The organism is Mucilaginibacter conchicola, from assembly GCF_003432115.1.
In the GTDB taxonomy this organism is placed as follows: domain Bacteria; phylum Bacteroidota; class Bacteroidia; order Sphingobacteriales; family Sphingobacteriaceae; genus Mucilaginibacter; species Mucilaginibacter conchicola.
In genome coordinates this window covers 458,387-689,072 of sequence record NZ_QWDC01000003.1, presented here as the reverse complement: position 1 = coordinate 689,072, position 230,686 = coordinate 458,387, and the positions used below count along the sequence as shown (strand labels likewise).

Annotated in this window: 225 protein-coding genes and 1 tRNA gene (1 of these 226 only partly in view); 126 read left to right on the top strand and 100 right to left on the bottom strand. The window is 45.9% G+C overall.

What is annotated here, in order from left to right; translation table 11 throughout:
* The 4 genes from D0C36_RS19795 to D0C36_RS19780 form a co-directional block, all read right to left on the bottom strand.
* Positions 1-3,536 carry the 5' portion of a SusC/RagA family TonB-linked outer membrane protein gene (locus D0C36_RS19795; protein ID WP_117393391.1) on the bottom strand. Its footprint begins 70 nt before the window's first position, so 3,536 of the gene's 3,606 nt are visible here — the first part of the coding sequence; its start codon is at positions 3,534-3,536; the stop codon falls past the left edge of the window.
* A gap of 125 nt (positions 3,537-3,661) precedes the next feature.
* Positions 3,662-4,765, bottom strand: a complete 1,104-nt coding sequence (locus tag D0C36_RS19790; protein WP_117393390.1) for a FecR family protein — start codon at positions 4,763-4,765, stop codon at positions 3,662-3,664.
* 86 nt (positions 4,766-4,851) lie between these two features.
* The gene (locus D0C36_RS19785; protein WP_117393388.1) at positions 4,852-5,457 is read right to left on the bottom strand and encodes an RNA polymerase sigma factor; all 606 of its coding nucleotides are present in this window, start codon (positions 5,455-5,457) and stop codon (positions 4,852-4,854) included.
* Between the two features lie 168 nt (positions 5,458-5,625).
* Complete coding sequence (locus D0C36_RS19780; protein ID WP_158557153.1) at positions 5,626-7,854, bottom strand: sensor histidine kinase; 2,229 nt, start codon at positions 7,852-7,854, stop codon at positions 5,626-5,628.
* A 788-nt stretch (positions 7,855-8,642) separates the two neighbouring features.
* Between D0C36_RS19780 and D0C36_RS19770 the strand changes: the two genes are divergently transcribed.
* The 5 genes from D0C36_RS19770 to hmpA all read left to right on the top strand — a co-directional run bounded on the left by D0C36_RS19770 (position 8,643) and on the right by hmpA (position 12,218).
* The gene (locus D0C36_RS19770) at positions 8,643-8,996 is read left to right on the top strand and encodes a helix-turn-helix domain-containing protein (RefSeq protein ID WP_117393385.1); all 354 of its coding nucleotides are present in this window, start codon (positions 8,643-8,645) and stop codon (positions 8,994-8,996) included.
* The gene (locus D0C36_RS24990) at positions 8,959-9,093 is read left to right on the top strand and encodes an AraC family transcriptional regulator (RefSeq protein WP_117393623.1); all 135 of its coding nucleotides are present in this window, start codon (positions 8,959-8,961) and stop codon (positions 9,091-9,093) included. Before D0C36_RS19770 ends, D0C36_RS24990 begins: the two co-directional genes overlap by 38 nt.
* A gap of 15 nt (positions 9,094-9,108) precedes the next feature.
* Positions 9,109-9,507 carry a DUF3861 family protein gene (locus D0C36_RS19760; protein ID WP_147322059.1) on the top strand — a complete coding sequence of 133 codons (399 nt, stop codon included), beginning with the start codon at positions 9,109-9,111 and terminating at the stop codon, positions 9,505-9,507.
* Between the two features lie 251 nt (positions 9,508-9,758).
* Positions 9,759-10,829 (top strand): NAD(P)/FAD-dependent oxidoreductase, encoded by a 1,071-nt coding sequence (locus D0C36_RS19755; protein ID WP_117393383.1) that lies wholly within the window; start codon positions 9,759-9,761, stop codon positions 10,827-10,829.
* 180 nt (positions 10,830-11,009) lie between these two features.
* Positions 11,010-12,218, top strand: coding sequence for an NO-inducible flavohemoprotein (gene hmpA / locus D0C36_RS19745; RefSeq protein ID WP_233524526.1), 1,209 nt, complete (start codon positions 11,010-11,012; stop codon positions 12,216-12,218).
* 318 nt (positions 12,219-12,536) lie between these two features.
* Here hmpA and D0C36_RS19740 read toward each other — a convergent pair whose 3' ends face one another.
* From D0C36_RS19740 to D0C36_RS19645, 20 genes are all read right to left on the bottom strand, one after another.
* Complete coding sequence (locus D0C36_RS19740; RefSeq protein WP_117393381.1) at positions 12,537-13,286, bottom strand: SDR family oxidoreductase; 750 nt, start codon at positions 13,284-13,286, stop codon at positions 12,537-12,539.
* A gap of 54 nt (positions 13,287-13,340) precedes the next feature.
* Positions 13,341-13,772 (bottom strand): cupin domain-containing protein, encoded by a 432-nt coding sequence (locus tag D0C36_RS19735; protein ID WP_117393379.1) that lies wholly within the window; start codon positions 13,770-13,772, stop codon positions 13,341-13,343.
* Positions 13,773-13,995: 223 nt separating this feature from the next.
* Positions 13,996-15,465 carry an aminotransferase-like domain-containing protein gene (locus D0C36_RS19730; RefSeq protein WP_117393377.1) on the bottom strand — a complete coding sequence of 490 codons (1,470 nt, stop codon included), beginning with the start codon at positions 15,463-15,465 and terminating at the stop codon, positions 13,996-13,998.
* A gap of 50 nt (positions 15,466-15,515) precedes the next feature.
* Positions 15,516-16,151 (bottom strand): sterol desaturase family protein, encoded by a 636-nt coding sequence (locus D0C36_RS19725; protein ID WP_233524525.1) that lies wholly within the window; start codon positions 16,149-16,151, stop codon positions 15,516-15,518.
* Between the two features lie 177 nt (positions 16,152-16,328).
* Entirely contained in the window at positions 16,329-16,769 is a 441-nt protein-coding gene (locus tag D0C36_RS19720; protein ID WP_147322058.1) for a DoxX family protein, read from the bottom strand.
* Positions 16,770-16,894: 125 nt separating this feature from the next.
* Positions 16,895-17,332, bottom strand: a complete 438-nt coding sequence (locus D0C36_RS19715) for an RrF2 family transcriptional regulator (RefSeq protein WP_117393374.1) — start codon at positions 17,330-17,332, stop codon at positions 16,895-16,897.
* Between the two features lie 111 nt (positions 17,333-17,443).
* Entirely contained in the window at positions 17,444-17,875 is a 432-nt protein-coding gene (locus D0C36_RS19710; RefSeq protein WP_117393373.1) for a GNAT family N-acetyltransferase, read from the bottom strand.
* 117 nt (positions 17,876-17,992) lie between these two features.
* Positions 17,993-18,283, bottom strand: a complete 291-nt coding sequence (locus D0C36_RS19705) for a hypothetical protein (RefSeq protein WP_117393372.1) — start codon at positions 18,281-18,283, stop codon at positions 17,993-17,995.
* A 258-nt stretch (positions 18,284-18,541) separates the two neighbouring features.
* Positions 18,542-20,134, bottom strand: a complete 1,593-nt coding sequence (locus D0C36_RS19700) for an MFS transporter (protein ID WP_117393371.1) — start codon at positions 20,132-20,134, stop codon at positions 18,542-18,544.
* Positions 20,131-21,174, bottom strand: coding sequence for an HlyD family secretion protein (locus tag D0C36_RS19695; protein WP_117393370.1), 1,044 nt, complete (start codon positions 21,172-21,174; stop codon positions 20,131-20,133). Before D0C36_RS19695 ends, D0C36_RS19700 begins: the two co-directional genes overlap by 4 nt.
* 26 nt (positions 21,175-21,200) lie before the next feature.
* Positions 21,201-22,565 carry a TolC family protein gene (locus D0C36_RS19690; protein WP_117393369.1) on the bottom strand — a complete coding sequence of 455 codons (1,365 nt, stop codon included), beginning with the start codon at positions 22,563-22,565 and terminating at the stop codon, positions 21,201-21,203.
* Between the two features lie 80 nt (positions 22,566-22,645).
* A complete protein-coding gene (locus D0C36_RS19685) occupies positions 22,646-23,317 on the bottom strand; it encodes a pirin family protein (protein ID WP_147322057.1) in 672 nt (223 codons plus the stop codon).
* A 117-nt stretch (positions 23,318-23,434) separates the two neighbouring features.
* Entirely contained in the window at positions 23,435-24,319 is an 885-nt protein-coding gene (locus tag D0C36_RS19680; RefSeq protein WP_117393367.1) for a helix-turn-helix domain-containing protein, read from the bottom strand.
* An 84-nt stretch (positions 24,320-24,403) separates the two neighbouring features.
* Positions 24,404-24,745, bottom strand: coding sequence for a 2Fe-2S iron-sulfur cluster-binding protein (locus tag D0C36_RS19675; RefSeq protein WP_117393366.1), 342 nt, complete (start codon positions 24,743-24,745; stop codon positions 24,404-24,406).
* A complete protein-coding gene (locus tag D0C36_RS19670; RefSeq protein WP_117393365.1) occupies positions 24,726-25,730 on the bottom strand; it encodes an NAD(P)/FAD-dependent oxidoreductase in 1,005 nt (334 codons plus the stop codon). Before D0C36_RS19670 ends, D0C36_RS19675 begins: the two co-directional genes overlap by 20 nt.
* 22 nt (positions 25,731-25,752) lie before the next feature.
* Positions 25,753-26,133, bottom strand: a complete 381-nt coding sequence (locus D0C36_RS19665) for a group III truncated hemoglobin (protein WP_117393364.1) — start codon at positions 26,131-26,133, stop codon at positions 25,753-25,755.
* 13 nt (positions 26,134-26,146) lie between these two features.
* Entirely contained in the window at positions 26,147-26,554 is a 408-nt protein-coding gene (locus D0C36_RS19660; RefSeq protein ID WP_117393363.1) for a cytochrome C, read from the bottom strand.
* Entirely contained in the window at positions 26,544-26,816 is a 273-nt protein-coding gene (locus tag D0C36_RS19655) for a hypothetical protein (RefSeq protein ID WP_147322056.1), read from the bottom strand. The genes D0C36_RS19660 and D0C36_RS19655 overlap by 11 nt, the downstream gene beginning before the upstream one ends.
* A gap of 46 nt (positions 26,817-26,862) precedes the next feature.
* Positions 26,863-27,864 carry a cytochrome c gene (locus tag D0C36_RS19650; RefSeq protein ID WP_117393361.1) on the bottom strand — a complete coding sequence of 334 codons (1,002 nt, stop codon included), beginning with the start codon at positions 27,862-27,864 and terminating at the stop codon, positions 26,863-26,865.
* A gap of 14 nt (positions 27,865-27,878) precedes the next feature.
* Positions 27,879-30,020 carry a cbb3-type cytochrome c oxidase subunit I gene (locus D0C36_RS19645; RefSeq protein WP_233524524.1) on the bottom strand — a complete coding sequence of 714 codons (2,142 nt, stop codon included), beginning with the start codon at positions 30,018-30,020 and terminating at the stop codon, positions 27,879-27,881.
* 511 nt (positions 30,021-30,531) lie between these two features.
* On the opposite strand from D0C36_RS19645, the gene D0C36_RS19640 reads away from it, so the two are divergent.
* Positions 30,532-31,350: a sensor histidine kinase gene (locus D0C36_RS19640; protein ID WP_117393360.1), complete on the top strand. Its 819-nt coding sequence runs from the start codon at positions 30,532-30,534 to the stop codon at positions 31,348-31,350.
* 82 nt (positions 31,351-31,432) lie between these two features.
* Here the strand turns inward: D0C36_RS19640 and D0C36_RS19635 are convergent, their stop codons facing one another.
* The 4 genes from D0C36_RS19635 to D0C36_RS19620 all read right to left on the bottom strand — a co-directional run bounded on the left by D0C36_RS19635 (position 31,433) and on the right by D0C36_RS19620 (position 39,043).
* A complete protein-coding gene (locus D0C36_RS19635) occupies positions 31,433-32,713 on the bottom strand; it encodes an NAD(P)/FAD-dependent oxidoreductase (protein ID WP_117393359.1) in 1,281 nt (426 codons plus the stop codon).
* Between the two features lie 86 nt (positions 32,714-32,799).
* The gene (locus tag D0C36_RS19630) at positions 32,800-34,533 is read right to left on the bottom strand and encodes an FAD-dependent oxidoreductase (protein ID WP_117393358.1); all 1,734 of its coding nucleotides are present in this window, start codon (positions 34,531-34,533) and stop codon (positions 32,800-32,802) included.
* Between the two features lie 208 nt (positions 34,534-34,741).
* Positions 34,742-36,919 carry a sensor histidine kinase gene (locus tag D0C36_RS19625; RefSeq protein ID WP_158557152.1) on the bottom strand — a complete coding sequence of 726 codons (2,178 nt, stop codon included), beginning with the start codon at positions 36,917-36,919 and terminating at the stop codon, positions 34,742-34,744.
* Positions 36,920-37,135: 216 nt separating this feature from the next.
* Complete coding sequence (locus tag D0C36_RS19620) at positions 37,136-39,043, bottom strand: sigma 54-interacting response regulator (RefSeq protein ID WP_158557151.1); 1,908 nt, start codon at positions 39,041-39,043, stop codon at positions 37,136-37,138.
* A 432-nt stretch (positions 39,044-39,475) separates the two neighbouring features.
* Here D0C36_RS19620 and D0C36_RS24710 point away from each other — a divergent pair, with 432 nt between their 5' ends.
* The 4 genes from D0C36_RS24710 (at position 39,476) to D0C36_RS19600 (ending at position 44,715) form a co-directional block, all read left to right on the top strand.
* Positions 39,476-42,154: a sigma 54-interacting transcriptional regulator gene (locus D0C36_RS24710; protein ID WP_199502063.1), complete on the top strand. Its 2,679-nt coding sequence runs from the start codon at positions 39,476-39,478 to the stop codon at positions 42,152-42,154.
* 85 nt (positions 42,155-42,239) lie between these two features.
* Positions 42,240-42,665, top strand: coding sequence for a cupin domain-containing protein (locus tag D0C36_RS19610; protein WP_117393355.1), 426 nt, complete (start codon positions 42,240-42,242; stop codon positions 42,663-42,665).
* A gap of 215 nt (positions 42,666-42,880) precedes the next feature.
* The gene (locus D0C36_RS19605) at positions 42,881-43,636 is read left to right on the top strand and encodes an SDR family oxidoreductase (RefSeq protein ID WP_117393354.1); all 756 of its coding nucleotides are present in this window, start codon (positions 42,881-42,883) and stop codon (positions 43,634-43,636) included.
* 404 nt (positions 43,637-44,040) lie between these two features.
* Complete coding sequence (locus tag D0C36_RS19600; protein ID WP_117393353.1) at positions 44,041-44,715, top strand: Crp/Fnr family transcriptional regulator; 675 nt, start codon at positions 44,041-44,043, stop codon at positions 44,713-44,715.
* 181 nt (positions 44,716-44,896) lie between these two features.
* Here D0C36_RS19600 and D0C36_RS19595 read toward each other — a convergent pair whose 3' ends face one another.
* Positions 44,897-45,088 carry a hypothetical protein gene (locus tag D0C36_RS19595; RefSeq protein WP_117393352.1) on the bottom strand — a complete coding sequence of 64 codons (192 nt, stop codon included), beginning with the start codon at positions 45,086-45,088 and terminating at the stop codon, positions 44,897-44,899.
* Positions 45,089-45,466: 378 nt separating this feature from the next.
* Between D0C36_RS19595 and D0C36_RS19590 the strand changes: the two genes are divergently transcribed.
* The 3 genes from D0C36_RS19590 to D0C36_RS19580 all read left to right on the top strand — a co-directional run bounded on the left by D0C36_RS19590 (position 45,467) and on the right by D0C36_RS19580 (position 49,182).
* Complete coding sequence (locus tag D0C36_RS19590; protein ID WP_117393351.1) at positions 45,467-46,024, top strand: hypothetical protein; 558 nt, start codon at positions 45,467-45,469, stop codon at positions 46,022-46,024.
* Positions 46,025-46,192: 168 nt separating this feature from the next.
* Positions 46,193-48,748, top strand: a complete 2,556-nt coding sequence (locus D0C36_RS19585; RefSeq protein WP_117393350.1) for a DUF5686 and carboxypeptidase-like regulatory domain-containing protein — start codon at positions 46,193-46,195, stop codon at positions 48,746-48,748.
* Positions 48,749-48,753: 5 nt separating this feature from the next.
* A complete protein-coding gene (locus tag D0C36_RS19580) occupies positions 48,754-49,182 on the top strand; it encodes a VOC family protein (RefSeq protein ID WP_117393349.1) in 429 nt (142 codons plus the stop codon).
* 2 nt (positions 49,183-49,184) lie between these two features.
* Here D0C36_RS19580 and D0C36_RS19575 read toward each other — a convergent pair whose 3' ends face one another.
* Together D0C36_RS19575 and D0C36_RS19570 are read right to left on the bottom strand one after the other, a co-directional pair.
* Positions 49,185-50,402 carry a deoxyribodipyrimidine photo-lyase gene (locus tag D0C36_RS19575; protein WP_158557150.1) on the bottom strand — a complete coding sequence of 406 codons (1,218 nt, stop codon included), beginning with the start codon at positions 50,400-50,402 and terminating at the stop codon, positions 49,185-49,187.
* A gap of 58 nt (positions 50,403-50,460) precedes the next feature.
* Entirely contained in the window at positions 50,461-53,040 is a 2,580-nt protein-coding gene (locus tag D0C36_RS19570; RefSeq protein ID WP_117393347.1) for a BamA/TamA family outer membrane protein, read from the bottom strand.
* 312 nt (positions 53,041-53,352) lie between these two features.
* Between D0C36_RS19570 and D0C36_RS19565 the strand changes: the two genes are divergently transcribed.
* The 11 genes from D0C36_RS19565 to D0C36_RS19520 all read left to right on the top strand — a co-directional run bounded on the left by D0C36_RS19565 (position 53,353) and on the right by D0C36_RS19520 (position 65,850).
* Complete coding sequence (locus D0C36_RS19565) at positions 53,353-54,486, top strand: efflux RND transporter periplasmic adaptor subunit (RefSeq protein ID WP_117393346.1); 1,134 nt, start codon at positions 53,353-53,355, stop codon at positions 54,484-54,486.
* A 20-nt stretch (positions 54,487-54,506) separates the two neighbouring features.
* Entirely contained in the window at positions 54,507-57,704 is a 3,198-nt protein-coding gene (locus tag D0C36_RS19560) for an efflux RND transporter permease subunit (RefSeq protein ID WP_117393345.1), read from the top strand.
* A 13-nt stretch (positions 57,705-57,717) separates the two neighbouring features.
* A complete protein-coding gene (locus D0C36_RS19555) occupies positions 57,718-59,130 on the top strand; it encodes an efflux transporter outer membrane subunit (protein WP_117393344.1) in 1,413 nt (470 codons plus the stop codon).
* Between the two features lie 90 nt (positions 59,131-59,220).
* A complete protein-coding gene (locus tag D0C36_RS19550) occupies positions 59,221-60,141 on the top strand; it encodes a helix-turn-helix domain-containing protein (protein ID WP_117393343.1) in 921 nt (306 codons plus the stop codon).
* A gap of 101 nt (positions 60,142-60,242) precedes the next feature.
* Positions 60,243-60,623 carry a hypothetical protein gene (locus D0C36_RS24410; RefSeq protein ID WP_147322055.1) on the top strand — a complete coding sequence of 127 codons (381 nt, stop codon included), beginning with the start codon at positions 60,243-60,245 and terminating at the stop codon, positions 60,621-60,623.
* Positions 60,577-61,323 (top strand): adenylate/guanylate cyclase domain-containing protein, encoded by a 747-nt coding sequence (locus D0C36_RS19545; RefSeq protein WP_117393342.1) that lies wholly within the window; start codon positions 60,577-60,579, stop codon positions 61,321-61,323. Before D0C36_RS24410 ends, D0C36_RS19545 begins: the two co-directional genes overlap by 47 nt.
* Before the next feature lie 42 nt (positions 61,324-61,365).
* On the top strand, positions 61,366-61,968 hold the full coding sequence (locus D0C36_RS19540; RefSeq protein ID WP_117393341.1) for an FMN-dependent NADH-azoreductase: 603 nt from the start codon (positions 61,366-61,368) through the stop codon (positions 61,966-61,968).
* A 187-nt stretch (positions 61,969-62,155) separates the two neighbouring features.
* Positions 62,156-63,145 (top strand): alpha/beta hydrolase, encoded by a 990-nt coding sequence (locus D0C36_RS19535; protein ID WP_117393340.1) that lies wholly within the window; start codon positions 62,156-62,158, stop codon positions 63,143-63,145.
* 210 nt (positions 63,146-63,355) lie between these two features.
* The gene (locus tag D0C36_RS24405; RefSeq protein ID WP_147322054.1) at positions 63,356-63,862 is read left to right on the top strand and encodes a hypothetical protein; all 507 of its coding nucleotides are present in this window, start codon (positions 63,356-63,358) and stop codon (positions 63,860-63,862) included.
* Between the two features lie 92 nt (positions 63,863-63,954).
* The gene (locus D0C36_RS19525) at positions 63,955-64,386 is read left to right on the top strand and encodes a hypothetical protein (RefSeq protein ID WP_117393338.1); all 432 of its coding nucleotides are present in this window, start codon (positions 63,955-63,957) and stop codon (positions 64,384-64,386) included.
* A gap of 39 nt (positions 64,387-64,425) precedes the next feature.
* Positions 64,426-65,850 (top strand): aldehyde dehydrogenase family protein, encoded by a 1,425-nt coding sequence (locus tag D0C36_RS19520; protein WP_117393337.1) that lies wholly within the window; start codon positions 64,426-64,428, stop codon positions 65,848-65,850.
* A gap of 113 nt (positions 65,851-65,963) precedes the next feature.
* Here D0C36_RS19520 and D0C36_RS19515 read toward each other — a convergent pair whose 3' ends face one another.
* Complete coding sequence (locus D0C36_RS19515) at positions 65,964-66,845, bottom strand: LysR substrate-binding domain-containing protein (RefSeq protein WP_117393336.1); 882 nt, start codon at positions 66,843-66,845, stop codon at positions 65,964-65,966.
* A 76-nt stretch (positions 66,846-66,921) separates the two neighbouring features.
* Here D0C36_RS19515 and D0C36_RS19510 point away from each other — a divergent pair, with 76 nt between their 5' ends.
* The 3 genes from D0C36_RS19510 to D0C36_RS19500 all read left to right on the top strand — a co-directional run bounded on the left by D0C36_RS19510 (position 66,922) and on the right by D0C36_RS19500 (position 69,199).
* Positions 66,922-68,151, top strand: coding sequence for an MFS transporter (locus D0C36_RS19510; RefSeq protein WP_158557149.1), 1,230 nt, complete (start codon positions 66,922-66,924; stop codon positions 68,149-68,151).
* On the top strand, positions 68,148-68,669 hold the full coding sequence (locus tag D0C36_RS19505; RefSeq protein ID WP_117393334.1) for a GNAT family N-acetyltransferase: 522 nt from the start codon (positions 68,148-68,150) through the stop codon (positions 68,667-68,669). The genes D0C36_RS19510 and D0C36_RS19505 overlap by 4 nt, the downstream gene beginning before the upstream one ends.
* An 80-nt stretch (positions 68,670-68,749) precedes the next feature.
* A complete protein-coding gene (locus tag D0C36_RS19500; RefSeq protein ID WP_117393333.1) occupies positions 68,750-69,199 on the top strand; it encodes a hypothetical protein in 450 nt (149 codons plus the stop codon).
* A gap of 127 nt (positions 69,200-69,326) precedes the next feature.
* Here the strand turns inward: D0C36_RS19500 and D0C36_RS19495 are convergent, their stop codons facing one another.
* The 4 genes from D0C36_RS19495 to D0C36_RS19480 form a co-directional block, all read right to left on the bottom strand.
* On the bottom strand, positions 69,327-69,818 hold the full coding sequence (locus tag D0C36_RS19495; RefSeq protein WP_117393332.1) for a hypothetical protein: 492 nt from the start codon (positions 69,816-69,818) through the stop codon (positions 69,327-69,329).
* 235 nt (positions 69,819-70,053) lie between these two features.
* Entirely contained in the window at positions 70,054-70,854 is an 801-nt protein-coding gene (locus D0C36_RS19490) for a helix-turn-helix domain-containing protein (RefSeq protein ID WP_117393331.1), read from the bottom strand.
* A 45-nt stretch (positions 70,855-70,899) separates the two neighbouring features.
* A complete protein-coding gene (locus tag D0C36_RS19485; protein WP_117393330.1) occupies positions 70,900-71,736 on the bottom strand; it encodes an SDR family oxidoreductase in 837 nt (278 codons plus the stop codon).
* A gap of 189 nt (positions 71,737-71,925) precedes the next feature.
* Positions 71,926-73,464, bottom strand: coding sequence for a phosphoenolpyruvate carboxykinase (ATP) (locus D0C36_RS19480; protein ID WP_117393329.1), 1,539 nt, complete (start codon positions 73,462-73,464; stop codon positions 71,926-71,928).
* A gap of 282 nt (positions 73,465-73,746) precedes the next feature.
* Between D0C36_RS19480 and D0C36_RS19475 the strand changes: the two genes are divergently transcribed.
* Together D0C36_RS19475 and D0C36_RS19470 are read left to right on the top strand one after the other, a co-directional pair.
* Positions 73,747-74,760, top strand: coding sequence for a class 1 fructose-bisphosphatase (locus D0C36_RS19475; protein WP_117393328.1), 1,014 nt, complete (start codon positions 73,747-73,749; stop codon positions 74,758-74,760).
* Positions 74,723-75,220 carry an Lrp/AsnC family transcriptional regulator gene (locus tag D0C36_RS19470; protein ID WP_317126783.1) on the top strand — a complete coding sequence of 166 codons (498 nt, stop codon included), beginning with the start codon at positions 74,723-74,725 and terminating at the stop codon, positions 75,218-75,220. The genes D0C36_RS19475 and D0C36_RS19470 overlap by 38 nt, the downstream gene beginning before the upstream one ends.
* A 68-nt stretch (positions 75,221-75,288) precedes the next feature.
* On the opposite strand, the gene D0C36_RS19465 is transcribed toward D0C36_RS19470, so the two are convergent.
* Complete coding sequence (locus D0C36_RS19465) at positions 75,289-75,972, bottom strand: hypothetical protein (protein WP_117393326.1); 684 nt, start codon at positions 75,970-75,972, stop codon at positions 75,289-75,291.
* A 224-nt stretch (positions 75,973-76,196) separates the two neighbouring features.
* On the opposite strand from D0C36_RS19465, the gene D0C36_RS19460 reads away from it, so the two are divergent.
* From D0C36_RS19460 to D0C36_RS19415, 10 genes are all read left to right on the top strand, one after another.
* Entirely contained in the window at positions 76,197-77,228 is a 1,032-nt protein-coding gene (locus tag D0C36_RS19460) for an HNH endonuclease domain-containing protein (RefSeq protein WP_117393325.1), read from the top strand.
* A gap of 385 nt (positions 77,229-77,613) precedes the next feature.
* On the top strand, positions 77,614-78,129 hold the full coding sequence (locus D0C36_RS19455) for a DUF1281 family ferredoxin-like fold protein (protein ID WP_117393324.1): 516 nt from the start codon (positions 77,614-77,616) through the stop codon (positions 78,127-78,129).
* Between the two features lie 11 nt (positions 78,130-78,140).
* Positions 78,141-79,202 carry a DUF932 domain-containing protein gene (locus D0C36_RS19450; RefSeq protein WP_117393323.1) on the top strand — a complete coding sequence of 354 codons (1,062 nt, stop codon included), beginning with the start codon at positions 78,141-78,143 and terminating at the stop codon, positions 79,200-79,202.
* A 46-nt stretch (positions 79,203-79,248) separates the two neighbouring features.
* Positions 79,249-79,584: a penicillin-binding protein gene (locus D0C36_RS19445; RefSeq protein WP_117393322.1), complete on the top strand. Its 336-nt coding sequence runs from the start codon at positions 79,249-79,251 to the stop codon at positions 79,582-79,584.
* An 11-nt stretch (positions 79,585-79,595) separates the two neighbouring features.
* Positions 79,596-80,711, top strand: a complete 1,116-nt coding sequence (locus tag D0C36_RS19440; protein WP_117393321.1) for a hypothetical protein — start codon at positions 79,596-79,598, stop codon at positions 80,709-80,711.
* A 71-nt stretch (positions 80,712-80,782) separates the two neighbouring features.
* Positions 80,783-81,052 (top strand): hypothetical protein, encoded by a 270-nt coding sequence (locus D0C36_RS19435; protein WP_117393320.1) that lies wholly within the window; start codon positions 80,783-80,785, stop codon positions 81,050-81,052.
* Positions 81,053-81,061: 9 nt separating this feature from the next.
* A complete protein-coding gene (locus tag D0C36_RS19430) occupies positions 81,062-81,340 on the top strand; it encodes a hypothetical protein (protein WP_117393319.1) in 279 nt (92 codons plus the stop codon).
* Positions 81,337-81,630, top strand: a complete 294-nt coding sequence (locus tag D0C36_RS19425; protein WP_199502062.1) for a hypothetical protein — start codon at positions 81,337-81,339, stop codon at positions 81,628-81,630. The genes D0C36_RS19430 and D0C36_RS19425 overlap by 4 nt, the downstream gene beginning before the upstream one ends.
* 456 nt (positions 81,631-82,086) lie before the next feature.
* Positions 82,087-85,329: an SNF2-related protein gene (locus tag D0C36_RS19420; RefSeq protein ID WP_117393318.1), complete on the top strand. Its 3,243-nt coding sequence runs from the start codon at positions 82,087-82,089 to the stop codon at positions 85,327-85,329.
* Positions 85,330-85,662: 333 nt separating this feature from the next.
* Positions 85,663-86,658 (top strand): hypothetical protein, encoded by a 996-nt coding sequence (locus D0C36_RS19415; RefSeq protein ID WP_147322053.1) that lies wholly within the window; start codon positions 85,663-85,665, stop codon positions 86,656-86,658.
* Here the strand turns inward: D0C36_RS19415 and dcm are convergent.
* Complete coding sequence (gene dcm / locus D0C36_RS19410; protein ID WP_117393316.1) at positions 86,652-87,791, bottom strand: DNA (cytosine-5-)-methyltransferase; 1,140 nt, start codon at positions 87,789-87,791, stop codon at positions 86,652-86,654. The genes D0C36_RS19415 and dcm overlap by 7 nt on opposite strands.
* Complete coding sequence (locus D0C36_RS19405) at positions 87,781-88,206, bottom strand: very short patch repair endonuclease (protein ID WP_117393315.1); 426 nt, start codon at positions 88,204-88,206, stop codon at positions 87,781-87,783. Before D0C36_RS19405 ends, dcm begins: the two co-directional genes overlap by 11 nt.
* Positions 88,207-88,338: 132 nt before the next feature.
* On the opposite strand from D0C36_RS19405, the gene D0C36_RS19400 reads away from it, so the two are divergent.
* The 3 genes from D0C36_RS19400 to D0C36_RS19390 all read left to right on the top strand — a co-directional run bounded on the left by D0C36_RS19400 (position 88,339) and on the right by D0C36_RS19390 (position 93,091).
* Entirely contained in the window at positions 88,339-90,504 is a 2,166-nt protein-coding gene (locus tag D0C36_RS19400) for an McrB family protein (RefSeq protein ID WP_117393314.1), read from the top strand.
* Positions 90,501-91,847 carry an McrC family protein gene (locus tag D0C36_RS19395; protein ID WP_117393313.1) on the top strand — a complete coding sequence of 449 codons (1,347 nt, stop codon included), beginning with the start codon at positions 90,501-90,503 and terminating at the stop codon, positions 91,845-91,847. Before D0C36_RS19400 ends, D0C36_RS19395 begins: the two co-directional genes overlap by 4 nt.
* A gap of 125 nt (positions 91,848-91,972) precedes the next feature.
* The gene (locus D0C36_RS19390; RefSeq protein ID WP_117393312.1) at positions 91,973-93,091 is read left to right on the top strand and encodes a type II restriction endonuclease; all 1,119 of its coding nucleotides are present in this window, start codon (positions 91,973-91,975) and stop codon (positions 93,089-93,091) included.
* A gap of 164 nt (positions 93,092-93,255) precedes the next feature.
* Here D0C36_RS19390 and D0C36_RS19385 read toward each other — a convergent pair whose 3' ends face one another.
* A complete protein-coding gene (locus D0C36_RS19385; protein ID WP_117393311.1) occupies positions 93,256-93,486 on the bottom strand; it encodes a helix-turn-helix domain-containing protein in 231 nt (76 codons plus the stop codon).
* 336 nt (positions 93,487-93,822) lie between these two features.
* Between D0C36_RS19385 and D0C36_RS19380 the strand changes: the two genes are divergently transcribed.
* Positions 93,823-94,371, top strand: a complete 549-nt coding sequence (locus tag D0C36_RS19380; RefSeq protein ID WP_147322052.1) for a hypothetical protein — start codon at positions 93,823-93,825, stop codon at positions 94,369-94,371.
* Here D0C36_RS19380 and D0C36_RS19375 read toward each other — a convergent pair.
* The gene (locus tag D0C36_RS19375; RefSeq protein ID WP_117393309.1) at positions 94,368-94,595 is read right to left on the bottom strand and encodes a helix-turn-helix domain-containing protein; all 228 of its coding nucleotides are present in this window, start codon (positions 94,593-94,595) and stop codon (positions 94,368-94,370) included. The genes D0C36_RS19380 and D0C36_RS19375 overlap by 4 nt on opposite strands.
* 303 nt (positions 94,596-94,898) lie before the next feature.
* Here D0C36_RS19375 and D0C36_RS19370 point away from each other — a divergent pair, with 303 nt between their 5' ends.
* The 4 genes from D0C36_RS19370 (at position 94,899) to D0C36_RS19355 (ending at position 101,054) form a co-directional block, all read left to right on the top strand.
* Positions 94,899-95,180, top strand: coding sequence for a hypothetical protein (locus D0C36_RS19370; protein ID WP_117393308.1), 282 nt, complete (start codon positions 94,899-94,901; stop codon positions 95,178-95,180).
* A 109-nt stretch (positions 95,181-95,289) separates the two neighbouring features.
* A complete protein-coding gene (locus tag D0C36_RS19365; RefSeq protein WP_117393307.1) occupies positions 95,290-96,561 on the top strand; it encodes a TlpA family protein disulfide reductase in 1,272 nt (423 codons plus the stop codon).
* Between the two features lie 40 nt (positions 96,562-96,601).
* Positions 96,602-99,670 (top strand): SusC/RagA family TonB-linked outer membrane protein, encoded by a 3,069-nt coding sequence (locus D0C36_RS19360; protein ID WP_117393306.1) that lies wholly within the window; start codon positions 96,602-96,604, stop codon positions 99,668-99,670.
* Positions 99,671-99,680: 10 nt separating this feature from the next.
* On the top strand, positions 99,681-101,054 hold the full coding sequence (locus tag D0C36_RS19355; protein ID WP_117393305.1) for a RagB/SusD family nutrient uptake outer membrane protein: 1,374 nt from the start codon (positions 99,681-99,683) through the stop codon (positions 101,052-101,054).
* Between the two features lie 40 nt (positions 101,055-101,094).
* Here D0C36_RS19355 and D0C36_RS19350 read toward each other — a convergent pair whose 3' ends face one another.
* The 5 genes from D0C36_RS19350 to D0C36_RS19330 form a co-directional block, all read right to left on the bottom strand.
* Positions 101,095-101,427: a hypothetical protein gene (locus tag D0C36_RS19350; RefSeq protein WP_117393304.1), complete on the bottom strand. Its 333-nt coding sequence runs from the start codon at positions 101,425-101,427 to the stop codon at positions 101,095-101,097.
* Between the two features lie 135 nt (positions 101,428-101,562).
* Positions 101,563-102,000: a MauE/DoxX family redox-associated membrane protein gene (locus D0C36_RS19345; RefSeq protein WP_117393303.1), complete on the bottom strand. Its 438-nt coding sequence runs from the start codon at positions 101,998-102,000 to the stop codon at positions 101,563-101,565.
* 49 nt (positions 102,001-102,049) lie between these two features.
* Positions 102,050-102,256, bottom strand: coding sequence for an HTH domain-containing protein (locus tag D0C36_RS24985; protein ID WP_117393302.1), 207 nt, complete (start codon positions 102,254-102,256; stop codon positions 102,050-102,052).
* A gap of 91 nt (positions 102,257-102,347) precedes the next feature.
* The gene (locus D0C36_RS19335) at positions 102,348-102,680 is read right to left on the bottom strand and encodes a helix-turn-helix domain-containing protein (RefSeq protein ID WP_117393301.1); all 333 of its coding nucleotides are present in this window, start codon (positions 102,678-102,680) and stop codon (positions 102,348-102,350) included.
* A 330-nt stretch (positions 102,681-103,010) separates the two neighbouring features.
* Positions 103,011-103,634: a rhomboid family intramembrane serine protease gene (locus D0C36_RS19330; protein WP_117393300.1), complete on the bottom strand. Its 624-nt coding sequence runs from the start codon at positions 103,632-103,634 to the stop codon at positions 103,011-103,013.
* 104 nt (positions 103,635-103,738) lie between these two features.
* Here D0C36_RS19330 and D0C36_RS19325 point away from each other — a divergent pair, with 104 nt between their 5' ends.
* The 33 genes from D0C36_RS19325 (at position 103,739) to D0C36_RS19165 (ending at position 129,390) form a co-directional block, all read left to right on the top strand.
* Positions 103,739-104,380, top strand: a complete 642-nt coding sequence (locus D0C36_RS19325; protein ID WP_147322051.1) for a hypothetical protein — start codon at positions 103,739-103,741, stop codon at positions 104,378-104,380.
* A 40-nt stretch (positions 104,381-104,420) separates the two neighbouring features.
* A complete protein-coding gene (locus D0C36_RS19320) occupies positions 104,421-105,800 on the top strand; it encodes a cysteine peptidase family C39 domain-containing protein (RefSeq protein WP_117393298.1) in 1,380 nt (459 codons plus the stop codon).
* Between the two features lie 84 nt (positions 105,801-105,884).
* A complete protein-coding gene (locus D0C36_RS19315) occupies positions 105,885-106,724 on the top strand; it encodes an RteC domain-containing protein (protein ID WP_117393297.1) in 840 nt (279 codons plus the stop codon).
* Positions 106,725-107,298: 574 nt separating this feature from the next.
* Positions 107,299-108,228, top strand: coding sequence for a toprim domain-containing protein (locus D0C36_RS19310; RefSeq protein ID WP_117393296.1), 930 nt, complete (start codon positions 107,299-107,301; stop codon positions 108,226-108,228).
* Positions 108,229-108,366: 138 nt separating this feature from the next.
* Positions 108,367-108,777 carry a plasmid mobilization protein gene (locus D0C36_RS19305; protein WP_117393295.1) on the top strand — a complete coding sequence of 137 codons (411 nt, stop codon included), beginning with the start codon at positions 108,367-108,369 and terminating at the stop codon, positions 108,775-108,777.
* 557 nt (positions 108,778-109,334) lie between these two features.
* On the top strand, positions 109,335-109,838 hold the full coding sequence (locus D0C36_RS19300) for a hypothetical protein (protein ID WP_117393294.1): 504 nt from the start codon (positions 109,335-109,337) through the stop codon (positions 109,836-109,838).
* A 27-nt stretch (positions 109,839-109,865) separates the two neighbouring features.
* Positions 109,866-110,828, top strand: coding sequence for a relaxase/mobilization nuclease domain-containing protein (locus D0C36_RS19295; RefSeq protein ID WP_117393293.1), 963 nt, complete (start codon positions 109,866-109,868; stop codon positions 110,826-110,828).
* Between the two features lie 14 nt (positions 110,829-110,842).
* A complete protein-coding gene (locus D0C36_RS19290; RefSeq protein ID WP_117393292.1) occupies positions 110,843-111,484 on the top strand; it encodes a ParA family protein in 642 nt (213 codons plus the stop codon).
* The gene (locus D0C36_RS19285) at positions 111,459-111,806 is read left to right on the top strand and encodes a hypothetical protein (protein WP_117393291.1); all 348 of its coding nucleotides are present in this window, start codon (positions 111,459-111,461) and stop codon (positions 111,804-111,806) included. The genes D0C36_RS19290 and D0C36_RS19285 overlap by 26 nt, the downstream gene beginning before the upstream one ends.
* A complete protein-coding gene (locus D0C36_RS19280; protein ID WP_117393290.1) occupies positions 111,803-112,084 on the top strand; it encodes a hypothetical protein in 282 nt (93 codons plus the stop codon). The genes D0C36_RS19285 and D0C36_RS19280 overlap by 4 nt, the downstream gene beginning before the upstream one ends.
* Positions 112,085-112,086: 2 nt before the next feature.
* Entirely contained in the window at positions 112,087-112,377 is a 291-nt protein-coding gene (locus D0C36_RS19275; protein WP_117393289.1) for a DUF4134 family protein, read from the top strand.
* Between the two features lie 150 nt (positions 112,378-112,527).
* On the top strand, positions 112,528-112,833 hold the full coding sequence (locus D0C36_RS19270) for a DUF4134 domain-containing protein (protein WP_117393288.1): 306 nt from the start codon (positions 112,528-112,530) through the stop codon (positions 112,831-112,833).
* Position 112,834: 1 nt separating this feature from the next.
* Positions 112,835-113,122 (top strand): plasmid transfer protein, encoded by a 288-nt coding sequence (locus tag D0C36_RS19265; RefSeq protein WP_117393287.1) that lies wholly within the window; start codon positions 112,835-112,837, stop codon positions 113,120-113,122.
* On the top strand, positions 113,100-115,514 hold the full coding sequence (locus D0C36_RS19260; RefSeq protein ID WP_117393286.1) for a TraG family conjugative transposon ATPase: 2,415 nt from the start codon (positions 113,100-113,102) through the stop codon (positions 115,512-115,514). Before D0C36_RS19265 ends, D0C36_RS19260 begins: the two co-directional genes overlap by 23 nt.
* A gap of 4 nt (positions 115,515-115,518) precedes the next feature.
* Positions 115,519-116,181 carry a hypothetical protein gene (locus D0C36_RS19255; protein ID WP_117393285.1) on the top strand — a complete coding sequence of 221 codons (663 nt, stop codon included), beginning with the start codon at positions 115,519-115,521 and terminating at the stop codon, positions 116,179-116,181.
* Positions 116,178-116,843, top strand: a complete 666-nt coding sequence (locus D0C36_RS19250; protein ID WP_117393284.1) for a hypothetical protein — start codon at positions 116,178-116,180, stop codon at positions 116,841-116,843. The genes D0C36_RS19255 and D0C36_RS19250 overlap by 4 nt, the downstream gene beginning before the upstream one ends.
* Entirely contained in the window at positions 116,840-117,505 is a 666-nt protein-coding gene (locus D0C36_RS19245; RefSeq protein ID WP_117393283.1) for a hypothetical protein, read from the top strand. The genes D0C36_RS19250 and D0C36_RS19245 overlap by 4 nt, the downstream gene beginning before the upstream one ends.
* Positions 117,506-117,524: 19 nt before the next feature.
* Entirely contained in the window at positions 117,525-118,304 is a 780-nt protein-coding gene (locus tag D0C36_RS19240) for a hypothetical protein (protein ID WP_117393282.1), read from the top strand.
* Positions 118,304-119,449: a plasmid transfer protein gene (locus tag D0C36_RS19235; RefSeq protein ID WP_117393281.1), complete on the top strand. Its 1,146-nt coding sequence runs from the start codon at positions 118,304-118,306 to the stop codon at positions 119,447-119,449. The genes D0C36_RS19240 and D0C36_RS19235 overlap by 1 nt, the downstream gene beginning before the upstream one ends.
* 18 nt (positions 119,450-119,467) lie before the next feature.
* Positions 119,468-120,082: a conjugative transposon protein TraK gene (gene traK, locus D0C36_RS19230; protein WP_117393280.1), complete on the top strand. Its 615-nt coding sequence runs from the start codon at positions 119,468-119,470 to the stop codon at positions 120,080-120,082.
* A complete protein-coding gene (locus D0C36_RS19225) occupies positions 120,060-120,476 on the top strand; it encodes a hypothetical protein (RefSeq protein ID WP_117393279.1) in 417 nt (138 codons plus the stop codon). The genes traK and D0C36_RS19225 overlap by 23 nt, the downstream gene beginning before the upstream one ends.
* Before the next feature lie 5 nt (positions 120,477-120,481).
* A complete protein-coding gene (locus D0C36_RS19220) occupies positions 120,482-121,627 on the top strand; it encodes a conjugative transposon protein TraM (RefSeq protein ID WP_117393278.1) in 1,146 nt (381 codons plus the stop codon).
* Between the two features lie 60 nt (positions 121,628-121,687).
* Complete coding sequence (locus D0C36_RS19215) at positions 121,688-122,473, top strand: DUF4138 domain-containing protein (RefSeq protein ID WP_117393277.1); 786 nt, start codon at positions 121,688-121,690, stop codon at positions 122,471-122,473.
* A 5-nt stretch (positions 122,474-122,478) separates the two neighbouring features.
* Positions 122,479-122,694: a hypothetical protein gene (locus tag D0C36_RS19210; protein ID WP_117393276.1), complete on the top strand. Its 216-nt coding sequence runs from the start codon at positions 122,479-122,481 to the stop codon at positions 122,692-122,694.
* 2 nt (positions 122,695-122,696) lie between these two features.
* Positions 122,697-124,691, top strand: coding sequence for a type IV secretion system DNA-binding domain-containing protein (locus tag D0C36_RS19205; protein WP_117393275.1), 1,995 nt, complete (start codon positions 122,697-122,699; stop codon positions 124,689-124,691).
* Positions 124,688-125,098 (top strand): hypothetical protein, encoded by a 411-nt coding sequence (locus D0C36_RS19200; RefSeq protein WP_117393274.1) that lies wholly within the window; start codon positions 124,688-124,690, stop codon positions 125,096-125,098. Before D0C36_RS19205 ends, D0C36_RS19200 begins: the two co-directional genes overlap by 4 nt.
* Positions 125,095-125,520 (top strand): M23 family metallopeptidase, encoded by a 426-nt coding sequence (locus D0C36_RS19195; RefSeq protein ID WP_158557148.1) that lies wholly within the window; start codon positions 125,095-125,097, stop codon positions 125,518-125,520. Before D0C36_RS19200 ends, D0C36_RS19195 begins: the two co-directional genes overlap by 4 nt.
* On the top strand, positions 125,513-126,676 hold the full coding sequence (locus D0C36_RS19190) for an ArdC family protein (protein ID WP_117393272.1): 1,164 nt from the start codon (positions 125,513-125,515) through the stop codon (positions 126,674-126,676). Before D0C36_RS19195 ends, D0C36_RS19190 begins: the two co-directional genes overlap by 8 nt.
* 1 nt (position 126,677) lies before the next feature.
* The gene (locus D0C36_RS19185) at positions 126,678-127,451 is read left to right on the top strand and encodes a DUF4099 domain-containing protein (RefSeq protein WP_117393271.1); all 774 of its coding nucleotides are present in this window, start codon (positions 126,678-126,680) and stop codon (positions 127,449-127,451) included.
* Complete coding sequence (locus D0C36_RS19180; protein ID WP_117393270.1) at positions 127,451-128,047, top strand: hypothetical protein; 597 nt, start codon at positions 127,451-127,453, stop codon at positions 128,045-128,047. The genes D0C36_RS19185 and D0C36_RS19180 overlap by 1 nt, the downstream gene beginning before the upstream one ends.
* Positions 128,031-128,501 (top strand): PH domain-containing protein, encoded by a 471-nt coding sequence (locus D0C36_RS19175; RefSeq protein WP_117393269.1) that lies wholly within the window; start codon positions 128,031-128,033, stop codon positions 128,499-128,501. Before D0C36_RS19180 ends, D0C36_RS19175 begins: the two co-directional genes overlap by 17 nt.
* A 43-nt stretch (positions 128,502-128,544) precedes the next feature.
* Positions 128,545-128,778, top strand: coding sequence for a hypothetical protein (locus D0C36_RS19170; protein WP_117393268.1), 234 nt, complete (start codon positions 128,545-128,547; stop codon positions 128,776-128,778).
* Positions 128,779-129,030: 252 nt separating this feature from the next.
* A complete protein-coding gene (locus tag D0C36_RS19165; RefSeq protein WP_117393267.1) occupies positions 129,031-129,390 on the top strand; it encodes a helix-turn-helix domain-containing protein in 360 nt (119 codons plus the stop codon).
* 300 nt (positions 129,391-129,690) lie between these two features.
* Here the strand turns inward: D0C36_RS19165 and D0C36_RS19160 are convergent, their stop codons facing one another.
* The 6 genes from D0C36_RS19160 to mnmE all read right to left on the bottom strand — a co-directional run bounded on the left by D0C36_RS19160 (position 129,691) and on the right by mnmE (position 136,051).
* Complete coding sequence (locus tag D0C36_RS19160; protein WP_117393266.1) at positions 129,691-130,803, bottom strand: Fic family protein; 1,113 nt, start codon at positions 130,801-130,803, stop codon at positions 129,691-129,693.
* A 190-nt stretch (positions 130,804-130,993) separates the two neighbouring features.
* Entirely contained in the window at positions 130,994-131,857 is an 864-nt protein-coding gene (locus D0C36_RS19155) for a DUF808 domain-containing protein (protein ID WP_117393265.1), read from the bottom strand.
* Positions 131,858-131,894: 37 nt separating this feature from the next.
* A complete protein-coding gene (locus D0C36_RS19150; protein ID WP_117393264.1) occupies positions 131,895-132,353 on the bottom strand; it encodes a MaoC family dehydratase in 459 nt (152 codons plus the stop codon).
* Positions 132,354-132,584: 231 nt separating this feature from the next.
* Positions 132,585-133,715, bottom strand: coding sequence for a site-specific integrase (locus D0C36_RS19145; RefSeq protein ID WP_117393263.1), 1,131 nt, complete (start codon positions 133,713-133,715; stop codon positions 132,585-132,587).
* 1 nt (position 133,716) lies between these two features.
* Entirely contained in the window at positions 133,717-134,139 is a 423-nt protein-coding gene (locus tag D0C36_RS19140; protein ID WP_147322049.1) for a helix-turn-helix domain-containing protein, read from the bottom strand.
* A gap of 547 nt (positions 134,140-134,686) precedes the next feature.
* A complete protein-coding gene (mnmE, locus tag D0C36_RS19135; protein WP_117393261.1) occupies positions 134,687-136,051 on the bottom strand; it encodes a tRNA uridine-5-carboxymethylaminomethyl(34) synthesis GTPase MnmE in 1,365 nt (454 codons plus the stop codon).
* Between the two features lie 146 nt (positions 136,052-136,197).
* Here mnmE and D0C36_RS19130 point away from each other — a divergent pair, with 146 nt between their 5' ends.
* Together D0C36_RS19130 and D0C36_RS19125 are read left to right on the top strand one after the other, a co-directional pair.
* Entirely contained in the window at positions 136,198-137,256 is a 1,059-nt protein-coding gene (locus D0C36_RS19130; RefSeq protein ID WP_117393260.1) for a nucleoid-associated protein, read from the top strand.
* A gap of 74 nt (positions 137,257-137,330) precedes the next feature.
* Entirely contained in the window at positions 137,331-137,609 is a 279-nt protein-coding gene (locus tag D0C36_RS19125) for a hypothetical protein (protein WP_117393259.1), read from the top strand.
* Positions 137,610-137,628: 19 nt separating this feature from the next.
* Here D0C36_RS19125 and D0C36_RS19120 read toward each other — a convergent pair whose 3' ends face one another.
* From D0C36_RS19120 to proS, 4 genes are all read right to left on the bottom strand, one after another.
* On the bottom strand, positions 137,629-138,000 hold the full coding sequence (locus D0C36_RS19120; RefSeq protein WP_117393619.1) for a DUF5655 domain-containing protein: 372 nt from the start codon (positions 137,998-138,000) through the stop codon (positions 137,629-137,631).
* Between the two features lie 124 nt (positions 138,001-138,124).
* On the bottom strand, positions 138,125-138,916 hold the full coding sequence (locus tag D0C36_RS19115; RefSeq protein WP_199502061.1) for a TIGR02757 family protein: 792 nt from the start codon (positions 138,914-138,916) through the stop codon (positions 138,125-138,127).
* An 86-nt stretch (positions 138,917-139,002) separates the two neighbouring features.
* Positions 139,003-140,142: a cystathionine gamma-synthase gene (locus D0C36_RS19110; protein ID WP_117393257.1), complete on the bottom strand. Its 1,140-nt coding sequence runs from the start codon at positions 140,140-140,142 to the stop codon at positions 139,003-139,005.
* Positions 140,143-140,223: 81 nt separating this feature from the next.
* The gene (proS, locus tag D0C36_RS19105) at positions 140,224-141,696 is read right to left on the bottom strand and encodes a proline--tRNA ligase (protein WP_117393256.1); all 1,473 of its coding nucleotides are present in this window, start codon (positions 141,694-141,696) and stop codon (positions 140,224-140,226) included.
* Between the two features lie 103 nt (positions 141,697-141,799).
* Between proS and D0C36_RS19100 the strand changes: the two genes are divergently transcribed.
* A complete protein-coding gene (locus D0C36_RS19100) occupies positions 141,800-142,666 on the top strand; it encodes a hypothetical protein (RefSeq protein WP_117393255.1) in 867 nt (288 codons plus the stop codon).
* A gap of 23 nt (positions 142,667-142,689) precedes the next feature.
* The gene (locus tag D0C36_RS19095; protein ID WP_117393254.1) at positions 142,690-144,180 is read left to right on the top strand and encodes an OmpP1/FadL family transporter; all 1,491 of its coding nucleotides are present in this window, start codon (positions 142,690-142,692) and stop codon (positions 144,178-144,180) included.
* A gap of 134 nt (positions 144,181-144,314) precedes the next feature.
* Here the strand turns inward: D0C36_RS19095 and D0C36_RS19090 are convergent, their stop codons facing one another.
* Entirely contained in the window at positions 144,315-144,794 is a 480-nt protein-coding gene (locus tag D0C36_RS19090) for a Dps family protein (RefSeq protein WP_117393253.1), read from the bottom strand.
* 99 nt (positions 144,795-144,893) lie between these two features.
* Here D0C36_RS19090 and D0C36_RS19085 point away from each other — a divergent pair, with 99 nt between their 5' ends.
* The 3 genes from D0C36_RS19085 to D0C36_RS19075 are packed head-to-tail and all read left to right on the top strand — an operon-like array spanning position 144,894 to position 147,337.
* Entirely contained in the window at positions 144,894-145,655 is a 762-nt protein-coding gene (locus D0C36_RS19085) for a DUF4905 domain-containing protein (RefSeq protein WP_117393252.1), read from the top strand.
* 19 nt (positions 145,656-145,674) lie between these two features.
* Complete coding sequence (locus tag D0C36_RS19080; RefSeq protein WP_117393251.1) at positions 145,675-146,703, top strand: LysM peptidoglycan-binding domain-containing protein; 1,029 nt, start codon at positions 145,675-145,677, stop codon at positions 146,701-146,703.
* Positions 146,696-147,337 carry a uridine kinase family protein gene (locus D0C36_RS19075; RefSeq protein ID WP_117393250.1) on the top strand — a complete coding sequence of 214 codons (642 nt, stop codon included), beginning with the start codon at positions 146,696-146,698 and terminating at the stop codon, positions 147,335-147,337. Before D0C36_RS19080 ends, D0C36_RS19075 begins: the two co-directional genes overlap by 8 nt.
* 77 nt (positions 147,338-147,414) lie before the next feature.
* Here D0C36_RS19075 and D0C36_RS19070 read toward each other — a convergent pair whose 3' ends face one another.
* The 3 genes from D0C36_RS19070 to rpsO form a co-directional block, all read right to left on the bottom strand.
* Positions 147,415-147,684, bottom strand: coding sequence for a hypothetical protein (locus tag D0C36_RS19070; protein ID WP_117393249.1), 270 nt, complete (start codon positions 147,682-147,684; stop codon positions 147,415-147,417).
* Positions 147,685-147,833: 149 nt separating this feature from the next.
* On the bottom strand, positions 147,834-149,975 hold the full coding sequence (pnp, locus tag D0C36_RS19065) for a polyribonucleotide nucleotidyltransferase (RefSeq protein WP_117393248.1): 2,142 nt from the start codon (positions 149,973-149,975) through the stop codon (positions 147,834-147,836).
* A gap of 129 nt (positions 149,976-150,104) precedes the next feature.
* On the bottom strand, positions 150,105-150,383 hold the full coding sequence (gene rpsO / locus D0C36_RS19060; protein WP_117393247.1) for a 30S ribosomal protein S15: 279 nt from the start codon (positions 150,381-150,383) through the stop codon (positions 150,105-150,107).
* Positions 150,384-150,855: 472 nt separating this feature from the next.
* On the opposite strand from rpsO, the gene D0C36_RS19055 reads away from it, so the two are divergent.
* On the top strand, positions 150,856-152,280 hold the full coding sequence (locus D0C36_RS19055; protein ID WP_117393246.1) for an MATE family efflux transporter: 1,425 nt from the start codon (positions 150,856-150,858) through the stop codon (positions 152,278-152,280).
* A gap of 82 nt (positions 152,281-152,362) precedes the next feature.
* Here the strand turns inward: D0C36_RS19055 and D0C36_RS19050 are convergent, their stop codons facing one another.
* Positions 152,363-152,584 carry a YdeI/OmpD-associated family protein gene (locus D0C36_RS19050; RefSeq protein ID WP_117393245.1) on the bottom strand — a complete coding sequence of 74 codons (222 nt, stop codon included), beginning with the start codon at positions 152,582-152,584 and terminating at the stop codon, positions 152,363-152,365.
* Positions 152,585-152,684: 100 nt separating this feature from the next.
* On the opposite strand from D0C36_RS19050, the gene D0C36_RS19045 reads away from it, so the two are divergent.
* On the top strand, positions 152,685-153,095 hold the full coding sequence (locus D0C36_RS19045) for an acyl-CoA thioesterase (RefSeq protein ID WP_117393244.1): 411 nt from the start codon (positions 152,685-152,687) through the stop codon (positions 153,093-153,095).
* A gap of 272 nt (positions 153,096-153,367) precedes the next feature.
* Entirely contained in the window at positions 153,368-153,637 is a 270-nt protein-coding gene (locus D0C36_RS19035) for a hypothetical protein (RefSeq protein WP_117393242.1), read from the top strand.
* Between the two features lie 4 nt (positions 153,638-153,641).
* Here the strand turns inward: D0C36_RS19035 and D0C36_RS19030 are convergent, their stop codons facing one another.
* Positions 153,642-154,094 (bottom strand): YciI family protein, encoded by a 453-nt coding sequence (locus tag D0C36_RS19030; RefSeq protein ID WP_117393241.1) that lies wholly within the window; start codon positions 154,092-154,094, stop codon positions 153,642-153,644.
* 98 nt (positions 154,095-154,192) lie between these two features.
* A complete protein-coding gene (locus D0C36_RS19025) occupies positions 154,193-154,435 on the bottom strand; it encodes a hypothetical protein (RefSeq protein ID WP_117393240.1) in 243 nt (80 codons plus the stop codon).
* Positions 154,436-154,507: 72 nt separating this feature from the next.
* Here D0C36_RS19025 and D0C36_RS19020 point away from each other — a divergent pair, with 72 nt between their 5' ends.
* Positions 154,508-155,206: an SGNH/GDSL hydrolase family protein gene (locus D0C36_RS19020; RefSeq protein WP_117393239.1), complete on the top strand. Its 699-nt coding sequence runs from the start codon at positions 154,508-154,510 to the stop codon at positions 155,204-155,206.
* 30 nt (positions 155,207-155,236) lie between these two features.
* Here the strand turns inward: D0C36_RS19020 and D0C36_RS19015 are convergent, their stop codons facing one another.
* Positions 155,237-155,452, bottom strand: a complete 216-nt coding sequence (locus D0C36_RS19015; protein ID WP_117393238.1) for a hypothetical protein — start codon at positions 155,450-155,452, stop codon at positions 155,237-155,239.
* A gap of 103 nt (positions 155,453-155,555) precedes the next feature.
* Here D0C36_RS19015 and tam point away from each other — a divergent pair, with 103 nt between their 5' ends.
* Positions 155,556-156,341, top strand: coding sequence for a trans-aconitate 2-methyltransferase (gene tam / locus D0C36_RS19010; RefSeq protein ID WP_117393237.1), 786 nt, complete (start codon positions 155,556-155,558; stop codon positions 156,339-156,341).
* Here the strand turns inward: tam and D0C36_RS19005 are convergent, their stop codons facing one another.
* Complete coding sequence (locus tag D0C36_RS19005) at positions 156,342-157,313, bottom strand: MBOAT family protein (RefSeq protein ID WP_117393236.1); 972 nt, start codon at positions 157,311-157,313, stop codon at positions 156,342-156,344. It abuts the gene before it with no gap.
* Complete coding sequence (locus D0C36_RS19000) at positions 157,310-157,735, bottom strand: hypothetical protein (protein WP_117393235.1); 426 nt, start codon at positions 157,733-157,735, stop codon at positions 157,310-157,312. The genes D0C36_RS19005 and D0C36_RS19000 overlap by 4 nt, the downstream gene beginning before the upstream one ends.
* 160 nt (positions 157,736-157,895) lie before the next feature.
* On the opposite strand from D0C36_RS19000, the gene D0C36_RS18995 reads away from it, so the two are divergent.
* Positions 157,896-159,098, top strand: a complete 1,203-nt coding sequence (locus D0C36_RS18995) for an MFS transporter (protein ID WP_117393618.1) — start codon at positions 157,896-157,898, stop codon at positions 159,096-159,098.
* On the opposite strand, the gene D0C36_RS18990 is transcribed toward D0C36_RS18995, so the two are convergent.
* From D0C36_RS18990 to D0C36_RS18960, 7 genes are all read right to left on the bottom strand, one after another.
* The gene (locus D0C36_RS18990) at positions 159,095-159,943 is read right to left on the bottom strand and encodes an HvfC/BufC N-terminal domain-containing protein (RefSeq protein WP_117393234.1); all 849 of its coding nucleotides are present in this window, start codon (positions 159,941-159,943) and stop codon (positions 159,095-159,097) included. The two genes, D0C36_RS18995 and D0C36_RS18990, sit on opposite strands and share 4 nt — an antisense overlap.
* Positions 159,936-160,856, bottom strand: coding sequence for an MNIO family bufferin maturase (gene bufB / locus D0C36_RS18985; protein ID WP_117393233.1), 921 nt, complete (start codon positions 160,854-160,856; stop codon positions 159,936-159,938). The genes D0C36_RS18990 and bufB overlap by 8 nt, the downstream gene beginning before the upstream one ends.
* A 14-nt stretch (positions 160,857-160,870) precedes the next feature.
* Entirely contained in the window at positions 160,871-162,967 is a 2,097-nt protein-coding gene (locus D0C36_RS18980; protein WP_117393232.1) for a ferritin-like domain-containing protein, read from the bottom strand.
* Positions 162,968-163,200: 233 nt separating this feature from the next.
* Positions 163,201-164,085 (bottom strand): PorP/SprF family type IX secretion system membrane protein, encoded by an 885-nt coding sequence (locus tag D0C36_RS18975; RefSeq protein WP_158557147.1) that lies wholly within the window; start codon positions 164,083-164,085, stop codon positions 163,201-163,203.
* A 68-nt stretch (positions 164,086-164,153) separates the two neighbouring features.
* Positions 164,154-170,678: a cadherin-like beta sandwich domain-containing protein gene (locus D0C36_RS18970; RefSeq protein ID WP_117393230.1), complete on the bottom strand. Its 6,525-nt coding sequence runs from the start codon at positions 170,676-170,678 to the stop codon at positions 164,154-164,156.
* Positions 170,679-170,714: 36 nt separating this feature from the next.
* Complete coding sequence (locus D0C36_RS18965) at positions 170,715-171,632, bottom strand: methionyl-tRNA formyltransferase (RefSeq protein WP_117393229.1); 918 nt, start codon at positions 171,630-171,632, stop codon at positions 170,715-170,717.
* Between the two features lie 38 nt (positions 171,633-171,670).
* Positions 171,671-172,207, bottom strand: a complete 537-nt coding sequence (locus tag D0C36_RS18960) for a phage tail protein (protein WP_117393228.1) — start codon at positions 172,205-172,207, stop codon at positions 171,671-171,673.
* Between the two features lie 297 nt (positions 172,208-172,504).
* Here D0C36_RS18960 and D0C36_RS18955 point away from each other — a divergent pair, with 297 nt between their 5' ends.
* From D0C36_RS18955 to D0C36_RS18940, 4 genes are read left to right on the top strand one after another with little or no spacing between them, the layout of a single operon-like run.
* Positions 172,505-173,098, top strand: a complete 594-nt coding sequence (locus D0C36_RS18955; RefSeq protein ID WP_147322048.1) for a hypothetical protein — start codon at positions 172,505-172,507, stop codon at positions 173,096-173,098.
* A gap of 9 nt (positions 173,099-173,107) precedes the next feature.
* Positions 173,108-173,767: a hypothetical protein gene (locus tag D0C36_RS18950; protein ID WP_147322047.1), complete on the top strand. Its 660-nt coding sequence runs from the start codon at positions 173,108-173,110 to the stop codon at positions 173,765-173,767.
* Positions 173,731-174,522, top strand: coding sequence for a sensor histidine kinase (locus D0C36_RS18945; RefSeq protein WP_117393225.1), 792 nt, complete (start codon positions 173,731-173,733; stop codon positions 174,520-174,522). Before D0C36_RS18950 ends, D0C36_RS18945 begins: the two co-directional genes overlap by 37 nt.
* A 6-nt stretch (positions 174,523-174,528) precedes the next feature.
* Complete coding sequence (locus D0C36_RS18940; RefSeq protein ID WP_117393224.1) at positions 174,529-175,182, top strand: response regulator transcription factor; 654 nt, start codon at positions 174,529-174,531, stop codon at positions 175,180-175,182.
* A 6-nt stretch (positions 175,183-175,188) separates the two neighbouring features.
* On the opposite strand, the gene D0C36_RS18935 is transcribed toward D0C36_RS18940, so the two are convergent.
* Entirely contained in the window at positions 175,189-175,521 is a 333-nt protein-coding gene (locus D0C36_RS18935) for a hypothetical protein (protein WP_117393223.1), read from the bottom strand.
* Between the two features lie 120 nt (positions 175,522-175,641).
* Positions 175,642-175,911 (bottom strand): hypothetical protein, encoded by a 270-nt coding sequence (locus D0C36_RS18930; RefSeq protein ID WP_147322046.1) that lies wholly within the window; start codon positions 175,909-175,911, stop codon positions 175,642-175,644.
* 73 nt (positions 175,912-175,984) lie between these two features.
* Between D0C36_RS18930 and D0C36_RS18925 the strand changes: the two genes are divergently transcribed.
* From D0C36_RS18925 to D0C36_RS18905, 5 genes are all read left to right on the top strand, one after another.
* On the top strand, positions 175,985-176,722 hold the full coding sequence (locus D0C36_RS18925; RefSeq protein WP_117393221.1) for an ImuA family protein: 738 nt from the start codon (positions 175,985-175,987) through the stop codon (positions 176,720-176,722).
* Positions 176,722-178,230 (top strand): Y-family DNA polymerase, encoded by a 1,509-nt coding sequence (locus tag D0C36_RS18920; RefSeq protein ID WP_317126781.1) that lies wholly within the window; start codon positions 176,722-176,724, stop codon positions 178,228-178,230. Before D0C36_RS18925 ends, D0C36_RS18920 begins: the two co-directional genes overlap by 1 nt.
* 249 nt (positions 178,231-178,479) lie before the next feature.
* The gene (locus D0C36_RS18915) at positions 178,480-181,716 is read left to right on the top strand and encodes an error-prone DNA polymerase (RefSeq protein ID WP_117393219.1); all 3,237 of its coding nucleotides are present in this window, start codon (positions 178,480-178,482) and stop codon (positions 181,714-181,716) included.
* Between the two features lie 54 nt (positions 181,717-181,770).
* Positions 181,771-182,853, top strand: coding sequence for a glycoside hydrolase family 43 protein (locus D0C36_RS18910; protein WP_233524520.1), 1,083 nt, complete (start codon positions 181,771-181,773; stop codon positions 182,851-182,853).
* A 52-nt stretch (positions 182,854-182,905) separates the two neighbouring features.
* Positions 182,906-183,451: an alpha/beta hydrolase gene (locus D0C36_RS18905; protein ID WP_117393218.1), complete on the top strand. Its 546-nt coding sequence runs from the start codon at positions 182,906-182,908 to the stop codon at positions 183,449-183,451.
* A gap of 9 nt (positions 183,452-183,460) precedes the next feature.
* Here D0C36_RS18905 and D0C36_RS18900 read toward each other — a convergent pair whose 3' ends face one another.
* The 3 genes from D0C36_RS18900 to D0C36_RS18890 form a co-directional block, all read right to left on the bottom strand.
* Positions 183,461-184,027, bottom strand: coding sequence for a Crp/Fnr family transcriptional regulator (locus D0C36_RS18900; RefSeq protein ID WP_117393217.1), 567 nt, complete (start codon positions 184,025-184,027; stop codon positions 183,461-183,463).
* 80 nt (positions 184,028-184,107) lie between these two features.
* Complete coding sequence (locus D0C36_RS18895) at positions 184,108-184,914, bottom strand: isocitrate lyase/PEP mutase family protein (protein ID WP_117393216.1); 807 nt, start codon at positions 184,912-184,914, stop codon at positions 184,108-184,110.
* Positions 184,915-185,128: 214 nt separating this feature from the next.
* Positions 185,129-186,688 (bottom strand): DHA2 family efflux MFS transporter permease subunit, encoded by a 1,560-nt coding sequence (locus D0C36_RS18890; RefSeq protein ID WP_117393215.1) that lies wholly within the window; start codon positions 186,686-186,688, stop codon positions 185,129-185,131.
* A gap of 141 nt (positions 186,689-186,829) precedes the next feature.
* Here D0C36_RS18890 and D0C36_RS18885 point away from each other — a divergent pair, with 141 nt between their 5' ends.
* The 7 genes from D0C36_RS18885 (at position 186,830) to D0C36_RS18855 (ending at position 192,609) form a co-directional block, all read left to right on the top strand.
* Positions 186,830-187,735 (top strand): helix-turn-helix domain-containing protein, encoded by a 906-nt coding sequence (locus tag D0C36_RS18885; protein WP_117393214.1) that lies wholly within the window; start codon positions 186,830-186,832, stop codon positions 187,733-187,735.
* A 61-nt stretch (positions 187,736-187,796) separates the two neighbouring features.
* Positions 187,797-189,557 carry a tetratricopeptide repeat-containing sensor histidine kinase gene (locus D0C36_RS18880; protein WP_117393213.1) on the top strand — a complete coding sequence of 587 codons (1,761 nt, stop codon included), beginning with the start codon at positions 187,797-187,799 and terminating at the stop codon, positions 189,555-189,557.
* A 44-nt stretch (positions 189,558-189,601) separates the two neighbouring features.
* Complete coding sequence (locus tag D0C36_RS18875; RefSeq protein ID WP_117393212.1) at positions 189,602-190,249, top strand: response regulator transcription factor; 648 nt, start codon at positions 189,602-189,604, stop codon at positions 190,247-190,249.
* Between the two features lie 168 nt (positions 190,250-190,417).
* Positions 190,418-191,125 carry a hypothetical protein gene (locus tag D0C36_RS18870; protein WP_117393211.1) on the top strand — a complete coding sequence of 236 codons (708 nt, stop codon included), beginning with the start codon at positions 190,418-190,420 and terminating at the stop codon, positions 191,123-191,125.
* Between the two features lie 180 nt (positions 191,126-191,305).
* Entirely contained in the window at positions 191,306-191,662 is a 357-nt protein-coding gene (locus D0C36_RS18865) for a nuclear transport factor 2 family protein (RefSeq protein WP_158557146.1), read from the top strand.
* 2 nt (positions 191,663-191,664) lie between these two features.
* Positions 191,665-192,018, top strand: coding sequence for a DUF1330 domain-containing protein (locus tag D0C36_RS18860; RefSeq protein ID WP_117393209.1), 354 nt, complete (start codon positions 191,665-191,667; stop codon positions 192,016-192,018).
* 15 nt (positions 192,019-192,033) lie between these two features.
* Positions 192,034-192,609, top strand: a complete 576-nt coding sequence (locus D0C36_RS18855; RefSeq protein ID WP_117393208.1) for a Crp/Fnr family transcriptional regulator — start codon at positions 192,034-192,036, stop codon at positions 192,607-192,609.
* 173 nt (positions 192,610-192,782) lie between these two features.
* Here D0C36_RS18855 and D0C36_RS18850 read toward each other — a convergent pair.
* A tRNA-Pro gene (locus tag D0C36_RS18850) sits at positions 192,783-192,856 on the bottom strand.
* 323 nt (positions 192,857-193,179) lie between these two features.
* Complete coding sequence (locus D0C36_RS18845) at positions 193,180-193,596, bottom strand: DUF1801 domain-containing protein (RefSeq protein WP_117393207.1); 417 nt, start codon at positions 193,594-193,596, stop codon at positions 193,180-193,182.
* Positions 193,597-193,657: 61 nt separating this feature from the next.
* Between D0C36_RS18845 and D0C36_RS18840 the strand changes: the two genes are divergently transcribed.
* Genes D0C36_RS18840 through D0C36_RS18830 form a run of 3 tightly spaced genes read left to right on the top strand, consistent with a single transcriptional unit; the run spans position 193,658 to position 196,440 of the window.
* The gene (locus tag D0C36_RS18840; protein ID WP_117393206.1) at positions 193,658-195,385 is read left to right on the top strand and encodes an FAD/NAD(P)-binding protein; all 1,728 of its coding nucleotides are present in this window, start codon (positions 193,658-193,660) and stop codon (positions 195,383-195,385) included.
* Complete coding sequence (locus tag D0C36_RS18835; protein WP_117393205.1) at positions 195,363-195,950, top strand: DUF1543 domain-containing protein; 588 nt, start codon at positions 195,363-195,365, stop codon at positions 195,948-195,950. The genes D0C36_RS18840 and D0C36_RS18835 overlap by 23 nt, the downstream gene beginning before the upstream one ends.
* A gap of 13 nt (positions 195,951-195,963) precedes the next feature.
* Positions 195,964-196,440 (top strand): hypothetical protein, encoded by a 477-nt coding sequence (locus D0C36_RS18830; protein WP_117393204.1) that lies wholly within the window; start codon positions 195,964-195,966, stop codon positions 196,438-196,440.
* Here the strand turns inward: D0C36_RS18830 and D0C36_RS18825 are convergent.
* Positions 196,437-196,907, bottom strand: coding sequence for a pyrophosphohydrolase domain-containing protein (locus D0C36_RS18825; RefSeq protein ID WP_117393203.1), 471 nt, complete (start codon positions 196,905-196,907; stop codon positions 196,437-196,439). The two genes, D0C36_RS18830 and D0C36_RS18825, sit on opposite strands and share 4 nt — an antisense overlap.
* A 129-nt stretch (positions 196,908-197,036) precedes the next feature.
* Between D0C36_RS18825 and D0C36_RS18820 the strand changes: the two genes are divergently transcribed.
* The 5 genes from D0C36_RS18820 (at position 197,037) to D0C36_RS18800 (ending at position 201,482) form a co-directional block, all read left to right on the top strand.
* Entirely contained in the window at positions 197,037-198,056 is a 1,020-nt protein-coding gene (locus D0C36_RS18820) for an LLM class flavin-dependent oxidoreductase (protein WP_117393202.1), read from the top strand.
* Between the two features lie 97 nt (positions 198,057-198,153).
* Positions 198,154-198,786: a pyridoxamine 5'-phosphate oxidase family protein gene (locus D0C36_RS18815; protein WP_117393201.1), complete on the top strand. Its 633-nt coding sequence runs from the start codon at positions 198,154-198,156 to the stop codon at positions 198,784-198,786.
* Positions 198,783-199,058 (top strand): hypothetical protein, encoded by a 276-nt coding sequence (locus D0C36_RS18810; RefSeq protein ID WP_117393200.1) that lies wholly within the window; start codon positions 198,783-198,785, stop codon positions 199,056-199,058. Before D0C36_RS18815 ends, D0C36_RS18810 begins: the two co-directional genes overlap by 4 nt.
* A 36-nt stretch (positions 199,059-199,094) precedes the next feature.
* Positions 199,095-199,916, top strand: a complete 822-nt coding sequence (locus D0C36_RS18805; protein WP_117393199.1) for a helix-turn-helix domain-containing protein — start codon at positions 199,095-199,097, stop codon at positions 199,914-199,916.
* A gap of 42 nt (positions 199,917-199,958) precedes the next feature.
* Positions 199,959-201,482, top strand: coding sequence for an FAD-dependent monooxygenase (locus tag D0C36_RS18800; protein ID WP_117393198.1), 1,524 nt, complete (start codon positions 199,959-199,961; stop codon positions 201,480-201,482).
* Between the two features lie 7 nt (positions 201,483-201,489).
* On the opposite strand, the gene D0C36_RS18795 is transcribed toward D0C36_RS18800, so the two are convergent.
* Positions 201,490-202,647: a hypothetical protein gene (locus D0C36_RS18795; RefSeq protein WP_147322045.1), complete on the bottom strand. Its 1,158-nt coding sequence runs from the start codon at positions 202,645-202,647 to the stop codon at positions 201,490-201,492.
* Between the two features lie 127 nt (positions 202,648-202,774).
* On the opposite strand from D0C36_RS18795, the gene D0C36_RS18790 reads away from it, so the two are divergent.
* Both D0C36_RS18790 and D0C36_RS18785 read left to right on the top strand, forming a co-directional pair.
* The gene (locus D0C36_RS18790) at positions 202,775-203,908 is read left to right on the top strand and encodes an acyltransferase family protein (RefSeq protein WP_117393196.1); all 1,134 of its coding nucleotides are present in this window, start codon (positions 202,775-202,777) and stop codon (positions 203,906-203,908) included.
* Positions 203,909-203,954: 46 nt separating this feature from the next.
* On the top strand, positions 203,955-205,019 hold the full coding sequence (locus D0C36_RS18785) for a LacI family DNA-binding transcriptional regulator (RefSeq protein ID WP_117393195.1): 1,065 nt from the start codon (positions 203,955-203,957) through the stop codon (positions 205,017-205,019).
* Here the strand turns inward: D0C36_RS18785 and D0C36_RS18780 are convergent.
* From D0C36_RS18780 to D0C36_RS18745, 8 genes are all read right to left on the bottom strand, one after another.
* A complete protein-coding gene (locus tag D0C36_RS18780; protein ID WP_117393194.1) occupies positions 205,007-205,660 on the bottom strand; it encodes a carbohydrate-binding family 9-like protein in 654 nt (217 codons plus the stop codon). The genes D0C36_RS18785 and D0C36_RS18780 overlap by 13 nt on opposite strands.
* Positions 205,657-207,213 carry a beta-N-acetylhexosaminidase gene (locus D0C36_RS18775; protein WP_117393193.1) on the bottom strand — a complete coding sequence of 519 codons (1,557 nt, stop codon included), beginning with the start codon at positions 207,211-207,213 and terminating at the stop codon, positions 205,657-205,659. The genes D0C36_RS18780 and D0C36_RS18775 overlap by 4 nt, the downstream gene beginning before the upstream one ends.
* 43 nt (positions 207,214-207,256) lie before the next feature.
* Entirely contained in the window at positions 207,257-208,894 is a 1,638-nt protein-coding gene (locus tag D0C36_RS18770; RefSeq protein WP_117393192.1) for a RagB/SusD family nutrient uptake outer membrane protein, read from the bottom strand.
* A gap of 11 nt (positions 208,895-208,905) precedes the next feature.
* Positions 208,906-211,917, bottom strand: a complete 3,012-nt coding sequence (locus tag D0C36_RS18765; RefSeq protein WP_199502060.1) for a SusC/RagA family TonB-linked outer membrane protein — start codon at positions 211,915-211,917, stop codon at positions 208,906-208,908.
* Between the two features lie 635 nt (positions 211,918-212,552).
* Positions 212,553-213,317, bottom strand: coding sequence for a glucosamine-6-phosphate deaminase (locus tag D0C36_RS18760; protein ID WP_117393190.1), 765 nt, complete (start codon positions 213,315-213,317; stop codon positions 212,553-212,555).
* Positions 213,318-213,326: 9 nt separating this feature from the next.
* The gene (gene nagA, locus D0C36_RS18755) at positions 213,327-214,517 is read right to left on the bottom strand and encodes an N-acetylglucosamine-6-phosphate deacetylase (RefSeq protein ID WP_117393189.1); all 1,191 of its coding nucleotides are present in this window, start codon (positions 214,515-214,517) and stop codon (positions 213,327-213,329) included.
* Complete coding sequence (locus tag D0C36_RS18750) at positions 214,504-215,817, bottom strand: sugar MFS transporter (protein ID WP_117393188.1); 1,314 nt, start codon at positions 215,815-215,817, stop codon at positions 214,504-214,506. Before D0C36_RS18750 ends, nagA begins: the two co-directional genes overlap by 14 nt.
* Before the next feature lie 73 nt (positions 215,818-215,890).
* A complete protein-coding gene (locus tag D0C36_RS18745) occupies positions 215,891-216,292 on the bottom strand; it encodes a hypothetical protein (RefSeq protein ID WP_147322044.1) in 402 nt (133 codons plus the stop codon).
* Positions 216,293-216,406: 114 nt separating this feature from the next.
* On the opposite strand from D0C36_RS18745, the gene D0C36_RS18740 reads away from it, so the two are divergent.
* Positions 216,407-217,027, top strand: coding sequence for an SMI1/KNR4 family protein (locus D0C36_RS18740; RefSeq protein ID WP_117393186.1), 621 nt, complete (start codon positions 216,407-216,409; stop codon positions 217,025-217,027).
* Between the two features lie 100 nt (positions 217,028-217,127).
* Here the strand turns inward: D0C36_RS18740 and D0C36_RS18735 are convergent, their stop codons facing one another.
* Positions 217,128-218,372: an alkaline phosphatase family protein gene (locus D0C36_RS18735; RefSeq protein WP_117393616.1), complete on the bottom strand. Its 1,245-nt coding sequence runs from the start codon at positions 218,370-218,372 to the stop codon at positions 217,128-217,130.
* A gap of 261 nt (positions 218,373-218,633) precedes the next feature.
* Between D0C36_RS18735 and D0C36_RS18730 the strand changes: the two genes are divergently transcribed.
* Positions 218,634-219,281: a hypothetical protein gene (locus D0C36_RS18730; RefSeq protein WP_147322043.1), complete on the top strand. Its 648-nt coding sequence runs from the start codon at positions 218,634-218,636 to the stop codon at positions 219,279-219,281.
* Here D0C36_RS18730 and D0C36_RS18725 read toward each other — a convergent pair.
* The 4 genes from D0C36_RS18725 to D0C36_RS18710 all read right to left on the bottom strand — a co-directional run bounded on the left by D0C36_RS18725 (position 219,265) and on the right by D0C36_RS18710 (position 221,656).
* Positions 219,265-219,732 (bottom strand): hypothetical protein, encoded by a 468-nt coding sequence (locus D0C36_RS18725; RefSeq protein ID WP_117393184.1) that lies wholly within the window; start codon positions 219,730-219,732, stop codon positions 219,265-219,267. The two genes, D0C36_RS18730 and D0C36_RS18725, sit on opposite strands and share 17 nt — an antisense overlap.
* Positions 219,733-219,773: 41 nt before the next feature.
* Positions 219,774-220,439, bottom strand: coding sequence for a hypothetical protein (locus D0C36_RS18720; RefSeq protein WP_117393183.1), 666 nt, complete (start codon positions 220,437-220,439; stop codon positions 219,774-219,776).
* A 167-nt stretch (positions 220,440-220,606) separates the two neighbouring features.
* Positions 220,607-221,083 carry a hypothetical protein gene (locus tag D0C36_RS18715; RefSeq protein WP_117393182.1) on the bottom strand — a complete coding sequence of 159 codons (477 nt, stop codon included), beginning with the start codon at positions 221,081-221,083 and terminating at the stop codon, positions 220,607-220,609.
* Positions 221,084-221,119: 36 nt separating this feature from the next.
* Positions 221,120-221,656, bottom strand: coding sequence for a hypothetical protein (locus tag D0C36_RS18710; RefSeq protein ID WP_147322042.1), 537 nt, complete (start codon positions 221,654-221,656; stop codon positions 221,120-221,122).
* 213 nt (positions 221,657-221,869) lie between these two features.
* On the opposite strand from D0C36_RS18710, the gene D0C36_RS18705 reads away from it, so the two are divergent.
* The 3 genes from D0C36_RS18705 to D0C36_RS18695 all read left to right on the top strand — a co-directional run bounded on the left by D0C36_RS18705 (position 221,870) and on the right by D0C36_RS18695 (position 225,284).
* Positions 221,870-223,873 (top strand): tetratricopeptide repeat-containing sensor histidine kinase, encoded by a 2,004-nt coding sequence (locus D0C36_RS18705; protein WP_117393180.1) that lies wholly within the window; start codon positions 221,870-221,872, stop codon positions 223,871-223,873.
* The gene (locus tag D0C36_RS18700; protein ID WP_117393179.1) at positions 223,860-224,495 is read left to right on the top strand and encodes a response regulator transcription factor; all 636 of its coding nucleotides are present in this window, start codon (positions 223,860-223,862) and stop codon (positions 224,493-224,495) included. Before D0C36_RS18705 ends, D0C36_RS18700 begins: the two co-directional genes overlap by 14 nt.
* A gap of 72 nt (positions 224,496-224,567) precedes the next feature.
* Positions 224,568-225,284, top strand: coding sequence for a 3-ketoacyl-ACP reductase (locus D0C36_RS18695; RefSeq protein ID WP_117393178.1), 717 nt, complete (start codon positions 224,568-224,570; stop codon positions 225,282-225,284).
* Between the two features lie 54 nt (positions 225,285-225,338).
* On the opposite strand, the gene D0C36_RS18690 is transcribed toward D0C36_RS18695, so the two are convergent.
* Together D0C36_RS18690 and D0C36_RS18685 are read right to left on the bottom strand one after the other, a co-directional pair.
* Entirely contained in the window at positions 225,339-225,668 is a 330-nt protein-coding gene (locus D0C36_RS18690; RefSeq protein WP_117393177.1) for a hypothetical protein, read from the bottom strand.
* A 15-nt stretch (positions 225,669-225,683) separates the two neighbouring features.
* Positions 225,684-226,379, bottom strand: a complete 696-nt coding sequence (locus tag D0C36_RS18685) for a hypothetical protein (protein ID WP_117393176.1) — start codon at positions 226,377-226,379, stop codon at positions 225,684-225,686.
* Between the two features lie 322 nt (positions 226,380-226,701).
* Here D0C36_RS18685 and D0C36_RS18680 point away from each other — a divergent pair, with 322 nt between their 5' ends.
* Both D0C36_RS18680 and D0C36_RS18675 read left to right on the top strand, forming a co-directional pair.
* On the top strand, positions 226,702-227,232 hold the full coding sequence (locus D0C36_RS18680) for an ankyrin repeat domain-containing protein (RefSeq protein WP_117393175.1): 531 nt from the start codon (positions 226,702-226,704) through the stop codon (positions 227,230-227,232).
* 157 nt (positions 227,233-227,389) lie between these two features.
* Positions 227,390-228,388: a YdbT family protein gene (locus D0C36_RS18675; RefSeq protein WP_117393174.1), complete on the top strand. Its 999-nt coding sequence runs from the start codon at positions 227,390-227,392 to the stop codon at positions 228,386-228,388.
* A 47-nt stretch (positions 228,389-228,435) separates the two neighbouring features.
* Here D0C36_RS18675 and D0C36_RS18670 read toward each other — a convergent pair whose 3' ends face one another.
* The 3 genes from D0C36_RS18670 to D0C36_RS18660 all read right to left on the bottom strand — a co-directional run bounded on the left by D0C36_RS18670 (position 228,436) and on the right by D0C36_RS18660 (position 230,632).
* Positions 228,436-228,933, bottom strand: a complete 498-nt coding sequence (locus D0C36_RS18670) for a hypothetical protein (protein WP_117393173.1) — start codon at positions 228,931-228,933, stop codon at positions 228,436-228,438.
* A 57-nt stretch (positions 228,934-228,990) separates the two neighbouring features.
* On the bottom strand, positions 228,991-229,962 hold the full coding sequence (locus D0C36_RS18665; RefSeq protein WP_117393172.1) for an MBL fold metallo-hydrolase: 972 nt from the start codon (positions 229,960-229,962) through the stop codon (positions 228,991-228,993).
* 88 nt (positions 229,963-230,050) lie between these two features.
* Positions 230,051-230,632 carry a Crp/Fnr family transcriptional regulator gene (locus tag D0C36_RS18660; protein WP_117393171.1) on the bottom strand — a complete coding sequence of 194 codons (582 nt, stop codon included), beginning with the start codon at positions 230,630-230,632 and terminating at the stop codon, positions 230,051-230,053.
* Positions 230,633-230,686 lie beyond the last annotated feature (54 nt).

Below are 230,686 nucleotides of genomic sequence, written 5' to 3'. Positions count from 1 at the left end.
AAGTCCTGGTATTCAGGGTCTATCTTATATTTATTCGCACGCCATATCATATAATTCCCTGTTTGCAGATACATATTAGCGCGGGATAAATGAAGTTTCTCCGTCAGTTTAGCCGGCAATTCGAAGTTGAGCGTTAGCTCTCTTAGCTTTATATAAGATGCGCTCACAACATTGATATCTGCGTAGCGGTAGTATTCGATATTTCTTCGAGAGTAAGCATCAAATCCGCTCACATATGCAGGGATATCCGTGAAGGCCTCATCGCCGGGCTTTTGCCAGCGGCTAAGAAATTCTTTACTGATATTCCCCGTAAAACTTTCTGCCGAACCGGTAAGCCGGTCTGTATAGAATGTATTAACATCCCTTCGCATTACATTTCCAAGGTTGTAGACCATGTTTGCTGAAAGACTGAGCGATTTCCAGGTAAGCGTATTATTGAATGCGCCGTTAAATTTAGGAACAGAGGTTCCCATATATATCACATCGCCGGGACCCGCCGCATCAATTTTTTTTGTAACTGTACCGTCTTTTAGCCTGATCTGCGGATCCCCCATTTTATCAAGGCCAGCATAACGATAAGCGAATATCGGGGCCATACTGTATCCTATGAAGTATGATGCGACCATTTTACCAGCAGCAGTATTATCATAGGAACTAGGTGCAGTATATGTAAGAAGTTTGCTTTTGTTATAACTGAATGTCAATCTTGTTGAAAGTTGCAGTCGGTCAGTTAACTTATTAACGGAATGCAAGCCGATCTCAACACCTTGATTGAGCACGTCTCCCAAGTTACCCTGCGCCCTTTCAAATCCACCGAGAGGATTAACGCGAACATTTGCCAGCAGATCGCTCGTTTTCTTATGATAAAGATCCAGCGTACCACCCAATTTGCCTTTCAGTATTTCAAAATCAACGCCCAAATTCTTAGTCACAGAACGTTCCCAACCTAATGTGCGATTAGCGATGCTTATTATAGAAAGGTACGGTCCTGCGACAGAGGTAACCGCCGCTGGTGAAGCGTTCAGAATATCATACGTACTGGCTGTTCCGGGATTAGGAGAGTTTCCTGTTATACCATAACTCGCGCGAAGTGCCAGGCTGCTGATCCAGTATATATTTTTCAAAAATTTTTCCTGAGATAAAATCCACCTTCCGCCGACACTGTATGCAGGCTTGTTCTGACTGGAATGATCAAGACCAAACAGATTGGAATGATCTAATCTCCAGCTCCCGTCGATGATATATTTATCGTTTAGGCTATAGCTTCCAAGACCAAAATACGAAGTGAACCTTGTACGGGTCTCGGTCGCTGAATAAGGTGAAGTACTCAATACTGCATAGAAAGAGGATACGGTTTGGCCGATACCTGAAGCAAGTTTTGCGTAGTCAAGCAGCGGATAAGTCTGCAAATCCTGATTGTATCCCATGACCATATTCCAATTAGTCGTTGTAAGTTGTTCCTGCGCTTCCTGCCCGATCTGAAAATTAAGCTTGTCTTTACCCTCCCGCATTTCAAGCTGGTATCTCAGTTGATTTCTGACCATCCAGTTACGCTGATCGTTATTGAACCTGAAATATGTACCGCCGGTCGTCGGCAGGTAATAGACGGGAACTGATTCGGCTGTCGGAGCGACAGTAAATCTCACGGCTTGCTTCCTGACACTGAATCTTTGTCCATCATCATATTGAGTTTCGGTTCCGGGTGTTTTGATGTATCCGTAAGTGCCAAGAAAGGACAGCCCCTTCAGCAGACCTACGGTCAGGTTTCCGGTAAGGTTGACCCCTATATTGTCGGCCTTATTGTAACCCAAATCCACTTCGTTTAAGGGATTGTAGTTGAGACTTATACGACTCCGCTTTTCATAATCCGATCGACGTTCATTAGTAAGGCCCTGTATGTAAGGCATATCAAGCGGGTTTCCATCGGCGTCCTTAAACAGCTGGTACGGAAGAAAACTTGCATCGATGTCTATGGGACGCTTTGATGATCGTGTTGTATTGCTCAGACCTGTATAAAGCGAAAATTTTATACGTCTTGAAAATGTCATGTCCTGGTTGAGGTTGATTCTGAAATCCTGGCTTGAGGATCCGATTCTGTTACTGCGGGTGTTGGTATATGACGCTGAGCTGTAAAAACTGTATTTGTTTCCGCCTCCACTCAACGAAACTGTATGATTTGTGGTAATTGCATTTCTAAACCAAAGATCCCGGATCTGCTGGCGATTATCGATAGTCGAAAGGCTGTCAAGTTTTCGATTTGCCGTTTGAGCAGATATAAGTCCACGGTTTTGATCGTAAAGTATTTGTTCGTGCGGGGCAACGAAAGACGTACTCAGATCATCCCAAGGGTAATTAATTGGATCAAAAGTTGCCTTTGCCGATTCAATAAATTCACGGCTGTTCAGTACAGGAACGTAATTCAGGTCTGGCTTGCCCTGAAAATTCACAAATCCGCTGTAGTTGATACGCGGCCTGTCACCTCTGTTACCCGATTTGGTAGTAATCACAATCACACCGTTAGCTGCTTTGGCCCCCCAGATAGCAGCGGCAGAAGCATCTTTAAGCACAGTAATATCCTGTATATCGTCCGGGTTGATCTGAGAAAGATCACTAACAGGAATTCCGTTTACAATATATAATGGCAAAGAAGAAAGCTGAATTGTTCCAAGACCTCTTATAATGCTCCTCTGTTGGGATGTTGCACTTCCGTTCAGGGCCCCGCTTTGGCCCTTAGGGCCGGCAATTACTGTCATTCCGGGAATAAGACCGTCTAACCGGCTTACGATATCCATAGTACCGCTCCGTTGTGAGAACACGGTCATGTCCGGTTTGGCGTAAGCGCCGGTCGTCCTTTCTTTCGCCAGTGTTTGGTATCCCGTATTTACACTCACTTCCGCAAGCATCATAGTAACAGGCTGTAATTTGATCTGAAGGAAAGGCAGTCCGGGACGGGTCGTAAAAGTGTAGCCGTTGAATCCCACGAAGGTAACCGATATCAACTCACCTTCTTCGCAACGGATATTGAATTCACCATTTTTATCGGCAAAGGTGGCCTGATCAGTTTGTTTTACCCTTATCACAGCGCCGGGCAGAGCATTACCCAAAGTGTCGGTGACTCTCCCTCCGACCTCTAACTGCAGCATGGGCGGCACAGGTGGTACTTCAGCTGTATGTGTCCTTTTTTCAAAAATTGTGACAGATTTATTCTTGACACGGTAACCCAGCGGCTGCTTTGCAAAAATAAATTCAAGCACTTTCTGGAATTCGGTATCCGACAATTCTACGGTGACAGGTTTTGCTTGCCGCAGTATTCTCGACGCATAAATGAAATCAATCCCAGTCTGCTGACTGATTTTTTCCAGAACTTCGTCGAGAGGACGGTTACGTTCGGATAGAGTTACCCTCTGGGCTAAAGCCGTCACACTGATCTGCATAAAAAAGCAAAAAAGCAAAAGTGAGGTCAGCTTTACAGGCACGACAGGTTTAATACACTGCCCGCGTGGTCGCATGATTATTGCATCGTAAATTTTGTACATTTGTGAACATGGGTTAAGCGTCTGCCCTGCTTTTTGGCGATCGCGGGGGCTTTCGCAGTATCAATTAGTTGATTAACAGGATTCGTGATGCCATTCGGAACAAACCGGATGGCTTTTTTGTAATATTATCTCGTTACCAATATCCTCCTTCCTTTGACTTTGAAGTGTACCAAATCAGTATGTTCAAGCATATCAAGAATTTCCCTGATATCTTTATATCTTGACACCTGACCGTTAAAAAGCTCATCTTTGTTATAATCTAAATATTCCACGTCGATGTCATACCAGCGTGAAAGGCTCTTCATAATATCCTCCAAACGCTCCTGGCGGAATTTGAAATATCCTTCTTTCCAGGCAATGGCGTCTGCTACACGACCTTCTGCCAAACCCAGTGTTTTGCCCGATAATATCGCCTGCTGACCGGGATTTAGAAAAAGGGAATGATCAACACCCCGGATACGTACAGCTCCTTCAGAAAGTGATGTGACGATTTTGTTATCGTCAGGATAGGCTTTAACATTAAATGCGGTACCGATATCATCAGTCACCTGCGATCCTGAAATGACTTTAAATGGATGTTGCTCATCATGCTTAACTTCAAAATAAGCCTCACCGCTTAATTCAACAATACGTGGACCAGTTCCGAATCGGGTCGGGTATCGCAAAGAGGAGGCGGCGTTAAGATAGACGCAGGTTCCGTCAGAGAGCGTTATGGCATACTGTCCTCCGGCCGGCGTTGATAACGTGTGAAAACCCTCTCCGGCAGCCAAATCAGGTTCATCCTTAATATGCCCTTTTTGAATTTGCGTAACTAGAGCTTTATCGTCCCAAGCGACCTTTCCTTTGGCTGAATCATCTAAAACCACAACTTTCCCATTGTCCATCTTAAGAAAAGCTTTATTGCCACCCGGATGTGAGAATGAAATCTGCGGCTGTGAGACTTTTTGCAATCTGCTCCTGCTCACGAAGAACCAGGCCGCGCCAACAGTCAACATAACCATCGCTGCAGCTGCAACTTTAAGCCATTGAAGATTTACTATTGAAAACTTTCGGACTGGTGCGATGGTGTGCCACATTTCTTTCGAAACGGCCTGAAGATCCTGCTGGGATATGTCCGGTTCATTTTCGTCGTTGAGGTGATGAAACCAATATTCGACCAGCAGCCCCTCTTCTTCTGTGACGTTACCGGCAAAATACCGGCTCAACAATTCTTTTGCATCCTCGTTCATTGTAATGACCTATATTTACTAAGACACACAAAGGCAGGACACAGGGTACTCAAAAAATAAAAATATTAATATAAGGTAAAATCTATTTAATGAAATAAATAAAGATGGAACTTTAATAAAAAGATAAGGTAACTCAAAAGCCCTAATTTGATACGCAGAATTCTCAGCGCCCGCTTTTGATGGGTAGCAACTGTCAATTCGGAAATACCAAGTTGCAAAGCGATTTCTTTGTTCGACATATGGCCCTTACGCCGCAATTCGAAGACCTCTCTCATTTTCGGCGGCAATGCCGCAATTTCTTTATCTATCAGGCGTGAAATATCCCTTTCCCGCACGCGATGATCGGTGTTGTTATTCAAAGGCCTTATCAGATTTTGAAGAGAACTTAGATGACGTTCGTCGATTTTTCTATCTCTGAAAACATTTATTACCCGATTCCTAACAGAGGCATACAGATATGATGCAACGGTTCCATGCTCTATATTAAGCCGTGAGCGGTTCTGCCAGATAGTCGCAAAGACGTCCTGTACGAGATCTTGTGAGGCTTCTTTGTCCTTAATTTTTTTATGTGCATAAATAAAAAGAAGTGCATTATAGCGATCAAATAATTCTTTAAAAGCACTGCTGTCGCCGTTTACGATCATGGTCAGCAGGTCGTTATCTGAAAGCGATGAAATGCCCGAAGTGTTCATGTGAACCTAAAATAATATATTAAATGCAAAATATAAGGTACAAGCCTATTTGTTAAGTTAAAACATTTGACATAATAATTATCAGACGGATTGTAAAGAGTTGTTACACCCCGTTAATTTCTGGGAGAAAACCCATATAAATAAATCTGCCCCTTCAACCTCCGAAGATCACTCATCAAGTTTAAAATGGATTTTGATAACAACTCCGTCGCGACTTATGATACTGAATGCACCTTTTAATTGCTGGGTCAACGCTTTCATCATCCCTATTCCTAATGAAACATCATCATCATACTGAAAATTTGCAGGCAATCCCTTTCCATTATCTTTTATGGAAAGTTCCAGTTGCTGTGCATTACATCTTTTGGCAAATATCTCTATAACTCCTCCATTTTTGGAGAACGCATATTTAATGGAGTTGGTAATAGCCTCATTAAGAATCAGACCAATTGGTACAGCCTGACTTATGTTTAAACTTACATCCTCTATATTCAGCACGAATCTTATCGTTCGGATATCTTTGACGTATATACTGGACAGATAATTGGTCAGCTCGCTGATGTAACCCGGCAGGGCCACGGAGGCGACGGAGTTTTTACTATAAAGCTTGTGATGAATTATGGCAATAGCCTGAATCCTGTTCTGAACATCGAAAAGGGCTTTTTTTGCATCCTCACTTTTGAGATAAGAAGATTGATTATAGAGCAGGCTCATTACGATCTGCAGGTTATTCTTTACTCTGTGATGAACTTCTTTCAGCAACCATTCCTTTTCTGATAACAAACCCTCCAATGACTCTACCAGATCATTTTTATCGGAGAGAAGATTTTCTTTCTGTATTAGTAGTTCCGACAAAACGTTGTTTTGATCATTAATCTTTTGCTGCTTTGCTTTCAAGGCCAAATTACTCCTTCGTTTGCCCTGATATGCAAAAAAAAGAACTGCTGCGAATAGTGCAGCAATTATCGTGATCACAATGATAAATCGAGCCTGAAGGTTAACTTTTTCCAGCTTTTCCTTTTGAACCGAGGCCGCGCTGTTGAGAAGTTGAATCCTTTTGTCTTTGGTTTCCGAATTGTACTTAGCCTCAAGCTCGCTGATACGATTCCTGTTTTCGATCGACATGGCTGAATCCCGGAGCATAGTAATGATCTCATGTTCCTTTAATGCGCTCAGGTAATCTCCGCCGACAGAATCTATCTTCAGATTGACGTTGTGAATATATATACGGGCGTTGTCATCTAGTTCTTTTTCGGGAAATGACCGCATGACCTGCTGAGCCACACGCAATTCCGCCCATTGCTTGGTTTGAATGTAGTAAACCGGCAGAGGATAATAATTGAGGATGAACTCTTCAGTCGCATAAGCATTCGCATTGGTAGCGGCTATGACTCTGAAACGGTCAAACAGACTGATGAATTTCGGAACAATTTTACGGGCATCGCTCCAGCGCTTCATAGTAACGTATAAGCTCAACTCTCGGGACACCAGAAAACATTCCATTTTCAATGTTTTGGGATACTTTGACGCCTCTTGCATAAGTTTGAGAGCGGTTGAATATTTTCCGAGTTTGATGTAACATCCGATAGAACCTAATACCCCCCAGTTATAACGGTCATAACTTTTGATTTCCATAGATGCGGCCATCCCTTTTTTATACATGGTAATCGCAAATTCGAAATTTCGGTATTTATGGTAAGCTACAGCAAGATTAAAGTAATATAAAAGTCCATCGGCAGGGTTTCCTCCTCGATCATCCTCAAAAGTGTTGACGCAATTGACAAGTGCTTTCAAATGCTTTTCTTCCTTCCTGGACCTGTAATAGGTCTCGGAAAGCATGTAATAGCCATAATATATCTTCACATATTTCAGCGCCTGATACTCTTTTATCACCCACAATTGCTCCTGTTCAGCTTTGGCATATTCTCCTGCAGCAAGGTCGGCATCAGCCACCTTTCCCATGGCATCAGCAATATTCTGTCGGTTACCGGTCAACTTATAAAGCTCATATGCCCTCTGGTAACAGCTACGTCGCAGCGGGAAGCCGGTTTTAAATTCGAGTTCGAAATCATCACCGATCTTTTGCCAAGAAGCAGCTTCTGCAGCTATCCCCTTACGACGATGGTAAGCTGTGATAACCGTAAAAAGTGGCCGCGCCGATGCGAAATCTGCACTTTTAATAAAAATCCTCGCTTTTTCGGAAAGTACCCGATATCGGAGATCTTCAAGTCCAAGAATTGATGCCATCTTTTCAGCGGAAGAGATCTGAGCTAATGCGCTGTCAACATACTTTCTGCTTTCCGAAAACCGGACGATGTATGCATCAGCAAGGCCAATCATTTTATTTACAGCTACACTGTCGGCCACCAGATATGGCAGAGTGTTATCTGTATTCATAATCCCTGCTGAGGATCGTCCATAGATAAATAAGCACAATATAAAGCAAAAAAATCCGCGAGTCATGAAATAATACTTCCAGGTTTTGCCGCCTTAAACTGCGACCCTATAAACAAGTTTTAAATATAGCTTCGAACGCCAATATTTAGAAATCTGGCCTTTATTTAATTATATTGTGAATGTAATTTAATGTTAATGTACAGACCTAGGCTTATACAATTCTTTAAATTCAGTAAAATATTGATAAACCGCCAACACATATCTTATGAATTAGTATGTTTGATATGCCTCGAATTACCCCGTCAGTTAAGCCAGCTTTTTCTGAGGATGGCCACAATCAAAGGCTTGGAAATAAAAGTTTATCCGTGAACAAGCAAGATGCCTCAAAGACGCGGTTTTATTGACAGAATAAAGCAAAGTCACCGGCTTGCCATCAGGGTTAACGCCGAAAACACGATGCAGCTCCCTGAAGACATTGAGAAGATCCTAAGCGCACCGCATCGCGAAACACATTATTATCTGGGTTTAATGCTGGAAGGCAGAGATAATCAAAGAATCAATCTCAAAGATTATGCTGTGTTACCGGGCAGGTATTGTTCGTACTGCCCAATCAAATACACTGGTCGTGCAGGCATACTCCCGGGAGCAGGTTCTTCAACATCGTATTTGACGAGAATTGTCTCGCACTGCTGCCTCATACGCACAAGTTCCTTTTTGACCCGCTCCATAACCCGCTTATTTCCCTCCCGCATGAAGCTGTCGCAAGGTTAAAATCGATTTTCAGCAATTTGTCGGATCTGTTAAAGAAACAGGGCAATACCGAAACTGTACTGGCCTATCTGAATGTCTTGCTGACGGAATGTAATTCAATTTATTTTCATGGTTATCAGCATAGTGTGGTACAGGATCACAGGTTTGATGTGTATATACAATTTCAGCAATACGTCGAGCGGGAACTCGGACGTGTTCCGGAGATCACTCTTATCGCTGAAAAACTGGCCGTAAGCGTTAACTCCCTCTACCAGATCGTGAAACAATACGCAGGACTGTCACCCAAGCAGTTCATTATCAACCGGCTGATGCTGGAGGCACGGCGCAAACTGTATAACGGCAATCATTCTACAAAAAGCGATCGCTTATGAACTGGGATTTTCTGACCCTGATTATTTTGCGAGGCTGTTCAAAAAGACCCTGGGCAAAAAAATATCCCAGTTTATCAGTGAGATGACAGATTTGTAAGGTATTCGGATAGATTTGTCCAGTTTTACCGTATCCGTATTGGTGACCTTTGTATCACAAAACAAGACACTGATATGGAATAAATATCTGCTGAGCCTTACAAAAGACCAGCCGGTTATTCGTCCCGGGGATATGATACAGATCCCAGTTGAATCACACGATGAGCTGTTCGGCATCATCAAACGGATCGAAAGCAAAGAACTTTTCAGCACAAAAGAAGATGCAGCAGCATTTGCCATCAGTCTGAAGATCTTTACGGAATTCATTGTGAGAGACAGGGAAACCCCTTTGTTCAGAGGTTTCTTTCCACATTTGAAAAAGTTTATGAAGGAACTGAAATCTTTAGGTACCCAACCTGCCGATAGTCCCGCGTCTTCTGCCCGACTTTCGGCTGAGCGTTTACCCCGGTCATAAAAATCAACAAATTTCACAGGGAAATGCCCTTCATAAAAATTCATCGGGTATGACTGTGAGCATTCCATAACTGCAATCCTTAAACAAATGAAAAACACAGCAAATCAATATCACGACAAAAAACACTTAGTCATCGTAGGCGGCGGGTATGCCGGTTTCTGGAGCGCTTTAAGTGCTGTCAGACAAAGCCGTGAGCTGAATAAAGCCTCAGATCTGGAGATCACCCTGATCAATTCCGATAATATTTTACCATGCGCCCCCGATTGTACGAGGTATCACTCGAAGGTACCCGCGTCGAGCTTGACGGATATCTCAAGCCCTTACAGATTAACCAGATCCAGGGAAGAACGGAAAGCATCAACGCAGAAAATAACGAACTTTCTGTCTTTACCGCTAATGGTATCCCCAACATTTCTTACGACTATCTTATTCTTGCTACGGGAAGTTCGCTGAAAGCAGTCAATCTCCCCGGGATCAGCCATACCTTTAACAATGATACTTTTAACGGTGCAAAGCACCTGGAGGATCATATGATAAAGCTCGCGCAGAACAATTTCGAGAATGAAGGAGATGCGACCTTTGTAGTCGCCGGCGGCGGCTTTACCGGCCTGAAAACGGTAACAGCAATTGAAGAAAAGGCGAAGCTGCTGCTGGAAAAACATTCGTCCGCTGCAGCATCTTTCAGGATCATTATGATAGAAAAATCTGACAAAGTAGCTTACTTTTATTCCCCTGACAGTCAGAAATATATCGTGGAAACCCTAAAAGCCAAAAATATAGAGGTGATCACTAATGCCGCCGTTGTCAGCATAGAGCCGGATGCTGTTATACTGAGCAATGGCGGGCGAATACCGATAAGCACGGTAATTTGGACAGCCGGCCTGACCGCAAGCCCGCTGACCTCATGTTTTAAAGGAGGCAAAGATCAGCTGAACCGCCTTAGTGTCGATCAGCACCTTAAGCTGCCGGGATATGATAATGTGATCATTGCCGGAGACGTCGCTAACGTGACCGTATCAGAAGGCCGTTCAGCGGTTATGTCCTGCCAGTTCTCACAATTTCAGGGCAGATGGGCGGGGCACAACGCAGTAAATGATCTTTTTGATATGCCGCTGAAACCCTATCAGCAGCCCGGATACAATACCTGTCTTGACCTTGGTTCCGGTCACGCGATCGTGACTGACGGCTGGAGCAGAGATCTGCGCCATAAAGGCGAAGAAGCAAAGAAGCATAAATTCCGGATCTCAAATGACCTGATCTGTCCGCCAAAAGATATCGAGCAGGCGGTTGCGGCGTCATTCCCGAAAATACCGCAGTTCTGACAGCAGCATCCGGAAACTCAAGCCTTTCATTTTGAAAGGCTTTTTTTTCTCCCCTCCCACAGCTAACCATGATGTCACGGAATTGCCACAGTTAAAATCAATAGAATAATAAAATACCTTTTTATCTTTTATTATATATTTTTGCTGTATCAAATTCATTTACAAACAACTTTTATAATTATGATAACAGAAGCGCAAAAAGACCTTGTGAGGGGCACCGTACCAATTCTAAAAGAACATGGCGTTACACTGACTAAATACTTTTACAGCAGGATGTTCTCCCACCATCCGGAACTCAGAAATGTTTTCAATATGGGTAATCAGCAAAATGCGAAGCAGCAAACGGCACTGGCTATGGCTGTACTGGCCTATGCGGAGCACATTGAGAATCCAACAGTACTGCTGCCCGTACTGGATGCGATCGGTCAGAAACACACGAGCCTGAGTATACGACCTGAACACTACCGGATCGTCGGGAAACATCTGATCGCCTCTATCCGTGAGGTGCTGGGCGATCTTGCGTCTGATGAACTGATTGATGCGTGGACAGTGGCTTACGGACAGCTTGCCGAACTGATGGCGAACCACGAGGGACAGATCTATCAAAAACTTGCCGATACCGAGGGTGGATGGACCGGATGGCGTCCGTTTGCCGTCAGGAAAAAAGAAGCTGAATCGGATGAGATCACTTCTTTTTATTTATATCCGGTTGACGGCGGTAAGATCGCTGACTTTAAACCGGGGCAGTTTATCAGTGTCAGGATATTTGTACCGCAGCTGAATCTGTTCCAGCCGAGGCAATACAGTATTTCCTGCGCACCGAACGGGACCTACTACAGGATTTCCGTTAAGCGGGAATTCGGGGGCGAATTAAATTTTAACGGCATGGTCAGCAACAGGTTGCATGACTTCATAAATACCGGTGATATCATCGACGTCTCTGCCCCTGCAGGAAATTTTGTGCTCTCAGCTTCAGAAAACCCGGTTGTCTTTATCAGCGGCGGCGTAGGCCAGACCCCGCTGATCAGTATGATGGAAGACCTGATCGCATCATGCAGTGATCGTCCGAAGGCATGGATACATGGCTGCCGGAGCAGGAACCTTCATGCCTTTCACCATGACTTGGCGGCCTGGAAAACAGGCGCAGATTTCGAGCGGCATATTTTCTATGATGCTGTGGACGCAGGTGCAGACCCGGGATCTGTCCGCCAGGGCTGGGTAGATCTTCAGCATATCGACAAAAAGAATTTTGCGCCGAACAGCGAATATTACATCTGCGGACCTGCATCGTTTATCACGAAGCATTACAATGATCTTATCGCTGCAGGAGTCGACAGGTCATTTATTTTCTTCGAAGAGTTCGGGCCACAAACCATACAGCTGAACTGATAAATAATCCGGAAGTTATTCGATCAGACAAAGCTTCGCAGAAACCCTGCGAAGCTTTGTGCTTTTATAAAAAACGATTCAGGTAATAAACATAAATATTTGAATTTTTAATATTTATAATAAATTATTGAATGATTCATTTAAGTCGCCTGCCTGAAGAATTTCTTTTTTCCTAAGATATAAATGCGGCCGGGCTTCATTAAAACCGGCGGGTTATTTCTGTATCGGGCTTGAGGTTAAGGACTGATATTACTCCTTTTAGCGCATAAAAAAGGGACGAAGATTTCTCCGCCCCTTTCACCTGTGATGAAATGGTTATTATGCTGACTGACCGCTGATCCAGTCTGCAAAAGTGATACCTCCAAGTTTTGCACCGTTAACAGGTACAAGCGCTGACTGGGGAACTGCTATGCCGATGTACTCGCGTCTGTCATTAGGTACCAGCACACGGGCGTCTTTCCTGGCTGAAAGATAATCCTTTACAAATGTGCTCATAGCCTTACGCTCCGGTCCTGCAATATCGACGATACTGTTCGACGGAGATTGTACGGACAGACCTGTAACGAAGTCTGCGACGTCTTCAGCTGCTATCGGCTGAAAATCCAGTGTTGAAACATGGACACGGTTTTCCTGTGTTGCGATATCTGCGATCACAGGTACAAATTCATGGAACTGGGCACTTCTGATGATGGTGTACGGAATACCTGATCCTTTGACAAGGTCTTCCTGTACTTTTTTTGCCTTCATATAGCCTATGTTCTGCATGATATCGGTTCCCACGATCGATAAAATCACATAGTGTTTTATGCCTGCTGCTTTCGCTGCAGCAACCAGGTTGTTGCCGGTTCTGCTAAAAAACTCGACAGCAGGACCTTCTTCAAATGAAGGAGAATTGATCAGGTCGATCAGCACGTCCGTTTCTTTCAAAGCCTCTTCCAGACCGTCGCCTGTCAGTGCATTGATTCCTTTTGATGAAGAACCGGCGACAACGCTGTGGCCGAGAGATTGCAGTTTTTGGGCGACTTTCGATCCGATCAGGCCGGTTGCTCCTATAATTAAGATTTTCATAAATTTTTGATTAAGCTTTTTGATATATAATATTCAGAATATCCTGATAATGATTTATTTAATATGCTTTTCGGGGACAAGAAAAGGTTTGCCTGCATCACCTATAAATATGGCAAGCAGCCTGGCAGGTTTATCAGTACTGACATTACGTGTGCCATTATGCAGGCCATCCGGTTCTTCGTAGAATGTATCGCCTGCTTTATAACGGTAGATTTTTCCCTCAAATGTCGATTCCAGTTCACCTTCCAGTACGTAACCGAAAGTCGGGATCGGATGACGGTGTCCCGAAGATGTCTCACCAGGTGCAAATGTTACGACAACCATCTTAAACTCCTGGTTTTTTAATGATGGCGTATTGAGCAGTTTCGAGAAGATAACTTTCGGAGGCGTGGTGGTTACTTCTTCATGAGCAGGATTATGCTGAGCGCGGGCGATACCTGTAAAGAATGATGCTGTAATAAAAGTCAGCAGCGCTATCTTTTTCATATTGTAATATTAAAGGCAAGGCTTCATTGCCATTGTCGATACAAATTTACCCCGGGCTGTGGACCATCTCATGGACCAGCAACACCACATCATAGGGTCCAGTACAGGTTTCTTACCCCGGGAATGCGGATGATTTTCGGACAGCAGCGAAAGGTCTGTACTGAAGTTTTTATTCAGAAAGACAGTATAATATCTTGTATTTCAGAAAGGTAAAATCTTATTATTAAGAAAGAAGCTGACGGAGGATATCTGTGACCCGAATAATTTCTCCTTCAACAAGAGAAGCAAAACCCAGCCTGATGGAATTATTGTGCACTGATGCCGGGTTAACGCAGGCATTCCCGATCAGATGCAAACCCTGCTCTGCGGCTTTGCGGATCAGTTGCTTCAGATCATAATTTTCGTGGAACTTCACCCATAAGGCAAGCCCTCCCTGAGGTATAGCGAACGAAACCTTGTCACCAAGCTTTTCTTCAAGCAGTTGAGCCATCAGCGCACAGCGTGAAGCATATATTCTGTTGACGTTCTGGATATGACGGTCGAGCGACCCGGACATGATCATTTGAGCAAGTACGTATTCATTAAAGACGTCTCCCTTAAGATCGAAAAGGCGTTTCAGATGAAGCGCCCGCTGAATGATCTTAGGTGCTGATATCATAAATCCCAAGCGCACACTTGGGCCAAGCAGTTTGCTGTATGAACCGACATATATGATTTTACCATTATGACAGCTGGTAGAAAGCGGTAATATAGGACGGTTACTATGATGGTAATCATAATCGTAATCATCCTCGATCACCCAAAAATCATATTTAGACATCAGCTGAAGAAGTTTCAGCCTCCTCTCCGAACTCATGGTAACGGTTGTGGGGTGATGGTGGTGCGGAGCAAGGTAGAGCATTTTTACCGGCCTGTCCTCCAGGATCCTTTCAAATTCCTCGATGATCATCCCGTCTTCGTCCACCCCTATCCGGTTAATAACGGCACCGGCATTCAAAAAAGTTTCATCGCTGAACACATAGTTCGGTTCAGTGACCACCACCTCATCACCCTTGCCTACCAAAAGCGTTATGGCCAGGTAAATAGCCATCTGCCCGCCTCTTGTGATCAGCACATTCTCTTCAGCCACATTCAGTCCCCTTGAACTGTTAAGAAAAGAAGCGGTCGCGTTTTTCAGGGATGGGTGTCCTCCCTGATCAAGGAAATAAGTGGCTCTGTTCAGCGCTTTATTATCCAGATGCTTACGGTACTCCCGCTGCATATCATTATGCGGCGTAAGCCGGTAGTCAGGTAACCCGTCCGTCACTAAAAGCTCATAATCGGGTATACGCCGTTTGCCGAGTTTCGGGATCTCATCTTTTTCGATAAAGACAGGCTGCTGCCGGTCCGTTTGCTCAAATTTATTGACAGGATGAAAAGAGCGGGGCTTGATCAGCGGGAGATTGGTCTTTACCCGGAACCCCTGCCTCGGCACTGACTCGATCCATTCCTGATCAAGCAGGTCTTCATAAGCTTTGTTGATCGTTTTACGGTTGACGCCGATCAGCCCGGCCAGTATCCGGGTAGCAGGCAATAAAGCGCCTGGCACAATCACCCCATCACGGATCAGCCTGATGATCTGATCGCTGATCTGTGCAGCAATGCTGACCTGGGAATTGCGGTCAGTGACGATAAGGTTGTTAAAAGGCAGCATTATGTTGATTATTCGGCTTTCGCTTTACCGGCAGCGCAGTCCGTATTAAACTATTTTTCTTTCGTATCTGAAAATACCGATCCTGTGATGTGATCCCACAGCGGTGAACTCACGCCATAACCCTTTTCCGGTTCCTGATAGTGATGACGCATATGATGGTGTTTGATCTTCTTAAAGATGCCGCTTTTAAAGTTAAAGTGGTGCATAGCGTAATGACCGATATCATAAATAAGATAGCCGATCAGGAAAGTACCAAAGAAAAACCAGAAATACCGGTCCGGAATACAGGCTTTGAAAAGATAAAAGAAAGCGATAGCAAGAGGGATACTCAGAGACGGGGGCATTACCAGCCTTAACCTGTCGCTCGGATAATCATGATGAACACCGTGGATGATGAAATGCAGTCTTCTGCCGATAGTGCCGGGGAGCTCAAAATGAAATACATACCTGTGCATCACATATTCTACAGCGGTCCATACCAGCATCCCTGCGAGGAAATCGGCCGGATATTCCCATAAAGCCATGTCGGTCAGCGAAGACCTGTAAAAGCAATAAATAATTACGGGTATGAACAGATACAGCGGGACAGTAAAATGCACTTTTGACAGTGCTTCAAAAAAATCACTTTTGAACATCCGGACTGAATCTTGGGAATTGGATACGAATTTTCTTTTGCCTGCTGCCATAGGGTTTATGTATAAAGTTGAATATAAAGAGTATTAATGTTATGTAAAAATTAAAGCGGGCGTTCCGGCCGTGAATCGCTAACCTAACAAATCGGTCAAAGCCACTGAAATAAAAACTAACCGGTTTCACCATGAACACAGACCGGATACCCGCTTTATTATTTTCAGATCGTTATATTATTTGTCTTTTAAAACGCTGTCAATACTCCATTTCGGATCCTCAGTGAAAGTCAGCAGTAAAGCAGCGCCGGCAAATACAAAAACCGGGTATTTGAACGGGGCAAGAATGCCTTCTGATATGATCATACTGACCGCAAAAAGCAAAGTCAGTACTGCACTGCCAAAGGCATTTGCTTTTATCTTAAAGCCAAGTATCAGGCAAACACCGAATATGATCTCGGCCATCGTTGCGATCAATGCCGCAAAATTGCTTACGCTCTCCGGCAGGAAGGACATGATCACATGCGCATAGCCTGTAAAATGTTTCCAGTCCCCCCAGTTGACACCTGAACCCGGCGCACCCATGAATCCTAATCTGTCTGCAACAGGTAAAAGAAAACCAATACCGAGAGCGAGCCTGGTTATTAACTGGGGTAGCGCATTTGCTTGTGATTTCATATTCTTTTTTTTAACAAAATTACGCCTGAAAAGTCTCACTAAATGGTCCAGCAGGTCCAGGTAGAGGGGTCCAGAAAATTATCTGTGTATACTGCTGCCGTCCGCACCGGCTGTAAGAGATCAGTTTATTTTTTCAGCGATGTCATGCCATTGAGCAGGTCTTCGTTGAATGATTTGATAGATGTTCCGTTAAGGAGCTTTGTAAGGTCGTTCCTTATGGCTTTGAATTCATGATGGAGCGGACAAGGGTTTTTCTCAGAACACTGCTTCAGACCGAGTGCACATCCTTTGAAGATCTGTACACCGTCGATCGCTTCGACCACATCACTTAGCGGCCTGGACAAATCTTCCTCCGTCATATAGAAACCGCCGTTCGGGCCTTTAGCTGAGTGAATTATCCCTCTTCTGCTCAGGTCCTGAAGGATCTTTGCGAGAAAATGGGCGGGTGAATCGATACCCTCTGAGATATCTTTTATTCCCACTCTGGTCCCCTCAGGGGTCCGGTGAGCGATAAAAAAAACCGCACGCATCGCATATTCGCAAGTCCTGGAGAAAACGCCCATATCTTTAATGCAAAGCTAAATCTTTATTAAAGATATAAAACTCTTTAATTGTCATCTTTACAAGCAGCCGTCACGGGAATCACCCTCTCCCTGAGAATAAGCCCGGACAGATCATCCAACAGGTTTTGCAAAATGGTTGCAGGCCAGTATGTAACCCTGATTCAGATAAAGCCTGTGAGCCGGATGCAGTGCATAACCGCTGTCAAGATGAATGCTCTGTACCTGCTGCTCTCTCGCCTCGGATTCTATAAAACCAAGAAGTGCTGCCGCACAGCCTTTCTTCCGGCTTTCCGGTGCAGTATACAGGTCATCAATATAAATGATCTTCCCCGTCCTCAGCATCTCGTATTTTCTGTAACCGGCAAATCCCATCGCGCTGTTGGTATCTTCATCCATGGCATAGACTATTTCAAATCCTCCTTCTCTGATCATTCTTTTTACCAGGACTGCCAGATTTCCCGCGTCCAGGTGAGGCCTGAAGGCAAGGATAAGATCCTTGCACTTTTCAATATCCTCCGCTGACTCTACTTTTTTACACAACATAAGTCTTCAATTAAAATTTCAGACAAAGTTATTCCCTCAGCAGCCGGCGATGTGGACCAGTTTATCCTGCAGCGGGGGACCAAAGTCTTTCCAGCTCTTTCCGAACCGGAAACAGGATCAGTGTATCACCGCATTTGTGAATATACCGTCAGCGATCAGTACGCCCTTCTGACCGTTGAATGTATCTATGGTATGGATATACTTGAAACAGCCGTCGACATGATCATACCCCTGGTCAACTACGCGGATCTGCACTGCGCTGGCCGCGAAATCTTCGTTGTTCTGAATGCATAGCAAACGATTGGTCTGCATCATAAAATCCTGGTCATAACCTTTTGAATGCAGCTCGATCACTCTGCGTGTGATTGCGCTGTTGAGTTTCCTGTGGTGCTTTGATGAAATATTCATAACGGATTGATTTACAGTTTTTCATATTATTGAATTCGATAAACCAAACCATTAAAATATCATGCCATTTATACAAACTACTGATAATCAATTCATTAAATAATTACAAGACCTATATCGACGCTCTTTCGTCATACCATGGCAGTCGAACGGCGAAATATCGTATCCGGGCTGTTCAAAATCATCCTTCGGTAAAGGGAATGTGCTGTAAAGCCCTTCCCCTGTGATGACGGCTTCAAATGAATGATCCTGATGATGTTAATTTATCTGTGCTGCCGCATTATTCTTTTTGAGAACGGAAACGAGGATCCACACGATGCCGGCAATGATCATGATCGTTCCTGCGATGACCGAAAGCTGCATAAATACAGCACGTATTGTCAATAACTGCGTCTGCGTCCCGATCAACCTGCCCAGGGCTCCATTGGCCAGTGCGGCGGCCTGCTCCGGCACATAGCCTTTGGTAAGATATAACTGTTTAAAGCTGTCCAGCCGCTCTGCCGTCTGCTGGTCGGTCCCGGTGATACGGATGAGGAAAGATTCCTTGTAGATCTGGTTATAATACAACTGCAGATTATAAAAACCCGCGCTCGCATTTAACAAAGCGGTAAATCTTGCATATGCTCCGATCACCAGCCCTGTGTATCCGGCGGCAGGCGTTGCCGTCCTGATAATGAAAACCACGATCGGTACGAGCATCATTCCGGATGCGGCCCCCTGCATGAATACCGGAACGATCAGATCCCCAAAGGCAAGATCAGGTGTCATTATTAAATAGACCCAAAGGTGGTATACCAGCAACAGGGCAAAACCAATGAAAAGAAAACCGGGAAAAAAACCAGGCTTTCGAAATAAAAGAGCGGTTGACAGGACCATAAACAGGATGAGGCCTGCAAGATTGAACAGCCCGAGCTCCATGGTCTGCGACGGGCTCCACTGCAGCACACCGCCGGTGTAACCGAATAAGAGGTTAATGCTTTCTTTCATTCCGTAGTAAACGGCAAGCAGTAATAACCCGAGCCATATTTTAGGGTTCAAAAGCGTCCGGACCTGGATCAGCGGACGCTTTATCGAATATTCCCTCAAAATATATAAAAACACTGACACAACAGTGATGAGAACCGACAGACGGATGCGGTGATCAGCAAGCCAGTAAAATTTGGAACCGTAAATAATAGTGTATGCGAAAGCCACAGCTGCAGTCACAAAAAAGACAGCTCCGACCCAGTCGATCTGCCAGAGCGGATAAAGATGTCTGTCTGTCCGGCTCTTGAAACCTGTCATGATGATTACAAGTGAAATGAGCAGGAACAATATGATGTAATAATACAGATGCTGGAAATCTGCAGTGAGGGAAACATTCGAGGCGACCATACCGATGATCACCGTGTTGGCAAGTACAGAACCGTATAAAAGTACTGACGGGATCACCTGCCTGTGCTCTGTTTTGAGATAGGCGGAAACATGCACAAACATACAGGAAGCAATACCGCAAACGACAAGTCCCTGCAGAAAACGGATGACAAAGAACAAAACGAGATCGTGAACGAACAGACAAGCCGCCGCCAGTGCTATTCCGCACGACAAAATGACGATCATATAGTTTCTCGGCTCGAAATAGCGCTGAAACCTGAACTGAACAGGCAGCATGACCAGTATACCCACATAGGTCATCTGAATAGCGAAAGTAACATCTTCCTGCTGCGCACCGAGGTAAGAGATAACAAAGTTCTGACTGAGTGCAAAGGCACCGAACTGAAAAACAGCAGAAAGCGTAACGAACACCAGCAGGGTCCTCACCATCCAGGGAGACCGGTGCAGCCAGCTTCTGAGGTATACGGGAGGATTCATATTCCTTTATTTTTAACTGCGACGAGAACATTCATACCTGCTTTCACCGCCGTGATATCCTTATCTGTAAATCTGATCTTTACTGGGATCCGCTGTACCACTTTCACAAAATTCCCGGTTGCGTTATCCGGGGGGAGCAGCGAAAACTTAGCTCCGGTGGAAGCTGATATCGCTTCTATCCTGCCCCGGTAAACTACGTTATCGATCGCATCGACCCTTATATCCACCGGCTGCCCGATGTACATACCGTTCACCTGTGTTTCCTTGAAATTGGCGGTGATCCACTTGTCCCTTTCATTGACGATCGATACGAGCGGCTGACCCGGCTGAATCTGCTGTCCTTCCTGGATCGACTTTTTACCCATCCGGCCGCTGTAGGGAGCCCTGATTACCGTATAGCCCAGGTTGATCCTTGCAAGTTCAAGTAATGCATTTTTTCTTTTAAGGTCCGCTGCCAGCAGCGCCCGGCGTGTTTTCAGTTCAGCTATCTTTGCATAACTGGCCCGCAGATTATTCAGCGCGCCGCTGTAATCACTTCTGGAAACATCATAGCGGGACTGAACCGCATCAAGATCTGAACCTGTAACAGCTTCTTCACGCACCAGGTTTTTATAACGTCTGATATCCGACTGCTGCAGTACCAGCCTTGCCTTAGCCCCGTCTGCCTGATCTTTATTGACCTTTGAAGCGGCCTGGAGGCTGGTAATACCTGCGTTCAGCACGTTTACCTGCGCAATTGCATCCTCAACTGCCGCTTCCGCTTCCAGTACACGCTGACGGTACTCCCGGTCATCCAGTGTGACCAGTGTATCTCCTTCTTTTACGGGCTCGTGTTCGCCGAAGCGTACAGACCGGATATATCCTCCGACCCTTGCCGAAACAGGATTGATATAGGATTCTACCTGTGCATCATTTGTTTCCTGGTAGCGGCTGCCTTTAAGAAAGTAAAAAATAAAAAAGCACGCTGCCCCTGCGATGATAGCGAGGGCAAAAACAGTGAGAATAATGGTTAGGGGTCGTTTGGCCGGTGATGTGGTCATGATCGATGTAATTAGATGGTGAATGATTATAATTTACCGGCCGTGTAAAGCATCCGGTAATAGATCAGCTTTGCGTTGATACGGGCCTGGACCAGGTTGTAACGGGTTTCCTGATACAGATTGTCAGCATCAAGAAGATCCGTCAGCAGCGCCAGCTGATTAAGATACTTGGCGTTAACGATACGGTAATTGACGAGCGCCTGTTCGATCGATCGTTCTGTGACCGAGATACGATTCAGGGCCTCGCGGTATTTGATCAGCAGCGCTTCTGCTTCCTGCCTGACATTGTCAGTTATATTCTGTTGCTGGAAACGGAGTTGTCTCACCCTTATCCGGGCGGCGGCGGTCTTATTCTTATTCTGGTAAACCGACGAAATATTATACTGAACTCTGATCCCGATGAAACCTATAGCATAGGCCTGGTCCACAGGCGGATAAAAGATGGTATTCGGGTAATTGATGCCATATGCGGACAACAGGGACACAGATGGCAGGGAATTACTGCGGATCCCTTTCAGGCGGTCTCCAAGGATCAGCAGGTTCTCTTCTGCCTTCCGTACTAAAAACGCATTGCCTGCAGTCTGGCTGAGCAGGTTATTAAGTTCCTCCGGATCCGGCACTGCCGTGCCCGAAGAATCCGCAGGTTCGACCTTTACGCTATCCGGAATATTGATAAGCACATTCAGCTTCTGGTTACTGATCAAAATATCGTTTTCTGTCTGTTCAAGGTTAAGCTTGACTGCTGACAGGTTCAGTTCCGCCCGAAGCAGATCACTTCTGGTAACTTTCTGATTACGGAAGAGCGATGAGATGTTTTTGAGACGTGTCTCTGCCCGGACGACCTGCTCAAGTATGAAATGCCGCTGATCGTTCAACCGGACCATATCCAGGTACTGAGCAGCTGTCTGCAGGCCGGCCGCTGCACTTTGTTCCTGCGCATTCACTCCCGCGAGATCTTTTTTGTGACGCTGCTCAGCGGTCAGGGCCCGTTGCTTTCCGCCGGAGTAAAGATTAAAGCTCGCGCTCAGTCCCGCGTCTGCGCCATACTGGCTTGGACGCTTCGGTACACTGTGGGCTCCACCGAGACCGCTTTCAAACAGGGTAAGCTTTGTAAACCGCTGGTAACCGGAGGACGCGGTAATCACCGGCAAAGCATTCATTCTGGCATCATCGAGATCTGCCAGGCTCGCCTCTTCTTCCTGCCCGGCCGCTTTTACCAGGTTATTATCTGTCTTTCCAAGTGTTATGGCTTCAGTGAGACTGAGCTTTCGTACTGCCGGAGTAAGGGATGGCTGCTGGGCATAAGCCATGTTCCATCCTGTTAAAAAAATACCGGCAAATATCCATATGAGCCTGTATAAAAAGGGCTTTATCCAAACTGATCTTATCATATCAGATTATTATTTAGATTTTCTGTTCTGCGCATAAATGTGACGGACTAACGGCCGCTGAGCCGTCGTCCGGTTTTTCTCTAATTGTACCTGATCAGGAAGATCTCGCTCATTCTGTCAAACTTCATTGTTAGCGGACCATCTGCTTCCAGCATTACCGTATCGCGGTAGCTGAGCATCCGTCCGTTGATGTTAAGTGATCCGCTGATCAGAAAGATGATAACCTTACGATGTTCGGCACTGGGCTCAAGCACGTAGACAGACCCCGGGCCGAAGAGGCCGCGCCACAGTTCAGTGCTCTGCTTTTCCGGTGCAGTAACCGGATAAAGCTGCCCTTCTTCACGCTGAAATGAAGCAAGCTGAAAATGGAACATGCTGTCCCGCTCAGGCATGTGCAGCCATATTTCCAGCAGATCGTCTTCATAAGTTTCATCGGTATTATGCAGGGTTGCCTGCAGCGCTCCTTTACCGGCATTCACCATCAGGGCATCTTCGCTGTGCATTACGACGCGGTTCCCCGCGGTATCAAAATAGGTAGCGGTACCGCTGATCATAATACGTATGACCAGCAGCGGACTTCCGGCGAAGTTCTGTAATTCCTGCCCCCCGGGAACAAGGCTTTTATTGTCAAACCGTACGACCGGCCCCCAAAGGTCACCTGCTGCCGGATAGACAACGGGAAAGATCATCTGGTGATTCTTGACATTACCCATATCGACGAACTTCCGGTCCTGTTCTCTGATAAATCTCATGATCGTAATTTTAAACCTGCCTTGCCTGATTTCTTTATGAATTCAAAATTGCCGTAAAAACACGCGCTAAAAAGGGCTGTACTTCGGTACTTTTAGTCAATATTTCGGTAAATGGATTCACTGGGAGAGTGATTTCCTGTATTCTGCGGGGGATAAGCCCTGATGTGTCTTAAAAAACTTCCCGAAAACAGACTGGTCTGAAAAGCTGAGGCGCTCGCTCACCCTTGCTATGCTCAGTGTTCTGTTCTGCAGAAGTACCCTTGCTTCCAGCATGACGGCTTTATTTATCCATTCACCGGCGGTTTTTCCGCTTTGCTTTTTGATGACCTCGGAGAGATACTTCGGTGTTACATTCAGATTGCTGGCATAAAAGCCGACAGTCCTGTGCCGCCAGAATTCCTTTGTCAGCAGGTTCCTGAAACGGGTAAAAAGCAGGTTGCCTTCATCAGGCTGCTGCCCTGCGCTGCGGCTCCGGTGTATCGCATCAATCTCATGAATAAGCAAATACCCGTAACTCCGCATCAGCTGTGGCTCATTAGGGTGCATTCTGCCGAAAACACCACTGACGAGATTGAATATCGACGCCAGCCTGAAAGCTTCCTGTTCATGCAGCTGAAGCACATGTCCTTCATTATCCTCAAAAAACCTGTACCTGTCCAGATAAAAAATGTTCGCCAGCGTTTCCAGGAGAAAATCAGCGGTGAAAAAGAAAAGCTGCATATCCGGCCGTTCATCTGACCTGCGAAAGGACCGCGTAACGCTCGGGCCTAAGGTAATGACTGCCGGCCCGGTTATGACAGTCGATGTAAGATCCGCCTGCAGGTGCATTACCCCCTGCCGCAGCCAGACTACAGAATAAGTTTCCGTCCGGAACGGTTCATCCGTGTACAGCGGCTCGCAGCCGGTATCAACGAAAAGGTACTGTTTTCTCGGTGCTGCCAGGTCAAAGGCTTTCTGCAGCTTTGAGATCGATAACGTACTTATTTGCTCTACCATGTTCATATCTGTATTATTTTGCCGGCCTGCCCCCCTTGTAACAGCTGCCGCGCGAAAGGATGCAGTGTTCTTCCGGTTGGTATCCGTTACTTATGCATAATTCTGCAGCCTGAATATCATCCCATTCATTGCGGGTGAAAGGGGCAGCTGACAGGCCAGCCTGCTCCCGGTGCCTGCATCAGGTAACATTTCCAGCATCGCAGCCTCGTCATCATCCGGAGGCGCTAATTCGCCGGCACCGCTGATGACCTTAACGAGACAGGTGCCGCAAATTGCCAGCCCTCCGCATACACCCTTGATATAGAAACCGTTCGACCGGAGAATATCCATCAGTGAAAGGCGTACGTCAGCAATTGTCTCGACCATTCTCCAGTCTCCGTCCGTATCGTAAGCTTTAAATTCTATTTTTCCCTCAGAATGCATTGATCCCATAGACTGTTGTATATTTAAAATTGATCCGCTGATCAGGATAGATAAACTGGAAAGCACTCCTGGCCATCAGGGCGGCTTCATGGAAACCGCAAAGTATCAGCTTTAATTTGCCAGCGTACTGATTAATGTCCCCGATCGCATAGATGCGCTTTTCGCTTGTACTGTAATCCAGTGTATTCACGCTGATGGCATCTTTATCCATATTGAGGCCCCATTCTGCGATAGGTCCCAGTTTTGGCGTCAGGCCGAAAAGCGGAACGAAGTCGTCTGCCGGGATCAGCAGGCTTTCCCCGCCATAGACGGAAACGCCTACACGCTCAAGTCTTCCCTCGCCTGTCAGATGTGTGGCATGCGCCCTGGTGATCAGGTCAAGTTTCCCGGCATTCGCTAACTCCTGTATCCGGTTTGCCGTGTCGGGTGCGCCACGAAAAGTGTTCCCCCGGTGAACCAGCGTAACCTTATCAGCGATCCCGGCCAGAACGAGTGTCCAGTCCAGTGCCGAATCGCCGCCGCCAGCTATGACGACCTGTCTGCCCCGAAATGCTTCGGGATCCCTGACCGAATAGGTCACGCCTTTTCCTTCATACAGCTCCAGATCAGGGATTGAGGGCTTTCTGGGTTCAAAACAGCCGAGACCACCGGCGATAACGACCACTCCTGCGCTGATAACTGTTCCTGCCGAGGTTGTCAGCAAAAAAGTATCAGCGGCCTGCCTGTTTACCTGTTCTACGCGTTCGCCAAGTGTGAAGGAAGGCCTGAACGGCGCGATCTGTGTCATAAGCTGTCCGATGAGCTCCTCTCCCGTGATCGTCGGATAGCCGGGAATATCATATATAGGCTTTTGCGGATAGATCTCCGTCAGTTGTCCGCCGACCTGTGTTAATGCGTCAACCACATGGCAGCGCATTTTCAGCAGCCCCGCTTCAAACACCGCAAAAAGTCCGACCGGACCGGCTCCGATTATACATATATCTGTTGATATCATTTTCAGTTACCTCCGGTCCTCCTTAAAGCAGGACGTGATTTTTATCTTTCAGCTGAGACATTCTGTTCTGAAACATATTTGCCATGATCTCCGCCCTCTTTTTTGCTTCTTCTGCCTTATGGCCTTCAAAATGCAGATCTACCGTTTCACCGAACAATTCAAGCCAGCGGTAAAAATGCCTGGTCGTGACCGTCAGTTTAGCATGATGCGCGAAAGGATTGCCTTTGTAGTCGGGGACGCCAAAGAGTATCGTATTCCAGAACGCATACATCTTAAGCAGGTGCGGTTGCCAGTCAACGATAAATTCCGCGAATACCGGACTGAGGAGTACATCTTCCCGGACCCTGCTGTAAAAATCATCTACCAGTAATCTGATAGAATCCATGTTTTCTATATCTGCCATTTTCTATGCTTTTTTATAGTTTAACAGAAAGTGAAGTGATCACAAAAAACACTGTCCATGCGGCGAACAGGATGATCCCTGCAACGATCCACCAGGGTATGCTCTGGGGCGTTTCACTGCCATGTACTAAAAACACTTTTTGATTGCCCTTGCTGTAAGCATTGATCATAAGCGGCAATACCCCTTCCACAGTTTCATCCTTACGAATGCCTTCGACGGCAATAGCGGGTCCGTTCCGCACATTAAAAGGTATCAGTCTGATCCCTTCTTTTCCGAGATAGTCTTTACCGACCACTTTCAGAACATGCTCGCCGTCCGTCAGCCGCCGCGTATCGAGTTCGAAAGATACCGGGCACGGAAATTCCCCGACGGGCTGCGGGTCATCATCAATGTACAGAACAACGCTGCTTTTAAATTCCATAATCATCCGATTCGATAAAGGTGTATTTAATATGGCTCCGATGGTTCTCGGATGATTTGAACATGCATTTCAGTGCCGCAAAAAGCACATAAAGCGTGACAACGATCATCAGGGCAACGATCAGATAATCCCAGTTGCTTTCCGGTCCTCTGCCGTGGCTGATACCGGTAAAAAGAGACTTTTGCTTTTTGCAGGCATCACATGCGAAAGCAGTTCCGCTGACTAAAATGACGGATATGGTAAAAATGTATTTTCTCATCATTTCTGATATTTGTTTGATATTCTGCGAGATATCTTAAGATTACTCTTTACTTAAGGGAAGAGATGATCTTCTTCACTTCTTCTGCGGTCACCTGTTTGGATTGATTGCCCCAGCTGCTGCGTTCGTGATTGACAATTGCGGCAACCTCTTCCGGCTTCAGATTGTTATTTGTTCCGACCGCAGGCATAGCACCGTATCCTTCTGCGGCTCTACCGTCATAACCCTTCATGATGATGGTGACCTGCACCAGAGGATCAGGATCCAGAACGATCTTGCTTCCTTTCAGCGAAGGAAATGCTCCCGGGATTCCCTGTCCGTTCGGTTGATGACAGCTTGAGCAGTTGCTTGCATATAACGCATCACCGTCATACCCTGTATCCTTTTTCAGCGCCGGTGCAGCTCCGGAAACTTTACCGGCATCCTTGCTGTACAGAAAAACAGGAACTGTTCTGCCGTCGGGCAGCTTTAATTGTTTGAGCGATTGCAGATAAGCCACCAGCGCCATGGCCTGGTGCGAGACAACGATCTTCCTCCCCCCTTTTTCAGCACCCGGTATATTGAGCACTCTGTCTTCAGGAAATGCATATTCCTTTGATATAAAAAGCCATTCGTACGATGGCATCACTGATGTGCTGACAACAAGGCGCGGGTTGTACAGGTGGAGCAGGTGCCAGTCTTCGGCCGGCTGACGGTTACCGATATTGGTAAGGTCCGGGCCTGTCCTTTCCGATCCCATCAGCGTTGCCGTATTTCGCCAGACATCGGTCCTTGTCATGCCGGCATAGTCCGCAGCTATACTGGGACGGCTGCCCCAGTTCTTGTCCATATCAAGGTTCCGGACCTGTTGCGTATGACAGGCTACACAACCTTCAGCGATGAATATCGCTTTACCTTCTTTTTCCAAAGCATTCAGCGGCCTCGATCCCGGAAGGACGGCGGTGGTCTGCTGATTACTGAGTGCAGGAATTATGGCAACGAAGAGCGTAAGCGCCAGGAAAAATCCGAGTGCGGCCAAATAGAGTCTTTTATGATTCGAGTAGAGATCCATGTTCTTTATTTCTGTTAGACGGGATTAGAGATCATATGATTGTCGCCGAGAGCATCCATGACCTGTCTTCTGATCTCGTTCTCTGAACGGCGGAGCGTCATTGTATACATGTTCCAGCAGAAGACCAGATGGGACAGCCACATCAGAGAACCCCCGATAGCTCTCCACAGCCAGTACGGGGCCATCAGCACCACACTGTCAATAAAAGGCTTGCCGGATTGCCAGGCAATGCCTCTCAGTGTCCCGCCGATCATTAACGGCACGGTGTAAAAAAGCAGGCCGACCAGTGCAAGCCAAAAATGTGCGCCGACCCAGTGTTGTCCCGGTTCCTTTCCGGTAAGCCGCGGAACAAGCGTATATATAAAAGCCCATAGCATAAAGGCGATGATGCCGTACATGGTGATATGTGAATGGGCCGTTGTAAAATCTGTAAAATGCCAGACCAGGTTCGTTTCCCTGAAAGCCTCTGCCGTTCCCTGCATGGACCCTGTGAAATAGAAAATTACACCAACAAGATAGAACGGCAGCGTATAGCTCCGGCTGATCTTGTGGAAATTGCCTTTCATGGTCAGGAGAAAATTGGTCGTACCCGCAAAAACCGGGATCAGCATACCCACGCTTCCGACAATAGCGACGGTCTGCAGCCACCAGGGGATCGAACTGAACAGAAAGTGATGCGTGCCGATCAGGGTATAGAAAAGTATCTGTGCCCAAAAGGCAAGGATCCCCAGACTATAGGAATAAATAGGTGTGTTCAGTTGCTGGGGGAGAAAATAATAGATCAGTCCCAGATTGAACAGCATGAACCACATTCCGACTGCCTGGTGCATATAATATCCCTGCACGATGGTTTCACCAAGGCCGTTTTGCCATTGCGGGAGGTAACCGACCAGGGCGATCACGGTTACGAACATCATGGCCGCCACGATATACCAGTTGGAAATATAGATCTCCGTCGTCTTGCGGCTTCCGATTGTGCGGTAATAATTATAAAGCGTTAACAATATCCCCGCTCCGAAAAGAGCCATTACCGGCCATATATACTCACGGTACTCGCCGCCCCCGTTGTTGATACCGGCCATAAGTGTCAGCGATCCGCAAAGAACAGCACTGTTAACGAGGATCAGTGACCAGTAAGCCAGGCGGATGCTGAATATACCGGTATTGCTGACCCTCGGTACCACGTAGTATCCAAGGCCGAGCATGGCCAGCGAAGACCATCCCCAGAATACCATATTTGTGTGAATGGGGCGCAGGCGCCCGAAACTCAGCCAGCTCACGTGGTCTGCGTCAGGCGCTACGAATTTAATGCCGAGATATTCCCCGACAGACGTTCCAAGTACCAGCCAGGCTGTCGCAGAGCCCAGAAACCAGAGGATCGCCCTTACAAGTGACTTATCCAGGTCATGAGGAACGGATGCTTTCCTTTTGGCAGCAAGGAAGCGGGGTGAATCAACTTCTGCAACATTGTGCAGTAAACCCTTCTGATCCGCAGGAAATACATTACTGCCAAGCTCCCGGTCCGATAATTTAAAATCCAGTGATGCTTTTCTTTCCAGGAGCAGGTGATAGAAATCAGGATCAGTATCCGCGGCTGTGATCAGGTCGTCCGTCTCATTCCTGATGCGCCGGAACTGTATCCGCCTGATCAGACGGGATATCTTTATACCGGTATACCATATGGCAACCATCAGCGGCAGCAGGATAAGTGTCACTGTAATGATCATTCCGGGACTTTTCAGGAGGAGATCAGGCGCCTGGCCGGTCTCCGCTTTTGCAGGAGCGGTCAGCAGACTCATCAGGATCACAGCAGTAACGATACCGGCATTATTTCCGGTCCTTTTCCGTAAGGAAGCGCGGTGTGTCAGGAGATGGCTGAGATCCGTTCTGTCGAGTGCAGAGACCTGCTGCTGCATCCTGCGTTTATGATCGGCGTTAACGTCTTTTGTCTCGAACCTGAGTTTGACAGACAGCCTGTAAAGCCAGAGCAGCAGAAGAAGCATAAGAAAGATCACGGCCCCCATCAACAGACCGTAAACAACATCACTGATACCCTGCCCCGAAATGCCGGTTGTATCATCCGTTCCGGCAAATGCAGCAGAAGTACTGATCATCCCGGCGAAAGCTGTAATGAAGAGTTTGTTTGTTTTCATCATGGTTATTAATATTACCTTTCGACCGGACCTGCCGTCATCTCGCAGGGATTCCGGAAATGGCTTAGGTTCCTCGAATTGAACTGCCGATCCATAACGACTTACGTGCCATTATTTAATAATCTGTATATCAAATACTTAAATCAGGCACTAATTTTCACGTCTCCGATATTTCGGCGTTACGCGTTTTGAAGGTGCCAGATACGCGAAATAACGCGGCCCCGGAGGTTTCGGCAGGCCGGCTTGCGGGGAAACCTTACAGGCTTAATTAAAACCGGCCCGCGGGCCGGGGAAGTGGCATCTGAGCGCCACTATGTCGCATAAAAACGATATAAAGTCCGCGATAAATCATATACACAAACACAAAAAACTGATAAACAAATACTTAACGATATGGCATCTGACTTGCATGATCCGGGTAACGGTAAGGATCAGGGAATTACAATATATATTCCTGAGCAGCACGCAGGCGTAAAAAGGCTTTACCGGCAAACCGGACATTAATAATGAAGAAATGCAGGAATCTAAAGCTATTCATGGGGTTCAGGGTATGAATGCGGAGCGGATCGTAAATCCCCCATCTGAACTTTCAGCGGAACCCGTCCCGAAAACTTTCCGTGAGGGACAGGATCCGACAGAAACAATGAAGTTGCTCGGGCATGAGATCAAAACACCTTTGTGCCTGGCAAAGCTCTATCTCCAGATGGCGCAGCGACTGTCTGATCACCGGACGGACCAGATGAGGTGTCTCATGGAAAGGGCAACCGAACAGATCGGTACGATCAGCAGGATCACGGACGATTTCGTCCAGGGTTTTGAATGCCCCCTGTCTGGCCCTGCCCCGGCGTTCCGCAGATTCGATATGATCTTATTGCTCACGGAAACTATCGACGAGGCCGTTTTGCTTTATCCGGGATTCTCGTTTGAACTCCACGGGGTGAAAACAGCCTGCGTAAGTGGCGAAAGGCACAAGATCAAACAGGTGCTGAATAACTATCTGAACAATGCTGTTAAATATTCCTGCGGGAACAAGAAGGTGCTTATCAGCTGTGAAAGTACAGCAGAAGCTGTCACCGTCACTGTAAAGGATTTTGGCACAGGCATAGAAACGGGTTTGTCAGAAAAGATCTTTCAGCGGTCCTACCGTGCGTTGACCGAAGCAGTCCGGGGAGTTGAAGGGAACGGTTATGGTCTTTATATTGTCAGTGAGATCATCGCCGGACATCTGGGAAAGGTCGGTGTACGGAGCAAATCGGGACAGGGTTCAGAATTTTATTTCAGCCTGCCGGCCTCCAAAGAGGATCTGTCCGCCGGAAAGTCCGCTGACAGCTGATCAGCGGACCATCTCATACCAACATCCCCGCCTGAGATCAACGGGATCAATATTTTTAGGAATTCTGCCGTCCGGGTGAACCTTATTCTGTTTTCTCTGTACGGAATATCATTCTCAGCGACCTGTCCCTGGACAGGTAGGCACTTGCCCAGTCATAAAAGGTGATAAACTTATTTCTGAAACTGACGAGCGACATCAGATGAATAAACAACCAGATAAACAGGCCGGGCAGTCCGTTTATATGGAGTTTATGTCCAAACAGGTCGACAACAGCCCTGGTACGGCCGATGATGGCCATATCTCCCTTGTCTGCATAAATGAATGGTTTCAGCGGCTGCTCGCGGGCAAGTGCCCTCAGGTTGGCAGCCAGGGCTTTTCCCATTTGAATAGCGGGCTGTGCCACCTGGGGATGACCATGGGGGTATCTCAGATCATTTGTATGAAGCGCAGCATCGCCGATCGCGTAAACATCCGGTACATTTTTAACACGGCCATATTCATCTGTGAGCATACGTTTACCAATACCGGTACTTGCTTCCGGTATACCCCCGAAGGTATGAGCCGTTATGCCTGCCGCCCAGATCATTGTCCCGGCTTTAATTTCCGTGCCGTCATCCAGCAGTACGCGTTCTCCGTCATAATCTTTCACCCTGGATCTCAGTTTAATACTGACGCCTCTTTCTGACAGGATCTGATAAGCTTCACGATGTGTTTTATCACTCATCGGCAGCAACAAAGCAGGGCCTCCGTCAACAACATACAGGTTCACCTGTTCATCTTTAAGCTCGGGGTAATCTCTGGGCAGGATATATTTCTTCATTTCAGCAAGCATTCCTGCCACCTCAACGCCTGTGGGACCGCCGCCGGCGATAACGATGGTCAGCAGTTTCTTTCGCTCTTCGTGATCCTTCGTGATACTTGCCTTTTCCATTGTACGGACCATTGCATTTCGCATACGCAGCGCATCATCGATCGTTTTCATCGGTATCGCATACCTGCGGATATTTTCGTTACCGAAGAAATTTACTTTTCCACCTGCTGCAAAAACAAGGATATCATAGGACAGATCACCGTTATTCAGGATCAATGTTTTTGTCGCCGGATCCACACGTACGACCTCAGCCATACGAAAGGCGAGACGTCCGTTCCGAAACAATTTACGGAATGGGGCACTGATACTGGAAGGGTCAAGAAAAGACGTCGCCACCTGATAGAGGAGCGGCGGAAAGTAATTATAATTATTCCTGTCAATAAGCGTTATACTGTACAGCTTATCCGTGATCAGGCGTTTCGCGAGGTTAAGGCCCGCGAAACCGCCGCCGACAATCACTACTTTTCTTTTTTTTATTAATACTTCATTCATTTTTATAAAGTTTGCAGGAGCTTATGAATGCTCCGGAATGATTTCTTTGAAACTGACTCAGGAACCGGCATCCGGTAAAACAGAGTTCACCTGAAGATACTGTCCCCTTCCCTGTAAATATTATCTATGCTCCAGCGGAACTCATTGAATGCCGAAAGCAAAAAAGCACCGGCGCATACTGCCGGGACCGAGTAATTGAATACGGACTTGGTTCCCGCGGTGAACACCATACAGATTATAAAAGTAAGGGTGAGCAGACAGGCAGCCATTGCATTCCATTTTGTCTTGTAACCAACTATAAGGAGCACTCCGGATACAGTTTCTCCGACCGTAGCGAGCAGCCCGAGTATGCTAGTCAGGCTGGGAGGTGACCAGGGTACCAGCATTTGGGTATAGGCAATGAAATTCTGCCAGTTGCCCCAGTTAATATTATGCGTACCGGGTTGCCCCGCCCATCCTAACCTGTCCAGCACCGCAGACAAAAAACCAAACCCGATCGACAGACGGAGAAATAGTTGTGCGTAGTCTTTCTTTTTCATAAAGATCTGTTTTGTTTTAAAGTAAGTGTTGTTTTTGATTTGCGTGGAGCGCCTGTAGCTTTCTTTGATTTTTTCCAGCTTCGGCTCTTCAGGAAAGGAAGCCTCAACTGCGTCTTCCGCATCTGCCGGAGGATAAATAAGCCTGGTGTTGACGTACATTTTTACATCGTGGGCCTCTTTCCCGCTTAATTCCACCTGATGATCACGGCCGGAGGTGACAAGTCCCTGATTCCGTCCGAGATCGAGACAGGTGATCTGTCCGGTCTGCCTGTATTCTTTAAGGGGAAGGCCGAAGAGATCATTAATCGCATTGTGTCCGGCCCAGCGGCCTTGAAAATGACTGTATTGAGCAGCCATAACAGAAGTTTCACCGTTTCCTGTATCTACCTTTGCGACATCGCCGCTTAGAATGACATTATTGTACCCAGGCAATTTCAAATAGGCATCGACTTTCAGGCGATTGAGATTATCCCGTTCTCCGTTGAACTCCGCTGTAAGAGCACTGGCCTCCATGCCGGTAGCCCAAATAACGGTCTGCGTAGCGATCACGGCACCGTTACTGAGTATGACGGACCCGGGTTTCACTGAGATGACCTCTGTCCCGGTTAGTACCTCGATGTTCTGGAGTGTTATGGCTTTCCTGATATACGCGTGTGCTTCAGCAGAATAACCGCTCCCTATATCCAGAAGCTTTTCAATATTTATCGCCTTGAATGGCGGCGGTGAACTGACGAAACGCCTGCTGATGTTGATGGCCTTTTCAATGATCGTAGATACTGTCTCTAATCCTGTAAATCCGGCTCCTACGACAACAAATGTTGTTGCACCTTCGCTGACAAACCCCTCTTTGACCAGCTTTTCAAGATGCTGTTCCAGTTTACGTGCAGCACTGAAAGTATCTACGTTAAAAGCATGTTCGATACCAGCCACATCGGATTTCCTAAGGACGCTGCCGGTAGCAAGCACAAGATAATCGTATTTCAATGATAAGACACCGTCAACGGTAAGGACTGATATTTGGCTGGATTGAGGTAATATATTTTCTACCCTTCCGGTGATGAGGGAAATACCCAGTGGTATAGTATACCTGGAAAGTTCTATTCTTAATCCCAGAAGAGAAGCCTCATAAAGGCGGGGTCTGATGGTAAAGTATTCATCAGGATTAATAATGGTGATTTCAACCTCTTCCCGCTTATTGATCTTCCGGCTTTGCCTCACTGCACTTAGTGCACTCCAAAACCCCGAAAAGCCCCCGCCGATAATTATCAGTCTTTTCTTCATAGCGCACAATGAGGCGACTGTAGAAATTCGCCGGCCCTAAAAAACAAGGCTTGTGCCAATAATATAAAAATCTAAAAATCAACAATTTGAAATAATTATTTAAAGAAAAAAGATACGACATATCGTCACTAATCTTTACAGCGGCGATTAGCCGTTGGAAAAAAGTATTTTCCGCTCATTTTTGGATCGTTAAAAATGACAGATTACCTCAGATAAAAGCTGAAGGAAGATCTGAATGCGCCGGCTGAACTGCTGCCCTGTCAATGATCTCAAAAGAGATGATGATCATGGCACCATTATCATTTTTTCTTTCGAAAGTTCCGTTGATCTGCTTGGAAAGTGCGGCCATCATTTCCATACCCAGATTAGGGGCAACATATTCAATACTTTCAAAACCTTTACCATTATCAGCAATGATCAGTCTGACACTTTTCTTACCGGATGCGGAAGCAGTTATTTTTATTTCGCCGCCGGAGCCGTCAAACGCATATTTTATAGCGTTAGTAACCGCCTCATTCATGATAAGGCCTACGGGAACGGCTTGCGCGGGATCCAGCACAATCGTATCGATGTGCTGTGTGATCTTGATCTTCCTTAATTCAGGAGTATAAACACCCGACAGGTAACCGATAAGATCATGAACATAATCCGCAAGCCTGATAGTCGAAAGTCCGGATCTGGTGTAAAGCTTTTGATGAATGATGGCGATCGACTGTATCTGATTCTGTATTTTGCGTATCGCTCTGACTGCTTCATTGCTTTCAAGATGAGAGGATTGGCCGTAGAGCAGGCTCATTACAATTTGAAGATTATTTTTCACGCGGTGATGGACCTCCTTCAACAGCCATTCCTTTTGAAGAAGCAGGTCGTCTTTTTCCGTAATGAGCTTTTCTTTTTCATCAAGGAGTGTTGAGAGTCGCCTGTTCTGTTCATTGATCTGCAGCTGCTTTGCGCTCATATCCAGATTGATCCTGATCTTGTGCCGGTATGCGTACCAGGTCAGGCAGGCAAGGATCAGAATGAGAAACGAACCTGCGAGCACACCGTAGAACTGTGCATTTCTGCGCTCCAGCGTTGCTTTCTGTATAGCCGTTTCACTGTGCAGCTCTTGTATTGTTTTGTCTTTTGCCAGTGAGCGGTATTTCGCCTCAAGGTCATGGATCTGCTCGGTGGCTTTTGAGTTATTTATCGAATCATTTAACCGGGTAATGCTCCTGTAATTTTTAAGCGCGGAAAAAAAATCTCCGTTAACAGAATCAATGGTGTAAGCATAATGTAGCATTCTCCTTTTTATCAGGACAGACCGCCCTTTCTTCGGCATCGCATCAAGCTGTTTAAATGCAGCAGCGAATTCGTCCCATTGCTGTTGCTTCATGTAGAAACGCAGTAGCGGATCAGATATCGCTATGTAATTATCTATTCTGTAAAACTCCTTCTTTTGCGGCAGCTCATCATAAACCTCTTTAGAAGCTTTCCTGAATTCACCTATCAGTCTTCCGGCTCTTTGCAGATCTCCGGACAAGGTATAAAGCTGCATCGTTGCGGATAAAAGCAGCATATTGTGATAAACCGTACGGTCCGGGAATTTGCTCTCATATTTCTTTATGAACTCCAAACCTTCCCGATATTTTTTTAATTTACTGTAACACAGTGCCGCACCCCGTACGCAGAGATAATAATGATCCTTCATATTCACTTTTTCCGAAAACTTCATGCATTTCAGGTAGGCTTCCAGTGCCTTCTGTTCCTGCAGATCGTTATAATAAGCACCGGCCAGACAAAAATAATACATCGCCCCGTCGTTATCGTTACCATGAGGATCCTGCTCAAAAAGGTTAGCCGTCTCGATACGGGCCAGCAACCCCTCTTTGATCTCATTTTTACGGTACAATACTTCCGCCAGTAAATAATACGCCAGATAGATCTTTCGGTATTTTAATACTTTATATTCTTTGATAACAGACAGCAGTTCCCGCTCAGCATCATTAAGATTCCCCAGAACCATATCTGCGTCAGCAACCTTTCCAAGCAGATCTGCCGATTCCTGTTTCAGACCGGTAGCCCGGAAAAGTGTGTAGGAATTTACGTACGCTCTTTTTCTGATCGCCGCGTTAGGTATATCGTTATACATGATAAAGTCACCGAACATCAGCCACGTCAGCGCGGCCTTCTTTTTATCGCCGGTTTTTTCATGATATTTTGCTGCGCTTTTAAACAATGTTTCCGCTTTGACATATTCGTGCAGCGTTGCGCTGAGACAGGCTTTTGTAAGAATACATTCATAATAATAACGGGAAAGATTAAGCTCCCGGCTCAGTTCCAAAGCTCTGTCAGCGTAATACGACGTACTATCCATATCGCTCTTTTCGTCACCGGGCTTATCCAAATAAAAATTCGAAAGTTTGAGTAACAAAACGACACGGTTACTGTCCCTGCCTGATTTCCCGAGTGTACGGAGCAAGGTATCTCGCCCCTGCGCCATAACATTGAAACAGGAGCACGTGAGAAAAATGAGCAGTATGAATTTCCGGATTTTCATTTTCAGTCAACGCATATTTAACCTGTTGCTATGATGATAACAACCATCTGCCCGTTCCCGTATTTACCGGATCCCCAGCCGCTTCATTTTAGAGTGCAGGGTTGTCGGCGGAAGCCCCATCAGCGCTGCAGCGCCATTAATTCCCCTTATCTTTCCGTTACAGCTGCTTAAAACAGAAATGATGTATTCTCTCTCGTTCTCATCGATAGTTTTGATCTTTGCAGGAGATTCTGTTAGGGGAAGTATCACTCTCCCTTGCTTTGGAATCTCAGCATCTGTAATGATAGTTCCTTTTGTCATCAGCAGGGACCTTTCGATAAAGTGTTCAAGTTCACGCACATTGCCGGGCCAGGTGTAGTTCATCATTTTTTCCAGAAGCTCTTCGGAAACACCGGTCACTGCTTTTTTGTAACGCTGTGCATAACGTGTGACAAAAAAATCTGTCAGCAACACGATATCTTCCACGCGCTCCCTCAGCGCAGGCACGCTCACCGGAAAAACGAAAAGCCTGTAGTACAGATCCAGCCTGAACCGACCGTTCTCCATCTCGATCTCAAGATCGCGGTTAGTTGCTGCGAGGATCCTGACGTCGATCTTTATCGGTGCCCTCCCGCCGATCCTGTCGATCTCCTGTTCCTGCAGGACTCTCAGCAGCTTTACCTGCACGTCCATGGTCAGTTCGCCGATCTCATCCAGAAATATTGTCCCGCCGTTCGCGATCTCAAACTTCCCTTCTCTTTTTTCAACTGCTCCTGTAAAAGCGCCTTTCTCGTGACCAAACAATTCACTTTCAACAAGATTAATCGGTAAAGATGCGCAATTGACAATTACAAAAGGCTTGTCCTTACGGCCCGAACGTACGTGTATACTTCTCGCTACTCTTTCCTTACCCGTACCGCTTTCACCCAGTATAAGGACAGAGGTATCAAGCGGCGCGACGATCTCGATCTTATCGAGTACAGACAACATTGCAGAACTGGTACCGACCATTCCATCAAAATCCCCGGTGGCAGCAGTTTCTGTCCCGCGCTTTTTCAATTCGGTTTTCAATGTTGACACTGGAACTTTGCGGGAGAACATATCGTGTAATACCGCCTGGATACGATTCAGGAGGACGAGGTGATGCTGACTGTAAATATTTGACCGTCGGTTATAAAATTCGATCCGGAACTTTTCCATGCTTTCCGTTTCGACAGGAAACAGGATCGCGGACCGCAGGTCATATATCCCGCAAAGAAGTTTGCTCCGCGAACTCGGACTGAACAGATGCTCAATATCCGTATCGCTGTAGATCTTCGGCCTGCTGAAAACATCTTCCCTGAGATCATCCGAACCATCCGCGCCCTGGCTTTGTCCTGCGATATTCCTGAAGCCTTCGTCCCCTATGTACTGGTATTCTTCAAAGCCAACCCTTAAAAGGCCCGAATGAATTTCCGATGATCTGCCACGGGGCGGAGTAACGATATTGAAGTAGTCAAATGGTATATGCGGCTGAAAAACCTCGGCTATCCTGATCAGCAGGGTCTTCTCGTCTTTGACTGTATCGATGGCGGCGCGCAGTTTCCTGTCAAGGTCAAGTTCTTCTTTATACCGCGAATCCATCATATGCTGGTGCCGGTAGAACGCAACATCCAGGGTAGTCAGCAGATCGAATTCACGGAACGGTTTAACAATAAAGCCCAGCGGTAATGTTTCTTTTGCTTTTTCGAGTGTATTACCTTCAAAGTTCGCTGTCAGAAATACAAACGGAATGTTTTCCGAAGCAAGACTGCGGGCAAAATCTATCCCCGAAAGCTCACCTTTCAGCTGAATATCAACGAGGACCAGATCAGGCAAATGCTCTTTTGTAAGTGACAGCGCTTCTCCGACATTATCTGCAACACCGCAAACTTTAAAGCCCGAATTTCTGAGCACTGATTTGATATGCTGAGATACAAGGTACTCGTCTTCGACAATCAATATTTTTTTCATAAATGGCACCAAAATCATGAAAGGGAGATGCTGTTCCGTAATGAAGATCTTACCCTTTCAGATGACAGATAAACTGGTTTAAACAGCTTTTTTGTCATGTCCCTGGGTTCAGAACGTTTGTTGGAAGCATTCTTACCGCATGATAAATATTCGTAAATGATGTAAACATGAACTAAAGTCGGCAATTTATTGCAGGTTTTCAAAACCTTTTCCTGAGGTTTCTCAGTGGATCGACTGTCCGTGATATTTCGCAAAAACTGGCATGATTTAAATTCCCGAAACAGACGAAATATCATCGGCCACTTTTTTCAAAACAGACGAAATACCGCCTGTTTTGTGTTATTACCCTCCTCCTACACCTTTTTGGCGTATGGCACAGCTTTGGTTTACAGCGCTTGGGCAATCAAATCATTTCACATCTTTCCTAAAACTATGACTGAATCTTTAAATATTTCCAACCCTTCAGTGAATGAGCCGGCCTCATGGCTTTCCGATACGATGGACCGCCTGGAATCGCTTTCCAGCTTCACGCGGGCACTCGCAGGAATACAATCTGCAGCAGAGTTATACCAGCTCATGAAAACACTTGTTTCGCCGGCCCTTGGTACCAAAGACTTCGCGATCTTTTCACTCCTGCCGGAAACCGGCACCCTTTACAATCTGCTTTCAGAAGAGGACGGTTTACCTGCTTCAGCAGTTTTCAGGTCCTCTGTATCACTGGTTCAAACACCGCTGGACAGAGAGAACCTCCCGGATAAAGACAGGCAATGGCCCTTTGATCTTGATGAGGTCATCGCAGCCCAGAATGCAGTTCCTTTTCTGAAGCCGGGAAACGGAGCCGACCGGCATTTGTGCCACCTTTTTGAACTGCGCAACGGCGCCGAACTGACAGGGCTCTGTATATTTATATTCAACAACACTAAAACAGGGATCTCCGGTCATACCGCATCCCTGCAGTTGCTTTTCGACCAGATCAGTCTGGCCGTGAGCAGGATCATTATCAACAAAAAAGTTCAGAAACAACAGGAGGAACGGGAATTGTTGCTGGCGGTAAGCACCTCTATCGCAAAAGTCAAGGATCACGCGCAGCTACATGAGGCACTGACCAAACGCTTAAAAAATTATTTCAGTTTCAGCCATATCGCCATCGCCATGAATGACGAAAACCGGAAAACGTTCAATCTTTTTCTTTTGGATCCGCTGTCCAAATCGAGGAATCATCCGGACTACGAACGCCTCAGATCGAAAAGCTACGAGCTGAATGACCAGTTCGTGAAGACCATCAGCACGTCACCCTATCCGGTAAGCATTGATCTCCAATCCTACACTGCAGAAGAACTGCCGCTTTATCTTCGCATAAACAGGGAAAGCGGGATCAAAATGATATGGGGGCTTGCATTCAGGACAGAAGAAAGAACGATCGGCATCCTTACCTTCTTTTTTGAAGAACCGCGGCAACTGACCGCAAACCTGATGGCACTCATGACCGGCATAGGACATCTCGCCTCTGTTGCCGTTTCAAATGTCATGGCGCTGCAGCAGGTCAACAAGCTGCTGTCATTTAAATCAACAATGCTCTCTTTCGGGATTGAACTGAGAATGACAAAAGACAAACGCGCATTGTCACGGATCATCAAAAAACAAATAGCTGAACTCCTGGAGGTAAAAGGCTTTGCCATATTATTGATCTCTGCTGACCAGGCAACCGGGGAGCTTTTCTTTTATGATCATGAGCAGCCCGTTACCGTTACCGCAGCCTTCGCTGAAATGGCTGAAAGGCCGGTACCGCTGAATTCTGATTTTTACAATGAGATCCTGAAAAGCTCTGCGCCGGTAAGATTTCCCAATGACAGCCTCAATAGCAACGTACTTGAGCAGCTGCTGAGCCTGGCAGCGGAAGATGTACTTGTAGGGACCACGATAAAGCTTGGTGATAAAATTGCGGGGATCATGGTCATGAACTGCAGCGATATGCGGATCATCAGCCGCGACCGGCAGATCTTCGACAGCTTTTGCTCTCAGATAGGTATCGTCATCACCAATATACAGGCGCACAAAGACCTGGAGGCACAGCTAAAAGAAACGGAGAAATATCGTCAGCAGCTGGAAGTCGAAAAAAAATATCTTGCAGAGGAGATCAATATTCTTCATAACACTTCAGAGATCATCGGTGAAAGCAGTTCTCTTAAAGGTGTTTACCATCTGGTATCCCAGGTAGCCAAATCAAGCAGCACGGTACTTATTTTAGGAGAGACCGGCACTGGCAAAGAGCTTTTCGCCCGCGCAATACACAATAACTCGCCGAGAAAAGACAAGGTAATGATCAAAGTGAACTGCGCGGCGATTCCTGCCAATCTGATCGAAAGTGAGCTTTTCGGTCATGAAAAAGGAAGCTTCACCGGCGCGACAGAGCGCAGGTTAGGCAAGTTCGAACTTGCCAGCGGCAGCACACTGTTCCTCGACGAGGTCGGTGAGATGCCGCTTGACCTTCAGGTAAAACTACTCCGCGCTCTTCAGGAAAAAGAAATAGAACGTGTCGGCGGCAGGACGACGATCGGCGTAGACGTCAGGATCGTTGCCGCTACCAACCGGAATCTGGAAGAAGAAATGGCTGCAGGCAGATTCCGGAGAGATCTTTACTACCGGCTGAATATTTTCCCGATTGATCTCCCGCCGCTCAGGCAGCGCCGGGACGATATTGAGATGCTCGTGAAACATTTTATAGAAAAGTACAGCAAGAGATGCGGAAAACAAATCACCGGGATCGGTCCTAAAGCCCTTGAAGATCTCAAGCGGTACGGATGGCCGGGAAATATCCGTGAGCTGGAACATATGATAGAACGAAGTATCCTGCTGGCCAGCGACAACACCATCAGGCATATTCCGCTTCCGGTGGTTAAAGATGATTCGGTAAATATTCCGGACGAGGAGGCACAGTTTGCATTAAAAACGATCGATGAGAACGAAAGGGAGCACATTCTGAATGTACTCAATTACTGCGCGGGACGGATCGCAGGCAAAGGCAATGCCGCGGATATACTCGGTGTCCCGCCTACGACACTGAACTCAAAAATGAAAAGACTGGGTATCAGGCGAGGGCATACCAGCTAACGACCGCATACAATTCTGTTTCTGCTGAAAGATCATTCAATCCTGCGGGCAATGTCGCCTGCAGAAAAACTTGATACATACATATATGAAAAAGGTAAAATTAACTTTACTGGCTGCATGCAGCCTGTTCGTGATCAGTGCAAGGGCCCAGCATAAAATGGATATGCCGGATGTAACTGCGACACCTCCTAAGGTCATTTTTTCAAAAGTGCTGAACACCGCTTCGCTGAACAACCAGGAGTTTAAACTGGTGGTCGTAAATTTTGCCCCGGGTGAAAGCTCATCAGCCCACCGTCACCCTATTCCGACTTTCGGATACGTACTTGAGGGCGAACTGGAATCGACTTTCGAAGGAAAAAAATACCGTTATAAAAAAGGGGAAGCCTTCTACGAAGAACCGAACGGCCTGCATAATGGTACGCGGAACGTCAGCAAGACCAAACCGGCAAAACTGCTTGCGATGTTTATCGGAGATAACGGAAAGCCCTTCCTGGTACCGGAGAAGAAATAACACTGAAGCCGTAAAGTCTGAGACAGGGCTTTACGGCCTTCACAGGTACTGTATATCGTCAGGCAAAGGTACATCCGCGATATGCAGTAACCTGCAGGAGACCATGTGTTACATAACATACTGATGTGCAATAATTTAACAAAATGGAACGCAACTTGAAATCGTAACCGTACCACAATGCATTCGATTGAACGAAGGCATTAAAATATCTTAATATGAAAATAGTAGTAATCGGCGGTACCGGTCTTATCGGTGCCCAGCTTGTTGACAAGCTTCAGTCACTCGGTCATGAAACATTAGCTGCATCTCCGGCGAAAGGTATTAACAGCATCACCGGAGAAGGGCTTGACGATGCATTGTCAGGCGCAGATGCTTTGATCGATGTTTCAAATTCACCCGTTTACAATGAATCGCTGACTTTCTTTGAACAATCGGGCAATAATCTTGCAGCAGCAGCAAAAAAAGCGGGGATCAGGCATTATGTGGTTTTATCTATCGTAGGTACGCCCAAACTTACGGGCAGCAACTATTTCCGCGCAAAAGAGATTCAGGAAACCATCGCTGTCCAAAGCGGCATCCCGTATACCATTGTCAGGGCTACTCAATTTTATGAGTTTATGGGGGCGCTCGCGAATATGTATGAGCAGGATGGAACTGTCCACATCACCCCGGCCATCGTTCAGCCCATAGCGTCAAGGGATGTGGCCTTTAAACTGGCGGAAGTTGTTACTGCAGCGCCGCTTAACCGTATCATCAATATAGCGGGTCCCGAACGCTACGGTTTACCGGATATCGTTGCCAGCTATCTCAGGAAAAATAACGATGACAGGAAAGTGGTTGCCGACGAGAAAGTTGGTTATGACGGTGTACCGGTCACTGACGACCGTTTGTCTCCTGAGTCAGCAGACTGGACATCTGCCCAGGCATTCTCTCCGTGGTTTGAAGAGCATTTCCAAAAAGTCGGTCAATAATAAGTGATGGCTGATGCCTGTCGTTATCAGGAAGGTCCTGGTTTTTTCATTTTTTTCTTAGTTTCCTATTCTACATGTAGAATCTTTCTGTGCCGGCAGCATCGCCTTCAGAAGCCGGGTTAACGCCCGGCTTTTCTTTTATGTGTCCATGGGACTTCGACAGATCTATATCTTTTCAGGTCACGGAACTTAAGTAAAGTCCGTTGCATTTTATGAAGAACACCGAACCGCAGGGGCTGAACACATAAAAGAGAAATTGCAGGCATCCGGATTCGATGAGATGAAGTCGTTCGGCGATATAAAGTAGAATAATCAACCAGACATAAATTTAAAATACTGATATACAATATTTTAAATCAGTGGCATTTATTTTGGCATAAGGGAACTTATAAATATCTGTGATTATGGAAGCGTCAAAAATAATTCCTGCCTTAGGCCTTGCGGCCGCAGGCTTAAGACCTGTCCCGGGCAGCAAATTTATCTGCGATCAGGATATAAAGGATGACTCATTCGGGATCCTTTGCAAGTATGTTCAGGAGCTTACCGGTATAAGGTTGTCGGAAGAGGATATATCCCTCCTTCTACAGGCTGCCAAATTCAAGACACTTCGAAAAAGACAGTACCTTCTGCAGGAAGGAGATGTCTGCAGGTACATGAATTTTGTCACGAATGGCGCCCTGAAGATGTACTCGGTCAATGAGCGGGGACACGAAGCGATCATCGTATTAAGTACAGAGAACAGCTGGATTGCAGACCGAGAGAGCATGGGCCTGCAAACATCATCGATCTACAATATCGAAGCCATTGAGAAAACCCATATCGTCCAGTTCACTCCGGGGCAGCTCGACGCGCTGGGGCAGGCAATTCCCGCTGTAGCCGAAATGACGCGTTTGCAGAACAAGCAGCTCGCGATCGCTACGCAAAAAAGGATACATGCGGCAATAAGCATGACAGCAGAAGAAAGATACCATGACCTGATCAGCTGTTATCCTGAATATATCCAGCGTTTCTCTCAGAATATGCTGGCTTCCTATCTGGGTATAAAGCCGGAAACACTCAGCAGGGTGAGGAAGCGCTGAGAATGTAAGTTTTTACTTTGGAAACTATCCTGTCTCCGGGAAGGGGCGCTGATGCGCATTTGCCGGCAAAAGAAAAAAACAATTGCGGGCATTTTTTACGGCTGTGCATGACAGCCGGTTTTCAGCGTCCTGGAGCTGTAATAATTCTTCAGAAAGATCGGGAAGCCGTTGCGGGTACCGGTCAGAATAAATTGTTCCACAGCATTTCGAACATCATTCCGGTGCCTGTACGGAAATCTCTCCTGTCTGCAGAAGCCACTGCCGCCGGCCCCTGCTGCATCATCTTTTCTTTATTCGGGTAAGCCCGCCCCTTCCTGGCATTAAGCTTAGCGTTTTTGTCCTGATCCGGAAGTACTCCTGCATTCGTTTTCATAGTCGGGATATCGATGTAAATGTGTAAATGATCTTATCGGATGACAGACAGATCGCCGGCACCCGGCCTGCAGAACGTCTGAACATAAGTGTAAAATTACGGCATCCTGAACCGGCGAACGTTGACATATGTGATCAAATGATATTGACCGCTGAAAAGCGCCGTCAATAAATTAAAATATGCAGCTGTCCCGCGCCCGGCTGACCGGTTTGAGCAGACAACGGGCAATGAACAACAGCCGGTCAAAGGGGTAAGCCGGTCAACCAAAGCTGTTGACTAATGTCAAATCTCTTTTTTGATGAATGTCATTATTACAGCCGACGCTTCCTTCCAATTTTGCAGTGTTCGAACATTTGATATTAATTAACAACAACAATTATGAAAAACATCATTAAACCCCTTCTGCTGATCGCCGTGATCGCAATGTTCTCTGTAAAAAATTCCTTTGCCCAAAGCGAAAGGGCAACTTCTTCAACTTATATCAGTATCGGTCCGGATGCCGGTATCCCGATCGGTGCAATGCACCACAGGTATGACTGGAACCTTGGCGGTTCCGTACAGGTGGACGTACCGCTCTCAGGGAAATCGTTGTATTTTGTAGGAAATGCAGGCTTTAATAATTTCTTTGCGAAAGATGGCGCTGCAAATCCACAGGACCTGCAAATGCTTCCGCTGAAAGCCGGTCTGAAATATTTTGCAGCTGGCAATTTCTACGTTCAGGGACAGGCCGGCGCCTCATTTCTCTTTAATAAGGAAAAAGGCGGTTATGATAAATCCGCGGCGTTCACGTATGCCCCCCAGGTCGGTTACCAGTTTCCTGCAGGGGCTAATTACATCGATGCCGGCATCCGCTGGGAAGGCAACTCAAAATTCAATACCGGCGGAGGCTGGAATAACTTTCTGGGTCTGAGAGTGGCTTACGGTTTCGGCCTGTAATATATAACAGACATCATAACCTTTAAAAGGCAGCGTCGCGGGATGCTGCCTTTTCATCTGAAAGAATATTGATAAATGTCAATATTCTTTTTTGTCTTTAATCAAAATTCACGCGCCGCCATACCGTGACCTTTGGTTCGCAGGCGCACTTTAATACGCCCTCCAATAATGGTCAATAAAATGTATCGTCTTAAACTATTCATATTATGCTGCCTTACTGTTCCCTTTGCGGCAGCGGGACAAACCATCACGTCGGTTCGCGGTGTTGTGCGTGATGCAGGGACCAGGGAACCGATGCCGTTCGTGACGATAACCGTGCCCGGAACGGCCTTCGGTATCAATACCGGAAAGGACGGGAGTTACACGCTCTCCCTTGAAGGTTCCGCGGGTACGGTACGGGCATCGTATCTGGGTTACGAAACACAGTCACGCGATATCATTCCTGGCAGGGACCAGCGCATCGATTTCACCATGAGCCCCGTCAGCCGGGCGCTGCAGGCTGTTGTCGTCCGGAGCGGCAGGCGCAAACGTTACACCAACCGCAACAATCCGGCTGTGGAACTGATACGGAAAGTAATTGCGCACAAAAAAGAAAACCGGATGGAAAGCTACTCCTATACCCAATATAACCAGTATGAAAAGATGTTCTTTTCGCTGAGTAATCTTTCTGAAAAGTTCGTGAACAAGCGTGTTTTTAAAAACTATAAGTTCATGTTCAAAAATCAGGATTCCACGGAGATCGGCGGTAAAAACCTGCTGCCTGTCTACATGGAAGAAAAACTGTCTGATGTTTTTTATCAGAAGGACCCTGAAAGGAGAAAGCAGGTCATTCTCGCAGAAAAGCAGGTAAAATACGACGAGAATTTTGTGGATAACCAGGGGTTGACGACCTACTTCAACCGCCTTTATCAAAACATTGATATCTACGACAACAACATATCGCTGTTAGGCAACCAGCTGCTCAGCCCGATAGCCGACGGCGCTCCCGGTTATTATAAATTTTTTATTACGGACACGCTTAAAGACCAGCAGCCTAATCTTGTAGAACTAAGCTTCACGCCAAGAAACACCACAGATATGCTGTTTGAGGGACATATCTTCATTACGCTTGACGGCCATTATGCTGTAGAGGGCGCTCAGCTCACGGTCAACAGGCATATCAATCTTAATTTTGTGCGGAGAATGGAAGCAAACCTTTCTTTCAGCAAGGGTCCGGCGAATAAATATTACCTCAGCGGCAGTAACCTGAAAATGGACTTCGGCATCAGCAAAAACAAGGGCGGCGGAATACTCGGAGAACGGGACGTCTCGGTGAGGAATTTCACAGCAAACCAGCCGAAGCCCGTGGATTTTTACCGGGGGGGCGACCTGGTCGTGAACGCGGATGCACAGGAAAAGGGCGAGGAATTCTGGGACTCCAACCGATTCGACACGCTCAGCAGTGCCCAGAAAGATATCTATAAAAACATTGACAGCCTTCAAAACCTCAGGTCGTTCCGCCGGACAATGGACCTGGTCACCCTGCTCCTGGCAGGCTACAAAAACTTCGGGTGGTTTGAGACCGGCCCCGTAAATACTTTTTACAGCTTCAACCCGGTCGAAGGGTTCCGCCTTCGTCTCGGAGGACGCACGACGACCGGCCTCAGTAAACGGTATTATTTCGAGACCTACGGCGCTTACGGGTTTAAAGATGAGCGGTTCAAATATTTCCTCAGCGGCACCTATTCCCTGAACAACAGATCGATCTACCGGTTCCCGCAGAATTATATACGGGCAAGCTACCAGCACGACACCAAGATCCCCGGACAGGAACTGCAGTTCGTACAGGAAGACAATTTTCTCCTGTCGTTCAAAAGGGGTGATAACAAACTCTGGCTCTACAATGATCTTTTCAAAGCACATTATGTTCACGAATTTGAAAACCATCTCTCCTACCGGCTGGGCTTTAAAAAATGGGATCAGTCCCCTGCGGGAGAACTGTATTTTAAAAACGAAACAGACGGTCACGAAAATCAGATCAGAACGCTTCGAACAACGGAGATATCCGCTGAACTCCGTTATGCGCCGCATGAAAAATTCTACCAGGGGAAACTTTACCGCACCCCTATCCCGGACAAATATCCTATCCTGACCCTGGATTATACGCAGGGCATAAGAGGGCTCTGGGGAGGTTCCTATAATTATTCGAATATAACAGGAAGCGTAGACAAGCGTTTTTACCTGTCCCGCCTCGGGTATACGGATGTCAGGATCGAGGGCACACAGATCTTCGGACAGGCGCCGTTCCCGCTGCTGGACATCCTCAGGGCAAACCAAAGTTATGCGTTCCAGTTCTATTCCTACAATCTCATGAACTTTCTTGAATTTGTAAGTGATCACAACGTAAGTTTATTCGTCGACCATCATTTCAATGGGTTCTTCTTCAATAAGATCCCGCTCATCAGGGAGCTGAAATGGCGGGAAGTGATCAATTTCAAGAGCGTCTGGGGTGGTCTGAGAACAGAAAATAACCCGGCCCTGCAACGCGGCCTGCTGCAGTTCCCGGAGACAGCAGGCCGCCCCGTGACCTATACCCTTGATAACGGGCCTTATATGGAAGCAAGCATTGGCGTGGCCAATATATTCAGGCTCCTCAGGGTCGATTACGTTCATCGTTTCACCTATCTGGATCATCCTGAAGTGATCAGGTCGGGCATCAGGTTTTATGTAAAATTCGAATTCTAAGGCAAGTGCCTGCAAAGATCATCACCGGACAGGGCGTAAAAATTTTGGCAACTACAAAAATGAAAAAAACAATCAGCTTACACCGGGTTTCATTCAGAGGCGAGACCGCTAAGGGCTCACCGATGGAACGTTTCGCAACAAATGTCCTGAATGCAAAAAATATACTCGAAGAACCCGGCCTCAAACTATGCCAGCTGGAAGACGGCACCTTGCTTGAATTTTACGGCACAGGTTCCTTCCCTCCTGAGAACATGTTCAAAAACGGGAATACGGTCATCAGTTTCCGGGTACCGGACCTTCAGCAGTCGGTCGCCCGTCTGCTGGAGGAAGGCGCGCGCCTGGTCGCAGACATCAAATTCCCCTGTTCAGGTTTTGCATTCTGCCATGTACAGTTAAAAGACGATCACATCATCGGCCTTTTCGAGGAACTATGAGCTTACTGAGACGGCCGGTCAAAAAGGATCTCCGGTGAGCCGGCAAACACGAACGGAATTTTCTTTGCTCTGTTTTCGTCAGCAGGGCGGTCCCAATAACCGGAATCAACAGATAAAGAATAATCAATCAGCTTCTCTTCATGTAAAGCCGCCCCCTTTTTCCAGTGTTTCCTGAGGTGCCGGATAAAATAAGATGCCGTTATTTCTCTGGAAACATGGCTCAGGTAACCTGTGGCGTTAAGCTCTTTCATAGCCGTATCCACAGATGCTTCGCCTGTCTCACCTTTCTTCCACTGCTCGAAAAGCTTCTTTTGCCGTCCCGACATCTTCACCATATCCTCATCATCGTGTTTTTTAGCCTCCAGCTGTTTTCTTTTGAAAAGAAACTTGCAGTGGTCCCTCCGGATCAGTCCGGAAACAAGCTTCCCTGCAAAACCGGTACGTTTGCCATCAGCGGAACTGCTAATGCTCCAGAACACCCTTGCCGGAGATATGCATCCGAACGTCAGCCACGGCGTAAGGTCATCCGGGCAAATATTATGATAACCGTTGCTCAGCGCTGTCTGAAGTGCCCTGAGCCTTGCAAACGCGGCTTCTTCGCCTCCGGTATAACGGCCGCCGACAGACGGATCTATAAATGAAGCAGGAACGCCCAGTTTTGAAAGCGTCGGAATTTCTCCGGGATTCAGTATCACAGGCGTTCTCAGGTCACCCATCTCGGTTACCGGAGACCGGACATTACTATCCCTGATCAGCTTTTTTTTGAATACGCAGAAATCGTCCGGGATATCCGAGATACGGAAAGGCAGGTCCTCTTTGCGGTAAAGGGTATCCGGGCTGAAATATCGCAGGGGAACCTGCATCTTCCACAACAGCTGTTCCGTTTTCTCAGAGACGAAGTTCTCATAGGGTGTCAGTTCGGTATGATGGTAAACTGCCGATACATGATATTGTTCCGCCAGACGCGATACAAGTACAGCGGGATCGCCCGTCCTGATAATAAGATCACTGCCCATCGCCCTGAACTTTGCCCGAAGGGCTGCAACGGATTCCAGCAGAAAGCGGCCGCGAAAACTTCCCGTCCGAAAAAAGCCGTGTTCATTCTTTCCAAAGTAATAGGGATCGAATATGTACACAGGCAGGATCCTTTCAGCCTTACGCATGGCCTCACAGATCACTTCGTTATCAGAGATGCGCAGGTCATTTCTGAACCAGATCATAATGGTTTTGTCATTCATGGTAAAAGATTTAATGATCAGATATTTCTATTTCCTTCGGTTAAAGCCGGAGATTAAGCGATACATAAGGGTACCATCCCTCGGACGAGTGACCGGCAAGCACCTGTACGAGCGTTAAACCGGCAGGTGCAAAATAAAGCCCTCCGCCTGCCCCGTTATGCCATTTCTCTGAGCTCTCCCCCTTTACCCAGACGCGGCCGGTGTCGCTGAATCCTATCAGCCCCAGCTCGCCGGGCATAATGTAACTGGCCACATGGAACAGCCGCAGACGCGCCTGGAAATTATTGTAGACCATATGGTCACCCGCAAACCTGTTCTGAAGATAACCAAGCAGGTTCCCCTGTCCCCCCAGAAAAAGGGACTGGTAAAATGCAGGGCTTCCGGCAGTGATACCTCCGCCGGCACGGTCGCTTAGGACCAGAGCGCCGGCATGATCAAGACGCTGGTACCAGGTCAGCTCCGGTGTGATCTGCAGGAATGAACGGCTGTAGCTGTTAAGTCCTTTATATGCGCTGATATTCAGTTCAAAATAAAATCCTTCTGAAGGCAAAAGCCGCTGGTCTCTCCGGTCGGTTTTAAAAAGCAGGGAGAGACCAAGATGAGCCTTGTCCCGGCTGAGTGTCGTACTGTCGTATCCGCGGATCCCCGAAGATGAGGAGCCGGCAAAACGCTCGGCATTTTCGGCAGGGTCCATATGATAGAATTCAAAACCGGGCCCTGCACTCAGGGATGTTGATTTACCGAGCCACCAGCGCAGAGCAGGTTCGAAACGGTAAGTGTCGTACCGTGTCCGGTAAAAGGTCCGGTAGCCGGGAAATTTCATCAGCGGCGTTTCATTACCCCTGCCGAAGAAATTCTGCGTGTTATTGGGGGCGTTCACCACGGCATCCATCATAAAATCTGCCTTACCCACGGCCTGCACCCATTCGCCGTGATAATTCACACGAAACGCCGAGGTCGCAAAGGAATGGGTGACCATCAGCTGCTGCATCGTAGCGTACGGCAGCTTTCGGAAACCGTCGTGCCGTATATACCGGAAACCTGCGCCGAGCAGAAACCCGTCATCCCTGTTCCCTGCGGCCATCGCCAGCGGCATCCATACGTTATACGGATTATTCTGGACGAAATGTGTATTGGCAGTGTCCGCTGATAAATGCGCCCGGTAGTCAGCTTTTTGCCCTGTAAGACTGAGACTGTCGGGCTGACTGTAGATCCCTACTTTCTTTACCGATGACCGAACCGCATATTCTTTATTTCCGTTCCGTCCGATCAGCTTGAGCCTGATCGGTGATCTTTTCACATTGATATCTACCCGGTCACTGCCCCCTTCCACATAGATCCTGATCTCCCCGGTGATCCTGGGATCGTAAACCATATCCAGAAGCACCGAAGTCGGAATGCCCCTGCTGTTCACGGCCTCAATTCTGACCCTCATTTTATCATCTCCGGCATCGGTTACTGCGACCCGTTCACCCTTATCGGAAAGGCGCAGATCAACGACCCTGTTGACGAACCTGAAATAGCTGTCCATCGCTCCGGGGATATGATCGCGCCGTTTCTTCAGCTTCTCATAAAGCTCGGCATGCCTGATGCGGTAGATCTCCGGCGGCAGACGTTTGAGCGCATTAAAAAGAACCGTATCATTCTCGGCGCTGACAAAATCCCGGGCCGCCTGCATCCAGTCCTGGTAAGAGAATTGAAAATCAGGATATGGCTGGATGAAACGTGTTTTGGCCAGTGAATATTTCGGCCGCGGGATATCGCCGTCAAAATCATCCAGGAGAGGATTGATCCAGGATACCGACGCTATTGAAGGTCCTATACCTTCCTGTACGTGGAGCACCTGGTCGCGGTCCCGCGGGATACCCGTATAGGTCTTTGTCTTCCCGCTGTTCCTGAGCACCCAGCGCCATTGTTCTTCATGCCTGTCCCAGTCACCGACAAGCAGGTCGAGCATTCTTGCCTTTAAAAAATTTTGCCCGTCTATCCGGTAATCATGGTCGGCAAGCACCTTTGACTGCATCTTTACCGTATTATCCGATTTTCCCTCCGGTTCCCTTTCTTCAAGCAGAACGACCATACGCTCAAACTTTCCGTTATACTCACCCAGAGCAGGGTCCTTCACGACAACCCCGATAACCGGATTGGTGTGCGCAACGCCTGCTGCTTCAGCCAGCGGAGGCATGACGAGTGCCCCGTAGGGATGCTGACTGCTCATGGCATCATCAAACCAGTCAAGTACGAAGGTCTGCCGAAGCTCTTCCGGCAATATTTTATCGGGACTTTTCTCGACACTCCGCATGACCCAGCCCTGTCCGCGGGCGTCTGTCAGCCGGAGTGAGGTGGACTGCATCCCTCCTCCTTCCTTAACCGGCGTAAGTCCTCCCGCAACCGCGGAGATCCTTATCAGCGGAAGCTTTACCGGTGTTGCCCACTCTTTCCTGTAATTGCGGCCGAACAGCCGGCGATGCAAACCGCCTGCTTTGTCATACCGCGGACGAATGCTCACTGTTATGCTGTCGGGAAAGCCGGTACTGCCTGATTGTGCACAAAGTACTTCCGGCACCGAAAGGCTGAAAACTGCTGAAAGAATAAAGATTACGGCGTATTTATAAAACATCTTGCATTGAATTAACTGATGATCGGGATTAGCGGAATCATATGGCCGGAAAGTCTGTCCTGCGTCGGGCCGACACCCGCAGGACTGTTTGCCGTCCGGTCATTCCATCAGTTCAAAATTCGCCCAATGACCATAGTTATCCGATGATAAAAGGCATGAAAATATCTTGACAAAAGTCAAGATTCGGGCATGGTCCGCTCGATGAGCCCAGGGGCATTGACTTTTATCAATAATATTTTCTGCCCTTTGTCAATAAACCGCGGCGGTTTCCGCTTTCAACTTTGTAGTCGTTTAGAAACCGATAAAGACGCTATGAAAAACATTACTTTATACTCTTTGCTGGCAATTGCCCTTGCGGGTTGCTCCCGCCCCTCTCCGCAGCAGCCCGTACCGGAAAGCTTACCGGTCAGCAGGGTCGCCTCTGGTTCAGCTGTAACCTATCAGGAATACCCCGCGACCCTGGAAGGCGCGGTCAATGTGGAGATCCGGCCCCAGATAGAAGGAATACTGGAAAAAACCTTCGTTGATGAAGGGGCTTACGTAAGAAAGGGACAGCCGTTGTTTGCGATCGACGACCGCCCGTTAAGGCAGAAGCTCGCGAGTGCGGCAGCATCAGTTCTGTCCATGGAGGGAAACCTGAACAATGCCAGGTTAGAGGTCGAAAAGCTCATACCCCTTGTTCAGAACAAAGTGGTTGCGGATTACCAGCTCAAAGCAGCAAAAGCGGTCATGCAGACCGCTGAAGGAAATCTCGCACAGGCCCGGGCGCAGCTGGGATCCGCACGTATCGATCTGGGCTATACGGTCATTAAAGCACCGGCACCGGGATACATAGGGAGATTACCAAAAAAACAGGGAAGCATCATATCCCCTGCCGATGTTACTGCGCTGACCCTGCTTTCAGATACCCGCTTTGTACGTGCTTATTTTTCTTTGGGGGAAGAGGATTTCGTGAATTTCAAGGAACAATATCCGGGGAATGGCGTAAGGGATAAACTGCAGCACCTCGCTCCCGTTAAGCTGTTGCTCGCAAATAAAACAGTTTACGGCATTCCGGGCAGGGTAGATATGGTTGACGGACAATTCGATCCGCGCACGGCCGCGATCACACTGCGTGCGACCTTCAGTAACGAGCAGGGGCTGCTGAAGACCGGGAATACGGGTAAGGTAAAAATGGCCCTCGTGCATGCGGATGTTATACAGGTCCCCGCTTCCGCGACAGTCGACCTCCAGGACAAAATATTTGTTTACGTCGTCGGCAGCGATCATAAAGTTAGGCGAAAATTCATCAGCGTCACCGGTAAGAACGGTGACAAATATCTTGTCGGCGGGGGCCTGACCCCGGGGGAACTTATCGTCCTCAGCGGCTTCGACAGGTTGCAGGACGGTGCGCTCATTAAACCCGTAGAAACAAAATTACAGCCGGAGGCGATCGCCCGGAACTGATCACAACAAACCTGATAGTTATGTTTAAAAAATTCATAGAAAGGCCTGTCCTCTCCACGGTGATATCTGTTATTCTGGTGATCCTCGGAGTACTTGGTCTGTTTAAACTGCCGCTGCAGCAGTTCCCTGATATCGCACCGCCTGCGGTGCTTGTATCGGCAGTATATCCCGGAGCAAACGCAGAAACTATCCTGAGGTCCGTGGCGCCTTCTCTCGAAGAGGCGATCAACGGTGTCGAAGGAATGACCTACATGAGCTCCACGGCAAGCAATGACGGAACATTATCGGTAACCGTTTATTTTGACCAGGGTGTTGACCCTGACCAGGCACAGATCAATGTGCAGAACCGGGTAAGTACGGCGCAAAGCCAGCTCCCCGCAGAAGTACTCCAGCAGGGTATCACCACGATCAAGCAACGCAACGGCTTTGTATCGGCGATCGGGATCTATTCTACCGATCCGAAGCGCTATGACCAGGCATTCCTGACCAACTATGCACAGATCAATATCATTCCGGAAATAAAGAGGATCCGCGGTATCGCTTCGGTGGTTGTCTTCGGCGGCGTCAGCGATTATGCGATGCGTATCTGGCTTAATCCGGGACAAATGGCTGCTTATCATATTACGCCGGGGGACGTACAGGCGGCCATACAGGATAAAAATCTTGAAGCTGCACCGGGTAAATTCGGGGAAAGAAGTGATGAGTCCTTTGAATTTGTGATCAAGTACCAGGGAAAGTTCATTACCCCGGAGGAATACGGCAATATTCCACTGAGAACAAATCCGGACGGATCAGTTCTCAGGTTAAAGAACGTGGCCCGCCTGGAACTTGGCGCATATTCATATACGAGCACCTCACATGCAAACGGCAGCCTGGCGATGGGATTCGGCATCATTCAGCTTGCCGGCTCGAACTCGAACGATATACAGATCGCCCTCGACAGGCTTATGCAGAAAGCATCAAAGAATTTCCCGCAGGGTATTCACTATAATAATTTTTACCGGACCAAAACCTCACTTGATGAATCGATCAGTCAGGTGCAACATACGCTTATCGAGGCCTTTGTGCTGGTGTTCATCGTCGTGTTCGTCTTCCTTCAGGACCTTCGGTCAACACTGATCCCCGCGATCGCCGTCCCTGTAGCAATTCTGGGCACATTCTTCTTTCTGAACCTGTTCGGCTTGTCCATCAACCTGCTCACGCTCTTCGCGCTCGTTCTCGCCATCGGTATCGTTGTGGACGATGCTATCGTCGTGGTAGAAGCGGTCCATTCCAAGATGGAGGAGGAACATCTGGATGCAGGTTCCGCTACGGTGTCGGCTATGCATGAAATATCAGGCGCTATTATTTCGATCACACTGGTCATGGCAGCGGTATTTCTGCCCGTAGGCTTTATGACCGGTTCAACAGGTATATTTTACAGACAGTTCGCTTTCACGATGGCCATTGCGATAGTGATATCCGCCGTCAATGCCCTGACCCTCAGCCCTGCGCTGGCTGCCCTCTTTCTGAAAAGCGGACATGAACACAACGGTGGCCCGGAGAAACAGGGATTCGTTGCAAAATTCAACCGGGGCTTCAACAGAAGCTTTCAATCGCTTACTGAAAGGTATACCGGAGGACTGCGCTACCTGACCGCCCACAAAGGGGTCGCGATGGCCGGACTCATCCTGATCACGGCTTTCACCGTATACCTTGTCAGGACAACCAGAACCGGCTTTATCCCTACCGAGGACCAGGGCTTTATTGCGATCTCCGTATCCACGCCCTCGGGCACCTCGCTTTCAAGAACAGCCAAGGTGATCGGCGAAGCGGAAGCAAAACTTCGTGCACTGCCTGCTTCAAGGTTCGTGTTCTCCGTATCGGGGCTGAACCTGCTGACCAATTCAAGCAGCCCCTCCGCCGGTGTGGTGTTCGTCCTGCTGAATGATGATAAGGAACGGGGTCCGGTGAAAGACATCGATGCCATACAGGAAAGTATCCGCGGGCAGCTGTCCGGTATCCCCGGGGGCAGTTTTTTTGTTTTCGAATTTCCTACCGTACCGGGGTTCAGTAACGTAGAGGCACTGGACTTTGTACTGCAGGATAAATCCGGAGGCAAACTGGATCGTTTCAGCGCCGTTTCCGGCAAATTTATAGCAAAGCTGATGCAGAAACCAGCAGTGGCCTATGCCTTCACCACGTTCCGTGCGGACTACCCGCAGTTCAAGCTCGAAGTAGATGATGACAAAGCGGGTCAGCTTGGCGTCAGCAAACGCGACATCCTGCAGACCATGCAATCCTATTTCGGCAGCTCACAGGCTTCGGACTTCAACCGTTTCGGTAAGTATTACCGGGTGATACTTCAGGCCGACATCGCTGACAAAGCAGACCCGGCGGCGATCGACAAAGTTTACGTTAACAGCAATACGGGGGCATCTGTACCTATAAAAACGCTGGTCAGGCTGTCCCGGGTTTACGGGTCAGAGACCGTTTCCCGGTTCAATCTGTTCAATTCCATACAGGTCAACGCCATCCCCAAACCCGGCTTCAGTACCGGCGATGCGATCAGGGCCGTGGAAGAAACTGCAAAGGAAGAGCTGCCGAACGGCTTCGACTATCAGTTCCAGGGCCAGACCCGCGAGGAAATATCTTCCGGCGGACAATCGGCTGTGGTCTTCATACTCTGCCTTGTATTCGTATACTTCCTGCTTTCTGCACAGTATGAGAGCTATATCCTGCCGTTCGCCGTCATGCTCAGTATCCCGGCCGGTATCTTCGGCGTGTTCGCTGCGATCAGGCTGACCGGCATTGAAAATAATATCTATGTACAGGTCGCACTCATCATGCTCATCGGCCTGCTGGCAAAGAATGCGATACTTATCGTTGAATTCGCATTACAAAGGCGTAAGAAAGGAGATTCTCTAGTTGATGCAGCGCTGGACGGTGCCCGTTCACGTCTGCGCCCGATCATCATGACCTCTCTGGCCTTCATTACGGGAATGATACCTATGATGACCGCCAAAGGCCCTTCTGCAAAGGGAAATCATTCTATCAGCATCGGCGCGGCCGGCGGAATGTTATCCGGTGTCGTACTTGGTGTACTGATCATTCCGGTACTTTTCGTCATTTTCCAGCATTTGCAGGAAAAGGCAGGCAAACGGCCCGCGGCGGGAAAAGATCCGGAGATGAATTTTGAAAATCCGTCCATGGATGACCTGTTAAAACCCAGCAATTAAAGAAATCCGGATCATGAAAACACGCTATTTAAAAATCATCCTCCCCGTCCTGCTGGCAGCCATGCAAAGCTGCCGTGTATCACAGGATGTGAAATTACCGGATATGCATCTGCCGGAAAGTTACCGGACGGCATCGGAAGGAGATACAACTGTAATTGCAAAACTGCCATGGAGGTCTTTTTTTTCTGACCCGGAACTTCAGTCACTGATAGACAGCGCCGTCAGCAGGAACTACGATCTCGGGCTCGCACTTAAAAATCTCGAGATAGCCAGACTGAATTTCATTCAGTCAAAACAGGGAAATCTGCCTGAGGCCGGACTGGCGATTTCTGCTTCTTCTAACCGGCCTTCAAACAACAGCCTCAACGGCTTAACATATGGTCAGTTCCTCGGGACGAAACATGTTGAAGACTATACAGCAGCAGTCGATATATCCTGGGAAGCAGATATCTGGGGCAAGATCCGAAGCAGGAAAGAAGCCTCGCTCGCCGATTACCTTCAAAGCGAAGAAGCCAGAAAAACGCTGCAGACAAAGATCGTATCAATGGTATCCCAAAACTACTACCAGCTGCTGATGCTGGATACGCAGCTGGAGATCGCCCGCAAAAACCTGGCTTTAAGCGACAATACGCTGAAGATGATCAGGCTGCAATATGATGCGGGCCAGGTAACGGCAATGGCGATACAACAGGCTGAGGCACAGCGCCTGACCGCTGCAGCGCTGATACCGCGGTTTGAACAGGAGATCAGTATCACTGAAAATTCACTCAGCGTACTTTGCGGAAAGCTTCCTGAAGCGATCAGCCGGCAGCAGACCCTCGATAAAGTTAACAGGCAGGAAAACCTGTCCGCAGGGGTACCACTGGAATTGCTGAGTATCCGTCCGGATGTACGTGCGGCAGAGATCGGGGTTGACAGGGCAAATGCGGAAGTCGGTTACAGTAAAGCACGTATGTATCCCAGCCTGACCATTACTGCCGAAGGCGGTTTGAATGCTTTCAGGGCAAGTAACTGGTTCCGCCTCCCTGCTTCCCTTTTCGGTGCAGTCGCGGGCGGGATCACGCAGCCGGTATTTCAGCGCAAAGCCCTGAGGACACGGTATGAAATATCCAAAGCTGAAAGAGAAAAATCGATCATTCAGTTCCGTCAGCAGGTGTTGACCGCTGTACAGGAAGTATCTGATGCACTGATCCGTATCCGCAAGCTGGACAGGCAGCAGGACGTTTTACGGGAGAAAGTCACATCACTCCGCCTGGCCACCGCAAACGCAAACCTCCTGTTTAAAAATGGCAAAGCAACTTATCTGGAAGTGATCATCGCCCAGAGCGGCGTTCTTCAAAGCGAACTGGACCTCGCCGGAATAGAAAAAGCCGGGCTCGACGCGAGGATCGACCTTTACCGTTCTGTCGGTGGCGGATGGCATTAAAACAGCTTCCTGTGTACGGTTACATCGTGACGCTGTTCATACAGGTAAACACCGTTTTAAAAAAAGCTTAAAAACGTTTAATTTGTAACAATGACCAAACCTCCGCGGATATCGGATATAAGAACTACCGTAAACTCCCATATCACTTTTGAGAACAGGGCTGAAGGATTCGGAATGAACAGCTTCGACATCACGAATTCTATCGAAGATTTCGTTGTGCTGAGCAATGACGGTGCCGTAAAAACAGGGCCTCCGCTAAAGACCGACTTTTTTATTCTCATATTATGCCTTCAGGGCGAGTCGCAGAAAACACTGGGGCCTTTCAGCCTGGATGTCAGGCCGCGGACCATACATCTGGTGTCACCACGCTATATCAGTTCCTACCGGGACAAAACGGATGACCTTAAGCTCTACATGCTGCTTTTTAAACCGGAATTCCTCACTGAATCTTTTATCAAGAAAGAACTGATCGAACAGCTGCTTGATACCGGGCCCGATCAGCCGCCCATATTTGAACTCGATGAGGATAGTTTCCGGCAATTCAGATCTCTTTTTGAGCAGATAGACCGGGAAGTGAAACAGAAAAAAAACTTCAGCAGGCAGGTCATCAGACTCCTGCTCATACAGATCCTGTTTGAAATGAACAGGGCTTGTGAGACATGCAGCTCAAACACGTTGAGACAGACAAGCCGGCAGCATGCCATTGTCTTTAATTTCAGAAAACACGTGGATGAGCATTTCCTTGAAAAACGGACTGTCCGTGAATATGCAGACCTGATCAGTATCTCCCCTAAATATCTGCTTGAGGTGGTTAAAAATGAGACCGGACAGACCGCACTTCAGATCATACACAACAGGCTTTATCTTGAAGCGCAGTACCTGCTGAACCTTTCCGGCAAAAGCATTAAAGAGGTCGCTATGGAACTGGGGTTTGCGACCAGTTCTCATTTCAGCAGATTTTTCAGGCAGATGAGCAGCAGGTCCCCTCTGGAATACCAGCAGCAACGGTAAAATTGGTTCTATTTACCGAAAAACCGGAACGTTCTCCGCGTGGCTATTACTGAACTTTGTTTTGTTCCGATAAAGGAATACATAAACAGGGTCAACAGCTTATGAAAGCCGTCGCAGTCATTTTTCAGGAAGTTTATCATCCTGACCATTCCCGGTCAGCGACGGTAACATCAGGCCTGCATAATATAAGGCTGCACGGTGTCAGGAAAAATATTTCCCGTGCAGGCATTGCTGCCCTTGTGCTGAATGCGGCAACAGGTTATCTGGGCGCTTTTTTAGCTGCCCAGGGGATCAAATTCACTTTATGCTTTTCCCGTCAGAAACGGAGCTTCGCGCTGTTCCGTGTAACAAAAGCAGATGAAACAGCAGCATCTTCCGGTGAAAGCGAAGATAACGGAAATAGATTTTTCATAAAACCGATCAAATTACTTCATTATGAAAACAGAGGACATCAATGCACTTCAGGCTTGTATCAAGCTTGAAGACGATCAGATCTACTGCCCTGATCTCTCATCAGAGATCAGCAGTCAGGGGTATCGTCTCGGACAGGAACAGGAGCTTGCACTGCTGTTTCTTGATGTACGTGACTACACATCCCTGATGGAAAAAAACAATGGTTATGATGTTCTCTTTGTGATCCGTCACTTTCTCAGTGAGTGCGCAAAAATAGTGAGGGCATGCGGCGGCCAGATCGTTGAAGTCGCAGGAGACAGTATCTATGCTGCTTTTGGCACCGGCACAACGCCCGCTGCAGCGGTACAGGCTGCTTATGATGCAGCCCGGGCCATACTGTCTCTGCTCGGTTCTTTCAATGAAAAACGCGTTACCGGAAACTGCAGCACTGTTCTCGAAGCAGGGATCGGCATCCACAAGGGAAAAGTCGTCGTCGGCATGTCTGATCTTACAGGTAAAGAACAGATGACGGTAATGGGGCTGGCAGCGAATATTGCCGCAAGGATACAGGCGGAAACCAAAACATTAAATAACAATCTGCTGGTTTCTGCGGAAGCGGGTCAGCTGATCTTCGGAAAGGATAACCGATACAGCAGTGCCGCGCTTAAACTCCGCGGGATATCACAGCCGGTCGGGGTTTATCTCCTTGGAAAACCATACAGGACAGATGCCAAAGCAATCCCGGCTGTTCAGCAGGACCTTTCATTCTACATGGCCATCGCCGGTTAAAGTATTAAAACATCAATTACAGCAAATACATATTAAACAGACATGAAAAATATCCTTCATATCATTTCGAGCCCGCGCGGCGGATCATCATTCAGTATCAAACTTGGAAAAGCGATCGTAGAAAAAATTCAGCATGCTTACCCGGGGAGTTCAGTTACAGAATATGACCTTCTTTCCAAAAATTTCCCTCATCTGGAAGAACATCATGTGACATCCTTCTATACACCGGCAGAACAAAGAAGCCCGGAAGCGGTAGAGGCACTTGCTCACTCGGACGAAGCGATCAGTGCGATACGCAACGCAGATTTTATCGTTATCGGTGCGCCTCTTTACAATTTCGGCATACATTCCTCGCTTAAAGCCTGGATCGACCACATTACGCGTATCGGTGAGACCTTTAACTACACGGAGAAAGGCCCTGAAGGCCTGATCCACGGCAAAAAAGTTTATATCGCAATGTCCTCTGGCGGTGTTTATTCGCATGGCGAAGCTGCTGGTTACGATTTTGTCAGCCCTTACCTGAAAACGATACTGGGCTTCCTCGGTCTGACTGATGTTAAGGTATTCCGTATTGAGGGTACTGCTATTGAAGGTATTAAAGACACCGCGGTCGAAAAAGGCATAGACAGTATCCTTATTGACTGATCATTACAGGAGAATGTCCCCCTTTCCCGTAAAAAAAGGCTGTCTCTGCTGAGGCAGCCTTTTCCATGTTGTAAAGTTTTATCACCTCAACAAAGATTATTGACATTTATCAATTATTCGGATAAAACGTCAGCTTAATTTTACATCATCTGCTGTGCGCAGATGTCTATCTAAAAGCTATACGAACATGACAGCAAAGCAAACTCCCGTTGCGGTTTCGGAAGATCCCGCTATCTCAAAATCAACAAAAGACTTTCTGGCTGCCCTGAACGGCCCGGGCGGTCCCGGACTGGAAACATTCTCACCGCAGGAAGCCCGCGATGTGCTTGTACAGGCCCAGAGATCCGCAGAAGTGGACTATTCCGGGATCGAAGAAACGGAACTGGAAATCAGTGCCGGCGGTCATCAGATCAGGCTGAATATTGTAAAGCCGGAAAATACCGGTACAGCACAGCTGCCCGCTTTCATGTTTATCCACGGCGGCGGCTGGGTACTGGGGGATTATCCTACGCACAAAAGAATGGTCCGCGACCTAGTCGTGCTATCCGGAGCGGCAGGCGTATTCGTTAATTACACACCGTCTCCGGAAGCGCAGTACCCGCAGGCTGTCGATGAGATCTATGCCGCTTCAAAATGGGTGGCGGAGAATGGTGCATCGATAGGCGTTGACGGCGGGAACCTGGCTATAGTCGGGAACAGCGTCGGCGGTAATATGACAGCGGTCACCGCTATAAAAGCGAAAGAGAACGGCGGTCCGCTGTTTAAGGTGCAGATCCTGATGTGGCCGGTAACAGATGCTACATTCGACTGGGATTCTTATCAGCTGTTCGGGAAGGACAGATTCCTGACGACCCCGCTGATGCAATGGATGTTCGACAACTACACAAAAGACCCGGCACAGCGTAAGGAAGTATATCTTTCACCTCTGAATGCTACACCGGAACAGTTAAAAGGCTTGCCGCCTGCACTGATACAGGTTGCCGAGGCGGATATTCTGAGAGACCAGGGCGAAGCTTACGGCAGACTGCTGGACGAAGCGGACGTGCCCTGCACAACCATCAGATATAACGGTATGATCCATGATTTCGGTCTGTTGAACCCGCTGGCGAATCTCCCGCAGGTAAGATCGCTTTTTGTTCACGCTGCTGCGGAGCTGAAAAAATTTCTGGGTGTTTAGTTTCATGTGTGATCCGTCCGCGGTGTGCGGACGGGTCTTTTTCATGTAACGCGGGCCACATGGCTCCTCTTTATACAAATAATGCAGGCGGGGGATTACCCCGTCTGCTTATCAGGGATAAACCGGCCCTGCACCTGACAGCATATGCGGTCAGAAACATCTGCCAATTCATAATTTATGTCGTCTGAGTGCTATTGCTGTTCATTTAATATGTTCCGGGTCGATCCGCCGGGTCACAGCGGAGACAGCGCGGTCGGGATATGCTCCGTGTGCTGTATTTTCTGCTGTACCGGGCATGGAAAGCGGGATCATGATACGCCGGAATTTATCTGCCTGCTGTGCTTGCCTTCGAAGCTCATTGCAAGCGCACTGATCACATCCCAGTTAGCCAACCCTTATTTGCTGGAAGGCCACCGTAGTCTGATGGAACTCGCTGAACGGTTTAACAGGACTTATTACCTGTCCCTGAAAGACTTCAGGGACAGAATGCCGGACCTGTACTTCCTTACCGGGCAGACCGGTAAAACGGTGATCCGTTATGACGATAATACAGGCGCTGCTGCCGGGAAAGGTTACGCAAAGGTCTTTCGTGATCTTGAAGATGAATCATGGCTTTTTGTACGCGCAGCGGCGGTTCTTTTGAAGCAGACGGCAAACCGGCTGTATCTTAACCGGCTGCCGGGATATCTGCAGTACCTCTATGAAATAACAGCATAAACCGGGTCTCAGCAGCCCGCTTTGGATCAGGTTTCAAAGAAACGACAAGCTGTGACACGGAAAACCTTTAAACAACAATTATAATTTTATCGATGAAAACCATTAAATTCCTTCTTTACTACCTGTTCATCACCAACGTACTTATTGGTATATGGGCGCTGTTTTTTGCCTATTCATTTTACGAAAACTTCCCGGGCTTCGGATTTCACTGGATAAAGATATTCGGGCCCTATAACGATCACCTGGTCAGGGACGTCGGCGCATATTTTATCGCGATGGGCAGCCTGCCGATGTATGCGATCATCAAGCCGGAAGAGAACAGGATACAGGTCGCTGCTTATGTGTCACTTGTGTTCGGTATCCCCCATCTGGTGTATCATCTGATGATGATCGGTATGTTTCCGACACTTGCAGATATAATCGTCGGTATCACATCGCTTTCGCTGCCTGTGCTCTTCCCTGCCATCATTCTCCTGCTGCTGAGGAACATCAAACGCGCCGCTCCCTATTCATTTTCGCTTTAATTTCAGGATCTGAAACAGTCACCTTAAATAATAGTCAATATGGAAGCATTAACTGAAATCGATCAGATATTCATCAACGGAAAGTTCGTAACGCCGAACGGAACCGACACACAGGACCTTTTCGATCCGTCTACGGCAAAGGTCATAGGACGTGTCAGGTTAGGCGATGCAACAGATGCAGACAATGCCGTAAGGGCTGCAAAAGCAGCATTCACGCTGTATTCAGGGTATACAATCGAACAAAGGAAGTCGGTACTTGAGAAAATATACCATGCCATATCAGCAAACCAGGATAAACTGAATGAAGCAGCGGTGGCCGAATACGGATCGCCTATGGCAGCGACGAAATTCAGGACAAGCCTTGCCGCTCAGTTTTTTCTGGATGCAAGTCATGCGCTTGATGAGATCGAGTTTGAAAAGAAACTCGACAAAGCCATCATCATCAAGGAGCCTGTGGGTGTGGTTGCTGCTGTTACCCCCTGGAATGCCGATTACATCCACATGTGCGGGAAGATCGCTCCTGCACTGGCCGCAGGGTGTACGGTCGTGATCAAACCCAGTGAATTCAATGCGATCGAAACGCAGCTCCTTACAGAATGTTTCCGGGATGCCGGGATCCCGGACGGACTGATAAATGTCGTTAACGGAACAGGTGCGGTGGTCGGAAGTGCCCTTTCTTCGCATCCCGATGTTGCGCTGGTCACTTTCACCGGGTCAACGCAGACCGGAAAGACGATCTCCAGGTCTGCAGCAGACACGGTGAAAAGGCTGGTGCTTGAACTTGGCGGCAAATCGCCGAATATCCTTCTGGATGACTGTGATTTTGAAGCGGCGATCCCAAGGGCACTTCTCATCGCCTTCAGTAACAGCGGGCAGGCATGTCACGCGGGAACAAGGCTGATCGTGCCGGAACACAGGCTTCCGATGGTTTCCGGATTGCTGACCGATGCGGTAAACAAACTGAAGATCGGAAACCTGTACGCAGATGACGCGCAGATCGGCCCTATGGTCAATGCCCAGCAGTACCAGAGGGTGCAGTCTTATATACAAAAGGGAATCGATGAGGGCGCTACCTTACTGGCCGGCGGCCCCGGACATCCTGACGGTCTGGAAGGATTCTATGTCCGTCCCACCGTTTTCACGAATGTAAGCAGTGATATGAGCATTGCAAGGGAAGAGATCTTCGGTCCGGTGCTGTCGGTGCTGACCTATCGCACTGAAGAGGAAGCGGTCAGCATTGCGAACGACTCGATATATGGTCTTTCCGCATATATCAGCAGCGGCGATGCGGAACACGCAAAACAGCTTGCAAAAAAGATCGAATCCGGCAGGGTGATCATCAATTCCGTGGTGAACGCTGAGCCGAAAACGCCTTTCGGCGGGTTCAAGCAGTCAGGCATAGGCCGCACCGGCTGGACTTACGGGATCGAGATGCATCTTGAACCGAAAGTGATCGCCTTTTAAGCGCGGCCACAGGCTATCCGGTTTTTATATGAAAAGGATTCCGCAGCGATTTGCGGAATCCATTTTTCCTTTTATACCAGTTAGTGTTTAGTCTTTTCAAAGGCTCAAAACGCCTATATGAGTTCCGGGAGCTGCTTTCGCAGCTGGGCAGTAAATTCCTTCGCTGCTTTCTTTTCATAAGCACCGGCCAGCCTGACGAATGCCGCTTTTCTGAGCAGGTTTTTCTCTTTGATCGGCACAGTGTGCAGTGAGCTCTCGCGGACCGTGATCTCCACCATTATGCTGTACCAGCGCCCTGTCCTGACAAGGTCGAGGACGGCCGAAATATCATTGATCTCCATTTTAAAATCCGGTTCCAGCCGGTGTTTTCTGAACAGGCGCAGAAAAAAGTGATCAGCGCTGTATTCCTTCGTGGCAATTGCCAGCGGCAGCCCGGCGATATCTTTTAATGATACTGCTTTATTTCCCTTAAATCGCGAATCATCTGCGCAGACCAGCGCCATGGGCGAACTGAAAAGCGTATCATAGGCCAGTGATTCCTGATCGGGTTCTCCGAAGAATACCAGCGCAAGATCCAGCTCGTACGATCTTACTTTTTCCATCAGCTCATCGGAGGTCCCGAATACCGCGCGGACACTGATGCCCGGAAACGCTTCACTGAATTTGATCAGCACCGCGGTGAACAGGTTTCTCAATCCATAGGTCACGCCTATCTTAAGCGTCCCCGTGTTCATATCGTTGAGGTCTCTGAGGAGAACAGCCCCGTCATTAGCTTTTTTCAGACTTTCGGCTGCGAACTGGTAAAACAGTTCACCGGCTTCAGTGACGGTTATCCGCTTACCGAAACGGTCAAACAGCAGTACCCCGAGTTCTTCTTCCAGCTGTTTGACCTGCTGAGAGAGTGTGCTTTGCGTAATATTCAAACTCCTGGAAGCTTCGGTGAAGCTGCCCAGGTCCTTAGTCCTGACAAAATAACGAAGTTGTCTGAGTTCCATGCTTATCGTTTTTACCGATGCCAAACATCGAAAAATACCATTTTGCCAATATAAGGGATTGCCGGAACTTTGTAAAATGAAAACGATAAGTTTATCGCTGAAAGAAGCTACACCTTCGTTATTTACAAACCTGGGACTCGGTGCCGGGCAGATATTACTGTGGGGCGGCTCCTACTTTATCCTGTCCGTACTTTCAAAACCGATCATGGCAGAAACAGGCTGGACCTACCAGATGGTTTACGGCGCCTTATCCTTTTCGATGGTCATTTCCGGCCTCGTACTTCCCTTCGTCGGAAGGATGATACAATCCCTGCGGCGCAACCATATGCTCAGGTACACCGGCCTGGTAATGGCTGCCGGTTTACTGATCATGGGATCAGCACACAACTACCGGATGTTCATGCTGGCATGGGCAATAACCGGCATTGCCATGGGTATGGGCCTGTATGACGCCCTTTTTGCTTCTATCGGGAAATATTTCGGAAAGAGCACAAGGAATATGATCGTCAAGGTTACGCTGATCTCCAGCCTGGCACCGACCATATCCTGGCTGATCACCTCTTACCTGCTTGAGAATATGGGTTGGCGCAATACCTGTTTCATCTACGCCGGTATTCTCGCCCTGGGTATACTTCCGCTGCACTTTTTTGTATTTCCGCAGGTCTCAGCACCGGCTGATGAAAGCAGCAAAAGTAAAGAAGTGACTGCGACAGGCCCTGAACCGAAACTGTTCCTCCTGCTCATCTGCAGCTTTACGATGGGTGCGGTGCTGACCACAGGTGTTATCATCAACCTTATCGATATACTTACCGGGAAAGATCATACCATGGCTGCATCCCTGGTGATCATCTCATTTCTCGGTCCAAGCCAGGCAGGTGTTCGCCTGCTCGAACTGATCATGCCGCCGGCGACGCCCCTGAAAATGTCCGTCCTGTCGGCACTGTCGATGCTCGCGGGCCTGGTCTTACTGATGGTCAGCAATAACCTTGCGATACCGGGTGTCATCCTTTTCGGGATGGGTAACGGAATGCGCTCTGTAGTGCGGGGAACGCTGCCGCTCTCCCTTTTCGGAGAAAGCGGCTACGCCGTACTGATCGGGAAACTCGGACGCTGGCCGCTCATTGCACAGGCGGTCACGCCGGTCATCGCAGGCTTCATCATGCAGAAATTCAGCAATATGTGTTTCCTCGGCGTATTCCTCATTATAGCAGTGATCAACGTTTTTGTCTCCGTGATCATTTACGGAACAGTTAAAAAAACGCAGCAGGGCGTGCACTCATCACAACAAATAAAACAAACGATATGAACTACGAATTCAGACAGGCAAAAACCAGCGAACTGACCGGTATCTGGGAAATAATGCTTCATGCGATCAGTAAAAGAAAGGCTGAAGGCAGCGATCAGTGGCAGGACGGCTATCCCAATCCTCGGGTAATTGAGAACGATATCAGGCAAAAAGCAGGTTTCGTTCTGCTGCAGGGCGGATCGGTCGCCGCATACGCCGCGATCGTTAAAAATCAGGAACCGGCTTACGAAAACATACAGGGCAAATGGCTCACGGACGGCGATTTTATGGTTGTACACCGGATCGCGGTTTCAGCAGGGTACGCGGGAAGGGGCATTGCCGGGCAGATCATGGCTTATGCCGAAAACCTGGCCTTGGAGCAAGGCATATACAGTGTAAAAGTGGATACCAGTGACGACAATATTGCCATGCTGAGAACATTTGAAAGAGCGGGATATAAATATTGCGGAGAGGTGTCACTTCGCGGACAGCAGAGAATGGCATTCGAAAAACAGCTTATTCCTGTTCAGGAAAGCTGATTTTTCAACAATCCTGTTATTTTCAACATTTCTGGTGATTGATCAGGAGGGGCTTTATTTTTAAACCGAGGATATCCCCTATGCCGGACCACTACGAACTTTCGGATTTCGTCTCTTTTGAAAAAGACAGCAGGGCTGGTTATACAGGCCGCTGTTCAGCAGTACAGGAAGCAAATATTTACCGCTGGCTCAAGGAGCAGGGCTTTGGTATCAGCGAGTTCGGTGATGAACTGCTGATCTTCCGCCGTTCGGGCGAAGAGATCCTTCCCGCCTCCGTAATCAGCATGAAGCGAAATTTTTTAGACTTCCTCGAAACAGCAAATTTCGCCGGGCTTGAAAATGGTGTCAGCCGTAATGATCTGATCAACTGGTTTTATGACACGCCGCCTTTGAAAAGAAACGAATGCTTCATCAGCTGTTTAAAAGAAAAGCTGAGCACGGAGGAATCTTTTTTCATACGCACCGGTTGCGCATTAACATTTTTACCGTTTTCAGAGATCTGCCGCAAGTTTACCCTGCTGCAATGCTAAGGCCTTAGAAGCTTGTGTCAAAAAAACGTTTAGCGTTTACAGGCATTAAATAACTTTTGATGCCGAAAAACGCTGTTCCGGCATCAAAGCCTTCAATTCTTATTATGCCGGGCTGCATAAACCGGTCTTACAGTGACAGCGTTATTTTGTTGCCCTCCTTAAGACCGCTTACGCCGCCGCCCGTATAGCTGACGGTATACCGGTGTCCGGTAAGTTCGTATTTATCTGCCAGGTCGATGATCGTTTTGACGCTGCCGTGCGCGGGAACGGTCGTTAAGGCAGAAGCCGGCGGCGGCATTACGCGCCTTGCCATAGCCCCTCTGAATAAAGCTTCCTCCCCTTTTTCATCGGTGATCCCGAAATATTTACCGATTGCAGGCTCAAAAGGCGTTTCCCACTTACAAAAACGCAGAGGCTTGTTTGTGGGATTTGTTACGGTAAATGACAACAGAATGCTTCCTTTCCCGCTGTTATTTCCGGATGAAAGATGGACTTCCAGCTTTTGCGCCTCACTGATGTAGGATTGTTCGCTTTTTGCATCAGTGGCGTTCTTCTGCGTATGACAGCCTGTTAAAACGATAATTGCGGCGATAAATGAAATATAAACCTGACGTATCATAAAGATATTTTTTTAAGACTACCGGAACTGATGTCATTTAAAACGGATAACTCAATTATCGGGCCTGAACTTACTGCACTGATTACGTGATCGACCGCAGGGATGAGACAGCAATTACAGACCTTGTCTTTAAGAGGGTGATTACCAGTCATTAAATTTCTCGTCAAAGAGATGCACATATAACCGCAGGCCGATAAAATCAGGAAAGGGTGATGACACTGTCAACGGGCACCCTTCATATCTTTGAGGGCGGAAGACCGTAAGCCTGCCGGAACGCGTAGGTAAAATGGGATAGGTCTTCAAATCCCAGCTCGTTATAGATCTCGGTGGGCCGTTTACCTTCCTCCTTGATCAGGTAGTATGCCTGCTTCAGCCGCCGCCGGACAAGCCAGCGGCCGGGCGAAGTGTCAAATATCTTTTTAAAATCCCTTTTGAACGTGGCAAGGCTTCTGCCCGTCAGAAACGCGAACCTTTCTATATCCACTTTGAAATGGTAGTTCTTTTGCATAAAGCTCTCGAGGTCCGACTTACCGGGCTCGCTAAAATCGAACAGGATATCCTTGAGTTCTGGGTTGACCTTCAGAATGATCAGCAAAGCTTCCTTTACCTTAAGCTCCAGCAATTCTGAATCATGCTCATGATCGGCCTGCAGGTATGGGATCAGTGAGTCGGTCAGGTCGCGATAAGCCTTGTGCGCAGGCAGTTTGATACAGGTATCCCCGGAGGCTCTGCCGGAGGAGGTATAGCCATACTCCGCACTGAACTTCCTGAGCATTTCTTCATCAAAAAATATTGCCAGTGTTTTGAAAGCACCGCCGGGCGGTGCTTTCTTTTCATATTTGGCCAGTCTTTTCCCGACCGAGAACCTGAAATCCCCCTCTTCAAAGTGATACTTTTTTGACCCGTCATCAACAGTCATCGAACCGGCCTCCTGAAAACTGAAGGTGTGGGAAGCGATGAACTGCTCACCTTTGTTTGATGAACTGAAATAACAGGCATGCACGATCGGAGGAAGTGAACTTTTGACCTTTTTCATCAGATTGAATTATGATTACTCAGCTACTGCAAAGATAGCTGAACATCAGGCCGGCAGGTACTTTAAGAAACCTTTTCTGATAGAATCTACATAAGCCTGATCATTCATTTTTTCGCGTGCATCCATCCTTGCCTGAAAATCTTCATTCCCGATAGAATACCGGAGGGTATCTGACCCGTCCGTTACCGCTTTGTAGATCACTTCTGCAACCGCAGTACCTTTCACGAGGTCGAAATTCCGGATATCCTGAAACATTTTAGAGGCAGCCGAAATGAACGGGTCATAGTCAGCAATTTTGTCATTCTCTGAATTTGCCTGGTTGCTGACGGCACTGAAATTAGTTGAGGCGCCGCCGGGTTCCACGATCTTGACTTTAATATTCAGACTGCCTAACTCGTAGAACAATGCTTCTGAAAAACCTTCAAGCGCGAATTTTGATGCAGCGTAAAGAGAGATCAGCGGAAGCGTAAATTTCCCCGCTCCTGAACTGATGTTAAGGATCGTCCCAGATCTCCTTTCCCGGAAATGCGGTAGGATCGTTCGGATCGTATTCATTACGCCGAAAACATTAACATCGAACTGTTCGCGGATCTTTTCTTCTTTTGTTGCTTCAAATATGCCGAACTGTCCGTAACCTGCATTATTGATCAGGACATCGATGTGTCCGAACTTTCTGATCCCGCTTTCTATCGCGGAGGTAATGCTCTCCTGATCCTGTACATCGAGTTTTGCGATGAAAACATTATCCCCGCTGTTGAGTTCATTTTCCTTCTCCGGACTGCGCATGGTCGCCACGACCTTCCAGCCCTTTGCTGCAAATAATTTAGCGGTTTCCTTACCTATACCGGATGAAGCCCCGGTGATCAAGATTACTTTTTCCATTTTATATTCTCTCTTTTTGATAATACAAAATTCAGCAATCCTGTACGCAGAAATTATGCTCAAAAGCTCAAATAAATGTGTTCAAAAGCTCAAACTCAAAATAATTGATGCGCGGCGGACATTGATCAGAATCCCTGTTCACCGATTACACCGTCTAACAGATGCGATCAGGACGGTGGCAGCGCTGACCTACGCGGTCTTATGGGCCGCCGTGCTGTGGCCGATCAGCCTGTTCTCTGCAAATTTATGGGCAAGACTTTCCGCAGCAAGGTCGTAAGCCAGGGGATCGGACCAGTTTGCTGAAGGATCCAGAATGGAGGCATCAACGCCCGGACAGCTCACAGGCATGCGAAGGCCGAATACATGGTGCGGCCGGTACATGACTTTATCAAGTTCCCCGGCTAATACCGCGCGGACGATCGCCCTGGTATCTGCGAGATCGATCCGATGCCCCGTTCCGTACGGCCCGCTTGTCCATCCGGTGTTGATCAGCCATACGGCGGGCTGATGGGCATCGAAACGAGCCATCAGCATATCTGCGTAATATTCTTTAGGCAGAGGCAGGAAAGGCGCGCCAAAGCAGGGGCTGAAAACCGGTCTGGGTTCACGATGCCCGTGTTCCGTACCGGCTACTCTTGCCGTGTAACCCATCAGGAAATATTCCCTTGCCTGCTCCCTGGAAAGGCGGCTGACAGGAGGAAGCACGCCATAGGCATCGCAGGTCAGAAAGAATATATTAAGCGGAACGCCCGCCATGGCCGGCTGGTCTGACCGGCTGATAAAATCAAGGGGATAGCTTACCCTTGTGTTCTCGGTCAGCGAAGTATCCTGATAGTTGACTTTATTTGTACCGGAATAAAATACGGTATTTTCAAGGAGCGCTCCGGCTCTCACCGCATTGAAAATGGCCGGTTCGCGCTCCGGCGTCAGTCCGTTGACCTTCGCATAGCACCCACCTTCCAGGTTGAATATTCCCCTTTCCGACCAGCCGATCTCGTCATCCCCGATAAGACGCCTGTCCGGGTCAGCGCTCAGCGTGGTCTTGCCTGTTCCGCTCAGCCCGAAAAACAAAGCTACCCCTTCCCTGCCCTCACTCGCGCTGCAGTGCATGCTTAATACTTTCTTTTCCGCCGGCAGGATCAGGTTAAGGATACTGAAGACGGACTTTTTGATCTCGCCGGTGTAAGCGGTACCGCCGATGAGTATAGTCCTGTTCGCAAATGAAATAACGGTAAAATTGCTGTTCTTCGTACCGTGAATGTTTGGATCGGCTTTAAAGCCGGGCGCATGGATCAGGTGCCAGCCGCCGGAAAAGCCATCATCATAAGGCTCGCTTTTCAGGAACAGATTCGCGGCGAACAGATTGCTTTGCGGATCTTCCGTCACTACTCTGACAGGCAGGCGGTATTGTGGGTCTGCACAGGCCGCGACATCCCTGATCCAGACCTCCGGCAGTCTGTCGAGATATGCAGTCATATCTGCCGACAGTTTACTGAAATGCGCTTCGCTGATGGGCTGGTTCAGCGCGTTCCAGTCGATCAGCTGCTCATGGGGCAGTTCCCGAACGATAAACTTATCCTCCGGGCTCCTTCCTGTAAATTTACCTGTACTGATCATTAAAGCCCCTGTTTCGCTTTTAACGGCAAAACCTCTGTTGAGGGCCTGCAAAGACAGCTGTTCCCGCGACAGCTGGTAGTGGATATGTGTCCTTATAGAAAAACGGCTCATAGCGGTTGAATTGGTTAATGCAAAGGTTGCGCTATGAAGCAGATAAAACCACAGCGGCCTGTTACTTTAGAAAAACTGACCAAAAAAACACTCTTTACTTGTTCATTTCACTGTTTTCGGGCAGGATTCTGCTACAGCACGGTCAATACCATTCATTTTTAACATTTCGATACACTTAGTTACACCTCTATCCGAACAACCAACTTGCCTTATGAGCATATAATTACCTAAATTGGCGGCACTACCAAGACCAATAAAATACGTATAAAATACACTAAGCCAATGTCAGAAAGAATTACTTACCAACAGTTCCTTTACAAGCATCTTCGTGATCAGCCCGGGCTGACAACCTTGCTGGAAAGCATCAGTAATGCTGCGGCAGGGATCGCTGAAGAACTCAGCAGGATCAGTTTTACCGGTCCCGCTGATCCCGGAACGGTCAACCTGCACGGAGAGTCCCGGCATCATATGGATCAGTATGCGGAGACACTGTTCCTGACCGCACTGTCTGAAAGCCGGGCTTGCTTTGCCGTTTTATCGGAGGAACAGACGGAAATGATACAACTGACAAGTGCGCTGTCGCAGGAGGCAGCCTACATTATTGCCCTTGATCCGCTGGACGGTTCTTCAAATATAGATGTTAATATCCCGGTCGGCAGTATTTTCAGCATTTATGACCGTTTTAAAACCGCTTCGCCAAGCCACCCGGCTGCGGTACTGCAGGATATGGATGGGCATATAGCATCAGGTTATGTATTATACAGCACAACTACCATGATCGTACTGGCCTTACCGGGGCTGGTCACAGGTTTTACGCTGGACAGTGCAAACGGGGGATTTGTACTTTCCCATGCGAACATCCGTATCCCGGACACTGGGAACATCTATTCGGTGAACGACGGTAACTACCATGACTTTGACAGGGGCACGCAGAACTACATCCGTTTCTGCCGGCAGCAGAAAGAGTTTTATGAAAGACCTTTTACCGCAAGGTATGTGGGCTCTATGGTGGCAGACATACACCGCACGTTATTAAAAGGCGGGATATTCCTCTATCCGGCTACAATGGCATTAAAGGAAGGGAAACTTCGTCTCGCTTATGAATGCCGTCCGATGGCCTATATTGTTGAGCAGGCGGGCGGAAGGGCAAGCACGGGTTCAAAAGAGATCCTTGACCTCCCGCTGCGATCCCCTCACCAGCGGGTACCTGTCGTGATCGGTTCGGAAGAGATGGTCAATACTGCTAAGCGCTTACTGAATGCCTGTTTACCTGTTAACTGTGAAGCGCATGTATAACCCGGACAGAACAGACCTTGAGATCCTGCGACTGTTGGAGCAGGACGGCAGAATGTCACACAAGGTAATCGCCCAGACCGTGCATAAATCCATTACGCCCGTGCATTCCAGGATCAGCAAACTGGAAAAAAGCGGGTTTATCAGAAAGATCACTGCCCTGATCAACCCTAAACTGATCGGCAGGGGCCTTACGGCCTATACACAGGTACTGCTGAAAGTGCATTCACAGGAAAGCCTCGAAAACTTTATTGCAGAAGCGGTAAAAATAAAGGAGGTCATGGAGTGTTATCACATGACGGGCACTTTCGATTTCCTTCTCCGGATCACCATCCGCGACATGGAAGCCTATAATGAATTGCTGCTGAAGCAGCTCAGCAACCTGCCCGCCGTGGCACAGATGCAGACTTTCTTTGTTATCTCGGAAGCGAAATATGAAACGGCTTACTTTAATACGGTCTGAGCAAGCTGCGGGCGGACGCCGCAGCTTGTTTTCTTATTAATAGTTTTTTGCTTTTGCAGCGCCTGGGTTTATTTTTTCATTCTTCTGGTCACCCTCAATGTCGGATATATTCCATCCAAAACTTCAGTAATGGTAGCATCAATGGAAAACCGGCGGATGTCGAACGTATCCAGGTTACTTACATAAAGCGCAGGCTCAAAGCTCTTATCACTAATCACGAACCTATCATGCTCATAAACCATGCGTAAGGGTATAATCGTATCTCCCTTTAATACGTCCAGGTCGTACACGTCTTTTCTCTTTTGAATTTTGATATCTGATTGGATGTAGGTATATCCTTTCAACATGGTTTTCAGCAGCTCATGTGCCTTTTGATCCCAGGCAAGCTCATTTCCTTCTTCTTCACTGTCGAAAAAATCATCCCAGGCTTCTTCAGGCTGCAGTGTGATCTCCGCATGCTCCAGTTCTTTTATGTAGGGTACGATCTCCAGCATATAATCCTTTTCTTTTTCAGGATGCGGGCTTAGATCTGCCCCTGCAATTATATGCCCTTTCCATTTAATATTATACGAGGAGATATTATGTGTTTTATTGAAACTGTATTCCATACTGCAAATATCGCCATTTAGGAAAACAAGCCGGGCATCCCGTACCGGCCGGGCAATCCGCTGTATCTCCTGCAGAAAATGCCGCTCCTGTCCCTGATGCCGCCCATGCCCGCCGCTCAGGTTCATACATTCGCTGCGCTGCATTTCTTCTCCAGAGCGCGGGCCGCACGGCAAGAACCTACAGCCGCCTTCCTCCTGCTGTCCGCTGCGGACCGTACGCTGCGCTTAACCTGGCCGCAACACGCACACGGACGGCAGCAGGGTACTTGCCCGGGGGCTGAAATAATCATAATTCTTAAATTCTGATCTGTATTTTTATGTAGTTTAGCTTGCGCAGTCAACAGGCTGAAAATGATTATTAACTGAAGATGATTTTACCTGAGCACAAGAATCTGCCTGTACATTTATTGGCTTCCTGCTTTAACAGTACGGTTGCTTCTTATAAATTTTACTGGTTCCTGTCACTGATCGATCAGGTAGAAACCGGGAAAACAGTTATTTCCAAACAGGACCTGTTTGCAGGCATGGTGGCTAACGCCTGGTATACAGTAAACTATTTTAAAGTTTCGTTCGGCGTTCTGGACAAGTTGCAGGAAGCTGTCCATGAGATACGGACACACGAAAACCTCACTATAGATTGCGACCGCCGTATGGTCTTTACAAGGCTTTCTGACTCGGCTGATCCTTTGATTAAAAGGAAACTCAGATATTTCAACGGAGAAGTACCTCACCGTTTTCTTAGTCCATGGTTAAGGGCATCGGATAAAAACCATGTGTATGCAGCGTCCAGAGACTTGAATAATCAATGTCTTTATGGCCTGTATAATGATCACATAGAAGTCAACCCGGACTGGTTCAATTACCTTCGTGAGCACGCCGGGATCCTGCGAAAGTTTTGTTACTGGACACTTGCACTCTTCCTGCAGTCAAAAAATCCTAATGTTCCGGATATCCCTAACAAACTGATCAAAAGCCCGGTCAGAAAATCACTCAATGAACAACGGAAATTCTGGGATATCGTTCTGGGCGAACTTGGCAGTGTAGACTGCATTTATACCGGCAAAAAGCTCATCATCGGCGATTATGCGGTAGAGCATTTCCTCCCTTATGCATTTGTTTCCCATGACCTGATGTGGAACCTGATCCCTGCTGACAGATCTTTCAATAGTTCGAAAAGCGACAAGCTGCCACCCCTTGATAAATACTTCGGCCCTTTTTTCGATCTTCAGCAAAACGCTTTAAACATCGTAAAGGCAAAAGCACCGAAAAATAAATTGCTGGAGGATTATCTCACGATCATTCCTGACCTCTCCCTCTTCGAACGCCAGCGTGTCTTCGACCAGATCAACCCGATCGCGACCATCGCGATCAATAATGGTTTTGAATATCTCCGGTCTTAAGCTTCACAGTTTCTTCTGACAGATATACTGCAATGATAGACCGTCGAGCTTGACTGTGATGATTCACGACTGATTATCCGGCTGCGAGACTCTTTTCTTTAACACCCAGCTTCGCTGCGTTATCTCTCACTTTCTTCAATTCCGCCTTTATCTGTTCACCGACCGGGCCAAAAGCACAGCTAAGCTCGTGGCCGATATTGAATGTGGGCTTTCAAAAGCTTACGGCATAAACGGCTGTCTCCCCAAAGGGTCCCCTCCAATTATTCCGTTTCCTTTTGCCTTTTGCCGGCCACATACTGCTGCTTTCTTTTTCCCCTCATCGCCAAACAAATAGAAGAGGCTGGCAAAAAAGAAAAAAGTTTAACAAAACATAAAAATCAAAATTATGGCAAACTGGTGCAGCAACAAAGTAGAGTTCATTGGCGAAAGCAGCCAAATCGAACAACTGGCCTCGCTTTTTAATGCGATGGCGGCAAATGAAAAAAAGAATGGATGTGGGCAGATGCCCGAATTTGTACCCATTTCCGAAACGAAGTACTTCTTCAGCATTTCGTGGGAAAACGGCATCCTTTATTACGAGACCAAATGGTCTCCTAATACATCGGTGCTCCAGCGGATTGCAATGGAATACGGGGTCGGGTTCATCCATTCTTACGATGAACCGGGAAATGCTGTCTACGGCGAGGCCCATTACCTCAATGATGAGCTGACGGTCATCGACCTGGACTGGGACGATATCGGCCAGTATGAATACGATGAGGAGAACGGCATTTACCGCTTCGAGAACAGGAACTACGAGAGCAGTGACGAGATACTTTACATCATGCTACAGCGCAAGAAAGCTGCTATCAGGCAGCAGAACCTTAATCCTACCGATAACAATCCATCCGAAACATTTTAACCGCAATCATCATGGCACACAATCTGAATTACAATGAGCAAAAGGGAGAATACAATTTCTTCAGCGTTAAGGAAAAAGCCTGGCACAACCTCGGCAAAATCGTTGAACATTACCCGACCAGCGCGGAAGCTATACAGTACGCAGGATTAGATTACACCGTTGAAAAACGACCGCTGTTCACGTATGATTCCGAAAATCAGAACGGCGAGACCGACCTTGTCATTCCTGAAATAGAAGTACCCAATTACTTTGCCACCGTACGCACCGATACAGAAGATGTGCTTGGCGTGGTCGGCAGGGATTACCAGGTCGTACAGAATACTGACGCTTTTCAGTTCTTCGACGCGATCGTTGGTGGCGGCGAGGGCATCCTATACGAAACAGCAGGTGCACTCGGCAAAGGGGAACGCATATTTATTACCGCCAAACTCCCTGACTATATACGCGTAGGCAAGGAAGACCTTATAGAACAGTATCTTTTCCTGACCACTTCGCATAATGGCTTCGGCAGTATCACCGCCGCCTTCACCCCTGTTCGTATCGTTTGCAACAACACTTTAAATGCCGCGCTTGGCCATAACAGCAGGGCCGTTAAAATACGCCACACCTCCTCAGCAAACGACCGCATACGCCAGGCACATACCCTGATGGGTATCAGCAATGAATTATCCGCTGAACTTGATGCAATATTCAATAACTGGTCAAAAGTGCGCATCACCGACGCCCAGGTGAAAAAACTGGTACAGATAGCAATGGCCCCCAACAGGGAGGTGCTGCAGAAACTGCAGAAAGGCATCATTGATGAATTATCAGCCGGCTACACCAATATGGTTGACAAGGTTTATGAATATGCTTTGGGTAGTCCGGACCAGCAGCTGTCAACAACTGCTGGTACTGTCTTCGGTGCGTACAACGCCGTGACAGGATATTTTCAGAATGTCCGCAAATACAAGGACGAGGAAACCAAATTCAAATCCATTATCGAAGGAACAGCCAAACTTCGCGGAGAAACTGCATTCAACCTCTGCAGTGCCTTTGCCGGCCATGGCGCAGATGCCCTGAATTTCAACTAATACATATCACCCGGGGAGCGCCAGCTCCCCACTAACAACTTTTACAATGACACGTTCAAACATGCACATCATTCTGACCAATGGTAAAAAAATAAAATGCGTTGCAGATAGCAGCAGCGCACCCGAACAGGGGTATATCGTAGAAAACCTGATACAGCCATTACTCAAATTCAAACATGCCAGCCGAGAACTTGAATTAATTAAAGAGCACTGCACCATGAATGAGCAGCGGATCAACGCAACCTATCGTTATGAGATCAACCTGCTAACTGGCCGGGTTGCTTTATTTACAGAAGAATATGATTCGGGTATGGACAGATTTATCAGAGGCGAAGATATCACTGAGCGTTATGAGACCTACCTGAGAATGATAAAAAACTAAAAGACTTAACCATGGTGAAGATAAAAGAGGGCTATGTGATGTCCGCAAAAGAAAAAGCAGAATATGAAAGGGTGAACGCACTGCCACGAAAAAAAGAGGGTTTTGCAGCCTATTATTTTAAACCGCAGACGAAATATCCTCCGAGGATATACGTCTTCATGCATTCTGAGATCTGGTGCGACCGTAACCGCAGGCCGATGGGGTTATTTTATGCATTTCCGTTTCTGACAAGACCGATGAACAGGGAGAAAATTGAATATCATCACTTTAACACCCGCCTGTGTTACCACCAGTATGAAGACTGGGATAAACTCCTGTTTGCGGAACGGCAGGAGGCAGACCAGCTGGACCTTGAAAACCCGGGAACAGGTTCTTCATTTTTAGAAAAGTTAAATTCCTTTCGGACCAAGTACAGGCTTAACGCAAATAAAGTTTTGAAGTCGCTCACAGATGAGGAACTGCTCATAAGGTCATTATTTGACAACGGCCATCAGATGGATGCGGCGCAAATCAGCAGGATGCTATGTGAGGATCACAAAGGACCAAAACGCCTGCCTGTAATTATTATGCTGCGGCAACTATACAAAAATGCAGGATTGCCGCCTGAGCAGAGAACAGTCATTACTGAGGAACTGCTCAGCAGAAAGGTTAAGGTCTCAATTGACAGAACAAGACGAAACCTTGTCAGACGCGTCTATCACGGAAATAAATTATTCGCGCTTGAAGAGATACGTGAAAGCTACCCCGGTTACACAGAGATCCAGCTGCTGGCGGACCTCCGCATCCCGAAATCAAAAAACAGGAAAATAAAAAAGCAGCCATATACAGATCTTCGCAGATGTCAGCTTCAAAAGCTTGCTGCTAAGATCGCCCGCGGCGGACTTGATGCAAAAGAATATCATACAATTTGCTGCAGGATCGTTATGCTCCAGCAGGCACATGACTGCCGGGTTCCTATCCCGCTCACCGTTACGCTTGATAAAATGACCGAGATATATTCGTTCAGCTGGAAGACAAGGGAATCCGTTGTAAAATCATTTGTTAACCTTGCAAATACCGGTGGAATGACACATGATATCCTTAAAGCCAGGCATCAGGAAATGGTCAGTTCAAACTACAGCTATTGACCAATAGCGTTAAAGCTGCACCAGGCTAATAATATTAAATGCAATTAAATATCATTTTAATAAATTTGTTTATGAATCCGAAACTAATACCGACCAAACCCGGCCAGATCTGCAAAATTGTATCCACCATAGCAGATCTTGAACCTGAGGAGGTTTACATAGTCACTGAAAACCCGGAAGACTTTGATAACGACGAGGAAATTCTTGTGGTAAGCCTGACCGAATTGCAGAGAAATGTCAGTGACACCAACCAGGCCAGCAGAACCTCAGTTAAAAAATCCGGTCTGGTAGTGGTAGGTGAAAACCTTCAGGAATACGTCCGTTCCTGGAATGAAAAATAGTTAACTGTAATGGAAATATGCCACGTAAATATCAGCTATTGGAGGTTAAATGCAATACCATACATCTCGGTTGTGGAAATGTCTGAAGAGGAGTTGATGTTGTTTATTCCGAAGCTGACCCGGCTTGATATAATTGAATGGCTGAGTTGGAATGATCCTAATGGCATTTACAGTGATAAGTCATCGTTAAACGAATTCGGCACGGTAATGTCGCTTGAAGAAGGTGTAGAGATATTCCTTAGACAAGCCGAAGAAAACAGGGTTGTAAAGAGATTAAGAATCGTATGACTAGTAAGATCGAAAACATAGAAGATGTAAGAGCCTTCCTGAATAGTCTCGTGGATGAAGGCGTTAATGCCCACCCTGATGAGTTGTTTGAAAATTACATTAACACGGAAACAGGCGCAGACACTTATACACCGGAACAGGCGGTATTGCGCAACCGGCTCATGAAACAAAGCTTTGAAATATGCGAAAAAGCAGGAACAGATCTTTATGACGCTATGCAGGAAATTTTCCTATCCAGAACAGGGGCTGATAAATACATCCCTCTGCCGTCTTCTCTTTCAGCTGAATAAACCACCATTAAAATCTCAAACGCTGCAGATACTTATTCCCAAAGAATACTGCTTTTAAAGCGCATGCGCGCACACTCTTCCTAATTGACCTCCCGGTTCAGTAAGAGTTGGCTCATACATCACATACTCAGGCACAGAAATCAGTTCTTTCTGTCCATCGGAAAGAATTCCCGGGACCGCTACTTCTCATTTAAAGAGGAATGATAATACCTTCGGACCCCTAAAGAAAGACCAGCTACCCCCTGTAAAGTCAGCAGCGGTGTTAAGTTCCTCATTTCATAACCGGAAAATTAAATTCCGCCAACTCAGGTAATCATTTTTGCAAAAAGAACAGCGTTTATCATAAGAGAATTTGATAGATTTAACTTATAATCTTATCACTGTTTATTTTAATGAAGCACCGCTGCCTTTTTTTTAAATCCTTTACGGATCGCCGGCCGGTCTGATCAGAATCCAATGGCTAAAGGTAAAATCAAATTTCAGACAGAGCAGATCATGCTCGACTTTGACAGAATAAGGTGGCCGGATCAGGAAGGCTATCCCCTGAATATCAGAGCTCAGGGAAGAACTGTTGAGGCTGTGATATATGATGATATAGGTAAAAGCACCGGATTTCTTGTCGTTACAGGCTTTACATCGCTTTCAAACCTTGTTGATGTGTTTGGAAGTAAAGACCACTCCTCTCTAAATGCTGTACGGGTACTGATCGGATTTGAACCTAATATAAAAGGACGAAAGGAATATTCCCGCTTTGGTCTGGATAAAGAGATCAAAGACTACTGGGTAAAAAAGGGACTTTCAATTCTGCAGGGTGGTGCGGTTATACAGCTTATTGAAAAAATTCGCAGGGGCTGGATTGAATTCCGCTTTCTTGACCGGCTGCATGCAAAAATCTATGTAGGCGATGGTTTCGCGACCCTCGGTTCCGCAAATTTCAGCAGGAACGGCCTGAATTTCCAGGACGAAGCGAATGTCAGATTCGCAAATACAGGGGATACCAGACAGAATTATAAAGATGTCAGGCAGATCGCAGAGAGTTTTTACGAAGATGCAGCGCCTTACAATGAAAAGCTGATTACGCTGCTGAGTACGCTGATCAGTGACGTTGTCTGGCAGGAAGCACTCGCGAGAGCCATGGCAGAGATGCTTGAGGGAAGCTGGCTTGATGAGTATAAAGAGATCGTATCAAGAATGTCCTCAGCAAATCTCTGGCCCAGTCAGTGGAAAGGACTTGCGCAGGCGGTTTCTATTTTACAGAACACGTCTAACGTTCTGATCGCTGATCCTACAGGTGCCGGCAAAACTAAATTATGTACGTCAATCATTCTCTGCCTGCAGCACCTTCTTTACGAAAAAGGTAAACACCACCGGACGGAGTGTGTTGTGATATGTCCTCCCCTGGTCATGGGTAAGTGGGCTTCTGAGTTCCGCTCATTCGGCAGAGTGAATAACAACCAGATCTCTATGGGTATGCTCAGTAAGGCAAGCGAACTGAACAAGATAAGAATAGCCGAAGAACTGAACCTTGGGCATCTGCTGGTTATCGACGAGGCACACAGTTTTCTCAGAGATTCCGGCCGTACCGCGAAAGTCAAAGCGAACAGGGCCGATTTTAAAATGCTTGTCACCGCTACACCTATCAGCAGACGGGTAGAGGACGTGCTAAGCATCTGCCGGCTGCTGGACGTAGATAATTTGAGCGACGGGGAATTTTCGGTCTTTCTAGATCTTCTCAAGCGCCCCTATAACAGTAATCAGCAGGTCAACGTTTCCATGCTGAGAGAGTTCATCAGCCGCTTTACCATACGCAGAACGAAAAAAAGGCTCAATGCCGAAATAGAGCAGGACAGAGACGCTTACAGGAATGTACTTAAAAGAACGTGTAAGTTTCCGAAGCAGGTAGAACGGACCTACAAAACCATGGAAACAGATGCCGATAAAAAAATTGTTAACGAGATTACAGAACTCTGTAAAGAGATCAGAGGCATTACCCACCTGACCAGATTTGAACTTAGTGATGAACAGGGCATAGTATCGGACGATGACCTGAAAATATACATAGAACGGAGGCTCGTTTCCGGAAGAGGGCTTTCCATACACGTGATACGATATAAACTGCGGTCTTCACATGTGGCCCTCGTAGAACATATTGAAGGTTCAAAAGCCGCTATGGATTATTTCGGTTTCTCGGGCAAAAGCAATCATACCGGGAATAAACTGGGGAAGATCAGGGAAATTCTTGATAAAGGGTCACTACCTTATCGTCAGGAAAAATTTCGCGACGACCTGCTGCCGGACTGGCTGACTGATGAGTCGCTTTTCCGTCAGGCCTGTATGAATGAGCTGTCCGTTTACACAAAAATTTCTTCGCTGGCGAAGAGACTTTCCGGAAAAAGGGAATCAGGAAAAGTAAATGACCTGATTGCAGCATCTGCAAAACATTCCTATCTGCTTGCTTTTGATTCTACGGTCATCACTATTTATTATCTGAAAAAACTTTTCGAAGATCTGCATAAGAGCGTAACCGTTATGGTTGCAACCGGCGGAGAAAAAGACCAGAGCAGTCAGAAGCTCATGGAAACATTCAGGCTGGGTGCTCCGGATGTAAAAGGAAAGATGATCGCACTTTGCTCGGATAAAATGTCTGAAAGCGTTGATCTTCAAAAAGCTTCCTGTGTTTTTCTGCTTGATATACCCGGCGTCCTCAGGATAGTAGAACAGCGTATAGGACGCGCTGACCGCATGGACAGTATACATGAGGAAATCGAGATCTACTGGGCTTATGATTCAGAAGAATACTCGTTAAAAGGCGACAGCCGTCTGATAGAAACCAATCAGCTGGTGGAAATGATATACGGATCAAATTTCCAAGTACCGGACGCATTGAAAGGCAGGCAGTTCAGCCGGACAGAAAACACAGATACCCTGATCGAAGAATATAAAGAATTTGTCGACAAAGATGAATCCTGGGCAGGCGTTGAAGACCGCTTTCAGCTCATCAGAGGACTTAAAGAAGGTCAGGATGCACTGATCACTGAAGATATTTATCAGCTTTATGCGAACGTCAGTTCGGAAGTCAAATCCAGAGTGAGCTTCATTTCGGGAAGCGGCAACTGGTGCTTTATTGCGCTGAGGGGCGATCATCATAAAAGCCCGAGATGGTTTTTCATAAACAACAACGATGATATCGAAACCGATCTCGCCGGAATCTGTAAACTGCTGAGATCTCAGATCAGCGCAAAGTCTGTCAGATTAAAATGGGATGCCGGTTCGTTAGAACGTTATATTAAATTGTTTAAATCAAAAGAAAGAGATCTATTGCCTCATAAGAAGAAGCGGGCGCTGGATGTAGCTGCCTATATTCTGAAAATGCGGCTGACCGAAAAAAATCCGCCTGAGTTCCGTGACGCAATAAAATTCATGCAATCTCTTTTGTCAGGTAAGTCAACAGAGGTTGTTGACTACGAGATTATGGCTGATGAGTGGATCATCATCCTGCAGCCTTACCTGAACGCAAAGCGTGAAAGTATCAAAAAGAAAAAAACCGAATACAATCTGAACAATCTTAAAAGAGAGCACAGGAACATCGTTTTTACGGCGGACGACCTCCAGCACATAGCAGAACAATCAGTCATCGGAGAAGCTGTAGATAAACGGATAGCTGCCTGCATAATTGCCGTAGATAGAAATAATGACTGATAAAAAAAGGAATATTATACGTTTCCTGCTTTAACCCGCTCCATTTTTTTCCACAGTAATCAAATCCGAAGCCATATTAATAGCCGGAACAACTGCCAGATATCCATCTTTTTAAAGTCGCGGTCTCTGCATTTCTTATAGCATTCTCTGCGTACCCCGAGAAATCAATGAGCTGATCATTAAGGAAGAACCTATTATTCATTCCTGTTCAACTTTACATTAGATCTGGTTAATTTGTTAATTCCTTTCGTTCAGAAAAAAACGTTTATTTGGCAGACTGTAATTACGTGAACACATTAAACACAATAAATGCAGCCATTACTGATTCTTAATATGGAAGAATTTAACGGAGAACGACTTGCTGAACTTATCTTTATACTTATTTGGAACAATATTGCGAGTGATGATACCAGCGCTGTTGCAAGAGCCGTAAAAAACAGATTTATCGGCTTTCGATCGGAACTGGAATTTACGTCGCTCTGCCGTAACCATAATAAAGAAACCTTTTCGGGAGGCAGTCTCATGCCGCTGCGTGCCGGTCAGGCGACCCTCAGTGCGCCGGTTTATTTTACATTTGATTTCCACAGCCCGGAACGTTACACGGAGATATACCGCAGAATGGCTGAAACCAACATGAGTAAGCTGATCTATATTACCGCCGATACAGAAAAGCCATGGAAAAACACAAGCTTTTTTGGATTCGATTTCCCGACCCCACAGTTCAAGTGTTATGACTTTCAGTTCAATGGTTTCAGAGACACCTCCGGATTCACAGAACAGCTGGATTTTCTTACCAGACATTTTACGCCAAGACAGATATTTCAGCAGCAGAATCCGCCTGATCCGGAAACGCGCCTATGGTGTCTTGAAATGCTCAGAGAATATCCGGTGAAAGACCTTCTTTCGGTTTATCTGACTAGACTGATCTTCGACGGATTCATTGGTTTCAGTCATTACCGCGGCATTCCATCTGATATAGATTGTATTGTACGTGACAGTGGCGGAAAGTTAAGATTGTACGAGATAAAAGAGAAAGACGTCAGCAAAACCCACCCTAAGGGTTTTGGCATTGATGTGCAGCGTTTAAATGATTGTATCGCGGTGGGCAGGGCGCTCAGACTGCCTTACATTTATATGGTCAGACATATCGATAATCAGAAGGAGCGGAACTTTTTGGGCTGGCGGTTTATTTTAATGGAAGAGTTCGCGGATAAAACGGACCCGGAAAATCTTAAAAATGGCGGTACTGGTATGAATACATTCGGTAATGGCTCCAATCCCACCAGTATGCTGGGACTGGAACATTTCCGTATCTTTAATAATCAGTGAGTGCCGGTCTTTAAAGCGGTGTAGTCCACTGAAAGCAACTGCTTTTTAATTTCTTTGGCAATAGCACGGATTACGGGAACGGAAACAGAGTTGCCGAACTGGCGGTAGGCCTGATTAGCCGAAACAGGTATGATGAATTTGTCATTCCCCTTAGTATCTACAGGATACCCCTGAAGCCTCGCTGCCTCCAAAGGATGAAGTTTACGGGGACGTTTTCCCGAGGCTGACTGATCGATCAGTATCTCAGATCCGTCTTTATAATATCTTGCGGAAATTGTGCTCGTATATGGTGAATCGTCACTGAATAATGAGTATCCGAACCCGTTACCTTTTTCTCCGTGTTCCCTGCGGCGGCGCTGATGCCCCTCCCAGAGTTTTTCAGATATGGTGAGTGACTTCTCCCCTGCCTTCTCAAGTTTATTTAGTTCTTTATCGGAAAGCAAAATGTCAGCAACCTTTACAGGCGCAGCTTTTTCATCACGATCTTTTCGGTTATAAACCGGATTACCCTCCCTGTCTATTGCCTGAGGAAATACGAAATCCTCTGCGCCTACATACCCCTTAAGCCATGCGACAATAAAGATTCGTTCGCGGTTCTGCGGCACACCGAAATGTTTGCTGTTCAGTATCTCATAACGGGCTTCATAGCCAAGCTCTTCCAGTTTTTGCATGATGGTGGCCAGAGTTCTGCCTTTGTCATGATTCCTGAGCCCTTTTACGTTTTCCAGAAAAAGAACACGCGGCACACGCATACCGGGGTCCGTTTCTGCGGCCTTAAGCTGTGTGCGGACAATCTCTTCAATGTTGAAAAACAATGTCCCGCGCGTATCTCCAAAACCTTTTTTCAGACCGGCATGCGAAAACGGCTGGCAAGGAAAACCGGCACAAAGTACATCGAAAGCCGGAATATCAGCGTAATCCAGATTATCGTCAGTAATGTCCTGATTAAAATTACCTTTTTCGAACATCTCCGGAGACCATTTCACATAGTTGGCTTTGTAAGTCTCCCTTGCAAATTTGTCGATTTCCGACGCAAATACGCATTCTCCGCCAAGTCCGTGCATAGCGGTGTGAAAACCACCGATTCCCGCAAAAAGGTCAATAAACCTGAATTCTTTTGCTTTAACGCTCATTTGTTATCTCGTTATACAGCTCTTCGAGAAAAGCTGTTCTGTTGTTTTTGTTTTTAAAACTGCATTCCCAAGCTGTGAGAACACGGTAGCCTTTTTCCCTGAGTGCTGCAGCGTGCTTTTGATCTCTTGAGGTATTTCCGCTGATTTTCTCCTCCCAAAAGCCAGTATTACTCTGAGGCAGACGGTAATACGGGCACCCGGCGTGTCCGTGCCAGAAACAACCATGCACGAACAGTACGGTGTGGTATTTAGGAAACACCATATCCGGCTTTCCAGGCAGGTCTTTCACGTGCAATCTGTAGCGAAGACCTCTGAAATGCAGATACTTACGCACAAGAAGTTCAGGTTTGGTATCCTTTCCCTTTATCCTTGACATATTGTAACTCCGGACCTCCCTGCTGTGCACATCCGCCATCTTTCAAAGATAGCGGAAATGCTGCGGCGCTGCAGCAAAAAAGTGGAAAAATAAGAGGTGTGTTGAAACAATCTGATAACCAGCTAAACCACAGAAATTCATATCTTGCGCAGCCGTAAATTTTATCAGAAAATGCCGTTAAAAGATATACCTGCATTAGCAGCAGATAATAAAAAACGTTTACAATCCATAGACATCTGGCCGGAAACTGGAATATCAGAAAATTTTAAAGCCGAGCTTCTTGCGAACGAAGCGCTGAGAGTCGTTCAGATTAACAGTGGGTCTGTCATTATTAAGACCGGCGCGAAGGCTGATTCCAACCGTGTATCTATTGCTCTGGAGTATTTTTACATTTTTACAGAATCCTTCGATTTCCTAAAGGAGGTTAAAGAATATGTCCCCTATTACACCAGAATCAAAGAGATGCCCGGCTTTATGCAAAGAATTCTCGACAGCACAAAATTTCTGGAAGAAAACCCCGGCGGGGCCGGTTTAAGCTCGCAGGATTTTTACCGTGAAATAAAAGCGTTTACGGGATTCACAGATTCCGACCTGCAACTCGTACTGCCCCTGTTATCTTACAAAAAATACAGTAAAACAAAGCAGCTTGTTAATAAAGAAGACGGCAAACTCACTGCAAGAAGTGAAGATGACTTTTTCGGATCTCTGATTCTTACAGGTATTAACATTCCTGCCGCCTCTTCTTCAGCAATAGGAAATCTTTATTACGATCTACTCAAATATCCGGAACTTCTCTCTGCTGTATCTGAACCGGGTTCTGTCTTTATTAAAGCCCCTGCAGACGAAAAAGCGGAGATAAACGACGATATACTGATTCCCCAAACAGGTCTTGAAAACGTGATCTGGTATGGTCCTCCGGGAACCGGAAAGACGCGCCTTCTCGGGCAATATCTGAACGGCCGGACAGAAGCGCAGAAGGAATTCGTAACATTTCATCAATCTTATAGTTATGAAGAGTTCGTAGAGGGTATCAAACCTAGAATCGATAATTCAGGGGAAAAAGTCGTGGATAATTCTGCAATACTGAACAGCTTCGCGGACCGCACCTTCCGTTATCTTATCAGAACATTCGGGTATAACCGGGTAATGGAGAACACGACAGAATCAGCCGGAAGGCACGGGGATGAAAATTACACGAAAATCAGATTCCCTTTTTTCGGAACCGGACCGCTGATCGGAATCTTCTCTGAGCCGAAGACGACTACAGAACTATCAACATCGGGAATCGCCCGGTTTTTCGAAGAGGATTTGGAATTACCTGGCAGACCCAACAGTTATTTTACTACCCAGTGGGGAGATACAGAAGCTGACGGCCGGACTTTCCGCTCACTCGTACGCTTTACAGAACATGTTTCGGAAGGCTCACTAACCGCGATAAAAGAAGGTAATGAGTACCTGCTGATACAGCGCCTGAGTAAATCCGCTTCACTGTCTTATGAATACGCTGACGGCGTATTTATTACGGCCTGCCGCAAAGCTTCCGCGCTGGCCGGATATGCGTCTCTGGAAGATTGTCTTGCTGATACACCGGACAACCGCCGAGCATCTTTTTCAGCGGCTGTAAGCGAAGGGCGAACTTTCGTCTTCTGTATAGATGAAATCAACCGTGCCAACATATCGGCTGTATTCGGTGAACTGATCACACTCATTGAGAGAGATAAAAGACTGGGTTACAGCAGCGAACTGATGGTACGCCTTCCTTACTCTAAAAGAATGTTCGGCATACCGGCTAACCTGATACTTATCGGTACGATGAATACTGCCGACCGTTCCGTGACACTGTTAGATACCGCGCTGCGCAGAAGGTTTACCTTTAGAGAAATGCCACCCTCTCCACAATCACTCGGCGACATCACTATTGAAGGTGTAAATCTTTCTGATCTGCTGACTACGATTAACCGCAGAATTACTTATTTTCTGGGCAAAGACCTGTGCATTGGGCATGCCTACTTCCACAGTGCGGCAAATGGCACCGGAGTTCTTGATAACCTGCAGCTGCTGGATATTTTCCGTAATAATATTATTCCTCTGCTGGAGGAGTATTTCTACAATGACTATTATAAGATCCAGCTGGTACTGGGTGATAATAACAAGACTGTTCAGGAACATCCTTTTTACATTCAGGATGCTGCCGGTGATGCTGCAGAGCTTTTCAGCGGCGGGCTGAACGAAATAACAGATGATTCGCCGCGGCTTACCGGCAATCCGGCTGTTAGCGCGCTGAGTTCGGCTGTTAATATTCCGGTTGTGCTGTTCACCAGAATATACGGCGCGTGAAAGTTTATCAGATAAAAGAATTCGGAACGCTGATCGCGGCAGGAGGTTCCCAACCCCGTACGGGCGATACGGTAATACCCCAGACCGCTTTTAAAGCGGTCTGGGATTATCTGCTCGAATTTCAGGGTAAAGATCCTGTAGCTGAAAAAGCTTTCAGGCTTTTTACGCGTCAGGGCAGACAGGTAATACAAGCCAGAAATTATGCCGGGATGGTCGAAACCGGAGACGGTACTGTAATTGAAATATTACCGAAAATATGGTCACCGGACGGTGAGACTGATATTGCGAAAAGTAAGGAAATCCTGATCAGGATGATTGCCGCACTGCGCGACACACCGTTCATCAGCATTCAGCAGGCCTCCCTTGACGTACGGAAAAACTATCCGCTGCTGGAAGTTTTCATTTCCGCCTTTATAACGGAATGCCGGCGTGTAATTCTAAACGGATTGAAAAAAGATTATATCCGTACAGAGAAAAACTCACCTTACCTGAAAGGCAGACTGATGATAAGCAGGGATATTGTGGTCAATACAGTTAATAAGGCTTCATTTTATATATCCTCCAGCGAATACAGTACAGACATTCCGCGCAACCGCATCATCCGGTCCGCAGTGATAAAACTTGCAGGTATAACCATCTCCCCTGCTAACCGCACTGCACTGAGGCAGCTGGACAGTGCAATAGCTGACGTACCTCCCTCTCCGGATACGGAAGCTGACCTGCGGGCGTCTGCTGTTACTTCCAGATTATTTTCATCGTACAGCAGGATACTGGAGTGGTCTGCTCTCTTTCTCCGAGGAAATGCTTTCACACCTTTTGCGGGGAGCCGTATAAGCCACGCTATGTTATTTCCGATGGAACAACTTTTTGAGCAGTATATAGCCATGCTTTTCCGGAGGCATTTGCAGAATATGAACATCAGCACCCAGCACCGCCGTTTCTTTCTGGTCAGCAGTCACCGGGGAAAGGGCCGCTTTGGTCTCCGTCCGGACATCTATGCCGAACCGGCGGATCCGGAGATGCGCTGTTTCGTAATGGATACAAAATGGAAACTCATCGACGGGCATCAGCATACCGGAAATTATCTGATCAGTCAGGCGGACATGTATCAGATGTACGCTTATGGCCACAAATATTCGGGCGACAGTTCAGAACCGGCCCTCCTGCTTATTTATCCTCTGAACGACCGCTTCAGAAAACCGCTTGAACCGTTTTATTACGAAACAACAGAGGGAAAAAATCATCTGCGGCTGCTCGCTGTTCCTTTTGACCTGACTGCTGATGCCTCTTCGCAGATTGCAGGAATCTCCGCATCGCTAAATGCTGAAAGTACAGCCGGCTGATTCAGATTTTCGATTTTATCGTATCTTTCCCTCATGTCAGTATCTCTTTCAGATTATTTTTCAGGGGTTGCAGCAAAAAGGCTGAGTGCTTCCGAGATCACTTCTAATCAGCACTCCTTCAATGGATGAAAAAGTTCGCATCTGTCCTTGGAGAAGAACGTCAGGAATTTCCGGGAAACATGATCTATCTTCCGGATGAAGAAGGACAGGCAGTTTTTGCGCCTTCACGTTTTACATGGAATGACGACCGTCTCAAACATCCGCACAGATCCGAATTCAGGCTGTATTACTCTGACAACGAAATCGTGCAAACACTGGCTGGTGAGGGAGATCTCGTTGTACTTCTGAAGACTGTCAAAAATGAACTGGTTGTTATCATCTCGCCCGAAGGATCAACTTCCGAACAACAGCTGCTTTATCTTTTCGGACTTGAGGAGACCAAACGTAAATTCATGGTTGTACGGAATCTGAATCTGCAGCATCAGGATATAGGGTATGCGGGACGTTACATCCTTGAGTCACTTGACATGGAGCTGCCTGATGAAGACGTAGCATATGCAGAGGAAATGTTTGCCAGATTCCCTCATGGTTTCCCGGCCACGGCAGATTTTTCCGCATTCTGCCGCGGTACTGTAAAAAATGTATCACCAAGAGATGCACCTGATGAAGCACTGATGGCCTGGTGGAAAAGAGAAAAAGGGCTCATGCGTATTATGGAAAAACACGTAATTGCCGGACAACTCGAGGCGGGTTTTGGTAATCCTTCAGAAAGGACCGATAATTTTTTGCGTTTTGCACTGAGCGTACTTAACAGAAGAAAATCCAGGGCAGGACATTCATTCGAGCAGCACCTCGAAGTAATTTTTAAAGCAAACAAAGTTTCTTATATCCGTCACGCGATGACTGAAAACCGAAACCAACCTGATTTTCTATTTCCGTCTGCAAATGCTTACAAAGATCCGCAGTTTCCCGAGAGCGGACTGACGATGCTGGGTGTTAAAACCACACTAAAAGACCGCTGGCGCCAGGTTTTAGCTGAAGCTGAGAGAATACCGGCTAAGCATCTGGTTACGATGGATGTTTCAATAAGTATAAATCAAATGAAACAAATGCAGGCAGCGAACTTACAACTGGTTATTCCTGCTGAAAATTTTACAACATTCAGTACAGCCCAGCAAAGTGACCTGATCAACCTTGCAGATTTCATATCCCTCGTCCGCCTTAAGGAAGCCAGTATATTATAAGTTTTAGCAGTCAAATTTACTTTATAAGAATGATGGCGGAAAGGCGGTAGACCGATAGCCTTTCATAAAATCCTCAAAGAATATCAACGGATTTTTTAGAATTTCATCACCTGAATATCCTTTTTTGTTGCAATGATTACGTCCAAGGCTAATGTGGTATTCTATTACAATTGAAAATCCATTAGTTCTTTAAGGGTCATCTCTAGTCCGACAGATAATTCAACAATCGAATTGAATGACATGTTTATTTCACCCTTTTCGTAGCGTGTAATATCTGCATGCTCAATATTGCATTTAGCCGCAAGCTGCCTCAGTGAAAGACCTTTGCTTTGCCTGAGAGATTTTAAATGAATCCCAAACTTTAATAAGTATTCTTTTGAAACTTCGTTTGCCATCTCAGTGGTGGAGTAGCTGCGAAAATTCTCAGATTAAGGATAATTATTGTTGTGTTTTAACACAACACACTGTAGCTTCGTATCACGAAAAATCCTTTATAAATTTTTATAAATACTCTAGTGGGACCAACAAGAGAGGCGGAATCCGCAGCAACTAAACGACACAGGAGACTCCAGTTTTATTGGGGTATCGGTATTCTGATACTATGGTTTGTCCTTTACATTGCAGTAAAAAACAACTTATTAAAGCCCTTAATGTGATTACTTTATAAGTTTAACTTATAAAAATATACTTTGTCTGAACTCTTTTTTCAGAGACCTTTAAAAGAAAAAATTATGGCAAAGTTCATTCTATCATTTTTAATCTTAATTCCAACATTGAGTAATGCTCAGGTTCAGTCTAAAGTTCAATCCGGTCTATTGTTACTGGATGAGCAAACTAGGTTGCCTTTGGAAACTAGGTACGGTAAAACGCTTACTTTTTTGAAAAAATCGATTTCAGCTGATTTGAAAGATACGACTACGTTATTTACCTGCGCGTTGTTATTGAATGCATTTAATAATGTCATGGCCAGACCGGCTTCTGAAGTAAATGCTGTAACGGAATTGAAAACCGCTTTAAAAATGGCGACAAGAGCCAGAGAATTAAAGATGACAGAACCTAAACTAATCGTTCTGTTAGCATGGATTAATAAAAACTTATGTTATCAGCTCCTGATAGAACCTAAGTACAATCTTAAAAACGTGCAACTGAAAGAACGTGCAGCAGCTTTTAATACTTATAAAATAAACGGAAATAAATATTTAGATATAGCTTCACTCTTATACCCTGAGCAGGCATATGATTTTGAAACGCTTAAAATAAAAGAAACTTATAGGAACTAAAAGTCAAAATCAAGCAATTCCTTCGGAGAAACTCCTAAACCTTTAGCGAGTTCAATGATTGTAGAAAGTTGAATATTAAATTTACCGTTTTCAATCTTGGAGATTTTACTGTCATCAATTTCGCACTTCATCGATAGTTCTCTTAGAGAAAAATCTTTTTCCTCTCTAATTTTACGCAGATTCTCGCCGAATTTTTCTTGAATTTTGTTGTAATTACTTTTCAATATTAAAATATTAACGCTTGAAAATGGAAGAATAAATATTAAAAATTGCGGTCATTTATAACCGCAATCCAAAAAAAAGATTATATTTGTTTTGCGATACTTCCTGAATAATATTTAGAAGCATTCGCTTGTGTCTCGGCTTAGAAACGTGAGAAATTTCCAAACCAACGAGACGGTAAGTGATATGCCCATGCCATAGGTGTGGGCTCGCTTATCGTTGGTGGGCTTCTCACGTGCCCTAAGTCGGTAAGTTGAGTCCACGCCTATGGCTTTTTATGGGCTTGACTGTCAAACCTAAATAGAATGGAAGCGGTCATCAAACATCACAATTTCAAAGCGTCATTATCTTTAAACGAGGTATTGGCCAGATTTTTTGACGACCGTACTCCTGAGTCAACTAATCTTCTCTTCTGGAAATTCTTCCAGTGCTGGGTAACCAAAGAATGCAATATTAAAGCGGACTTGTCCGATCAGGAAGTAGCCCTGTTCTTCGATCAGTTAATGGACCTGGTGGCCGCGGCTTATATAGTACACCAGGCGAACGGGGCTTCAGAAACGGAGCAGAAAGGAAAAAGCCATGATTAGCTATCCTGTCCAAACCTGGCTGCTGCTTATCTGCCCGCCCGAATAACCTGATTCTTTTTCTGCCTTTTCGGGCAATTTCCAATCCATTTACTAACTAAACTATTTTAAAATGAAGCTTAAATTACGCTTAATGGCCGCGCTTTGCCTTTTTTTGGCAGTGAATGGCCTGGCTCAAGATAAAATAAAAGCCTACAAAGTAGGTGATACTATTCCTGACGTTATGCTCCCAAAAATCATGGGCTATTCCAGTAACAGTGCAAAGATCTCAGATTTTAACGACAAGCTGTTGATACTGGATTTCTGGGCCACCTGGTGCAGTTCCTGCATTGCTCATTTTCCTGAGAATTTTGCGATCCAAAACAAATTCCCTGATCAGGTGCAGATCCTGCTTGTCAGCGCAAAACATAACAGAGACAATGAAGAAAACCTGAAAATCTTCTTTGATCGAAGAAAATCCCAATACCAGTTGCCCTGCGTCTACCTTGACACGACTTTGGTTAAGATGTTTCCGCACAGGGTTATCCCCCATTACGTAGTCCTAAAAAACAACAAAGTCTTAGCTGTGACAGACGGTGAACACATCACACTTGAAAATATTAAACAAGCGCTGAATGGATCTTACAACTCACTTCGATTAAAGAACGACAGACCTTATGATCCTGATCGCCCCATGTATTCGGAAGTGAACGGTGGCTCTGATTTATCTGATCATTACAACACTTACTTTACTGGCAGCCTGCCGGTAATTGCTTATGAAAAATTTCAAACCGACGATCGCGGCTTAATTAATAAGATAACTGTGGTCAACATGGTACTGAAACTGCTTTATCAAACAGCGAATCCGGGATATGGTGACATACCGGATAGCAGGACCCAGTATAACATCCCCCATCCGGAATATTTTCCTTCAAATGATATCGATACGGCAAATAAGGATCTTCATTTTTATTCCTATCAAAGCAGTTTTCCAGCTGTATCTAAGTCTGAAGCATTAAAAATCATGGAAAATGACCTCAACAGGTACTTCCGGGTAAAGGCCGACACTTTATACAAGGACACAACCTGTTTCGTACTGAAGATCAATCCGGATGTGCGTCCCAAAAAAACTGCAGCTAAAATTAAAATGGAATCTAACCTGAACGAACATTTAAATATTCCCAAATATTTCCGGGGATACGACATGGATGGCCTCAGGAACGAACTGGATAATCTATTAAATATCCCGGTGTTTGACGATTCCGGCTATAGTCAGGTTTTATCACTCGACTTCCCGCCCGATGTAAAAAATATAGATAAGCTGACAGCAAGTCTTAAAAAGCAGGGTATTCTTTTGATTAAAGAAAAGCGGCGGATGAAATATCTCGTTTTTACACAATTCTGAACGCACTACTAAACAATCACATCTTAAAACTAACGCCCCAATGAAGTATATATTCATATATCTGCTGATGCTTGCCCCTGCATTTTGTCTGGGACAAAACATCACCGGAAAAGTTATCAGTCAAAATAATGAGCCCCTGCCCGGCATAACAGTTTCCCTGGTAGGCACGAGGCTACAGACGGCAACCGATGATAAGGGAAAATTCAGTATTGCCCTTGTTTCGGGTAGTTCACAGTTACGGTTTACCGCAGCCGACATGGAAGCCGTTGATCTGAACGTAACGGACAGGAAAGATATCCTGGTCATCATGAAGAAAAGAACCAGTAAGCTGGATGAGATCCAGATCGTCGCCTATGGTACGAATACCCAGCGATATAACCTCGGTTCCGTTACAAAAGTATCGGCCGACGATATCGGAAAACAGGCCGTAAGCAATCCGCTCGAGGCCTTGCAGGGACGGGTACCCGGCCTGACCATCTCCTCTACAAGCGGACTGCCTGGTTCGGCTTTTAACGTTCAGGTCAGGGGGCAGAATACGCTGAAAGCAAGCTCCGCGCTGATCAGCCCCCGGGACAATCCCCTGTTCATTATTGACGGTGTTCCCTTCGCTGCGCAGAACAGCAACATTAACCAGTACAATTCCGTCAGCGCGCCGGGTGACGGCGGCATATACAACAACAGCTATGGGGGCATGAGCCCCTTCAACAGCCTGAACCCGCAGGATATTGAAAGCATAGAAGTGCTCAGGGATGCCGATGCAACAGCGATCTACGGCTCACGCGGCGGCAACGGCGTGATCCTGATCACTACAAAAAAAGGTAAGGCTGGCAAGACCGATTTTAATCTCAATTTAAGGAGCGGCGTAAGCTTCACGGGAAAATCCATGCCTATGATGAATACACAACAGTACCTTGCTATGCGCAGGGAAGCTTTCGCCAATGACGGACTTGAGCCAAACGCTGAACTGTATGATCCCGGCTATGCTCCTGATCTTACCGTTTTCGACTCCACCAGGTACACGGACTGGAAAAAATTCATGCTGGGTAATACTGCGCATAATACGAATGCCTCCGCGTCCGTATCGGGTGGCAACACGAACACACAATTCCGGATCGGCGGCGGGTTCAACCGTGATACGTACATATTTCCTGGCGACTTCGCAGATAACCGTGCAAACTTCTCTTCAAACATTCATCATTCTTCAACTGATAAACGTTTTAACATCGATCTTACAGCCAATTACTCTTACGATAAAAACAACTCATCCGGTTCGCCAAACGTACTGTCAGCATTCACACTTGAGCCAAACAGTCCCGAATTACTCGATAACAAGGGGAATCCCGTTTTTGATTACAAAGGTGTTATACTCGACGGCTCTTATGCCGGCGGTAATCCCTTCAGCTATCTTAAAAGATCATACAGTATAACCAGTACCAATCTTTCGGCAAACCTGCTGACCTCCTATGAAATTGTAAAGGGTCTCACTTTCAGAACAAGCCTTGGTTACAATACCTTTTCAGCAAATGAATACTCCAATACCCCCAAAGTAACCTTAAGCCCGAACCTGAACCCCGTTTCGAGCGCCCGGTTCGGAGTAAACAACTTATCCTCCTGGATCATCGAACCGCAGCTGGAGTACCGCAAAACAAGCGGCAAACATGCCCTGGACATTCTGGCCGGAACAACTTTTCAGCGCAATTCTTCTAACCGCACTGACGTCACCGGCAGCGGTTATATCAATGATGCCTTGCTCGGCTCTATATCGGGGGCAGCGACCACGACAGCATCAGATGCTTTCAGTGAGTATAAGTACAACGCCGTTTTCGGAAGGGTCAGTTACAGATATGACAGTAAATACCTGTTAAACATTAACGGCCGAAGAGATGGGTCAAGCCGTTTCGGTCCGGATAAGCAGTTCGGGAATTTCGGCTCTGTAGGCGCGGGATGGATATTCACAGAGGAATCACTGATTAAAAATAAGATCCCGTTTCTGAGTTATGGGAAGTTACGCGCCAGCTATGGTATCACCGGCAGTGACGCCATCGACAATTACCAGTATCTGTCGAGATGGTCTCCGGCAAGATATCCCTACGGCGGTAATTCCGGATATATACCGGTTAACCTGTACAACCCGCAACTGAGCTGGGCAAGTACAAAAAAACTGGAGATCGGCCTGGAGACCGGTTTTTTGCAGGACAGGTTATTATTGAGTGCGGCCTGGTTTCGAAACAGAACAGGCAACCAGCTGGTAACGACACAGCTGCCTGACCAGACCGGCTTTACATCGGTTTATGAAAATCTCGGCGCTGTAGTACAAAATTCAGGCTGGGAGATCTTGTTGCAGGCCTCCCTCCTGCGTGGGAACGGATTTAACTGGAACAGTACTTTTAACCTGACCATCCCTAAAAATAAGCTCATCGCCTTCCCCGACATAGCAAACTCGACCTATTCCACGATATACTTTATCGGAAAGTCAGTGAATTCCGTAACAGGATTCAGTTATGCCGGCGTAAATCCGGAAACAGGTCTCTTCCAGTTTACCGGTGCCAACGGACAGCTGACTTCCTTTCCTGAACCTGCATCTTTGGGAAAACTCAACGATTACAGCATCATTGGCAACACCGACCCTAAATTCTACGGCGGCTGGTTGAACAGCTTCAGCTTTAAAGGGTTTCAGCTTGATGTTTTTACAGAATTCAAGAAGCAACTCGGCATGAATTACCTCGCTCAGGTCTATTCTTTTTTGCCGGGGCAGGAATACAATCTGCCGGTATCTTTTCTTGAAAGATGGCACACACCGGGACAGCAGGCAGAGTTCCAGAGGCTGTCTTCCCAATATAACGATGAATACACGACAGCTTCAAATTTCTTAACCTCAAGCGGTGTTTACAGTGATGCCTCCTATATCAGGATCAAGACAGCGACCCTGTCTTACAATCTGCCCGCCCGGGTAGTCAGCAGGCTGGGGCTACGCGGCTTACGGGTCTATGCAACTGCACAAAACCTGTTCACCATTACAAATTATAAAGGAACCGATCCGGAAACCCAGAACTTTTATGGTGTACCACCTTTAAAATCGATCAGTTTCGGATTCAACCTTAACCTTTAAATCCTCAGTTATGAAAAAGTTAAATGCCATAATCATATTGCTGGCCGGAACGATGATCCACAGTTTCACTGCCTGCAGAAAATTCGTTGAGATCGATGCCCCCAAAAACCAGCTGACAACCGCGACTGTGTTCGCGGATAGTTTAAATGCCGACGCAGCGATCACAGGCCTCTATTCACAAATCGCTTCGGCAGGTTCTTTCGGGCTATTGGCCGGAGGAATGACCTTATATCCCGGCCTGTCCTCGGATGAACTTAATATATCATTCAACGATGCTTCCTTAGCGGCATTCTACAATAATAACATACTGGTTACGGATGCAAAAAACCAGTCTCTTTTCCTTCTCGGTTATAAGTATATCTACAGTACGAATGCCTGTATCGAAGGCATTGCAGGCTCAGAAAGGATCCCAGCAAAGGTGAAACAGCAAATGACAGGCGAACTGCGTGCTTTGCGGGGCTGGATCTATTTCAATCTTGTGAATTTGTATGGTGCTCTGCCCATAATTATTACTGCGGATTACAACCAGACAAAACTGCTTAGCCGTTCTTCGGTTGAACAGGTTTACGGGCAGATCATTTCTGATTTGAAGTTCGCTGAGGAAAACATGAGCCCTGATGCACATGACTGGTCACGGGCCGGATATTACGCCGCGGCTGCTTTACTGTCTAAGGTTTATTTGTATACAGGAAAGTATGATCTTGCTATAGCAGAAACGGGGAAAGTGATCTCATCAGGAATATTCTCCCTTGAAAGCAATCCAGGCAATGTTTTTCTTGCCGGAAGTACAGAAACGATATGGAGTATTTTGCCGGTCGTGCCCCAGCAGGCAACCTATGAAGGCCTCTATTTTGTTCCTGCAAGTGCGTCGGCAACTCCAAGATATATTTTGAATCAAAGCCTTTATGATTCATTCGAAGAGGGAGACAGCAGGAAGATCAACTGGATCAGGACGAACACGATAAGCGGAAAGAGTTATCCGTATCCTTTTAAATATAAAGTAAGAACGACTACAACAACGCCTGCGGAGCATTATGTGGTTTTCAGGATGGCCGAACTTTACCTGATCAGAGCGGAAGCAGAAGCAAACCTGGGGAACATTAACGCGGCGAAGGATGACCTGAACTTTATTCGCAACCGCGCGGGTCTCTCAAATACTGAGGCTTCAGATAAATCGTCGATGTTATTATCTGTCGAACGGGAACGACGTGCGGAATTGTTTTGTGAATGGGGAAACAGGTGGATGGATCTTAAGAGAACCGGCAGAGCAATCAATGTACTTTCCCCGTTAAAACCAAACCTTACATTAAATTCTACGCTTTACCCTATTCCGGTCTATGAGTTGAATTCCAATCCGAATCTTTCCCAAAATCCGGGATATTAAAAGAAAGAGCTGCCTGAATTCAGGCAGCTCTTTCTTTTATTTACTGATTCGCTCTTAATGCAGTATGCACATCAGAGACCTGAGCCCCGTTAAGGGTGTTAGAGGTAGTGACCTTGCTTGGATCAAAACCGGAAACACATTGTCTGGTACCGCCCGGACACATTTGTGCTTCGGTCGGCTGATCCGGTCCGTCAGCACCGCTGATATAAGTTGCATTAGCAGTTGGTACGGGTGTCGTCGGCGCAATATTGCCTGAGATGAGGAACCATTTGTAGTTTACGGTTCTTTTAACGGCTGTTTTAGAAGGGCTTGTAAAAGCGCTTGCGCTGATTGCGATGGCGATGGCCAGAATTCCGAAAATATTCTTTTTCATATTAGAAAAGCTTTTATAGATCAAAAAACTTTGAAAAACTTTAAGTGAATAAAAAATGATTTTTGCTTACTCTTTAAGGTTTTCAGCTGCTCCTTTCACGGCGTCCGGGCTACCGTACGCCATGCAGCATTTAGTCTATGATGTTCGCGCGTCCCTCCTTTCTCTGTAAACATGATATGATCCGTAGAAAGTCAACAGCAGGAAAAAAAGATTAAAAACAAGGTGTGCCGGCCAGTTCATCACCTGAAGAACGCCGCCGCAGGAACAAGGTATCCTGCCAAAAAAATTCGTCAGCACCAGTCCGATATAGGCGGTGAATACCAGCATCAGACTTGCCGAGATATAAAATCCCAGGGCTTTTGTGCTTTTGTTCAGTAAAAGTATCGCCGTAATGATCTCCGCTGCCGGAAGGGTGTAAATAAGAATTGTGGCCAATAAAGGCGGAATGGTCTGGTTATGCATCTGAACCTTGAACCTGCCATAATCGATCAGCTTGCTGGAAGCGGTATAAACCCACAGTATTACCAGTAGAAAAATGATAATTTCGATAAGATAAGGTTTGATCTTTTTCATGGCCTTTGTTATTGAATCAAAGTTATATGGGCCATGAGGACAGAAAATGTCACTCTTCTTTTTTGAGAAAATATTTTTTTTGAAGACGATCGTAAGTGATATCGTGTCCTCTTTCACGCAGATGATTCAGCATTCGTTTTATCGTACGGGTGCTGCAATCGAAGCGGGACGCCGTATCCCCGAGCGAACGAAATCTGCCTTTCTGCAAAAGCTCCAAGATATAATCAAGCCGCTGCTCGTAGGTTCTGAAATCCATAAACACCTTATCCGTTGATTTTCAGCGATAAAGGTGTCGGAATTACAGGTCATTAGCTATAACCTTTACTTATAAATTATTTGATAATCAGCTATAAAGTGTCACTGTAGCTACCAGTGAACTGCTTGATTTCTTTCTTTCTGGCCCGAACACCGGCCAGCCAGACCTCTCTGAATTTGCGGATGGTTCGCCAGAAGAACAAATGGTCGATGCTGACCCCGAATTTTGGTTTAGGCATCAGTTCAAAAGGCGATATCTCGAGTATCTCAGCGATCTCATATATACGCTTGATGGTCATCTCCGTCTCGTCCCTTTCCAGATTTGAATAAGCTGCCTGCGATATATCCAGCATGAAAGCCATGTACTCCTGGCTATAGTTTCTGGTCAGCCGCTGTATCCGTATTTTCTCACCGATATGATTCATTTCGAGTCCTTATTCAAATTAATGCTATAAGCAAAAGTAATAAATTACAAGTTAAGCTTTTAGCTTAAAACTGCCTGTAAAAGCAATTTTACCCCAATTCCCAATACCGGGAAGAAATCTAAATCATACTTAATTTTATGAAAAATCTATCTGATTCTGATGCCGAAGAATTGAAAGGCGGGGTAAGCCAGTGTGCTTACAATATCGGAGTGTCTGCCTCACTCGGCGGTCTTTTCGGCGGAGCAGGTGCTCTGGTTGGCGCAGTTGCAGCCGCGACCGGCCCGTCATGCCTCGGTTGGTGGTAAACATCCTGACGGGGCTCCGGCCCCGTTAGATTATTATCTCCGGAAATATCACAAAGGTTGCGGCGATCCCGCCGACTGCACTGTAAAAGTGAAGCTCGTTGTTCATTAACTTGTTTTTGGAACGGTACTGATAAATGAACATGGCTACAAAAAAAACGAGCGGTAAATAAATATTTCTGATCCCTCCTATTACGGGCAGATAAAGTCCGATGTAATCGGGTTTCAGGATCATGAAACTCATCAGGCATCCCATAATGCTTCCAGAAGCACCCGCACTGGAATAATCAAAATCATTTCTGTGCCTGAATGTGACAAGCATCACTCCCGTAAGATAGCTGCCTGCGTAGATCAGCATGAACCAAATGCTGCCGAATTGCGTCCGCTCTGTTAAATGCTCTTCAAGATTTATGCATACCAGATAATACATAATGGCATTCATCATTAAATGACCGTAATCATTATGTATAATATCTGAGGTGAACAGCCTGTAATATTCTTTGTTCTTGACGATCCCGAAAGGATGAAGGATCATTTTCATAAAATAGCGGCGGTTATACAAACCGTATAGGCTGCTGAGCAAGATCACTGCCAGCATCATAACGGATACGGGTGCTTCCCAGGAAAAAGGATCGGTAAGGTAGGTTTTCATAGAAAGTAAATTAACACACACAATCACTTTAACTAATAATTTAACATCAGAGGTGATTGCCAACGGCACTGTTCAAACTGAATTTTACCCAAAAAACTAAGGGTATGAAAATTTTGGCAAAATATGGCATTTTACACCTCACTTTATTCATCTGTTTATCGTTTTTTCTTATCTGGCTGACAGGCAGGCTGATATTAACCCCTGATTTTTATGAAAGAAGCGGACATACTTTAACAGATATATCTGACAGGGGTAATTCTGTTCTTGAACTGATGCAGAAATGGATTTATATCACTTCAGGCATATATCTGATCCTGAAACTTCTCTGTATCACTCTGATACTGCAAACTGCATTATTTCTGAACAGCTATGAAATACCTGTATCCAGGGTATTCAGGGTTGTGGTGTGTGCTGAGTTCCTTTTCCTGATACCTGCAGGGGTCAAAATTGCTACTTTCTCTTATTTCTATCCGAACGGGACTTTATTGAACTGGCATCAATACTATATCTTTTCGGCCCTTTCCTTTTTCAAAGACGTCCCTGCTGACTGGTATTATGCGCTGCAGTCTTTTAACCTGTTTGAGATCCTGTACTGGTTTGTACTGGGTTATGGAATTATGCGGATTACCGGTTTGAATTATGACAGATCGCTGCACCTGGTGGCTATGTCCTATGTGCCGTCACTACTGATCTGGATCGTATGTGTCACATTTTTCACGCTGCTGATGTTCCCTTCTGCTGCGTAATTCTTTTAGCTGATCAATATTTTTTAAGCCTCTACTTGATATGACCTCTCTGAACCAATATCTCAAATACTTTGTACATCAGTACAGTCTTTATGACTGCGGGATCGCTGCACTCGCCATTGTGCTGAATTACGCTGGAAAGCCCGAAATCGCTGATCAGTTACTTACGGGTAATACCGCCGGAGCGGATGGTGTATCATTATTGAAATTACGTCAGTTATCCGATGCGAGCGGCTTGAAAAGCAGGTGCGTGCAAATGGATATATCTTTCCTGTCCAATCTTGACAAACCTTGTATCCTTTTGGTAAGAAAAGACGCTCATTTAAGCCACTTTATAGTATGCTTCGGGTCTGTTAAACGTTCAAAAAAAAATTGGTTTAAAATTGCCGATCCCGCAACCGGGATCATCCTGATATCACAGGACGAGCTTTCGCAGATATGGCATGACAACGCTGCACTTTACTTCGAAGATCTCGATAAAACACCGTCTAAACTGAGACATCCCTGGTTCAATCTGTTGAAGATAAACGGATTTAAAAGCGTTCTTCTTCTGATCTTCCCATTCATGAACATTTGTTCAACGTTGTTAGGGCTATCCGTTTCATGGATACTTCAGCAGGGATTGAACGGCTCTTTTACGGCACACTCTTCTTTGTTCCTCTCGGAAATACTTACAATGCTATTTCTCATAATTTTATTCCGGAACGCCGTTATCTATATTCGTCAGTACATTTTGATCTACGTTAACAGTTCTGTAAGTAAAAAGCTGCATATTAATTATTTGAACAATAGAAAAAGACCGGTATCTGAGATTGCCGGCGATTCAGTGACTGGTATCAGAAAGACGTTATCCGATTTTCAGAAGATCCAGCAGGCCCTCAGTGCTTTCATCTCTGTTGTTGTATCTGACGGCGTTTTAGTGAGTTTTATTATTGCCGGGTTGTTATACTACGACTCGATAACAGGGATCATCAATGTTATTTACCTGGCCGTACTGATTTTTACCGCATTTATGAAAGCCCCTCATGCAGCAGCAAAAAATGCTGTATTATCGGAACTCTCGGGCAGTTGCGAAAAAGGTTTCATAGATGAAAACATCCAACAAGTAAACGAAAACGAACAGGATAAAACCATTTCCGATAGTATTTTAAAATACCGGGAATTTCATACCTGCTCAAAAAAGACAGCCGTTGAAATGAGTAAAGCATCGTTTTGGTACGATGCTGCCGGATCACTGAATATAATTATTGTCTTTGTTTACAGCTTATGGGAACTTTCTGACAATCATATTTCCTATACCGGACTTATGGCTGCCGTGATCATTACCCTTTTTGTCACCAGTCTCGTTCCAAGAATAATAAACTCTTTCACCCTGATAACCGAGGGTGCCCTACTCGCGCGCAGGTACAGGGATCTTTAAGCTCTTATATCCTGCTGTTCACCGGATTTTCTAATCCGGGCGGAACAGCTATGTCCTGAATTTTTACAACTAAACTTCTACTCTATGAAAGAAACCATCGAAATGCTCAGGTATGAATTAAATGAAAAGCTCCTTGAAATCGACAGTATGGAAACCGGTATTGATAAACTCGGACAATTGCTCACCGTTATCGATAAAGCAATTACACAGATCAATCAGACCGTTGAACGATCTGCTTTCGAAAAGGAAACGGATGAGATCATTTTCTTCAAAGTCCAGAAACCGGAGCTGCTGGCCAGACGGATCGAAGAGGTCATGCGCTACAATATCACTTCCAACATACCTATCGGGACACCTGAGAATAAAATCAAATTCCTGGAAGATGAACTCAGGGCAAGGCGGAGCTTTTTCAGGATGAACAGTTTCCATTACCAGTACTATAAGAAAAGCCTGACCGAACTTGACCGGATATTTTTCCTGCGGAGCGCCAGAGCCGCATCTCTTCCGCTGTCGGAATTCTCGGAAACAGAAAATGAGTTTTCGACCCCGATGAGTTATCTGTTCGCAAAATTTATGGCTTACGAAAATATCCAGTATTTCCTTCTGGAACAGATTGCAATGATCCGGTACCCTGAATCCATTTTAGTGAAATCCCCTCAGATGAACAACGATTTGAAATGGACGGGTGATGCCGTCAATGCTGTTGAACTCGCTTATGGCCTCTGGCTGACGGGACAGCTTAACGATGGGAATGCCAGCCTAAACCAGATCGTACGCTGGCTTGAAAGCAACTTTCACGTTTCGATCGGAATTATCCAGCGGCGCTTCAGTGAGATCGAGCGCCGCAAGCGTGTTAGCATCACAAAATTCATCGACCTCATGAAAGAAGCTATTCTCCGAAAAACAGACGAAGATAATTCCTGAAACTCTGGTTTCTTAGTGGATATTCAGAACCGCTCCCTAGGTGGCCGAACAACCGGCCGCTTTTTTTTTAACCTTTTTTTTTATCGGTAGTACCGAAAAACTCCTGATATATTTCTTTTCGATGCGTTAACCAGCTCAATCCGTTAGATTCCGGTCTCTCCAGCGCTCTTCGGTGTACAGCAACAAAGCGCTATTGCCCGGAAACGCTCAAAGTTCTGCTAAAGTGGGATTTAAATTTTTTTTATCGGTAGTACCGAAAAGCTCCTGATATATCTCTTTCCGATACCCTCACTTTTGACCTGTCAACCGGCGGTATCTATCGGATACCTGGTTCTCAAAAGCTCTTTGACGTACAGGGACAAAGCATTATTCCGCAGAGACACGGAAAATTTTGCGAAGGTGAGATCATATCAAAATACCGAAAACGCATTGGCAGGCGAAAGCCCGGCACGTAGGTGCCGACGTGGGTAGTCCCGAAAATATATACCGGCAGAAGCGAATTGAACGGGCCCGATACCCGCTGCCGGTACCAAAACCGAATCTATTCGGATCTCAGAAATTAAAATAAAAGATCATGACGCAATTATTAAATGCAAAAGAACTCAAAGAACAGGCTTCCATAGTTGACCTGCTTCTGAGCTTAGGATATGAACCTGTCAGGCAATTTGGTAAAGAACATATGTATCGCAGTATGCTAAGGGATGGTGACAATGATCCCTCTTTCAGCGTGGACGATAAGATCAGGGCATGGTTTGACCATGGCACGGGCAAAGGAGGGAATATCATCGATTTTGGCCTGGCTTACTGGCCTGATCTTAGTTTTAATGAGGTTCTTGAAAAATTACAGACCACCTGTAATATAACAACTCCCGTCAGGCGTGAACCAAGACCAAGGCTTCCGGTTAAGGCCAGAAATTATGTGATTGAGAAAATCAAAGATATTGGGACACATCCGGCCATTACCGCCTATCTGCAAAGCCGCGGGATATTTGATGTTGGCAGGCAAAGGCTCAGTGAAATATACTATTACGTAAAGAACGAAAAAGGGGAACAGAAACGGTTCTTCGCCGCCGGATGGAAAAACGACGCAGGAAGCTGGGAGGTTCGAAACCGCTATTTTAAAGGTTGTCTCGGACAAAAAGCGATCAGCACAGTACCTGGTGACCCAAAATCTGTTGTGGTCTTCGAAGGTTATATAAATTATCTGAGCTGGGCGAAAGAGCACACGGGATCAAAGGAAACCGCCATTATCCTGAATACACTGTCACTGCTTCCTGCCGGGATCAAAGCGGCAACGCTGTTTCCGAAGATCGACCTTTACCTTGACCGTGACACTGCAGGTGTTCATGCCACCAAGGATTTTATTAAAGCTCTCCCCTATGCGACCGACCGCTCGCAGGTGTATGATAAATACAACGATTATAATGACAAACTGGTCGCATCATCCAGAAAAGATCATCCTGCAGAAAGACCTGAAGGATCACGAAAAGGTTTGTCCCTGTAGGATATTTTCAAGCATTTCATGCTTGTCACAATACCCGAAATCTGTTTGATTTCGTCAAGGCAAGATGTCTTTTTGTCGGACAAAAAGAATCTTGCCCTACGGGGTAAATGGTCAAAACTTCGCAACTCGTTTTTCTTTATGGCCGAACTTAAAAAGCACTTCGGGCGCCCAAAACTGCAGGATGGCAAACGGGTAAAAAAACTTGACGTGAGGTTTACACAGGAGGAATACGACAGGATCGTTTCTATGGAAAAAGCGTTCGGGATCAGCAAGACAGAGTTACTCCGCATGCGTGTACTCAATGATGCAGACAAGATCATTGTCAACGCTGCTGAGCTGCTGAAGTTACTCGACCGAACCGGTGCAGAACTTGGCCGGGCCGGAAACAATATCAATCAGCTGGCTAAACATGCCAATACAGAGAAGCTTGCAGGAAAAAACGATCTGAGGGTAACCGCTGCATTCAACAACCTCATGGCTGAATACATCAGCATCCAGCAGGCGCTGGAAAAATCTTTCCGGAAGATCATCCGTCTCATGGGGAAATAAGCTCCGGTTCCTTTTTATTCTGATACACTGTTTTAAGGATCGTAGGTTATAAAGGCCGCATGCTGCGCTGATACAGCAATCCGGTGACGTAGTGTTATACTGATACAGCGAAATATCAATATTAAGTTATTCAGTCTGCATGATAACCCGTTATATGATCCCTGAGCTATAAAGTCACAAGTTTACAGTGGTATGCAGTTACAAAGATGAATGGACATCTTGTTCTTTTGTTGTATTGCAATACGATTATACCGGTATAACATTACAAGGATTCGGGGTTCAGTTTTATAAAGTCACATGGTTACGTTAGTATGTGGTTACAATGATGGACGGACAGCTCGTTCTTCCGCTGTATTGTAATGCTGTTATAGCGATATGCCATTACAAAGATTCGGGGTTCAGTAGTTACCGCGCTCTGGTGTCATTTTGATATACGTATATCGGGTTCCACAGCGGCAGAGATGCCGCGATATGATTTTACAGTGCTGCTTAGCTCCTTAGCGCTGATGATACCGCTCATCCCTTCCGGATAAGCTTACTTCTTCTTTGTCTTTCCCATGATCATCTTTGAACATTTCAGATGTCCGCTGAACCGCTATACCTTTTACATAAAGCCCGTCCGGCAGTGGGTCGAAGACAACTGCGAGGGTTTTGTACTGAACCTGTTTGCCGGAAAGACCCCGTTAGCGCTTAACGAGGTTCGCAACGACCTCGATCCGGAGATGCCTGCTGACTTTCATCTTGATGCCTTGTCTTTCCTCAGGTCCTGGGAAGGTAAACGCTTTGATACGATCCTGCTGGATCCGCCTTATGCCTACAGGAAAAGTATGGAGCTGTACAAAGGAAATATCTGCAGCCCTTTCCGTCAGATGAAAGATGCCATCCCTACGATATTAAAACCGGGTGGTATCGTGATCACATTCGGATACCATTCCGTGGTAATGGGAAAGAACAGAAAATTCCTGCCGGAACGAATAGCATTGTTCAGCCATGGCGGGGCAATACATGATACCATCGCTTCTGTCGAGCGGTTCCGGCCCGGGAAATGTGCTGACAGATAATGTAACTGTTTAGGTTAACAGCAAACGATGATCGTAAAGATTCTGGCACCATCAGCAAATTTTACAGGTGTTAGCTATAACACCCGAAAAATTGACCGGAACAAAGGAGAACTGATGAAGACCCGCAATTTCGGGCCGATGCAATCGCTCGGGCATCTCAAGCCGCAGGATTACATCAACTACCTGACAGCCTTATCATCCCTGAACAGAAATGTCAGGCTGCCGCAGTTTCATACAGTGATCTCTGGGAAAGGAAGATCTTACGATAAGAATGAACTTACCGCTATTGCGGAAAGCTGGCTGAAAGAAATGGGATATGGAGATCAGCCGTACCTGATCGTGTATCATAAGGACACCGGTAATAACCATGTACACCTTGTATCGTGCCGTGTGGGGTTTGATGGTAAAAAGATCAGCAGCGCTTACGAGCATGTTCGCGCTCAGCGCAATATGTCAAAAGTACTGGGTTATGAACTGGCTATGCAGTATGAGTTCAGTACGCCTGCACAGTTTCTGATGATCCTTGAATCAAAAGGGTTTTTGGGATCAGATCCTGATGAAAAGCAGGTCCTGAAAAAGGCCGGAAAATACCACCCTGATAAACCTCATGCAGCAAGGATCGCTTCGCTGCTGATGAAGTATAGACACCGGCATGACCTGATTGGCATAATGAAAAATTACTATGATATCGACTTGCTGTTCCATGCTGCTGAAGGAAAAAAGCCGTATGGGTATTCCATCATTGATCACCAGCATAAGATCGTTTTTAAGGGCAGCGAAGTATTGCCGCTTAAAGAACTGACAATGGGATATGATCACTTTTTCACTACCGCCCCGGTAGAAAGCAGGCAAGCGGAGACGGGTTTTTCTGAACTCTTCGAACCACAGATCAGCATAGGACCGGTTAGTATCGCTGACGATGTGGACGACCAGCAGATCCATGGCATGCGACGGAGAAGGCAGAAAAAAGCCCGGACAAACACGAGATAACAACAATATGAATTATGATAATAATAATCGGAAACCAAAAAGGCGGCGCAGGGAAAAGTACACTCGCGCTCGTGCTGGCTAATTACCTGACCAGTGAGATGAACTGTCCGGTGACTGTGATCGATATGGACTACCAGCAGTCCATATCCCAGAAATTTGAAAAAGCAAAGATCCTCGAAAATGCAGAACCCTATGAAGTGGTTCCTGCCAGCCTGGAAAGCTACCCTTACCTGCGGGAACTGCTCGGCAAAAATAACAGAGCGGTCGTGCTGATCGACCTGCCCGGTAAACTGGATGATGATGGCCTCATTCCGGTGTTCAATTCCGCTGATCTCGTCGTCTGCCCTTTCTCTTACGATGAATTTACCTTCCAGTCCACTGTATTATTTACTGTGGTCATGCGCCGGATAAACCCGGAGATCAAAATGGTATTTATCCCCAACAGGATAAAAGCCAACGCCCGCTACGAGATCATGCAGGAGGTCGATGAACAGCTCTCAAAATTCGGAAAGGTTACGCCCGTACTCCCCGACAGGATTGATTTTCAGCGGGTAAGTACTTTTTATACACCCGTAAATCTTCATCCTGTCATTAACCCGGTACTTGAACAGATATACACAGATCATATCTATGGAAAACATGAAATCACTGGCTAACCAGATCCGGGAACAACTGGGCAAACCTGCGGCTGAAGCTGCAAAAGAACCTGCTGCTAAAAAACCGGCTACCGGTCGCAAGGAGAAGGTCAAAGAAGTTCCGCCGGTCATCGCTGCCCTGCTGGACTATGATACGAGCAACAATAAAAGCATATTTCATGCGCGTTTCGACGAAAAAACGGTGCGGCTCATGAATCAGTTTAAAATGGCGACGGGGATCGATGTGACACGCCTTGTCTCTTTTGCCGTAAAGCAACTCTTTGAAACCTGTCCCGAACTCAAATCCACTATTAAACAATTTATTCAAAACAACGACTTATGAACTGGATGAAATTTATGATCTGGCTGGGCCTGATCTATCTGTCCTATTACGGGGCTATTATCCTATGGGATTTCATGAAGAAAAAGAATCTGCCGGCAGATGAGGTGCCGCGGGAACTTTCCTTTGAGGAAGAAAATGAACCTGTAAAAGAGATCACGGTGTCGAAACCGGAAATATATAGTTACTCGGTTTTGTCATCGGGCGGTATCAGACTGAAAGAAGTGTTTAACCTGGCACGTGAGGAAGCAATAGAATACATACGACCGGTAAGTTTCTGATCATGAAAAAACTGCTGACACTGATCTGCTGCCTGCTGTGGCTGGAAGCCTTCGCGCAGCCGGGCATCGAGGAAATGAATAAAGCAAGAAATGATCTTGCGGCAGATTACTTCTCTGCATCTGACCTTTCGCTCGTGCTTGCTACCCTGCTCGGTCTAAACGGTGCTGTAAAAATATATCACAACTGGCAGATGGGTAAGCATCATATCGATGCTGATATCGCAGCCTGGTTTTTCGCTGCATTATTTATGGTACTTGCAGGCGCATTTCTAAAGGCCCTGTTCGGTATTTAAAAGCAATTCATTAAACCCGCCGCAGGCGTTTCCAATAACTGTCCCGCAAGGGGAAACCGGTGCATTTCGTGACCTGAACACCGGCAATACCGCAGCAGCCTCCCGGCTGCTACTAAAAGGTTACCGCCTTATATCTCATTCCCTTATTTAATGTTTAACAAAATCAAACAGCTTCTGGCCGCAGCTGCACTGCTTGCAATTTCTTTACCCGCTATGGCCCAGAGCGGTGTAAACGGTCTGAACACAGCGACCACAACGCTGAAAACGTATGTTGCTCCGGTAACCAATATTACCCTGGTGATCGGCGGGATCGTAGGCATCGTCGGTGCCATCCGTGTATACTCCAAATGGAACTCCGGAGACCAGGACATCAACAAAGAGCTGATGGGCTGGGGAGGTTCCTGCGTCTTCCTTGTCGTATCAGCACTCGTGGTCAAAGCTTTTTTCGGACTGTAACGTGGCCGGGAAATATCCGGTATATAAGGGGCTGCAGAAGCCCCTTATATTCAAAGGCTTCAAGGGGAAATTTATTTACTGGGGACTCGGCTTTCTCCTTGCCGGACTTGTGCTCGGTGCACTGACAATGTCCCTCATCAATATGTGGCTCGGCGCTGTCGTGCTGACCGGCTGCATTGTCGGCGGACTGCTTTTCACTGCCGGAAAGCAAAAGGGCGGACTTCACGCTAAAAACCGTCAGAAAGGCATTAATATCCTAAATCATTATGGCCGTAAAAACCCTGTTTGACATTCCTTATGCAGGCATAGACAAAAGCGGAGAATTCGATCTGCTCATCGGAAAAAACGGTGAATGTTCAGTTGTGATCAGAATCACTAATCCTGTGATACGCTATTCAGCATATCCCGCAGGGTATGACGAATTCCATAACCTGCTGCTGAATATACTGAAAGTTCTCGGAGATGGTTATCTCATACAGAAACACGATATCATCAGCCGCTCCGAATGGAGATCCGGAAAATCCAGGGAGTACCTTCAGCAAAAGTATGACCTTCACTTTGCCGGCAGGGAATGCCTGAAAATTGAGACCTACATCACCCTTACCCTGCAGGTAAAGAAAAGCGCCTTCTTTGTTTACGATGCCAGAGTACTGCGCGATTTCAGACAGGCAGCAGCAAAAGTAGTTGATCTGCTACCCTCTCCCGAAGTGATGGATGAAGGCGGGATCAATCAGCTTGTCCTGCAGATGCTGGGCATGAACTTCCGTAAGGACAGCATTGTTCTGGATAATCTTCAGCCCGGTGAAACAGAGATCCGGAGCGGCAATAAAATCATCCGGAATATCAGCCTCGTCAATATAGACAGCATTGATCTTCCGCCGGAAGTCGGCACCCACATTGAGCTGAATGATAAAGAGAGTATACGCGGGTTCCCGGTAGATTTTTTATCCTTTCTTTTGAAGGTTCCGGGAACTGACGTGATCGTCTATCATCAGGTGATCGAGATCCCTGGGCAGGCTACGACCCTGCGAAAACTGGAACAAAAGAAGAAAAGGCATTCCGGCATCCCTGATCCGGCGAACCAGTTATGTGTGGAAGATATCGACCTCCTGCTGACCGATGTTGCCCGCGAGAACCAGCTGCTCGTGAACTGTCACTTTAATATACTGGTGGCGGCATCCGCAGAACATATACAGAAAGCTGCCAATTATATCGAAAGTGCTCTTTTCCAGTTAGGCATCATCCCAAGTAAAAATGCTTATAACCAGCTGGAACTGTTCCGGAGTACGTTGCCAGGAAATGCCGTTGAGCTTAAAGCCTACGACTGGTTCCTGACCACCGCTGATGCGGCAGCATGCTTCTTTTTTAAGGAGTCGCTCCCAAAAGATGAACCGTCGGATTTCCTCATCAGGTTCACAGACCGTCAGGGTATACCCGTCGGTATGGACCCCGCAGATCTGCCGATGCGCACAGGCCGTATCAACAACAGAAACAAATTCGTACTCGGCCCGAGCGGATCCGGGAAAAGCTTTTTCATGAACGCCATGCTCGAGCAGTACATGCTCTACAATATGGATATAGTCATCGTGGATACCGGGCACTCGTATTCTGGACTTTGCTCCTACTACAACGGTAAATATATCACTTATACCGACAGGTCGCCCATAACGATGAACCCTTTCCGGATGACAGAGGAAGAATACAACATCGAAAAGAAGGACTTTCTCTGCACGCTGATCGGGGTCGCCTGGAAGGGTGCCGAAGGTTCCTTCAGCCCTGTTGAACGCGACGTGGTCGCCAATGTGCTTTCATCCTACTTCAGCAAATTCTTTGCAGAAGGCGGGGACCTGAAATTTGACACCTTTTATGAATTTGCGCTAAAGAGGATCCCGGAGATCAAAGCGGAAGAAAAGATCCTGTTTGATTTCGATGAATTCCGCTATGTGCTTAAAAAATTCTATAAAGGCGGAGAGTTTGCCACGATCCTGAATAAAGAAGCAGACCAGTCCCTGTTTACGGAAAAGTTTATCGTTTTTGAGATCGACTCTGTTAAAGAGCATAAGATCCTCTTTCCGATCGTCACACTTATTATCATGGATGTATTCATCCAGAAAATGCGCTACCGTTCCGACCGCCGTAAAGCACTGGTGGTGGAAGAAGCCTGGAAAGCCATTGCAAGTCCCCTGATGGCCGGTTACCTGCTTTATCTTTATAAAACGGTCCGCAAGTTCTGGGGTGAAGCAATCGTCGTAACACAGGAACTTGGTGATATTATTGGGAATACGGTAGTGAAAGACAGTATCATCAGCAATTCCGATACGATCTGCCTCCTCGATCAGACCAAATTCAGGGATAACTACAATGAGATCGCTGCCCTGCTTTCCATCAGCGAGACCGAACGAAGAAAGATCTTTACCATTAACCAGCTGGATAATTCCGGGGGAAGGGGACGCTTCAAAGAGGTCTACATCAGGCGAGGCTCGTCCGGTGAGGTCTACGGCGTAGAAGTATCACTCGAACAGTACCTGACCTATACCACAGAAAAACCTGAAAAATCAGCAGTAGAGAGCTACACCAACAGGTACACCTCCTATCAGGAAGGATTAGATGCGTTCGTTGCAGACTTCCGGAAAAGCGGCATTACGCTGCCTCAGTTCATCAGAAACGTTAACCAGCACTAAGCTTATGAAATATCTTTTGATCTTATTATCCTCGCTGATCTCCGTTGCATGCTTCGGTCAGGAACTTGTATTCGATCCTGCCGTGACCGGTGCCATCGCCGTCAACTCAGGCATCATCAACGGACAGCTGAATACGACCAATGAACGGCTCAGCCTGATCCAGAAGGAGCAGCTGGCCGTCAGCGGGCAGCTGCTCGTCATCAATGACCTGCAGAACAGGATATATACCGGACTGAGCGAGGTGGCAGGCGTGATCAGCAGCCTCAACACGATCCGTGAAATCGCGGACTGCGGCAGTGATATCGCCAAAGATGTCGGCAGCGCCATGCAGATCGCACGATCCAACCCTGCCCTGCTGCTTTTTGCGGAACAGGGCGCAAGAGACTTTCAGGCCCGGGCTGCTATGCTTGCGACAGATGTAAGCGCATTCGTCCTCAAAGGCGGCAGCAAAAACCTGATGGATTCCGGAGAGCGGGGAAAACTGCTTAACCATATCGCCGAACAGCTTCGCATCCTGCGCGGTATCGCTTACGGAATGAACAGGGCAATGTACTGGGCAAAACTGAACGGCCTGTTCCGCTCACTGAACCCATGGTCAGAATGGCAGAACAATGATGCCCGGATCGCCAATGAAGTGATCACTAATGCCAAATATCTGAAACGATGAAAACTGTAATTCTTTTGCTTTGCATGACACTATTCTCATTATCCGGGATCTGCCAGCGCAATACGATCAATATTATCGGAATACATCAGCTGGTCAGTGAATCGATCTCGGAGAACAAACTACAGGCCAAAGCTAAGAACCAGCAGGCCCTTAATACCGCAAACGAACAGGCGAACCTCACTCAGCTCGCCAGACTAAAAGCGGTATATCGCACGATACAACAGCGGTACAATACACTGGGTACTGCTATCGATGCTGCACAGATCGGCTTTTACGGATCTCCGATGGTTAGCAGGATCATCAGTAATGAACGGCAGATCGTCGAAATGGCAGAGCGCAACCCGGCACTTGCCGCGATCGGTTATCCTGCTGCCATACAGTTTGCAGTAAAGGCCCGGAGTCTTCTTACGTATGTCGCAGGGCTCACACTGTCGATAGGAGACATTAACCAGATGAAACCCTCTGACCGGAAGCTGCTGTTCGATTTCGTTCTTTCGGAGCTCAGTACTATTCAGGACCTGTCGGGCAACATGCTCGGCATGATGCAGAACGCGGGGCTTTCAAACCTCATACGAGGGGCCAATCCTTTTCAGAATTTCATTGATGCCGACAAAGATATCGCCGCTGAGATCATCCGTAATGCCAAATACATCCGAAAATGAAAAAACTGCTTGCGTTCCTGTTTTCCGCCGCCTTTCTCTTACCGGTTCGTGCACAGGAATATGTTATCGATACCCGGCACGCTGTCGCAGTGAGCGAAAACGGGGCTGCCCGGAGTTTAGCTGAATTGACTCACGCTAATTATCTGCAAAACATCAGCGGGAACCTTAACGATCTCAATACCAATACGGGTAGTGTTGTGCTTGCCCAAACCATGATCTATAATGCACTGTCCAATGTAAATTCAGCCCTTAAAAACGGGCTGGAATTAAAAAACATGGCGCTGATCATCGCCGATATGAACAGCTACATCGTTCAGGCCCTGGCGCTGGCAAAAGATGACCCTGCTCTCCTGCTATTCGCCGGTAACATCTCTTCGGAAATGAAAACACGGGCGGTGGCGCTGCTCAGTGATGTTTCGGGTTTCGTCCTCAAAGAAGGAAAAAATGTACTCGCTGACTACGCTGCCCGAGACGAACTCCTGCGAAAGGTAACTCAACACCTGCAGATCCTTGACGGACTTGCCTACGGTGCCTGGAAAGCCATGTACTGGGCTAAGCAGCGCGGCATAATCGCATCACTCAATCCTTTTTCTGCCTTTATCAACCGTGACCGTCTGTATGTCGAACAGATCATTCTTCAGGCAAAATACCTCAGGCGCTAAATTCAAAACTTTATAATTTATGAAAAAAACGATCTTTTTTATGCTGGCTGTGCTGTACAGCACAGCGGTATCCTTCGCACAATCTGTTGTCGCTGATAAAAGCATCCGTTACCAGCAGGAACGTATGGTTTACAAGCAATGGGATCAGAATAAATTCACCCCCACCTCCGGATTTCTCGGGCTTAACCCCTGGTACTGGCTAACCTGGGGTTTCTTTTATCCTAACTATCATAAGAAAGACCTCCGTCCGCTGAGCGCGAACGGTCCGCAGACACAGCGTCTCGCCCTTGTCGGAACCATGAACGGGATCGACTACCGTTATAAACAGGAATCTGATACCATCCGGAACACTGCCGTTTCCGAAATTGCTGATCAGTCAGGGCTGATCACCGCCGCAGACCCGCTGTGGGCGCTTTATTACAGCCGGGAATTTAAACCGGTGCTGGAACATTCCGTATCCTCCATTCTCGGCGGGCTGGATCCGCAGGTCAGATCAAGGCTTCTGTCAGATGGTATATATGACTGGTACAACAATGAACTCGACCGCCTGAAAGAGCGGATCGAAGCCGCCCATACAATTGATATGGAACGGGGTTCCCGCATTATGGCCTATTACAGAATGCTCAACGAATACCGGACCTTGTCCGGGGTATGGGCTACCCGTACAGCTTCCTGCAAAATGACGATGGAGATGGAAAGACAGCAGCGACAGTTAAACACCGGCACGGCAACAGTTCCTGTGTGGACACCGCAGACGGATATTCAGATCGCTAAAGAGGTATTAAAGCATGTACAATAATGAAAAAAATAATATTGCTTTTATTGCTCCTCTCATCAGGGATGACGGCAGCCCTCGCCGGAACGGGTAACGATAAAACACTTGAATACCTGCAGGGGGACGGTGTCTATGAGACCGGCGTAATGGTTTTTCTTAAAGATCTTAAGGAATCCGTCTGGACACATTTTGACCTTTTCATAACCGATGCCAAAGCACTGGCCGCGATCTTTATGATCATCTTCTTTGCGATAAGATCTTACGAAATGATGGCAGGGGATAAAAAACTGGAGGTCATGCCCCTTATGCGGCCCTTCGGACTGGCCATGGTGATCCTCTGGTGGGGTATCTTCGTTAGAGTACTTGCATTTCCCACTGACCTGGTGGCCAACCAGACAGAACAGATGTTCAACAGCGAACAGACGATCGTAAACAATCTCCGCCTCAACCGTGCACAGCTGATGCTGGCGGTTGCCAATTCCCTTTATACTTATCAGGCACAGACAGAGGTCGCGGCAAAGGAAAGTGATACCTGGTACGGGCAGGCCTGGAACTCTGTGAGCAGCACAGTTAAAGAAGGGATCAGCACGGTAGTGTCTCCCCTGCTGGAACTAAAGAACCGGCTGACGGTCGGCATGCAGCTGCTCTTTACCCAGATGCTGGAACTCACAGGCATATGGGTGTTGCGTATAGCTGTTTATATCATTTTCATGCTGCAGATCATCTACTCCTCGATCCTGATCATTCTCGGGCCTTTCGCAGTAGCGGCCAGTATTTTGCCCGCATTCCGCGACAGTTTCAGTACCTGGATAGCCCGTTTTATTTCCGTTAACCTGTATTCCGGGATCGCCTATCTGATCATGTACCTGTGCGGACTGATGCAGGAATATGCCCTGAAGTCTGAGATCAGCAAGTACAAAGAGCTGGTCGGTGAGAACGGAATGGGGGCCAATCTGGAAAAAATGGCATGGTTTGCCGGAAATGGTGTGCTGTCCTTCGGAACCGTTATCATCGTATTTCTGATCGGGGCGATCTGTATGTTCACGGTGCCCAGTATCTCTACCTGGATCATCTCCACTTCCGGCATCAGTTCCGCCTCATCCACCTTTGGCCGCAGCGCCGGAACGGTAACCGCTACCGCCCGTAAGGTGGCCGGCAGCTTCTTTTAATCCATAACCATAATAACTATGATCATTAAAAACATTGAAGCCAGGATCAGGCTGGCCTTCTTCATTTCGGCAGGAAGCCTTCTTACTTCGCTCCTGATCGTCGGTATCAACAGCTATTATGCTTACCATCTGGTGTCGAACGCTCACAAAAGCATCTATATTCTCGATAAATCTGTACCGATCCTTGCCAAACAAACGGATATGCAAATGAACAGGCCCGCTGAGTACCGTGCGCATGTGGACCTTTTTCATTCTTTCTTTTTTTCCCTGACGCCGGATGATCATTATATGGAATACCAGATGAAGAAGGCTATGTACCTGATCGATGAATCCGGGATGCAACAGTACAACGATCTCAAAGAAAAAGGTTTCTTTAACTCCATCCTCTCCTCGAGTTCCGTGCTCACCCTCGAAACGGATTCCATTGCGGTGGATATGTCCCGGCATTATTTCAGGTACTACGGCAAATTAAAGATCGACCGCCGCAGCTCTACCGTAGTACGCTCTCTCATTACTGAGGGTTATCTGAAAGATATCCCCCGCAGTGATAATAATCCGCACGGTGTACTGATCACCGGCTGGAAAACCCTTGAAAACAAAGACCTGGAAGATGTGGAGAAAAATTCATTCTAACCGCGATCCAAGGGATACGCTGTTTAGCGAGCTGTGCCGGGAATTCAAACCCCGGCTGTCGGGACTACTAGCTGCGGCAAAAAAACTGATCCATAAACGCCCGAAAGTTTTCTTCGCACTGATGCTGATGATGCTGTTCCTTTCCGTTGTGCTGTCATTTACCGCTTTCCGGCAGCATGACCAACCTGTCAGCGTTCATTACAAACACCAGCCAGAGGTGATCTCCGACGGTTTCAGCAGGATCGCCGAAACAGCGGAAAAGCTGAATGAAACGATCCGGCTGAAACGAGTAGTCGACAGCCTTACCGCAAAAAAACAACTCAGTACTGCAGACAGCCTGCGGTTGAACAGCGTGCTCAACCGGCTGGAGCAAATACAAAAAATCACAAAGTAATTATTATGAACATCAATTTTAAACAGCCCAAATATGTGCTGCCATTGCTTGCGCTGCCTTTTCTGTGCCTCTTCTTTTATGTCTGGCAAAGCACATTCAGTAAACCTGAGACAGCAGCACAACAGCAGGAAGGACTGAAAGGCAGCGTCGGCGAGGTCTCATCGGGGGTAAGGAAGAAAGAACTCGATGACAAACTCGATGCCTATCGCAACACTTATAAAGATGCCGACGGTTATTCAGCGGTCAATATCATTCCAAAGGAAACCAGCAGCAACCTGACTTTTAAAGACAGCTATACCGGCGATGAAAAACGTATGCTTGACTCAGTTGACCACGCAATGAAAGCAAAATTCAATGCCCCGGATGTCTCCGGGAACGAGCAGCAGCTTGCCGCACAGCTGAACAGGTTACAGCGCAAAGAGCCGCCGAGGAGCCATAATCCCCCGGCAAAAGAGCGCGACCCTATGGATCTATTAAAAATGCAGATGGCCTACATGGACAGTCTGAACCGCGAGAATGATCCGGAATATAAAGCGGCGAAACAGAAAAAGATCAGTGCGGAAAAAGCGGCATTACAAAGATCATCCGAAAAAAAGCTGACCGTTACACGTTCACAAGAGGCAGCAGCAGACTTCAACACCGTCAGACCTGCGGGAAATGACAGCTTTATCTCCGCCGTTATTGATGAAAATATTACTGGATATGCCGGTTCAAGACTCCGGATCAAACTGCTCGAAGACTTAAGAGCCGGTGGCTTCCGCATTCCAAGGGGAACATTCCTTTTTGCGCAGATCACCGGATTCTCTGAACAGCGGGTAACCCTGTCGGTCAATACCATCCTTTCGGAAGGACGTATCCTGCCGGTGAAGCTTGATCTTTATGACCTTGACGGCCTGCCCGGCCTGTACGTACCGTCATCCGCGTTCCGCGAGTTTACAAAAGATCTCGGAAGCAGTTCCGTACAGGGCGTCACCATCGACGGGGGAACCGGCGGAAGCCAGTTCCTCATGAGCTCAGTGGATAAGCTTTTTCAATCCACATCTTCCGCGATCGCAAGTGTAATACGTAAGAACAAGGCGAAGATGAAATACAACTCATTCATCTACCTGATCGATACCGAAGCACTGCAGAATACGCAGCAGTCGTACTGAACCCTGCGCCGGATTTCCTTTCCGGCATCATTTCCATAACCATTATTCATTGAACCGATCATGAAAAAGTTTCTTTTTTATCTGGCCGCACTGTGTCCGAACTTTCTGTTAGCGCAACCGGCCGTCACCATCACAAAAAATCAGACCATTCATTTTATTTCTCCCGAACCGATACAATACGCGGATATTTCTGCCAGGACACTTGCCGGGGATCTTCCTCTGAAAAACGTATTCCGGCTGAGGATCAAAGATTCAGCTTCTGCCTTTACAGGCGCTATCGTGACCATCGCCGGTGAAAAGTTTATCGCTCAATATCGGATTGTTCGCAGCGATAGCGCCGGTCCTTCGCAGATTGAGATCAGTCCCTCCGATACAAGGCCCTTAGATATCTCAGGCATCGGTTTTTCTGAAAACCAGCTCAGATCTATGGCACTGAACCTGATCTCGCGCAAACCGGAAAAACACCTTGAAAAAGAAAAGGCTTTCGGCCTGACCGGGCAACTAAATCACGTATACACCGCAGGCGATTATCTTTTTCTGGATATCAGCTATAAGAACAATACCAGGCTCCGGTATGAGATCGATGAGCTCCGTTTTCGGGTAGACGACAGAAAGGTAACGAAAGCCTCAAATGTCCAATCCTTCGAGCTGAAACCGGTGCTTATGCTTTTTAAGACACCCGTGTTCTCCAAAAGCTACCGGAACATCTTCGTATTTAAAAAACTAAGCTTTTCCGGCAATAAAGTAATGCTTGCTGAACTCAGCGAAAAGCAGGTATCCGGCCGCGTACTGATCCTCAAAATAAAATGGCAGGATATCCTTGACGCCGATACACTTCCAAACTGAATATTATGACAAACCTGACAGCCTGTGGTTATCTAAAAATCGTGCTGGAACAGGAATTTCCCAAAGTATACTACCGCTTCGTAAGTCATGGTATTTTACACTATGAACTCACTAATATGCAGGAACTTTGCGCGCCGCTCCTGACAGGGCTGGACGAAGATGACAGGTTCCTCCGCTGTGAGATCATCGGAATGATCGCTAACTATTTACAGGAGGAATAAGGATGGAGGAAACACGTGAGCAGCAGAAACTGCATGGCTTTCTGCAATGCGGTATCTACCTGTCTATTTTGCTGGATGCCGCTATATTCATTTATCTAAATGCCCCGATATGGGGCATTTTTTTTCTCCCGCTGGAAAGACTCAGTCATATGGGGATCTACAGCTCGATGCTATCCAGCAAACTTTGCACTTTAGGTCTTATATGTCTGGTAAGTATCGGGACACTATCTAAAAAGGATACAGAAGTAAACCCCAAAAAACAGATCATCATCCCCCTCGCCATTGGCCTTATCCTGTTTTTCGGATGCCTGCTGTTCCGCGGACGGTCTTCGCCAATTGTTTTCTCTTATACTACCTGGTGGGATCTGGGCTACCTGGTCTGTTCTTTTTCGGGCGCTTTTGTCTGCAGTATATCCATGGATAATATCTCAAAAATGATTAGTTCCGGACTGGGAAAAGACAAATGGAATACCGAAGCAGAAAGCTTTATGCAGCCTGTCAAAAAGGTAGAAACACCCTACTCGGTCAACATCCCCATGCTTTTTTATTTCGGGAAACGGACACGTTCAGGCTGGATCAATATCTGTAATGTATTCCGGGGCACGATTGTCATCGGTACACCCGGATCCGGAAAAAGCTTTTCCATCGTAAATCCTTTCATCAGGCAGCTGATCGCGAAAGAGTTTGCGGTATGTCTCTATGATTTCAAATTCCCGGATCTGGGTCAGATCGCGTATTACCATTACCTGTTAGCAAAGCATTCCGGCAAGCTGAAGGAGTTTAAATTCCACGTGCTGAATCTTGATGATCCTGAGAAAAGCAGGCGCATCAATCCATGGCGTGCGGATTATATCCGGACACTCGCAGACGCAGCCGAAACCGCCGAAGCACTGGTAGAAGCACTGAAAAAGGGTGACCGTTCAGGTGGCAGCGACCAGTTTTTTACCCAGTCGGCGATCAACTTCCTTGCATCATGTATCTATTTTCTAAGCAAGTACGCCGGTGGCAAATATTCAAGTCTGCCGCATGTACTGGCCATGCTGAACCGTTCTTACGAGGAGATCTTTAATGTCCTGGTATCGGAGGGGGAACTCAGGTCTCTGATGTCCCCCTTTATGAGCGCATACAACGCAAAGGCTTTTGACCAGCTCGAGGGACAGATAGGCACGCTTAAGATCTTTATCAGCCGGCTCGCGACCAAAGAAACCTATTGGGTATTCTCGGGTGATGATTTCGATCTGAAAATATCATCAAAAGAAAATCCGGGGATGTTGGTGCTGGCCAACGACCCCAATACGCAGAACATCAATTCCGCCTGTTACTCGATCGTTATTAACCGGCTGACAAAACTGATCAATACCAAGGGCAACCTCCCTTCCGCACTGATTGTCGATGAAGTACCCACACTGTTTGTGCATAAGGTGGAAAACCTGATCGCAACAGCCCGGAGCAATAAGGTCGCTGTACTGATGGGTCTGCAGGAACTGCCGCAGTTTAACCAGCAGTACGGAAAAGATACCGCCGCAACGATCACCTCGGTGGTCGGCAACGTACTGTCCGGGTCGGTGCGTAATAAGGAAACGCTCGAGTGGCTGGAGCGGCTCTTCGGTAAATCTAAACAGATCGGTGAAGGACTGTCCATAGACCGGGCAAAGACCTCCACCTCGCTTAATGAGAAACTGGAAGTACTTATACCCGCTGGTAAGATAGCCTCGCTGAATGCAGGTGAAATGGTGGGTATGATCGCAGCCGATGCACAGGAAAAATTCACAGGGCAGTTCGACACCTCTGCTGTCAATTGCCGGATCAACCTGGATATGGCGGATATAAAAGCCGAAGAAAAGAACTACCGCCCTCTTCCCGCTTATTATGATTTCAAAGGTCGCCGTAATGAGGTACTTCGGGAGAATTTCGACCGTATCGGACAGGAGATTGAAGACATGGTGGCATTATTCAAACCGCCGCCGAAAAACGCATCAAACATCAAAACAAAATGACAGATCAGGAATTGCTGGGTACGCTGGTGCTGGTGCACCCGAACCTGGAAGATCATCCCGCAGGACGAGAAGGCCATATCGGCTTTATCACCTATGTAGACAGACCGGAGAACGAGGTATATGTACGCTTTACAGATGAAGCAGAGGCCGTTTATCCTACCGATGCGATCTTTCTGCTTAAAGACCGTGAAAAAATATTTTGCCCGGATAAAGCCCAAACAAATGCGGCAACCCTGAATGATTATAAAGACCTGTTCAAGATCGCCATGCTGCAGGATAAGGGAAGAAGCACTGACATCTGGAACGCCCTGCAGATCGCCCGCGATAATCCCGGAATATGGCCGGCAACTCTCATATCTGCCGAAGAAAGTCTGGGCCTTCGCAGCAATCGTTACGTCGGCCGGTGAAAGCGCTTGCACTCTGTCTGATATGCCTGCCACTTTATAGCCTGCACATTACTTCTCCCTTCGGTCAGCGGAAACACCTTTTAACCGGCCTTTACAGTTTTCACAACGGCATTGACCTGCGCGCGAGATCCGATACAGTGTACGCCGTCGCCGACGGACGACTCAGCATAGTCGCTTACGACAGGGCGCTTGGTATCCATGTCGTGATCCGGCATCAGGGATTCAGTACTGTTTACGGGCATCTGAGCCGAGTGCTGGCTTTCCCTGGAGCCGACTTATCAGCGGGAGAAGCCATCGGTATCACCGGAAAGACCGGTCGGGTAACTGCTGAACATCTGCATTTTTCGATCCGTTCGGGAAATCGCTGGGTTGAACCCCTTGCATTCATTTTCAAATTAATCAATAACAAATATCATGAGTAAAAACTTTAAACCGCTCCATGAGCAAATCGCCGCCCGGCTGATCGAAGAGTTGAAGGCGGGTACATCCGTATTTCAGAAACCATGGAAGGATTCTGATGCACCGGCATTCTCCATTCCGCTCAACCCTACTACCGGTAAGAACTACCGGGGTATGAATGCCCTTTGGCTGGCCATGCAGGGACATACAGATCCCCGCTGGATGACATTGAAACAAGCTGACTTTGCCGGATACCAGGTTGAAAAAGGTGCTAAGGCAACGATGATCAATTTTGTCAAAACCACGGACATTCAGGCCATCCGTGACGGCATTTCCGGAGAAAAGATCCTTGATGAAAACGGCAAAACACAGACCAGAACCATAGAGCTGGATAAGCCAATGATCACTAATGCATGGGTATTTAATGCGGAACAGATCAGAGGCATTCCTCCCCTTGCGGAACACCTTCAGGAAAAAGCTGCCGAACAATCCTGGCAACCCGTGGAAAAAGCCGAACAGATGCTGCAAGACAGTGGCGCAATCATCCATCATGGTGGGAATGAAGCATTCTACAATAAAAAAAGCGATGAGATCCAGCTACCTTCAAAGGAGCAGTTCGAGAACGAAACACAATACTATGCGGTAGCACTGCATGAAGTTGGACATTGGTCAGGCCATGAGAGCAGACTGAACCGTCCTATGGATGGCAAATTCGGATCAGAGGCCTATGCAAGAGAAGAACTTCGTGCAGAAATTGCTTCGCTGATGTTGGGAAGCGAGCTGAAGATCGGGCATAATTTCGGACAGCATGCCGCTTACGTGAACAGCTGGGTCAAGATTCTGAAAGATGAGCCATTTGAATTGTTCAGGGCCTCTGCTGACGCCCAGAAGATTTTTGATTTTATGATGAGCATAGGTCAGAAACAGGAACTCAAACAGACACGCCAACCGGATCAGGTATTAAAAAAAGGGGATGAAATTGCCTATAATAACGATACCTACAAAGTGCTCGACAAAAAAGGGAGAAACTTTACTGTTGAAAGTACGGAAGGCGGCAAATTCAAACTTACCCGGCAGGATGGCCTGTACCAGTCACTGGTCGACGCAAAATATAACGGCCAGCGCGAGGAACTCCAGGTTAATGAGGAGCAACAACAAACCAACAAAATAGGCAGGTAATATGAATATAATCAGTTTTAAAGAAAGCGAACTTCCTGTCGATGAACTGGAGACGATCGGACTGGCCGCTGGCGGGCAAATGCTGCTGAATGTAAACGACCTGAAAGCCCTCCTTTCAGGTCGCCGCACTGATATGCTGCATCTGGAAAATTTGGAAACGGAGAGTATCAAGATAAAATCGATACATGCAAAAATCTCTCTTCGCAGGAATGAGAACGGAAAGGCAGACCTGCTGATCCACCCCATATACAGGAAACCCGCCACACCCGATTTCCTCGACGATAACGAGGCGAAACAGCTGGAAAAAGGCGAAGTAGCCAGTCTGTTAAAAATCACTGTTGATGACAAGGGAAATAAAAAAGAGGTCCTTGTGGAATATGATGCAGAGACACGGGAATTCATCGTATCGGATACGGAGAAGATCCTTGTCCCGGACATGATCAACAGCGAGTTCCTTACCCCTGCGCAAAAGGAAGCTTATCGTAAAGGTAAAGAAGTAAAGCTTGCTGACGGCACCATACTGAACTATTCGGGCACCGACAGCCAGGGCATCCGCTCAAACAGGCTGGCACTGATCGCTTCTGTGCTTGTGGACGGCGGACTTTCCTTTATGGTCTATCAGGCGCTGAATGCCGCTTTTGGAAAAAAGCATGATCCTAAAGAAAGCAAAAAACTCAGCCCCGGCTATCATAGTGCTATGGCGGATGTCGAAAATCAGCGGCCGGTGGCGGATAATTCGCATATCCGCTTCGAAAAGAACCGTTACTCCCGCTGATGTTTCCGTTTCTTAAAAAGCTTGGAGTTTCCCCGGAACTCCAGGCTTATTTCGATATCAATGAACGGCGATTTACGTACGGCAACGAATTGGAGGTCTTCGGCCCGGACTACCATATTGTGCCTGTAACTCGGGATCTGTGGATGCACGGCAACTATCCTTCTACCGAGCTCATTATCACTTCATGCGCAATGGAGGCGGTCGCTTATATGGCGGTAAATGCCTGGCGCCATCCCGCTGAAGCCAGATTGTCCTTCATAGCAGTCGGCCTTCGGCCGCACCCTGAACAGCTTCGCTGGATAGCTAAATACTGTCTGAAAAGAAAGATCACACTGGTTTTCTCTAATGACGTTTGCGGCAGGCTGAATGACATAATTATCGCGGCCGGCATCAGGGAAAAACCGCTCAGGGCGGTCTGGCATAAAAACAGTGTTCAGCTACTGCTGCCGAACGGATCGGCTATCGAGCTGACTCCAGAAAAGCTCAGCCTTAATGTCTTTGAAAAAGCCGCATCTCTGAGAAGTGGCATTCGAACCCAAAAGCCAGGAAGATTCAACACATTTTTAGACCAGCTCCGCTATGAAAACATATCATGACATTAGTCTGCGACCGGCAGTCAGTTTTGCTGTATTGAAGAACCTGCATCTTATTGCACTTTCACTGATATTCCTCCTGCTCGCCTGGTACAGCTCAGCCTGTTTCGTTCTTTTTAGTCTGACTATCCTTTGCATCGCCTGTTACAGGCTGCTATGGATCCGAAGTAACCATTATCTCATCGGCGCAGAGACCATACGGACCAAGAGTGGCATTTTCTTCAAACGTAGCGACGAATTGAAAATGTACAGTATAAAAGATTACGTCATCATACAACCCATCGGGCTGCAAGTATTGAAACTGATGAACGTTACCCTTAAAAGCACAGACCCGGAAACCCCGGTATTGAAGTTCACGGGCATCCCCCGTTCTGACCTGATAGCGACCATTCGCGAACGCGTAAACACCGCTCGGCAGAATAAAAATACTATTAGATTAATTAATCAAAGAGCTTGATAACTACTAATTTTATTAGTATATTTAAAATAGCAAATCAGAAATGAGCAAGAATGTAACTCTTTTCCTGACCTGCAGTGTGATATCCACCTTTGCATTTTGGGGTGCACTGGCTGCAAAAAATCCTTTCCCATGCTTCGGCATTGCCTTCGGGATATGGGTACTGTTTTTTGTGATCGCCTCAAGGCGCAACAAAAGGGAAGCAGAAAAACGCTATCACGAACGCATGTTCAATGAATATATGCGCGCCAAAGAAAGGGGCTCGCTTCGCCGCTGATCAGAAAAATTATATATTGCACAAATACTTAGAGAACAACCAGTTCGCTAAGTATTTGTGATAAGGTTTAGGTTAAAATCCCCGGCAGCAAGTGTTCGGGGATTTTTATTACGAACCGATATTTTGTTATTCTGAAGTAGCCTCCCTTTTATAATTGCATTTGATTTAATACTCATCCATCATTAATTTGGGATCAGGGTCATCTCCTGTCGATCTCAAACGCCTCAACAATGACTTATTTATTTTTTAGATATGGATCCATTTAATTTCAATGAACTGCCGGAAGTAGTGCGTCTTCTTTTTGAAAAACTGGAACAGGTAGAATCACTCGTAATTAACCTGCAACCCAAAAACGAAGAAGAAAATGAACTGATGAATGTACAGGAAGCAGCACAGTTTTTAAAGATATCTGTGGCTTCCCTTTATACCAGGGTCAGCAGAAACGAGATACCAGTAAGTAAGCCGGGGAAAAGGCTATACTTCAACCGCACAGAACTGATCGATTGGATCAGAGGCGGAAGGAAGAAAACACTAACTGAAATTCCCATTAAAGCGATTAGTGATATGCGTCGCCACAATGCATATAAACCGCACAAACTGGATGAATATTGATAGTAAATAACTATGCCTTTACACTAAGCGTGTAAAGGCTTATCCCAGCATAACTTTTTTATGAGATAGCAAACGCGTAAACCGATATCTAACGTTTCAGTTCAACTTTATCGATGGATCTCAAACCACCGGCGCCGCCACCTGTATATCTAACAGTAAAACGACTTCCGTCGATCTTGTAATTCAAAGTATTTATCAATTCTCGTCTTAAAAGGCGCTTCCCATTTATAAAAACGCAAAGTCTTTAAGGTTCGAATAGGACGTTAACAGAGATCACCGTTTAAAATCACAAAAAGAATTTTAAAGATGGTCATCACCAACGAACAAACGATAGGTGGTATTTTTACTACCGCCTGCTTCTTTCCCCAAAATCCCTTTCTCGATAAGATCGTTGATGTCTCTCAAAGCTGTATCAGCTGAACAACGAGCAATCTTGCCCCATTTAACAGTAGTTAAACTCCCGAAAAAGTCGTCCAATAATATATGCAGCATTTTTTGCTGACGTTCGTTTAATGAAGTCCTCCTGTGCTTTTCCCAGAATCTGTTACGTAAGGATACCGATTTCAGGACTACTTCAGTATGCTGCATGGCATTGAACAAACAGTCCAAAAACCAGTTCAGCCACGGAGTGACATCAAGTCCGCCTTTCTGAGTATTCTCTAGTATATCATAATAGCTATTTCTTTCTCTAAGTATTTGAGCAGACATGCTGTAAAAACGCTGACTGGTACCATCGGCACGGGCCAGTAAAAGATCAGTTAATGCCCTTGTGATACGCCCGTTTCCATCGTCGAAGGGGTGAACAGTAACGAACCATAGATGTGCAATACCAGCTTTAATAACAGGGTCGATCTTATCCTCTTCATTAAACCACTTCAGGAACATTTCCATCTCTGCTGGTAAAAGATCTGAGCCAGGTGCTTCAAAATGTATTTTTTCTTTTCCCATCGCCCCGGAAACAACTCGCATAGGCCCGGCCTCTTCTGACCTCCAGTTACCAACCGTTATCTTATGCATGCCACTCCGCCCAGTTGGAAATAATGCCGCATGCCAGGCATACAATCGGTCTTCGTTTAATACACTCTTATAATTCTGTGTCGCATCCAACATCATCTCTACCACACCATCAACATTTCTATCAGCGGTCACCATACCTGCCTGCTCAATGCCCAAACGACGGGCAATAGATGAGCGGACCTGATCAGTATTCAACTTCTCTCCTTCTATCTCGCTGGATTTTGTTACGTCAAGAGTGAGGGTATCAAGCAAGGTTTCTTCCTGAAGTTTGAACCCCGCCTGGCTCATCAACCCCAAAATTTTCCCCTGATGATGGCGCACCTCTCCTAATCTAACTAATAAGGCATTAGAGTCCCAGATGAATTCCGGCCATTTATTTTGTTGATAGATATACATTCGACGCAAATATTGCGGTAAATATAACAGTATTCTCCGCAAGGTGAACTTTATAGTTTTGAATCGTTCCGGATATTGACGGTAATCAATATCAAAGCTCCAGGGTTATGCCTGAAGGTCAAAATTCAGATAGCTGGCTTGAAAGGCATATGATCGGAGAAGTTAGCATTTTCGATATGTTTACTTATGCTTAGACTTTCGAAAACATTTTTCTTGCCGCCCAGATGGAACCAAGTGCGATCAGACCTGCTGCAATGCCAAACAAAAACTCGCGCAAAACAGTAATCAGATCGGGAAGAAAGTGATGCAGATAAGGAATCTTATGTGCAAATATGCCGCCTGAAACTAATAAAAGCGCGGCCGTACCTGCAACGGTCAGTATCCGTATGATAATTGGCAAGGCTTTTACCAAACCTTTGCCGATCATTGTCATCAAGCCTTTATTATTTGATGACTTGATCAACCGATAGCCTATGTCATCCAAACGGACAAGAATGGCAACCAGGCCGTAAACGCCGATAGTCGCGAGCAATGCAACGATGGATACGGTGATCACCTGTATCAGGATCTGCTCGGCGGTGACCTCGCCAAGTGCTATGATGACGATCTCTACCGAAAGAATAAAATCTGTCGTTACCGCTGAGCGGATCTTTGATTTCTCGGCGGCTTGTTCGTCACCGGCAGATCGTTCAGCCAGCATTTCATGTCCGCTCTTCTCCCGGTGAAATAAATAGTGAAATATTTTCTCGACGCCTTCATAGGCTAAGTAGAAGCCTCCCAATATCAGGATCACAGTGATGGAGACAGGCAGGAAGGCATTCAGCAACAATGCTGCGGGGACAATGATAACCTTATTGAGCAAAGATCCTTTGGTGATGGACCAGAGTACAGGGAGTTCCCTGGAGGCCATGAAGCCGGTGGCTTTTTCGGCATTCACGGCGAGGTCATCACCGAGTATTCCCGCTGTTTTTCTTGCGGCTATCTTCGTTGTTATCGCTACATCATCCATCAGGGCGGTGATGTCATCTATCAGTGCAAAAAATCCTGATGCCATGTTTATCTAAAGAAGGGCGTTAATATTTAAACTCAGGTTACTCGAAATGATATAAAAATACCACATCACCATTGTAAGCGGGTTTATTTTGCCCTTTGATATGGAGTGTTGCCTCTATAACTACTTTAGCTACGCCGCGCAGGTTAACAATGGAATGCAGTTTGGCCTGAAGCTGCACGGCGTCATTTACCAAAACCGGCTGTCCGAACTTGAGCCGCTCTACACCGTAGTTGATCTCCATTTTTATATTGCGGATCTCAGCGATCTGTTTCCATAGGTAAGGGATCAGTGACAAGGTCAAATAGCCGTGTGCGATCGTTGATTTGAACGCTCCCTGCTCTGCGGCTTTTTGTGGATCGGTATGTATCCATTGGTGGTCAAGTGTTGCATCAGCGAAGCGGTTGATCTGTTCCTGATCGATGGTATGCCAATCTGATACCCCGAGGTCTTTACCGGCATAGGACTGGTACTCTTCAAAATTGTTGATAATAATCATAACCGAGGAACACGAAACAACCGTCAATGTTGTTAGATCTTAGAATTATCTTCGTTGATCATTGCTTTGTATTGAATAATAAAATTACAGCAATTAGTTTCTACGTATTTCTGACAACGAATAATTAACCTCAAATCAAATTTATATAAAGGATAAACTTTAGATACAAAGCGTTTGCCGAAGACATACTATTTATTCTAAATCAATGCTTCTAAACAATTATAATAAATCCTATATCGCTTTAATATTTTTAAGGTTCAACCGGATTCTTCCCGCCGCTTCGATCTTCATTTTATCTTTCACTTTCGTATAGATCAGTGTCGTTTTTATGCTTTTGTGACCGAGCATTTTTGACACAGTCAATAATTCTGTTCCAAGTTCCAATTGCAACGTAGCGAAAGTATGTCTGAAACTGTGGAAGGTGATATTCTTTTCGATTCCGGCTCTCGGCATCCAGTCTTTAAAACAAGGTTTAAGACTTGAATAGTGAAGATTATGAAAACAACGGTGACCAGGTTCTCCGCGTTTTCCCAGGATCTTGACCGCCTGATCAGATATTGGCAAGATCTCCGCCCCTTCCGTTTTTTCCTGCGTAAACTGTAAATAATATTTACCCGAAGCGCCTCTTACTTCACCCCATATAAGCGTTTGGACATCGGAGAAGCGTAAGCCCGTTAAACCGGAAAAAATTGCAGCACGTTTGATAAGGTCAGATTTACAAGGCGTATCAACCAGTGATTGAAACTCTTCGAGTTCCAGTTGTTCCCGATGTGTTTCCTTCAGCTTGATAGGATCGACCTGACTTTTAAGATCTGTGGTTATCAGCCCTTTTTTATATGCCCGTTCGAGGGCGCTTCTGAATTTTGCAAAATAGTTTGCTGCAGTGTTTCTACTGATGGGGCGCCCCCTTCGACTTATACCTGGACCACTTAGCAGAAAGTGCTTATAATCCTCGCAGAAAAACTCCTCAAGATCATTGAATATCACATCATGCCCGGCAAAAGCAACAAAATAACGATAGGACATGGCATTGTTGTCACACTCTGATCTCGTCTTGGAACAAATGAATTGCTTAAAAAAGTCGACAAAGTTAGCGGATCTGTCACGATCCGATATAAACCCATATTTCCTATTCTGTATATCTAAAAGCCTGTTCGCCCTGAGATTTTCCACCAGTTCCATTGTTTCGGAATTATGCCGGCGTTCCAGATGATTAGAAGGTTTGTCATACAGAAATACATCCAGGCGTTCAAACCGTTGAGGCTTGCCTGTTTTCTTATTTCGTAAAGGCGGTGAAAAATCCAGGTAAATGGAATGCCGATCATTTGATAATGCACGCTTTCTGATGTGTACTTTGGCCATATTAATTGTTTAGGTTAAAAATCTTGTCAAGGTCTGCTTTGGCAACATAAGTATACCAGCCATCCTGAAACTTGAACAGATTATTACGTTTAATGATCTCGAAAAGCGCTTTCTCAGAAATATTGAATTTCTGCTGCGCTTCGCTCATATTATAGCATTTTGAGATAGGTGGAGGTTTGAGCTCCTTCAGTTGAACTACCGGCGGCAGTTCAAATAACTTGTCGATATCCTTTCGGTAAACAAGTGTTTTTCTTTTCGACAGATTGATTGCGTTTAGTTTACCAATATTAATCAGATGGTAAATCATTTTATCCGAAGCCTTCAGCAACTTTGCAGCGGCTTTGACATTCAGGAACTCACCATTGGTAGGATCAGACTCATTTGCTTCAATCACTTTTTTTACAGCCTCGTTCATCGAGGCCATACTTGTCTCCCTTTTGCGCTGTTTACTATTCCTTTTTGTACAAAGCTTGCTGCAGAATTTCGTGACAGTTGTTTTAGCAACGAAAACATTTCCGCACTGGATACATAGCCTATTTACTGTAAAATTCGAACTCATCTTGAAAGCCTTTTAAATCTTTGCCAAAATTCGGGTAAAGAATTCCCAGGGCGATAATTTCGCCACCTACAAAACATTAATTATCAGATTATTATCTCCTACTGGGGAAATAACCGGCGTCATAACTACCGATGATTGGGGTAATTAATCATCTGTAGTAATAACCCCATTTATTAGGTCAATTAGGCGTATATAAGGCGCAATAAGCGGAAATAAGAGTATATAAGCGACTTAATTTCTCCCCAAATTTTTTGTTCGGTAAATTTTCTGATTTGCGTTACAAAAACGTAACAAAAGTAAGAAATACATCGCCAATTATCCAAGATTTTGGACAAGGAAAAAAGACATAACTTATTAACAATAAGGTGTTTATTTATCGTAAGTTGTCAGTGTTTTTGGTTGTTTGGAGGGATCACTTGCCGATACAAAACTTACTAAATATATTCTCTAACAAATCATCAGTAGTAACAGCACCGGTGATCTCGCCGAGGTAGTGGAGTGCTTGTTTGATATCCATGGAAAGGAAATCTGAGGTTACTGTATCCATTCCGTCAAGTACCCGGGTTAACGATTCTTCGGTTTTTTGGAGTGCTTCGAGGTGGCGTATGTTGGTTACAAGGGTTTCGTGGCCGCTTAGTTGTTCTTTGATGGCTGCGTGATAGATTTTCGATTTTAGTTCATCAATATGTTGTTTCTCTTTTGCAGAGATAATGATGGCTTTATCGGTATGCGGTAAGTTTAGCAGTTGCTCGTTGCTTAGCAGGTCGGCTTTGTTGGCTACTACCAACATGGTAACGCCGGGTGTTTGCAGGCTTTCGAGGTCATTGTTTAGTTCTTCAATGGTAATTTGAGCAGCATCAAAAACATAGATCAGCAAGGCCGACTGGCTTATCTTCTCCATCGTGCGCTGCACCCCTATCTGCTCAATGGTATCTGTAGCTTCGCGGATACCGGCGGTATCTATTAGCCTGAAATTGATACCTTGGATATTCAACACCTCTTCTATCGTGTCGCGGGTAGTACCGGCTATGTGGCTTACTATCGCGCGTTCTTCGTTTAAGAGTGCATTCAGTAAAGTAGATTTACCTGCGTTGGGCCTGCCTGCTATAACGGTATTTACACCATTTTTGATAGCGTTGCCCAGCTCAAAGGATTGTATCAAGCTGCCGATGATGCGTGTAATAGTGTGTATCAACTGTTTCAGCTGGTCGCGATTGGCAAACTCTACATCTTCTTCAGCAAAATCAAGTTCCAACTCAATCAACGATGCAAACTGCACCAGTTGTTCGCGCAGTTGCGCCAATTGGTTACTAAAACCACCGCGCAGTTGCTGCAAAGCTATTTGTTGCGATGCCTTTGAGTTGGATGCGATCAGATCGGCAACGGCTTCGGCTTGTGAAAGATCGAGTTGTCCATTCAGAAATGCCCTCAGTGTAAACTCTCCTGCCTTTGCCGCCCTCGCTCCTTTTTTTATCAGCAATTTGATAATCGACTCAATAATATAGTTAGATCCATGGCATGATATCTCTATCACGTTTTCGCGCGTGTACGACTTAGGGCCTACAAACAACGATATCACTACCTCATCCAATATCAGTTCGCCGTCAATAATACTGCCGTAGTGCAGCGTATGCGTAGCCTGTTTAGTGAGGTCTTTTCCTTTAAACACGCTGTTGGCAATAGTAATTGCATCGGGGCCTGATAGACGGATAACGCCTATGGCACCTGCGCCGCTCGGCGTTGCAAGGGCTACTATGGTATCTTCTGTTTGGGTCATTGAGTCGTTGGGTCATTGGGTCAGTGCCAATAACATCAGGCAAAAATCGGTATTTCGGCGCAATCTTCCTAAGTCATATTCTCGTCAGCAGGCGTTGAAAAATAATCGCCAGTCACTCAATGACAAATATTTACCTTCGCATTACTATGGTAACTTTTTTTGAAGCTTCGTTGGATACAATATCCGTTCATCACGTTGGCAACCAATCGCAAGGCGAAATGTATGCGCTTTCGCCTCAGCCTCTTGAACTTAAGGATGATGTGATAGGCCCGCTCTTGTTGCAATATTTTCTGAAGCCGTTTGAAAAAGCAAATGAAGTTTATCACCTGATGCATAGCAGCGACGACCTGGCCCTTAACGAGATCCACCATTTTACAACGGATGTTTTTGATGATAAAACCAAATTTCACGAAGCATCTGAGCAGATAGCAAAACACCTGTACGCATCAAGTACCCACCCAAACATTAAAGGTGGCGAACTTTACGTAGTGTATTTTAATAAAGTACAAATAGAGGGCGAATTGCTTGATGCCATCGGCATATTCAAGTCAGAAAATAAGGAAACTTATCTGAAAGTATATCCAGATCAGGGCGGCTTTAGTGTTGATTACGAACAGGACGCCATCAATATTAACAAACTTGATAAAGGGGTACTGATCTTCAATGTTGAAAAAGAGAACGGCTACAAAGTAGTGGTGGTGGATAAAGCCACCGGCGGGCAAGATGCAGCAGTTTACTGGAAAGATGAGTTCCTGCAGTTAAAGATCCGTAACGATAGTTTTAACCAAACCAGCAATGCCTTAGGCGTATACAAAAATTTTGTCACCAACAAGCTCGACGAGGAGTTTGAGATGACCAAAGCGGATAAGATAGATCTGCTTAATCGTTCCATGAAATACTTTAAAGAAAAAGAAACTTTTGATATTGATGAATTTGCTGAAGAAGTGATCAGTAACCCTGAGGCTATTGAATCATTCAAAAATTTTAAAAGCAGTTACGAAGAAGAATTTGATACCCGCATTAACGATACTTTCGAGATATCAGACAATGCTGTTAAAAAGCAAGCCAAGGTTTATAAAAGCATTTTAAAACTTGATAAGAACTTCCACATCTACATTCACGGCAATAAGGACCTGATAGAGAGAGGATTTGACGACGGCAAGGCAATGAACTATTACAAGGTATTTTTTAACCAGGAAGCGTAACAAAAATAATAGGAAAAAAAGATTAAACTATCTTATGAAGGCGTGGTCATACCAACATAAATTACCTACGCTTTATGAGAAGATCTATATTTATCCTGCTGGTGTGTATTGCTGCCTGCGGATGTTCGCTAAAAAACAATTACCCGTTGGGTACCTCCGAGGCTGAGTTTACCCGAAAGAACAAAATGCTTATCGAGCTGGCCGAAAAATCGACAGAACGAACTGTCTATAAAAAGACCACAGCCACGGGCGACCTTCTTTATTACTACTTTGTTGATGGCAAACTGGTGAGGATAGATGAAGGCATACAACAGCCCACAGTTGTGGTTGAGCATGTAAACGGCGTTAAATAAACACCTGATAGAGACTTGTTTATAATGCGTTTTCTTCCTGATAAGCAAGTCTCATAAATCCCCTCACCTCTTCATTTATATCATTAAGATTAAATAATCTTAAGTGATGATTGTACTGCTGTTGCCCCGGCACCTGTGCAATTTTCTGGAAGCAAAGATTATCCGCATACTCTTGCTTAAAAGGGAAAACCACGTGCACAAAATTTTTGCCCAACTGCGTTATCCAGGCAATTCGCCTATGCCCGTTATCCATGGCTATCATGCTTTTCAGCGGCACAACTTCAACGCTGCCAACTTTGGCAAATTCGTTTATAAATTGATTGAAGAGCGTGAGGGTGATCTCGCTTTTGCCGTTGGTAAAGGTTGAGAGTTGGTATTCTTCTGATGCCATATTATGTAAGATACACCTTACTTTCGTCATGCCGAATTTATTTCGGCATCTCACGAGCAAATCCAAAAGACTCTCTGATGGGGTGCCGAAACAAGTTCAGCATGACGTTGCATATAGATTTCTCCTACAACTCAGGCAAGATCCCCTCAATTCCCCACCGTTCTTCGATACCAAGGCCAAAAAGCGCAAAATCATATTTAACAGGATCTAACGGATCAAGCTGGCGAAGGTTTTCCGTTAGTTCAACTGCGGTTTGCCAGTCGGTTTGTTTGCGGGTGATGAGTTTGAGTTTGCGGGCTACACGGTCTACATGCAGGTCGCAGGGACATATCAGGTCGGTCGGTTTTATTTTGTTCCAGATGCCGAAGTCAACACCGGTATCATCCTTACGCACCATCCAGCGGAGAAACATATTTAAACGCTTGCAGGTTGATTTTTGCGCAGGCGATGATACATGTTTCATGGTACGGTGCGGATGATCAGGTAGGGAAAAGAAATAGGAACGGAAGCCCCCCAGTCCCCTAAAGGGGGAGTAATTACCGTCGGTGGGTACAAATGCATCCTCTAAACTTGCATAGTTCTCGTAATGGTACCTGAAGAACGCAATAAAATACAGCGTATCTATATCGTTAAAAGTACGGTGTTTAAAGTGCAGCAGCTTTTTCAGATCAGGCTCCTCATGGTTCATGATGAAATCATAAGGGGCGCCATCCATCAGTTCGATAAGTTCTTTGCACTTTTTGATGATGGTTACGCGCTGCCCCCAGGCAAGTGTAGCCGCCCAAAATCCCATGATCTCGATATCCTGTTTTTTGCCGAACAGATGCGGAATCACAATCGGGTCGTTCGCAATAAACTCGGGGCGGTTGTATTGAGCTACCTTTTCGTCGAGGAAAGATTTTAAATTCTCGTTCATAATATGGATTCAAGAAACAAGAGCCAAGAAACAAGAAAAAAAATTCCTGCCGTCTTGGCTCTTGACTCTTATATCTTGATTCTTACTTACGCCAGCGCTTGTTTCAGATCCTCTAACAGGTCTTCAATGTCTTCAACACCTACGCTTAAACGCAGCAGGTTATCTACCACACCTGCTTTATCGCGTTCAGCTTTTGGGATGCTGCCGTGGGTCATGCTTACAGGGTGATTGATCAGTGACTCCACACCACCTAACGACTCGGCCAGTGAAAATACTTTAAATGATGATGCTATGCGGAAGGTTTCCTGCAGATCGGCGTCTTTCAAAACGATTGAGATCATACCACCAAAATCGCGCATCTGGTTCTTGGCCACTTCGTGGTTTGGCGAATCAGCAAAGCCCGGCCAGTATATTTTCTCAACACGTGGATGATCTTTCAAAAATTCAGCTACCTGGCGGCCGTTCTCGCAATGCGCTTTCATACGCAGGTGCAGGGTTTTTATACCGCGCAGCACCAGGAAGCTATCCATAGGGCCCGGTGTAGCACCGCAAGCGTTATAGATAAACCAAAGCTGCTTGTACAACTCTTCATCATTCATCATCAATGCACCCATTACCACATCACTGTGGCCGCCAATGTATTTGGTTACCGAATGCATTACAATATCAGCCCCAAAATCGATAGGGTTTTGCAGGTACGGCGATGCAAAGGTATTGTCAACCACAAATAACAGGTTGCTGGCTTTAGCTATCTTACCTACTGCCTCAATATCAACTATCTGCATGGTTGGGTTAGTTGGTGTCTCTATCCAAACCAAACGGGTTTTATCGTTGATGTATTCTTTGATGATTTCCGGATCCTTAAGGTCCAGAAAGTGGAACTTAATACCGTAGTTAGCATATATCTTGGTAAAGATACGGTACGAGCCGCCGTAAAGATCGTTACCGGTAATCACCTCATCGCCCGGCTTTAATAGCTTCATCACCGCATCAGTAGCACCCATTCCGCTCGAGAATGCCAAACCATATTTAGCATTCTCTAAAGCTGCAAGGCAATCTTCCAAAGCCTTGCGGGTTGGGTTGGTACCGCGCGAGTACTCGTAACCTTTATTATCTCCCGGCGATTTCTGCCAGTAAGTAGATGTCTGGTATATCGGCGTCATAATAGCGCCGGTAGTTGGATCGGGCTCCTGCCCTGCGTGTATAGCTTTAGTTGCGAATTTCATTTTTCAAAGTTGATAGTTCATAGATAATGGTTCATGGCTTGCCAAGTTACTATGAACTATCAACCATGAACTATTTGCCAATTAATAAGCTCTTGCAAAAAGCACCCTCTGCGTAGATGGTTTGCCTGTACGGATACAGATGCCTTCTTCCTGCTTATTGTTCAAAGGTATGCAACGGATTGTTGCTTTAGTTTCATCTTTTATCAATTGCTCGGTTTCGGCAGTGCCATCCCAATGTGCTGAAAGAAAGCCGGGCTTTTCATCCAATAAACGTTTAAATTCTTCGTAATCGTTTACCTCTACGGTATTTTCGGTACGGAAATCTGCGGCTTTGTTATAGATGTTAGCTTGGATCTCTTCTAATAAAGCTTCGATCTTAGCGGCCAAACCTTCTTGCGCAACCGTTTCTTTGGTTTTGGTATCACGGCGTGCCAGTTCAACCGTACCATTTTGCATATCGCGGCTGCCAATGGCAACACGTACCGGAACACCTTTTAGTTCGTACTCGGCGAATTTTGCACCCGGGCGATGCGTATCGCGGTTATCAAATTTGATAGATATACCTTTTGCGATCAACTCTTTCTTAAGCGAGTTAACAAAGGTGGTGATGTTGGCCAGCTCTTCATCATGTTTGTAGATAGGTACAACCACAACCTGTATAGGTGCCAGTTTTGGTGGCAATACTAAACCGGCATCATCAGAGTGCGACATGATCAATGCGCCTATTAAACGGGTTGAAACGCCCCATGAAGTTGCCCATACATAATCCTGTACATTCTCTTTGGTAGTAAACTTCACATCAAATGCCTTGGCAAAATTTTGGCCAAGGAAATGTGATGTACCAGCCTGTAGCGCTTTACCATCTTGCATCAAAGCTTCAATACAGTAAGTATCTAATGCACCTGCAAAACGCTCATTAGGGGTTTTGCGGCCGCGTACTACAGGTAATGCCATAAAGTTTTCGGCGAAATCGGCATATACTTCAAGCATTTGCTCGGTCTCGGCTATTGCTTCTTCTGCGGTAGCGTGTGCGGTATGGCCTTCCTGCCACAGAAATTCGCTGGTACGCAGGAACAAACGGGTGCGCATTTCCCAACGCATAACGTTGGCCCATTGGTTAACCAGGATAGGCAGGTCGCGGTAGCTTTGGATCCATCCACGGTAGGTATTCCAGATAATGGTTTCTGATGTTGGGCGAATAATTAGCTCTTCTTCTAATTTCGCTTCCTCGTCCACAATAATATTACCTTCGCCATCGTTTTTGAGGCGATAATGTGTCACAACGGCACATTCTTTAGCGAAGCCCTCTACGTGGCTGGCCTCTTTTGAGAAGAAAGACTTTGGAATGAGCAGCGGGAAATAGGCATTTACGTGCCCGGTATCCTTAAACATTTTGTCAAGCGTCGCCTGTATTTTTTCCCATATTGAATAGCCATACGGCTTGATGATCATACATCCTCTCACGGGCGAATATTCGGCCATGTCAGATTTAATTATCAAATCGTTAAACCATTGCGAGTAATCTTCGTCTTTACTAATGACACCTTTGCTCATATTTTGATATTTGGATAGTATTCTAACTGTATTTTAACATTTAGCAGGTGCCAAATTTATAAATTTATACGTTTATTTGAACCGAACTTTTATACTCCACAAAATGAAAAGGAACCTTGTCCTGGGAATTACCTTAATCGGCGCCGTGGCGCTGAGTTCCTGCTCCGTTAACAAAACTGCATCTAACAGCCAAAATGGCGACGACATGTACTACTCAAAAGCTAAGGCTGTTGAGACACCAGAGTATGTTGCCTACCAGCAAGAAGTTGCCAATGATGACCAGTATAACGACGAAGACGATTATTTTTATTATGACGATTATGCATCGCGCATAAACCGTTTCAGCTATTTTTCACCTTTTGGTTATTATGATACCGGCTATTGGGGATACGGTTCACCGTATTACGGTAACGGATGGAATATCGGCCTCAATTATGGTTGGGGTTACGGCGGCGGTTATGGCCTTGGATGGAATGCCGGCTTTGGCTGGGGATCACCGTGGGGATATGGCTGGGGTTCGCCGTGGGGATACGGATTTGGTTCTGGATGGGGTTATGGTGGTTTTTATTCACCGTACTCATATTGGGGTACAGGCATAGGTTACGGTGGTGGTTACTGGGGCGTATATTCTGCATACAACCGCGGTGTTGCACGCCCTTACCGCGGCAACGGAACTGCCGGCGGTGGTGCTATATTTAACGGCCGCAGCTCGCGCCAGGCTTATGGCCCTAACAATGGCATAGGTTATATACCTGAACGCGGCATGCGTGGTGCAAGAGGCAATACCGGCTTCTCATCAAGTCGCCCGGGCTACGGCAACAATGGGCAAAGTACGCGCCCTACCCGTGGCGAAAGACCCGTTTTCCAACCTACTGAACGTTCGGCCCCATCTCAAAGCAGCTTTGGCGGCGGTGGCGGTGGTGGCTCACGCGGCGGCGGTGGTGGTGGCGGCAGGCCGGCAAGAAACTAATATTTACATCAACCTTAACATTTATGAAACTTAGATATCTACTCAGTGTAATTGCTATAGTAGCATTTACCCAAAATACTTTTGCGCAGTACTCCGGCGATGCTATCCGTTTTTCGGGCGGTCAACCCGGCTCAACATCACGTATAAAAGCGGTTGGTAATGCCGGCACAGCCCTCGGCGGCGATTTAAGCAACCTTACCGGTAACCCTGCCGGTTTGGGCTTTTTTACCCGTTCAGAGATCAGCATAACGCCCGAGCTTGATGGCGCCAAAACAAACTCGAACTATTTTAACAACGTTACTACCGATAAAAAGAACACTTTTAACCTTGCCCATGCAGGTATAGTTGTATACAATCCCTTAACTAAGGCACGCGGTGCCGATAAAACCAAAGGTTGGTTAAGCCTTAACTACGGTGTTGGCTTTAGCCGTACTAATGATTATTACGGCAACTTTAACTACAAAGGCAGCAACCCTTCAAGTTCAATAAACGATTATTTTGCAGGCCAGGCTAACCAGTTTGGTATTGATCAGGGATCATTAGGCGGCATGGCCTACAAACAAGTACTTATTGATAATTATAACGTTAGCGGTGGTGGTACAGCATATCGCAGCAATTCGTTGCCGGGCGTTTCCCAGGAATATTTTTCAGAGAAACAGGGTGGTCTTTCTTCTGTAGATTTTTCTTTCGGTGCAAACTACAGCAATAAATTGTACCTGGGTTTAGCTTTAAGCTTCAGCGACCTGCGTTATAATTCATATAACACGTTTTATGAAGACGGTACCTTATCACGCCAGGAAGGCAACCCGCCTGCCGATGTGAACCGCTCTTATACCTCGGCATACTCACAATCGCAGGTAACACGTGGTACAGGTTTTTCGGCCCGTTTAGGTGCTATTTACAAACCTGTTGAGGCTTTACGTTTGGGTGTAACTGTTACTTCCCCTACTTTTTACAACATCGATGATATCTACAGCGAAGGTATTTCATCAAGCATCAACAATGAGGTTACTAAACGCGATGGCTCTGGTGATTACCAGCTTAATTATAACCTGCGTACACCATGGAAAGTTGCCGGCGGTGCAGCTGTGTTCATCAAAAATATCGGCTTTATTACCGGCGATGTTGAATATGTTGACTATACCAGCGCACACCTTAGCAACAGCAATGGTTATGATGCTGATTATATTGATAACCCCGACATTAAAAGTATTTACCGTTCAACTGTTAACGCACGTATAGGTGCCGAAATTAAAGCTACAAATTTCCTGTCACTACGTGGTGGTTACGGCATTATGGGCAGCCCTAACAAAGATAAAAGCATCGTATCAGATGTTAAAACAGTTAGTGGTGGCGTAGGCCTTCGTTTTGGTAGTTATTATGTTGATGCTACCTACACACACTCATCAGGCGACCGTACCCAGTTTGCTTACGACCTTGGTACCGCAAGCCCTGCTGCTTTATTGCGCAACTATAACAACAATGCATATTTAACTTTGGGGTACAGGTTTTAATCAGAGATTAGAGGTCAGAGACCAAAGATTTGGATATAAGAAAGGCGATGAATAATTCATCGCCTTTTTGTTTATGTATTGATTAAGGAAACCGTAGAAACTAATCTCTGATCACCAATCTCCAATCATTTACCTCAATCCTCATTCACAAATGAGCGCAGCATCCAGGTGGTTTTTTCTTTGAACTGCATAAAGCGGTTCACCATATCATTAGTACCGTCGTCGCCGGCATCAGCTGTAATATCTAATATCTCGCGCTCCATTTGTATAAGGGTTGCCATATCTTCAATCAAAACTTTTACCATTGCGGTATCTTTCATACCGATGGTATTCACCTCTTTCAGTGTTGATTTTGAGATATAATCCTTGAAAGTGCTGTATGGTGGTTTACCCAGGGTAAGGATACGCTCGGCCAGCTCATCAATAGTTAAAAGAGCTTGGGTATACAATTCTTCAAATTTGAGGTGCAGCGTAAAAAAGCTGGTGCCTTTAACGTTCCAGTGGCAGCCACGCAGTTTTTGATAGTGGATGTGGTAGTTAGCTAACAGATCGTTAAGATGGTCTACTACCGGTTTTACTTTACCTTCTTCAAGGCTTATTTTTTCAGCGTCCATTGTTGTGTGTTTTTGGTTTTTCGAGATAACAGCCTATGTTAGGCTTTGTTTATCAAATTTACTCCGTTTTAATATTATTAGGCATATTTGCAACGGATAATGACACTGCTACAACCATTTATTTCGCACACGTTTAACGGCCATATATGGCGCCTGCAAATTGACGAACTCACCGGCATTTTAGCCCTCGAGATCCGCAACGAACAGGATAAGCAAACCAGCTTTGCCGCCTTAAGCCTGCAAACCGGCGAGGTTTATTTCGATGCCTTCACCCTGCCCGAACGTTGGTTCACCGGAATTGAAGCGGTATATAATGGAGTACTTTTACTGCACTACTATAAACACGAGAGCAGCCCCGAACATAAAAGCATCATCGGTATTGATGCCCGAACCGGCAAAGAGCTTTGGGCCGATTATAGCCTCACTTTTGATCATCTTAGCAACAATGGCCCGGCGGTGTACAATGCCAACATCCAACCTAAGAAAATGCTGTTACTTTCTGTAGAGAATGGTAAAACGGTGAGAAACTTTTCTGAGGATGAGGATAAACCATTGCACACGGGCATCGTCATACCTTACATGGTTACGCCGCGGCAAGTGTTACCCGGCATTTTACCCGACGAACCATACGGAAATATGGTACATTACATGAGCCATGATGGCTATATAATTGTATCTTTGCACACGTTAAAAAATGGGGTGTTGCAGCAGCACCTGTATATTATGGCTGATGATAAAATTGTTTATCATGATTTATTGAACAGCGATATACAAAAATTACAACCCGAGGCGTTTGTAGTACATAACAACGCCCTGGTTTATATTAAGAACAAAGTACAGCTTATAGCCGTACAACTATAAATTACCGGGACAATAATTTATGACGATATTAAAAAAACTGCTACTATCATCTGCATTCCTTGTTATTTCGGCTACTACTTTTGCGGCAACCATGCCTGTAGACTCGGTAGGTGTTGAAAATAACAACGGCAAAAAAGTGATCCTTCACAAATTGGATCCAAAAGATAACTACTACTCAATTGGCCGCCGTTACGGCGTTAGCCCAAAGGTTATACAACAGTTTAATAACAATGCCAGCCTGCAAATTGGCCACATTATAAAAGTACCAACCGAGCGTTCTATCGTAGAAAGTACAGCACCTGCTCCAAAACAGGAACAAGCAGCCCCGGCACAAACCAAACCGGCAACTACAGTACCTGCTACTACCCCTGCCCAACAGCAGCAGCAGCCCGTAAAAAAGGAAGAAGTTAAGCCGGCACCGGTACAACAACAGCCACAGCCAGCTCCGGTACAACAACAGCCAACACAGCAAGCGGCACAGCAAGCGGCGGCTAACCAGCAACAGTATAAAGTATCGGCACATGAAACGCTTTACAGCATTGCCAAACGTTTTAATACTACGGTTGATGCTATTACCAGCTTAAACAAGCTTACCAGCAACAATTTATCGGCAGGGCAAATATTATTGATCCCTAATGGTGCCCAACCTGCACAAGTACAACAAGATGCTACTGCAACTCCGGCTGCGCATGCAGATACTGCTAAAGGCGATACTTCAATTGCTGCGGATAGTCTTAACCGCCATATTGCCTCTAAATACGGCTTGTTCGAGAAAAATGAGAAAGGTGTGGCCACCTGGATTGATGATGCCAGCCTCGACCCTAATAAGAAACTGATATTGCACCGCACAGCGCCGATAGGCACGGTTATGCGTATCACTAACCCCATGAATGGCAAAACCACATTTGCTAAAGTTGTTGGCCGCTTTACAGATACGGAAACAACCCGTGATGCAATTGTAGTAATGACTAAAAATGTAGCATCAGCTTTAGGTGCGTTAGATAAACGTTTCCAGGTAAATATCAGCTACGGTACTCCAAATGAATAAACCATACGTTATTGGCATTGCCGGCGGAAGCGGAAGCGGCAAAACTTTCTTTTTAAAAAGCTTTTTAGAACACTTTACGGCTGATGAAGTGTGCCTTGTTTCGCAGGACGATTATTACTTCCCGGTTGGCCACACCATGACCAAAGAGGAGAATAAACTCTATAATTTCGACCTGCCTTCAACCATCGACCACGAGCATTTTGAAAGCGATATTTTTAAACTGATGAACGGAGAATCGTTCACCAAAGAAGAATACACTTTTAACAACCCTGATGCACCAAAGAAGCTGTTGGAGATAAAGCCGGCCCCTATCATTATTGTTGAGGGTTTATTCATCCTTCACTTTAAGAAAATAGCCGAAGTGCTGGACATGACCATCTTTATTGATGCCGATGAAGAGGTTGCCCTGCAGCGCCGCCTTAAACGCGACCTGCTGGAGCGCGGCTACTCAAACGAAGATGCTTATTACAAATGGGTGAACCACGTTGTACCGTCATACAAAGAGTACCTGCTGCCTTACCGCGAAAGTTGCGACAAAATAGTGATCAACAACACTCAGGAAGCCGCAGACATCATCAAAATAACCGACGAAATTTCAGACGAGCTACGCGAAAAGGTATTTGGAGAAGTTTAGTGGTATTGAATGCTTTGTATTAAATTATTGAATGGAAACTCACTCATTCACTAACTCAATCCTTAACTCATTAAAATTCAATCGCAATTCAACAGCAGATCGTAGTATTTTTTCATTAGCACAGTATCATAATTTACTAATGAATTGTAGGCTTCGGTAACCAGCTCGTTCAAAATAGAAGAGCCAAGCTGCCCTGCTCCATTTGGGATGGAGTCATAATACGCAATAAGTTCCTTAACCCTTATTATCTCATACAACAGCTTCTGGATCAGGTCGGTTTGCTGGCCGGCCGGCATCCCCTTCGCGTTACTGAGAAAATCTAAAGGGTCGTTAATGGTAGATGACATTTTCAAATTAGGGCCCGGCTAAAATCCTACAATTATCCTTAATTGTGTAAAACCGACAAGACTAACTTTTGTTTTAAAAAAAGTTTAAATTTTTAAAACAAAATAAGAAAACCCTCATTAAGAGGGTTTTCTGTATAAAACAATTACGATTAGTTATTATCAGCAGGCTTATTTTGCTCAGGCCTTGGCAACAATGCCTTGCGCGAAAGCTTCAGTTTACCTTGCTTATCAACATCAAGCAATTTAACACGCACTTCGTCGCCTACCTGGAAAATTCCGTCCATGCTCTCGAAACGTTTGTGATCGATCTCAGAGATGTGTAACAAACCATCTTTACCCGGCATAATTTCAACAAATGCACCAAAAGGCATAATTGATTTTACCTTACCTTCATAGATCTCGCCTACCTCTGGTTTAGCGGCAATGTTACGGATACGGGTTAATGCAGCATCAATAGAAGCTTTGTTATCAGCAAATATCTGTACGATACCCACGTTGTTAACTTCCTCGATAGAGATAGTAGCTCCGGTTTCGCGTTGCATCTCCTGGATAATTTTACCACCGGGGCCAATAACAGCACCAATAAACTCTTTATCGATCTTGATAGATACGATACGCGGAGCGTGTGGTTTGTAATCCTCACGTGGTGCGGTGATGGTTTTAGCCATCTCGCCAAGGATGTGTAAACGGCCGTCTTTAGCTTGGTTAAGTGCGTTGGTTAATACTTCGTAAGACAGACCGTTAATTTTCAAGTCCATCTGTACAGCAACAATACCGTTTTTGGTACCGGTTACTTTAAAGTCCATATCACCTAAGTGGTCTTCATCACCAAGGATATCAGAAAGGATAGCATATTTAGTACCCATTTCGTTAGTGATCAAACCCATTGCAATACCAGATACCGGGTTAGTGATTTTAACACCAGCATCCATCAAAGCCAATGTACCGGCACAAACCGTAGCCATTGATGATGAACCGTTTGATTCAAGGATATCAGATACTACACGGATAGTGTATGGGTTCTCATCCTCAGCAGGTAATACACGTTTTAATGAACGCATAGCCAGGTTACCGTGACCGATCTCGCGACGGCCTGCACCTCTGTTAGGGCGAACCTCGCCGGTTGAGAAACCAGGGAAGTTGTAGTGTAATAAGAATTTCTGGTAACCGTTAATGAAAGCACCATCAATCATCTGCTCATCGTCTTTAGAACCTAAAGTAACGGTGGTTAATGATTGGGTTTCGCCACGGGTAAATACCGCAGAACCGTGTGCTGATGGCAGGTAACCAACCTCGCTCCAGATAGGGCGGATTTGAGTAGTGGTACGGCCGTCAAGGCGTTTGCCTTCGTCTAATACCAGGTTACGGATAGCATCATACTCCACATCGTGGTAGTATTTTTTAGCTAAAGCTTTTGTGATATCATCAATCTCACCTAAAGTGGCGATATACTCATCACGGATAGCTTTGAACTTAACAGCACGCTCATCTTTTGCTGATGCTTCGGCTGCAGTAGCATAAACTTTATCATAAGTAGCAGCATAGATAGCTTTTTCCAACTCATCGTTGCTGTGCTCGTGACTGTAAACACGTTTTTCGGTTTTGCCAACTTCAATGGTTAACTCTTTTTGCGCTAAACACTGTACTTTAATAGCAGTGTGTGCAAATTTGATAGCTTCAACCAGTTCTTCTTCCTGTATCTCAGCGCTCTCGCCTTCCACCATGTTAATATCGTGCTCGTTACCGGCAACAATAAACTCAAGGGAAGCGTTAGCTAACTGGCTAAGGGTTGGGTTAATAACCAATTGGCCGTCAATCTTGGCAACACGTACTTCTGATATAGGGCCGTTAAACGGAATATCAGAAACAGAAAGTGCTGCTGATGCAGCTAAACCCGCAAGTGCATCAGGCATAATATCTTTATCGGCACTGATCAGGCTGATCATTACCTGGGTATCGGCATGATAATCTTCAGGGAACATTGGGCGCAAAGCGCGGTCAACCAAACGCGAGATCAAAACCTCGTAGTCTGACAGACGTGCCTCGCGGCGTAAAAAACCACCCGGGATACGGCCTGTAGAGGCGTATTTCTCCTGGTAGTCAACAGATAGCGGAAGGAAATCAACACCTTCTTTAGCCTCTGGCGATGATACTACTGTAGCCAGTAACATGGTGTCGCCCATTTTAACTACTACAGAACCATCTGCTTGTTTGGCCAGTTTACCGGTTTCGATCTCAATGGTGCGGCCGTCACCTAAATCAATAACCTTTTTAATTACGTTTAAACTCATCTTGTTTGTGTTGTGGCGTGCTTTTCATCTTCAGGAGCACACCGGTTGTTTTATGTGTGTAAAATTTGATGCAAAATTAAAAAAGCCATCCAAATATGCGGACGGCTTTTTATTAAAAACTTGTAAAAGTTATTTGATGATATCCCTAAGCGAAAGCGCTTTGATGATAGCACGATATCTTTCAATGTCTTTGTTGTAAAGGTATGCCAATAATGCACGGCGTTTACCTACTAATTTTTGTAGTGATAACTGGGTTGAAAAATCTTTTTTGTTGTTTTTCAAGTGACCGGTTAAATGTGCAATACGGGTAGTGAATAATGCTACCTGACCTTCGGCAGAACCAGTGTCAGTTGCGCCTTTACCATGTTTTGCAAAAAGCTCTGCTTTTGCTTCTTTACTTAAATACATTACCTGAATAATATTAAAGCGTGTATACTTTTGTTAATTGTGGTGCAAAGATAAGGTTTTAAGTCAAAAGTAAAAATTCAAAATTCAAAAGTTTTTATCTGGCTATCAATCTCTAAACCAGTTCATTTTGACTTTTGAATTGATTACGGCGTTCCCGCCAGCTGGCGGGCCGGGCTATCCGCTCATACGCCTGCAGGCCTTATGCGCTGGCCGGTATCCGCTCCTATCCCTAACGCATAAAAGTTTGTCATTCTGAGCAACAGCGAAGAATCTAACCGCGTTCTCCCGACTCACTCACTCACTCACTCACTCACTCACTCACTCACTCACTCACTCACCATACTTGTCGCAATAGGCCCCTGTTTATGGCATTTTTACACGCTACTGCTTTATAACTTTCAATATACTTTTGTAACACTTGGTACTGTTATAACGTCACCTTATATTTATTCACCCAGATCATCTAAATTATATGTCACCAGTAGCTAAGGCCAAAGGCAAGGCACTTTCATTTTTCACAGTTCTTAAGCAATCGCTAAAAGGCGAGCATGTTGATCTTACCAGCATCAGCATAAAACGCGCTATTGTGCTCTTGGCTATCCCTATGATGCTGGAGATGGCTATGGAATCTGTCTTCGCGCTCGTTGACCTGTACTTTGTTGGTCACCTTGAAAACAGCGCCCTCGCCATCCAAACCGTTGGTTTAACCGAGTCTGTGCTTACCATTATTTATTCGTTAGCCATCGGCCTCAGCATGGCGGCCACTGCCGTGGTTGCCCGCCGTATAGGTGAGAAAAATCCCGAAGCAGCTTCAAAAGCCGGCATGCAAACTATCATTATAGCCGTAATGGTGAACATTGTTATCAGCATCATAGGCCTGCTACATGGCCGCGACCTACTGTTGTTAATGGGCGCATCACAAGATACCGCCACCCACGGTGAAACATTTATACGCATCATGATGGGTGGAAGCATCATTATTGTATTGCTGTTCCTTATCAATGGTATTTTCCGCGGGGCGGGTAATGCCGCGGTGGCTATGCGCAGTTTGTGGATAGCCAATATTGCCAACATCATTCTTTGCCCGCTTTTCATCAGGGGCCTTGGCCCTATTCCTGCATTCGGGTTAACCGGTGCGGCTATTGCCACAACCATAGGCCGTAGCTTAGGTGTCTTGTATCAGCTGTATAACCTGTTCAACAACAAGAATGCGCTAACCGTACGTCTAAGCTATTTTATCCCCGATTGGGAGCAGATAAAAGCCATTATAAAAGTGGCTGCACCGGGCATATTGCAATTTGTGATAGCCAGCTGCAGCTGGATCTTCCTGGCAGAACTGGTGGCCACTACAGGCGGCACTACAGGTTCGGCAGGTTACCAAACTGCTTTGCGTTTAATGATGTTCTTTATGCTGCCGGCCTGGGGTTTAAGCAACGCCGCTGCCACCCTTGTTGGCCAAAACCTGGGCGCTGGCCATATTGAGCGTGCCGAGCAGTCGGTATTTCAAACCATTAAATACACCAGCGTTTTTCTGGGGATTGTAACCATCCTTTTCTTAACGGGCGGGCATTTATTTGCGTCGTTCTTCACTAAAGATAAAGGCGTAGAAGCAATGGCGGGCCGCGCTTTACAGATCATCAGCGGCGCATTTGTTATCTACGGCATGGGCATGGTATTTACCAGCGCATTCAACGGCGCCGGCGATACATGGACACCTACCAAGATCAATTTCTTTACTTTCTGGCTGTTCCAGATCCCGTTGGCTTACCTGCTGGCCAGATACTTTGCAATGGGGCCAACAGGAGTATTCATATCGCTGCCCGTATCAGAAATAGGTTTAACTATAGCGGCTTACGTTATGTTTAAAAGAGGCAAATGGAAAACCAAGCAGGTGTAGTTGATGTGCAGATGTGCAGATTTCAAATGTGCAGATAAAGCGCTATCCTACTCCCACCTTAAGAGTGGTTAAAAGTGTGCGATCAGGTCTTTAAAGTCTTCTGCTTGTTACGCAACATTATCATCGCCTTATCAGCGCGGGTTTTGCGGGTTTCTTCCTGTTTAGCAGATCCTACCCAATCGCAATAGCCTTGCTTATACGATTTTGCCAGACTTTCGAAAAAAGCATTGGCCTCAGTATCGGCATCTAAAAGTAATTGTAACTCGGTGGGCGTACCCTCTACATGTTCTCCTTTTTTTAGCATGATTGTATTGTATGGAGCTAAAGTAATCGAAGATCAATTAAAAGCCTAACTTCAATTTTTACTTTTTACTTTTGACTTATTACTCTTGAATTTTGACTTAATGAAGTACAGCACCTTTGAGACCGAGCACCGTGTACGCCCCGATGATATTGACATGTTTCAGCATGTGCATAACAGCAAGTATTTTGATTACGTGCTTGCTGCCCGCTACGAGCAGATGGAGACCTGCTACGGCATGGGCATGGCAAAATTTATGGAGCGCGGTTTTGGCTGGGTAGTGCGTACCGCGCATGTTGATTACAAACGCGCCCTCACTATGGGCGAATATTTTAAAGTACGCACGGGTATCGAGAGCATTAATGACAAAGGATGCCGCGTGGCATTCACCCTAACCAGCAAAGCCACCGGCAAAGTTTGCTGCGACGGGTATTTCGACTACGTGATGATAGACATTAAAACCGGCCGTGGTGTAAAGGTGCCTGAGGATGTGATTGAGCATTACGGGATATAGAACATTTTAGTTAGCTTTAAATCAACCTGAGGCTCATCAATTATGAAGTTCCCGATAACAGTTGTTTTCAAAAGGAAGCTAAACATTATTGTAGATAGAGAAAATGTTTCAAAAATTCTGAGTTATATCAGAGATGAAATAATTAAACGCAAAGCCGATAATGTGATAATGGGCGATATGCATGTTAGCTACAAAGACACAATCGCCCCCTCTCGTGGTTCGCTATTTGGTGACTATCTGGGAGACTTCTCCTTTTGTCATGAAACCGATCAATGGTACTTGAGTATGAATTGAATATGCGTAAACTGTTTATTCAAACAGGTTTAATCTCACTTATTTTTGGAGTTATAGCGACAATTGGAGCTAATGCTTGGTGGATTTTTCTTGCTGCGTTTATATGGCTGTGCGGTGGAAGCTGGGTAATTGACAATATCAGACACGGATTATTAGTATCTGAACTGGCGGAAGGGATTGATATATTAATGGGTTGGGAAGCACCAAAGCCTAAAGAAAAAGACGGAAGCCTTAAAAGCTGGTTCTGATCTTTCAATGCCCGATCTTCTCTATTTCCTTATGAACCTTTAAATAAACCGGCAAAGCTGCCGAACCATACCATGGATAAAATTCGGCATCTAATAATTTTGCTTTAAAAGCGGGATCGGTAGCCACCAATGCCTTCGCTTCGGGTAAGGTTTTTACGTTGAATATAAATATACCGCGATAGTTCTTATCATTTTTGCCCATAGGGCCTGCAACAACCAGTTTACCTTCGGTGGCTAAACCGCCAATGTTGGCCATGTGCCCGGCAAAAGCGCTATCTGTTGCTGCTTTAGTTGCCGTGGTGTTGGCACCTGTTTTCAGGATCACCAATACATACATTTTCATGCCGTACGCATCGGCTCCAAGTGAATCGGCCAATGCTTTGTTGTATTTTACAGTTTGAGCTTTGGCGCTTATGGCTAACAGCAAAACTAAGGTGGTGATAGATAGTTTTTTCATTGTGCAAAGTTTAGCACTAATTTAAGCTATAAAAAGAACTATAAAACAAAAAAAGCCACCTGTTTAAACAGATGGCTTTCTCATATATCTTTATTAATTTATGCAGTTAACTGTATATCGTCGTCCTGCTTTGTATTCATTTGTATCACCGTTACAGCGGCTTGTTTACGGTTCGTAAGTTCTTCAAACATCTCACGCGACTTTTTAATCTCATTTTCCATCCGATGCATACCAAACTGCAATCTGGAGTAATTATCACGGAAAGCCGCCAGAGTTTCCTTCAAGGTTTCGGTTTGTGCTTTAAGGCGTTGTAAATGCTCGTTGAAATTCGTATTACCCACAATTATTCAAATATTATTTACTACTAAACAAATTTTATACCATTTTTGAGTTTGTATCAATTATACCCACTTATGAAAAAAGCACTTGCTATTTTAACCATGTTTGCATTAAGGGCATCTGGTGTTATGGCCCAGGATTGGCCTAACCTGGCGCGCTATCAACAAGAGAATACCGAGGTATCTGCGCAGCCCAACCCCGGCAACCGCGTAGTATTTATGGGTAACTCTATAACCGAGGGCTGGAAAAGAGTTGACCCTGAGTTTTTTGATAATAACAAAAACTACATTGACCGTGGCATAAGCGGGCAAACCACTCCACAAATGGTATTGCGTTTTAGGCAAGATGTGATAGATCTTAAACCCGCCGTTGTTACCATACTTGCGGGTACCAATGATATAGCAGGCAATACCGGGCCGGCCACGCTTGAACAGATTTTTGGTAACATACAAACCATGGCACAACTGGCCGCTACTTACAAAATAAAAGTTGTTTTAAGTTCAATACTTCCGGTGTTTGATTACCCCTGGAAACCCGGTTTACAGCCCGCCGCAAAAATTATTAAGCTAAATGCGATGTTAAAAGATTTTGCTGCCAAAAATGGTTTTTATTACCTGGATTACCACAGCTTAATGAAAGATAACCGCGATGGCTTACGCGCCGAATTAGGAGATGATGGCGTACACCCAAACAAAGCCGGATACGCCATTATGGAAAAAGCAGTTCAAGATGTGCTTAAAAAGGCGTTAAGTGAAAAGCCAAAAAAACATTAAAACTAAAAGAGGCAGCTAAGGCTGCCTCTTTTAGTTTGCTTCAATTGCGCGGCGCAATAATTCATCACGAATAAGCGCGCATTCTTCATAAAGTTCCTGGCTTAATTTTACCTGTAAAATTTCCTGCAGTTCGGCTACACCATAGCCTATATACACTAAACCATCTATGCTTAGTCCTGCAAGAGGCTCAATAGCACCATCGGCGCCATGAATACCTAAGTGGGGTTTTCTTTCGTTTAAATTCATGGGGATATTAAGTTAGATATCAATTTTTATAATTCCTAATCGTTCCAGTTAATTTTATAAACCATATCGCTATCAGAGGTGTTTAAACTATAACATTGGTATTATGAATAATCACAGTAAAGACACCTGGTCTGCAAGTTTATACAGCAAGTTTGAGGCCGAGCGCAACCGCCCCATACATGATCTGCTTAACCGTATCTTAACCTACGATATAAAAAAGGCTGCGGATGTGGGCTGTGGCCCCGGAAATTCAACAGAATTGCTTCAAAAGAAATTCCCCAACGCCGAAATTACAGGCATGGATAGTTCTGAAAACATGATAGAGGCTGCGCGTAAACGATTGCCCAATTTGGTGTTTGATGTGGCAGATATTGCCACATGGCAAAACCAGGGGCCATTTGATGTGATCTTGTCTAATGCCGTTTTGCAGTGGGTGCCAGATCATGCCGGGATATTCCCGGGCCTGCTTGCCAGGCTTAACCCCGGCGGTACCCTTGCCATTCAAATGCCCGATAACTTTGCCGAACCAACGCACCGCCTTATGCGCCAGGTTGCTGCTAACGGCCCATGGGCAGAGAAACTCACCGCCGCCCCCAAACGCCTTGATCGCCAACCTGCCGATTGGTATTTTAATTTATTGCACAATACTGTATCGTCCTTAGATATCTGGCGCACTACTTATTTTCATCCTATTAAATCAGGCGCAGCAGGTGTGGTAGAGATGGTAAAAAGTACCGGCCTGCGCCCCTATCTGGATGCTTTGGATACCGATGAACAACAAGCTTTTCTGGAAGAGTATCAACAGCAAATAGCTAAGGAATACACAGCACAGTCTGATGGTACTGTGTTGTTGCCTTACCCAAGATTGTTTATCGTGGCGGTGAAGTAGTTATAAGCCGGCCATGGGCCTCAAGATACATGCAATGAATTGAGGGTGGAATAACAGCGGGGCAGGCACAACCAGCCAAAAGAAAACCCACGCATGTGCGATTATCTTATTAGCGAAGAAATTGGGGGAGTATTTTCTGATGATACGCTCCAGCATCACCACCAATGCATGGATAAGAAAATACAACGCGGGCAAACCATAGCCTGCATTTACGGGAACGCTTAAAGCCAACTCATGTAAGAGCCCTGAGAAGATGAATGAGATAAGCAGCGCCCCGCCATTTCCCAGCCGCTGTTTAAGCGGCCTGAATATGGCAACAGAGGTCATTTCGCTAAAGGCCAGGTTCCAGCGCTTACCCCAAAATTCGGTGAGGCTTAAGGCCGTGGCCGGCTTCCTGAACAAGTAACAGGTATCGGCACCCTGCAGGCGCCACATGCCCGCGCTTATGCTCAATATCCCGAAGTGAAGTATCAGGCTAAAACCCACCAGCAACAACATTGCCGTTACCGCATACTCGGCAGATGGGCTCGATATCAGTTCATAATAATTGAGCAAACGGGTTAACCAGATGAGTAAAGCGCCCAATACAATCCGGCTGATGCCAAACTTTACCATTTTTGCGGCACCGGTTGGGGCAGGGCCGCCAAGTGTTTCAAAAGGCTGCGGGCGCATACCTGCCCAGGCACCCGCAAAAAAACACCATTGTTTAAATGTAAGTTTAAAGGCAGTTTTATGGTGCGTTGCCGATACTGCCACCAGTTTCATAGCAGTAAAAGTGGTGGCGATAATGGCCAGCATTTTCAGTATTGGATGCTGATGCACAAACAGCAGGTATATTACACCGATAGATAAAAGAAATAAGACCCAGCTCAACATCAGATACACGCGTTTAACAATGGAATACCCTGCTATAACCAGCAAAAGATTAATCAACCCGAAGGCAGCTAAACGGATGATCAGATCGGGGTTCATATCTGGTTAATATTAAGGTAAAACAAATAGCTGTAAACAGCGCTAAAGAAAACAAAAGCCGTTACGAGCACCATCTCTCCTATCATGGGCCATGTCCCTTTCGGGAAATTGCTTCTGTCAAAATAGAAAAATTGTATGGCTAACCGTGAGATCCAGTAAAGAGCTATGAAACCAGTTACTGCGCATGCAAGTGGCTTGGCGCTTATCAATTGCCCGCTCATCAGTAACGATAACAAACCAAAACTACTATTGATAACCAATATATATATAGCATAAACCCAAAACAGCCTTTTTATCATAGGCTCTACTTTGCTTAACTCCTGCGGCCATTTAAGTACTTTAGGTACTATAATACTAACCGTTGCCAGCATCAGTTGGCCTACCCCGGCCAGCTTTACCATGTTTTGTATCGTGATATCCATACGCAAAGGTAATTATATTAATTATACTTTCAATAATTACTGAAAATATAATTAATATAAAATCATATTGCTATGGTTCATCCCTTTTCTTGTTATTATACTAAACTTCGCTAAAGTATTTGATACACTTTTCTTACACTTGCAAACGCAAAAAAACACCATGGCAAAACAAGCTCATCCTATTTATAATTTACATTTTGCGCTGGTTTGCCTCAGCTCTTTCCTTTTCTCCTGCAGTTTTAATATGCTTCTGCCCGAGCTGCCTTCTTACCTCAGCAGTTTGGGTGGCGCGGAGTACAAAGGGTTGATCATCGCCTTGTTTACGCTTACGGCGGGCATCTCCAGGCCTTTCAGCGGCAGGTTAACAGATACGCTTGGGCGTGTGCCGGTTATGGCGGTTGGGTCTATTGTGTGTTTTGTATGCGGCTTTTTGTATCCCTTATTAGGTACTGTAGCGGGGTTCCTGTTTTTAAGGTTGATACATGGTTTTTCTACCGGTTTTAAACCTACTGCTACAGCGGCTTATGTAGCAGATATAGTACCTCGCGAGCGCTGGGGCGAGGCTTTGGGTTTCCATGGGATATGTTTTAGTACAGGTTTGGCCGTTGGGCCTGCAATTGGGAGTACCATAAGGTTATATTTCTCTTTGGATGTGCTGTTCTACGTTTCATCGTTTTTTGCGCTGATGTCAATACTGATATTGATGAACATGAAAGAGACGCTGAAAGATAAACGCCCGTTCAGCCTTTCCATATTAAAATTATCCCGTAAGGATATCATTGCGGTAGAGGTTTTACCTGCAGCTGTTGTAACACTGTTATCGTATGTAGCTTACGGTGCAATACTAACTGTAATCCCGGATTGGAGCCAGCATCTCGGCATCGTAAACAAGGGGCTTTTCTTTATGGTGTTTACTATAGCATCGTTATTGATACGTTTTGTAGCAGGTAAAGTATCTGATAAATATGGCCGTATTTCGGTTATTAATACCGGGCTGGGCTTGCTTGTAATATCGTTGTTCATCATTGGCTTTGCAGGCACAGTTACCGGTTTAATGATAGGCGGTGTAGTGTATGGGGTGGCCACAGGCATTCTCTCCCCTGCCCTAAACGCATGGACGGTTGATATGAGCCATCCGGATCATCGGGGCAAAGCCATGGCAACCATGTATATCTCGTTAGAAGCAGGTATAGGTTTGGGCGCTTTAATATCAGGCTGGTTTTACCAGGACGTTATAGGTATGGTTCCGCGCATTATGTATGCCAGCGGCGTGGTAGCAGTATTGGCTTTGGTGTACATGGGTTTCAGGCACAGGGTTTTGGCCAAACGCGGGCAGCCCATTGCGATAGAAAGTGAGATCTAAGTTTCGATAACCAGAAATGCGCAGCGGGCAAAATAAGGCATCCAAAGCATGGCATCAGCCAACAATTCTGATTGATCTGTATCAACCATGGCACTAACTGCGGTTACCGCTTTATAAAAGTCACCGTGTTTGCCACATTGCTGCAGCAGCAGATATTGTGCTTCAGTAAGCTCATCTATCATCACCCTGTAATTCTTGCGGCTAACAGCCATAAAAGTTTTTCGGGGCGACGGCATCTCGTATTCCTCATCATTATGCAATGCCGAGAAAAATTGCTTCATCGGGAAAGCCATCTCCAGCAATTGCAGGCATTCGGGCAAGCGCACTTTTAAATTACCAAAGAGCAAGCCATAAGTTTGTATATCTGATGCATTGTTATCTGCGTCCTCGGTACCCGGTGCGCGCAAAGCGTACTGTTTGGCGCGTTCCAGTCGGGCTAATTCTGCAGGGATATCAAAGTATGCAGTATCCCCGGTTTCATCAAATTTGGGTTTGGTTCGTTCCAAAAACTCCGGGAAAGCTTTGCCGAGGTCAAACAGTGTAAACGAGGTTGATGGATGATACATCAGATACGCTTTGGCAAAACTATCGAACACTTCATCGCCCATAAACTTTTTACAGGCGGGGTAATCGGCATACATGCAATCCAGCAGGCGGGCTATATAACCCTGGCTATATACATTAAGGCGGGCTTGTATAGGTGCTATTTCGTTCTCGATAACCACATCATACTCATCCAGCTGATGTATTCTCGAGGCCACAGCCATTTTGTGCTCCAGTTGCCCCGGCGCCATGATGATGGTGCGGAGCCAATGTTGTAACAAAGCGGTATCCTGCTTAATCATTGGTGGCCTGTAATTGAAAATCAACAGGATTGGATACCTGCATACGTTCCGACTTGTAAACCGGAGTAGCGGGAATATTGCCTTTCATCACTTCGCGGGCTTTAAACAGTTCTTCAAGCAGTTCAGGGTATTCGGGAATCTTTGCATCCCACTCCAAAAGGGCACTTACGCCCCCCGTTAACTGTTGTGCCCGCTGGTATAGCTCCCATACCTGTGATGGCACGGGCTGGTCATGCGTATCCACCAATAATGCTCCGCAATCCGTTGGGCCTGCCAGGTGCATCTGTACAATATGCTCATGCGGCAGGTTCTCAATGTATTGCATAGCATCAAACCCATGGTTATGGGCCGATACAAATACATTGTTCACATCCAACAGTAAACCGCAGCCTGTTTCTTTAGCCAGCGTGCCCATAAACTCCCACTCGGGTATGGTTGAGGCTTTAAACTGCAGGTAGGTTGAGGGGTTCTCTAATATCAACGGTCGTTTCAAATAATCCTGAATAAGCAAAACGCGTTCGGCAACATGGGCAAAGCTTTCTTCGGTCATGGGCATGGGCAACAGATCGTGCGTGTTGGTATAGGCAACACCCGTCCAGCAAAGGTGATCTGAGATCCATTCGGGTTCTATAGCTTCGGCGAGGGCTTTCAGCTTAGCCAGGTAACCATAATTGATGGGATCGGTACTGCCTACCGATAACGATACCCCATGCATAACCACCGGCACCTGCTTACGTACGTGCATCAGCACATGGCGGGCAAAGCCAAAATCATCCATAAAGTTCTCGCTGATGATCTCGAACCAATCTGCCTGTGGCGGGTTCTGCAACAGATAATTAAAATGCTTGCTGCGTAAACCAACGCCCAGGCCCAAATTTGGCAGGCCCAGGCGTGGTAATTGTTGAATACTCATAACCGAATATCTTTTTAGGTTGATGGCGGGAAAGCCAGTCTCAGGTCGCTTGGTGCAGGTTTATCAGGTACCGGTACGCCGCGTTTTTGCAGCACCTCGCTGTAGGCTTTCCAGGCAACATCATAAACCAGTTCGCCTTTAGCGTAAGGCATTAAACCCAGGTCCTCAGGGTCATGGTCTGGTGCAGGGCCGTAGTTGTTCAGCATCATCTCATACTCATTAGGTGCCGGGATTTCGGGGTACATCTGCGAAGCAGAAATAGGCACCGCGCAACCACCTAAAGCACCACATGCATTATCAGACGGCGGACTATACGGCGATACTTTTGTACCCTTAGCCTGCAGGAAGTTATAGCTTGATGGCGCACCGCAGCCACCACCACCATGTGACGACTGCACGAAGCCGCAACCGCCTTCGCCTTTACACTCGTTTGAGCCTTTGCAAGTATGGTACAATTCTACCGGTGCACAGCTTGCAGGATCACGTTTGATGGATTCGTCAAGGTTAAGACCCTGGCAGGCATGGTACAGGTGCTGGCTCCTGTCTATAGGCGCATTACCCGGCACATCAACCCCTAACGATATATCAGGTATTTTACCGAAGATAGCCCAACAAATAGACATCCTATCGCCAGAACCACCCATTGACGGGTAAGGGAAAGCAGTTTTAGGATTCTGGAAGAAATCGTTCAGCACGCGGGTTACGCCGGCAATGGCGCCGGTTGAGGTACGGCTGAATAGTTCGTAATTTTTGCCATCAGCATCATTCTCTTTCAAACGGTTTAAAGCGCCGGATATAGCATCAGAAGTTGGCAGATCCGGATAGCGTGCAGGGTCGTAAGGGGCAGTTTGCAATAATTCAGGCGTCCATTTATTGCCTTCGGCATGCCATTGGTCCCATGTTTTTATGCCACCTTTTTCAATCAGGTCTAATACAAACTGAAAAGTTTCATAGTGATCCATTTTACCGAAATGGCCACGGGCTTCGGCTTTGGCAGAATCCACCTCGCCACCTGTTGCGTTGTATGATGGATATTTATTACGCAGCACCGGGCATTTTGGCTGGAACATATCCTGCACAGCCTGCAATGTTAGCGGCGCTTTAAGGTTGCGGCTTTTGCTAACGCGGAGTAATATCTCCTCAATAACACCACCGCCTTCGCCCTGGTCGGTAATACCGTTGATCATGTTCAGCACATCATGCAGGGCCTTTTCAGGATCGGGCGTGTTGATGCTGGTTGGCATGTGTGGGTACTCGTCGCTCTTATAACGGTCTGGTGTGCCCTCTTTCTCCAGGCGACCGGGATTAAATACCTCTTTTTGTAATGGCGTGGTTGGTTTAGGCCCAAAGCCAACAACCTTTTTCCGTGCCATCTCAATACCTTTCTGAAACACAATCTCCCAAAGGGTGGTACCATCAGCATACTGGATAGACAGGTAATTCCATAACTGCAGATACATATTCCCTATCGAACCAAAATATGGCAGCGTCTCGCCTTCTTTCCAGTTATCATAAGGGGCGGTCTCTTCGTATTTTTTCTTTTTATCGGGGTCGATATCGGCCATAGCCGCTTTCTCTGTTTGCTCAATGGCCAGGAACAGTTTGCATTGCTCCTCGTTCATCGGCCCAAGCTTTACGCGGATATCGGTACTTTTTAGAGTATCCTGAAAATCAAGAATGCCCGGCAGCACTGTCGAATCGGGCGAGTAGCATTTCCAGGCATAAGTTTTCTCATCCTGCAAAGGTGCGCAGGTAAACTTGGGCTCGTACCCAACGGTGTTGGCGAGGTTTGATATGATCTGCAGGTGCAACATCTCGGCCACGAACACGCTGAACACAGCATTAAAAGCCTGCTCATTAGGATTTTTTGGATGTGCCGATGCTGCCATACCCGGCCATATACGGCCTTCGTAAAAATTACTGTTCTTGCTGTTTATCTCGTGCATGCCCTGCAGCGAGTAAAGTGAGGTCATGTACAGCGGGATGGTAAAAAGCTCAACGTTAACGGCCGACTGCACCAATGCATGCAGGGCCTTCTCGTCGATCTCTTTCTTAACTACCGGCCGGTTTTTCAGGCGGTCGGCATCAGTAAACAGGAGCGTTGTTTTCATGATAACTATTAGGTTAATTGGTTAATTAGAAGAGAGCATAGCCTGCAAACAGGCAACAAACACCATTACATTTTTGGGGGATAGAAAAACTATTGTTTGCAAACAATAGCCGTAATGATAGGCAAACCTCATAAAGCGTAAGGTTACCCCCTGCTCTGCTAAAGGCTTTTCAGCATTTACACTTATCTTATAAAAACGCCGCTACCAAATGGCAGCGGCGTTTTACTATATTGTTAAAGCAACTTTCTCCCGCTTGTTTTACCAAAGCGGTAGCCGAGGGTTACCTCGTGTACGGTGGTATTAAAGCCACCCAGGTTATTTGATGATGTACCAAACTGGTATGCGTAACCAATTTTGTAATTATCGCCCAGTATGGATATGATGCCTGCACCGCGTTTGTTGGTACGGTAGCCGGCACCCAGGCCCAGCTGCTCTTTCAGGTAAAAAGTACCCGTAAAATCGGCCAGCATATCAGAACCTTTTACGTACGATACCAGGGTTGATGGTTTAAACTTGATATCCTCGCTCAGATCTGCCAGATAAGCGCCACTAAAATAATAGTGGTTCTTCAGGTAATTAGCCTGCTGTACCGATGCCGTACCTAAACTGCGAATGGTAAGCTCTGGCAGCGAAAAACCCACATAGTACTTGTTGCTGTAAAACATTACACCAAAGCCAAGATTAGGCGACGTTTCCCTTACATCATCCTTAAATTGCGTGTCATAAGGGTCAAGCGTTGAATAAAGTGCATTGTAATTGCGCACACCTACATTCAGTGAAACCGACAAGTAATCCTCTGCCGATAGTTGTATGCTCTTGGCAAAAAAGGCATTCACCTCTAATTGCTTCTCCACGGCTACCTGGTCGTTCAGTACGAATATACCTGCCGCACCGCCTATAGACTCAATGGGTAAACTGCCGCTGAGCATTAAGCTGGTTGGTGCGCCATCAATACCAATAAACTGCCTCTTCCCCATCAGGTTAATGGAGCCTGCCTTATCCAGTAAGGAGTACGCAGGGTTTACCGGAGTAAGGTTATCAGCATACTGGCTATAGCTGAATATCTGCTGTTGCTGAGCTAAGAGCCTGCTGCTGTTGAGCAGCAGGCTTAGCATCATTACTATTGAACTGTTTATTATAAAAGACTTCTTCACTTTATTCCCTTCAAACATTAAACGGTCTTTTATTAGTATTTAAGTATCAGGTAACCGGTTTTACGTTTGGTTTCTTTACCCACCTGGTATTCAAGCGAGTAGTAGTAAGTACCCGCTTTAAGCATATCGCCATTGCGGCTGCGGCCGGTAAACAGGTTAGCACCATCCTTACCGTAATCTTTGGTCTCGAATACCAGATTACCTGCAGCATTCATAACCGATAGCTTATTGCCTGTTGTGTTTGATAAACCTTCAATCACCAGGTAATCGTTAACACCGTCACCGTTTGGCGATACACCCTGGTGTACCACTACATCATCGGTAGCAACAAAGCTGTTGGTGTTTTTAGATACCATTTTAATTGCATCTTTCGTACCTGCTAAATTTTGTGGCAGTGGCGCTATTTTTAGTTTCACAGTATAAAATTTAGAGGTTCTACCGTCTTCTGCATATACTCTAATAGGAAACGTAAAATCTGAATACGAAGTGATTGTTCCGACTAATTGACTATCGTACCCCCCGTTTTGAATATAACCAAAAGTAAGTAGATAAATCTTTGAATTAGCGTTTGCCGCTGTAAATTTAAAGCCCAAAGTGTAAGGAAGCGCAGTATAAAGCGTAGCTTCAAACGTGTTTGAAGATGTCTGAGTAAATGTCATTGGAGACCCTACAGGAGCACCATTATTAAATTCGCTTGTCTCCGCGGTTGCCAGATCTGCGTTGTTTGACAGAGCGCGTGTAATTATAATACTGTAAGTTTTAACAGTAACCCCATCTTCGGCAGTCGCGCTTACGTTAATAGTGTTTTCACCAACTACTAAAACAATTGGCGATGATGCCGATTTTGATGCTACAACCACGCCATTTACGGTTACAACGGCGTGCGGTTCTTTAGCTATTGGTGTTACCTGTACCGAACTTACGGCATAAGCCACAGATGCAGTATAATTATAATCAGCAGCACCTGTTGTTGCTTTTTCTAAAGAAATGCCTTCGCCTAATGAAAGTGTAAGTTGTGCATTATTAGAACCTACGCGGCTAACTTTAATTGCATAGGTTTTTACAGTTACACCATCTTCTGCTGTACAAACCAGGTTAATGTCTGTTACACCGCTTGATAAAGGTATTGGTGACGATGCCACACCCGATGGTACAGTTACACCATTTAAGGTTATAGTTGCTTTTGAATCTCTTGCGGTTGGTGTTATTGTTATTGAGTTTACACCAGCTGATACCGACGTAACGTAGTTATAACTTGCAGTACCTGTTGTTCTTTCTAACAACGCATAGTTACTCAATGCAAGTTCCATTTGGGCGTTACCAGAGCCGTTACGGCTTACCTTAATTACATAAGTTTTGGTAGCTACGCCGTCTTCTGCGGTTGCCACTACATTAATATCCGTTACACCGCTTGATAAAGCTATTGGTGATGATGCCACGCCTGATGTTGCCGCCACACCATTGATGGTTATAGTTGCATTCGGGTCTTTAGCTGTTGGTGTAAGCGTTACTGAATTTACATTGGCAGCAACAGATGCTGTGTAATTGTAATCGGCAGTACCTGTTGTTTTTTGTAACGTAGCATTATCACTTAACGCAAGCGATAGTTGGGCGTTGGTAGAACCCGTGCGGCTCACTTTAATGGAGTACGTTTTTACAGTTACTCCATCCTCTGCAGTGGCCACTATATTGATATCGGTTACACCGTTTGATAAAGCTATTGCCGGTGATGCTACACCTGATGTTGCAACTATACCGTTTACAGTTATAGTTGCATTTGCATCTTTAGCGGTTGGCGTTACCTGTATAGAGCTTATTGCAGCAGATACAGATGTTGTGTAATTGTAATCAGCAGTACCTGTTGTTGCTTGCAATATAGCGTTCTGGTTTACTGCAAGGGTTAACTGCGCATTATTAGAACCGGTACGGCTTACCTTGATGGCGTAAGTTTTTACGGTTACACCGTCTTCTGCAGTGGCCACTACGTTAATATTGGTTACACTGCCCGTTAACGCTATTGGCGATGATGCAGCGCCTGATGCTACAGTTACACCATTTACTGTTATAGTTGCATTTGCATCTTTGGCAGTTGGGGTTACCTGTATCGAGCTTGCTGTTGAAGACACCGATGTAGTGTAATTGTAATCTGCCGTGCCTGTTGTTGACTGCAGTACCGCACTTTGGCTTAATGCAAGTGTAAGTTGAGCGTTATTAGAACCCGCACGGGTTACACTTATAGGGTAAGTTTTGGTAGTAATATGGTCTTGCGCGGTAACTACAGCTGTAATTACAGTTACACCGTTGGCATTTAAATTTATTGGTGCCGATGCTGAACCGCTTTGTACCGCTGTGCCATTGATGGTTATGGTAGCATTTTCAAAAACTGTAGGTGTTATCTGGATGCTGGTTTGATCAGATGGCACAGATATTTTATAGCCATCCACGCCATTCACTTTAGTTTTATAAAATGTTGAGTTTGTATTGTTTTTCAATGAAACAACTACGTTGGTTGATAGTGGCTCAGGGCGGGTCACTACAATTGTATATTGGTCTGTAGCACCGCTTTCTGCAGTAGTTACAATATTAAAGGTGTTACTACCGTATATCAGCGGCAGGTTGCTTGATGCGTTTCCGCTGATAACACTTTGCCCATTTACGGTAACATTTGTAGTAGCTGCGTTAACAGTTGGTGTTAAGTTTATACTTGTCTGCGAGCCTGAAACCGTTTGAGTATAATCCTTTACTGCCGGATCAAAAGTTGGAGATAACGCCCCTGTGCTGGCTACTAAGTTTGATAAACTTGCATCTGTTGACAATGCTTTGTTAACTACAACAGTGTAGGTTTTAAAATCGCCGTTTGCAGCTTTTACATCTATAGCAATGGTATTGTTACCGCCTAATAAATTTACCGTTTGGTTAATATAATTTCCGTAAGTACCATTATTAACTTTTACACGGGCTGTAGTATCAGCTAAAGACGCACTTACATTTACCGAGTACTGTGTATTTGTAACAGAAGCAGTGTAATCAATAGTTGCCTGGTTAAATGTCGGGCTTAACGTTACACCATCAAGCGCAAGTGCAAACAGGTTATTGTTTGATGATAATGCACGGTTAATGGTAAAGGTGTAAGTCTCACTATACGTTGGATCCTGAGCGGTCACTACTATAGTAAAGACATTAGTTCCCGGTTTAAGGCTTGGTGCATAAAACCCATCGTACGTTGTACCATTAATAGTTGTTGTTGAATAAGTTGATACCGGGGAAGGCAAAAAGCGCAAGCCCCTGATATCATTTGGTACATTTATGGTATAGCTATGTACGACCTGGTCAAATGTAAAACCATCAGGTTGATAGTAATTGCCATTAGTCGTCTCAAAGAAATATAAACCCGAAAGCTTTGCATTTTTATCAAGTGGCACTTTTACATTCAGGTTATACTGTTTGATATCTCCATTTTGCGCAGTAACCACTATTGGCATCAGGTTATCGCCGTGTGCAACAGATTGTGTTGACGAATTACCTGATGTAACGCTACCGTTATTAACCGTTACGTTTGCATAAGCATTGCTAACAGTTGCTGTAACGCCTATCTGCGTGGTTCCATCAGGTACCGCTACTTCATAATTTTCTGTATTAGGATTGAATAACGGATCAAGCGTGCCTATGCTGGTAGTAAGGTTTGATAAAGTAGCATCTGCCGATGGTGCATTTATAGTTAAGATACCATTTACAAAAGCAATGGTGTAGTTAGCATTAGCAGCACCATTTACTGCTATAGCGTAATTGCCCGGCGCAGAGTTAGCATCTGCAAGGGTGGTAATTTCTACAGGCGATGTTAACGACGCCTCTGTATCACCGTTAGTAAGGCCGCTTATCTGATAGGTTAAGGTTGGGATAGGCGCGCTATAATCTTTGGTTTTATTATCGGCTGTAACAGTTAACGCAGCCCGGGTTATAGTGAAAGTAGCCGGGTTAAATGTAATATTATAGTTAGGGTTATTGGCGTTGGTTAAACTGCCCTGGTTTATAGCGTAAGTGCCAACTACATCACCGCTTGCCCGCGATAAAGAACCGGCAAGCACATCTCCGTTAACGGTATTACCGGTTGTAACGCCGTATTGGAAAGCTGGATCAGATTGTCCGTAAACTTTACTTTGGCCACTGTTTGCGGTTATAGTTACAGGCCTTGCGGTTATGGTAAGATCGTTAGAAATAAAAGTTATATCATAATTATCAGACATATCAGCCCCCGAGCCGGCGTTTACAGGATGTTTGGTGCCTAAGCTTAAAGCATAAGTACCTACAGCTTCGCCACTTACTCTTGTGAAAGATCCCGTCATACCGTCTCCGGTAGCCAGGCCTGATCCGGTTAAGGCATAAGGATATGCCACAGGCTCCGCATTACCATAAACTTTTGTAGCCGGCTGTGGTTTTATGCTTATTGCACGTTTGCCAACGGTAAGCGTTTGCGTTGCGGTTGTGGCTGCATTGTAATTGCCGTCACCTGCCTGTGATGCAGTAATGGTTGTTGTACCTGCACCAATTATATGCACATTGTTATTTACAATAGTGGCTACGTTGGTATTGCTGCTGCTGTAGCTAATTGTTAAACCGCTGCTTGCCGTAGCACCCGAAGAATAATCTGCATCGCCATAGGTTTTTGAAGCCGTTGAAGCTAAAGTGATGGTTTGGTCGGCTTTGGCACGGATAATCGCAACGTTGTAGGTTTTTTGTGTTGTGCCATCCTGTGCGGTTACTACATAATTGATATTAGTAGTACCAACCTCCACATTATAATAATAGGTTTGGCCAGATATTTTGGGGTAACCGTTGTTTTTTAATGTTGCATTTGGCTGATTAACAGTTGCTGACATACTTACATAGGAATATAAATTAGGTATGCTTACAGTATAGCTGGTTGTGTTAGTATTAAAAGCCGGGGTTAACGTAGCGTTATCAACAGTTATGGCAGATAAGTTGGCATCGCTTGATGCTGCGCGGGTTACGGTAACGGTGTAAGTTTTAGTTGTACCGTCCTGGGCTGTAACCACTGTGCTGATAGTATTGCTGCCAACATTTAGCGCAACCGGAAATGCCGAACCTGATGATACAGGGTTATTATTTACCCTTACAGAAGCATTGGCATTATTTATGGTTGGGGTTACCTCGATAACTGATATCGAGTTAGCTACCGATGCAGTATAACTGGTAGTACCCGATCCAAATAATGGACTTAACGGGCCCGAATTAATTGCAAGATTTGACAGGTTGGCGTCATTTGATTGTGTAGCGAATGACACTACACTACCATACGTTGTACCTACACTACTTGTTGCATAAGCCCTTGCGTAATAGGTAGTAGCCGCCGAAAGGCTTATTGATGCAGAGAATGTACCCGTACCGTTACCATTTACAGCCTGAGTTACCCCGTTACCGCCTATGGTAGGCGTTTGATTACTTGAACTGTAAACCACACCACGCCCTGTTACGGCTGCGTCACTTCTCGTAACGGTGCCACCTAAAACAGCCGAGCTACCCGTTACTGATGCGGCGCTTGCTGTTGTAACATATGGTAGTTGCGTTACAGATATAGTTTTAACAGTGATACCGCTTGGTAAACCTGCAAGATTTAGCACTGTTTGTACACTTCCGTTTGTCAGGTCAACAGTTTTTATTGCTCTGCTTGCCGGGGTTCCTTCGTAAATGTAAGCTAAGTTTTTACTGAAATCTATACCCATTTGCTGCGATGGTGATGGCGTAAATGCCGAAGCTATGACAACATTGGCCCCAACACTGCCGCCCGGTGGCACCTTTGTTAAAGCATCAGTAGCAGCAGTTGAGCTTACCACATCATCAGATGTTAAATAATACAGATAGTTAGTAGTGGGGTCATAAGCAATATCTTTAACTGTACCGCTGTTTATAAAAGCTGTCTCGGTGAAACTTTGCGAACCCAGATCAAATGTCTTTATCCCTCTGCTGCTGCCACCTGTTGATTCGTAAATAAACACCCTGTTATGAGGAATATCAAGAGCAAGCGAAATTGGTGAAGGGGTAATAGATTCCTTAATTAGTGTTACTGCATTATCTGTAGTAGGATTAACCCTGTATAGCGCATCTGCTACATCAAGCGCTATAGTACTGTTTGTAGTAATAAAGTATATATTATCTGTTACCGCATCATAACGCATTGAGTTGACTGTTGCAGGCAATGGTATGCTTTTAATTATTTGATAACTGCCTGCATCTAAAACCTTTATTGACCGGCTGGCAGATAACGATTCCACCACAAAAATTCTGTTGTGAGCCAAATCCTGCATTAACTGTGTAGGACTTGTAAACATTCCCTGAGGGGTTAAAGCCGATGGTGAACCAATTTTCCACAATGCATCATAATCGTTAGCAGTTGTAGCTGATTCATCTGATGTAAGGTAATACACCTGCGCCTGGCTTTTGCTGCTAATTAAGCTAAAGGCCAACACAAATAAACCCATCAATAAAGATCGGTTCACTTTGCTTTGCACATTTTTCAATTGGAGTAAAAGTTTTTCCATAATAAGGTTTAAGATTTGCGTACTTTATATTTAGTGCTATATTTTACTTGTAAACTGTTGCCCTGTTTTAAAACCATAAAAACCGGCATGCCGGGCAGGTATGCTGGTATCGTTTATTTTAAAAAAGTTAATGCTTAGGCTTGTGTTGTTTTTGCAGGCCACATTAAACTTGTTATTATCTGTGTTAATTGTACTTGGTGCAGCAGTTACTTTCTCAGCTGTCTCTGCATCCAGTATCTTAAATTCTATTCCGTTTATAAAAGCAATTGCTCCATTGTTCCATGGTACACATGCTTTTACCATGTTAATTATTTCGCCGGCATCCATAGTTTCCCAGTTCACAAAAACATTTGCCAATTGCGGTTTGCCGTAATAGCATGCAATGTTTTCATCTTGAGAAAGCAAGGATATCGGTTGTTTGGCACTTAGTTTATTAAGTATCTCAAACACACCGTTAACCTGCAATTCGCTCAATTGCTGATTAATAAAACTGTAGGTAGAATAAGCTTCGTTACGTACGGATCCTGTCCAGGCAACCGGGCCGCTGTCAAACTTATCGGTTAACTGGTGTACGGTGATCCCTATATTGGGTTCACCGTTTCTTAATTGCCAGAAGACGGGGGACGGACCTCTGTATTGTGGCAGCGCCCCAAAATGTATATTGTAAACACCTTTTGATACACCGCCCAGCTCATCAACAGCTATCTTGTTGCTGTATCCCGTTATAAAAATTATATCGGGCTCATTAACCTGCTGCCATTGATAAAGTTCTTTTTTATCAGTTTCTGCATAAAACGAGATGCCTTGCATCCTGCAGAAACCAGCCATCTCGGCAACACTGATATCAGCATTTACCGATGGGCTGTAGTACAACATAACCCCTGCTTTTATCCTGCTAAGGTTTAAAAGCAGGGGTGTGCATATTTTTGAATTTGATACTATCCCGATTTTCATCAGGATATATCAAATACCATGAAAATAGAAGTCATCTGTTATGGCCTTGACGGGTATACGCCTGTCCAGGCTATAATGTAGTTCATAGCAAGATAAGGCGGTTGAACATTTACAGCTTGGCTGCCACCTGCAACTGATACAGCCTGCGGATTAAGTGTTTTACCTGCAGTTGCAGTAGCTGAATAAAAAGGAATAGGATCGCCTGTTTCGGTGTTAGCGTTGTAACCTAAATAAGCACCATCGCCTAATCCTGTGCTTGGCGCTTCTGTGTTTATAGCAACAGTATGCGTGTGCGCAGGCATTTGTTGCGCCGTTAGGGTAACGCTTTCATTACCACCCATTTGTCCCATTTGGTAAGTCGAACCGGTTCTGCCCTGGCCGGTTCCTATTGGCGATGTGCCGCCAAGATTCGGCAATCTGAAAGTTTGCGTACCGTCGCCACCGTAAGAGATGCCGATCAGAGAAAATAAAGCCTGATATTGACTGATGGGTAAAGTTTGGCCCTGACAAAAAAACCAACCTTGCGGCGCGAACGTACCCGCGAAGATTTTGATTTCCCCTACAAATGGTTCCATAGTTGTGATAAGAGTTTAAGTTTAATGAATAGTGTTAATTAGTTCTGTAAATATAAATGTATTAAATTACCATGCAATAATATTTCAATAAAAACGTTAGCATCGCACTAATTCACTCTGTTTATACCCTGCCCGCGGTTTATTCCTCAAAACTCTTTTTATTATTTCAAATATTATAGGGTGAAAACAGCTTTTTTATAATTTTCTTAAAGCGAAAAAAAGGCCGCTTGTGTATTTGCTTATCTGTTTATAAATATCCACCTTCGGAGAACCTTAACTTTTATAAAATAACACACTATGCTATCCCTAAAAAAAGCTTTATCAATGGCCGGGCTGCTCGCAGTAGCCCTGTCGGCCTGCCAAAATCAACATGCTGATCTTAACACCGATACTAACTTCAGCGACCCCGACAGCCTTACTTATGAATTGGCTAAAAAGTATGTAAAAAACTACGAGAAACGCGCCGGATATATTGATTCGGTTTATTCTGAAGCTAATGTAGGTAAAGTAAAAAAACTGCCTGATACACGCGCCATCTGGTTTAGTGCCGATAGGTTATTAAAGCTGGCCAATAAAGTAAAAAGCGAGGGTGGCGATGGTATTCGTTTCTATCTTGCTGCTTATGACAGTGTTTATAGCGATAGCTTTAAAGGTGGCCACAAACCCGACCGTATATACTGGAACCGCAATACCCTGGTAATGATATCTACTAAAGACAGCACCAACAAAGTTGGCCAGAAATTTCACCAGGATTATTATACCGACAAAGCAACAGCCAATGCTAATGCACCTGCCAGGGGCTTTATAGTTGGTAACCCGCCAGAGAACCGTGGCGAAATTTGCCCGCCACCAAGAGAGTGTAAAACTGTTGGCGCTACGCTTATCCCATAATCTGTACAAGTGATATTTGTAAGTATAAATACCTTATCAGAATTTTTATGTTTCCTGGTTGCTTTTGTCTTTCTGCGGAATGACAAAAGCACCACCTGGAAAATGTTTATTCCGTTTTTGCTGCTTACCTGTGTAACCGAGCTTACTGGTATTTACCTGCGCGAGTTTCTGCACATCCGCAACTACCCTATCTATAATGTTTACCTGTTATTTGAGTGTGGCTTTACCAGCTACTTCTTCTACTACCTTTACCAGCCCTACAACTACCCTGTAAAATGGCTATATACGTGGTACGCTATATTTATGGTGATATACCTTAGTGAGCTGTTTCGTCTTAATTTTTTAAACTTCCCATCGGCTACGGCATCTATCATGTCGGTGGTTTTTGTATTTGCCTGCCTTTATTTTTACTATCTTAAATTAAAGGATGAACATTTTGAGCCTCTACTCTACTCAGCATCGTTTTGGTGGGTAAACGGCGCTTTATTCTTTTATTTTGGCAGCACAGCTTGTAACAACTTTATGGATTACCTTGCCAGCCACGAGTCCATCATTTATAATAAATCCATCAGGTATGTTATCTATAATATCTTAGATATTTTGATGTACGCCTGCTGGTCATACGCTTTTATATGCAGATATCGACAAAGGAAGTTATCTCCCTTATAGGGTTAACATCGGTTATTTTTCTTATTGCCCCCCTTTTTCTGATACTGTATGTGCTATCATATAATCGCCGTAAAAAGAAACATAAAGAAGATACGGTTACCATGCAGAAAAACTTTGAGACCGAGTTACTGAGAACCCAGATGGAAGTGCAGGAGCAAACACTTAAAACCGTTGCTTATGACCTGCATGACAATATTGGCCAGTTGCTTAGCCTCACTACCATAACCCTCAGTTCGGTAAACATTAGCGATACCGAAGGCACTGCCGAAAAACTTGCCTTGGTTGAGGACTTAACCATGCGATCGATAAAAGAAGTGAAAGCTTTATCGCGCCTTTTGCATGGCGAAGAAATTGTAAGCCGCGGCCTGGCTGCTGCCATTGATTTTGAGCTGCAATGGCTACGCAGGTCTGATAGGTTCAAGATCACCTATAACCACGACCAGGAAGTACTTAACCTTGATAATATAAAAGAGACTATCCTGTTCAGATTGTTCCAGGAGATCATCAATAATATTATACAACATGCCAAAGCCACCGAAATCAACATTGATCTTAAACAAACCGATGGTTCTTGCATCCTTCAGATAACAGATAACGGCACCGGCTTTAATGTAGATGAAGCACTTAGCCGCAAAAGCGGGATGGGCCTGCACAATATTGTAAAACGCAGTGCCATGATACAGGGCACTGCCGATATTAACTCCACCCCTGCCAAAGGCTCAACTATTACTATCAAAATACCACAACACAACTAAACCTAAATGGAAATCGAGAAAATTAACATTGCAATTGTAGATGATCATACCCTGTTCAGGCAAGGCCTGGTTAAACTGTTATCAGAAAGTAACGAAGTAAATGTTTTGTTTGATGCTGATAACGGAGCGGATATGATCAATAAACTTTGCAACCATCCCCTGCCCGAAGTTATACTGATGGATATTACCATGCCCGTTATGGATGGCTACGAAAGTACTAAATGGTTAAAGGATAACCACCCCGATATAAATGTACTTGCCCTGAGTATGTTTGAAGAGGATAAGCCGATTATAGGCATGTTAAAAAGCGGTGCGGGCGGTTATATGCTTAAGCAATCAAAAGCCGGCGACCTGATAAGCGCTATTAAAGGTATTGCTCACCAGTCATTCTTTATCAATGAGTTGGTATCGGGCAAATTGCTGCGTAATATCCAAAACAACCAGCCCGTAAAAAGCCAAAGCATTGGCCTAAGCGCAAACGAGTTGAAGTTTCTGGAGCTATGCTGTTCTGATTATACCTACAAGCAAATTGCCGATATGATGAACCTTAGCCCCCATACCATTGATAATTACCGCGAGGCACTGTTCCAGAAATTTGATGTAAAATCAAGAACAGGCCTGGTAATATCAGCTCTTAAGAACGAGCTTATAAAATTGTAGTAATAATTATTCGGCGGTTGGTTTTGCAGCCGCCTTTTTTGCAGCTGGTTTAGCCGGTGCTTCGGCTTTTGGAGCAGCAGGTGCTTTTGGTGCTGATGCCGCTTCAGGAGTTTTAGCAACCGTGTTATCTTTTAATAAAGCTTCTTTATCTATCTTGATATCCTTGGCAAACTTGCGGGCAAGTTTTTTAGCTTCTTTATCAATCTTTTTATCAAGTTTTTTTGAGCCCTCACTAAACTTTAAAGTAATTTCTTTTAGTTGAACTACTAAGTGCTGATGTATAGCACGTTGCGCGGTTTTCTTAGCTTCTTTGATCAGGGGTTTAAGTTTGTCCTTCATATATGAGTAGTATCTGTTTGATTATCTGAAACAAAGCTACAGTAAGATAACATTAATTCAATATTATCATTGTGTTAAGCATTAACAAGGTACTTAACATTTCCCGCTATTTCAACAACTCTACAGTCTTTCCTGGTAATTAATTATAAAAGCAGCCATTTGCTCCTGCTCATTAATGCTCAGGTCGTTACCATTGTAGATCCAGTTATTATCAGCATCAAACAAAATACTGCCTAAAAATTCGGGCTGTACTTCGTATGCCGTATATAAATGATACGTTTTTACCGCCTGGTATTCTTCTATGGCCGGCACTATGTTTATCACCTCATCGGCACCGTTGCGGCGCTTTAGCCAGGCACGGGCTTCCCTTTCAAGCGTAATACTTTTCATCGTCATCAAACAAAAATGAAAATAATTCTTTATAAATACTAAAAATATTAGCAATTTTACCTTTGTAAATATCATGACAGAGGCCCGCCAAAATATCATTAAACGTTTGCAGAAGGACATCCTGGGCTGGCAGGGTTTTGCCCCACCCTCTGCTGCCGAAAAAAAAGGTATTGGCCTGGGCCCTATTGAGGATGCTTTCCCTAACGGGATATTCCCCACCGGCAACATCCACGAGATGCTTTGTGCCGAAAAAGAGCAGGCAGCCGCCACCAGCGGTTTAATGATGGGGATATTATCTGTACTGATGAAAAACAACGGTGCTTGTATCTGGATAAGCACCGGCAGAAAGTTTTTCCCGCCATCAGCACATCATTTTGGGGTGGCTGCACACCGCCTGGTATTTATTGATACCCAGCGCGAACGCGATACCCTTTGGGTAATGGAAGAAGCCCTGAAATGCGAAGGCGTTGCCGCCGTTATTGCCGAGGTGAACGAACTGAGCTTTGCACAATCGCGCAGGTTGCAACTGGTAGTTGAGACCAGCAAGGTTACCGGCTTTGTTTTGCGCAGCGATATGCGCAAGCTAAGTACCACCACCTGCGTGGCTCGCTGGCAGGTTAATCCCCTGCCCAGCCAAACAGAAGGCGACTTGCCCGGCGTAGGTTTTCCGCGATGGCAGGTGGAGTTACTACGTGTACGCAACGGCTTGCCCGGCACATGGCAATTAAGCTGGAGCAACCACGGCTTTACCTGGGCCGCTGAGCAGGATTTGGAAACACAATACACAGATGTACAATTACAGGTTGGTTAATGATGAGCAGGCGTTATGTTTCACTTTGGTTTCGCCATTTACTGACGGATTGGCTTACGCTCCGGCAACCGGAACTGAAGGATGTGCCCTTTGTGCTGGTAGCGCCCGAGAAGAACCGCCTGATTGTTAAAGCCACCAATCGCCTCACCGAACAATACGGCATCAGCACCGGCATGGCAGCTGCCGATGCCCGCGCTGTGGTGCCCGGCCTTCAGGTATTAAATGCAGAGCCAGGCAAAGCCGAGGAGATACTCAAAAAAGCCGCCGCATGGTGTATCCGCTACTCGCCCCTTATTTCGATAGACGGCGACGGGCTGATCCTGGACATTTCCGGCTGCACCCACCTGTGGGGAAGCGAGCACGATTATCTGAAGTCGCTGGTAAAAACGCTGCTGGCTAAAGGTTATGACGTGCGCGGGGCCATGGCAGATACCGTTGGCCTTGCCTGGGCCATTGCCCGCTACGGCAAGCACAAACCTATTATTGAAACGCACGAACATCAAAACGCCCTACTCCCGCTACCGCCCGAAGCTTTGCGGATAGAGCCTGAGACGATAGACCTGCTTTATAAACTGGGTTTCTTCAATATTAAACAGATCATCGGACACGAACGCTCTGCGCTGCGTCGCCGCTTCGGTAATAATTTTCTACTAAGACTACACCAGGCTTTGGGTAATGTTGATGAACCGCTGCAATACATCCACCCGGTTGAGCCTTATCATGTTCGCCTGCCTTTCCTGGAACCCATCCGCACGGCTGAAGTGATCGAAATGCGCATTAAAGACCTGCTGGATATGCTTTGTGAACGCCTTACTGCCGAAGGCATGGGTTTGCGCAAAGCTGTTTTAAAGGGCTACCGGGTAGATGGTAAGGTCATAGAAGCCGTCATCGGCACCAATAAACCTTCAAACAATGCCGCACACCTGCTCAAACTCTTCGCGCTCAAGATTCCCGGTATTGAGCCGGCTCTGGGTATTGAGTTATTTACCCTTGATGCTTTTAAGGTTGAGGAAGTGGAACACAAGCAAGAAAACCTTTGGCTGGCCGAAGGCTCAGATGAATCTACCGATGCTTTGGCAGGTTTATTAGATCGCGTGGGTAACAAGATAGGTGCACAAAACATTCACCGCTACCTGCCCCAGGCAAGCTACTGGCCTGAACGCTCGTTAAAACCCGCCTTGTCCCTTGCCGAGCAACCGGATATGGACTGGAACAACGGCAGGCCGCGACCTTCGTTATTGCTCAAGTACCCGCAACGGATAGAAGTGATGGCCTTGTTACCCGATGAACCGCCCAGGCATTTTATATGGAAAGGCAAAAAGCATATCATCAAAAAAGCCGACGATGCCGAACGCATTGAACCCGAATGGTGGCAGCATCCCGAAAGGCACAACCACCGCGATTATTACATGATTGAGGACGAGAAAGGCGGCCGCTACTGGGTATTCCGTTCGGGCCACCACGAAGGTGAGGGTACGCGCTGGTACCTGCATGGCTTTTTTGCATAAGGAGAATTGCCGGCGTTCCGTTGGCTGAAGCCAACGGAAATGATAGTCATAGCGCTTTATTTCATTGCCGTCCCATTCATGGGACGGTATAAAAGCGGCAATTATATTTAAAACCCGCTACAATCCGTTGGCTGAAGCCAACGGCAATGATAGACTTCGTGCTTTATTTCATTGCCGTCCCATTCATGGGACGGATGTAGAACATTAAAAGCGGGCTTTAGCCCCAAAACTGCTAAAAGGACAATTGGCATGGACAAAGAAGAACAAATAACAAAATATGCCGAGTTGCAGATCACCAGCAACTTCACCTTTATGATGGGCGGCTCGCATCCCGAGGAATTTGCCGTGCGTGCCAAAGAACTGGGCTATACCAAAATTGCCATCACCGACCGCAACAGCGTAGCTGGCATTGTGCGTGCACACCAGCAAATAAAAAGTGATAACAGTGGTGATAAAGCTAAGATAAAAGGCATTGGCTTTATCCCCGCCTGTAGGTTAGATCTGATGGATGGACCAAGTTTACTGGCCTACCCTACCGATGTTACGGCCTGGGGGCGGCTTTGCGCCCTGCTCTCGTTAGGTAACCTGCGTACCGAGAAAGGCAAATGCGAGATCTATAAGAACGACGTTTACGAGCATAAAAAGGGCATCAAATTCATCGTTATCCCACCCGAGAAACTGAATGACAGCTTTGACTTTGATGAGGATTTTAAACGTAACGTAGCGGTCTATAAAAAGATATTCGGCCAGGAATTGTATATAGCAGCCAGCCGACTTTATAACGGGCACGACAGGAAGCGCCTTCACCGCATCTACCAGACCGGCATCCCCATGGTGGCTACCAATGATGTGCATTACCACGAAGCCGCCCGCCGCGAGTTACAGGATATCCAAACCTGCGTGCGCGAGAAATGCACCATCAGCAACGCAGGTTTCCGCCTGCTGGCTAACGCCGAGCGCTATTTAAAACCCGTTGAAGAGATAGAGCGCCTTTTTGCGCAATACCGGCATGCCATCCATCGTACCCAGGAAATTGCCGATGCCTGCGATTTTTCGCTCGATGAACTGAAATACCTTGAACCCGAATGGCGCAGCCCCGATGGCCGCACCGCTGATGAACACCTGCGCGAGCATACCATGAACGGCGCGCGTGAAAGGTTCAAGGATGGCATCGACCAGAAGACCTTAGACCAGATAGAGTTCGAGCTGGCTTTCTTTGCCCGGCGCAAGTTGGCCCCCTATTTTCTGCGGATCTACGAGTACACCCAAAAGGCCGAAGAACTAAACATATTGCACCAGGGCCGTGGCTCGGCGGCTAACTGTACGGTTTGTTTTTGTTTGGGCATTACGCCGGTGAACCCCATGAAACAAAAACTGCTGTTCAGCCGCTTCATGTCCGACTCGCGCGAGGAATGGCCCGATGTGGATGTTGATTTTGAGCACGAACGCCGCGAGGAGATCATGCAGTGGATCTACGATACCTACGGCCGCGAACATGCCGCCATCGTAGCTACCGTAACCCAGGAACGCCACAAAGGTGCCCTGCGCGATGTGGGCAAGGCTATGGGGCTATCCGAAGATACCATCAAACGCCTCGGCGGTACCATCTGGAGCTGGGCCGATGAAGGTTTTGACCGCGACCGCCTCATTGCCCAGGGCATTAACCCCGATGACCCGCATATTGCCAAGGTGTTGGAACTCACCAGTCAGCTGATGGGGTTTCCGCGGCAACTGGGGCAGCATACGGGTGGCTTTGTCATCACCCAAAACAAACTCTCAGATATATGCCCCGTGATGAACGCCCGTATGGAAAACCGCACCCAACTGGAATGGGACAAGGACGACCTGGAAGCCTTAGGCATCCTGAAAGTAGATGTACTGGCCCTGGGAATGCTCACCTGCATCCGCAAGGCTTTTGATATGCTGCAATTGCATTACCACAAGCACTACACGTTAGAAAGCGTACCGCAGGATGAACCCGAAGTATACGACATGATTTGCAAAGCCGATACTTTGGGCGTTTTCCAGATAGAGAGCCGTGCGCAAATGTCTATGTTACCGAGACTAAGGCCTCGTGTGTTTTATGACCTGGTGATCGAGGTAGCTATCGTTCGCCCAGGCCCTATTCAGGGTGACATGGTGCACCCTTATTTGCGCAGGCGGGACGGAATTGATGAAGAAGAGTATCCCAAAGAAGAACTAAGAGAGGTGCTAAGTCGTACCAAAGGCGTCCCACTTTTCCAGGAGCAGGCCATGGAAATTGCTATTGTCGCAGCAGGATTTAAGCCTGCTGAGGCTGATCAATTACGCCGTAGTATGGCCACTTTTAAAGCTAAAGGACAGGTAAGTGCTTTTCGTGATAAATTGGTGAGCGGCATGATGCAGAAAGGCTACGAAGAAGATTTTGCGCGCCGTGTATTTAAACAGTTAGAAGGCTTTGGCAGCTATGGCTTCCCCGAGAGCCATGCGGCTTCGTTTGCGCATTTGGTGTACATATCATCCTGGCTAAAATGCTTTTATCCCGATGTATTTGCAGCGGCTCTGCTCAACAGTCAGCCGATGGGTTTTTACCAGCCTGCCGAGATCGTGGATGATGCCCGCGAGCATGGCGTTATGGTAAGGCCGGTGGATGTGAACTACTCTGAGTGGGATAATATACTTGAAGAAATGGATGGCAATTACCATGCTTTACGTTTGGGTTTCAGACAGGTAAAGGGTTTATCTGCACAAGATATGGATGTGCTTACCGCCCGGCGTGGCATGGGATATAAAACCATCAGTCAGCTAAGCAATACGGGCTTGCCAACCGATGCCATTAAAGCTTTAGCCGATGCAGATGCATTTGGTTCGCTTAACTTAAACCGGCGTCAGGCCCTGTGGGAGATAGCCGCACTGAATGATAAACCGATTGCTTTGTTCAACGATCAGCCATCAGAGAGTACAAAAGAAGCACAGATAAGCCTGCCGTTGATGCGCCCTTCTGAGCATGTGGTACAGGATATTGCCATTACCGGTTTATCGCTCAAGGCGCATCCTGTAAGTTTTGTACGTTACCAGTTGGATATGCTGGGCGTTACCCCTACCGCCAAAATAAAAGAACTCAAAAACGGCGACCTGCTTAAAACGGCAGGCATTATCACTGTAAGGCAAAGGCCGGGCACGGCCAAAGGTGTGCTGTTCATCACCATAAAAGATGAGACGGGTTTTACCAACCTCGTAGTATGGGAAAAAGTGTTTGATAAATACCGTCGCGAGATACTGCAGGCCCGCCTGCTAATGGTTGAAGGCAAGGTGCAAATTGAGGGCGAAGTGATCCACATTGTGGTGCGGCGCTGCTTTAACCTCAACAACCTGTTGAGTAAACTGACAGAGAAGGAAGAAGAATTTCCGGAGATCTCACTATCCGGTAGGGATAAAACCATCCCACCTGTACAGCGCGAAAAACCGGTGGCCAACGTGCTGCACAAGGGGCGTAATTTCCAATAACTTGCTTTTAAAACCCATCGCGTTTATATTGCGGGCGCACTACACCAATTACCTATGAGATATTTAATGTGCTTTTTCCTGATGATCTCGATGCAGCAGGGCAACGGCCAGGCTGTTAAGAAAGATGCATCTTTTACCATTGGCAACAAGCCGGTATGGCTGCTTACGTATTTCCGCCAGCGCTACCCAACACGGGTAGAGATAGATAAAACGGGCAAGATCATTGAAGTGTCCCTGCCCAACCCCATGAATGATGAGCGCCTGCATATTGCCCTCTCAACCGATGGCCGGCACTGGACACCCCTGAACAATAACCAACCCATTTGGGACCAGAAAATGCGCGACCAGTTCATTCAACGCGGCCCGGATGGCCTTTGGCGACTGGTAGCCACCGGCGGCGATGGTGATACAGCAGCACGCAAGCAATTTGGCCCAACTTGTATCTACGCCACCTCTCCCGACCTGATCCACTGGAAAACAGAAAGTTTCCCGCATTTAATGAATGATGTTCGTAACGAGGCCGGACAAATGGCGCGTAATATTTGGGCACCTGAGTATTTCTACGACAAGGATACCCAAACCTATACCCTGCTCTGGTCATCAAGTTTTGAGGATGCCGGCTGGAAGAAGAGCCGGTTATGGTACTGCCAAACTACCGACTGGAAAACATTTACACCGGCAAAGGAATTATTCGCTCCAAATTATTCGGTTATTGATGGTACGCTGATTAAACAGGATGATACTTATTATCTGTTCCATAAAGAAGAAATGTTTGGTGCCGAATACGGAGAACGACGCGCCATCCGCCTGGCGACATCCAAAAAATTAGAAGGTCCTTACACCGTTTACGAAGGCCCGCTGAACAAAGGCCAACTGGTACCCACCATTACCGAAGGTCCAAGCGTAATGCCCGATCCAATTAAAAAAGGTTGGCTACTCCTCTATGATTACCCCATGGCCGACTGCTACGGTATATCATCCTCACTCGACCTATTCCATTGGACGATAGAAACTGACATCTCCTTGCCTGAAGATGCACGGCATGGCAGCGTATCGCAAATTACCAAAGCAGAGGCTGAGGCTTTACTGAAGTTATACCCCAACACAATTGTGCGGCCTAAAAAACTGCATAAGTAGGCTTTATCATTAAGGCTCGCTTATTGTAGCTAATTATCCATAACCTGTAATTATGATGAAGCATATCCTGTTTATACAAGGCGGCGGCGATGATGGGTACAATCCCGACAAGAAATTAGTCGATGATTTGCAAAATGAGTTAAGCAGTGATTTCAAGATCGCATATCCCGAATTGAGATCAGATGAATCTGCTCCTGATTTTGGATGGCTGAAACAGATAGAAAAAGAAATGCATGCGATGCAAAATCCGTTTGTAATAGTGGCACATTCTTTAGGTGCATCTATGCTGTTGAAATATCTTTCGGAGAATGAGGTCACTAAAAAGCCTTCGGCTACTTTTTTGCTGGCTACACCGTTTTGGAGCGGTGCTGAAGATTGGAAACAAGGCCTGAAATTAAACGATAATTTCGCCCGAAAACTACCGGAAGATGTACCGTATTTTTTCTATCACTGTAAGGACGATGAAGAAGTGCAGTTTGAACAAATGTCGGTTTACAGAAACAAGATCCCGCATGCAGCCTTTCGCGAATTTGAGAACGGCGGGCACATGTTTAAAGCTCATCTGAAAATTATAGCTGATGATATTAAAAATCTGTAAATAAAATATTTATCCTAACCTGCTTAAAGTTTCTCTTGATACACCGAGATAGGCGGCAATGAGTTGCTTGGGTACCAGGTTATACAGCTCGGGATAGAGTTTCATGAGAGCCTGATAGCGACCTTTGGCATCGTTATTCATGAACGAAAGCAGGCGGTTTTGGGCAGCTACAAAGCCGCGGTAAGTTCTCCACCTAAAGAAATGTTCAACCTGATGGATCTCCTTACAAAGTTTCTCGCGGTCGTCGCTGCTGAGGGCAAGCACTTCGGTATCGGTAATGCAATCAACACTTACGGTGGCTTTTACGTGGTAGTACAAAGCGTTGTAGTCTGATGCCCACCAGTTGGGCATGGCAAACTGAAGAATGAACATTTTCAGATCATCGTTAACATAAAAAGATTTGGTGCAGCCGGAAACGATGAAATACTCTGCATCCACATCATCGCCTGCCGAGATGATGGTTTGCCCTTTTTTGAACGAATGAGGCTTAAAGTGCGAGTACACGTACGCAAACTCCTCATCGGTAAGGGCTATCTGTTTTAAGAAATGCTGTTTAAGTTTTTCTTCGGCATGCATTGGCTAAAGTTACATTTCCTGCCGCATTATCATATTCAAAAGCTGCAGGAAAACTGCCTGCAGCCTTTGATTTATAAGTATTACATATCTGCCGAGAATAGTGTTTGCAAGTCGCTTGCAGGAGTTGCTTCAATATCAAAAGCACTAAAATCGCCATCGGTAATGAATGCTTTAGCTGTTTTGGCAACGGCGCTCCAGATAGTTTTAGATACACCCGTACCCGCGCTTAACCTTTTCACGCCCAAGTTAGCCAGATGATCTGCCTTTGGCAAACCGGGCATAGCTAATATATTCAATGGCAGTGTGCTATGTTCGGCTATCTGCGCTATTTCTTCACCGTTGGTAACAACCGGCACAAATATGCCGCTGGCGCCTGCTTCGGCATATTGTTTCTCCCGTTTAATGGATTCTGAAACCATTTCTGCCGGCGAAACTAAGCCTGCAAGGTAAACATCGGTACGGGCGTTGATGTACAAGCCTACACCCTGTCCTTCGGCAACCTTGCGGATGGCAGCTATCTTGCGGGCCAGCAGATCGGGACTATCGTGCCCGTCTTCGATATTTATACCGGCTACACCGGCATCAAGCAAGGGTTTGATATTCTCGGCCACTACGGCAGGATCATCGCTGTAGCCGTTCTCAAAATCTACAGAAAGCGGGATGCTGATAACACGCGCAATGCTCTCTGCAACTTGAGCGTTCAATTTGGCGGTCATTTTATAACCATCGGCAAAGCCTAAAGCCCATGCTACACCCGCACTGGTGGTGGCAATAGCCTGCGCGCCGGCTTCCTGTATCACCCTGGCACTTGCGGCATCCCAGGCGTTTGGTAATATTAAAACCTGCCTTTGGCGGTGCAGGCTGCTGAATTTTTCAAAGTTGTTCATGGTATTTAAATTTGTGTTCAATATCGTTCTATTTCCTTTTCGGTAACACAAATTTGCAGCAGAAATTTGTAAGGTTGATGTGACGTGCGTCACAATCTGGAAGCGGCGTTGATTATGTGATGTGCGTCACAATTCGGGATATGCTAACACAAAACCCTGTACAGGAGTGCTGCATAACTGCCGCACTTCTTTTATCAGTCAAACTGTATTTCGGTTAATGATCAGATACCACAACATTTGATGGTTTTGCATTTTCCTTGCGCCTTTTGATGGTTATGATCACCAGCGGGATACAGCAGGCATTCATCAGCGCAAGTAATAAAAACGCATCCATATAGCTCATCAAATACGTTTGCCTAACTACAGTATTCTCCAGCCCGCCTATTGCCTGTTGCATTGCGCGTAGGTAAGTAGCGCCGTGCGCCATCAGGTTACGCATAAAGCCGCTTATGCGCATTTGTGTGTTAGGATCACTGGCTGTAACGTGCGATATAAGTGCGGTGCGATTAGTAGCTGCCCTATTGGCTATGTAAGTATTGATCAATGCAATACCGAATGAGCCACCCATTTGGCGCATCATATTGTTCAAGGCAGCACCTTGCGGGATATCCTGAGGCTTTAGTTCAGATACAGCAAGTGCGGTTAAAGGTACTATTAACAGCGCGGCACCAAGTCCCCTGAATATAAGCGGGATAAAAAAGTACGCACCGCCTGTCTCCAGGTTTGATTTAGACATGAAGAAACCAAAGATGGCCGAGAACAAAAAGCCTGTGATAATGAGATACTGTGGTCTTAAACCACTCTGCAGCATTCTGCCCAAAAACGGCGACACCATGGCGGCCATTAGTGTGCCGGGCAACAGCATGGTACCCGTCTGGAAGGCCGAGTAACCTATGATGCGCTGCGCATACAGCGGAAATACAAACACCGCACTGAACAAACCGAAGCCCAGTACAAAGGTCATGATGGCTGATATGGACAGAGTGGTGCTTTTAAGCACCCTGAAGTTGATGACAGGATGTTCCGTTGTTAGTTCCCACCAAATAAGCGTTGCCAGCGCTATAACTGAAATTACGCTCAGTGCGATGATGTAATTTGCGGCAAACCAGTCGTCAGTTTCTCCCCTTTCCAATACCACCTGCAAGGCACCTACACCTATGGCTAACAAAGCAATGCCCAGCCAGTCGATGCGCCGGTTATCTTTTGAGCCTTGCGTTGGGCGCAGGTACATATATGATAGCAGTGCTGCCATTAGCCCTATCGGGATGTTTACGTAAAAGATCCATTGCCAGCTTAGGTTATCTACAATATAGCCACCCATTACCGGCCCTATTGAGGGGCCAATGATGATACCCAGGCTAAAGATACCACTTGCCAGTCCGCGTTCTTTTGGCGGGAAGGTTTCAAATAAAATAGCCTGCGATGTTGACAACAATGCACCGCCACCCACGCCCTGCAAAAAGCGGAAGGCTACCAGTTCCCATAAATTGGTAGAGAAACCACACAGAGCAGATGTGATTGTGAACAGTAGTATAGACCCTATATAATACTGCTTTCGTCCTATCTTCTCTGCCAAAAAGCTGGTCATGGGGATGATGATAACGTTGGCAATAGCATAAGAGGTAATAACCCAGGCAGTATCCTCAAGCGAGGCACCAAGGTTACCGCTCATGGTGTTGATTGATACGTTAACGATAGTAGTATCGATAAGTTCAATAATGGTTGATGTGATGATCGTGATAACGATGATCCATTTTCTGAATCCGGTTTCCATGGCGCAAAATTATATTAGCGTATGGCTACGGCATTTATAGTATTCAAGCAAGTATTTATAATTTTCAAACAACTAATCTTAAATCAATCATCCGTTTGTCATAACTACTTATAATATTCAAATAGTACTTATCTTTGCGACATGGAACCCATAGAAACCCTTGCCGATTTTTATCGGCGCCATCCTGTAAACGATCAAACAGAGTTTGCCGAAAATAATACCGGCCAGGGGCATTTCAATGTGTTTCTGCGCCAGCCCTGCCTCAACCGCTCGCCTTTTGGCCGCCGCGATTTTTATAAGGTGACCCTAATAACCGGCCAGGGCAAAATGATCTATACCGATCAGGAGATACCCGTTAACCGCCCCGCATTGGTTTTCTCGAGCCCCGCAGTACCATCGGCCTGGGAATCGGGCCCCGGCCCGCAGGGTGGCTGTTTCTGTTTGTTTACCCAGGCTTTTATAGAAGCCGGGGAATACAAAGGCCGCCTGCCCGATTTTCCGCTGTTCCAACCCGGCGAACGCCATGTACTGGAGTTGGATGATACACAATACCTACTCGTATCGGGCATTATGGACCGCATGCGCGAGGTAATGGCATCAGATTATCGTGTTAAATATGATATGCTGCGCAGCTATCTGCGTGTACTGATGCATGAGGCGCTGATGATGTCGCCGGTGCCTATGGTGGAGAGCCATGCAGGCGCTGCAGCACGTATTACCGCGCAGTTTCTTGCGATGTTGGAAGAACAGTTCCCTATTGATTCGCCGGAGCAATCACTTTTATTACGTACTCCTGCCGAATTTGCCGAGGGGCTGGCTGTACACACCAATCACCTCAACCGCTCGGTAAAAACGGTAACAGGCCGCACCACCAGCCGCCTTATATCAGACAGAATACTAAAAGAAGCACAGGCCCTGCTTAAACACACCGACTGGAGCATTGCCCAGATAGCAGGTGGACTGGGTTTTGAAGAGCCTGCATATTTCACCAATTTCTTTAAGAAATACACTGGTGCTTCGCCTGCGCACATGCGGGCAAGTGTGTAGTTTAACATAAAGCAGTTGTGTAACTGATAAACAAAACACTGTATTTCATATCTTTAGCCACATGAGGCAGTGGCTTTTAATACTTATCACACTTGTACCACTATTAGTTTGCGCGCAAAGGGCACGTAAACTGCCCCCTGCCCGTGCTATCGACAGCACGTATATCATCCGCGCGTTTACCCGTGCCGACGATTATATGAATACCGATCATTATGACTCAGCACAGTTGTGGCTCAACAAGATCTATACGCAGGTAAGTTATCGCAAACCTTCGCTTTTCTCTTATTTTCTTACATCCCGGCAGGCCGAAGTTTACTACTACAATAACCTGCATGAGTTGGGCCTGCAGGAAGCTTACAAAGGCGAAAATATTGCCGGCATACTTAAGGATAGTTTGCTGATAGCCGATGCCTGTAACTTCATCGGCTTGTTTAACATGAACAACAACAAGTACCGGCAAGCGATTGCTTATTATAAAAAGGCGCTGCGATATACCAGGCAGCCGCCTTACCCTCGCCAATACATCGAATTATCGAAACCTCACCATATTTACGGCAACCTGGCCGAGACATTTGAAAAGGCCGGACAGCCAGATAGCGCCATTTTTTACTCGCGTATGTCGCTGCGAAGAGCTACCGAGATATCTTCAGAACGCGGGATGGCCACAGCAGCACTGAACCTGGCGAGTGCCTACCTGTTAAAAGGGAATATTGACAGTGCAGATAAATACTTTATACAAACCAGGGAGCTATCGTTAAAAAGCCACGATTTTGATGTGGAACTGAACAGCTACAGCGGCCTTGCCGAATGTGCAGAACGCCGTGGTAATAAAGCAACCTCGCTGCAACATTTAGCCGGGGGCTTTGCGCTGCTGAAAAAGTATCCGCAACTAAATGATTTTTACTCATCCATGTTCCTGGATATCGCCATACGCCTATACCGCAAGTATAACGAACAAGCCGAACTACTAAAAACCTATCAGCTTAAAACCGATATACAAACCGCAGTTTACGAACGCAACAACACGCAAATACAAACCATTTTACTCACCGGCCTGCGCAATGAGAAAACCATTTTTAACCTTGAGCTTGCTGAAGCCTCTGCCGAGCAGGATCTGGCTAATACGCGCCTTTACATCGCTTTGCTGATGTTCTTGTTGCTGGGCATTGCGTTTATCGCTTACCGGTACTACACGCTTCAGCGCTTGCGGCTGGCCAATATGCGCAGCAAAATAAGCCAGGACCTGCATGACGAGGTTGGTGCCACCCTGAGCGGTATATCCATGTACAGTTACATTACCAAAGAGCAAATACGCAACGGCAAAAACGAAGCCGTAAACAACTCGCTGGATGTGATAAAAGATAATGCTGATGAAATGGTGACCAAGCTTAATGATATTGTATGGGCGGTAAACCCCGTACAAGACAACGCCTACACCATTGCCGAAAGGCTAAAAGAATTTGCCGCACAACTTACTGCCGCAAAAAATATTAAGCTTGAGTTTTATGCTGATAACCCACAAGCTACGCTTAAACTGCCTATGGAGAAACGCCGGAGCATTTACCTCATCTGCAAAGAAGCTATCAATAATGCGGTGAAATATAGCGGCTGCACCTTACTTAAAATAGAGATCACGGTAGTAAACCGGTATATTAAAATTGTGATAGAAGATAACGGCAGCGGCTTTTTAGACAACAGGGCCGGCAAAGGCAACGGGTTGAACAACATGGCAGCCCGCGCAAAAGAAATAGGTGCCGCTATTGAAATTAACGGGAAAACCGGTGACGGCACCCGTATAACGCTCGATTGCAAAATCACCTGATGGGGTATTGAGATAATGGCAAAGCCTTAACATATTTGAGAACCATGAACATCAAGATAGCCATATTTGAAGATAACAAGCTGATACGCGAGGCTTTGCAAACCATTATCAATAATACTGACGACATGCTTTGTACAGCTACCTTCAGCAACGTTAACCAGGTTGAGGACGATATTGAATTTAACCGCCCCGATGTGGTACTGATGGATATTGAAATGCCCGGCCGTACAGGTATCGAGGCTACCCGCATCATCAAAGAGAAATCCCCCCACATCAAAGTACTGATACAAACGGTGTTTAATGACAACGAAAAGATATTTAACGCCCTTTGCGCCGGTGCATCGGGGTACATATTAAAATCAGATTCGCCGGAGAAAATACTCCAGTCGCTGCGCGAAGTGCATAGCGGCGGCGGCCCCATGAGTGCCAGTATAGCCAGCAAGGTATTACAGTTTTTTGTACGCCAGAATGTGATACTGGTTGAACCCAATACAACCAATTGCGACCTCAGCGAACGCGAGAAACAGATCCTCGCCTTTATGGTTGAGGGTTTAAACTATCTGGATATTGCCGATAAAGCCTTTATCAGTTACGAAACAGTGCGCACCCATGTTAAACACATCTACAAAAAGCTGCACGTGGCCTGCCGTTCTGAGGCTATTTTAAAAGCTCGCCAGCAAGGCATCGTTTAAGTATCCTACCTCTTATTTCACGATCTGAAGTTTAAAGCCAGCCATTCCGCAGGCGGCTTTACCATGCGTTTGTTTTTTTAGGCACATCGAGTAAAAATCCCCCAATGGGTTATTTACCAGCCTTTCGCTAAGCCCGAAATTTGAGGTATACAACAAAAAATAACGATCATGAAACACTTAAACTTTATTTTAAAAACAAGCCTTTCTGTTATACTGATGGCAGCTCTTTTAACGGGTTGTAAAAAAGACAATAAGGATATTCCCAAAAAAGATGAGGAAAAACCCGCCTTTTCAAAAGAGATCCTCAATATCATCCCTCAAAAAATTATCGATAGCCTGCGCCTGCAGGGCATGCTGATCAACGAAGGTACCACGCCTCCCAATATTGAAGGCAGCTATTATACCGGTAGTGCCAATTGCTTTTACGACAGCTCAAACTTCCCGAAAATAGGCCTGTGGCGTTTAGACTATACTTACACACTTTACAACCAGAACAATACCGACCTTACACTATCTATTGATTATTTTGCCCATCCAAAAAGCGCTGATGAGGCTACCGGCAAAGGCTCATTTGTATCGGGCAGCGGCGATAAGTTCAGCGCATTTTTCCTTACCGAAGGTGTTGGCAATGGCATACCGTATAAAATGATCTACATTATATCCGGCCGCAAAACTGCCGACGGTGTGGTTGACTGGCACGATTGCCTGCGTATGATGGAAAAAGGCGATGATCCTAACAATAGACTGATAGCGGTTGGCGGTACGCGTATTTTTAAAGAAGATGACGGCATAGCCAGCAATATTGATCCAAGTTTTGGTAAGAAATTAGCAGGGTTCAATACAAACCTTAAAGGAAGTGTAAGCGCAGGCAGATAGTTAATGCAGCAGTAAACCAATAGCACAACAATAGGGCGCGGTTCATCAATGAGCTGCGCTTTTTTTTGTCACCGGTTATCATTTTGCTGCCGTTTCAGGCGCATTCACAAATCACCTTATTATTTTAAAATCTTCAACCAGTTAAACTTTTCTGTAGCCGCACCTGCCCATCTTTGTGTTATGGAAAACACAAAAAGCATAGAAGAAACCATCCTTACCTACACAAGTGCGTGGAATGAGACCGATACGGACGCTATCCGCCAAAAGATAGACCAATGCTGGGCTACAAACGGCACGTATACCGATAAGATAACCGACACCATTACGGGCCGCGATGCCATTACCAACCTCATCATTGGCTCTTATGAGCAAATGGGGCCGCGAAGTTTTAAAGTACTTGCCGAGCCGGTTACGCACCACAATAGCGGCCGCTTCCGTTGGCTGGCTATCCGCCCCGAAGGTTACCCGATAGAGGGAATGGATTATTTTGAGTTTGATGAACAAAATCTGATCACACGTATAGTAGGTTTCTTTTAAGCATGACAGTAGTAACCCTGCCGGATAATGTGCCAGGCACAGGACCGGTACAAATGCTCAACATGCTTAAATTTGCAGACCGCCGTTTGTATATTGAAGAATACCTGCCGGCATTTGGCCGCGTGATGGAAATATTAGGTATGGAAGCAAAGATCAACCTTATAAGCAACGTATTAGGCAGCGTAGTGGCTGACGAAGGCGAAGATTGGGATGCCATAATGATCGTGGAATACCCCAGCGCCGAAGCATTTGTAACAGTAGCTACAAGCGATGCCTACCGAGACATAGCCGAACAACTAAGGTTAAAGGCACTTACCAACTTAAAACTATACATGACGCGCCCGTTTGCTTTGTAATACCTAATTTAGTACGTGCACCAGCTAATACTTAAAAACTTTGCCCTTCATATAGCGCTTGCCCCTCATGAACAGGAGCAGGCGCTTACCCTGTTCCAAATAAAGGAAGTAAAAAAGCGCACCTGGCTGCTAAACGCCGGCGAAACCGATCGTTACATCTACTTTGTAAAAAGCGGTTGCCTGCGCATGTTTTACACTGATAAAAGCGGCGAAGAACACAACATAGGTTTTTACCCCGAAAATTGGTGGGTATGTGATATTGTAAGCTTTTTTAACCAAAAGCCTTCGGCAAACGCCATACAGGCGCTGGAAGATTGCGAGGTGTATTACACTTCGTTATCGCAGTTAGAGCAATTATTCAGAGAGATACCGAAGTTTGAACGCTTTTTCCGTATCCTCACCCAAAATGGTTTTGAGTTGTACCAGCGCCGCATCACCTCGCAACTCTACAAAACTGCCGAAGAACGCTACATAGAGTTCCGCAAGCGCTACCCCGGGCTTGAGCAGCGTATTGCGCAAAAACAGATAGCCAGTTATTTAGGCATTACACCGGCATTTCTTAGTATGATGCGAAAAGAAAGCGGTGTCTGATTCCTTAGCCACAGCATCAACAACTCAACAATTATCATTTTTAATTTTTTAGAGAGAGTAATACTATGACGCACGAACCTTCAGTTTTATTACTGAGTTTGGGCTGCGGACTTTAAAAACGAAAAACCCCGTACTTTGCAGTACAGGGTTTTGATACTTGGTATCGCCTTTTGTCGGGATGGCAGGATTCGAACCTGCGGCCTCCACATCCCAAATGTGGCGCGATACCGGGCTACGCTACATCCCGTTTGGTCTCGTTTGGGATTGCAAAAGTAGCTTTTTTACCTACCCTTGCAAACTTTTTTTTCAAATTTTCTGATAACATTAGCTAACCAATTCATTTGCATCAACTTAATTTTTATTTAACATAGTAACAAAGCATGCACAATGCATTTATTATACTACAAATGTATTATTGATAGCCACAAAAATTGGCCGTTATTTTATACCATGCAATTTGTACTACAGCCAGATTGCTTAGCATTAAACGGAAGATCATACTATAAAAATAGGGGGAATATGACCTTTCGGTACAAGCCGCACATCAGCAAGTGATATGCGGCTTATTTTTTAGCCATATATTTCGGTTATGTGCGCAACAGATCGTTTTACCATCTCGCTAAGTATTGCCTCATCAATATCTGCCAACTTTTTTACGTAGATACAAGCCTTTGCAGATTTATGCTTACCAAATCGCTGTAATAAAGCTTCCCTACCCTCAAAATTCGCCGATAGGTACAACGCAAACTCCTTAACTCTCGGTGAAAACCCTGTGCGCGGTGCATCGCCCTCTCGCCCACTCTCGTATTTATAATGATAACTTCCAAAACCTACAATGGCAGGCCCCCACATTTTGGGTTCAAAGCCGCTTGCCTGCTGTATAATTGCCGATAGCCGGAAAGCATCTTCACGCCTTTCGCTATCGGTTATTGCGTTCAGGAAATCAGCAACGCTTGCTTCCGTCTCTGTGGTTTTGTTTTTTGCCATGGCCTTTTAAAACAATAAGGGTGTGATTTTGGTCTTTTAATTTCTAAGATACATATTATACTTGAACACAATAAAACATATAGCCATCCTTGGCGGCGGGCCAAGCAGCTTATTTATATTTAAACGATTGGTAGAGAGCGGCCATAAAGATATCGCTGTCACCGTTTTCGAAAAGAACAAGCAACTGGGCGCGGGCATGCCCTATTCGCACGATGGCGCTAATGATGAGCATGTTACCAATGTATCGGGCAACGAGATACCCGAGCTGGTTACATCTGTTAGCGACTGGATAAAAACGGTTCATAAAGATACGCTTGACAAATTCCGCATCGACCCTGAAAAATTTAACGATTACAAAGTGCTGCCCCGCCTGCTGTTTGGCCAGTACCTTACCGACCAGTACAAGCTACTGCTGCAAAAAGCAAAAGCTAAAGGGATCGAATACGAAATACGTTACGCTTGTTGTGTAACCGACATTATTGATCATCCTGAACAGGAGAAAGTAACCGTGGTGATCAACGATGAGGAAAAGCTAACGTTTGATACAGTAGTGATCTGCACCGGGCACAAATGGCCGAAGGAAAACGAAGGCAAAGTACCCGGCTTTTTTGATTCACCTTATCCGCCACAGAAACTGGCGCTGAAGTTGGATCATGCCATAGCGGTAAAAGGCTCATCGCTTACCGCTATCGATGCCATACGTACCCTGTCGCGCTACAACGGTGAGTATGGTAAGGATGCGAACGGCTACGTGAATTACAAGCTTAATAAAGGCAGCGAGAACTTCAGGGTAGTGATGCACTCGCGCAATGGCTTGCTGCCCGCCGTCAGGTTCCATCTGGAAGACTCTCACCTGGGTAAGGATGCTACACTTACCCCGGAAGAAATAAAAGCTCACAGGGCAGAAAACGATGGCTTCCTGTCGCTCGATTTTGTTTTTGAGCGGGATTTCAAATTGCCGATAAAAGAGAAACGCCCCAAGTTTTACGAGCAGATAAAAGACCTGACGATGGAGCAGTTCGTGGATTCGATGATGGCCCTGCGCGAAAGCATTGATCCATTTGAGTTGATGAAGATAGAATACGATGAGGCCGAAGCATCTATAGAACAACACCGATCTGTTTATTGGAAAGAGATGCTGGCTATCCTCAGCTTTGCGATGAATTACCCGGCCAAATATTTCTCTGCCGAGGATATGTTGCGCCTGCAAAAAACGCTAATGCCGCTGATATCGGTAGTGATAGCGTTTATCCCCCAAAGTTCGGTTGAGGAACTGATGGCGCTTTATAACGCAGGTATTTTAGAACTGATTGCCGTTGGCGACGACAGCCATATTGAACCGGCTAAAGAAGGCGCGGTTTATTATTACACTGATGACAAAGGCAATAAAGTTGAACAGCATTATAAAACCTTTGTAGATAGCACCGGGCAGCGGCACATGAATTTTGAAGACTTCCCCTACCCTTCGCTGACGGAGAAACGGGTGGTAACACCTGCCAAACTAAAATTCAGGGATAGTAACGAGGGACTGCAAGCTATGAACAATGGTAACGATAAGGCAGAGACCGACGGCAAAGGCAATTATTACCTGCGCGTGCCCGGCCTTACTATAAACGATACCTTTGAAGCCGTGAACGATTACGGCGCGTTAAACAATCGCATCTATATCATGACGGTTGCCTACATTGGCGGCTTTAACCCCGATTATTCGGGCCTTGATTTTAGCGAGGCCGCATCAGAAATTATTGTAAAAAGTATTTTTAAAGATGAACCAGCAACCATCTACTAACTATAAATTATTTATGCTGTTACTGGGCTCAAAAGCCCCTGCCCGCAATGTGGAGCAGCACGATTTCTTTTTCGGGATAGCGGCTACATTAAAAGACCTTATTCCTGAGATAAAAGCCTTCTGGCCCGAGGCAGGCAACAGCCTGCATATTGATGGCTTTCGCGAAGTAAACAGCGTGAACGGTTACGGTATCAGCATAACAGAAAAGACTGATGAACAGCCCGGGCAGGAAAACAAGTTATTCTTTATCAACCTGGGTGGCTACCAGCCAAACGAGTTAAAAGAAACGCATTACACCGTACTAACCGTGCAGCCTGACAGGACCACGGCTATGCAGGAAGCTAAGAAAACCATCTTCTTTAAAACCAATACCATTACCAAAGTAAAAGGCGCAAACGCGCATATCGACGAGAAATACGGCATTGACGTAGATGAGATCTACCGGATAGAAGATATCCTATCGCCCTATCAAAAGGCAAAGTTCCACATCGCCATAACGCCCAATGCCAACCTGCCCGAAGATGAAATTCAACTCGGGTATTTTAAACTGGATAAGATAGTTTAAATTAGCTATCGAAATGAAAAGCCTTATCTGTTTACTTATTTTGTGCGCATTTGCGTTTGCCTCTTTTGCACAGACGCCTTTCAACTATAAATATAAATCCCGTTTAGACCTGATGTGGAATGGCGGATTTTACATTATTTATGTCAATGAAAACGGCGATGCCCTGATCGTAAAAGGAAATTACAACCGAAAAAACAACGACGATGCTCCCGATTATAAAAATGTCAGCGTGAGCAAAACTTTTAAATTAAAATCCGCCAATGAGTATTTTGCTGCTTTGAGGAAATTAGCCACCCTGCCACGAAATGATAATTTCAATGACAACGGCGACTGCCCGTTAGCCCAGCTATATTTTAACGGGCAAAAGATCTTCAGTGGTTCTTATATGATCAATTCTGCGATGGAGTTCCAACGCCCGTTAATGGGAAATTTACCGCGCAATTTTAGTCCTTACCATCAGGAATCAAATCCCTGGTACCAATCCCGTTAACGCTCAATGATACTCTTCAGATCCGCCGGCGAATAATTGATAGATTTCAGCGTTTTGTTATCGTTGGTACGATAAACCAAAAAGCGTTCTTCTTCCTGCAGTGCGTATGATTCGCTACCGTCTTTCGCTTTGTAGTGGGCGATGGTAGCGTTAGCTTCCTCTTCAGATTTGCAGGCTTTGCTCATATTAGAGCGGTGCACCTCATCAAACAATTCTTTAAATTTATCGGCCAGGCCAAACTCAAGAATGGCACCGGCAAGCACGTATTGGATATCTGCCAAAGCATCGGCAATTTCAACGAGGTTATTATCATTTACTGCATCCTGTAGTTCTTTCACCTCTTCGGCCAGCAGGGCAACACGCAGATCAGAGCGTTTTCTGTCGGGGATGGCGGGGCTTTCTAAAATAGGGTGTTTAAACGTACGGTGAAATTCGGCAACCTGGTTTAATGCTTGTGCTTCCTGCATGATAGTTTTGTTATGGTCTCAAATGTATAAAATCTGCCGTCATTTAGGTTTCTGTGTGGAAAAATCAGTGCCTTGTGGATATGACAATCAAATTGCATGTTATAACATCTATTTACTTAAATTTACATTATGGAAATAGGCATAGATAGTTTTGCATCAGCATTGTACGGCTCTAACGAGTTGACACCCGTTGTTGCCATGGAGCAATTATTGGAACGTATTGAACTGGCCGACCAGGTTGGTTTAGACGTTTTTGGTATCGGTGAACATCATAAAAAGGAATTTCTGGATTCGGCACCGGCCGTTATCCTTGCTGCGGCGGCCGCGCGTACCAAAAACATCCGCCTCACCAGCGCCGTAACCGTACTAAGTGCTGCCGACCCGGTGCGCGTTTTCCAGAGCTTTGCCACGTTAGACCTCATATCAAAAGGCCGCGCCGAGATGGTGGTTGGCAGAGGTTCATCCATAGAGGCCTACCCTCTTTTTGGTTTTAAACTGGATGATTACGATGCACTGTTCCGCGAAAAGCTGGCTCTGCTGCTCCAGATCCGCGATGAAGAATTTGTGACCTGGAGAGGCAAGTTTCGCGCAGAATTAGCAAACCAACCGGTTTACCCGAGGCCGTTGCAGGAGAAGTTACCTGTATGGCTGGGCGTAGGCGGCACCCCGGAATCATTTGCCCGTGCAGGTACGCTGGGTTTACCATTGATGGTAGCAATTATCGGTGGGAATACCTCGAGATTCCGCCCACTGGTTGATCTGTATCGTGAAGCAGGTGCCCGCGCAGGCTTCACTCCTGAGCAGTTGAAAGTTGGCTTACATTCGCCGGGCTTTGTTTCCGACGATAACCATAAAGCCGTTGAAGAATACTACCCGGGCTACGCCGAACTATGGACCAAACTGGGCCGGGAGCGTGGTTGGCCGCCTGTAACCCGCAATCAGTTTGATAGCCTGATAGCACCACAAGGTGTGTTAGTAGTTGGCGGACCGGAACGTGTTGCCGAAAAACTACTGCGACACAGTGAAGCCCTGGGTGGCGTTGACCGCTTTACGTTCCAGATGGATAATGCGGGTTTAACACATCAGCAACTGATGCATTCTATTGAACTGATAGGCACAAAGGTTATTCCGCTGATGAAGGCAGGTTGATAACGATCTTCAAATAATACCATAGATGACCTGATTAATACCACAATCAGCGGCACTTTTCGTCGTATCTTTACATATAAGATCATCGGGAAACATTATGACAAGTTATGGTCAACTGGCATTTTCAGATGCCGCAAAAGCTTTGCAGGAACAGTTTGGCAGCCGCCGCGCTTACGAACAGATGGAGAAGCGCAACGTGGTGGACGGCCTTACCGATAACGAGATAGGGTTTATCAATAACCAGGATCACTTTTATATGGCCAGCTATGGCGAAAATGGTTATCCGTACATACAGCACCGCGGCGGGCCAAAAGGATTTGTTAAAGTGCTTAATGCACAAACTTTGGCCTTTGTAGATTTTGCGGGCAACAGGCAATACATATCGGCAGGTAATATTGAGACCAATCCAAATGTATCGCTTATCATGATCTCGTATCCGCACCGTGCAAGGTTAAAACTGTATGCAAAAACCAGGATAGTAGAACTGAACGAGGAACCGGAATTATTTGAGCAGATAGACCCTGCCGATTACAAACACCACCCAGAGCGCATGATGGTGCTGGATGTACAGGCTTACGACTGGAACTGCCCTCAGCACATCACCCCACGTTATACCGGCGAAGAAATTGAACATGCCTTTGCCCCGCAACGCAAACGCCTCGCCGACCTTGAAGCCGAAAACGCAGCCCTTAAAGCAGAACTGGAAAAACTTAAAACAGAAAAGAAATGATAACACTAACATATCCGCCAAAAAACAGCGATAAAGTGGTTAGCTGGCAAGTGCGTTTAGACCGCCAGTTATTTAAATATGAATTGAAAGAAGATGCCAGCCTTGCAATAGCAACATTGCAAGACGGCGATAAACTTGTTGAAGGGGTAAACGCCATTGACGCTTACCTTGACGAACTCGATACCCTGGTGAACGGGTGGTACGAAGATCGTTGCGACAAGTACGAATTTGATGCGGATAAAGCCACTCCCATCTTCCCGTCAAAATCATAAGCCTTGTAAATTCCTGCCAAGCTCGTATCTTTCGGCATGCTGCACAAGGAATTTGAATCGCCGGAGACATTGCGCGATACCATTAAATGCTTTTGGTACACCTGTAATGATTTTGGCGACCAAAACGCCGGTTTTGAGGTAGTCCCCGACGGCTATGCCGAGATCACTTTCCATTTTGGCGGCAATTTAAGCAACATATCACCAAACGGTGACCTGCAACTCTTAGCATCGCCAATTATGGTTGGCCTGCTCAACCATCCGCTGATATTTCATGTAAAGGGCAAGTTAGAAGTTATCGGCATCCGTTGTTACCCCTGGACGGTATTCGACCTGCTTGGCCTGCCATCAGGCAACGGCGGTGTGCAGCAATTTGAACATCCGCTGGCAAAGCTGCATCCTGTATTAGCACAATTAATGGCTGCCGGTAAGCCCGAAGAAGCGATAAACATCCTGAAAGATTATTTCCTGAATGCGGATAAAGAAACTACTGCAGATAATACGCTGTTCAAAGCCGGCACGGCCATGACTAAAGCTAAAGGAAGCATTGCGGTTAGTGAGGTAGCCGAAGCCGCACACGCCACTGTGCGCACCCTCGAACGTAAATTTAAACAGGCCGCAGGCCACACCGTAAAAGATGTAGCGGGATTGATGCGTTTTGAGCAGGTACGCAACCGCCTGTGGGCCGACCCTAAAGTTAACCTTGCCGCACTTTCCCACGAACTGGGCTATACCGACCAGGCCCATCTCAGTCGCGAATTTAAACGTTACAGCGGCACTACGCCTGCCGCATTTGCCCGCAAGGCAAAGGAAAGGCATAAGAACTTCAACAGTGAGATTGTCGCATTTGTACAATCCTGACCTTTAGCAAACCCTCACCTTTGTGTATCGATCATTATCAATATGAAAACTACACAAGACAATACCTTATACGATGTTATCATATCAGGCGCAGGCCCGGTTGGCCTTTTCCTTGCCTGCGAACTTGCACTTGCCAAATGCAAGGTGCTGATACTGGAACGGGCCGAAGAACCGCACTCGCCGCTTAAGCAGTTACCATTTGGTTTACGCGGATTAAACTCACCATCTATTGAAGCGCTTTACCGCCGCGGCTTACTGCAGGAGATGGCGCTGCACAAGCGTTTCAAAACCCCGCATATCAGCAGCAACCCTAAACCCGGTGAGAAAGCGCCGGGTGCCGGTCACTTTGCCCGCATCCCGTTTAACAGGGCTAATTTCGATACCACCCAGTGGAAATACCGTTTGCCAGGCTCATTAGACACCAGCATTTTTACGTCGATGGAAGAGATCGAAGAAGTGTTGTACCGCCGTGCCGAGAACCTTGGCGTAGCCATTAAGTACGGCATTGGTGTTACCGGCTTCGATCAAACCGATGATTGTGTTACTGTGCAGGCTGGTGATCAAACCTTTCAAAGCAAATGGCTGGTAGGTTGCGATGGCAGCCGCAGCGTGGTACGTAAAGCAGGCGGCTTTGAATTTGCCGGTACCGAACCCGAGTTTACCGGCTACACTGCCAAAGTTGACATTGCCGACCCTGAAAAACTGCATACCGGCGGCATCACTACGGAGCGGGGCATGTACCTGCTATCGCAGGTAGATTACCTCATTATGCAGGATTTTGACGGCGGTGCTTTCCATAACTCCGGCCAGCCGGTAACCTTGGAGCATGTGCAGGCAACATTGAGAAGAATATCTGATACCGACGTAACCATCACTGCCCTGCATCTCTCAACTACGTGGACAGACCGCGCCCGACAAACCACTGCCTACCGCAATGGCCGCGTGCTATTGGCCGGAGATGCCGCACATATCCACGCGCCGCTTGGCGGACAGGGCTTAAACCTTGGCCTTGGCGACGCCATGAATTTGGGCTGGAAACTTGCCGCTACCATTCATGGTCAAGCTCCCGAAGGTTTGCTGGACACCTACTATACAGAACGTTACCCTATTGGTGCCAAAGTGTTAGACTGGTCGCGTGCACAGGTAACCATCATGAAACCTAACCCGCATTCGCAAGCCTTGAATGCCATCATTCGTGACCTGATAGACACCCGCGATGGTGCAACTTACTTTGCCGGCCGGGTAATGGGCCTCAACATGCATTACGATCTTAACGGTAAGCATCCAATGGTTGGCTATAGCGTACCGGCCATCGAGTTTGAGAATGGTACCAGCATCAATAACTTAATGACCGACGGCAAAGGCGTCTTACTTTCTTTTGAAGATGATAGTCAATTAAAATCTTTTGCAGATACCAATCACCTCAAATATATTTCCGGCACAGCCAAAGAAACTTTTGGTGTGAAAGCCCTGCTTATTCGCCCTGATGGCTTTATTGCCTGGGCAACTGATAGCGAAGCTGATATATCCGAATTAACCGAAGCTGCACAACGTTGGTTTAAATAAGAGATTATCAACTTTTAAAAGGTGTGTTAAACAGCTTGTTAGGCTTCCAGTAGATGCAGTCGTTTTTGAAATCGAGGATCATGTTGAAGCGTTTAAGCACTCCTCCGCCGAGGTAATTGAGTGGCAGACCCGTGGGGTTGCGTGTACCTAATATCTGCGTGGGTACGTTTTGAAGTTTGAGGCCGTTCAGTTCAAATGCAGGGGCTTGTACTACCTGCGTTTTAAATTCATTACCCCGCGGATCGTGGAGAACAATGGTTCTTAGCAGCGGCAGTCCGCTTGCAAATTGTGTGCGGGCAGCCCATGTGCTATCCAGAATAATAGAGCTTTCGGCACCGGTATCCATCAGGAAATTACCGCTTAATTGCTGAGAGCCTTTTATCATAAAACCCTTAACGATCATGAAAGAATGATCAAAGTTCAACTCCGACCTCACATATCCTTTTGGCGCTTTGATCAGTTTGCCCGAGTGCACGATCATCAGGCTTTTATCAAAATCCAGTTCTACTTGTTTGCCTTCAAACAGCGTCCAGCCGAAACGGCCATCCATATCACGGGCGGTATTACCCGTCATTTCAAATTCGGGGTTGGTGTAAGTAAGTGAACCGATTTGTAGTTTGGTTACCTTAGCCAGCTTTTCAAAATCGGGATTGGCCCTATCAGTCAGCAAACCCGTTTTATTGATGATGGCATCTTTGGTTAAACGCAAGCCCCATGAGCCGGTATCAAAATGCAGCAGCACGGTATCTTTATCGTTTACAACGGCTTTAAAGCTGATGGCCTCGTGTGCGGTAAGTATAAAAGGAATGGTATCGTGCGCAACCCTCAACTGTTTTTGCTCAGGCGGTACGGCGCTTTCTATCCGCGTAAAGCAGGAATCTTTCCCGTTCAGTATCGCCACAAAATCAAACCTTGAACCGGGTTTTACTTTAACTTTTATCGAATCGATATCGGTATAAAATGTTACGTATTTGGCCTTGCGGGTACGCTCGGCGGTGTAAACATCCAACTTTATTTTTGGCGATAACGACCAGGCATTTTTATCCAATACTTCGCCATCTTTAATAGCCACCCTGCGGGATGTAGCTTTGATAACCGGCAGTTTAGTTTGCGCGCTTACCGATGCGCTTATCAGGATGAGGAGTAACAGGTTCAGATATTTCATGATGCGGTTTGATGCCAAGTTAGGATTTTATCACGAGCGTATAAAAATCAAAGTTAAATATTCATTTCATCAATTTGTGTACGTACACGATAATTGTATATTTGATTTATAAACCTGAAGAAGCAATATGCTCACCGACAATAAAACAGAAAAAAAGCGCTTAGTATCACTCGACTTTTTCCGCGGACTAACCATTGCGGCCATGATACTGGTGAACACGCCCGGTGATGAAGAACACGCCTACGCCCCGCTCAAACACTCGGCATGGAATGGCTGTACCCCTACCGATCTGGTTTTCCCGTTCTTCCTGTTCATGGTTGGTGTATCTATTGTTTATGCGCTTGAAGGTAAAAAAGCCGATGCCGCTAATCACCCTAAAATTATAGGTGGAGCTTTGAGGCGGATGCTGATCCTTATTGGTTTAGGCCTGTCCATCTTCCTTTTTTATAAGTTCGATTTTGCAACCCTGCGTTTTCCGGGCGTGCTGCAGCGTATTGGTGTGGTTTATTTTATAGCCACTTTCATCTATCTGAAAACCAACGCCAAAACACGTTACTGGCTATTCGGCATCATCCTTATCAGTTATTATGCCATCATGAATTTTATTCCCGTGCCGGACGGGCACCCTGCCAATCTGGAGCCGCAGTATAACCTCGCTGCCTGGGTTGACAGGGCTGTGTTCTCGCTTAACCACATGTACAAATACGCAAAAGGCTGGGATCCGGTAGGTTTATTGAGTACCTGGCCGTCCATCGCTACTGCATTGTTTGGCATTGCGGTTGGCGAGATTTTAAAGAACAAAGAATTCGCACCCAAAACCAAATGCAGCAGACTCTCCATCATCGGCATTTCCGCTACCGTCTTGGGCTTACTGGCCGGTCTGATATTTCCTATCAATAAACAGCTTTGGAGTAGTTCTTACGTGCTATACACCGGTGGCTTAGCTACCCTGGGATTAACAGCAGCTTACTGGCTGATAGATATTAAAGGCTATAAAAAGTTTACCTGGTTCTTTGTAGTGTTAGGTACTAATGCTATTTCCGCTTATGTACTCTCGGAGATAATGCCGGGCCTTATCAATTTTATTAAAGTACAGCATAACGGGGTAAAAATGCGGGGTATGGCTTTTGTTTATGAAACTATGTTCCTGCCCTGCTTTTCGCCCGCAAATGCTTCCCTGCTTTTTGCTGTTTGTTTTGTGCTGCTGATATGGTTGTTCATGTATATTCTATACAAAAAGAACATCATTATTAAGGTGTAGGGGTTACACTTCACACAGGAAATATTCTATCTTTGGTTCCCGACCAATGAAAAAAGCAGCAACGGAACTAACAGGCGTTAAGGAAATAGCCCGCAGGGCAAACGTATCTATCGGCACGGTTGACAGGGTGATCCATAACCGCGTTGGCGTATCTGAAAAAACCAAACAGAAGGTAAACGCCATCATCGAGGAACTCAACTTTCAGCCCAACAAAATGGCCAGTCTGCTGGCTACACGCAAAAGCATGAATTTTGCCGTGCTGATACCCGCCGTTTCTGCCGATACCGATTACTGGAGTTTCCCGCTTACGGGCATTGAACAAGCCGCTGCCGAGACCAAACAATTTGGCGTTTCGGTTAAGCATTATTTTTACGATCTGGATTCTAAAGAAAGTTTCACCAAAGCTTCTCATGAATTGTTAAACGATGCTCCTGATGCGGTTTTGTTAGCGCCATCATTTGTTGAGGAATCTGCTGTACTGGCCGCTAAACTCGATGAACTGAAAATTCCGCTGGTATTTATTAACTCCGATCTGGCTGATCAGAATAATCTCGCTTACATCGGCCCTGACCTGTATCAAAGCGGCAGACTGGCAGCGCAACTCATCAGCTTATCCTTACAACAACAGGATAACGTACTCATCGTTAACATTTCCAGTGACCTGAAGAACGACCATCACCTGGTGCGTAAGGAGCATGGTTTTAAAAAGTTTTTTGAGGATGCCGGAAGCAAAACAAAAGTAGCTACCCTTAATATCAACGAAACCAAGCTTACCGCAGTAGAACAATCGCTGATGCAAACGCTGGATGCCTCGCCTGATGTGAAAGCCATATTTGTGACCAACTCGCGTGTAAACATTGTTGCTGAGATATTGAAAAAGCACAACCGCAACAACACTCTGCTGGTAGGCTACGACTTCCTAAAAAAGAATATCGATTACCTCGTGAGCCAGCAGATCACCTACCTGATATGCCAGCGACCAAAAGAACAAGGCTATCTTGGCATCATGGCGCTTTATAAGCACCTGTTTAAGGTAAGCGAGGTAGAAAGATCTGTTTACATGCCTATCGATATTATTACCAAAGAAAACTACTTGTTCTACAACAGTTGATCTGCCTCTACCCGTTTTGCTTCAAAACTTGCTTTAGCGAATGAGCCGGGCTGATGAAAATCAGGTTTTTCTCCGCTCAGTTTTACCCAGCTTATAAAGTGAGGTGCAGGTAATGCATCGCCACATTTGGCAAAGTTTACCGCACAATCCAAGTCGGATAACGACTGCAATTTGCTGTAGCTGAATACAGATAACGGCAGGTTCACGATTATCTCCCACCTTATACCACCACCGGATAAGCGGTTATCAATATCAATAAAAAGGTTATCGGCCACTGTACGCATCAAGCCTATGGGTATAAATTTGCGGTGGTACCTGTTTTTGCCGTAAGCACCTTTTACCGAACCCAGGCAGTTAAACTCAAAGTTGTAATAATTGGCATCATCGCCAAAGGCAATGAAAAACTCCACACAGTTATCCTTGTGCACATCGCCGTTTATTTTGTGTTTGCGGGCACGCAAGTGAGGTTCAGTTACCGCAAAGCGCAATTGTACGCCCTCGTCATGGTGTGAGACAGAAAACGCGACCGCGCACGACAATTCGCGGCCGGTTTTCCATGGCTCATTCTCAATCTTATGTAAGGGCAATTTTTCAGTATTCTGTGTGTTTAGCGGCAAATACGGAATAGATAGTAACGTCATTTTATTTTGGCTAAACGATCATATAAAACCCTGATCTTTTGGCTGCGCAGGATGTTCTCTTCCTCTACCCCACCCGGGTGCAGGAAGCCGCCGTTAAGCTCAGCAAACTCTTTGCTTAAACGCGGTTCGTCATCTAACAAAGCTTTCACTTTAGCGGCATAAGCCGGCACCTGTTCTGCTGTAAAGGATGGCGCATTTACCTCGCTCTCTATCAGCATAAAGCGCAGGTAGTAAACGCGGATCTCTGCCATCAGCAAATAGTGGCGATATTCTTCCAGGCCTTTTGCGGGCTTCAGTTCTTTTAGAGTTTTCAGCGAGTTTTCTGCAGTATCAAGCAGGTTGGCAATACTCAAACCTTGCTTAGATATCACCTTACCCCGCTGAACATTGTATGGCGCCGCGAACAGGGCTTTACGCAATTGCGCAGCTTTATCTTTATCGAAACCATAATGTTCTTTGGCATACTGATCAATGAACTGCTCTACAGGTAAAGCGCTCTTGCCGGCAAGGGTATTCAGGTAATAATCAACCAAAATATTGAAACCACTTAGCGGATATACGTGCCTTATGGCAAACAGGTCTATCAGTTCATCTTCAGATTCAAATAAAGAAGAATACACGCCTGATGTTGACCATGAGGTTATGACAATCCCCTTGTAGTTCAGTTTGCGCGATAGCGGCACAAAATCATGGATATTGTTAAAATGCTTTTGCCAGTCGGTAAGGAAATAGTTATCCGGATAGCTCCTTATAGACGGCGAGCCCCAGATCTCGTAACCCGAGTTAAGCAGTTTGGTATGGTCGCCAAAATGGTTCACGTCCCATCCGTAATTCCAGTCGATAAAGATGGTTTCTTTGGGTAGCAACTTAATGTAATCGGGATATTTAAGGGCAATATCGGCCCAGACTATTGGCCTTTTGCCCAGGCTTACCACAATATCACACAGCATTTTAACATGGTCAAAGTATAAACGGGACAGCCCGATTTCGGCTGCCCGTTTCTTACATTTTTCGCAGTGGCCAAGCAGGTATGTCTCATCGCCGCCTATATGCAGGTAAGGCGAGTTGTGCGTGGCTATCATATCCTTATAAAGCGTAGTGAATAAGGCTTTATTCAGTTCAGGCTCACTTGGGCAAACCTGGCTAAAATCCTTCTGATCTTCGCGCTGTGCGGCATATTTGTAGTTTCGCAGAATGTACTCTACGTGCCCAAAGCTTTGCTGCAACGGGATCACCTGTACCTTTAGCGACTTACAGTAACTAATAAATTCGGCAACTTCGGCACGCGTGTAAGCGTAGCGGTTGGCTATGAGCGGTTCTTTCTCAAAAGGATAGCTTCCTTCCCACTCCATTACAATGGTGTTAATGCCGCGCTTGCTCAGGTCGTTCACAAACTTTTTAAGCGCGGGCAGTTTCATCACCTGGATACGAAGATCGAGGTGAAAGCCTTTAACGGTAACGGGATCTGTGTCGGCAGGTTTAGCCGATGCATTAAAGCACGTGCTGATTGCCAACAACAGTAATATAACGCTCTTTTTAAGGTAAGTTCTCATAGTGATGGTATTGCCCAATAATAATAGTTATTTAAACCGGTAATTAATATCCGGGATTTTGCTCCAGTTTGGCATCCTTGTTCAGGTCGATCTCTGATTGCGGAATAGGCAGCAATTTGATCTTATCGCTAACACCGGTAATTTTTAAACCACGGCCCTGGATCCTTTGCGCCAGCATACCGGTACGCATCAACGTCATGCGACGGTTCTCTTCGCCTATCAGTTCGCGCACGCGCTCATCCAAAATAAAGTTCATGTTGATATCGCTTGCTGATACTGTGCCTGCGTGCGCTCTGTCACGTAAAATATTAATAGTAGTTGCAGCTTCGCCGGTTTTGCCTTGCTTTAGCTGGGCCTCGGCTTTAAGCAGGTAGGTTTCGCCCAGGCGCATAATAATGAAATCTTTTATCATACTGCTGCCAAAGGTATCATTAGGGTCAAACTGATCCCATTTGTTTGTCTTAGGAACGATGTTGCGGTTGGTATCGATACCGGCACCCGGCAACACACGCTGACCATACTTAGGCGAAGAAGGATCATTATAGTAATAATTTCTGCGAAGGTTGTATTGCGAGTTGCGAATATCGCCCGCCTTGTAAGCGTTCAGCACATAGTAAGTTAAAGCCATACGACTAATGCCCCTGCCGCCCAACGAATCGCACAGCAGCATGCCGGGCGTATTGTAATACCTGCTGCCCCAAGCCCTGCGGTGCTGCGAACCCGTAAAACGGAAACCCGGGAACCTGTCCAGCCTGTCGGGCCCGGCGCCGTTGGGTACCGATGCGGGATTTTCTGTTTCTTCAACCCAAATGGCCTCGGTATTACCCTGCGTGCGGCGCTGGTTACCGAAGATGAACATATCTGCAAAGTAATCGCCCGGCTGGGTAGCTTTTATACCATAACGCGCCTGTATCAGGCTAAACTGCCCGCTGTTGATAATGGCATTACATTCGGCTTCAGCCTCGGCATCTTTGCCGCCTATACGCAAATAAGCCTCAGCCAAGAGCTGCGATGCCATGGCTTTGTTAGGTAATGACTTGTTGACGTTATCATCAATGTTCGGCGCATTCACCTTGGCAAAGTTAAGGTCGGATACAATCAGGTCGTTGATCTGTGTAACAGGTGTCCTGGTAAAATCTGTTTTAGGCGCAGTCAATGGCTCCGTTATTAGCGGAACGTTACCGTAAAGCGTTGCCAGGTAATTATAAGCCAGTGCACGGTAAAACATGGCCTGCCCCTTTATCTTGTTCCTGAAACCTGCACTTACCGGCACCTCTCCTTTATCAATGTTCAGAATAACCACGTTAGCATTATTGATAATGTTATAAGCCCATTTCCAAACAAAGGCTGATGATACATCGGCAGAGTTTAGCTTCTCGTAATTGGTGTACGGGATGGCCATTGGGTCAAGGTCATCGGGTGCTTTATTATAAGCTACATCGGTACCCATTTGCCAAACGCACAAGAAACCCTGATTGCCGTTATCATTCTCATTCATGGTGTTCCAAAGCGAGTATTGGCTTTGCAGGCCGATGATGCCCGCCTCAAAGGCCAGCGAATCATTCAGGGCTTCGGGCGTAAATTTTGAGTATACCTTCTCGTCCAGAAAAGATTTCTTGCATGCCGATAGTGCGCACAATACTGCTATACCTACCGCTGCTAATATTTTATATTGTTTCATGATGGTTCTGTTTAACGGAGTGTAATGTTAGCGCCTAAAATGAAGGTGCGCACCAATGGGTAATTCAGACTGGCATCGCCGGCATTGGCATAAGAAACCTCAGGGTCCCAGCCGTGCCATTTGGTGAACGTAGCCAGGTTACGGCCGCTTGCATAAACGGTTAGTCCGCCTATTTTAAGTTTGCTCAACAACTCTTTGGCGAAGGTGTAGCTCAGCGTTACATCTTTAATGCGGGTAAAGCTGGCATCCTCGGGGTAACCGTACCCCAGGTAGTTTACATAGGTAAGCTTAGGCCTTATGTTGCTTTGGTTAGCCTCTGTCCAGTAACCCAACCCGGCAGGCAGGTTTTGGCGCCCACCAAAGTCGATAAAGTCTATCGCCTGGTTATTCTTGGTTACTCCCTGTACAGTTTGGATAAACACACTAAGGTGAAAGTTTTTATAATGGAAAGTGTTGGTGATACCGCCCGTCCATTTTGGTAAGGACTGGCCCAGCACCATCTGGTCTCTACCGTCTGATGAGATGTTTCCGCTGCCATCCAGGTCGGCAAATTTAAGGTCGCCGGGCGTGGCATCAGGGTCATGGCCGGCAGGATTTTCGCCTACTTTCCACACACCAACCTGTTTATAATCATAAATTACATAAACCGGCTGGCCAATGAATAAGCGATTGCCGCGGTCGTCCTTTTTATCGCCGTACAGGTCAACTATTCTGTTTTTATTGGTAGAGAAGTTGAGGTTGGTTTCCCATTTAAAATCGGCACCGTTAATGTTTTGGGTGCGTAATGAGATCTCTAAACCTTTGTTGGCCACCTTACCAATATTGGTTACCACCTGCGAGTAACCTGTGGTGGTAGGCAATGCGCGGTATAAAACCAGATCTTTGGTACGGGTATCATAAGCCTCTATAGTACCGGTGATGCGGTTGTTCAGGATAGCGAAATCTATACCCACGTTGCTACCGTAGGTGCTTTCCCATTTCAGGTCGCTGTTGCCCAATACATCGGCAATTACACCGGTTATAGGCCTGCCGTTTGACGGGATTGAGGTTGACGTAAACGTTGAGATAGTAGAGTTAGGTATTACTGCCGACTGGTTACCCGACAAACCATAAGAACCTCTCAGCTTTAAGTTATTAATGAAGGTAGAGTTCTTCAAGAAACTCTCGTTACTGATATTCCATGCCAATGCTACCGACGGGAACAGACCATATTTATTGTTACTTGCGCCGAACGCAGAGTAACCATCGCGGCGTGCAGTTGCTGTTATCAAATAACGGCTATCATAAGAGTAATTTACCCTCAGCATTTGTGATACCATGCGGGTATCGATAGATTCTGACTGAGCCTGTACCGAGTTGGCACCTGCCAGGTTATTAAAACTCAAAGCATCGTTAATAAAACCGGTTGCTGTAGTTGATGATGAGAATGTTTGGTTCTGCTGTGCACTGTACAAACCCGTAAAGTCGATGTGGCTTTTGTTCCAGTTTTTTTCATAGCTGAAGATGTTCTCTACAATCCAGCGTTTTTGATCGGTGTTTGATACATCGGCGGTACCGCCTGCAATATCGCCTGCCAGCCTGCCCGCATAGTTGCGGTAAACGCTTGGTGTAGAAGTATAACCCGCGTTAATGCGGTATTTAAAACCGGCAAAAGGTTTCAGTTCGGCAAATACGTTGGCGATGATGTTCTGGCGCCTCTGCTGGCGGTCGTTAAGTAAACCCAGCATCGGGCTTTGGATAGCTTGCTCGCCTTCCATCGGGAAGATGGCATAAGTACCGTTAGGGTTTTTGAAACGCCCATACGGACTAACCTCTGCCGCCTGCTTTAAACTGGCCCGACCACCATCTGCATTATTATTCACGAGATTAAGGTTTAAACCTGCCGACAGATAGCTGGTAATTTTAGCATCTATATTTGAGCGGATACTGGCACGTTTGTTCTGATAGCCTTGTATCACACCTTTCTGACTAAAATAATCACCGGATACGTAGTATTTCACATCCTCACTACCACCAGATATGCTGAGGGTATGATCCTGTATAAATCCTTGTTGCTGTATCTTCTTCAGCCAATCGGTAGTGATGCCTTTTTCGTAATTCTCCAGTTCGTATTGATTAGGAACGGCCAGGTCATTATCAACACCGGCTTGTTGTTTCCAGTCGGCATACTTTTGCACGTACTCTGCCGGGCCCATCGGCGCAAAGGTGTGCGCAAAGTTTTCGTAACCTGCATAGGTATTAAAGGTGATAGCTGCCTTGCCGGTTTTACCACGTTTGGTAGTCACCAGGATAACGCCATTGGCACCGCGGGTACCATATATGGCCGTGGCAGATACATCTTTCAGCACATCAACAGAAGCAATATCTGTTGTGCTGATGTCGCTCAGATTGGCATTCTCAAACGGAATACCATCAATAACTATTAAAGGCGAAGTTGCACCATTAATGGAATTAACCCCACGCACCAATACCGACGGAGATTGCCCCGGTGCGGCAGTACTTGCCGATATGTTAACACCCGCCACAGCACCCTGCATGGCCTGCAGCACATCGCCAACCGGCAATTGTGATAAGCGTTCTTTAGAAAGTGATGATACTGAACCGGTAACGTCTGAGCGTTTAGCCGTACCATAACCTACCACCACTACCTCGGTAAGTGCTTTGTTTAACGATTCGAGTTTTATCTGCAACGGGCTGTTGCCATTAGCTGCAAGATCAAATGGTTTGTAGCCAACGCTGGTTATCTCAAGTGTGGCTCCATCGGGCACGGTCAGTTTAAATGTACCCTGGGCATCGGTCATGGTGCCGTTGGTGGTGTTTTTAACGCGTACAGATGCACCGGGAACAGGCTCATTTGTTCCGTTGTCTGTTACTTTACCTGTAATGGTTTTGTTTTGTGCGTAGGCCGTTGTGGTGAGTAACAACATGCAACAACATATTGCTGCCAGCCCTCGCCCTGCAATTTTAAGCGCCCGGTGTTTTTTAAGGGACACCAAAATACCCGGTGGTCGAAGTTTGATCATAAGGTTAATTTTTAAATGGGTTTAGTTAGTTTTTTATTTCAGTTTATTCAGAACACGCAAATAGTTTCAGAAACACGCCCCGCAACACCACCGTTTTGCCAGATCAAAACCTTCTGCAGGGCAAAAACACACAGGTATAAAACCTTATAAAGAAAAGCGCAATACAAATTCGTGTACGCAAACAATTAAATTGTGTACGTACACGTAAACAAATATAGTTACTTAAATGAGTTATCCAAATTTATTTTCGGTTTGTGGGGAATTTTGGGAAGCAAGGGGTGATAACCGATTCAGAAACAGCGAGGATGTTGGGTAAAATAGCCCTATAAAAGTTGTTGGTGACAACACCAACAACGGCTTTTTAGCCCTAAAAATTCCAAAATGTCATTGCGATCCGCCGGCTGGCGGAGAAGCAATCTCACAGAATAAGCATGCTAACCTACCTACGAGATTGCCACGTCGCTGGCGCTCCTCGCAATGACATATTTTGGAGAGCTGGTGTTGGAAGCGTTCTGCTGCCGTCGGCTGAAAGCTGACACCTTGCTCAGGCACGAGTTGGAAGCCCGTGTTGACTTCTTAAAAACAAAAAAAGGAGACACAAGGTCTCCTTACACAGCTTGTTGAGGTTTAGGTAATTAATCAACTGTATTCAAACTGTTAGTATCGGCAAACAACACACAGCTATTGTGCGTGCGTAAAATAGTTGATGGATAAGTTTCGCTCACCGGCGCGGTAAGGGTATAGTTAACGGCCGCGCGTTTGTTGGCACCCGGCACCATGCAAAACAGGTGCGCGCCGCTCATAAGTGTTGGTACAGTAAGCGTAATGGCATATTTTGGCACATCATCTATCCCTTCAAAACAGCCATCATTAACCTGCTGCTGTCGGCAAGCCATATCTAACGTAACTGTTTTAACAGCCTTGAGATCGTTAAACTCAGCCACATGCGGGTCGTTAAAGGCAATGTGGGTATTCTCCCCTATTCCCATACAAACGATATCTGTGGGATGCGCTTTTAATAATACAGCATAGCGTTCACATTCCGCCTCAGCATCACTCGCATTTCCATTAATGCAATTCACACTTTTAAATGGTACACGATAAAAAATACTGCGCTTTAAAAAACTACTGAACAACTGTGGGGCATTATCCGGCAGGCCCAGGTACTCATCCATGTGGAAGGCGTTTATCCTGTCCCATTCAATACGCTCATCAGCTATTAGCGCACTCAAAAATTCGTCTTGTGATGGTGCTGCCGCAAAGATGATGTTGATATCGCCTTTTGTGCTCAGCAACTCCTTTATCTTATCGCTCACCATTGCGGCAGCGGTTTGGCCAAGTGCAGCCCTATCTGGCAGTACCAACACTTTCAGTTTATCTTTTTGTATTGTTTTTATCATTGTTATATCTCAGTCTTTCAGATCGGCATAAACTACCTTGCCACCTATGATGGTAGTGCTCAGGTTAAAGTCATCATCAAATATCACCAGATCGGCCAGTTTGCCGGTGGCGATGGAACCCATGCTATCATAAGCTTTCATGATACGGGCGGGTGTAGCTGTCATCATGATGATGGCATCCGTTAAAGGTACTTCGGCTAACTGCACCATATTCTTCACCAGGTCTATCGCGGTTGCCACACTGCCGGCAAAGGCTGTACGGTCGGGCAGTTTGGCTACGCCGTCTTCTATTATCACTTTAAGGCCATCGTCCAGTCGGCCTAAAACGCTCTCGCCGGGCGGCATACCTGCCGCGCGCATGGCATCTGTTACCAAAGCAATTTTATCGGCACCTTTTATTTTGTAGACCAATTTCAAAAGCGCGGGCGGCAAATGGCGACCATCTGCAATTATCTCTACCGTCATATCATCTATCAGGTAACCGGCTTCCACCACTCCCGCGTAGCGGAAAGCATTGCGGCGCGATACCCCCGACATGCACGAGTAAAAATGCGTCATGTGGGTAAAGCCGTTGGTATAAGCTTCCACCACATCCTCATAAATAGCATCGGTATGGGCTATAGAACCTAACACACCTTTATCTTTCAAATACTTGCCAAACTCGATTGCGCCATCCAGCTCCGGTGCAGCACTCCATCGCTTTACAATGGATGATCTATCCAGAATCACCTTATATTCTGCAGGATCGGGCAGGCGTATAAATCTTGGATCCTGCGCACCGCGCTGCTCCATGGAAAAGTAGGGACCCTCGATATGCATCCCCAAAAAACGTGCGCCATCAGTATTTAAAGGTTCAGCCTGTTCGTAAAGCTCCAGCGTGCGCATCAGCGACTCATGTTCGCAGCTTAAGGTAGTTGGGGTAAAGGCAGTGGTGCCATATCGGGCGTGCAGTTTGGCTATTTCCAGATAAGCTTCCAGAGTATTATCCATAAAATCATAACCTGCACCGCCATGCACATGGATATCTATAAAACCCGGCGAAAGGTAATTCCCCCCGGTGTCTAACACCTGGTTTGCAGCATGATCTACCTTATCAATTAATGCGATCTTTCCACCGGCAACATATAGAGAAGCACCGTCAAGAATATCATTTTCAACAATGATGCGGGCATTTATTATTTTAAGATCATATTGTTCCATGGTAATTTCTTTTGTATAAACTCCAACGTTTTACTTTATGCCCGCGGAAGGCATAAAAGATCAAATACAAATAGCAGGGCAACAGCACCCAATATGCTTCGCGAAGGCCTAACTGGTCGGCAAAATGGCCGTAAATAAGCGGCAGGATGGCGTTGCCGCAAAGCCCCATTATCAGCAGTGATGCACCCAGTTTTAGATATTTACCAAGGTTATTTAGCGCCAATGGCCAAATACCTGCCCATATCATAGAATTGGCAAAACCCAGCATCACCATAAACCATATAGAAACATCGGTACGGTGGCCGATGAAGGTTACCCAACCTTTTGTGCTAAGAATAAGCATCGAAAACACCAGCCCCAACACCGTACAAATGCGCAAAGCGGTACGCTGCGAAATAACCTTAGGTATTAAACTGATGCCCAGCAAATAACCGCAGATTGTAGTAAAAAGAATGTATGAGGGGAATACCTTTGCCTCGGGCAGGGAAAGCCCCATGCTTTGCGCGTATGGAATGATGCTATCGATAGCGATAACCTGTGAGCCTACATGGAAAAAGATAGCCACAGCGCCCAGCATCAGATGCGGAAAATGGGTGAGCTTAGTTTGCTCTCGTCCCTCTTCTATATCATCGCCTGCAGGTTCTTCAATATCCGGCAGCGGCGAAAACCTGATAAGGATACCCAATAGCGTTAACACTACTGCAACTACTGAATAAGGGACGATAACGCGTTGTATCAGCTCATTAAGCACCTGCTCTTTATGAGCCAAATCCATATTGGGGATGGCTTTCATCAGTTCGCTATCGCCGGGTTTAATGATAAAAACGGCCAGAATAAGCGGCGCGATAATACCTGCAGTTTTGTTGCAAATACCCATTATGCTGATACGCTGTGCAGCCCGCTCTTGAGCACCCAGGATGGTCACATACGGATTAGCCGCAGTCTGCAAAAGCGCCAGCCCCGTACCGATAGTGAACAAGCCTGCGAGGAACAGGTAATAGGAACGCGACATAGCAGCCGGTACGAACACGGCGGCCCCTGCTGCCATAATCCAAAAGCCTATCATCATCCCTTTTTTGAAGCCTATCTTCTTTAATAAATATGCCGCAGGGACAGAAATAACCAGATAAGAAATATAAAAAGCAAAAGCTACCAGGTACGATTGAAAGTTGCTTAGTTCGCAGGCGAGTTTAAAGTACGGGATCAGTACGGCGTTTACCCAGGTGGCAAAACCAAATACAAAAAACACCACGCATATAATGGCTAATGGTATAATATTGTTTGGTTTGGTATTGGTCATATACTTGTATCGTGTACGTACACGATACAAGTATATGTAAATAAATTGAAAAAAGAATTTTCAGGGAATAAATTTATTTGATTTCGATATGGCTGCTTTTGGCTTTCTTATCTACATCGTTACTGAATATTTTCATCCATGGTTTATCAGCAATGGTTTCCGTTGAGCCGCAATATTTCTTCAATGAGTCGAGGTTTATTGCGTATATGCTTACTGCGGCTTTCATTTTCGTGTTCAATACCTCTGATGCTCCCCTTTTTATCACTCTCGGATAAAATGCCGTATCAAGAGCATGTTCGCAAAGCATTTGGGCTTCACATTCAATAAAAGCTGTATCGCAGCAGGTGTATTCACTTACCAATACATCTGATGGAGAATTGTTTACGATGGTTACCTTCAGCTCAGGAGGTGTTTCGAGTAAGCAGGATTGCAGTAATAATAATAATAAAATAAAGGCCGTACCCGCAATTCTCATAAGCCGAATATACTCAATTTTGCCTGGCATTAATTTTATCCCAACTATCGTAAAAAGCATAGTAAACAAATCGGCCTTGTATCTATTTATATAAGCATACAAAGGACTCTATCTATGGAATGGAAGCATGCTAAGCCGCTAAAGGATGTAAATACAATTACGCAGGTTGAACAAGAATTAGGCGTAAAATTCCCTGTTGCCTTTACAGAGATCATTAAAGAGCATAATAATGGCTCTCCTAAATCGGATACTTTTGATACCGAAAAACGCACCGGCAAGGCTTTTGGCGAACTGCTGAATTTTAACCTCACTGAAAAATACAACATCCTTTACGAGTACAGTTTGATAAAAGACAAACTGCCACCAAACGTTATTCCCTTTGCAGGCGATGCCGGCGGCAACTACCTGTGTTTTGATTACCGCAGAAGTGCAGACGCCCCTACCATAATACGCTGGGACCACGAACAACAATTTGAAATTATTGAAGACGAACTGGTAGTACCAGACCATGATCAGGAATATCAATATTACGCCTGCGATTTTGTTGCGAACAACTGGAAGGAGTTGCTTGAAAAACTTTACACTGAGGATGATGACGAAGATGACGATGAGCCTGCGGAAATTATCTGGGAAAACTTTATGGACGAAGAAAAACTAAAAGAACTTGACAACCAAAATTTTGCCCAGGTTAACGCCCGCCGCATTCAGCAGGGATTAGCTCCTTTGAAACGGTAAGGCGTTGCAATTGCTCTCTACCCGCATTTTAACCGTTATAAACTACAAAAGCAACTTTAAAGAGCTGCCTTCGTAGTTTAAAGAAATTTAATATTGATGGCTATTTTTTATCGCCCAATATTATCCATTTGTTAACCGTATTGTTGGGCGCCTCAAGAACAACTTTGTAAAAGTCTGATGGATATTTCTTCACATCAATAAAAGCATGCTGATCTGAAACAGGCACCTCTCCTACCAACCCGTAGATATCGGGCTTGCCAACTTTAAAATCATTGGTTTTGGCCAGCCATACTTTCACTTTACCCGCAGGGTCAATAGCTTTCCAGGTAATATCCAGGTTACCTTGTACAAATATTGCGACCGGCTCGGCAACAGATACTTTACCAATTAGTGGTGTACCGTCAATTTCGCGTTTTACATTTACAGGTATAGTGATGTTCATGAAACGGGCAATGCTTGGCATAATATCAACAATAGCTGGTTGATAACGGGCTGCGTAATTATTCAACGGGCGATAGTTGGTTACCATCCAGGTGTTACGCTGGCGTGGCGATTGCCCGCCATGGCCCCTGCCAGTCTTTTCATCACGGCCATGATCTGTTGTAACAACCAGCAGCCAATTCTCTTTAAAATGAGCTTTGCGATATTCAATGGCATCATATAACTTTCCTAACTGCACATCAAGCATTTTTATGGCAGTATAAAACTCGGGGCTATCGCCGTGCGCGTGGCCCATATCATCCGTGTACTCCAGGTAAACCCACGACAGATCCGGTGCATCTTTTTTAATAGTTTCCGAAGCCTCGCTCACTACCTTCTCATCTATCCTGTGCATGTAGTTGCTTGCCTTGTCGTGTTTAAAATTAACGGTATCTTTTTCGTAACCGTCAAAATACCAGTCAACATTAAGGTTACCCGCTTCGGGCAAATGGTAACCAAGCAATTTGGTGCGGTTATCTTCCCAGCTGGAGAAAATAGCCGTTTTTTTAGCAGGATACTGCTCCTTTAATAACCTGAAAATGTTCTGGTAATTATAGTTAGGGTCTTTAATATCATTATCGGGCAGGTTGTGTTTGTTTACCCAGGTACCGGTTAATAAGCTATTGTAACCTACCGCAGAAATGGTAGGGGTTTGATTGTACGTATTAACGTCTCCGCCCACGTGCATGCGCGTATAACTACCTTTTGATATGATCTTTTTAATGTTGGGAAGATCGAGGCGCTCAATAACATCAGCGGGGATACCATCGGCAATTACAAAAACCGTTTTGTTGGCACTTTGTGCAGATACTATTGAAACGGAAGCAGAAAACAGCAATAAGAAAGATAGTAGAGATCTTTTCATCATCTTAAAATTTGATTTACCGGGATAGCACAACAATGTAGCAGGCGGCTTGCAAACTAAGTTTTTTAATCGGCAGCTGCAATTAATGGCCTTCTGGTTTTTATGTGATAATACCGCGCCAAAATTGTTGCGGTAATGTTAATTGGCTATTAAATATAGTTCAATTAATTAAAAAGCCCAATTTGCTTTAATGTTCAGATCCCCATTTAAACAAATAGGACTACTTAGGCGTTGTAAGATCGATAACCTACCATCTTAAACTTGGCTGCCTTATACATTATCGGTTTTCTTTGGATGTTCTCGTTCCTGTTTTTTGCCCCTTACTGGCAATTATTATTGGCTTTTATACCTATCGCTATTTTTGCCTGGTTACGCATAGAGCCGGTGTATCAACCTTTATGTTTGATAGTACTTATTCCTCTACTCTCGTTTGATATACAGATACTTGAAGCAGAAGATTGGCATTTTAAAGGCGCATGGCGATACTTATCATTTTTACCCGGGTTAGTTTTGATAACAATTTTGTTCGTCCTGTTTCCACCTTCGCATTATTCCGGTTCTTTAGCAAGCATCATCTGGAAAGTGATCTGCATTACAGCTTTCGGTAACCTGATATGTAAAATGTGGCTAACCGATCCTTTCTTACTATTCATAAACCGTTTAAAAACTACCCATTCGCAAGAAACTATATACAAAGTGGCTACGGTAGAAACTCAACAAAAAGGACGAGGATTTTCATACTACGTTATCTGCAGCAACAAGGTAAGGATAGAAGTATCAGGCTTTATATATCTGTACCTGCTTACAAGGGGCCTGCGCAAAGGCGGGCTGCTTACTTTAAATTTTAAAACAGGCTGGCTGGGCATAACCTATGCAAACGGTTTCCCTAAAGTTACCCGACCTTTTTAAGCCATATCACCTGCGTAGATTTGGTAGTACCAGTTGCATTTATATCATCAAAAAACAGGCAGAGTGTTGTTGAATTAAGCACGCGTATGGTACCGGGCATTATTACAGGTTGGCTGTTTGTATTAGCTGCCGGATATGTGATAATGATATTTTTCTCGTTAAGGATGTAACTCAAATCAGTAGGCCCTAAAACATTAATTTGCTGCCCCGTTCCATCTGTATTAAACTGATAATAAAATTCTGACGGGCCCTGACCACTGGTATTGGTAACCTTGCCGTTATCATAAAATTGTACGGTATCCGCGGTTTGCTGCCACTTGGCTGCTATCAGTTTGGGATATGATAAGGCTTGGTTGCCGCTGTTATCGGGAGTGTCGGGAGTATCAGATGCTTTTTTTGTACAGGCAGATAATGAAAGGCCTAAAACGACCAGTAGAAATAGATGTTTCATAAAGTGTAATACATAACTTAAGCGGGCATGGGCCGCGAAAATCAGTTTACATCACGCACCAGCACCCCATTCGTTTTCGTAAATGCCAACACTATAAAACGGTCTTGGTTTTCATTAATTGAATTTTTCATCTCTGTGCTAACGGTACTAAACGAGTATTGGCGCTGATAAACCTCTTCTCCGTCGGTAATTCCATCAGGCAAACGCACAGCCGGGCTGGCTGCATCAGCAAAGCGTACATCAAACATTTTATTTACCTGGTTACGCAGAGCTACATCTTCTTCCTGTGCAATATTCAGTATGCGGAAGGCAACATACTCTATAAACTCAATGTCGTGCCTTTTTGCGCCCGGGGTGTAAATGCCGTAGTACACTTGTGCCCTATCGTTACCGTATATCTTTTTGCCTAAACACACAGGCACCTCATCAATATTGGCAGCAACATTCTTTTTTGCGCCGCGCTGTATTATAACTATTGCAATAATGCAGATAACCGCCAGGGCAAGGCAAGCGTACATATAGGTTTTATAGCCTGGGTCAGATTTTGAAAGATCATTAAATTCATAAGTGCCAAATAAACCTATAACGGCAAGTATAACAGGCAGCATAACCAGTTTATTTTGGCCCATACTGCCGGCAGTTAAATAAGGTTTCTTAAAATCTGAGTTTTGTTCCAGTCGTTGAAGCAGGTCGGCGGTAAAAAGCATAGTATAGGTGTTAAGGTTAAAATTTCAAGGATGTTGGTTCTCCCTGTTTAATAACCCGATTTATAATATTTGGTTTTTGATACTATTCTGGTTAACGCTTACCAACCCATAAAAAACCCCGCAACATTATGTTGCAGGGCCAAAAGGTTCAGGAGTATATTTTGTAATTAATAAGAATAATCGTGGGTAAAATCGGCATTACCGGTAACGGCGACGTTTTGGCTGTCGTTTTTAACCTGGCCATCAATCTCTGCTTTGTAGCTGATGGTATAAGAAGCATTATCGGGGCTTAGGCACTGTATACCTACTGTTGCCAGGCGCAAAGGCGTAACCGATTCCACAACGTAGGTTTTGGTGCTTCCGCTAAAGTCGTTTTTGCCTAAGCTTACGCCTTGTTCGTTCTCGCGGGTAACGCCGTTAACTTTCCAGATGGTGTTGTTTGATGTTTCTGTTGATGCGCCCACCATTACAAAAGAAATATAGGCCGATGATGGTGCTCCGTTAACCGTAATAGTGAATTTAGCTGTTTTACCTTTAGTACCCGGCTGTACGCCGCCATCATTCTTTTTACTGCAGGCACCCAAGCCAAGCATTACGAAACAAACAAGGGCAAGCGATAGCTTTTTAAAAATAGTAGTTTTCATAGATTATAAATGTAGAGTTGGTAGTATGCGGTGATGTTACTTGATAACGAGCTCATCATAAGGCAGGTTAAACTGACCGTTTTTAACCTCGATAGTTTCGCCTGCGCTATTGGCTAAAGTGCCTGCAAAAGTGCCTCTGATACCAGCTTCTTTGCTTATTACTTCAATATTTACTGTTAAGTTAGTTTTGCTTGTGTTGTATAGCAGCGTACCGTTATCGGTTTGTATGGCATAGCGCGATATCATTTCCTTTTCGGTAGCGGTTGAGAAACTGCCTGTACCGATTTCGCCACCCAGTCGCCATATTTCAAAATCAAGAGATGGTGACAAAGGGCCGGCACCCGTACTTGGCGTTTCATAGGCGCCTACCACGATATGCTCCCAGCGGTTGTCATTACCCCCACCCTGAAATTTCATAGAGCGAAACTCTTTTTGCGTACCATTTAAAGTTGCACGGAAATAATAATTGCCGGATGGCGAGGCTCCGCCATCATTCTTTTTTGAGCAGGCAGATAGCATAATGCTCATTATCGCCAGGCAAAAAAAAGCCTTAGCGAGTGTACTGTTTTTCATAGATAATTTTATTAACGATAGATTAACCGCAAAACTATCTGATGCCCAAACGAAATGAAATACCTCTATTTATTGTTTTTTTTCTACTGATTTTTAGGTATTTTATAATTAACTGGAAAGAAATTGCTCGTTGTTTAAAATATTAAACAGATATTTAAAACCCCTATATATCCCCAAAAAACGTGAGCAGCGGATATAACACTAAGCTTTTTCATGAAAAATATCTGCCTATTCTTTTTCGCCTGTTTACTTAGTACCACCGCCTTCTGCCAACAGCAAATACCGCTTAACGAAAAGCATTATATCGATAGTCTTGAGAAGATTATTAACGCCAATAAACCCGACAGCTCCAAAGCTAACGCTAACTTTTTACTGGTTGATTACTGGAAGTTTAAAGACACTGTTAAAAGCAAAAGCTACCTTATTAACGGCAAAAAGCTGGCACAGAAATACCCCTATTACAACGCCTTGGCTATTTTCTACGAGGGGCAATATTATTTCAACATCAACCATCAAAAAGCGTCAGCAGCTTTTAAAAGGGCTACCGATGCCCTTGCTCCATTTAAAACAAAACGGGCTTATGGCAACAGCGCGGCAGCATGGTACAACTATGCCTTAATGAACAAGGACGAGAAGGGTTACGAGTTTATCACCAACATTACCCTCACTCAAGCCATCCCCAATGCCGAAAAAGCTGGTAACGATGTAGCACTGGCACATTATTATACACAGCTCTCTACCATTTTCATGAACACTTACCAGTTCAAAAAAGCGGCAGAGTACGATCAAAAAGCTATTGCACTGTTAGAGAAAGCCAGCCCGGGTTCTACCACGCTGATATTTGCTTATTTAAGTGGCGTAAGTATATATTGTTACGATGGCAAAGCCGATAAAGCCTTACCCCTGCTACAAAAAGCAAAGGCGCTGTTAGCGCCCTTCCCTGAGTCGGTTAATTACACGTTGTATTATTATAATGAGGCTTTGTATTACACAACCAAGCAGCAATTTGATAAAGCTTTAGAGAGCACTGAAAAAGGAGCTGTGATGGCTAAGCACTACAACCAGAATCAATTGTATCAGCAATTCTTCTTCAGAAAATATGAGATCTACAGTAAGCAAAAAAATTACGCCAACGCCCGACAGATCCTGTTAGACATTGTTAAAGAAGGCACCCTAACCGCCGATGCTAATGACCGTGCCGAGATCTACGGCGAATTAGCCAAAACCGCCGAACATCTGCAGAATTACAAGGAAGCATTTGCCTGGCTCACCAAACAACGCACACTTGCCGATAGCATCAATAAAAGCCAAACTCAGGTAAAGGTGAGCGAACTGGAAACTAAATTCAGTACTGCAAAAAACCGCGAAAAGATAGCCACGCTGCAGGCACAGAACAAACAAGTGGCTTTAAAAGAAAAAAACCAGCGCCTGTATAACTGGATGTTGGGCCTTGGCTGTGGCTTGTTGCTTACTGTACTTGCGTTTGTGATCATCAATACCCGTATTAAAAACCAGTATGCCGCACAAAAAGAGATCAACTACAAGCAACAACTTAAAGACCTTGAGCAAAGGCAACAATTAAAAGTTGCCAAAGCCATGCTTGATGGTGAGGAGCACGAACGCGAACGCGTGGCCCGCGACCTGCACGACGGCCTGGGTGGCATGCTATCAGGCGTTAAAATAGGCCTCTCCGGCTGGACCAACAATAACACCGAAATATCAAACGATAAAGACCTGCACCGCATCATCGGCCAGTTGGATACGTCGGTAAGCGAGTTGCGCCGCATTGCACGCAATATGGTACCCGAAACCTTGCTGAAATTTGGCCTGGAAGTAGCACTGAAAGACCTGAGCGAATTTTACATGCGCGATGGTCTGCATATCGAATTCCAGCCTTTTAACATTGAAAAGAACATTGCCCTGGCTGTGCAGCTGCACATTTACCGTATTGTACAAGAATTGCTCTCAAATGCCATAAAACATGCGCATGCTTCAAACATCATGCTGCAGTGCAGCCAAAACAGCGATGTATTTTTCATCACCCTTGAGGATGACGGCCGCGGATTTGACACTTCGGTTTTGGATAAACAGAAAGGCATGGGACTTGATAACCTCAAAAACCGGATCACTTTTTTGAAAGGCAAATTCGAGATACAATCTGCCCCTGCCGAGGGCACTACCATTAACATAGAACTGAATACCAATGCCGACGGATAAATTACGAACCGCTTTAGTTGACGACCACCCCATTGTAATAGAAGGGCTGAAAATGCTGCTGCAAAACGAAGAAAATGTTAAAGTAGTAGGCGGCTTTGGCAACGGTGATACCTTCCTGGCTTATCTTAAGCAAAACCGTGTTGACCTGGTATTGCTGGATATTACCCTGCCCGGCATTAACGGTATGGATCTGTGCAAGATGATCAAAAACGAATCGCTCACTACTATTATCCTGGTACTGAGCAACCATACCGAGCGTAGCATTATTATGCAAACCATACAGAATGGAGCCAGTGGTTACTTGCTAAAGAATAGCTCAGTTGATGAATTGCGCAATTGCATTTCTGAGGCATTGAAAGGCAACATCTGTTTCAGTAAAGAAGTGATAGATATCATCAGCAGGCCATCAAAAAACCAGTTGCAGGGCAGGCCCCAGCTTACCCGTCGCGAGAAACAGATATTGGCCCTGCTGGCCGAAGGCAAAACCAGCCAGAACATTGCCGACGAGCTTTTCCTTAGTCCACTTACGGTGGATACGCACCGCAAAAACCTGATCCAGAAATTCGAGGTAAAAAATGTGGCTGGCTTAATAATGGCGGCTACACAGCAGCAATTATTGTAATTTTTAAATAGCCGTTACAACATCAATACAAGCCAAAAAGCCCATATTTGCAGCGTATAAACAATATCTGCTATGAATGATCTAAAAAATAAAACGGCAATTGTTACCGGTGGCGGTAAAGGTTTGGGCAAGGCAGTTGCCATCGCATTGGCTAACGAGGGCGTCAACATCGGCATTACAGGCCGTAACGAGGAGAATCTTAAAGAAACAGTATCAACACTTGAAGCTATCGGCATTAAAGCTGCCTACAGCGTTTTCAGCATTGATAACGAGCAGGATGTGATAAAAGGCATTGGCGAGCTGGCTGAGCAACTGGGCGGTGTGGATATCCTGATCAATAATGCCGGCATTGGCAATTTTGGTTCTATAGAAGATATGCCTTCTGATGTTTGGGAACAGGTGATAAAAACCAATTTGTTTGGTGCTTATTACGCAGCTAAAGCCGTTCATCCATACCTAAAAGCAAAAGGCCAGGGCGATGTGGTTAACGTGGCTTCATCTGCAGGGTTAAAAGCAGGTGGCGGCATGTCGGCCTATGCGGCATCAAAAGCAGCGCTGATATCGTTATCGCAATCAATGATGGCCGAGTGGCGCAAGCAAAACATCCGCGTAATTACGCTTACGCCAAGTACCATAGCTTCTGAAATGAGCATCAACGGCGGCCTTACCGATGGTAATCCCGACAAGGTGTTACAACCCGAGGACTTTGCAGAATGGGTGCGCGATATTTTGAAAATGAACCGCAGGGCACTCATCGCCAATGGCTCAATCTTCTCTACCAATCCCTGATCAAAAATATATTGAAGGCGGCTCATCAAAAAGCCGCCTTCAACTTTTAAACCGCTACTCAATAAAAGGGTTATCAAACAATGAGTTGGCTATCAGGTAAAACGAAAACGCACCGCTTACCATATACAGCAGTATAAACAGCACCACGCATCTTGTTATCAATAAAAGCCAAAGGTTTTTGATCTTCTCCATCGGGATATCTAAAAGCAAAAACAGCAATGATGCGGGGATGCTCACTATCAACGCAAACTGTTTAATTACTTTAAAGATGATCTTAGGCGTAATAGTATCTGCCAGATCTTTAAACAGAAAGATAAAATACAGCGTAACTAAAGTTATAGATACCAAGAAAACGATAAGGAATTTAAGCAAGGAACGGCGCATATCTAAATAGGATCTTTACTTTTTAAACAGGTGCAGGTAAGGCGAATCATACTCTTTCAATAATGGTTTAAAGTACTCTATCACAATATGATCTGCGTAGGCTTTTTTGGTGATTATGTTTACCGCCATATTTAAATGGGCATTGGTTGGGTCAATAATTACTTCGGTCAGGATATCGTTCTTAGTCCAAATGAGGCGCTGAGGGTATCGGGTTGATTTATCGTCAAACTCGTCGGTTACTTCTTTGATCTTATCCCCCATCGCATCTTGTAAAACCGGAAGGGTTGCTTTATCAACGCTCGTAAATTTGCGTTCGTCGTAAATTATAGAATCGGGTGTCCCGTTTTCTGTGATGATGCTTTTGAGCAGATTTACCGCATCACGGTTATCGGGATGGATGCCTATGAAGCTTACAATGCCGTCGTAAGTTACCACTTTAGATTCCAGCACATTTGCCAGCCGTGCTTTATTGAAAGTAATGTTGTCTTTGCCGGCGAAAAAGTAATAGGTGATCTTCTCGCCTTTATCTACAAGATCGATACCGTTTTCGGTTGGTTTCTCAAAGCGGCCCTTTTGCTCTTTTGTGTTTTGAGTATAATCTGATAACTGAACAGCAGACTTTTGGCCCAGAGGGATGTTCTTAAGATCGAGGTTTTTAGGGCCACACCCAAAAAGAGCGAAGCACCATATAAAGACAAGTTTTTTATTCACGTGTAATAAAGTGTTAGATAATTAATAAAGGTTTCGCGGCAGTTTATGTTTATGACGCAACTGTTAGTTTAGCGCATAAGTGTAGCGCAAATTGTCATTATAATGTCATTAAATTTACTCTGGGGGATTTTCGTCAGGCAATAGCGACTCAACTATAGATTAAGGCATGCGCCTTTATGACATCTGAACAGGAATTTCTTTTCCGCATAAGAAAATAGATTTTTCACGCCCACAGGCCTTACAACCTGAGTGTATAAATAACACAAACCTAATTGTAACCTTTTCACGTATAGTTGGGACAATACCCCATAAAAATTAAAAGATGAAGAAAGTACTTGCACTATTAACATTCTCATTGCTGTTCTCGGCAACAGCATTTTCTCAAAATTTATTTACTGCCATTAATGAGCGCGATGCACTGGCTGTGAAATTCCTGCTTAATAAAGGTGCCAATATCGAGGCTAAAGATGCCAACGGCGAAACACCTTTAATAAGCGCGGTTAAAACCGGCCAGGAACGCGTTGTTATTATGTTGCTGCAACGCAACGCTGATGTTGATGTGCAGGATAAAAACGGTAACACACCATTAATGTTGGCTGCCGCACAACCAGACCAGGATCAGATCCTGAACTTGCTGGTACAACACGCTCCAAAAATGGGCACCAAAAACGCACTTGGCGAAACTGCTTTAATTGCCGCTGTAAAAGCTGGTAATAAAAGCGCAGCAAGCTTCTTGTTAGAGAACGGTGCTGATGTAAGTACTAAAGACAAACACAGCAAAGCCGCTATCGATTACGCCAACGAACAAAACAACAACGGCCTTATCTCTATCCTGAGCACACAAGGCAAATAATTGCAGATACTTACTAAAATTAATTGCAGATACTTACTAATTTTTTTGAACGGTCAGCCTTCTTAAGGCTGACCGTTCCGCTTTTAGGGCTATTTGCAAATAGTGCCAAACCAGCAGTGGGTTATGTTGTTGCTATAACAACTTAACTTTATACACTATGGCTTTAAAAGGCGTTTCTAAAACCCATTGGAAAATTGAACCTACGCGCGTAACCATCTATCCTTACAGAGTATTTAACCTATTTGCGCCCATTGTTGGCGTCATCTTCATGGGATTACTTTTTGTTTATTTCAAGTATCAGAACGCGCCTGCAATAGAAGTTGTGCCGCTGGCGCTTTTTATATTCATCATGATAGCCCTGTTTTGGGCATTCGCTGCCACCCGCATCGAGTTTGATAATTCCACTGCACGCATGCGCAAAATGCTGATGGGCTTTCTGCCTGTCACATCCATTCCCTTCAGTAAGTTGCAGGGCATAAAACCGGTTACCAACATGGGCAGTTACAATTACCGCCTGTTCCGCAAGAGCGCTAAATATGGTAAGGGCATTATAGTATCATCGGGCTACACCAAAAACGACGACCCAAACGCTATTGCTTTTGTAGAAGAAGCTGTGCCGGCCATCCACGCCTATCTGGATATGCACGATTCGCCTGCTGACAACATTACCGAGACCATCACCTCGTACCGCTTTTTTGAGCAGGAAGATGGCTATAAATACGCTATTAAAACCAAAAAAGCCGGTGCTATTGTTATCGGCATCATTTTTTTGGCAATGGGTATTTACCTGGCTACTATAAAATCTGATAGCCTGGGCAGCAAGATCTTTGTATCGGGTATTGTATTATGTTTTGCTGCTGTGTTTATCAATGCTGCTTATACTAAGATCACGTTTGATATATCGGCCAAAACCGTACAGCGCGATGGCCTGCTCAAATTCTTTAACCGCCAGTACAGCATTAACAATTTTGCGGGCATCCAAACCGTAAGGCGTTCGGTTAACTTTGTATATGCCGGTACCGATGTAAATATGTATTTCAATGTGCCAGAGAAGGGTAATAAGCAGGATACCCTAATGGTAATATCCATGAAAAAAAGCGCCGATATAGAGCGCTTTATCCAGGAACTTTACCAGGTAATGGAAACTAAAGTATAACACAAAGGCCCCTATAATTCGGGGCCTTTTGTATTTAAATAGGCCGGTTAATTACAAAGTGCTTCGGCGAACTTTTTGGTAGCGTAGGCTTTGTAAATATTGTTGGCGCTTCGCAAAATGTCAGAAACTTTGCTGTCGTTTTTAACAACTTTGGCGCCTTCCATCATTCGCAGCGCTTTGCCATCTTTAATATAATAACGATACTCGGTTTTGGTTACGGGGCCGGCTGCCGGGCCGCCTTCAAGGCTCTCGAGGCAGAAGATAACTTTACCGTCGCTGTAATAATACTGGTTAACCCAGCTGCCATCGCCAATAGCGCCGGATTCGGTTACTTTAACAATGTTCTTTCCATCCAGATAGAAGTCTAATTGTCCATCTTCCACACAGCCGGAGCTTTCATAAGTAAAGTGTTGTTTGGTTAACTTTTGAGCATTGATCTTTTGATACTCTTGGCGGATGGCCGCAATATCGGCATCTGTTTGGGCAAAGGTTTGCTGGCCGGCCAGCAGGCATAATAGTAAAAGCAGGTGTTTGTAAAGTGACATGTTTTAAGGTATTGTTTGCCATTAAACAAGGCACCTGCATTAAATGTTTATCGCAAGTTATTGGGCAATGGTGCTATAATTGGCCGGGATCCAGATGTAATGGTCTTTCTCTGCCCTTATGTGGCCTGTACCCGGGAAAGGTAAATGCGCACCTGCTACCCAATATTTACCCGATGCCGCCGCATTAAACACTTTTACACGCTGCGCATAAGCCTGCGGCGAATCTACATCAAAGTGGATGGTAACAGCAGGTTTAGCAAACTGCACCGCCACAGCATGCACAATATCGCCCAGGAATATCATCTTTTGGCCTTTGCTTTCCAAAATGTAGGATGTGTGGCCGGGCGTATGGCCTGGTGTGGCCAGAGGTTTTATTACCGAGAATAAGGTCTCCCCTGCTTTTAGCGCCTTTGTTTTCCCCGCCTTAAGCGATGGTGATACCGATTTCTGCGCACCGTCAAACAGCCATTTAGCATCGGCGGGGGCTTTTTTGGCGTTCTCTTCGCTCAGCCAATAATCAATATCGCGCTGGCCAGCGTAGATGGTGGCGTTGGGGAAAGTTAGTTTGCCATCCTGCATCAGGCCACCCACATGGTCAACGTGGAAATGAGTGATCAGTATGGCGTCTATCTGCTCAGGCTTGTACCCCACTTTGGCAAGGTTATTCACCAGTTTGCCAAGCGTTGGGCCCAAAAGCTGCCCGGCTCCTGCATCGATCAAAACAAGTTTGTTACCTGTACGCACGAGGTACACATTGGTTGATGACTCGGCCATGGTGGTCTGGAAGTTATCCTTAAACAGTTTCTCAATAGTCTCCGGCTTTTCGTTGAAGAGCAGTTTGCCCATATCCAAAGGGATCGTACCATCAGAGAGTGCTATCACCTCTACATCGCCAACCTGCATTTTGTAATAACCGGGTTGGTCTAACAATTTGGCATCTGTGGTTTGTGCTTTAGCCGTAAATCCTATCGGGAAGGTAAACAGGAGCGCCACAAGCACCCTTGCTTTTAATAATAATTTGTGTTTCATCTTTTAATAATTTGATGAAACAAAGCTCGGCTGCACCCAAAACTTATCTAAGGACATAAGTCACTTTGATTTTGTGACATTTGTGGCATTATTGGCGGTAAAGCCTGCTGATGGTCTCTCTGGACACGCCCAGGTACGATGCAATATATGTTTTAGGGATCCGGTTGGCCAGGTGCGGATATTGCTCCAGGAAAGTCTCGTAACGTTCTTTAGCATTTTTGGTGATCATGCCCAGCATGCGCTTTTGCAGGGCTACGTAGCCAATGTTTGATTTTACGTTGAGATAATGCTCATATTTCCACATTTCCCGCCCCAGCTTTTCGCGGTTCTCTTTGCTGATGGAAAGTAATACGCAAGGTTCCAAACATTCAATGGTCATTTTGGCGGGCGTGCCGTTCAGGAAAGCCTCGCGGTCGGTTAGCCACCAGTCTTCTACTGCAAACTGGTAGGTATATTCTTTGCCGGCATCAGGGTCGTTAAAATAAGTGCGCAGGCAGCCTTGCAGCACGTAGTACTCGTGGTTTATATATTCGCCCTCGCGTATCAGGTCGCCGTGTTTTTTGATCTTCTTCTCGGTAAAATGCGATAAGATATACTCAAACTCCTCATCAGTTAGTTTGGTAACGGCTTCAATATGTTTTCTTAAAGGATGTACCGTACTCAGTTCCATATACAGACGTAAAAGTATAAAAGCTGCATCAATATAATAGCTTTAATACGCGGC

Bases quoted from the DNA above. Each gene is read 5' to 3' on its own strand.
- D0C36_RS19285 (WP_117393291.1), top strand. From the start codon at position 111,459: ATGGAAAACATGAAATCACTGGCTAACCAGATCCGGGAACAACTGGGC.
- D0C36_RS18980 (WP_117393232.1), bottom strand. From the start codon at position 162,967: ATGAAAACAACGCTCCTGTTTACTGATGCCGACCGCCTGAAAAACCGG.
- D0C36_RS19075 (WP_117393250.1), top strand. From the start codon at position 146,696: ATGAATAAACCATACGTTATTGGCATTGCCGGCGGAAGCGGAAGCGGC.
- D0C36_RS18960 (WP_117393228.1), bottom strand. From the start codon at position 172,207: ATGGAACCATTTGTAGGGGAAATCAAAATCTTCGCGGGTACGTTCGCG.
- D0C36_RS19665 (WP_117393364.1), bottom strand. From the start codon at position 26,133: ATGGCAGATATAGAAAACATGGATTCTATCAGATTACTGGTAGATGAT.
- D0C36_RS19270 (WP_117393288.1), top strand. From the start codon at position 112,528: ATGTTTAACAAAATCAAACAGCTTCTGGCCGCAGCTGCACTGCTTGCA.
- D0C36_RS18910 (WP_233524520.1), top strand. From the start codon at position 181,771: ATGAGATATTTAATGTGCTTTTTCCTGATGATCTCGATGCAGCAGGGC.
- D0C36_RS19070 (WP_117393249.1), bottom strand. From the start codon at position 147,684: ATGTCATCTACCATTAACGACCCTTTAGATTTTCTCAGTAACGCGAAG.
- D0C36_RS19245 (WP_117393283.1), top strand. From the start codon at position 116,840: ATGAAAAAACTGCTTGCGTTCCTGTTTTCCGCCGCCTTTCTCTTACCG.
- D0C36_RS19730 (WP_117393377.1), bottom strand. From the start codon at position 15,465: ATGCTGCCTTTTAACAACCTTATCGTCACTGACCGCAATTCCCAGGTC.
- D0C36_RS18670 (WP_117393173.1), bottom strand. From the start codon at position 228,933: ATGTCACTTTACAAACACCTGCTTTTACTATTATGCCTGCTGGCCGGC.
- D0C36_RS19675 (WP_117393366.1), bottom strand. From the start codon at position 24,745: ATGGGATCAATGCATTCTGAGGGAAAAATAGAATTTAAAGCTTACGAT.
- D0C36_RS19515 (WP_117393336.1), bottom strand. From the start codon at position 66,845: ATGGAACTCAGACAACTTCGTTATTTTGTCAGGACTAAGGACCTGGGC.
- D0C36_RS19180 (WP_117393270.1), top strand. From the start codon at position 127,451: ATGTTTCCGTTTCTTAAAAAGCTTGGAGTTTCCCCGGAACTCCAGGCT.
- D0C36_RS18785 (WP_117393195.1), top strand. From the start codon at position 203,955: ATGAAAAAAGCAGCAACGGAACTAACAGGCGTTAAGGAAATAGCCCGC.
- bufB (WP_117393233.1), bottom strand. From the start codon at position 160,856: ATGAGTATTCAACAATTACCACGCCTGGGCCTGCCAAATTTGGGCCTG.
- D0C36_RS19540 (WP_117393341.1), top strand. From the start codon at position 61,366: ATGAAAAATATCCTTCATATCATTTCGAGCCCGCGCGGCGGATCATCA.
- hmpA (WP_233524526.1), top strand. From the start codon at position 11,010: ATGATAACAGAAGCGCAAAAAGACCTTGTGAGGGGCACCGTACCAATT.
- D0C36_RS18835 (WP_117393205.1), top strand. From the start codon at position 195,363: ATGAACCAGCAACCATCTACTAACTATAAATTATTTATGCTGTTACTG.
- D0C36_RS19525 (WP_117393338.1), top strand. From the start codon at position 63,955: ATGAAAACCATTAAATTCCTTCTTTACTACCTGTTCATCACCAACGTA.
- D0C36_RS19155 (WP_117393265.1), bottom strand. From the start codon at position 131,857: ATGGCATCAGGATTTTTTGCACTGATAGATGACATCACCGCCCTGATG.
- D0C36_RS19710 (WP_117393373.1), bottom strand. From the start codon at position 17,875: ATGTTGTGTAAAAAAGTAGAGTCAGCGGAGGATATTGAAAAGTGCAAG.
- D0C36_RS19120 (WP_117393619.1), bottom strand. From the start codon at position 138,000: ATGGCATCAGAAGAATACCAACTCTCAACCTTTACCAACGGCAAAAGC.
- D0C36_RS19685 (WP_147322057.1), bottom strand. From the start codon at position 23,317: ATGAGATTTATCAGAGAACAGGACCGGAAGTTCGTCGATATGGGTAAT.
- D0C36_RS19160 (WP_117393266.1), bottom strand. From the start codon at position 130,803: ATGTATATCTATCAACAAAATAAATGGCCGGAATTCATCTGGGACTCT.
- D0C36_RS24710 (WP_199502063.1), top strand. From the start codon at position 39,476: ATGACTGAATCTTTAAATATTTCCAACCCTTCAGTGAATGAGCCGGCC.
- D0C36_RS19735 (WP_117393379.1), bottom strand. From the start codon at position 13,772: ATGAAAAAGATAGCGCTGCTGACTTTTATTACAGCATCATTCTTTACA.
- D0C36_RS19215 (WP_117393277.1), top strand. From the start codon at position 121,688: ATGAAAAAGTTTCTTTTTTATCTGGCCGCACTGTGTCCGAACTTTCTG.
- D0C36_RS19225 (WP_117393279.1), top strand. From the start codon at position 120,060: ATGTGGAGAAAAATTCATTCTAACCGCGATCCAAGGGATACGCTGTTT.
- D0C36_RS19280 (WP_117393290.1), top strand. From the start codon at position 111,803: ATGAACTGGATGAAATTTATGATCTGGCTGGGCCTGATCTATCTGTCC.
- D0C36_RS19640 (WP_117393360.1), top strand. From the start codon at position 30,532: ATGCAGGAATCTAAAGCTATTCATGGGGTTCAGGGTATGAATGCGGAG.
- D0C36_RS18745 (WP_147322044.1), bottom strand. From the start codon at position 216,292: ATGAGAATTGCGGGTACGGCCTTTATTTTATTATTATTATTACTGCAA.
- D0C36_RS18820 (WP_117393202.1), top strand. From the start codon at position 197,037: ATGGAAATAGGCATAGATAGTTTTGCATCAGCATTGTACGGCTCTAAC.
- D0C36_RS18660 (WP_117393171.1), bottom strand. From the start codon at position 230,632: ATGGAACTGAGTACGGTACATCCTTTAAGAAAACATATTGAAGCCGTT.
- D0C36_RS18880 (WP_117393213.1), top strand. From the start codon at position 187,797: ATGAGGCAGTGGCTTTTAATACTTATCACACTTGTACCACTATTAGTT.
- D0C36_RS19085 (WP_117393252.1), top strand. From the start codon at position 144,894: ATGACACTGCTACAACCATTTATTTCGCACACGTTTAACGGCCATATA.
- D0C36_RS19390 (WP_117393312.1), top strand. From the start codon at position 91,973: ATGAAAAAGTTCGCATCTGTCCTTGGAGAAGAACGTCAGGAATTTCCG.
- D0C36_RS19205 (WP_117393275.1), top strand. From the start codon at position 122,697: ATGGAGGAAACACGTGAGCAGCAGAAACTGCATGGCTTTCTGCAATGC.
- D0C36_RS19700 (WP_117393371.1), bottom strand. From the start codon at position 20,134: ATGAATCCTCCCGTATACCTCAGAAGCTGGCTGCACCGGTCTCCCTGG.
- D0C36_RS19260 (WP_117393286.1), top strand. From the start codon at position 113,100: ATGGCCGTAAAAACCCTGTTTGACATTCCTTATGCAGGCATAGACAAA.
- D0C36_RS18690 (WP_117393177.1), bottom strand. From the start codon at position 225,668: ATGCGCCGTTCCTTGCTTAAATTCCTTATCGTTTTCTTGGTATCTATA.
- D0C36_RS19610 (WP_117393355.1), top strand. From the start codon at position 42,240: ATGAAAAAGGTAAAATTAACTTTACTGGCTGCATGCAGCCTGTTCGTG.
- D0C36_RS18805 (WP_117393199.1), top strand. From the start codon at position 199,095: ATGCTGCACAAGGAATTTGAATCGCCGGAGACATTGCGCGATACCATT.
- D0C36_RS19240 (WP_117393282.1), top strand. From the start codon at position 117,525: ATGAAAAAAACGATCTTTTTTATGCTGGCTGTGCTGTACAGCACAGCG.
- D0C36_RS19290 (WP_117393292.1), top strand. From the start codon at position 110,843: ATGATAATAATAATCGGAAACCAAAAAGGCGGCGCAGGGAAAAGTACA.
- D0C36_RS19385 (WP_117393311.1), bottom strand. From the start codon at position 93,486: ATGGCAAACGAAGTTTCAAAAGAATACTTATTAAAGTTTGGGATTCAT.
- D0C36_RS18710 (WP_147322042.1), bottom strand. From the start codon at position 221,656: ATGAAAAACAGTACACTCGCTAAGGCTTTTTTTTGCCTGGCGATAATG.
- D0C36_RS18830 (WP_117393204.1), top strand. From the start codon at position 195,964: ATGAAAAGCCTTATCTGTTTACTTATTTTGTGCGCATTTGCGTTTGCC.
- proS (WP_117393256.1), bottom strand. From the start codon at position 141,696: ATGAGCAAAGGTGTCATTAGTAAAGACGAAGATTACTCGCAATGGTTT.
- D0C36_RS19370 (WP_117393308.1), top strand. From the start codon at position 94,899: ATGGAAGCGGTCATCAAACATCACAATTTCAAAGCGTCATTATCTTTA.
- D0C36_RS19655 (WP_147322056.1), bottom strand. From the start codon at position 26,816: ATGATGAGAAAATACATTTTTACCATATCCGTCATTTTAGTCAGCGGA.
- D0C36_RS19460 (WP_117393325.1), top strand. From the start codon at position 76,197: ATGATTTTACCTGAGCACAAGAATCTGCCTGTACATTTATTGGCTTCC.
- D0C36_RS18935 (WP_117393223.1), bottom strand. From the start codon at position 175,521: ATGAAGGACAAACTTAAACCCCTGATCAAAGAAGCTAAGAAAACCGCG.
- D0C36_RS19335 (WP_117393301.1), bottom strand. From the start codon at position 102,680: ATGAATCATATCGGTGAGAAAATACGGATACAGCGGCTGACCAGAAAC.
- D0C36_RS19435 (WP_117393320.1), top strand. From the start codon at position 80,783: ATGAATCCGAAACTAATACCGACCAAACCCGGCCAGATCTGCAAAATT.
- D0C36_RS18810 (WP_117393200.1), top strand. From the start codon at position 198,783: ATGATAACACTAACATATCCGCCAAAAAACAGCGATAAAGTGGTTAGC.
- D0C36_RS18900 (WP_117393217.1), bottom strand. From the start codon at position 184,027: ATGCATGCCGAAGAAAAACTTAAACAGCATTTCTTAAAACAGATAGCC.
- D0C36_RS19235 (WP_117393281.1), top strand. From the start codon at position 118,304: ATGAAAAAAATAATATTGCTTTTATTGCTCCTCTCATCAGGGATGACG.
- D0C36_RS18860 (WP_117393209.1), top strand. From the start codon at position 191,665: ATGACAGTAGTAACCCTGCCGGATAATGTGCCAGGCACAGGACCGGTA.
- D0C36_RS19185 (WP_117393271.1), top strand. From the start codon at position 126,678: ATGAATATAATCAGTTTTAAAGAAAGCGAACTTCCTGTCGATGAACTG.
- D0C36_RS19325 (WP_147322051.1), top strand. From the start codon at position 103,739: ATGAAAATTTTGGCAAAATATGGCATTTTACACCTCACTTTATTCATC.
- nagA (WP_117393189.1), bottom strand. From the start codon at position 214,517: ATGGAACAATATGATCTTAAAATAATAAATGCCCGCATCATTGTTGAA.
- D0C36_RS19250 (WP_117393284.1), top strand. From the start codon at position 116,178: ATGAAAACTGTAATTCTTTTGCTTTGCATGACACTATTCTCATTATCC.
- D0C36_RS18800 (WP_117393198.1), top strand. From the start codon at position 199,959: ATGAAAACTACACAAGACAATACCTTATACGATGTTATCATATCAGGC.
- D0C36_RS18705 (WP_117393180.1), top strand. From the start codon at position 221,870: ATGAAAAATATCTGCCTATTCTTTTTCGCCTGTTTACTTAGTACCACC.
- D0C36_RS18740 (WP_117393186.1), top strand. From the start codon at position 216,407: ATGGAATGGAAGCATGCTAAGCCGCTAAAGGATGTAAATACAATTACG.
- D0C36_RS19355 (WP_117393305.1), top strand. From the start codon at position 99,681: ATGAAAAAGTTAAATGCCATAATCATATTGCTGGCCGGAACGATGATC.
- D0C36_RS19560 (WP_117393345.1), top strand. From the start codon at position 54,507: ATGTTTAAAAAATTCATAGAAAGGCCTGTCCTCTCCACGGTGATATCT.
- D0C36_RS19715 (WP_117393374.1), bottom strand. From the start codon at position 17,332: ATGGGCGTTTTCTCCAGGACTTGCGAATATGCGATGCGTGCGGTTTTT.
- D0C36_RS19605 (WP_117393354.1), top strand. From the start codon at position 42,881: ATGAAAATAGTAGTAATCGGCGGTACCGGTCTTATCGGTGCCCAGCTT.
- D0C36_RS19200 (WP_117393274.1), top strand. From the start codon at position 124,688: ATGACAGATCAGGAATTGCTGGGTACGCTGGTGCTGGTGCACCCGAAC.
- D0C36_RS18930 (WP_147322046.1), bottom strand. From the start codon at position 175,911: ATGAAAAGTATTACGCTTGAAAGGGAAGCCCGTGCCTGGCTAAAGCGC.
- D0C36_RS18775 (WP_117393193.1), bottom strand. From the start codon at position 207,213: ATGAGAACTTACCTTAAAAAGAGCGTTATATTACTGTTGTTGGCAATC.
- D0C36_RS19330 (WP_117393300.1), bottom strand. From the start codon at position 103,634: ATGAAAACCTACCTTACCGATCCTTTTTCCTGGGAAGCACCCGTATCC.
- D0C36_RS18815 (WP_117393201.1), top strand. From the start codon at position 198,154: ATGACAAGTTATGGTCAACTGGCATTTTCAGATGCCGCAAAAGCTTTG.
- D0C36_RS19095 (WP_117393254.1), top strand. From the start codon at position 142,690: ATGAAACTTAGATATCTACTCAGTGTAATTGCTATAGTAGCATTTACC.
- D0C36_RS19210 (WP_117393276.1), top strand. From the start codon at position 122,479: ATGACAAACCTGACAGCCTGTGGTTATCTAAAAATCGTGCTGGAACAG.
- D0C36_RS19350 (WP_117393304.1), bottom strand. From the start codon at position 101,427: ATGAAAAAGAATATTTTCGGAATTCTGGCCATCGCCATCGCAATCAGC.
- D0C36_RS18695 (WP_117393178.1), top strand. From the start codon at position 224,568: ATGAATGATCTAAAAAATAAAACGGCAATTGTTACCGGTGGCGGTAAA.
- D0C36_RS19170 (WP_117393268.1), top strand. From the start codon at position 128,545: ATGAGCAAGAATGTAACTCTTTTCCTGACCTGCAGTGTGATATCCACC.
- D0C36_RS19455 (WP_117393324.1), top strand. From the start codon at position 77,614: ATGGCAAACTGGTGCAGCAACAAAGTAGAGTTCATTGGCGAAAGCAGC.
- D0C36_RS19480 (WP_117393329.1), bottom strand. From the start codon at position 73,464: ATGAGCCGTTTTTCTATAAGGACACATATCCACTACCAGCTGTCGCGG.
- D0C36_RS18795 (WP_147322045.1), bottom strand. From the start codon at position 202,647: ATGAAATATCTGAACCTGTTACTCCTCATCCTGATAAGCGCATCGGTA.
- D0C36_RS19345 (WP_117393303.1), bottom strand. From the start codon at position 102,000: ATGAAAAAGATCAAACCTTATCTTATCGAAATTATCATTTTTCTACTG.
- D0C36_RS19045 (WP_117393244.1), top strand. From the start codon at position 152,685: ATGAAGTACAGCACCTTTGAGACCGAGCACCGTGTACGCCCCGATGAT.
- tam (WP_117393237.1), top strand. From the start codon at position 155,556: ATGAATAATCACAGTAAAGACACCTGGTCTGCAAGTTTATACAGCAAG.
- D0C36_RS19635 (WP_117393359.1), bottom strand. From the start codon at position 32,713: ATGAATGAAGTATTAATAAAAAAAAGAAAAGTAGTGATTGTCGGCGGC.
- D0C36_RS19620 (WP_158557151.1), bottom strand. From the start codon at position 39,043: ATGAAAAAAATATTGATTGTCGAAGACGAGTACCTTGTATCTCAGCAT.
- D0C36_RS19275 (WP_117393289.1), top strand. From the start codon at position 112,087: ATGAAAAAACTGCTGACACTGATCTGCTGCCTGCTGTGGCTGGAAGCC.
- D0C36_RS18765 (WP_199502060.1), bottom strand. From the start codon at position 211,917: ATGATCAAACTTCGACCACCGGGTATTTTGGTGTCCCTTAAAAAACAC.
- D0C36_RS18895 (WP_117393216.1), bottom strand. From the start codon at position 184,914: ATGAACAACTTTGAAAAATTCAGCAGCCTGCACCGCCAAAGGCAGGTT.
- D0C36_RS18770 (WP_117393192.1), bottom strand. From the start codon at position 208,894: ATGAAACAATATAAAATATTAGCAGCGGTAGGTATAGCAGTATTGTGC.
- D0C36_RS19295 (WP_117393293.1), top strand. From the start codon at position 109,866: ATGATCGTAAAGATTCTGGCACCATCAGCAAATTTTACAGGTGTTAGC.
- D0C36_RS18780 (WP_117393194.1), bottom strand. From the start codon at position 205,660: ATGACGTTACTATCTATTCCGTATTTGCCGCTAAACACACAGAATACT.
- D0C36_RS19690 (WP_117393369.1), bottom strand. From the start codon at position 22,565: ATGATAAGATCAGTTTGGATAAAGCCCTTTTTATACAGGCTCATATGG.
- D0C36_RS19220 (WP_117393278.1), top strand. From the start codon at position 120,482: ATGAACATCAATTTTAAACAGCCCAAATATGTGCTGCCATTGCTTGCG.
- D0C36_RS19555 (WP_117393344.1), top strand. From the start codon at position 57,718: ATGAAAACACGCTATTTAAAAATCATCCTCCCCGTCCTGCTGGCAGCC.
- D0C36_RS19670 (WP_117393365.1), bottom strand. From the start codon at position 25,730: ATGATATCAACAGATATATGTATAATCGGAGCCGGTCCGGTCGGACTT.
- D0C36_RS19150 (WP_117393264.1), bottom strand. From the start codon at position 132,353: ATGATTATTATCAACAATTTTGAAGAGTACCAGTCCTATGCCGGTAAA.
- D0C36_RS18675 (WP_117393174.1), top strand. From the start codon at position 227,390: ATGGCTTTAAAAGGCGTTTCTAAAACCCATTGGAAAATTGAACCTACG.
- D0C36_RS19470 (WP_317126783.1), top strand. From the start codon at position 74,723: ATGCCTGTTTACCTGTTAACTGTGAAGCGCATGTATAACCCGGACAGA.
- D0C36_RS18890 (WP_117393215.1), bottom strand. From the start codon at position 186,688: ATGGAAACCGGATTCAGAAAATGGATCATCGTTATCACGATCATCACA.
- D0C36_RS18825 (WP_117393203.1), bottom strand. From the start codon at position 196,907: ATGCAGGAAGCACAAGCATTAAACCAGGTTGCCGAATTTCACCGTACG.
- D0C36_RS19705 (WP_117393372.1), bottom strand. From the start codon at position 18,283: ATGAATATTTCATCAAAGCACCACAGGAAACTCAACAGCGCAATCACA.
- D0C36_RS18990 (WP_117393234.1), bottom strand. From the start codon at position 159,943: ATGATTAAGCAGGATACCGCTTTGTTACAACATTGGCTCCGCACCATC.
- D0C36_RS19645 (WP_233524524.1), bottom strand. From the start codon at position 30,020: ATGATGAAAACAAACAAACTCTTCATTACAGCTTTCGCCGGGATGATC.
- D0C36_RS19110 (WP_117393257.1), bottom strand. From the start codon at position 140,142: ATGAAATTCGCAACTAAAGCTATACACGCAGGGCAGGAGCCCGATCCA.
- D0C36_RS19380 (WP_147322052.1), top strand. From the start codon at position 93,823: ATGGCAAAGTTCATTCTATCATTTTTAATCTTAATTCCAACATTGAGT.
- D0C36_RS19365 (WP_117393307.1), top strand. From the start codon at position 95,290: ATGAAGCTTAAATTACGCTTAATGGCCGCGCTTTGCCTTTTTTTGGCA.
- D0C36_RS18915 (WP_117393219.1), top strand. From the start codon at position 178,480: ATGGACAAAGAAGAACAAATAACAAAATATGCCGAGTTGCAGATCACC.
- D0C36_RS18965 (WP_117393229.1), bottom strand. From the start codon at position 171,632: ATGAAAATCGGGATAGTATCAAATTCAAAAATATGCACACCCCTGCTT.
- D0C36_RS18750 (WP_117393188.1), bottom strand. From the start codon at position 215,817: ATGACCAATACCAAACCAAACAATATTATACCATTAGCCATTATATGC.
- D0C36_RS19055 (WP_117393246.1), top strand. From the start codon at position 150,856: ATGTCACCAGTAGCTAAGGCCAAAGGCAAGGCACTTTCATTTTTCACA.
- D0C36_RS19600 (WP_117393353.1), top strand. From the start codon at position 44,041: ATGGAAGCGTCAAAAATAATTCCTGCCTTAGGCCTTGCGGCCGCAGGC.
- D0C36_RS19190 (WP_117393272.1), top strand. From the start codon at position 125,513: ATGAGTAAAAACTTTAAACCGCTCCATGAGCAAATCGCCGCCCGGCTG.
- D0C36_RS19575 (WP_158557150.1), bottom strand. From the start codon at position 50,402: ATGATCTGGTTCAGAAATGACCTGCGCATCTCTGATAACGAAGTGATC.
- D0C36_RS19320 (WP_117393298.1), top strand. From the start codon at position 104,421: ATGACCTCTCTGAACCAATATCTCAAATACTTTGTACATCAGTACAGT.
- D0C36_RS19115 (WP_199502061.1), bottom strand. From the start codon at position 138,916: ATGAACGAGAATTTAAAATCTTTCCTCGACGAAAAGGTAGCTCAATAC.
- traK (WP_117393280.1), top strand. From the start codon at position 119,468: ATGATCATTAAAAACATTGAAGCCAGGATCAGGCTGGCCTTCTTCATT.
- D0C36_RS19420 (WP_117393318.1), top strand. From the start codon at position 82,087: ATGGCTAAAGGTAAAATCAAATTTCAGACAGAGCAGATCATGCTCGAC.
- D0C36_RS19465 (WP_117393326.1), bottom strand. From the start codon at position 75,972: ATGCAGCGCAGCGAATGTATGAACCTGAGCGGCGGGCATGGGCGGCAT.
- D0C36_RS19755 (WP_117393383.1), top strand. From the start codon at position 9,759: ATGCGCCCCCGATTGTACGAGGTATCACTCGAAGGTACCCGCGTCGAG.
- dcm (WP_117393316.1), bottom strand. From the start codon at position 87,791: ATGAGCGTTAAAGCAAAAGAATTCAGGTTTATTGACCTTTTTGCGGGA.
- D0C36_RS19430 (WP_117393319.1), top strand. From the start codon at position 81,062: ATGGAAATATGCCACGTAAATATCAGCTATTGGAGGTTAAATGCAATA.
- D0C36_RS19145 (WP_117393263.1), bottom strand. From the start codon at position 133,715: ATGGCCAAAGTACACATCAGAAAGCGTGCATTATCAAATGATCGGCAT.
- D0C36_RS19445 (WP_117393322.1), top strand. From the start codon at position 79,249: ATGACACGTTCAAACATGCACATCATTCTGACCAATGGTAAAAAAATA.
- D0C36_RS19510 (WP_158557149.1), top strand. From the start codon at position 66,922: ATGAAAACGATAAGTTTATCGCTGAAAGAAGCTACACCTTCGTTATTT.
- D0C36_RS19050 (WP_117393245.1), bottom strand. From the start codon at position 152,584: ATGCTAAAAAAAGGAGAACATGTAGAGGGTACGCCCACCGAGTTACAA.
- D0C36_RS19000 (WP_117393235.1), bottom strand. From the start codon at position 157,735: ATGGATATCACGATACAAAACATGGTAAAGCTGGCCGGGGTAGGCCAA.
- D0C36_RS19300 (WP_117393294.1), top strand. From the start codon at position 109,335: ATGATCATCTTTGAACATTTCAGATGTCCGCTGAACCGCTATACCTTT.
- D0C36_RS19015 (WP_117393238.1), bottom strand. From the start codon at position 155,452: ATGAATTTAAACGAAAGAAAACCCCACTTAGGTATTCATGGCGCCGAT.
- D0C36_RS19520 (WP_117393337.1), top strand. From the start codon at position 64,426: ATGGAAGCATTAACTGAAATCGATCAGATATTCATCAACGGAAAGTTC.
- D0C36_RS19490 (WP_117393331.1), bottom strand. From the start codon at position 70,854: ATGAAAAAGGTCAAAAGTTCACTTCCTCCGATCGTGCATGCCTGTTAT.
- D0C36_RS18865 (WP_158557146.1), top strand. From the start codon at position 191,306: ATGGAAAACACAAAAAGCATAGAAGAAACCATCCTTACCTACACAAGT.
- D0C36_RS19565 (WP_117393346.1), top strand. From the start codon at position 53,353: ATGAAAAACATTACTTTATACTCTTTGCTGGCAATTGCCCTTGCGGGT.
- D0C36_RS18875 (WP_117393212.1), top strand. From the start codon at position 189,602: ATGAACATCAAGATAGCCATATTTGAAGATAACAAGCTGATACGCGAG.
- D0C36_RS18845 (WP_117393207.1), bottom strand. From the start codon at position 193,596: ATGGCAAAAAACAAAACCACAGAGACGGAAGCAAGCGTTGCTGATTTC.
- D0C36_RS19165 (WP_117393267.1), top strand. From the start codon at position 129,031: ATGGATCCATTTAATTTCAATGAACTGCCGGAAGTAGTGCGTCTTCTT.
- D0C36_RS19650 (WP_117393361.1), bottom strand. From the start codon at position 27,864: ATGGATCTCTACTCGAATCATAAAAGACTCTATTTGGCCGCACTCGGA.
- D0C36_RS18715 (WP_117393182.1), bottom strand. From the start codon at position 221,083: ATGAAAACTACTATTTTTAAAAAGCTATCGCTTGCCCTTGTTTGTTTC.
- D0C36_RS19310 (WP_117393296.1), top strand. From the start codon at position 107,299: ATGACGCAATTATTAAATGCAAAAGAACTCAAAGAACAGGCTTCCATA.
- D0C36_RS19030 (WP_117393241.1), bottom strand. From the start codon at position 154,094: ATGAAAAAACTATCTATCACCACCTTAGTTTTGCTGTTAGCCATAAGC.
- D0C36_RS19130 (WP_117393260.1), top strand. From the start codon at position 136,198: ATGGTAACTTTTTTTGAAGCTTCGTTGGATACAATATCCGTTCATCAC.
- D0C36_RS18720 (WP_117393183.1), bottom strand. From the start codon at position 220,439: ATGCTTTTTACCGCCGACCTGCTTCAACGACTGGAACAAAACTCAGAT.
- D0C36_RS19570 (WP_117393347.1), bottom strand. From the start codon at position 53,040: ATGTTTTATAAATACGCCGTAATCTTTATTCTTTCAGCAGTTTTCAGC.
- D0C36_RS18700 (WP_117393179.1), top strand. From the start codon at position 223,860: ATGCCGACGGATAAATTACGAACCGCTTTAGTTGACGACCACCCCATT.
- D0C36_RS19695 (WP_117393370.1), bottom strand. From the start codon at position 21,174: ATGACCACATCACCGGCCAAACGACCCCTAACCATTATTCTCACTGTT.
- D0C36_RS19500 (WP_117393333.1), top strand. From the start codon at position 68,750: ATGCCGGACCACTACGAACTTTCGGATTTCGTCTCTTTTGAAAAAGAC.
- D0C36_RS19585 (WP_117393350.1), top strand. From the start codon at position 46,193: ATGGTCAATAAAATGTATCGTCTTAAACTATTCATATTATGCTGCCTT.
- D0C36_RS19080 (WP_117393251.1), top strand. From the start codon at position 145,675: ATGACGATATTAAAAAAACTGCTACTATCATCTGCATTCCTTGTTATT.
- D0C36_RS19475 (WP_117393328.1), top strand. From the start codon at position 73,747: ATGTCAGAAAGAATTACTTACCAACAGTTCCTTTACAAGCATCTTCGT.
- D0C36_RS19090 (WP_117393253.1), bottom strand. From the start codon at position 144,794: ATGGACGCTGAAAAAATAAGCCTTGAAGAAGGTAAAGTAAAACCGGTA.
- D0C36_RS19035 (WP_117393242.1), top strand. From the start codon at position 153,368: ATGGTACTTGAGTATGAATTGAATATGCGTAAACTGTTTATTCAAACA.
- D0C36_RS19725 (WP_233524525.1), bottom strand. From the start codon at position 16,151: ATGGCAGCAGGCAAAAGAAAATTCGTATCCAATTCCCAAGATTCAGTC.
- D0C36_RS19785 (WP_117393388.1), bottom strand. From the start codon at position 5,457: ATGAACACTTCGGGCATTTCATCGCTTTCAGATAACGACCTGCTGACC.
- D0C36_RS19405 (WP_117393315.1), bottom strand. From the start codon at position 88,206: ATGGCGGATGTGCACAGCAGGGAGGTCCGGAGTTACAATATGTCAAGG.
- D0C36_RS19740 (WP_117393381.1), bottom strand. From the start codon at position 13,286: ATGAAAATCTTAATTATAGGAGCAACCGGCCTGATCGGATCGAAAGTC.
- D0C36_RS19020 (WP_117393239.1), top strand. From the start codon at position 154,508: ATGAAAAAAGCACTTGCTATTTTAACCATGTTTGCATTAAGGGCATCT.
- D0C36_RS18995 (WP_117393618.1), top strand. From the start codon at position 157,896: ATGGCAAAACAAGCTCATCCTATTTATAATTTACATTTTGCGCTGGTT.
- D0C36_RS19400 (WP_117393314.1), top strand. From the start codon at position 88,339: ATGCCGTTAAAAGATATACCTGCATTAGCAGCAGATAATAAAAAACGT.
- D0C36_RS18680 (WP_117393175.1), top strand. From the start codon at position 226,702: ATGAAGAAAGTACTTGCACTATTAACATTCTCATTGCTGTTCTCGGCA.
- D0C36_RS19005 (WP_117393236.1), bottom strand. From the start codon at position 157,313: ATGAACCCCGATCTGATCATCCGTTTAGCTGCCTTCGGGTTGATTAAT.
- D0C36_RS19315 (WP_117393297.1), top strand. From the start codon at position 105,885: ATGAAAGAAACCATCGAAATGCTCAGGTATGAATTAAATGAAAAGCTC.
- D0C36_RS19595 (WP_117393352.1), bottom strand. From the start codon at position 45,088: ATGAAAACGAATGCAGGAGTACTTCCGGATCAGGACAAAAACGCTAAG.
- D0C36_RS19100 (WP_117393255.1), top strand. From the start codon at position 141,800: ATGAAAAGGAACCTTGTCCTGGGAATTACCTTAATCGGCGCCGTGGCG.
- D0C36_RS24985 (WP_117393302.1), bottom strand. From the start codon at position 102,256: ATGGATTTCAGAACCTACGAGCAGCGGCTTGATTATATCTTGGAGCTT.
- rpsO (WP_117393247.1), bottom strand. From the start codon at position 150,383: ATGTATTTAAGTAAAGAAGCAAAAGCAGAGCTTTTTGCAAAACATGGT.
- D0C36_RS19505 (WP_117393334.1), top strand. From the start codon at position 68,148: ATGAACTACGAATTCAGACAGGCAAAAACCAGCGAACTGACCGGTATC.
- D0C36_RS24405 (WP_147322054.1), top strand. From the start codon at position 63,356: ATGTTCCGGGTCGATCCGCCGGGTCACAGCGGAGACAGCGCGGTCGGG.
- D0C36_RS19140 (WP_147322049.1), bottom strand. From the start codon at position 134,139: ATGGCCTCGATGAACGAGGCTGTAAAAAAAGTGATTGAAGCAAATGAG.
- D0C36_RS19360 (WP_117393306.1), top strand. From the start codon at position 96,602: ATGAAGTATATATTCATATATCTGCTGATGCTTGCCCCTGCATTTTGT.
- D0C36_RS24410 (WP_147322055.1), top strand. From the start codon at position 60,243: ATGAAAGCCGTCGCAGTCATTTTTCAGGAAGTTTATCATCCTGACCAT.
- D0C36_RS19590 (WP_117393351.1), top strand. From the start codon at position 45,467: ATGAAAAACATCATTAAACCCCTTCTGCTGATCGCCGTGATCGCAATG.
- D0C36_RS19440 (WP_117393321.1), top strand. From the start codon at position 79,596: ATGGTGAAGATAAAAGAGGGCTATGTGATGTCCGCAAAAGAAAAAGCA.
- D0C36_RS19780 (WP_158557153.1), bottom strand. From the start codon at position 7,854: ATGAATACAGATAACACTCTGCCATATCTGGTGGCCGACAGTGTAGCT.
- D0C36_RS19660 (WP_117393363.1), bottom strand. From the start codon at position 26,554: ATGGAATTTAAAAGCAGCGTTGTTCTGTACATTGATGATGACCCGCAG.
- D0C36_RS18925 (WP_117393221.1), top strand. From the start codon at position 175,985: ATGACAGAGGCCCGCCAAAATATCATTAAACGTTTGCAGAAGGACATC.
- pnp (WP_117393248.1), bottom strand. From the start codon at position 149,975: ATGAGTTTAAACGTAATTAAAAAGGTTATTGATTTAGGTGACGGCCGC.
- D0C36_RS19720 (WP_147322058.1), bottom strand. From the start codon at position 16,769: ATGAAATCACAAGCAAATGCGCTACCCCAGTTAATAACCAGGCTCGCT.
- D0C36_RS19305 (WP_117393295.1), top strand. From the start codon at position 108,367: ATGGCCGAACTTAAAAAGCACTTCGGGCGCCCAAAACTGCAGGATGGC.
- mnmE (WP_117393261.1), bottom strand. From the start codon at position 136,051: ATGACCCAAACAGAAGATACCATAGTAGCCCTTGCAACGCCGAGCGGC.
- D0C36_RS19255 (WP_117393285.1), top strand. From the start codon at position 115,519: ATGAAATATCTTTTGATCTTATTATCCTCGCTGATCTCCGTTGCATGC.
- D0C36_RS18760 (WP_117393190.1), bottom strand. From the start codon at position 213,317: ATGATAAAAACAATACAAAAAGATAAACTGAAAGTGTTGGTACTGCCA.
- D0C36_RS19550 (WP_117393343.1), top strand. From the start codon at position 59,221: ATGACCAAACCTCCGCGGATATCGGATATAAGAACTACCGTAAACTCC.
- D0C36_RS19175 (WP_117393269.1), top strand. From the start codon at position 128,031: ATGAAAACATATCATGACATTAGTCTGCGACCGGCAGTCAGTTTTGCT.
- D0C36_RS18940 (WP_117393224.1), top strand. From the start codon at position 174,529: ATGGAAATCGAGAAAATTAACATTGCAATTGTAGATGATCATACCCTG.
- D0C36_RS18955 (WP_147322048.1), top strand. From the start codon at position 172,505: ATGCTATCCCTAAAAAAAGCTTTATCAATGGCCGGGCTGCTCGCAGTA.
- D0C36_RS19485 (WP_117393330.1), bottom strand. From the start codon at position 71,736: ATGGAAAAAGTAATCTTGATCACCGGGGCTTCATCCGGTATAGGTAAG.
- D0C36_RS18735 (WP_117393616.1), bottom strand. From the start codon at position 218,372: ATGAAAAGATCTCTACTATCTTTCTTATTGCTGTTTTCTGCTTCCGTT.
- D0C36_RS18665 (WP_117393172.1), bottom strand. From the start codon at position 229,962: ATGAAACACAAATTATTATTAAAAGCAAGGGTGCTTGTGGCGCTCCTG.
- D0C36_RS18975 (WP_158557147.1), bottom strand. From the start codon at position 164,085: ATGATGCTAAGCCTGCTGCTCAACAGCAGCAGGCTCTTAGCTCAGCAA.
- D0C36_RS18725 (WP_117393184.1), bottom strand. From the start codon at position 219,732: ATGAAACATCTATTTCTACTGGTCGTTTTAGGCCTTTCATTATCTGCC.
- D0C36_RS19680 (WP_117393367.1), bottom strand. From the start codon at position 24,319: ATGAACATGGTAGAGCAAATAAGTACGTTATCGATCTCAAAGCTGCAG.
- D0C36_RS18920 (WP_317126781.1), top strand. From the start codon at position 176,722: ATGATGAGCAGGCGTTATGTTTCACTTTGGTTTCGCCATTTACTGACG.
- D0C36_RS19415 (WP_147322053.1), top strand. From the start codon at position 85,663: ATGGAAGAATTTAACGGAGAACGACTTGCTGAACTTATCTTTATACTT.
- D0C36_RS19125 (WP_117393259.1), top strand. From the start codon at position 137,331: ATGAGAAGATCTATATTTATCCTGCTGGTGTGTATTGCTGCCTGCGGA.
- D0C36_RS19545 (WP_117393342.1), top strand. From the start codon at position 60,577: ATGAAAACAGAGGACATCAATGCACTTCAGGCTTGTATCAAGCTTGAA.
- D0C36_RS18970 (WP_117393230.1), bottom strand. From the start codon at position 170,678: ATGGAAAAACTTTTACTCCAATTGAAAAATGTGCAAAGCAAAGTGAAC.
- D0C36_RS19790 (WP_117393390.1), bottom strand. From the start codon at position 4,765: ATGAACGAGGATGCAAAAGAATTGTTGAGCCGGTATTTTGCCGGTAAC.
- D0C36_RS18790 (WP_117393196.1), top strand. From the start codon at position 202,775: ATGCTCACCGACAATAAAACAGAAAAAAAGCGCTTAGTATCACTCGAC.
- D0C36_RS18945 (WP_117393225.1), top strand. From the start codon at position 173,731: ATGCAGATATCGACAAAGGAAGTTATCTCCCTTATAGGGTTAACATCG.
- D0C36_RS19630 (WP_117393358.1), bottom strand. From the start codon at position 34,533: ATGAAGAAAAGACTGATAATTATCGGCGGGGGCTTTTCGGGGTTTTGG.
- D0C36_RS19425 (WP_199502062.1), top strand. From the start codon at position 81,337: ATGACTAGTAAGATCGAAAACATAGAAGATGTAAGAGCCTTCCTGAAT.
- D0C36_RS19450 (WP_117393323.1), top strand. From the start codon at position 78,141: ATGGCACACAATCTGAATTACAATGAGCAAAAGGGAGAATACAATTTC.
- D0C36_RS18885 (WP_117393214.1), top strand. From the start codon at position 186,830: ATGGAACCCATAGAAACCCTTGCCGATTTTTATCGGCGCCATCCTGTA.
- D0C36_RS19495 (WP_117393332.1), bottom strand. From the start codon at position 69,818: ATGATACGTCAGGTTTATATTTCATTTATCGCCGCAATTATCGTTTTA.
- D0C36_RS19535 (WP_117393340.1), top strand. From the start codon at position 62,156: ATGACAGCAAAGCAAACTCCCGTTGCGGTTTCGGAAGATCCCGCTATC.
- D0C36_RS18905 (WP_117393218.1), top strand. From the start codon at position 182,906: ATGATGAAGCATATCCTGTTTATACAAGGCGGCGGCGATGATGGGTAC.
- D0C36_RS18870 (WP_117393211.1), top strand. From the start codon at position 190,418: ATGAAACACTTAAACTTTATTTTAAAAACAAGCCTTTCTGTTATACTG.